Source organism: Pollutimonas harenae (genome assembly GCF_004153685.1).
Taxonomy (GTDB): Bacteria; Pseudomonadota; Gammaproteobacteria; order Burkholderiales; family Burkholderiaceae_B; genus Pusillimonas_C; species Pusillimonas_C harenae.
Window position 1 is genome coordinate 576,716 of sequence record NZ_SDQD01000001.1, and the last position, 228,702, is coordinate 805,417.

Here is a 228,702-nt window from a genome sequence, read left to right on the forward strand (position 1 = left end):
TGTATCCCCAACGCAATCTTCTCGATCGGGAAACTGCACTGAGAATGTGGACTGAGAATGTGGCTTGGTTCTCCAATGAAGAGAACAAGCGTGGACGCATCCAGGTAGGCCAGTTCGCCGATTTCATCGTTCCCAGCAAAGACTATTTCGGAGTGCCGGAGGACGAAGTCTCATTTCTTACCTCGCACTTGACTGTCGTGGGCGGACGCATTGTTTATGGTGAGGGGCAATTCCTTTCACTGGATGACAATCCTGTACCGCCCGCAATGCCAGATTGGTCTCCCACGCGTCTATTCAAAGGTTACGGCGCATGGGGCGAGCCGGAAGGCGCAGGCAAGAACTCGCTGCAACCGCTACGTCATCAGGCCATGGCTTCCTGCGGCTGTGCAAGCGCATGCGGATTACATGGCCACGATCATGCGACGGCCTGGGGGTCGAAGGTTCCTGCCTCCGACTTAAAGGGCTTCTTTGGCGCATTGGGCTGCTCTTGCTGGGCAGTTTAAGGGACCGACTATGTCTATTAACAACATTAGTGGCAATTGGCCGGCCGCCGTTTCGCGGCCAGCTCTTGGAAGCAGAGCCATTCGCTTTATCGCGTATCTTGGGCTATGTGCAGCGTATTTGCAAGGAGGCATCGTCAAGCTGACCGACTTTCCTGGTGCCATCGCAGAGATGAATCACTTTGGGCTGACACCGGCACCGCTGTTTGCTGTGCTGGTGATAGCACTGGAGCTGGGTGCGTCGCTGATGATATTGACGGGCCGTCTGCGTTGGCTGGGTGCCTTGGGGTTGGCAGGTTTCACGTTGCTTGCCACAGGTATCGCCTTGCGTTATTGGGAGCTACCAGTGGGGCATGAGCGCTTCATGGCTACTAATTCATTCTTTGAGCACCTTGGTTTGGTTGGTGGTTTCCTGCTGGTGGCATGGCTGGACTTCCAAGAGAAACTTGTTAATCAAAAATTTTAACTTTGGGCCGCCGGCGCACTGGTCGGTAAGGTCGGATCCGTCTTTACGGCCAGCGGCTCGCAGCATGGCGGACACGAATCGACTGCAAAATTGATCGCATGAATCTTCCATAACAGCAAGCCTGTCCAATCAGGGAATGGCCGTTTGCGAGATAGTTCTATCGTCGTTATGAGCCCGGGGAATAGTCACGGCGAGTGACCGATTCCCGAAGAGCAAATCTGCGAACAACCTTTTAAACAGGATTACTGATATGACGTTTCGTAATGGTCTTAATTCACTTCTTCGGCCGGAAGACTCGGTGCTCGTTCTGATCGATCACCAGCCTTTTCAACTTGCAAACCTGAATAGCCACGACCCCCATATTGTGGTCAATAACTCAACGGCATTGGCGAAGGCCGCCAAGGCTTTCGACGTACCTACGATTCTGACGAGTGTGGTCGTTGATCGTGGCGGTGACATCTTTCAACAGATCACCGATGTGTTTCCCGGCCAGGAAATCATCGACCGAACACTCATCAACACATGGGAAGACCCAAAGGTAGTCGACGCGGTCAAAGCGACAGGTCGCAAGCAGCTCGTCATTGCTGGTCTGTGGACCGAGATCTGCGTCGCCATGCCAGCGATACAGGCTGCGGGAGAAGGCTGGGATGTGACTGTCATCACCGATGCGTGCGGCGCTGTCTCGGTTGAGGCGCACGAAGTCGCCATACAGCGTATGGCTGCGGCTGGCATTAATTTGATGACCTGGCTGGCGCTGGCAGCCGAGTGGCAGCGTGATTGGGCTCGGACCGACACTGCAGGTGGGCTCACTGACGTACTCATTCAGCATGCTGCCGGAAGCGGCATCGCGTATCTGTGGGAGCAGCAACTGCTCAATACACCGGTTCCCAGCACTGCGGGCTGATCACTTCCATTTGGCAGATTAGCCAGACTATTATCGGCAGCGGATCCAAGTGTGAGCATCCGCCGCCGTTCCCAAGAAACCTGGATTTCAAAGGGTCGAGTACATGATCATACTCAAATTTTCGAAGGCGGCTCTCTTATCTGCGCTTGTGATTAGCGCATCTGTGTTGCCGTCAGCACCTGCCGCAGCGCGGACAACAAATTCGCAGGATCAGTCTGCAGCGTCTTTGGCCGTAGTGATGGATTTTCTCTCCAACACCGCACCAGATAAGGTCGAAGCTGCAGCCGCCCGGCTGGTAGCGCCCGACGCAGTGTATGTATCGCTGAGCTTCGATAATCCGGAGCTAAAGAAGATCGAGCCATGGACGGGAACTGCCACAGGCCCCAACGCCTACAGCAGCACATTCCTTCGGGTTGCAGAATATTGGACGATCGAGGACTTCACAATTACCGACAAGCTGGCTTCGGGTGAGGATGTAGCCATTTTCGGCAAGTTCACCTATCGCTCGGTTGAGGTTGGTCATGTCTTCACCTCGCCATTCTCGATTCACGCCAAGGTACACGAGGGCAAGATGACCTATTTCCAGTTTATGGAAGATACCTACGCATCAGCGAGATCCTTCCGTCAAAGCGGATCGTGGACGGTGAAAACGACCAAGGCAACCCCGGCATTCGAGGTCGGCGAACTGAGGTCGAAATGACCGACAAACGTGAGATTCAAATTTCATACGAGGATAAAGGCCATAAGGGTCGTTTTGTCGCTCGCATCAATGGTGTAGCCGACGAGGGCGAGCTGACTATCTCCAGGGTATCGGACGTACTTAACATCGCTGACGGCACGTTCGTTCCCGATACGCTTCGCGGAACTGGCACAGCATCGGCACTCGTCCAGGCCCTAATTGCGAATGCTCGCGCCAAGGCGTACCGCATCGTGCCACTCTGTCCTTACGTCCGGGCGCAGTCGCTGAAGCATCCGGAGTGGTCAGATGTCATTCAAAATTGAGGCAAATAGGTCATTTTTGATCGTGACGGCTATGTTTTCAAAAATGCCGACCAATGCCGTTTACCGTGCCGCGGGTGCCTAAATGACTCCTATTGACATGACCGCCCCGGCAAAGGGCCCGCTGAGCTTCCCGGTCTTTCGGGCATTGTGGATTGCCACGATTATTTCCAACATCGGCACCTGGATGCATGATGTCGGTGCAGGATGGCTGATGACCTCGCTGTCGCCCAGCCCTTTGCTGGTAGCTCTGGTACAGGCTGCCACGACGCTGCCAATGTTCTTGCTGGCCCTACCGGCAGGCGCGCTGGCAGATATTGTTGATCGCCGGAAGATGCTGCTGGGCGCTCAGATCCTAGGCCTTAGCGCTGCGGCGGCTCTGGCCATACTAACTCTACAAGGCCTCACTACCCCATGGGTGCTTCTTGGCGCCACCTTTGTCCTGGGCGTAGCAGCGGCGCTTAGTGCGCCGGTCTTTCAGGCCATCGTCCCGGAGCTGATCGACAAAGCAGGGTTGCCCGAGGCGGTGGCGCTCAATAGTCTGGGCGTCAACATCGCGCGCGCCATCGGCCCGGCACTTGGCGGGGTGATCGTAGCGGTGGCCGGCGTTCCGGCGGTCTTTGCGCTGAACGCAGTGTCGGTTTCGGCGGTACTGATCGTGCTTTTCAGATGGAGGCGTGCCGCGACTGTACACAGCTTGCCGCCTGAACATTTTATCGGCGCGCTACGGGCCGGTTATCGCTACGCTCGGCATTCTCCGGCGATGCGACTGGTATTGATCCGCACCCTTGGTTTCTTTCTGTTCAGCAGCGCGCTTTGGGCGATGCTGCCATTGGTGGGGCGCCGTGAGCTGGGGCTGGATGCAGCGGGCTACGGCGGGCTTCTTGGCTGCATGGGCGCTGGTGCTATTGTCGGAGCATTGCTGCTGAAAAAACTGCGTAAAATCGTAGCGTCCAATACGATCTCGATCTGGACGACGTTACTGTTTGCGGGGGCGTCTCTCGCACTGGCCTCGGCACCCAATGCTTGGCTGGCCGGAGCAGTGATGTTTGGTGCCGGCCTAGCCTGGATCGGCATGCTGACTTCGCTCAACGTCGCAGCGCAGATGGCCTCGCCTAGTTGGGTCAAGGCGCGAGCGCTCGCTGTCTATCTTTTGGTGCTTCAAGGGGCCATGACCGGCGGCAGCATTCTGTGGGGCACTCTGGCCAGTAGCGCCGGCGTCTCGGGCGCCCTGATCATCGCGGCCATTGGCCTGACGCTAGTGACTCTGCTAGCGCTGCGCTGGCGGCTGCCGAACGATTCCACCACCGATCTGGCACCCTCGAACCATTGGGCCGAGCCTGTCGTCGCGAACCCTCCTGCCGATGACCGGGGCCCCGTCTTGATCGAGATCGAATACCTGGTCGCCCCAGAACAACAGGCTGCGTTCACCATCTCGCTGCGCGAGTTCCGCGCGACGCGCTATCGCGACGGCGCCATCCGATGGGACGTCTGGGAAGACGTCGCAGAGCCCGGTCGAGTAGTCGAAGAGTTCGTCGTCGAAAGCTGGGTCGAGCATCAGCGCCAGCATGCCAGAGTGACCCATACCGACGCACTGGATCAGAAACTGCTGAACGCCTTCCATATAGGCGATCGGCCACCTGTCGTCCGCCATCTATTGCGACCACTTTAATGTTCACAGGAGACACAGCATGATTGAAATGATCATCGAGCAGCGACGCCGCGATCTGGGCGGCGGCTTTGAAGTAGGCCGCATACTGCCGTTTGGAAAGCAACGCATGGTTGGGCCTTTTATCTTCTTTGATCACATGGGGCCGATTGATTTGGCACCCGGCCCCAATCAGGGCCATGACGTCCGCGCCCATCCGCACATCGGTCTTGCGACGGTAACCTATCTCTTTTCCGGCGAGGTCATGCATCGCGATAGCCTGGGCTACGAGCAAGTAATCCGCCCACAAGAAGTGAACTGGATGACCGCCGGCAGCGGCATCACACATAGCGAGCGATTCGAACGCGCACAGGTGCAAGGCGATCATCTGCACGGTATTCAGGCGTGGGTTGCGCTGCCAACCGGGCAGGAAGAAACTTCTCCATCCTTCTCACATCACTCAGGAAGCGATTTGCCGCAATGGGACGATCGCGGCGTGAGCGGACAACTGATCGCGGGTAGCGCCTATGGCCTGACGGCCAGCGCCAAAACACATTCGCCCCTGTTCTATGCCCACCTGGACATGGCGCCGGGCGCAACTGCCGAAATACCCGGCGGGCACAAAGAACGTGCGGTGTATATCGCCACTGGTGCGGTAGAACTGCACGGCACACGCTACGAGAGCGGCAGGATGCTGGTGCTTGGCACGGCGGCCTCGAGCATGCGATCACTGGAACGTTCGACAGTAATGATTCTTGGTGGCGATCCCGTCGGTGAACGGTTCATTTACTGGAACTTTGTGTCTTCGTCGAAGGATCGGCTCGCCCAAGCAGCATCCGACTGGAAAGCAGGAAGGATGAAGTTGCCAGATGCCGATGATAAAGAGTTCATCCCGTTACCGGACGAATCGTTTCCGCCCTTCTATACGCGCGCCACGTAGGCATCTGCACTTCATTAACACACCGCACAACGGAAGATAAATGAACAACTTGAATGGAAAGCGCGCATTGGTCACTGGTGGGTCACGAGGCATCGGCGCCGCGATAGCATTCGCACTGGCAGAAAACGGGGCCGACGTTGCGTTTACGTATCAACATACAGCCGATAAAGCCAACGCGGTCGCCAAATCAATCGAGAAAGCTGGGCGTCGCGCGGCGGCCATCCGAGCCGACAGCGCAGACCTGAAGGCTATCTCACGCGCCGTGAGTGAGGCCGTCTCAACACTAGGTGGCCTCGACATCCTCGTGAACAGCGCAGCGGTTGGCCACACTGGAATGATCGCGGATCTTGACGTGCACGACTATCAAGCCGTGATGGACGTCAATGTGCGAGCCCCCGTAATGTTTGCCAAAGCGGTTATCCCACATCTAGCTACCGGCGGACGCATTATTACGATCGGTTCAGCCCTGGGGGAACGGGTTCCCTTTCCGGGCATAACGCTTTATGCGATGTCCAAGGCAGCTCTTACTGCCTTTACCCGCGGCCTTTCACGCGAACTCGGCCCGAGCGGCATCACCGTCAATCTTGTGCAGCCTGGCGCAACCAACACAGATGCAAATCCGGCCAATGGCGAAGCTGCTGACTTTCAACGTAGCCTCACATCCTTGGGACGCTACGCCGAACCACAAGAAATAGCGAACGCCGTGGTCTTTTTTGCCGGGCCTGCCGCAGACGTGATCACGGGTTCAACCTTGACTGTTGATGGCGGTGCTATTGCTTGAGCGACCTCGTTGACGTCACACTTTCCACAAAAGACTCAATATATGGCTCAGCTGACCTCAAAGCCCATTCTCTTGATGGGCGGAACAGGCGCTATCGGACACCTTTCCGCTCGTGCGCTCCGCTCTGTTTACCCCAATGTTCCTTTGCTGGTCAGCGGGCGCAATCTAACAAAATGCGACAAATGGCCGGCGAAATCGACCTGGCGGAAGGCATAGTGGTCAACCCGTATGCCGATGCTCTCGGTCATCGTCAGGTAAGCGCTGTTGCCGTTTTCTATGCTGACGAACGATTGGCTGGCCTGCGTTTTGCGCAAGGCCGCTGGGTGCCGCATCTCAGTATTTCATCGGGCGTCTATGGAATAGCACCCGAAGTAGCGAGCCTATATTTATACTTTTGGCGCTTGCAGCATTATTTGAGTCTACTAATGACATATGCTCGATATTGTTTGATCCTACAACCAAGATAGTTCTACCAGAGCACTAAGCGCATATCAAGCACAAAAAGAGAAAATAGCCGATATTTCGGCCATTTTTATTGGATTTGAAAGAACTTAAGAGATTATCTCAATCGACAGACTTTATTTTCAATTACCACAAGCCACAGCAGAATAAGCCCCCTACTCCACCGTCACAGATTTCGCCAGATTCCTGGGCTTATCAACATCAGTCCCCCTTGCGCACGCCGTGTGATACGCCAGCAACTGCAACGGTATCGTATGCAATATCGGTGACAGTTTCCCGTAGTTCTCGGGCATACGGATCACATGGATGCCGTCGCTATTCACGATCTTCGTATCAGCATCGGCAAACACATAAAGCTCGCCGCCACGGGCGTGTACTTCCTGCATGTTCGACTTCAGCTTTTCCAGCAACTCGTCGCGCGGCGCGATGGTCACCACCGGCATGGCTTCGGTCACCAGTGCCAGCGGGCCGTGCTTGAGCTCACCGGCGGGATAGGCTTCGGCGTGGATGTAGCTGATTTCCTTCAGCTTCAGTGCGCCTTCAAGCGCGATGGGATAATGCATGCCGCGACCCAAAAACAAGGCGTTTTCCTTGCTGGCAAAGCGATCGGCCCAGGCCATGATTTGCGGTTCCAGTGCCAGTACAGCGCCTATGGCTACGGGCAGGTGGCGCAGCGATTTGAGCATGTCGGCTTCGCGCTCTTCGCTCAGCTGCCCTTTGGTTTGGGCCAACGCCAGGGTCAGCAGGCACAAGGCGGTAAGTTGGGTGGTAAAGGCTTTGGTCGATGCCACGCCAATTTCCACGCCAGCGCGGGTGATGTAGTTCAGTTCGCATTCGCGCACCATGGCGCTGGTGGCCACGTTGCATATGGTTAGCGTGTGCGTCATGCCCAGGCTGCGGGCGTGTTTCAGGGCGGCCAGGGTGTCGGCGGTCTCGCCGGACTGCGAAATGGTCACGACCAGTGAGCGTGGATTGGGCACGCTGTCACGGTAACGATATTCGCTGGCGATTTCGACATTGACAGGTATTTTGGCGATGGACTCGAGCCAGTACTTGGCGGTTAAGCCGGCGTAGTAGCTGGTGCCGCAGGCCAGAATCAATACATTATCGATTTCCTTGAATACCTTGTAGGCACGATCACCAAAAAGCTCGGGCGTAATGCTTTCGATGTCCTGCAGGGTATCGCTGACAGCGCGAGGTTGCTCGAAGATTTCCTTTTGCATGTAGTGACGGTAGGGGCCGAGCTCGGCCGCGCCAGTGTGCACTTGAACAGTATGGACTTCACGCTCAACTTCTTGGCCAGCCTGGTCCACAACCCAGATGCGTGCCAGTTGCAGATCAACGACGTCGCCATCTTCCAGGTAAACGATCTGGTCGGTGGTGCCAGCCAGCGCCAAGGCGTCGGACGCCAGGAAGTTCTCGTTGTTGCCCCGCCCCACAACGAGGGGTGAGCCATGGCGTGCGCCGATCACCCGGTGCGGTTCGTCGCGACAGAACACGGCGATGGCGTAGGCGCCTGTCAATCGACGCGTAGCCTGCTGCACGGCGTCGAACAAGTCGCCGGTGTACAGATGATCGACCAAGTGAGCAATGACTTCGGTGTCGGTCTGGCTTTCGAAGACATAACCGGCTGCCTGCAGTTCGTTGCGCAGCTCGTCGTGGTTTTCGATAATCCCGTTATGCACCAGAGCTATGCGGGCAGAGGCTTTACCCTGGCCCGAAAAATGGGGATGGGCGTTATGGGTGGCGGGTGCGCCATGAGTGGCCCAGCGCGTATGAGCGATGCCGGTAAAGCCGGTGATGCTCTCTTTGCTTACTTGTTCGGCCAGTTCGGCTACGCGCTCGGTGCTGCGCGCCCGGCGCAATTCACCATCGGTATGTACGGCAACACCGCAGGAATCATAGCCGCGGTATTCCAGACGCTGCAGGCCTTCGAGCAAGATGGGGGTGATGTCGCGTTGCGCCACTGCGCCAACTATTCCGCACATACTGGGTACTCCAATAATTTAAGTAACCTGCGTATTGTGCTTAAATCGGAAAGAAATATGATTTCTTTATTTCGATAAAAATGACGAATAATTTCTGTATCTATTTACGACGTTTTTATATTTCATTTTATTTGATAATATGAAATATATGAAAACCAATAGCCAAGAAATCAGCTTCGATGATCTGGATCTGCGTATTCTCGATCAAATGCAGGCAGACAGCTCCATCAGCAATCAAGAACTTGCCCTGCGGGTTCATGCATCAGCGCCTACTTGTTTGCGTCGCGTCCGCCGGCTTGTTGAGGCAGGCGTGATCGAAAAGCAAGTGGCTATTTTGAATCCACAGAAGGTGGCCAGCAGCCTGACCGCGATCATTGAAATCACGCTCGATGTTCAAACGGCGGAAGCGCTTGACACCTTCGAGGCCAGCATGGGCCAGGCCCCTGAAGTACTGCAATGCTACCGGGTATCACCTGGCCCTGATTTTATTGTGGTGGCGCAAGTGGCCGATATGCCGGCCTATCATGTCATGGCACATCAAACGTTCACTTCACAGACCAATGTACGCAATGTGCGTACGTTTTTTTCAGTGCATCGCAGCAAGTTTGAAACCAGGACGGTGCTGCCCACCCAACGCGTATCATCAGGCGTAAGCGCCGGCGGGTAAACGAACGCCTTCAACGCTGCAACAAACCTTCGAACTCCCGCAGGTAACGTCGCGCCATTTCCTGTACATCGTGTTCCTGGCGTACATAGTCATGCGCACGCGCTATGGCCGCCTCGCGAAACGCGGTATCGTCCAGCATGCGCCGCATACCCTCCGCCATGGCTTCGTAATCACCTGTTTTGCACAGTACGCCGCGCCCGTCGGCCAGACTTTCCTTCAGACCACCCGCATCTGTTGATACGACCGGTATGCGCTGCAAAAAGGCATCGAGCACACTGCTGCCCAGGGCTTCCTCTACTGAACTCATGGCAAAAACATCCATGGCGCTGTACAGGCTTTCAATGTCTTTCTGGAAGCCGGCAAATAGATAAATTTTTTCCAGCCCCAATTCGGCAACACGTGCGCGCGCCGCCTGCTCAGCGTCACCGCTACCACCCAAGTGCACGAAGACAAAGTCGTCGCGCTGCTGGGCCAGTATATTGACGGCTTCGATCATGGTGAGCGGATCTTTGTCGTTGATCAGGGCGGCCGAGGTAGAGATCAGGCGCTTGCCTGTGGGGACCCATTCGTCGAGGAAGCGCTGCACACGGGCCTGGTCTACCGTCACTGGCTCAACTGCGCTGCGGATAATCACAGGCTTGATGCCCAGACGCCGTGGCTCGGCAGCGGCTGATTCGCTAATGGCAACAAACAAATCAATACGTTGCCACTTGATTCGTATTTTGGCATCGTTACGAACGCGAAAATCGGTACGCCGGGAAAAAACAACGGGGCGGCGGTGTGCCCAGCGGGTCAGCGCCGCCCAGGTAATGGTGTTGGCAGTTTGGGCGTGAATGATGTCGAACTTTTTTCCCGAGCCCATTAAAAACCCGATCTGCCCTAGCGGACCATCTTGTTCGTAAACGTGGAACCCTTCGGCTCGTGCCGTGTTCGCCATCTGACTACCGCGGCGCGCCATCAGCGATACTTCGTGGCCCGCCTGGCGAAATTGGCGCATGCAATACAGGGTCTGCCGTTCGCCGCCACGCCAGCCGCGTTCAAAGTTCAGTTGCAGGATTTTCATGGGCTCTATTGTATTGACTTAAAGCTCCAGGTCCGCCATCGGGTTCATATGGCGAAGCACATTAATCAACACCGCGACCAGAGCACACGCAATAGCGGCAATCACGCCTAGCCGGGCGCCATGCGTAGCGCTTAAATTGAACGAGAGACCGACCAGGGTGGTGCCAAAGCTTTGTCCGAACACACGCGTCGTGGCCTGCATACCCCCTGCGGCCCCGCTACGATGTCGGGGTGATCCGGCCAGCAGGGCACGATTATTGGGTGTTTGAAAGAACCCGAAACCCACGCCACCCAGCAACATGGACAGCGTGAACCACAGGAATGCCGCATTCACCGGTAACAGAATCAGCCAGAGCATGCCCAGGGCAATGCCGCTGGCGCCTATGCCACAAAGAACCGCCACGGCATACCGGTTGGACAGATAGCCCGCGACGGGTGCCATGACGGCCACTCCTACCGACCAAGCCCCAAGCAGCATGCCTACTTCAGCATACGAGTAACCCAGGACTTGCCGGGCGTAAAAAGGCAAGGCTACGAAAGCGGACATCTGGGCGGCAAAAGAGAAAGCCGATGCACCCACCGCATAGGCAATGGGTGTGATACGCAACAGGTCTATGGGCACGATAGGTGCGGTTTGATCGCGCGAGCGGCGCACCAGCACCCAAGCGGCCAGCGCGGCCAGTAACAGGCAAAGTACCGCCTGTAGCGGGTGCTCGACCAGAGCATCCAGGCCTATGATGGACAAGCCGAAGACGGGGATGCTCAGCGCACAGGCCAGCCAGTCGAAGCGACCTCTATTACGCGGTATATCTGGCAGATAGCGGATGCCGAAATAAGCAATCAGGCACAGGGGCAAGGTAATCAGAAATATCCAGTGCCACGATGCCAGTTGCAGAATGAATGCGCCAAGGGTGGGCCCTGCCACCGACATCAGGCCAACCGTCATGGCATTCAGGCTCAGGCCCATGCCCAGTTTGTTCAGCGGATAGATATTGCGCACCAGCCCGCCGAACAGGCACATCAGCATGGCCGACCCCAGTCCTTGCGCCATGCGTGACAGTATCAGGGTGGTCAGGCTGACCGATGCGGCCGAGCCCAAAGACGCTAGCATGAACAAAGTCATGCCCGCCGCAAACATGCGGCGAAAGCCTACCCGCTCGGCGACGGCAGACAAAGGCAGGAGCGACACGACCACAACCAGGTTATAGGCAATCACGACCCAGACGACATCGCCGGGATTGATGCTGAGGGCTTGGGCAATGGCCGGCAGGGCGACGTTGGACATGGTGGCGTCCAGCACCGCAATGGTCAGCGCCAGCAGCAGAGTCGCTGCCGCCCAGTGGCGCCTGGGTGCGTCAAGTCCGTCTGTTAACTCTGCAGAGCTGACCTTTGCAGCGTCCGCCATCAGGCTTTGGGCTTCTTGACCGGGCGGGTCCAGCCTTCGATGGTTTGTTGCGCAGGACGTGAAATGGTGAGCTTGCCGGCTGGCGCGTTACGCGTCAATGTGGTGCCCGCCCCCAGCGTAGCCCCTTGTCCCACCGTTACCGGCGCAACCAGCTGCGTATCGGAACCGATGAAGGCGTCGTCTTCGATGACGGTAAGCGATTTGTTGACGCCGTCGTAATTGCAGGTAATCGTGCCCGCACCAATATTGACGCGCGCGCCGATCCGGGCGTCGCCTATATAAGCCAGGTGATTGGCTTTGGAGCCCTCGCCCAACACGCTTTTTTTGATTTCGACGAAGTTGCCCACATGGGCTTGCGGGCCTATCTGGGCACCGGGACGCAAGCGCGCATACGGGCCTATACGTGCCTCGTCGGCAACCTGCGCTTCCTGGATGTGGCTGAAGGCGTCGATGTGCGTGCCTGCACCAATGACTGCATCTTTGACGACACAGTGCGGTCCAATGCGCACGCCATCGGCCAATTCGACCTTGCCCTCGAAGACGCAGCCCACATCGATAAAGACATCGCGACCGCACACCAGCGAGCCACGCACATCGAAACGGGCTGGGTCAGCCAGCGTGACGCCGGCTTCGAGCAGACGGCGTGCCTGTTCTTGTTGCCAGCTACGCTCGAGCTGCGCCTGCTGTACCCGGCTATTGACCCCCAGGGTCTCCCAGGCATGTGAAGGGTGTGCGGCGTGTACCGGCAGACCATCGAGTACCGACAGACCGACCACATCGGTCAGATAATATTCACCTTGGGCGTTGTTATTGTCTATGCGAGAAAGCCAGTCTTTCAGACGCCCGGTCGGGGCGGCCAGAATCCCTGTATTGACTTCGTTGATGGCATGCTCTGCCGATGTGGCGTCTTTATGCTCGACGATGCGTATGACTTCGTTCTTGTCGTTACGCACAATGCGGCCATAGCCCGTGGGGTCAGACAGTTTTTCAGTGAGTACCGCCATGCCGCTCGCCCGGGCGGCAAGCAAGCCTTGCAATGTGGCTGCCTGCACCAATGGCACATCGCCATACAGCACCAGCGTGGCATCATCGTGGCCACCACCTTCGAGCAGCGCCGGGACGGCCTGCTGTACAGCATGTCCGGTACCCTGCTGCGGGCTTTGGAGGGCGAATTCGATATCGGGTTGGTCGGCAAAAGCCTGTTTGACGCGCTCGGCGCCGTGCCCTACCACCACAATGATGCGATCAGGCGCCAAAGCACGCGCATTGTCGAGCACATGTGCAAGCATGGGCTTGCCCGCCAGCGGGTGCAAAACTTTGGGCAGATTGGACTGCATGCGCTTGCCAAGGCCAGCGGCCAGAATAACGATGTTTAGCATGAAGAATCTTGATCAATAACTAAAAGGCCAGAATACCCGGAAACATAACAAGCGCACACGACACACCCTTTTATTTATTAACTGTCTGTTTCGCCGGATGAACGTGGGCGCTTGCGTGTAACGGTCTTGCCGGCCGCTTTCTTTGCAGGCCGGCGCGTGCCGCCAGAACTGGCTGTTTTCTTGGCCGTCTTGCGCGGCGCACGGCCAAGCGTAGAGCTGGATGAGGTGTGTTCGGACGACTGCCCTGCCGCTTCAGCTCGAGCTGCTTCGGCGCTTTGCAAAGTAGCTGCGGTGGCTGCGGCAAGCGTGTCAAACTGCTTTTGCAGCATGTCCCACCAGCCCTGGGCTGCTGCAGCATTGGCTGTTTGTGCGGGATCAGGCTGTGGCGCTTCAGCGTAATTTGTCTCGCCGGTATTGGATGACTGTGAAGCCGTGGGCCTGGGTTGTTCTTGTGAGGGTTCAGGCGTGTTGCTGGCCGCCGGCGCGGGTGTGATGCCCAACACAACCTCTAGCGGCGAAGGTCCGGTCGAGCCTGCGCCTCCTGCCGAAGTAGCGGAACTGGCCGCAAACGACTTCAAGGTAGCAATGGTTGCCCGCTGCACTTCCAGCCCCTGTATGGTACTGGACAGCATCGACAAATTCATGCGCAGCCAGTTTTCCACCGCCCGCAGATCACTGATACGCCGGTCGAGGTCTTCAATGGACATAGGCGGCGTCAGGGCAGAATGCTCAAACCCTCCGGCACCAGCTAGCCCTTGCCAGGCCTGGCGCATCATTTCCATACTGGCCATCATGGGGTTCTGGGCGAGGTCGCCGCTTTGCCCGAAACCGGGCAGTACAAATGGGTTGTAGGGTTGATTAGCCATGGTGACTCCTTGAAGTCTATATAAGTCCCTGCTCCAGCCTTCTTTGCAAACCTTCCAGCACGACCAACTCGGCTTCACGCGTAAAGGCATCAGTTTCAATCAAAGTCTGCAGTTCGTCCATTCCGACCAGACGGATCTCGCTGACCTCACCATCGAGATTGTTGGGCTTTACGGACTCGCCCAGGACACAATCGCTCACCAATACGTCTTCGACCTGATACCCCTCGGGCAGACGCCTGTGCATGCGCAAGATAATGCGCAGCGGAGACCGGTTTTCAAGATCAGCCGGCTCTAGCCCAGCCTCCTCGTTGCTTTCCCGCAACAGAGAACTGTCAAGGCTTTCGCCCGCTCCCGTCAGCCCCCCCACCAGAGTATCCCATAGTCCCGGATCTGTCGTCTTGGTGGATGCTCGCCGGGCTATCCAGAGCCTTCCATCAGGCGACCAGGCGTTCAGATGCACCGCCTTGGTCAGCAAGCCCAACGGCCGAACAGCGGCGCGCTCAATGGCGCCCAGACGGCGTCCTTCGCCTATCACATCAAGTAGCTCATTGCGCCAGCCACGCAAACAACCGGTATCTTTCAGGGAGGCTGCAAGCCTTGCCAATACAGCGTTTAGCGGCATGCGATGGCTGGGCGCAGCCGTTATATGGACAGCCTCGTCTTCGACATGAACGCCGGGCAACTCGGACAGGTGTCCGGTCGCCTTGGCGGTAATCCAGCCGGCCACGCGGCCTGACACCGTCAGGGGGCGCGAACCCTTTGGCGGCAACTGTTGAATTCGTTTGATTAATTGTCGGTAACGGGCCTGGACAACAGGCGCCAGTGCGCGGGCGTGTGCATCTTTCATGCAATAATTGTAGTGTAAGCCTGCCCGTTCATGCCTTGTTTTTAACCGCACCCAGCACAGAGCCAGCCCACGGTCAGCTCGAGTTCGCTATAATTCTGCGGTCTTTAAGTAAATTCGAGCAGGTAGTTGCGGCTTTGTCATTTTAAGCCTGCCGTCCAATAATTGTGTGCTCATTCGGCGTTATTTCGATCCATTTGTTTGATCAGAATCAACGTTTGGGTAGGGCGCGTCGTATTTCGAGGTCAGCATGAAGAAGTTGAGAGGGTTACTGGGCACTGGCGCATTGCTCATGGCAGGTGTAGCCAGTGCACAAATCAAGGATATGCCCGGAGGCCCAGGAGTTAATCAGCTCAATCTCCATCCAGGGGTCACATCAATTCAGCACGACATTGTATGGATTCACTGGATGATGCTCATCATCTGTGCCATCATTTTCGTGGGTGTGTTTGGGGTGATGTTCTACTCCATCATCATGCACCGCAAATCACGTGGCGCGGTTCCGGCCAAATTCCACGAGCACCTCGGCATCGAAGTCGCCTGGACAGTCATTCCCTTTCTCATCGTCATCGGCATGGCCCTACCCGCCACGCGCACCGTTGTCGCCATGAAAGACACGTCCAGCTCAGACCTGACCGTGAAGGTAACCGGCTACCAATGGAAATGGGGCTACGAATATATTGATGGCCCTGCCCAAGGTGTCAAGTTCCTGTCCAATCTCGCTACGCCTCGCGCCCAAATCGAAGGCACTGAACCGCGCAGCAATACTTATCTGCTTGAAGTCGATAACGAAATGGTCGTGCCGGTCAACAAGAAAGTGCGCGTTGTACTGACCTCCAACGATGTCATTCACTCGTGGATGATTCCCCATTTCGGCGTCAAGCAAGACGCCATGCCTGGCTTCCTGCGCGACACATGGTTCCGCGCCGAAAAAATCGGTGTCTATCGTGGTCAATGTGCTGAGCTCTGTGGTAAAGATCATGCTTTCATGCCTATTGTGGTCAATGTGGTTTCACAAGAAGACTACGAAAAATGGGCTGCAGACAAAAAGAAAGCACTAGCTGCCCTGGCTGATGATCCCAACAAAGAGTGGACCAAAGACGAACTCGTCGCCCGAGGCAATACTGTCTTTACGGCAAACTGTGTGGCCTGCCACCAGGCCAACGGCCAAGGCATTCCGGGTACTTTCCCAGCCCTGGACGGTGACGAAAAGTATGTGCTCGGTCCAATGAAAGACCAGATTCTTACCGTGCTTAACGGTCATCCGGGAACCGCCATGGCGGCCTTCCGCGATCAATTGAACGACGTCGAAATCGCAGCTGTCATTACCTACACCCGCAATGCCTGGAGCAACGCCGGCAAGGGTAAAGACCCCGTTGTTCAGCCGTCTGATGTCAAAGCCTTGCGCTAAACCATTGTCGCGTGTAAAACGAATTTGAATATTTCTTACCGGGCTGCCTTAAAGCGGCATCCCGGATAAGCAGGAAGGAGTCCACAATGAGCAGTGTTACTGCCGATCACGTCTCAGGCCACGGCCACGACGACCACGACCACAAACCACACGGCTGGCGCCGCTGGCTATTTGCCACCAACCACAAAGACATCGGTACCATGTACCTGACGTTTTCGTTCACCATGCTGCTCGTAGGCGGCGTGCTGGCGCTGTTGCTGCGTACAGAACTGTTTTCACCAGGTCTGCAGTTCTTTCAGCCTGAGCTGTTCAATCAGTTCACCACCATGCACGGCCTGATCATGATTTTCCTCGCCATCATGCCGGCATTCGTGGGCTTTGCCAACTGGATGATCCCGCTGCAAATCGGTGCCTCCGACATGGCCTTTGCGCGCATGAACAACTTCAGCTTCTGGCTGCTGCCGATCGGCGCCACCCTGATGCTGGTATCGTTTTTCGTGCCTGGCGGCGCCAATGCCGCCGGCTGGACCATGTACGCGCCGCTGTCCCTGCAAATGGGTCCTGGCATGGACTTCGGTATTTTTGCCGTTCACATCCTGGGCGCGTCGTCCATCATGGGTGCCATCAATATCGTCGTCACAGTGTTGAACATGCGTGCACCAGGCATGACCCTGATGAAAATGCCGCTGTTCTGCTGGACCTGGCTGATTACCGCTTACCTGCTTATCGCCATCATGCCGGTCCTGGCTGCCGCAGTCACCATGCTGCTCACCGACCGTCACTTTGGCACATCGTTCTTTAACGCCGCAGCTGGTGGCGATCCTGTTCTGTATCAGCACGTGTTCTGGTTCTTCGGTCACCCCGAAGTCTACGTGATGATTCTGCCGGCCTTTGGTATCGTGTCCTCTGTAGTACCTGCCTTCTCGCGCAAGCTGCTGTTTGGCTATGCGTCCATGGTCTATGCAACGGCTGCCATCGCCATTCTGTCCTTCCTGGTCTGGGCTCACCACATGTTCGCCACGGGCATGCCGGTAACGGGTCAGCTGTACTTCATGTACGCTACCATGCTCATTTCCATCCCCACAGGCGTTAAGGTGTTCAACTGGGTTGCCACCATGTGGCGCGGGTCCCTGACCTTCGAAACCCCCATGCTGTTCGCCATTGGCTTTATCTTCGTGTTCACCGTAGGCGGTTTTACCGGCCTGATTCTGGCCGTGGCACCTATCGACATCGCCGTCCACGACACCTATTACGTGATCGCTCACTTCCATTATGTGATGGTGGCCGGTTCGCTATTCGGCATGTACTCGGGCGCCTACTACTGGTTGCCCAAGTGGACGGGCCGCATGTACAGCGAAAAGCTGGGCAAATGGCACTTCTGGACCAGCATGATCTCGTTCAACATTACCTTCTTCCCCATGCACTTCCTGGGGCTGGCCGGTATGCCACGCCGTTACGCCGATTACGCTGCACAGTTCACTGACTTCAACGAAATCGCTACCATTGGCGCCTTCTTCTTCGGTTTTTCGCAGCTTATCTTCCTCTACCTGGCCATCAGGGCCTGGAATGGCCACGGCGAACCCGCTCCCGCCAAGCCATGGGAAGGCGCAACAGGTCTCGAATGGTCTGTACCTTCGCCCGCGCCTTTCCATACTTTTGTAACGCCCCCAGTAGTCAAATAAGGCATAGTCAATGACACCAGAACAACGCCGGAAAAACCGCAAAACAGCAATTGCACTGCTAGTCTTTGTAATTGCAGTCATAGCGTGGACTTTCTGGCGTGGTGGATCCTTAGGGGGCTGATGGCATGAGCGAAGACATCAAGCAACTTTCCCAGCGCAAGCTCAATTTCTTTCAAACCCTGAAAGCGGTAGCCTGGGGATTCTTCGGGGTGCGCAAGGGAGCAGGCTATGCTGAAGACATCAGCAAGCTCAACCCGGTTCATCTAATCATTGCCGGCGCCATCGCCACTCTGTTTTTCGTAGTTGGGCTTGTTATGGCGGCCCGGTGGTTCATTGGCTATTTCACAAACTAATAATATTTTTTATTCAATAATTCGCAGGAGAACACCATGAGTGCAGGACACATGGCTCAGGGCAAAGAGGCACCTTACTATTACGTGCCCGCCGAATCAGTCCATCCCGTACGGGCAAGTATTTCGTTGCTCATGACGCTGCTGGGCGCCGCGCTTTGGATCAACAGCTATGCGGCAGGTTTCTGGCTTTTCCTGGCCGGCATACTCTGTCTGTTTGTCGTGCTATATGGCTGGTTCGGCGATGCCATTCGCGAATCCGAAAGCGGGATCAACAGCGTGCGGGTCGATCACTCCTACCGCTGGAGCATGGCTTGGTTCATTTTTTCAGAAGTCATGTTTTTCGCGGCGTTCTTTGGATCGCTGTGGTATGTCCGCGAAGTCACGACTCCCTGGCTCAGCAACCTTGATCACCAGACTCTGCTATGGCCCAACTTTACCGGCACTTGGCCCAACCTAGGTCCCGCAGGCGTCGTACCCGAGTTCAAAACGGTAGGCCCCTTCTGGCTGCCCACCATTAATACGGCATTGCTGCTGACCTCAGGCCTGACCCTGACCATCTCGCACCATGCACTGCGCGCAAGTCATCGCGGCAAAGCCATTTTCTGGCTGGCCCTGACCGTAATCCTGGGCTTCACCTTTGTGGCCTGCCAGGCATACGAATACCATCACGCCTACCAAGAGCTGAACCTGCGTTTCGATTCGGGTGCTTATGGCGCACTGTTTTACATGCTGACGGGCTTCCACGGCTTCCACGTCATCTTGGGTGCCACCTTCCTGACCGTCATTCTGTTCCGCCTGATTCGTGGCCACTTCACCGCCGATCATCATTTCGGCTTCGAGGGCGCCGCTTGGTACTGGCACTTTGTTGACGTTGTGTGGCTGGGCTTGTACCTGTTTGTGTACTGGTTCTAAGCCGCAGCAGTAACAGAACGGAAAACGCCGCCATGCTGGTACCAGCATGGCGGCGCAGTTCAAAAAAGAACCCACTGCACCTTCTTGCTGCCTGCCAAGAAGGCCTTTTTAAAGCTTTATCACTTCCAGATTAGATCAGCGCGCGGCAATCCCGGTGCTTTCTATCCAGCCCATGTGGTGCGCGAACAGCACAAACAGAAACAGGGCGATCGACAAACCTATACGTACTGTCAGGGCATTGACCGTACGGTTGGTGCCACCCTTATCGCGCATGAGGTATACCAGTGCAGAAGCCAGGCTTCCTATAATCCCCAGGAAAGCTAGGATCACGATATAACGCATTGTTTGGCCTCCGGTTAAACTTGCAATTTTACAGACATGGCACGCTTACACACCATTTATCGCACATTGTTCGCCCTGCTGTTGCTGGGTATTGTGGCGATCGTGTGTGCCTCACTGGGCAACTGGCAATTGGATCGCGCCGCCCAGCGTATTGCCATCAAGCATGCAATCGACAGCGGGCGTAACAGCCCGCCGCTACACATCGAGCCTAATACGCCACCCCAGGCACTGACACCATGGCGCCCTGCCAGTGCGCACGGCGTCTGGCGCCACGAATTCACTGTACTGCTGGAAAACCGCAATTACCAGGGGCGCCCTGGCTATTGGGTAGCCACACCCCTGATGCTCGACCCCGCTACAGCTGTGCTGGTGCTGCGCGGATGGTTGCCACGGCCGGCATCCATAGAACAACCCCTGCCGCCGATTCCCACACCCAATGCCGAGCAAACCATTACCGGCGAACTGCTGAGCAGAGTGCCCAGGCTGTTCGAACTCAGCGGCGCTACACAATTGCCTGCTCACTTGCCCGACCCCGCAAACACCTTGCCCCGCGTACAAAACCTGGGGCTGGATGCTTATGCCGCCGCAACTGGCTTAAAATTCATACCGGCAGTCCTGGCGCAAACCGCCGATGCAGCCCAAGCCCAGGACACAGCCAGCACACCACTGCTGCGCGAGTGGCCCGAACCATCCCTGGATGCCGACAAAAACAAGGGCTATGCCCTGCAGTGGTTCAGCTTCGCCGCCATTGCCGCCATTGCGTGGCTGGTTATCGCCTGGCGTGCCCTACGCCGGCGACACTAACCGGAAACTTTTTAAGGAACTTTAGTGGTCAGCAATACCCCCGTCACGCCCGATCAAGCCCGCCGCCCTCGCTCGATATGGCCGCTGTACCTGATTGTGATCATGAGCCTGGCACCGTTGGTGCTTGCCCTGCTGGCATACTACGTGCCCGCGCTGGGGTTGCGCCCCAGCGAACATAGCAACTACGGTAAGCTGATACAGCCGCAACGCCCAGTGCCCGATGCTTCCACACTGCCGCTGCGCACGCTCGATGGCAATCCCTTTGAACTTTCCAGTCTGGACGGTAAATGGATACTGGTCAGCGCTGATAGCGCCGCCTGCCCGGAGTCTTGTGTACGAAAGCTATTTATTCTGCGCAATTCGCACGCCAGCCAGGGCAAGAACGTCGAGCGCCTGGCGCGCGTATGGTTCATCACCGACGATCAAGAAATACCTGACCAGGTCATGAAAGCCTACAAAGGCACCCATATGCTGCGGGTCGACCCCGCAAAACTCGCCGCCTATTTGGCGCCACAAGCCACAGCGGCCGACCGTGAAGCAGCGCTGAAAGCCCCAATGTGGATTATCGATCCGCTGGGCAACCTGATGATGCAGTTCCCCGCCGATGCCGACCCGATCTCGGTGCGCGACGATATCAGAAAGTTGATACGCAACTCACGCATAGGCTAGGACACATCAATGAGCTTGCGTAACGCAACAGAACGCACAATTGCGCGTTACCGGAAACTGGTTTTCATGACTTGGTTCCTGACACTGGACCTGATCATGTTCGGCGCCTTCGTGCGCTTGACCGATTCTGGCCTAGGCTGCCCCGACTGGCCAGGCTGCTACGGCAAGATCACGCCCATAGGGGCCAGTAATCACATTGAACAGGCCCTGCAAGCCATGCCTTACGGGGCGGTCAGCTTCTCCAAAGCCTGGATCGAAATGATCCACCGCTATGTGGGTTCCTTGCTGGGCATGATGATCATCGGGATTGTCTACCTGGCCTGGCGCTACCGTCGTGAGCTGGGCAATACACCGCGCCTGGCTATCGTCACTCTGGTTGCTGTCTGTGTACAGGGTGCTTTTGGTGCCTGGACGGTCACGCACAAACTCATGCCTATCGTCGTGACGACTCACCTGCTGGGCGGCATGACGCTGCTGGCTCTTATGACCTGGCTGGCCGCACGCGAAAAAACTCATCCTCCCGTCTCAAGAGAGGCAAGGCGCTGGCTGCCCTGGATGGCCGGAGGTCTGGCCGTGCTATTTGTCCAGATAGCCCTGGGCGGCTGGGTCAGCACCAACTATGCCGCCCTGGCCTGCATGGACTTCCCGACTTGCCACGGCCAATGGCTGCCCAAAATGGATTTTGAGGGCGGATATTCGTTGATACGCGGCCTGGGCTTACTACCCTCGGGTGAAATGATTTCCCAATATGCCCTGACAGCCATCCACTGGACGCATCGCAATTTTGCCTTTTTGGTGTTTGCCTATCTGGGCATACTGAGCTGGAAAATGCGGCATGAATCCGGTCTGGCGGGCCCGGCCCGACTGATGCTGGTTCTGCTCATCGCCCAGTTGCTTACCGGCCTGACCACTATCTTCTTCCAGTGGCCGCTACTGATCGCCGTGCTGCACAATGGCGGCGCCGCCGGCCTGGTTCTGACCGGCGTCACCCTCGTTTTACGCCTTTCCGGCTCGCAACCGACTAAAATACCAGCATGACATCCATTCCTGCTCCTTCCCAGTCTCTTCTTCGTCAATACTTGGTATTGACGAAGCCCAGGGTGACCCAACTGGCTGTGTTCTGTGCCGTCATAGGCATGTTCCTGGCCTCCCCCGGTATGCCCGAGCTTGGAGTTGTAGTGGCGGCCACAGTGGGTATCTGGCTGCTGGCAGCCGCCGCCTTTGCAGTCAACTGCCTGATCGAGCAGGAAATCGACGCACGCATGCTGCGTACGGCTAGGCGCGCCACGGCGCGCGGCACCATCAGCAATACCCAAGTCATCGTATTTTCGGGCATGCTGGGTGGCCTGGGTATGGTCGTGCTCTACCATATGGTGAACCCCCTGACCATGTGGCTTACATTTGCCACTTTTGTGGGTTATGCCATTATCTACACCATGGTGCTTAAGCCCCTCACGCCACAAAACATCGTGATTGGGGGTTTGTCGGGCGCCATGCCACCGGCCCTGGGATGGGCCGCCGTGGCTAACGCCGTACCAGCCGAAGCCTGGACACTGGTACTTATCATCTTTATCTGGACGCCCCCTCATTTCTGGGCGCTGGCCCTGTATCGTAATAATGATTACGCCAAGTCTGGTCTGCCCATGCTGCCGGTCACACATGGCAAGCAGTTCACGCGCCTGCATATTCTGCTTTACAGCTTTGCTCTGTTTGCCGCGACCCTGTTGCCTTACATCGTCCGCATGAGCGGCATGTTCTATCTGTGCGCAGCAGTCATCCTCAGCGGCATGTTCATCATGTATGCCTGGCGCTTGTACAAGGCGTACTCCGACGAGCTCTCACGCAAGTTGTTTCGTTTTTCCATTTTGTATCTGGCCCTACTCTTCGGGGCCTTGCTGATCGATCACTGGATCATGCTATTTTGATCTTTTCTCCGGAAATCTTATGTCTGTGTTTTCAAGCAAGCGTCGCACCTTAATCTCTGCCGCTGCCATGGTGGCGCTTACCCCTCTGCTAAGCGCCTGCGGCAAGGAAGAGCCGACTTTCATCGGCTCCGATATCACCGGCACTGAATTGGGCAAGGACCTGGCCATGGTCGATGGCTCGGGCCAGTTACGCACTCTGACTGATTACAAAGGCAAGGTTGTCGTCGTATTTTTTGGCTTTACCCAATGCCCCGACGTCTGCCCCACCGCCATGGCGGAATTGTCCCAAACGATGGAGTTGCTGGGCGAGAATGCCGCCCAAGTACAAGTCTTGATGATCAGCGTTGACCCGGAGCGCGATACACCCGAGATTTTGTCCGCATATGTATCGGCCTTCAATCCGGATTTCGTCGGCCTGACCGGAACGCCGGAACAGCTCAGCACCACCGCCAAGTCGTTCAAGACCTACTACGCCAAATCACCGGGTGCGACACCCGAACAATACTCCATGGACCACGCCTCGTCCTTCTACATTATTGACCAAGAAGGCGAAGCCCGCGTCCTGATCAGCGGCAATGCGTCGGCCCAGGATATTGCCAACGATATCAATCAGTTGCTTTAGACCCGAGGGGGTCGCTCCCGGCAACCATGCCAGCATCCGGCTCGGCCGGACTATTGTCCGTTCCCGGGCTGTTCCGTTCGGGCAAGGGCTCATACTGACGCTGTCCTGACTGGAACTCCTGCCAAACCGTCAGCGCGCGCAAACGCTGTTTGGCGATAGTTTCCACTTTTTCCCTGAGTATCGAATCGCGCTCGAGCAAAGTGTCCAGATCGCCTTCAAGCAGCATGAGTAGCCGGCTGTATCCCAACGATGTTGCCTTGGCTTCAAACTCAGTGTCCGTCAGCAAGGCCATCTCGCCAAACATTTCACCCGTCCCCAACTCTACTGTGGTGGTGTCGGGCAAATGCAGGGTAACGGCTCCGGAGGCCACGATATACATGGCCCTGCTGCGCCCCACTTGCAACCTGATACGCTGGTTTGGCACCGCCAGACGAGGCTTAAGTAGCTTGCTGATAAGCGCCAGCTCTTCAGGAGAAAGGTCCTGGAACAAAGGCACATGGCCGATCAGCTCTCGGGCACTCATGGCTATATCGAGGGGCGGATGCTTCTGTACATGCTCCCAGCGCAAATCTATTTGCTTGATCAGATCCGAATACATTTCACCGGTAATCAGGAACTGCGCCAACATGTCGCGATAGCGCAGACGCTCAAGCGCACGCGCCATGCGACCCAAATAGGCTTCTTGCAACCATTGCGCAAACACGGGATATTGCAGATTCATGGCTTGCAGGGAGTTTTCCAGCAGTACCAGCCTGCGCTTGTGGGCCCCGATAATAATATCAGTCGCCTCGGTACCCAACAACGGCTTGAGTTCTTTCTCGGCAAAGCGTATCAGCTGCTGTGCCACCGACCGCTTGCTCATCAGGTTGGTAAAACGTTTGGACAGTTCACGCCTGAGCCATTCCTGAAAACCAAATAGATAATGTATCCGCAAAGCCAGGCGAAACCCCTGCGAATAACGCAGATCGGCGGCAATAGCGGCCTCAAAGCCCTGCAATCCACCTGCGCGTACCGCGTCACTCAGGCGCTCGGCCCTGGCCAACAATGACTCTGCCGTACGCCATTCGACTATCTGGGCTTTCAGCGTATCAAAGAACAGCTCCTCTTCGCGTGCAGCAACCACCGCCAGACCCATCGACACCTTTTGATCCAGGGAAAGCCGCTCGATTTCTCCACCATCGACACTGGCCAGTGTGGCATCGAATACCGATTGCACCCGTGCACGCGCATCCAGTCCGATATTGTCGTACTCGGCGATTTCATCGGTTTTCTCCCGCAGGTCTTCCAGAGCCACCACCACCGCCTGGTTGCGCAAGGTCCGCTCAAACGGCGACAGCTGATTGAGCCTTAGATGCCCAATGAGTTTTCTGAGGCTGACACCATTCACGAACAAGGTCATGAGCACAAAGCCTGTAGTCGCCACGGCAATGAACTGACGTGCTTCGTAGGGCACATTATGCTGTTCTGTCACGGCCAGCGCCAAGGCCAGGGATACCGCACCACGCAAGCCGCCCCACCACATCACGACCCGGTAGGCCGGACTCACCTTGGTACCGAAACGAGTCAGGCCCAGCAAGGGCAGCACGCCAAATACCATTAACGCCCGGGCAAGCAGTGTCACGGCAAAAACCAGCAGCACCAGCCCCACCTGCGTCCAGGTGATATCTTCCATCATGCGCGGAATCAGCATGGCTGCAAAAACGAAAATAAGAGAGTTGGCCCAGAAGCCAAACTGTGACCAGGCGCCGGACAACTGCTCGAAGGTCGCCGGCGACATACGTGTACGACCGCTGGAACCCACCACCAGACCAGCAATCACGGTGGCCACCACACCCGAGACACCTAAATAATGATCGGAAATATAAAAAGTCAGGTAGGCCAGAGCGATGGTCAGGGTAATTTCAGCCGTAGGCCAGCCCCGCAACCAGATGAACAGCCTGCAGGCCAGCCGACCCATCAGAAAACCGGCTATACCCCCTCCAATAAAGCCGAAGGCAAAGCTGTAGAAGATTTTGCCGGACGACAACGTCCCGCCTCCCGCCAGGACCGTCAACAGCACCGAGTACAGGGCAATGGAGGCCGCATCATTGAACAATGACTCGCCTTCGACCAGCGTGGTTAACCGTTTGGGAGCACCCACTTCCCGAAACACACCCACCACAGCTACCGGATCAGTCGTAGCCACGATGGCGCCCAGCATCAGGCAAACCGCCAGGCTATAGCCAGACACCGAATTGATGGAAAAGCCCACGGCAACCGTACATACTACGACAGCGACAATCGCCATCATGAGAATGGGTCCTATGTCGTCCAGCAATCGCCGCACATTGATCGACAACGACGTCTCGAAAAGCAGTATGGGTAAAAATACAAATAGAAAGGTTTCCGACGACACCTCGAAATCTTGCAGCGAATCAAGAAAGTCGGACACCACCAGGGGCGCCCAGCCGTGCACGTGAATGATCAGGCCCAGAACAAATCCGACTATGGCCAGCAACACCGAATAGGGTAAACGCAAGCGGCCGGCCAGCGGTGGCATGAACGACACCAGGGCCAGCAAGCCCGCCAGTCCAAAAACCAGGTGTCCTATCTGCATCTAAACATCCTTGTACATGTGGCAACGTAGCCAATTTACAAGGATATCGCTTTTTTTATCACGATAGGCGCCGCGTCAGGACTTATTCTTTATGCCGGACCATCACTGGCTGAAGAGGATAAAAAATGGGACACCTGAAAAGGTGTCCCATAAAACGTCCGCTTCAAAAGGGAGGGGAAGAGGAGAAGCCGAAGCGGACGATGAACAATGCCTCGCGCATCGTAGGCAAACACATCGTTCATGCAAGATTAGTCAGGATAAATAGAAATAAGTTCTACTTCTATCTGCCGGAGGTGTAAAAGAGTATTTCGGGATTTTTGGTGCCCGACGGCGCACCGCAGCCGTAGAGGCTGGCCTTGATGGCCAGCCCGCTTTGGCTCAACCTGCCAGCGATACGCGCAGTTTTTTGAATGCTGCCGCTTCGATTTGGCGGATGCGTTCGGCTGAAACACCGAACTCGGCTGCCAGTTCATGCAAGGTTGCACCACCGTCGTCTTGCAGCCAGCGCGCCCGAACAATGCGGCGAGAGCGCTCGTCGAGAACATCGAGGGCATCAGCCAGCCCGGAACCCTGCAGAGCGTCGTAGGCACGACGCTCGAGTACTTGCGAGGGCTCTTGCTGCCCTTCGTCGGACAAATAGGCAATCGGGGCGTAGCCGTCTTCGTCGTCATGGCTTTCAAGGGCGAATTCCCGGCCAGACATACGGACTTCCATTTCGCTGACGTCTTCGGGGCGCACATTAAGCTCGCGCGCAATGTTATTGACCTGTTCGGTGTCGAGCGTTTGGCCATCGGGACGCATACGGCGCAGGTTGAAGAACAATTTGCGCTGCGCCTTGGTCGTGGCAACTTTGACCAGGCGCCAGTTACGTACGATGTATTCGTGGATTTCAGCCTTGATCCAGTGCACGGCGAAAGACACCAGACGCACCCCGCGATCGGGGTCAAAGCGTTTTACCGCTTTCATCAGGCCTACATTGCCTTCCTGGATGAGATCGGCATGCGCCAGCCCATAGCCCAGATACTGGCGCGCTATGGAAACCACCAGACGCAAATGCGAAGTGATCAGTTGCCGCGCGGCATCGAGATCATCTTGTTCGCGCAGACGCTTGCCCAAGCTCGTTTCTTCCTCTTGCGTGAGCATGGGCAGGCGATTGACGGCGCTGATGTAGGCCTCGATCGTGCCTAACGCACCTGGATTGGAAATTGCCATGGCCAATTGGTTATTGGACAGGGTCAAGGATTGCGAGCTGTGAGTCATCGGACGAGCAGTCCTCCTGAAAAAACGATACTGATTGCACTATATTAGCACTCTGTACAACAGAGTGCTAATGTCGGTGACGCCTTTGCATGAGATATACAGTAAGATCGTTTTTTCCATGAAAAGTTCATGTTTAACACCGATTTTGACCTTTTATCGAGACAAATTCATGTCATTCAGAAAACTCGCCCTTTTCGCCGCCCTATATGTCGCCATTGGCCTTGCTCCTGCCGCTCCGGGCTACGCTCAGGTCAAGATAGGTGTTGTCACCTCGGCCACCGGTCCCACGGCCATGGTCGGTATTCCGCAAAAAAATACAGTCCCCCTGCTGCCCACTCGCATCGGCGGCCTGAGCGTCGAATATATTTCGCTGGATGATGCCAGTGACCCCACAAAAACGGTCACCAGCATCAAGAAACTGCTGAGTGAAGAGAAAATTGATGCCCTCATTGGCCCCACCGGTTCGCCTAATGCCATGAGCGTCATCCAGTTCATGGCTGAAACCGGCACACCTATGCTGGCGCCTGTAGGCACGGCATCGGTCGTACTACCCATGACGCCGGAAAAAAAATGGGTGTTCAAGACCACTCAAAATGACGATATTATTGCCAGGGCGCTGGTTGACCACATGGTCCAGTCCGGCGTCAAGACGGCTGGCTTCATTGGCTTCAATGATGCCTATGGCGAAAACTGGCTGAAAGTATTTACCGAGCTGGCTCAGCAAAACAATATCAAGCTCGTTGCCGTAGAACGCTACCAGCGCTCTGACAGCTCCGTCACCGGCCAGGCGCTCAAAGTATTATCGGCCAAGCCTGATGCCGTGCTGATTGCCGGGACCGGCACAGCTGCCGCACTGCCACAAACCACGCTGGCCAAACAGGGCTACAAAGGCACCTTCTATCAAACTCATGGCGCAGCCCTCCCTGCCTTCCTGAAACAGGCGGGCGATGCCGCCGAAGGCACCATATTGGCTGCCAGCCTGATGCTGGTACTGCCCGAAATCGCCGACACCAATCCTGCCAAGAAAAACGCCCAGGATTACATCAAGCGCTATCAGGACATGTACGGCGAGAAACCCGCCACCTTCGGCGCCAATGTGTACGACGCAGGCATGCTGCTTGAACAAGCCATCCCGCAAGCCGCCAAAGTCGCCAAACCTGGCACCAAAGCGTTTCGCAGTGCGCTGCGTGATGCTTTGGAACAGACCAAAGAGCTGGTGGCCACCCAGGGTGTCTACAACATGAGTCCAGAAGACCATAGCGGCTTCGACGAGCGAGGCCGTGAATTGATCACCGTGCAAGACGGTCAGTGGAAACTGCTGAAGTAAACGCTATATGAAAACGGCCCTTTCGATGAAAGGGCCGTTTTTTTACAAGACCTGACCATGGATCCGGTCGATTAGCCACCCCGCAGACGCTCTGCGTGGAAGTCGATATGGTCCTGCATGAAGGTCGAGATAAAGTAATAACCGTGGTCGTACCCGTCGTGGCGGCGCAGTATCAGCGGCTGCCCGGCATGTGCGCACGCAGCCTCGAACGCCTCTGGGTGCAACTGTTCGGCCAGAAAACCATCAGCCATGCCCTGGTCTATCAGTATGCCGCGCGGAAATGGGTTCTGCGACTTTTCCATCAGTAGCGAGGCATCGTGATCGCTCCAGGCCTGACGATCAGGTCCTAAGTAGCCCGTGAACGCTTTTTCACCCCAGGGGCATCGAGTGGGCGCGGCAATCGGTGCAAAAGCGGACACCGACTGGAACTTGTCGGAATGCTTTTGCGCCAGTACCAGGGCGCCGTGCCCTCCCATCGAATGGCCGAAAATCCCTGCACAAGCCGCCAGCCCCGGCAAGATTGTGGTAACGATATCGAACAACTCATCAGCCACATAGCTTTCCATGCGATAGTGACGGCTCCAGGGCTCTTGCGTAGCATCCAGGTAAAACCCGGCACCTGTGCCAAAGTCCCAGCTATCGTCCTCGCCGGCAATGCCGGCTCCGCGCGGACTGGTGTCGGGCGCCACCAGCATCAGGCCGTGTTGAGCAGCAATGCGCTGCGCGCCACCCTTGATCATGAAGGTTTCTTCGGTGCACGTCAGGCCGGCCAGATAAAACAATACGGGTACGCGCCCTTCCTGGGCCTGCTGCGGGATGAACACCGAAAAACGCATGGGCAAGCCTACCGTTTCGGCATTGTGCTGGTAGTAGCGCTGCACGCCGTCGAAACAGCGATGCTCGCTCAGCAGCTCAAGGTCTTCTAGTTTGAGGCTGGACATCAGTACACCACCACGGAGCGTATGGACTCGCCTCGCTTCATGAGGTCGAAGCCATCATTGATTTGATCCAGAGCCAGTGTGTGGGTGATCAGATCGTCGATATTGATCTTGCCATCCATATACCAGTCGACAATTTTTGGCACGTCGGTGCGGCCCCGTGCGCCACCAAATGCCGAACCTTTCCATTCGCGGCCTGTAACCAGCTGGAAGGGCCTGGTTGCAATTTCGGCGCCCGCCTCGGCTACCCCGATAATAATGGACTGGCCCCAGCCGCGATGGCAGCATTCCAGAGCCTGGCGCATGACCTTGGTATTGCCTATGCATTCGAACGAATAGTCAGCACCGCCGTCGGTCAGCTGAATAATGTGGTCAACGACGTTTTCGACCTCGTTCGGGTTGATAAAGTGGGTCATGCCGAACTTACGCGCCATGGCTTCGCGTTCGGGGTTCAGGTCTACGCCTATGATTTTGTCGGCCCCCACCATTTTGGCGCCCTGGATGACGTTCAGCCCTATGCCACCCAGTCCGAACACCACCACATTGGTACCCGCCTCGACCTTGGCCGTAAACAGGACCGCACCCAAGCCTGTTGTGACACCACAGCCTATATAACAAACCTTGTCGAAAGGGGCATCGTTACGTATTTTGGCGAGTGCGATCTCGGGCACCACGATGTGATTGGAGAATGTGGAGGTGCCCATATAGTGATGCACGGGCTTGCCGCCGACCGTGAAGCGCGACGTGCCATCAGGCATCAGACCCTTGCCTTGCGTAGCACGTATGGCGGTGCACAGATTAGTTTTGCGTGAAAGGCAGGACTTGCACTGCCGGCATTCGGGCGTGTAAAGAGGAATGACATGGTCGCCCGCCTTGAGCGAGGTAACCCCAGCACCCACTTCAAGCACCACTCCGGCACCCTCGTGCCCAAGAATCGACGGAAAAATGCCTTCAGGATCAGCGCCCGACAAGGTGTAATAGTCGGTATGGCAAATTCCGGTCGCCTTGATTTCGACCAATACTTCGCCCGCCTTGGGGCCGGCCAGTTCAACGTCTTCGATGGTCAGTGGCGCACCCGCCTTCCAGGCAATTGCCGCTTTCGTTTTCATACCCGCTCCTGATGACTATTTGCAAACCACGGCGCGTGTCAGCAGCGCCATGGACAAGATGGACAAATCCATCGACTTTCATGATGTTAAACGAAAAAAAACGACGATGTTCCAACAATACGCGACGTTAGGACGAGCTTTGGGTTTTGGATCAGTATTCCGATGATTTCCCGGTCAGCGCCACCCCAAAACGCAGCAGAAAATAAGAGCATGCATCAATCCAGCGGCCCAGCAGGCCGCGCTGCTCGAGGCTCTGCCCGGTGACACGTTGTGCATTGGCCTGGATTTCTATTTCAAGTGCATTGGTGAGCTCCAGGGCGAAATCCGCATCGCGTACGTATACGTTGGCCTCACGTGCCAATAAGAGGCTGAAGGGGTCAAGGTTCGAAGAACCCACCATGGTGCAGTCGTCCAGTACAGCTACCTTGGCATGCAGATAGCTTGCCATGTATTCATAGAGTTCTATGCCGTCGTCCAGCAGCTTGCCATACATGTACCGGCAAGCCCTATACTGCATCGCGTATTCAGACCTGCCCTGCAACAACAGCCGCACACGCACACCGCGCTGTGCCGCCTGCTCCAGCACCTTGAGCAAGCGGCGCCGAGGAAAAAAATAGGCGTTGGCAATCAGGATTTCTTTTTCGGCATGCCGGACGGCGGTCAGGTATACGTTTTCGATTGACTGGCGGAATCGTATGTTATCGCGCAGCAGCAAGGCGGCGCGCAGACCGGTATCGAATTCCGGTTGCCTGATCTTGCGCCGCGACTGCATCCATTGCCTTACGTTCTTCAGACGCTGATAAAAGGCCTCCCAATCGTCACGCCTGCGCCAGGCCATGCGCAACCACAAACTGCGCTGAGCCCTGGACACATCGTCAACAATCGGGCCCTTCAGGCTGACCGCGAAGTCAAAACGCGGACGCGGGCCCTGGCCATCATCCGGAACATCGACGTAATCATCCAGAATATTGATGCCACCAACAAACGCCAGGGCGTTATCCACCGTCGTGACCTTGCGATGCAACCGTCGCAAACGTCGCAAATTGAAGCGTATGGTTTGCAGACCAGAGGGTTCGGGTCTGTATACCCGAAACTGGGCGCCCATATCGGCCAGTTGCCGGGTAATGTCGCGGGCATGGTCCTGGCTGCCAAAGCCATCGATGACCACACGTACTTTGACGCCGCGCTCACACGCCTGCCGCAAGTGATCGAGCACCTGCCGGCCGGTTCGGTCGAGATTGAAAATATAAGTTTCCAGGTGTACGGAGACGCGTGCCGCAGCTATGGCCTCACACAAAGCAGGGAAAAACTCCTTGCCGTTATGCAGGAGGTCAATCTGGTTGCCGTCGTGCCATTTCAGACGCACGTCTTTGCTTGCCATACACCTACCCTACCGGGATTGAATGAGCCTACAAGCCCATCAGCTCAAGTATCGAGCCGCTTAGCGCCGAATGCGAGTCTTGCAGATCCATCAGTATATTGAAATGATTGGCGCCTGGGACTTCGAGCACACGAACGGGATATTCCTGGTCCCGCCAGGCCGATGCGTACATCTGGCTTTGTCGCTTGAATTCGTCTGTTTCATGTTCGCCCCAGGCCACCAACAAAGGACAGCCACCCTGCCTGGGCAAATGAAATATCGGGCTCATGCTCTGCGCCAGCTGAGCATCAAGCTGGGCCCATGCGTTGATATGGGTGTGCAGCAATGGCCGCAGATCGAACAGGCCGCTGATAGGGCTGGCGCTATGCACGATATCGTCAGGTACATCCAGTGCTGCCTGCCATCCTCTCGCCACCAACATGCCTGCAAGATGCCCTCCGGCAGAACTGCCGCTGACGTGAATGCGGCTGGCATCGCCATGATAACGGTCGATATGCTTGTATACCCAGGCCAGGGCGCGACGGCACTGGTCAACGATATGTGGCAGTGTAACGGCCGGAGCCAGCGAATAATTGACCGTCACCACAGTGGCGCCGGCTGCGGTAAAAGCGGGCGCCATGAAAGAAGAGTCGTCTTTCGACAGTGCCCGCCAATAGCCGCCATGAATAAACACGAACACCGGCGCCCCTGCCAGAGCTGCCGGAAAAATGTCCAGCGTTTCGTCTTGATGAGAACCATAAGGCACCGACAGCTCGCCATGCACTTGCTGGCGTGCCACTACGCTGCTGTCGACATATTCCTGAAGAAAAGGCAGGCAGTCGGGCACCGATGCCCGGGCGTTGTATTGCCGATCTATTTCCTCGACCGTATAGGCCATGGGGTTGGCATCTGGAGCGAACATGGTCAGGGTAGCTCCAGTTCGGCGTAAAGCGGGGCATGGTCTGAAATCTGTTTCCAGGGCACGCCCTGCAAGACACGAGCTTTGCGCACCGCAAAGCCGCGCTGGTAGATGCGATCAAGCCGCAACCATGGAAACGCTGCCGGAAACGTACGCGGCGGCGGCGTCATGCGTGCCGCGCCGTTGATCCCCAGTTCGTGCACATTTGCAGCAAGCGGTGCCGGCTGTACGCCTCGCAAGGAGTTGCGCAGCCGTGTCACCGAATGGCGCAACAGGCGCGGACCCGACTCGTAATGAGGCGCGATGGCAAAGACTTCGTATAAGCCCAGCTGCTGTACAAACAACGGGGCCAACCGATTGCTCCAATCATTGAAGTCGCCCGCAATCAGCATAGGTTCGTCTGCCGGCACCAGGCGCTTGATACGTTCGACCAAAGCCGCAACCTGGCGCGAACGCCCCCCGGCGAACAAGCCCAGATGCACAACCAGGCAATGCACCGACGCATCGTCTATTTCGATCAGCGCATGCAATAGCCCACGCTGTTCGAGCCGATGATCGGAGATATCCTGGTTTTCGTGCTGCAGGATCGGAAAGCGCGACAGCAAGGCATTGCCATGATCGGTATGTGGCCGTACGGCATTGCAGCCATAGGCGGCATGCATATCCAGGGCCGCCGCCAGGTATTCGTGCTGCGTATCGAGGCTAAGACGCTGCTGGTTGCGCCCCTGGACCTCTTGCAGAAAAAGCAGGTCGGGGTGCAGGCCATACAGACCGAGTCGTAAGTCAGCCAACGATTCCCGGCCGCCCGTCGCCGAGCGGCCTTTGTGTATGTTGTAACTGACGACCCGGATGACTGACACCCGCTCCCTCCTGTTGACTACCTCTTATTACTTTACTTCGGTATTACGCAAGCGAATATGCAATTCACGCAATTGTTTCTCGTCGACGGCAGACGGTGCCTGGGTCAACAAGCATTGGGCACGCTGCGTTTTGGGGAAGGCAATGACATCGCGGATGGATTCGGCCTTGGCCATCATGGTGACCAGGCGATCGAGACCAAAGGCCACACCACCATGCGGAGGTGCACCATACTGGAGAGCATCAAGCAGGAAACCAAACTTGGTACGCGCTTCTTCGGCGTCGATATTCAGCGCCTGGAACACCTTGGTCTGCACGTCGGCGCGGTGAATACGCACCGAACCACCACCTATTTCCCAACCGTTGAGCACGAGGTCGTACGCCTTGGCCAGGGCGCTGGCCGGATCTGTTTCGAGCAGGTTCTCGTGGCCGTCTTTGGGGCTGGTAAAAGGATGGTGCGCGGCAAAGTAGCGGCCTTCTTCCTCGTCGTATTCGAACATGGGGAAGTCAACCACCCACAGCGGTTTCCAGCCGGCTTCTAACAAACCATTCTGCTGACCGAACTCACTGTGGCCGATCTTGACGCGCAAGGCGCCAATCGCGTCGTTGACCACCTTGGCCTTGTCGGCACCAAAAAAGATCAGGTCGCCGCTTTGCGCACCAGTGCGTTCGATGACTTTGCTCAGGGCATCAACATTGATGTTCTTGACGATGGGTGACTGCAGGCCTTCGGGAATGGACGCGGCGTCATTGACCTTGATATAGGCCAGGCCTTTGGCGCCATAGATGGACACAAACTTGGTGTAGGCATCGATTTCACTGCGAGGCATGCTGGCGCCGCCAGGAATACGCAAAGCCACGACACGGCTGGCCGGGTCGTTGGCGGGTGCCGAAAACACCTTGAACTCGACGTCCTGCATGAGATCGCCCACGTCGACGAACTCTAGCTTGACACGCAGATCGGGCTTGTCGGAGCCGTAGCGGTGCATGGCTTCTTCCCACGCCATGGTGGGAAATACCGCAGGCAGTTCGACGTTTTGTACATGAGCAAAGACATGACGGATCATGCCCTCGAAAATTTCGCGAATCTGCTCTTCGTTCAGGAAGGAGGTTTCGCAGTCGATCTGGGTGAACTCGGGCTGACGGTCGGCACGCAAGTCTTCGTCGCGGAAGCATTTGGTGATTTGATAGTAGCGGTCGAAGCCAGAGACCATCAGCATTTGCTTGAACAGCTGAGGCGACTGCGGCAAGGCAAAAAACTGCCCGTCATTCACGCGTGAAGGTACCAGGTAGTCGCGCGCGCCTTCAGGTGTGCTTTTGGTCAGCATGGGTGTTTCGATATCGATGAAGCCCAGGTTGTCCAGATATTTGCGCACCTCAATGGACACGCGATAGCGCAGCATCAGGTTTTGCTGCATTTGCGGCCGACGCAGGTCGAGCACCCGATGAGTCAGGCGGGTGGTTTCAGACAGATTGTCATCGTCGAGCTGGAACGGCGGTGTCACCGACGCGTTGAGCACTTCGATCTCGCGGCACAAGACCTCGATTTCACCCGACTTCAAATCGGGATTGCTGGTGCCTTCGGGGCGCAAACGCACCAGTCCGGTCACGCGCACGCAAAATTCGTTGCGTATGTGTTCAGCGGTGGAGAAAGCCTCGACATTATCGGGGTCGACCACAATCTGCGCCAAACCCGCACGATCACGCAGGTCGATAAAAATCACACCGCCATGATCGCGGCGACGATGAACCCAACCAAACAATGTGACTGTCTGGTCAAGATGTTCTTTACTGACCTCGCCGGTATAGCAGGTACGCATCAAGGATTACTCCGTATAGAAAAATCTGTAAATAAAATTCAATTGTGGCCGTTCTGGCGGCCCTTGGCTTCTTCAGCCTGATCTATGTGCTGCGCGGCGTCAATCACAGACTCCGCTTCGTGTCCGGCCTGCAGCCCTTTGACAGTTGCGGGCGCCACCACGCCCATGGACACAATATACTTGAGCGCCGCATCGACCGTCATGTCGAGAACCTTGACGTCGTGGCGCGGCATCATCAGGAAAAAACCTGATGTTGGATTGGGCGTAGTAGGCACATAGACACTGACATAATCACCACCCAGTTTTTCGGCAACCTCTCCGCCGGGAGCACCAGTCAGGAATGCAATCGTCCATGCACCAAGCCGGGGATACTGAACCAGGACGGCTTCGCGAAAGGCCTGGCCGTCGGGCGCCAGGACGGTATCGCTGACTTGCTTGACCGAATTATAAATCGAGCGGACCAGCGGTATACGGCCCAGCAATTGTTCCCACCGGTCAACCAGGGCCTGTCCGATGAAATTGGCAGCAAACATTCCCGTCAAGAGCACCACAAGCAATACCAGCACAACCTGAAAGCCCGGGATTTGCAGGCCAAACAAAGATTGCGACGACAGAAATGTCGGTACAAAGCTTTCCAGCGTGCTGATCAGGAGTGCAATTACCCAGACAGTAATGACCAGGGGAACCCAGACCAGCAGACCGGTAACGAAGTATCGCTTGAAAAAACGCATGCAGCGCTCTGCTTAGTCGATCAGGTCGCTGGTGCGCTACCGGCAGCCGGCGCGGCAGGTGTAGCGGCAGAAGCCTTGTTGCCTGTATCGCTGGCTGTGCCGGAAGCGCCACCGCCAGCGGCAGGTGCGGCAGACTTGGAAGCACCGCCGCCATTACGAAAATCGGTTACATACCATCCGGAACCCTTAAGCTGAAAACCAGCCGCAGTAACCTGTTTTTCGTAAGCACTGGCGTTGCATTCTGGGCAGACGGTCAGGACAGGATCGGACATCTTCTGCAGGACATCCTGGGCGTGGCCGCAGGCGCTGCACTTGTAAGCATAAATAGGCACGAGAACACCTAAGCAAATAAAACCAAGGGATAGGCGCGGCCCGATGTGCAAGAAACGAAAAACGGACGGCGCCAGCCAAACCTGTCAATTTTAGCCGGTTTTGGCCTGCGCTGCGGTCTGCACCGCCTTGTAGTGACGATCCGCCAAAGGGCGGCGCAAATCGGGCGCCGATCCTTTAGAACGATTTGGGCAGTTGGAACATGAATGCCGACACTAATGTGGGAATAATTGCCGCTGCCAGCAACTTCAGTGGAGAAATCGCACCATCGGGGAAGCTACCTTTGAGAATGGAAAAGCCAGCCGGATTAGGTGCATTGGCAATGACCGTCAGGCCACCGCCTGTTACGGCGCCGGCAACCAGCATGTAACGCCACTGCTCGCTGGTGCCCTCGACCAACGAGCCCAGATAAGTCAGGGCGGCATTGTCGGTCACGGCCGTCAGGGCAGTCGCCCCCCAGTACAGCACCGTTGGCGAAAGGCCCGCCAGCAAGTCTTGCAGCCACCATTTTTGCAGCCCGCCCAGCACCACCAGGCCAGCCAGGAAGAAGCCCACCATCAGCCCCTCCCGAATGAGCAAGGGATTCTGATGACGCTTGTAAGCATGCGCATATCCGATGAACAGCATCATGAAGCCCAGGAAAATAATGGGATGATGCGCCGACAGCACAACGCCGACCAGAAAGATCGTATGAATGGCAATGACCACCCACGGCACCGCCGGGCGTACCGACGCATCGTCGTCCTGGCTGCGGCCTATGCTGCCGTCCAGCAAATAAGTGCGGCAAAGGAAGGTCAGAACAGCTGCATTGATGCACACGGCCGCCACCGCACGCCAGCCAAAGTGCGTGGCCATGTAGGCCGTGTCCCAATTAAAGGTTTGCGCCACCATCAGTACCGGAGGGGCGGCATAGGCGGTGAGCACCCCACCGATAGATATATTAACGAACAGCACGCCCAGCGTCATGTACTTGAAGCCGTCCTGGCCCGGACGATTGAAATAGGCATCACGCAGCAGCAGGGCCGCCAGCGTCATGGCTGCGGGTTCAGTAATGAAGGATCCAGCCAATGGCACAAAAGACATGATCACAAAGAACATGGCCAGCTCATTACGCAGTGGCAACATGCGGGCAATCAGTCGTATTGCCATATTGACCAGCTCAAGAATGGGCCTGCTGGCCGCCACCACCATAATCACAAACACAAAGGCGGGTTCAGTGAAGTTACGGGTGTCGATATAAGTAACGGCATCGTCAACCCCGGTAAACAAGGCCATGCAAACCAGCAACACGCAGGCCCAGACGCCGAATACTGCCTCGACCTCGGACAACAAATGCCACAAGCCTGCATGAGGCCCGCCTTTATTGGCCAGGCGCGCAAACACCGGCACCGAAAATGTGTGCACAATGGCAATCGCGAACAAAGCGGTTGCCAGATATTCCATGAAGCTGGTCATGCCCGACCCTTTTTATTGATTAAATTGGCACAAACTGCCGCAACACTGTCCCCGCCAGCGTCGCCACCACAAGCAAAACACCCACCGCCATATTGGCGCGGAACAGCATGAAGTTGCGGTCAGGCCTGGCCAGGCTGAACACACACATCTGCCAAAAGAAATGTGCTGCGATAGCGGCAATGACGACATAATACGGCCAATCCATATCCATGGCCGCACCACCATACGCCCAGAGAGCAATGGTAACGATATAAAAACCGCTGATCCAGATCTTTCCCTTGTCGGCGAAACGCAAGGCGGTGGAACGCAGGCCGAGCTTGATATCGTCACGCACGTCTACATAGGCATAGATGGAATCATAACCAACCTGCCACAGCACCGCCCCCAGCCACATCGCGATAGCCCCCGGCGGTACGATATTTTGCGTATCGGACCAGGCCATCAGCATACCCCAATTGAAGCCTATACCCAGCACCACTTGCGGCCAATAAGTAAAGCGCTTGCACAGAGGATACACAATGACGATCGGTACCAATGCCACCGCCAGCCAACGGCTGTATTCATTCAGGGCCAGCAATAGCAAGGCGCACACGGCCAATTGCGCCAACACAAACCATAAGGCGTTCTTCAGACTGAGTTGGCCGCTGGTCAGGGGCCGGAAACGGGTACGTTCGACTTTCTGGTCTATATCGCGATCGAAGATGTCATTGAAGCAGCAGCCTATGCCGCGCATCAACAAGGCCCCGAGCGAAAAGATGAAAAGCCGGAATAACGTCGGCCAGCCGTCAGCGGCCTGCACCAGGGCAGCCAGGCAAGGCAGCAAGGTCAGCCAGGTACCCACCGGCCTGTCGAGCCGACATAGGCGCGCATAAGGCCCCCATGAAGGGGGCAGCCAGTGCGCCACCCAGTCATCTGGACGCATGTCGGCCAGGTCGGGCGTTCCCGGCGCTTTATCGGGAAAGGACCGACCCGACATTCAGCTTTCCTTGATGAGTTTGCCGAGTATGGCAATCCCTTCGCGGATTTTTTCTTCAGATACTGTCACAAAGCTCAGACGCAGGGTGTTGGCTTGGGGATTGGGGCCTGCATAGAACGGCGCACCCGGCACAAAAGCAACATTGCGTTCAATGGCGCGCGCCAGCAACTGGCTGCCGTCGATATGGGCCGGCAAGTTCACCCAAATGAACATGCCGCCTTCAGGCCGCGTCCAGCTGACGGTATCAGGGAAATGCTGGTCCATGGCGTCGAGCATGTAGCCACATTGCTCTTTGTATAGATCGCGCACCTTGGGCAGATGCGTGGCAAGAAAGCCATCTTTGACGACTTCGTAAACCGCCATCTGCGTCAGCGTGGCTGTATGAAGATCGGTGGCCTGTTTGATCTGGACGAGTTTGGAAACAATGGGTTTGGGCGCAACGATATAGCCCAGACGCAGGCCCGGGGCCAGCACCTTGGAGAAGGTGCCCAGACGAATGACTGTTGCGCCGGCTTTGCGGCCCAGGCCCAGCAAACCAGGCTGAGCCTGCCCGGCATAGCGCAGTTCGCCATAAGGATCGTCTTCGATAATGGGGACTTGCAGGGCCGCGCATCGCTCGACCAGCGCCTGGCGCCGTTCCAGGCTAAGCGTCAGGCCAGTGGGATTCTGGAAATTGGGCAAGGCATAGATAAAACGAGCGCCCGCGGCCCGTTCGGCTGTCAGCGCCTCGGGAATCAGCCCGCCCTCATCGGTAGGCACTGCCACATAATTAGGCTCGAACAACGAAAAAGACTGCAGCGCACCCAGGTAGCTGGGAGCCTCGACCAGCACATTGCTGCCTGGATCGATAAACAGTTTGCCCAGCATGTCTAGCGCCTGCTGCGAGCCCGAGACGATCAGAACCTCGTCGGGCGTCACGTTGGCGCCATCTTTGCTCAGGTCTTCAGCCACCCAGGCGCGCAAAGGCGCGTAGCCTTCGGTGGGCCCGTATTGCAACGCCGACATGCCGCTGTTTTGCAAAACACGGTCGAAGGCCTTGTTGATGACTTCGACTGGAAACCCTTTGGGGGAAGGCAGGCCGCCCGCGAAAGAAATGATCTCGGGACGTTCGGTAACTTTCAGAATCTCGCGGATGGTGGAGCTGGTAAGTTTCTGGGCGCGCTGTGAAAAAGTATAGGGAAGGCTGTACGAATCCATGATTCTGAAAATGTCCGGTAAAGAGCAAAAAGAAATAACCTTATAGATTACCGCAATTGACGTCAAGCCACCAATATATGCGGCCGGCGGGGCGCCACGGCCCAACCGAAACGGGCTCAGTCTTGTTTGTTGCGGCGGCTGTCACGCTTAACCTGACGTATCAGCCACCAGAACAATGAGAACGAGCAGGCAAGCCCTACCACAAAGATCCCCACCACTATCCATTCACCCGTTGTCATGACTGCGGTCCTTTAATAGCGTTGTTGCTCACGCCGTTTGCACGGCCATTTGTTCAGCCTGAATCAGCGCCTGCATTTTCTGGCGAAAACGCAAGGGGCCGGCATCTTGCGGCAGATTCATTTTGGATGGGTTCCTGGCCATTCCGGCATGAACGGCTTCCAGCACGACACGGTCTTCCTCAAAAGCACCACGCACATCTTCGGCAAACTGACTGGACACCGTATCATCGTCGGGACTGAAATTACGCAATTGGAACCAGAAATACCGGGTGGTGTTCTCGTCGACCGGCGTCAGGAAGTTATAGGAGTCCATCAGGAACACGTCGGGGTGGAAGGGCTCGGAGTCGGACGCCGTACCGGCTGGGGTGAAGATGGCCTTGATCACCGCATGAGCCGGCACACGCACCTCATAATGCTGTTTGCGATCACAACGTCCATCGAATTTGACGAACTTGGCGTAAAAGGGAGCCACTTCAACATTACGCATCCAGCGTGATACCAATACCCCGTTATCGTTGACCTGAGTTTTCAGGGATTCGCCAATAATGGATGCGTTGCCAAATGAAGTCTGGTGCACCCACGATACATGCGAAGGATCGAGCAAATTATCGGTCAGGTACAGGTAATTGCAATGAACCAGCATGGCATCCCCCTGGTTTACCCCCCAGGCTGGGTCGCCCCAGTGCTCAACATCGATGATGTCGGCGGGGTTGGCACGGGCCGGATCACCCATCCAGATCCAGACGAGTCCATAACGCTCGGCCACGGGGTAGCTGCGCACCACGGCCGCCTTGGGCGGCCGCCCCATGCCCGGCGCGTGTGTACAGGCGCCAGAGCAGTCAAAAACCAGGCCATGATAGCCACACTCGACCTCATCCCCCTTCAACCTGCCCATGGACAACGGCAGCTTGCGGTGCGGACAAGCATCTTCGAGTGCCACCACACCACCATCTTGTGCCCGGTACAGCACGATGTCTTCGCCCAACACCTTGATGGCGTGCAAATGGCGGCCCAGCTCATGATCAGTAGCCGCCACATACCAGGCGTTCTTCAGAAACATGAATACTCCTTAGCAATACTTGATTTGTCACAAGAGAGGTCATCATGAACCGCGGCGTTTGTTTACCGCCGGCCTTGTTCAGAGCTTCCCCAGGCAAATGATAATTCATCCGCGGTGGCGTCCGGGGCGAAAGAATTGTATGGCGTGGACGAGCGCAGGTGTTTTATAATTTTACCCCCTCCTTTTTAGCGCTGTTATTGACAGCGCACCGCCGGAAAATCAACAGAATGGGATCATTGCACCGTTTTATTTTTGTGGTGCGCCATGGCGTCCACTGAGCCTCTTATTGACGTCCTGGCAGACCAGGGATGGGTCGTTTGCGATACGGCAATCAATGCATCGCTACGACACAATCTATACACACAGGCTGTTACAGCCTGGACTACCGGCACCTTCCAGCCGGCCGGCATAGGTCGCGGTAACACGCATGCCGTGAATACCGCTGTACGGGGCGACGCCATCTGCTGGCTAGAGCCCTCCCAAGCCGTACAAGCCAGTAGTCACTTCCTGTCGTGGACGACCACGCTGCAACAAGAACTGAACCGGCTGCTCTATACCGGATTGAATAGCGCGGAGTTTCATTTCGCACGCTACCCTTCTGGCCAAGGCTATACCAAACATCTTGACCAGCATAAAGATCAGCGCCACCGCAAGATATCATTGGTGCTGTATTTGAATCCTGGCTGGACCAGAGCCGATGGCGGCGAGTTATGCCTATATGCCGCACAAGATGAAAATCAGGAAATCCAGCGCATCCTGCCCCAGCCAGGCCGCCTGGTGCTATTTCGCAGCGACCTGTTTCCTCATGAGGTATTACCTTGCACTCAGACACGCTGGAGTCTGACCGGCTGGTTTCGCACTGATATGGCCAAGTAATTTCGTTGCTGGATCAGGCATCGCGATACCAGTCCAGGGCCGCCAAGGCCAGGGCATCGATAGAGTCGATGACCGCCACGCCCATCGATGGCCGTATCTGGGCAGGCACGGCCAGGGGCAGCTCAGTGCAACCCAGCACCACGGCATCCACGCCTTGCTGGCGCAACAGTTGCACGCTATGCACGGCGGGCTCCTGTGCGGCGTCGACTTGATTGACCTTGACCAGCCTGATCGCTTCGGCGCAATAGCGTAGCAAGTCGCTTTGCGGCAGCAACACGCATTGGTAGCCCTGTGCTTCAAGCTCATGCTGATAAAGGCCCGAGTTCAGCGTAGGGACGGTACCCAACAAGCCTATGCGACCGCCCATGATGCCATGGCGCCGCAAATCGGCAACCACCGAGCGAACGATATGCAGCACAGGCAACGACGTACTCGCGGCCAGTTTGTCGTACCACAAATGAGCAGTATTGCAGGGAATCGCAATGACGCCAGCGCCCGCCCGCTCTATATGGCGGACACCATTCAACATCCAGGGAAAAGGGTCGGCGCCCGTACCCGCATGACCTGCCGGGCGATCTGGTATGCGTGGATCGCTCCAGAGCATGGCCGGCACATGGTGCTGATCGCTGGCCGCGTCAGTCAGGGCAGTAAGGCGAACCATAAAGACAGCACTGGCCATAGGCCCCATGCCACCCAACACTCCAAGGAAACGGCCGGCAAATTCACTATCAGGCATGGCTGGGACTTATCGATGCGGTACGAAAAAATAAAAAGGTTCAGTGATGCAGGATCTTGGACAGAAAATGCTGCGCGCGCTCTGAGCGGGCCTCCATATTGCCGAAGAACTCTTCATTGCTGCAATCTTCGACAATTTTTCCGGCGTCCATGAATACAACACGGTCGGCCACTTTGCGGGCAAACCCCATTTCGTGGGTAACCACCATCATGGTCATGCCTTCGCGGGCCAGGTCTACCATGACGTCAAGCACCTCATTGACCATTTCAGGGTCGAGTGCCGACGTGGGTTCGTCGAACAGCATGGCTATGGGATCCATGGCCAGGGCGCGGGCAATCGCCACGCGCTGCTGCTGACCACCCGATAACTGGCCGGGGAATTTATCTTGGTGCGCTCTCAGGCCGACGCGATCGAGCAGACTTCCGGCTCGCTCCCTGGCTTCTTCTGTGCTGCGTCCCAATACTTTTACCTGGGCAAGCTCGAGGTTTTGATTCACCGACAAATGGGGAAAGAGTTCGAAGCTCTGGAAAACCATGCCTATGCGCGCACGCAACTTGGGCAGATTGGTACCAGCTGCGCCCACTGAGACGCCGTCCACGAAGATTTCGCCTTTCTGGAAAGGCTCGAGTCCGTTAACCGTCTTGATCAGGGTGGACTTGCCAGACCCGGATGGGCCGCACACCACGACGACTTCGCCGCTGGCCACCTGTGTACTGCAGTCGTCCAGCACCTGGGTGCTTCCGTACCACTTGCTGATGTGCTTGATATCTATCATTCAGTCTCCCGCTGTTTCATGGCTTGTTATCGAACTATGCTGGTGCGCTGGCGCAGATGGCGCACCAGCAAGGAAGCAGCATAGCTCATGATGAAGTAGACCAAGGCCACAAACATATACATTTCAATCAGGCGGCCATCACGCTGCGCCACCTTCACCGCGGCACCCAGAAAGTCGGTCAGCGACAGCACATACACCAGGGACGTATCTTGAAAAAGGACGATGGTTTGTGTCAGCAATATAGGGGTCATATTACGGAACGCCTGTGGCAAAACCACCTTGCCCATCACCTGCCAGTAGGTCAGGCCCAGCGCATAGCCGGCCGAATGCTGGCCGCGCGGGACTGACTGAATACCTGCTCGCATGATTTCGCAAAAATAAGCAGCCTCGAACAGGGTGAACGTGACCAATGCCGAGGTGAATCCACCCACTGCCACCGGTCGGGAAGCCCCGGTCAGCCAAGCGCCTATATAAGGCACCAGGAAATAAAACCAGAAAATAACCAGTATCAACGGTAGGGCGCGCAGCAAATTTACATATGTTCCTGCGGCCCAGGCCAGCGGCTTGATGCCGGACAAGCGGCACATGGCCAGCAAGGTACCCAGGATCAGTCCGCCCAGCGCCGACATAATGGTCAATTTAAGCGTAAACACCATGCCATCGCGGAACAAATACACCCATGAGCGCTGGATGACATCGAAATCAAATTCGCTCATGAGGTCACCTTTTCTGCCTTGACCGGACCAATGAAACCCGGCACGGCCAAGCGTCGCTCAAGTAGTCGCATACCGCTTACAACAACCAGGTTCAGGATCAGATAGAACAGCGTGGCCAACGCAAACGTTTCGAAGACCTGAAAGCTGAACTCCTGCATGGACCGGGCCGCGCCGACCAGTTCGAACAAGCCTATGGTGAAAGCTACCGATGTGTTTTTGATCAGGTTGAGCAGTTCAGAAGTAAGCGGCGGCAGGATGATGCGAAACGAGCTGGGCAAGAGTACGTAGCGGTACACTTGCGCCGGCTCCAGCCCCAAAGCCGTCGCAGCCATGCGCTGCCCGACAGGCAGCGACTCGATCCCGGCCCTGACCTGCTCAGCTACACGCGACGAGGTATAAAACCCCAGGCACAACACCGCCGGTATAAATATGCCCCACGGCGGCGCGATCTGTTTGATGGCATCACCCAGGCTGCGCGGCACCAACTCGGGCATGACGAAATACCACAGGAACATCTGCACCAGCAGCGGCACATTGCGCAACAGCTCTACATAGGCCGTGCCCAGGCGCCGCGCCCAGGGCATGCTGGTTGTGCGCGCCACACCAACCAGGGTACCCATGCTCAGAGCGAGTATCCAGGACAGTGTGGCTGTTCCTATGGTCCAGGCCAGGCCCTCGAGCAGCGTCTGCAAATACGTGATGCCGCCCGGAGCCTCGTCAAAAAAAACCAGCCAGTTCCAGTTGTAATTCATGCGGGTTTTTTATTTACTTATACACGTCTGGATCAGGCGAATCGGTAGGATTGGCCATGGCTTTCTTGAGCTGTTCGCTGATGGGCCAGTTCAAGTTCACATTTTTTGGAGGAATGGGCGATTCAAACCATTTCTTGTACAGCTCGGCTAGTGAACCATCTTTCATCATGCCGATAATGGTGTCATCAACCACTTTCTTGAACTCAGGATCATCCTTGGGTTCCATGATGGCATAAGGCTCTACGGTGTAGGCGTCCTTGCTGATCATCCATTCGCTGGGGTCGCGTGAGGTGGCCACCAGCCCAGCCAGCAAGATGTCGTCCATAAAGAAGGCAGCCGCACGACCATTGTTGACTGTCAGCAAGGCTTCGGCGTGATCTTTAGCGGGAATGATGTTCATGCCCAGCTTTTGCTTCTCGTTGGCACCGGTGGCCCAGCGTATATTGCTGGTGCCCGCCGTAGACACCACAGTCTTGCCTTTCAGATCGTCAAGGTTATTGATATTTGACGATTTCTTGGCCACGAACCGGGTGGCGGTCACGAACGTGGTGGGGGCAAAGGTAACCTGAGCCTGGCGCGCTTTGGTGTTGGTGGACGAGCCGCAATTCAAATCTACGGTGCCGTTGGCCAGCAGAGGAATGCGGGTAGATGATGTAACCGGCACCATCTTCACATTGATCTTGTCCATGCCTAGTTTCTCTTTTACGGCCTCGACAATGTTTTTGCAGATATCCATGGAATAACCTATGGGCTGCTGCTTATCGTCAAGATAGGAAAAAGGAATGGAGGAATCGCGATGACCCAGGGCGATTTCGCCGGTGGATTTGATTTTTTCAAGCCGGCCGTCGGCATAAACCGGTGCGGTTGCAACCACGGCCAGGGCGGTAAACAAGGTTGTAATAGTCGTTTTTTTCATAGTTTTGTCTCCGTGTATCTTGTAGATCTAGAAAAGCTGGCGGTATCCGTATAGGCCAACCGCACCGCCAGTATGTACAAACACCACGTTTTCATTTTTCTTGAAGTGCCCTGAGCGGATCAGTGCAATCAAGCCGGCCATACCTTTGCCTGAATAGACCGGATCCAGCAAAATTGCTTCGAGCTCTGCCGTCAGGCGTACAGCTTCGATCATGCTATCGGTGGGTATGCCATAGCCATCGCCGACATAGTCGGAATTGGCCACCACATCGGCACGCTCGACCGACGATGTCGGCAAGCCCATGTAGTCTACCGTAGCCTGCACCAATTTCCAGACATTTTCTTCTTGCTTGTCTTTGGGTGCACGCACACTCACACCATATACGGGTATGCCACTATTGCTGCTGCGCAAGCCCACCACCAGCCCCGCTTGGGTACCGGTACTACCCGTGGCGTGCACGACGTGATCTATGCGCAAACCAGTTTCAAAAGACTGATTCAACAATTCCTGCGCGCAGCCTACGTAGCCCAATGCCCCGACGGGATTGGAGCCGCCACCCGGTATGACATAAGGCTTGTGCCCCGCACTGCGCAGTTCAGCGGCCAGTTTTTCCATTTCCTGCTGCATGTCGGTGCCAGCCGGGTAACGACCGACAATTTCGCCGCCCAGCAGGCGATCAAGCAGTACGTTGCCCGAGTGCTCGTATTCGTCAGTGGCTTCGGTGACGCGCTGCTCAAGCAAAATCTTGCACTGCAAGCCAACCTTCGCTGCTGCCGCTACGGTTTGGCGTGCATGATTCGATTGCACAGCACCTTGCGTAATCAGGGTGTCGGCGCCCTGCTCCAGCGCCTGAGCCACCAAAAACTCAAGCTTGCGCGTTTTATTACCGCCGGTAGCAAGGCCAGTGCAATCATCCCGCTTGATATACAGATTCGGACCACCCAGATGCTTGGTCAAGTTGGGCATGAACTCGAGCGGAGTGGGAAAGTGACCGAGACGAATACGAGGATAGGCGCCGAGATGCATTGCATGTCTCCATAATAAAGTTTGCCTGGCTATTACTGAATCGTACTGACAGCTTCGTGTTTTGCCTAATACTATATTTTTAGAGTCTTATGCTATTTTTGCATAATGCAAGATACGCTTGGCGGAGCAGAACGGGAGAGTGAGAATGAAACTGGCCTGGATAGAAGACTTGCTGACATTGGTGGATGCGGGTACGTTTTCGCGGGCGGCTGTCTTGCGCAATGTGACACAGCCAGCCTTTTCGCGCCGCATTCAGCTGCTGGAAGCCTGGCTCGATGTAGAGCTGATAGATCGACGCAGCCAGCCCATGCGCTTGTCGGCCATAGCAGAGCGGCATATCCCCGAGTTTCGCGCATTGCTTCACGATCTGAGCCAGTTGCGCGCCCGCATGCAAACCGAGACCCACGGCACCGCACGTATTGTGCTGGTCACTCAGCACTCCCTGACCATGACCCAGCTGCCCGCTTTGCTCAAGCTCATTGCGCAGCACCCCGCCTCCCAACTGGAATTCAATGTGCGCTCTGAAAACAGGGACGAGTGCGTCACTCTGTTCATGCGCAAGCAAGCCGATCTCCTGCTCTGCATGGAAGAGCACGACGAACTCTTGCTGGACTGGATGCCGGATGCGGGCCGCATGTGTCTTGGCACCGAAACCTTCATTCCAGTCAGCGCCAGGACCGCTGACAATGCCCCCATGCACTACCCGAAGCAGGGCACCACACTCAAGCTGCTGGCCTACCCCCCTGACAGCTTCCTGGGTCGCATCATGCACAAACATGGCGTGGGCGCATTGCTCACGCGCCAGCATGTGGAAGTCGTCCATGAATCCGTCTTCCTGGCCGGCATCAAGGAAATGGTCATGGCCGGCCTGGGCATGGCCTGGCTGCCCGAAGGCCTGGTACAACGCGAGCTCGAGTCCGGCAGCCTTATTGTGGTGCGTAACGGACTGAAGCACGTGAAGCTTGACCTGGGCTTATACCGTGGCGCTCACGCTACCTACCCGGCCGCGATAGATCGTCTGTGGAGCCTGTTGCACACCCGGCCAGCCTGATACAAAGCCCATGTCTGCCGGCCACGTTTTGCTGGGCTTGCGATTTAAACGGCATAATAGAGGCCTTCAAAGCAAGCGCGCCTGACTCATCCAATAACAACATGAGCACTTCACCTTTAGCTCCCTTGCAGCACGCCAACTTCCGCGCCCTCTGGACAGCCACACTGGCGTCCAACCTGGGCGGGTTGGTGCAAATCGTGGGTGCCGGCTGGATGATGACCAGCATTTCGGCCTCGGCCGACATGGTGGCCCTGGTGCAGGCCGCCACCACGCTGCCCATCATGATTTTTTCGCTCGCGGCAGGTGCTTTGGCCGACAACTTCAACCGCCGCAACATCATGCTGGTGGCACAAACACTAATGATGGTCGTGTCAGCCGCCTTGGCCATTTTCGCCTTTGCCGGGCTGATCACACCCTGGCTGCTGCTGTTCTTTACTTTTCTTATCGGCTGCGGCACTGCTTTGCACAACCCTTCCTGGCAGGCATCCATGGGTGACCTGGTCCCGCGTGAAGAGTTATCGGGTGCCATCACACTGAACAGCATGAGCTATAACCTCATGCGCAGCATCGGGCCGGCGGTGGGCGGCATCATTGTTGCCGTGGCCGGCGCGGCCTTCGCCTTTGCCGTAAACGCCGTCAGCTATTTTGCCCTGATCAGGGCATTGGCTCGCTGGAAGCCCGAACGAACCCCCAATCCGCTACCGCGCGAATCCTTTGGCAGCGCCATGTCGGCCGGACTGCGTTACATCGCCCTGTCGCCCAATTTGCTCAAGGTCATGTTCCGCAGCTTTATTTTCGGCCTGACAGCAGTATCTGTGCTGGCCTTGCTGCCGCTCGTCACCCGCGACCTGGTCACCGGTGGCGCTTTTTCCTACGGCATCATTCTGGGCTGTTTTGGTGCGGGTGCCATAGGCGGTGCCCTGTTGAATGCACGGGTACGCGAACGATGGGCCAACGAAACCATCGTCCGGGGCACCTTTCTGGTGTTTGCACTGAGTCTTGTTGCCATGGCTTTCAGCCGCCAGTTGTGGCTAAGCTGCCTGGCTGTATTGCCCGCTGGTGCATGCTGGGTCATGACGCTGTCATTGTTCAACGTCACCGTACAGTTATCCACACCGCGCTGGGTAGTGGGACGAGCCCTGGCGCTGTATCAAACAGCCACCTTTGGCGGCATGGCGGTTGGCAGCTGGATTTGGGGTATCGCAGCCGAAGCACAAGGAACCGACAATGCGCTGATTCTGGCCGGTGCAGTCATGGTGTTTGGCGCGGCCATAGGTTTGCGCTTTGTATTGCCCGAGTTTGGCAAGCTCAGCCTTGACCCGCTCGACACCTTCCACGAACCTGCCCTGCAGCTGGATTTGCGTTCGCGCAGCGGTCCCATCATGATCATGGTCGACTATGAAATCGCTCAGCAAGATGTCAACACCTTCCTGAGCCTCATGTCGCAACGCAGGCGTATACGCCTGCGTGATGGCGCGCGTCAGTGGTCGTTGCTGCGCGATCTGGAAAATCCGCGCATATGGTCTGAAACCTATCACGTTCCCACCTGGGTGGAATACGTCAGGCATCATCAGCGCCGCACACAGGCCGATGGCGAAGTATTCAGCCAGTTGCTGGCCCTGCACCGCGGCAACAAGCCGCCACACGTGCACCGCATGATAGAACGCCAGACGGTACCGGTACGCGACGACACCCCCTTGAAAACACACACAGAGATTCCATAGGAAGCCTGTACAAGGTAGCGGGCAAACCCAAAGGCTTGGCCCGCCTGCCCCAGGAGATCAGAACTCCAGCTTGTCGCTGCCTTTCAGTTGCAAGGTGGCGCGGGCCTCGTCAGGCGTGGCCACTTCCAGGTTCAGTGCTTCGATGACGGTGCGTATCTGGCTGACCTGCTGGCCGTTCGACGACGCCAGCTGGCCGGGACCTATCCAGAGCGAGTCCTCGAGACCGACACGCACGTTCGAGCCCATAGCCGCACCCATGGTGGCCAAGGGGATCTGATTGCGGCCGGCGCCCAGAATCGACCACTGGTAATTATCGCCGAACAGACGGTCAGCCGTACGACGCATATGCATCAGGTCTTCGGGGTTGGGGCCTATACCGCCCAGGATGCCAAATACCGACTGAATGAAAGGTGGGCTTTGCACCAGCCCCCTATCCATGAAATGAGCCAGGTTGTAGAGGTGGCTGATGTCGTAGCACTCGAACTCGAAACGTGTCCCGTTGTCGGTGCCCCGGCGCAGAATGGTTTCAATATCTTTGTAGGTGTTCTTGAAAATCAGGTCGCGGCTGTTTTCCAGATGTTCGCGTTCCCATTCGTGTTCAAAGTTCTTGAAACGCTCGAGCATGGGGAACAGGCCGAAGTTCATGGACCCCATGTTCAAAGAGGCCAGCTCGGGCTTGAAAGTCATGACCGGACGCATGCGCTCTTCGACAGTCATGTGCGGACTACCGCCGGTGGTGATGTTGATGACGGCATCGGTATGTTCGCGGATTTTCGACAGGAATGGGCGGAAAAGCTCAGGGTCTTGCGAAGGCTTGCCGTTTTGCGGATCGCGAGCGTGCAGGTGCAAAATCGCCGCGCCGGCTTTGGCTGCGGCAATGGCCTGATCGGCGATCTGTTCGGCCGTGACCGGCAGGTGCTTGGACATGCTTGGTGTATGAATGGCGCCAGTGACAGCGCAGGTAATAATGACTTTCTTCTTGCTTGCCATGATATTTACTATTCCAAGTTGATTGACGTGCGCCGCCGCAATGGCAGCTGGTGTTCTTAAATCAGGGCCTGGGTGTGGCCATCCACAGCCAGAGCTTGCCCGGTCACATTGCCTGCCGCGCCACTGGCCGAGAATAAGGCCATATTGGCAATATCTCGGGCCGTGACCAGGCGGCCCAGGGCCGCCTGCTGATCGTGCCTGCGTTCGATTTCTTCAAGCGGGATGCCCAGCGTTTTGGCCTTGGCAGCCATTACTGCGCGAATTCTGGGCCCTTCGACAGCACCCGGCAAAATAGCATTGACCCTGACCCCAAACTTGCCCAATTCAAGAGCCAGCGATTTGGTGAACCCGACCACCGCCCACTTGGACGCCGAGTAAGCGCTGCGACCGGCAAAACCCAGGTGGCCCGCTGCAGAGGAAAGATTGATCATGACCCCGGCTTCGGACTGCTTGAGCAGATCGACCGCCAGACGGGCGCACAAAAACTGACCGGTAATATTGACAGCCAGGGTGCGGTCCCAATCGGCCTTGCTGAGTGTTTCGACATAGCCTGTAGGGCCAGCGATACCGGCGTTGTTGATCAGGACATCGAGCCCTCCCAGCACTTGCCTGGTTTGCTCGAACAATGCCGCCACACTGTCTTCGTCGGCAACATCGGCCACCGTGGCATGCAGGCCCGGGCATTCCTTTTTGGCGGCATCAAGCAGCGTCTGGTTAAGATCACACACCAGCACCTGACAACCGGCAGCGGTAAATACCTTGGCCATCTCGAGCCCCAGGCCGCTGGCACCAGCGGTAATCAGGACTTTCTTGCCTTTCATACTAATATCTTCAAACATACCTGGCCTTTAACACGTGCTCGCCACATAGGAAAAATGGCGATTTTGGTTTCACTGAACTATGGCTATACTAGCGCAACTGTGATCACAGTTTACAGCTAGTACTAACCCTAGGATCGAGCGAATAATCTATTCATGTCTACCACGCCCCTGACCTCCGCCCCACGCGGCAAGACACTCAGCGGACATGCCCTGAGCCAGCTCAAAGAACTGCTGCTCAGCGGCCAAGTCATGCCCGGCCAGCTTTTATCCCTGCGCACCACGGCCGAAGCCATGGGCATCAGCGTCATGCCGGTGCGGGAAGCAGTGGCCCAACTGGTCGGCGAACAAGCTCTGGAAGTCACACCCAACCGCTCCGTACGCGTACCAATATTGAGCGCTGAGCAATATACAGAGGTCACGAATATACGCCTCGAGCTTGAAGGCTATGCCGTCCAGCAGGCTGCCCTGATTGCGCCCACCTCGCTTATCGCACGCCTGCGCAAACTGAATGCCCGGCTTGCCCGCGAAATGGAGGCCACCAATCCGGATAGCGCTGCCGTCGTCATGTTGAACAAGGCACTGCATTTCCAGGTGTACGAAAACGCCAACATGCCTTTGCTCTTGCGCATGATAGAAAGCCTATGGCTACGCATAGGCCCCATACTCAACTACGACATTCACGCCGGCTCGGAGCGCACCGTCAAGAAAACGGCTTACGAGCATCACATCCGGCTGATCGATGCCCTTGAAAGCCGCGATGCCGAGGCTGCCAGGGCAGCCTTGCAAAGCGACATCAAAAGCGCCTATCAGCACATTCTGGAGAAGCAGTATGCGCAAGACGGCGAGGCCCGGCGAGCGGGGCATGGCAGCTGAATGCACTCTGTCACTCCACGCCAACCAACCTCATCGCGCTCAGTAATGCAGGCCCCGCCCATAGGCTGACAGCACTGCTTCGTGCATGGCTTCAGACTGGGTCGGATGCGGGAAGATCGACTGCATCAACTCTGCTTCAGTAGTTTCGAGCTCGGTAGCCACTACGTAGCCCTGGATCATCTCGGTGACCTCGTCGCCCACCATATGGGCGCCAAGCAGCTCGCCACTGTCCGCATCGAAAACAACTTTCACGAAACCATCGGTTGCCCCCAAGGCAATAGCCTTGCCATTAGCCGAGAAAGGAAACTTGCCCACGCGGACCGGACGCCCCGCATCGCGGGCCTGCTGCTCGGTCAGACCAACATGAGCCACCTGCGGATGACTATAGGTGCAGGCCGGGACCCGGTTGGCAGCGATAGGCTCAGGTGTCAGTCCGGCAATTTTTTCTATGCAGATCATCGCTTCGTGCGAGGCCTTGTGGGCCAGCCACGGGGCACCTGCCACATCACCAATGGCATACACACCTGACTCACCCGTTGCGCCGTAGCTGTCTGTGACGATATGACTATTCTCGACCTTGACAGCTGTGCCTTCCAGACCCAGCCCTTCTACATTGCCCACAATGCCGGCGGCCACCAGAATGACCTCGACATCGAGTTCTTTGTCACCCGGCCCACCGAGTTTGATTTTCCAGCCGCCTGCGTACTTGCGCTGACCGGTAATACCGCAACCCAGATGGAGCGTCATGCCCTGTTTGCGCAACGACTGTCCAACGTACTCAGATACTTCAGCATCTTCCAGCGGCAAGACACGGTCTGCCATCTCGACGACATGTACCTGTACGCCCAGTGCATGATAGAAACTGGCGAACTCAATGCCAATGGCCCCTGCACCCACTACCAGCATGCTTTTGGGCAGGCGGGGCGGGGTCAGGGCCTCGCGGTAATACCATACGCTATCGGGATTCGCATCCAGCCCCGGCAACGTGCGGGCACGCGCACCTGTCGCCAGCACGATATGCTTGGCGGCAATCAGGGTTTCGGTATCTTTGCTCGTGACAGCCAGTCGCTCCTTGCCCGCCAGACGGGCCTGCCCATTGATGACGGTGATGCCGTTTTTCTTCATCAATTGGCCCACCCCGCGCTGCAGTTGTGTCGCCACTTTGCGCGAACGGGCCACAATGGCCTGCAGATCGGGCTCGGGCTCGGCTGCCTTGATGCCGAACTGAACGGCCTGGCGCATCAGGCGCAAAACATCAGCCGAGCGCAGCATCGCCTTGGTGGGAATGCAACCCCAGTTCAGGCATATGCCACCCAGCTCGGATTTCTCGACGATGGCGGTACGCAGGCCAAGCTGGGCAGCGCGAATAGCCGCCACATAGCCCCCGGGCCCGGCACCCACCACTACGACATCAAAATTTTCTGCTTTCATGCGACGTGCTCAAATAAGGGCGGCCAGGGGATTTTCAATAACAGACTTGAAGATACCCAGCCATTTTGCCGCCAGCGCACCATCAATGGCGCGATGATCCACCGACAAGGTCACTGTCATGACCGAGGCAATGCCAAGTGTCCCGTCGATCACAGATGGCCGCTGCTCGAAACCACCCACAGCAAGAATGGCGGCCTGCGGAGGATTGATAATGGCGGCAAACTCCTGAACGCCGTACATGCCCAGATTGCTGACGGTAAAGCTGCCTCCCTGATACTCATGTGGTGCCAGCTTGCCTTCACGTGCCCTGTGGGCCAGGTCGGCAATATCGAGACTGACGTTGGACAGAGACTTGGTATCTACCCCCTTCACCACCGGTGTAATCAATCCGGTGGGTGTCGAGACGGCTACCGATATGTCGATGTCCTGGTAATGGCGCAAGGCAGATTCGGTCCAACTTACGTTCATCTCGGGCAACTGACGCAAGGCTGCGGCCACGGCCTTCACAATGATGTCGTTGACGGAAACCTTGCGCACGCCCGACTGATTGATTTGCTTGCGCATGGCCAGCAACGCATCCATACGACAGTCTGCGCGCAGATAAAAATGCGGAACGGTCTGCTTGCTTTCGCTCAGGCGGCGTGCAATCGTGCGGCGCATGCTGGTATGTGGGACGTCGGTATAAGATTGCGCCTGCCCTGCCGCCGGCGTCGCAACCGCTGGTGTACCGACCGCTACACTTGCCGCTGCAGCCTGCTGCGCCGCCAGCACATCGCGCTTGACGACACGGCCCTGAGGGCCGCTGCCTGCAAGACCCGACAAGTTTATCCCTGCGTCGCGTGCCAGACGCTTGGCCAGTGGGCTGGCAAAGATACGCTCGTGACTGGCCGCATCGGATGCCGTTGAGGCAACGGGTGCAGGGTCTCGGACGGGCGCCTGACTAGGCGAGGTGCTCTGCTCAGGCGCTGCGACGGCTACGTCGGCGGCACCAGGCTCTGAGGCCCCTGCGGACAATAACGCAGCGATATCCACATCCTTTTCATCCGATGCAAACAAAACCGCAATAGGGGTACCTACCTCTACCTCCTTGCCGGCCTGAACCAGTATCTTGCCCAGCACACCTGCCTGCTCGGCATTGAACTCAATAACGGCCTTCTCGGTTTCGATTTCCGCCAGGCAATCGCCCTCTGCAACGGCCTCCCCTTCCTGTAGAGCCCAGGAAACAATCACGGCCGAATCAGTATTGGCAGCCACTTCAGGCATACGTACAAGCGTTGCCATATCAGACACTCCTTTGTTTCAGATCACTGCGGTAGGTCGAGATGTCTTCGTACTGAACCAGCTCAAGCACATTGCCTTCCGGGTCACGGCAGAAAGCCAGGTAGACCCCGGGGCGCACTTCTACACGCTTGTCTCCGGTCATGAATGTGATGCCTTCCTGCAGAAGCCGCGCAATGGCGGCATCGATATCTTCGATGATGAAAGTCAGGTACACCGCGTTCGGCTTATCCAGAATGAAGGCTGCAGGCTCCTGCTCCGGTACGGCCTGGACGGGAGCAAGCAGCTTGACCCGCTCACCGTTCGAGGTCTGCAGCCGGACCACCGCATACCCTCCTGCCGACAAACCCGATTCCGCTGACTTGTCGGCAGGAACCTGGTATTCGCTGATGAAGGTGAAGCCCAGAACCTGCTCGTAGAAGCGGCGCAGGCCGGCCAGATCGCGGCAGGCTATGCCCACTTCCAGCGGCGATGTCATGTCGAGTGTCATGGTTTTCTCCTTAATCTTTGTCACTGCCGGCGCCCTGCGCCCGCATGCATGCTTGCAAACCCGCAACGACCTCTTCGCTGCGGGCGCAGGCGGCACGCTCCAGCACCTTGCTGATGCTTGGCGATGCTTCGCCGCCGGTAACGCGCTGTACAGGTTGATCCAGCCAATCGAAATAACGGCGCTGGATTTCGTCGGACAGCCATCCGCCGTAGGAAGTACCTTGCGCACCTTGCTCCACAATCAGCACATTGTTGGTCTTCCGGATACTGGCGCCTATGGTGTCCCAGTCTATGCTGGCTCGGTCGAGCCAGCGCAAATCGATGACTTCGGCGTCCACATCGGTTTGCTCAACAGCCTCCAGGCTGTGCGCAACCATGGACAAATAAGTCAATACCGTCACGTCCTTGCCACTGCGCCGCACGGCTGCCTTGCCGAAGGGAATCTGGTAGTCCAGATCATCAACCGGGGCCAGGCCGCTGGATGCGTAAAGATCGACGTGCTCAATCACCAGAACCGGATCTTTCAAGGTCAGTGCGGCGTTCATCAAACCGATGTAATCAAAAGGCGTGGAGGGTGCAACAATACGCCAGCCCGGGCTGGTCGCAAAAATACCAGCCGGATCCATCAAGTGCTGCGAGCCATAACCGCTACCCATGGCGACCTTGCTGCGCAGCACCAGCGGCATATTGATGTCACCGCCAAACATATGGCGCGCCTTGCCGATCTGATTGAACACCTGATCAGCGGCCACCCACATGAAATCCGGATACATGAATTCGACCACCGGTTTGAAACGTCCATCCATGGCCATACCACCACCCAGGCCTGCAAATGCATTCTCGCTGATCGGCGTCCCCAACACCCGCTCCGGGAACCGGTCTTTCAGACCCCGCGTAGCCCCGTTGGTACCGCCTTTGAGGCGATGCACATCTTCGCCCAGCACGACGACGCCCTCGTCCGTCTCCATACGGCGCGCCATCACATCGGCAACCACATCAATGAACTTGCGCTCTTCCAGTTTCCCCTGGAAACCAGCCTGCTCTTCGGTACGTACACCGTCCAGTTCGGACAAGTCACCGCGTATGCCTACATCACGGAAATCAGCACTGGGCCAGAGTTCAGGACGTATCCGCTTCTTGCCGCGCTTGCCATCGGGATCGGCTTCGGTCAGAGCCGCCACTGCCTTCTTCATGGACGCCTGCATGCGCTGGCGCAGCGCTTCGATTTGCTTGGCCGTAATAAGCTTGCGTGCCACCATCTGGCTGCCCAGGGCATCCAGCGGATCCCGCTGACGCCAGGACTGTTCCTCTTCTTTGGTCCGGTAGCCGAAAGCACTGCCTGGGAAACCACCATTTTGGTGGAAATACCGGTACACGTCCGCTTCAATGATGGTGGGGCCATTGCCGGCACGCATATGCTGCAAGGCCTGATCCATGGCCATGTGCACAGCCAGCGGATCCATTCCATCGACCTTCCAGCTGGGGATATTAAAGGCCTGCCCGCGTGCCGACAGGCGAGGTTCGGCCGTAGCCTCCTCTACGTGGGTCGACACGGCATAGCGATTGTTTTCGATAAAAAAGCATAGCGGCAGCTTCCATGCTGCGGCCAGATTCATGGTTTCCAGAACCGACCCGATATTGACGGCACCATCACCAAAATAAGTTACGGCCACCGCATCGGTGCCCGCCTGCTTATGCGCCCAGGCTGCGCCGGCTGCCAGCGGCACGCCACCCCCGACAATCGCATTGGTGCCCAGTACCCCGGCCTCATCCCAACGCAGATGCATTGAACCGCCACGGCCACGGCAGAACCCTTGCGCAAGTCCCATGATCTCTGCCAGGGTGCGTTGCAATAAAGTCTCTACTTCAGCACTGAGCTCCAGCTTGGGATCTATCCCACCCGGCGTCACGTAGGCCAGCGCCTTGCTCAAAAACTGATGATGGCCGCGATGCGAGCCATTGACTTGATCCGCCGCTGTCAGCGAAACAATGGAACCGGCCGCTCCACCTTCCTGGCCTATGCTGGAGTGAGCGGGCCCGTGCACCAGTCCTTCCATGGCCAGCTCGACGACCGTCTCTTCGAAAGCCCTGATAAGGTGCAAATGCGAGAGCAGCGTACCCAGCAGCCTGGGGTTGGCCTTCTTCCAATCTTCTTTGGTGGTGCGCAGCTCAACCCATCGCGACGATGGGGAAAGTTCAATGATTTCAGGCATGGGAGTCGTCTCCGGACGGATTGATTTGGGTTCAGATATAGCTGTAGGCAGACCAGCCGCCATCGGCCACGGCAACATGGCCATTAATGAATGCGGCGTGCTCCGAGGCCAGAAACACAGCCAGCGTGGCAATTTCGTGCGGCTCGCCCAAACGCCCAACAGGCGTGCGTCGTGTCAGGGCGTCGAGATCCATGCGGCCTTCCGCAACCAGCTCTTCGACGAGCGCTGTCTTCACATAGCCTGGCGCAATGGCGTTCACCCTGATGCCATGACCGGCCCATTCGATGGCCAATACTTTGGTCAGCATGGCGACAGCCGCCTTGCTGGTGCAATAGGCAGCCCGCTCAGGAGCAGCGATGGTGCCATACATGGATGAGACATTCAGAATGACTCCGCTGCCCTGCTCGACCATATGCCGGCCAACCGCCTGAGCACAGTAAAAAACCCCATTCACATTGACGTCCATGGCCTTGCGCCAGAGTTCGCCGGAAAGCTTCAGCGTCGGCTGGTTCATGGAAATACCGGCGTTGTTCAGCAAGATGTCCAGACGTCCAAAGGCCGCATGAACGGCCTGGACGGCGCCATGGACGGCGGCTTCATCGTTGACGGCCGCCACACAGGTTTGTACCTGAACACCCGGAAACTCTGCCTGTAACGATGTACAAGCTGCCTGCAGTGCTGGGCCATTGATGTCCAGCAGCGCCAGGCGCGCATCGCAGGCGGCAAACGCCCGCGCCATAGCCAGGCCAATGCCGTTGCCTGCACCGGTAATGAAAACCACTTTGCCCGCCAGATCTTGAAAAGTCTTGCCTTGCGCAAGGCGAGCGAGCATGTCTGCAGCGATAGTTGTTTCAGTCATACAGCCAGCCAGTCTTTCAGCAGCTGCGAGTTGCCAGCCAGTTCATCGGGCGTACCTCGAAAGACGATCTTGCCGTGCCCCAGCAAACATACAGCGGTGGAGATTTTCATGGCGATAGTGAGCTTCTGCTCAACCAGAATAACCGAAACACCTTTTCTGTGAATATCCTGAATGGCTTCACCCACGATCGTTACATTCTTGGGTGCCAGGCCTTCGGTCGGCTCATCGATCATGATCAGGCGCGGGTTCCCCAATAAGGAGCGGCATATGGTGAGCATCTGCTGTTCGCCCCCGGACAAATTGCCCGCCTGCGTATTACGGCGCTCTTTCAGACGCGGAAAGTAATCGAACATTTCTTCGATGGTCCAGGCCGGTACCCCATCGCGCGCACGTTGTATGCCCATGGCGAGATTTTCATCAACGGTCAAATTGGCAAATACATCCCGCTCTTCCGGCACGTAAGCCATGCCTGCCCGAGCCACCGCATAAGGCGGTGCTCCCGCAATTTCCCGCTCGTCAAACCGGATCTGGCCTGAAGTGGGAGGCACAAGACCCATAATGGACTTGATCATGGTCGAACGCCCCGAACCATTGCGGCCCAAAAGGCTGACAACCTCACCCTGCCCAACGTCAAACGTGACGCCATGAAGAATATGACTTTTACCGTAATGCACGTGCAAGTCCCGCACCGATAGCAAAGGCACTGCGCCTGTCTCCGTCATGCCTTTACCTCCGTACCCAGATAAGCTTCCTGGACCTGTGCGTTGTTGCGGATTTCATCCGGCGTCCCGGTAGCAATGATCTTTCCATAAACCAGCACACTGATCCGGTCGCTCAGAGAAAACACGACTTCCATGTCATGCTCGACCAGCATCAATGATCGCCCTTGCGAAAGCTCGCGTATCAATCCTACGGTGTACTCTGTTTCTTCCCTCGACATACCGGCCATGGGTTCATCCAGCAGCAATACTTGCGGATCAGAGGCCAACGACATACCTATTTCGAGCGAGCGCTGCTCGGAATACGAGAGCTCACCACCCAGGGTATCGCGGCAACGGGTCAGCCTGACACGCTCAAGCAGCTCTTCGGTTTCTTGCGTTACCTTGTACGCCCCTGAAATCCGCTTCCAGAAGTTGTACTCCAATCCGTGACGGCGCATGATGCCGAAGCGCAGATTCTCGAAGACGCTAAGTCCCGGAAAAATATTGGTGATCTGAAACGAGCGCGCCATACCCAAGCGGTTGATGGCACGTGCCTCCAGACCATGTATGGGATCTCCGTGCAAAAAGATTTCACCGGACGATGGCCGGAACTGTCCCGAGATCAGATGGAACAACGTGGATTTGCCGGCGCCATTGGGACCAATGACTGCATGGCGCTCACCCTGACGCAGCTCCAGGTCGACGCCACGAATAATATGCGCCTCGCCAAAAGACTTATGCACATCGTGCAAGGTCAGCACCGCCTTATCGCTTGCACTGCTTGTTGCGTTGATCATTCTGCATCCCCTTCGCACAGCGACCGCCATTTGCGGTTTACGTACAAGACTATGGCAACCCCTGCCACCATCAAGACAACAGGCAAGAGCCAGGTTGTAAGCGCGCCCGGCAACCATACCCGGTGAAACAGCGTTACACCCGGCCAAGCCGCGCCCGCCGTCAGCTGAGACTGATAATCCAAGGCCAGTATCAAGGCAAGAAACTCACACAGGAAAACGAACCCGGCAGCCGCCACGGCACAACCAATCACCCATCCTGACAACACGCCCGACAATCGTGCGGTGCTGAAGCGCCCACGATTGCTGCTCCACCATTTGCCTATGCTGAACAGGCCCGCGGGCAGGAACATCATGACCAGGACGAAAATCACGCCCTGGTATAGCAGCCAGGTTCGCGTCATGTCGGAAACCGCGTACCCGAAGAACGTCATGACCGCGGCACCCAGGGCAGGACCGAAGAAGGCACCGATTCCACCTATGTACGAGTTCAGGACCACCTGCGTCGACAAGGTCATGTCGAACAACACATAATTGGCGGCCTCGTTATTCATGGCCAGCAAGGCCCCGGCCAGCCCCGAGAAGGTCGCGGAAACGGTAAATACCAAGGTTCGCAGCCTGTGTACGTTGTAGCCCATGAACTTGAGCCTATGGCTGTTTTCGCGCAGGCCCAGGCACAATCGCCCGAGCGGAGTTCGCGTAAAGTAATACAAGAGGGCAATACCCAAGGCAACCCAAGCCAGGGTGAGGTAATACACCTCGATCGACGTTCCAAAATTGAAGCCCCAGGCAGGCATGCGCATCGCCGATACGCCACCCTCGCCTCCGAAGATATCTTTCAGGTGAGGGGCGAGCGTATGCAGCAGCTCGGCCAAAGCCAGCGTGATCATCGAAAAGTACACGCCACTACGTTGCGTTGAAAACCAACCCGCGACAAGGCCCAGCAAGCAACCAGCCAGCGCGCCCAGCAAGGGCATGAAGGGAGTGGGAAGCAGCCCGGTCTCGTCCAGCGCATTCATGCCATGTATGGTTGCAAAGGTCCCGATGGCGAAATAGGCGGCATGGCCGAACGAAAGCATCCCGCCTTGACCGGCCAGCACATTGAATGCACTGGCAAATAGCGCCGCAATCAGCATTTGAATGGCTGCATTGACCAATGAGGTCGACAGGTAGAGCGGCAGGGCCAGCAGTACGGCGAAAAGCGCCGCCAGAACAAACAGTCGTGATAATTTCATGTGGTCTACTCCCGATCACCCATAAGCCCCGATGGACGAATCAGCAGAACCAACAGCATCAGAAAGAACGGAATCGTGGCCGACAACGATGACACCTTAAGCGTCAGCAGACCTCCAATGTTCTCGGCCCATTCACCTGCACCAAAATAGCCAAACAAATCAGCGAGGCTGTAGTCGATACCCACGGCAAACGATGAGATAAGCCCGATCAGCAGTGATGCCAGCATGGCGCCTTCCAGCGATCCCAGGCCACCTACTACCACCACTACGAACACCAACACCCCGAGTTCCAGCGCCATATTGGGGTTGGTCGTGTAGAACGCACCGGCTACCGCGCCCGCCAGGCCTGCCAGGCCTGCGCCGACCGCAAATACGCCCATGAAGACCATGGGTACGTTGTGTCCCAACGCCTCTACCATGCGTGGTTTGTATATGGCGGAACGCACCACTATGCCCACTCTGGTTTTGGTCAACAGGAGATAGATCAGCACGAACATCAAAATGGACGTACCGCCAATGAGGAGACGATAGAAGGGATAGTCTGCGCCGAAAACCGAGAACGCCGAGAAGGACAAAGATTCGGGTACACGGTAGTTGACGGGATAATTGCCGTAGAACAGCTTGATGACCTCGGCAATGATGAACGACACACCGAACGTAAGGAGCAGCTGATGGCCATGTCCGTAGCGATGCACGCGCCGCAACAGATAGCGCTCGACCAATGCGCCCAGAACACCAACAATCAGCGGCGAAATAATGATCGCCGGCCAGAAGCCCAGCACTTTCTCAAGGCTGAATGCCAGATAAGCCCCGACCATATAAAACGAAGTATGGGCGAAGTTCAGGACGCCCATCATTCCAAAGATCAGGGTCAACCCCGCTGACACCATGAACAGCAACAAGCCGTACACGGTACCGTTCAATAGGGAAACCGTAAAAAATTCCATCATTGCACCTTTCTACCGCCACCATTTACCTTACCGGCACCGGCGTGCAGCCGGTGCCGTACCCAGCATCAGGCAGGACGCTTCATCTTGCAGGTTTTCTGCAGCGGATTCACTGCATCGGGGCCGGCGAACTGTGTCACAACTTCGAAGCCCATGGCGGTTTCGTCAGCCTTGTACTTGGCTTCCTTGGTCACTTTGGACACCACGATAGGCAGAATCACCTGGTGGTCCTCTGCACGAATTGAGGTTTCACCCACAGGGGTAGTGAGCTTAACCTTCTCGAGATTCAGCGCAAGCTTGGCCATGTTCAGCTGGCCATCCTCGGGAGGCGTGGCTTTCAATGCTTCGGCAAGCATCCGAATGCCAAATACGGTTTGCGGTTCGATATAGGTAGGATAGTGCCCCGTCTCGGCTTTGTACTCTTCGCCAAATTTCTCGGCTTCCGGGCTGGCAGACATGTTGTAGGCATTCGCTATGTAATGGCCCAACGCCGTTTCACCGGCATTGGCCAGATTGCCCGGCTGATCCAGGAATACCGTGCCGAATCGCACGTCAAGGCCTGCCCCACGAGTTGCCTTCATCAATAGCAACAAGTCATTGGACCAGTTGCCGGTAATGACCGTCTGAGCACCGCTCGCCTTGATCTTGCTGGCATAGGGCGAAAAATCTTGAATGCGGTTGACATCGTGCAGTGTGCTTTCCACCACTTCATATCCACCCTCTTTGGCGAAGTCCTGGATGGAAGTCTGCATATCGTTGCCCCAGGAATAGTTCTGGTTCATCGAATAAACCTTGGTGCCCAGATCGCCCGCCTCTTTCATGGCCTTGACCAATGCCTTGACCCGTATGGGTGCGTTGGTCGTGAAGCGGAAGTGATAAAAGTGGCATTTGTCGCCTGTCAGTTCAAGCGCCTCACCACCCATGTTCAGGAACAGCACTTCTTTGCCCGGGTTACGTATATTGTATTTACGGACATCTTCGGTAATTTGCCCGGACACAGCAGAGGAAGATCCTTGAATAATGATGCGGGCGCCGTCGGCAATGGCCGCTTTGACCTTGTCTGACGCCCCCGCGGGGCCGCCCTGATTATCGTACTCGGCAATCTGGATGGCTTCGCCATTCCAGCCGCCGGCTTCGTTCAGTTGCTGAAGACCGTAGTTGGCCGCGGTGCGGTACATCAGACCGGTGGAGGCCTGGGCTCCGGACAACGTTTCAACCAAGGCGATCTTCAAAGGAGCGGCCTGGGCGGAGGCCATCGCAACCATGCCGCAGGCTGAAAGCGCCACAGCCAGTTTGGTAAAGTTCATACTTGTATCTCCTGTTCTCTTTAAAAATGGGTCATACGCTGGGCATCACCCTTCTGATTTTTCTAAATGTCTGATAACATTTTCAACTTATCAGACAAGCTGCAGCGAAATTCTACGTATGCAAAAAACCCGTGTCAAAGCTCAGCCTGTATAAATTCATCCTGTTTTGCTAAGCACTTGTATTTTTCTTTTTAAAACAATAGCTTATATAGGATAGGTATTAACCCTAGCTATAAAAAATGATAACTTTTAACGAGAAAACCATACTCATCACTGGCGCCGCCGGAGGCATAGGTCGCGCTGCGGCAAAGAAAATGGCGGCCTTAGGAGCCGACGTTGCCATCAGTGATGTCAACCTCGATGCGGTCCAGGCCGTGCAAAAAGAAATCGGCGCATCGGCCAGCGCCTATTGCACCGACGTCTCTGACGCACAATCCTGCAAGCAGACCGCCGCAGAAGTGGCGCAACGTTACGGCAAGATCGATCACCTGGTGCACTGCGCCGGTATCTATCCTGAAAAACAAGTCGCCGATATGACGCAGGATGATTGGCGACGTTTGATGAGCATCAATCTGGACGGCACCTTTCACATGTGCCAGGCTGTTTTGCCTTATTTGGCCGAGAACAGTTCCATCGTCAATCTGGCTTCCTTGGCTGGCCATCGCGGCAGCCACTCTCACGCCCACTACTCCGCCTCGAAAGGCGCCGTAAGCAGCCTGAGCAAGAGTCTGGCACTCGAACTGGCTCCCAAGACCCGTGTGAACATTGTGTCTCCCGGCATCATCGACACAGCCATGGCGTCCAGCCTGATGCAGCAAAAAGGCCAGGCCCTGCTCGACGCCACGCCGCTCAAGCGCTTCGGCAGTGCCGATGAAGTCGCCGGCGTCATAATGTTTCTGTGTTCCGAGCTCGCCAGTTTTGTGAACGGAGAAACCATACACGTCAACGGCGGCTTATATATTGTCTGACCGCGGCATAGTCCAAACGCCTGCATCCCGGCCGACTAGAGCCTGACATGACAACAGAACGAGATATAAACATTACATGGACGATACTTCCTCCTCCGGACCGACGCCCTCTCTTACCATGCCTATTGTCGAATGGCTCACCCAAGAGATAGAACAACAACGCCTGAAACCAGGTGACAAACTACCCAGTGAAAAGCAACTCGGCGAGCAGTTTTCCGTCAGCCGCTCAGTCGTTCGCGAAGCGGTATCGCAACTGAAGTCCGAAGGGTTGGTGAGTTCACAACAAGGGCGTGGCGTGTTCGTGAACGAACGAGGAGCAAGGCAGACATTCAGGCTGGATCCCACCCGTCTGGACGACAAGGAAGATGTCGCTTATGTGCTTGAGCTGCTGATCGCAATTGAAGGGGCTGCCGCCCGACTTGCGGCCTTGCGCCGAACTCCCCAAGACCTGAAAAACATCAAGCGGGCACTGATAGGTATGGAATACGCCATTGCCAACGACCAGCTTGGCGATACCGAAGACTATGCCTTTCATCAAGCTATCGTTGATGCAGCACAAAACCCCCACTTCATTGCGCTTAACGAATACTTGGAGCAGCACGTCAGGCACCTGATCCGCAGTGCGCGCAGCAATACGGCGCAGTATCACCAGGACCTGGTGGAAGAGGTGCAAAAGGAACATCAAGCCGTCGTGCGGGCCATTGAAGCCCAGGATCCCGATGCAGCGGCCCACGCAGCCGAAACCCATTTGCGCAAGGCAGCGGAACGCCTGAACACTTATCTGGCCTTCCCGCCTGCCTGACTGTTGCTCTGACACCGCGATGGCTACCAGCGAGATGTCAGGGCAGGCGCAAGGTTCAGGCCTGCGCGTCCTGCAATATCATGTCGGCGCCCTTCTCGGCCACCATCATGACGGCCGCCTGGGTATTGCCTGACACCATCAGCGGCATGACGGACGCATCGACCACCCGCACACCATCCATACCCCTGATGCGCAGGCGTGGATCTGTGACCGCCTTGTCGTCATTACCCATCCGGCAGGTACCGATGGGATGGTAGATGGTCTGGCCGGTCTGCCGCGCAAACTCCAGCCATTCGTCGAAAGTGTCGACCTCTTTGCCCGGATTCATTTCATACGACACATACCTCTGCATGGCCGGCTGGCCCACAATGCGCCGCGCCAGTTGCATGCCTTTGACAAGAGATTCGCGGTCGGCGGCCGCATCGAGAAAATTGGGCCGGATGGCCGGGCCATCAAGTGGGTTCGGAGATTTGATATGTATGGTGCCACGCGACTCGGGGCGAAGCTGGGCTACCCCTATCGTCATGCCTGGCTCTTTATCGAGCACGCGATTGGCTGCATTGGCATAGCTTGCATGTACGAAAAAATATTGCACATCCGGAGTCTGGAGTTGTTCGGACGTTTTTACGAAACCATGGACCAGTCCGGTCCCCAGTGTCAGTATTCCTTTGCGCTGCAGATAGTAGCGTGCAACCTGGCAAGCCAATGGCAGCCCGCGCGACATTTCGTTGAGTGTGGTCGTGTTCTGCGCCCGCCAGTTCATGCGGGTAGCAAAGTGATCAATGTAGTTGGCACCTACACCTTCCAGACCATGCGCCAGCGGAATACCTTGCGCCCGAATAACATCGGGGTCACCCACGCCTGACAGTTCCAGTAACTGCGGCGTCTGGATGGCACCCAGACACAGCAGGGTTTCACGCTTTGCCTTGACGGAGATTTCTTGTCCGTCTTTGCGATACACCAGACCAACACAGCGCTTGCCTTCAAGAATCAAGCGCAGAACATGAGCGTTGGATTCGATAGACAGATTCTTGCGCTGGCGCGCGGAGTTCAAGTAACCCTCGACAATACTCCAGCGCCTGCCCTTGTGCTGCACGACCTGATAATAGCCAAAGCCCTCTTGATCACCATCGTTATAGTCGTCGTTCCAGCGCTGACCGTCTTCCTTGGCCGCTTGCAAGAAGGCATCCGATATCGGAAAGCGCTCGGCAACCTGCTCCAGGTGCATGGGCCCGTTATTGCCTCGAGCCTCGCCACCCCCAGCGTAGTTTTCGAGTTTGCAAAAATACGGTTCAACCTGATCGTAGCCCCACCCCTGTGCGCCTGCGGCTTGCCAGGCATCGTAATCCTGCGCCTGGCCCCGAACATAAATCATGCCATTGATCAGTGTGGAGCCTCCTAGCCCCTTGCCGCGCGGTACTGCGATGGTACGGCCATGAACGTTCTCTTCTGGCTCGGTCTGAAATCCCCAGTTGAAGCGGGGATTGACCATTAGCTTGCTGAAGCCGGCCGGTATATGCACCCACATCGAGCTAGCATCCTGACCGGCTTCGACCAGTAAGACGCGGTATCGGCCATCGGCCGACAGGCGATTGGCAAGTATGCAGCCTGCAGTACCGCCCCCCGCAATGATGTAGTCGTAGTCAGCCATGGCTTATTTCGAGTTTGATACGCCCAGGAACTCGGCCATCAGCTCAATCTGGCTGGCCAGCATCGGCGCTCCGTAATGCACGGCGCAACCTCGTTTGCGGGCGGCGAGCAGCAGCGCGGTTTCTTCGGGCTGCATGATCACCTCGCACACCAGTTGGCCGGCGTCCAGTTTGTTGACATCCATGGGGAGGGCATCACCCTCTTTCAAGCCCAGAGAGGTTGCATTGACGACCAAGTCGTGACCAGAAGGATCGGCGGTGCCGATATCAATGTGGGCCTGTGGATGGATGTCGAGAATGCGGGCCTTGAGGTCTTCGGCCTTGGCAACGGTACGGTTAGCGATGGTCAGGCGACTGACCCCATACTGCACCAGGCCAAAGGCGATGGCATTGGCTGCGCCGCCAGCGCCCGCCATATAGGCCGATTTGCCTTTGATATCGTGGCCGCCTGATTGCAGGCCACGCACAAAACCTTCGCCATCCAGCATATGGGCTGTTAGCCGACCGTTGGGTTCACGACGCACCACATTGGCGGCGCCAATCTTCCGGGTGGTATCGGACGCGTCATCGCATAACTCCAATACCGCCGTTTTATGCGGCACGGTGACAATAAGGCCAACCAGGTTTTCCAGCTTGCGCAGTCCGTCCAGCACGGTAGCCAGATTATCGGGCGTGGCATGAAAAGGCACCAATACGCCATCGTAGTTGGCACGCGCGAAATGTTCGTTCATGCGCTGCGGGGTTTTCACATGATGGATGGGGTCCGCAAGGATCCCGAACAGCTTTGTCTCGCCTGTAATTTGTCTCATGATCTGGTCCCCATATTTCTATTCGATTATTGTGCCCCTGGACAGGGCAGCGTACAAAGCGCATATTAAGATATATGATATACAACGTAAATGCGGTATTGCAAATTGAATCCAGATAAAATCTGATTAATTTTCTTAATGAGTTCCTATGTCCAGTCTGAAACCTGTCAAAAGGGAAAACCTTTCCGTAAAGGTTTACAAGCAGATACGCGAGGCACTTATCAATGGACAATACGAACCTGGCGAACGGTTGGTCATCGGCGAGCTTGCACGTGAAATGGGGGTGTCCATCACGCCCGTGCGCGAGGCCATTTTTCGGCTGATTAGTGAACAAGGTCTGGAAATGCAGGCCGCAACCGCCGTATATGTGCCATTTGTAAACTCCGCTCGCCTTGCCGAAATCCAGCAGATCCGCTTTCATCTTGAAGGCATGGGCGCTGCCGAGGCCGCACGCCAGATCAGCACCAAAGAGCTCGACGATCTGACGGCCCTGCAAGCCGAATTCATCAGTCTGACCTCCACCAACCCTGGCCGGGCGAGTTACCTGAACCGCAAGTTTCATTTCGCCATCCTTGAAGCCAGTCGTATGCCGACGCTGATCAGCACGGTCGAAACATTCTGGGTCATCACCGGCCCCATATTGAAGATATTCCACGTCAAGACCTCGGGGCTCGATTATTCGGATCGACAGCATCGCCACGAAGCCGTGCTCGACGCCCTTAAAGCCCGCGATCCCGAAGCAGCCACCCGAGCCATCCAGGCAGACATGACCTGGGGCGGAAAAATAATGGTTGACTGGCTGGCAGAGCGGGAAGCCGAGCAAGCCCTGGCCAACGACGAAGCAAACAGTCACAACCCCTGTACGCCCAGAGCATCCTGCAAGCGCTAGGGGAAATTCCCGATTCGCTGGTGTGCCTCCATAACTAGAATGATCTAGGACAAAGTTTGTTCCTGAAGAACATATATCATATATTTTCAGACAAGGATACAGACCTGATCCCCTGACACCCATACACTAAAGCAAGGAGCCTACATATGGTCAAGTTGAAGAAATTAGCGCTGGCATTCGCTGCTTGCGGCGTCCTCATGACGACCGCAGCCTCTGCCGAAGTCAAGGTTGGTGCGGTCTACCCATTCAGTGGCGCCCTTGCCTTGCTGGGTCAGGAAAGCTTCCGTGGCCTAGAGATCGCCGTCAACGAAATGAACAAGGCCGGCGGGCTCAACGGCGAACAGATCACCATCCTGAAAGCCGATGCGGTTGACCCGACGCAAGCCGTATCCGAAACCAAACGACTAACTTCTGAAGACGTTGCAGCGGTATTCGGCAGCTATGCCTCCGGTATTTCATATGCCGCAACACCCGTCACCGAGCTGGCTGGCATTCCCTACTTCGAGCTGGGGGCCACGGCGCACAAAATCACGACTCGCGGCTATAAGTATCTGTTCCGCAGCAATCCCAATACCGGCCTTTATGGCGTTTCGGTCGTCAACGCCCTGCATGAAACCATTGCCCCTGGCATGGGCATGAGCAAAGACGACATCGTCATCGGCATCATCCACGAAGACGGCCCTTACGGCACCGACGTAGGCGCCACCGAAAAAGCGCGCGCCAGTGAGTTGGGCTACAAAGTCGCCGAAGTTCTGCCTTATTCGGCTAAAACCGTCGATCTTTCCTCCTTGATACTTCGACTCAAGGGCGCTGGCGTCAATGTAGTGCTGCATACCGCATACCAGAACGATGCCATTTTGTTCTTCAGCCAGGCCAAAGCAGCTGGCTTCGATCCCAAAATCATCATTGGTGCGGGTGGCGGCTACTCGCTGGCCGATACAGCCAAGGCAGTCGGTCCCGACATGAATGGCGTGTTCGACCTCGATTTTCCGCAGGCATCCATCAACCCCGAAGGCGCCCCCGGACTCAAGGATTTCCTCAGTGCCTATAAAGCAGCCTATAACGCCGAGCCGCAATCCGGCCACAGCCTGGCCAACTATGTAGGCGCCAAAGCATTCCTCGAAGCCATGGCCAACGCAAAATCCACCGATCCCGACAAAATCCGCGAAGCCGTCCTGGCTTACAAAAAAGACGTCGGCACGACAGCCAATGGCTGGGCCTTTGACTTCGGCGAAGACGGACAGAACAATGCGTCCACCTTCTATCTCATGCAATGGCAAAAAGATGACCTGGTCACTATTGCCCCCGAGAACCTCGCTTTAGGCAAACCTGTTTTCAACAAGTAATAACGATCGCTGTTCTTTAAAAACACGGGCGTCCTGGCGGATGCCTGGTTTTTTCTTATTACTCAAGGTTGTGCCATGGATATCTTCATACAGTTGCTCATCAACGGATTGCTGCTGGGCGGCGCCTACACCATTATTAGCCTGGGCCTGACGCTGATTTTCGGTGTCGTGCGTGTTGTCAATTTCGCCCACGGCGATTTTTTGATGGTCGGCATGTATATGGTTTACCTGCTAGCCGCCAATTTTGGCATTCACCCTTACGTCGGCCTGATCCCCATCGCGGTCATTCTATTTGCCCTGGGCGCGCTCACACAAAAAGTCATCATCGAACCCTTGCTTAATTCTGACGAGCACATACAGATTTTTGCCACAGTCGGCTTATCCACGATTCTGCTGAACCTGGCACTGGTCCTGTTCGGCGCCAACGTGTTCCGGGCATCGGTCGAGACAGGCGTCACTCCCCTCAACATAGGCGGCTACACCATGGTGTCGGGCCAGATCATTACCTTTCTGATAGCCATCTGCCTGGCCGTACTGTTGCACCTGTTCATGCACCGCACCTACCTTGGTCGGGCGCTGCGCGCCGTGGCCCAACATCGTTACGCAGCCCTGCTGATGGGCGTAAACGTCAAGCATGTGTACATTGTGGCGTTTGGCCTGGGAACCGCTTTCGTGGGTATCGCCGCCGGCCTGCTGGCACCGCAGTATCCCGTCTTTCCTACTGTCGGCACTTACTTTGTACTGACCGCCTTCGTCATTGTGGTGCTCGGCGGCATGGGCAGCCTGTACGGCGCAGTCGCCGGCTCCATGATTATCGGCGTCATCGACACGCTGGCCGGCTACTACATTGCTCCCGACTTGAAAGAAGTCGTCTACTTCGGCATTTTCCTGCTGATACTCGTCGTCCGACCCAACGGCCTGTTTGGCTTTGGCACAGAATAAGGAGTGAGCCTTGTTTCCTGATTTTCGTAGTCCCAAGGCCTATGTCAGCGTTATTCTGATGGCCATCATGCTCTTGATCCCCGTGGTCATGGGCACGTCCTTCTGGACCAACCTTTTTGTACTGCTTTTTGTTTTCTCGGCGCTCTCTGTGGCCTGGAATATCGTGGGTGGTTACGCGGGCCAATTATCCCTCGGACATGCCGTGTTCTATGGCATAGGCGGCTACACCGCCACACTGCTTACCCAGAACTTCGGCATTACACCCTGGCTGGGCATGTTTGCCGGTGCCATTATTTCGGGCCTGGTCGCCGTCATCATCAGCTACCCTACCCTGCGCCTGAAGGGGCCTTTCTTCGCGTTGGCCACCATTGCCATTCTCGAAGTAGTGCGCCTGCTGGTCATCCACGAAGAAAGCTGGACAGGCGGCTCCAGTGGCATCAGCATCCCCCTGAGCATAGGCTGGACCTGGATTGTTTTCCGCGAAAAGATCAACTACGTCTACATCGCATTTTTCATTTTCGTCATGGTGGTGTGGGCCTCATGGTATGTGCGCAAATCACGCATGGGCCATTATCTGATCGCCATCCGCGAGCGCGAGGACGCCGCCAGGGCGGTCGGCATCGCAACGGCCAAAATAAAAATACGGGCCGCCGTGATTTCCGCCATGCTCACCAGCATTGTCGGTACCTTTCACATTACCTACCTTACTTTTGTCGACCCCGCCTCCGCCTTCTCGCTCGAGCTATCCATTCAAATAGCCATGTTCGCCCTGATCGGCGGACTGGGTACGATTTCGGGGCCTATTGCAGGAGCCTTCCTGGTGCTGCCCATTGCCGAGCTGGCGCGCGGCTGGCTCAGCAGCGTAGGTAATGGCATGCACGGACTGGTCTACGGCATTATCCTGGTTGTTGTCGTGCTCACCATTCCTCACGGGCTGGCAGGCGCATTCGGTCCACGTATAGAAAAGCTGCTGGCCAAACTGCCTTACCTGGGGATCCGTCCCGCCAAACTTGAACCCAAGCACGAGATGGCCAGCGGCCATGCCATCAACCCCGGGAAACCCGTGCTGAAAGCCGAGGGGCTATATAAAAACTTTGGTGGCCTGAAGGCCACCGACAATGTCTCCCTGGAGCTCTACCAGAACGAGATTCTGGCCATCATAGGTCCTAACGGTGCAGGCAAAACCACCGTATTCAATCAGATGTCGGGTTTTCTTAGGCCCGACAAAGGCACGGTCTCGCTGCTCGATCGGGACGGCAACTGGGTACACTGCAAGACACCCGACGAATTCGCCCACAAAGGCCTGGGCCGCACCTTCCAGACAGCCAAGCCGTTCACCGGCCTGACAGTACTCGAAAACATCATGCTCGGAGCCTTCATCGGCACCTCCAACCGTGATGAGGCCGAACAAATCGCTCTCGAGGTCGCCGAACAAACCGACTTGACCGGCCTCCTGCAAACCGAAGCCCGCAACCTGACGGTCGGAGGCATGAAGCGCCTGGAAATCGCCCGTGCACTGGCCATCCGTCCCAAGATCCTGCTGCTCGACGAGGTCATGGCCGGCCTGAATCCGGCCGACCTTGAAAAGGCGGTCATCATGCTGCGCCGAATCCGCGACTCGGGCGTATCCATCTTGCTTATCGAGCACATGATGCAGGCCACCATGGCCTTGTCTGACCGAATCATCGTCATCAACGAAGGCAAGGTCCTGGTCAGTGGACCACCCAAAGAAGTGGTCGAGAATCCGGCCGTTATCGAAGCATATCTGGGCAAGGAGTTCGCCGATGCTTAAAGTTTCCAATCTGCATTCCGGCTATGGCAAAACACAGGTGCTCAATGGTCTGGATTTTGAAGTCAACAAGGGCGAAATCGTTACCTTGATTGGGGCCAATGGTGCCGGCAAGACCACCACCCTGAAAACCCTATGCGGCGTTATTCCTGCCATGTCGGGAACCATAGAGTTCGAAGGCCGGGATCTAACCGGTCATACCACCTACGATGTGGTGGAAAGCGGTATCAGCATGATCCCTGAGGGCCGGCAGCTATTCCCCAACTTTACCGTCCGCGACAATCTCATCATGGGCTCGTTCAAGCGCTCAGCACGCCCCATCGTTCAGCAGAAGATGGACGAGGTTCTGCAAATCTTCCCGCGGGTCAAAGAACGCCTGGATCAGCTTGCCGGATCTTTATCCGGCGGAGAGCAGCAAATGGTGGCCATCGCCCGCGGCATGATGGCCAATCCCAAGCTGCTCATGTTCGATGAGCCCTCATTGGGGCTGTCGCCCATACTGGTGCAGCAAATGTTCGACATTGTGCGCGATATTACCAACCACGGCGTTACGGTTTTATTGGTCGAACAAAACGTATTCAAAACCCTGCGCCTGGCCGACCGCGGCTATGTCCTCGAAAACGGTGCCATCGTCATGACAGGCACCGGCGAGGAGCTGCTGGGCAACGCACACATCAAGAAAGCCTATCTCGGTCATTAATGCCAGTTAATTGTTAATGCTGCCAAAGGCGTCACCTTTGGCAGCCCCAGCATCAAGCGAGAAACAACATCATGTCTACATCATTCAAATTCATCGACCATGGGCAAGGCGGCGCAGCAAGCTGCATGCAGATCAGCGAACGGGAAATTCCACAGCCTGCCGGGCGGCAGGTCCTGATCGCCGTGCATTATGCCGGCGTGAATCGTCCCGACGTCCTGCAGCGCTCGGGGCTTTATCCACCTCCTCCGGGTGCATCACCCTATTTGGGTCTGGAAGTATCGGGCATCGTCACTGCCGTCGGCCCCGACGTGCAAGATCGCAAGATTGGCGACAAGGTCTGCGCGCTGACGCCTGGTGGCGGCTACGCCGAGTACTGTCTGGCCGACGAACGCCATTGCCTGCCTGTACCCAAAGGGATGGACATGGTCAGTGCCGCCTGTATTCCCGAGAACTACTTCACCGTCTGGACCAATGTCTTTGAACGCGGCCATCTGCGCAAAGGCGAAAAAATTCTGGTCCACGGCGGCTCCAGCGGCATAGGCCTGACGGCCATCCAGCTTGCCCACGCATTCGGCGCCGAAGTCTGGACCACTGTGGGCAACACTGAAAAAGCCCAAGCCTGCAAAAAAGCCGGCGCCTCACATACCATTCTGTACAAGGAACAAGACTTCAAGGAAGTCATCCTGAAAGACACCGACCGCTACGGCATGGACCTTATTCTTGATATGGTGGGCGGTGAATATATCAATCGCAATATCCACACCCTGGCGCTCAATGGTCGCCTGGTGCAAATCGCCTTTCTGCAAGGCAGCAAAGATCACATCGATGCCACGCCTTTGATGACCAAACGCCTGACCTTCACTGGCTCAACCCTGCGTCCTCGTAGCGACGAAGACAAAGGACAGATCGCCCAGGCCTTGATCGAACACGTCGTTCCGCTTATGGAGCAAGGGCGCTGTACTCCCATCATACATAGCGTATTCCCCATGCACGAGGCACAAAAGGCGCATGAGCTCATGGAAAGCAGCACGCATATCGGCAAGATTGCACTGAAGATCAAGGATGAATGATGAGATTCAGCAATAAGACCGCATTGGTCACCGGTGCCGTGGGTGGCATAGGATCAGCCATCGTCAGGGCGCTGGTCGCCGAGGGCGCCAGCGTAGGCATGGTCGACACCAATGCAGTGGCAGGCCAGGCCCTGGGAGCAGAGCTGACAGCCGCGGGCCACAAAGTGTTTTATGTCAGTGCCGATGTCGGTCAGTTTGCCGAATGCGAAGCGGCCGTTTCCGCCATCAAGACAAAGTTGGGCACCATCGACATCCTGGTCAATAACGTAGGCATCTCACCCAAGCAAAATGGCAAGGCGCTTAAAGTATGGGAAATGCCGCCCCAGGAATGGGACACCGTGATGTCGGTCAACCTGAACAGCGCCTTCTACATGACCCGTCTGGTTACACCAGACATGATCCAGAAGCGCGACGGCCGCATCATCAATATGTCGTCCGTGGCCGGCAAAGCCTACTGCGATATTGTCGCCGCGCATTATGCGGCCACCAAGGCAGCCCTGATCGGTGCCACCCGCCACTGGGCCGCCGACTTGGGAGAATACAACATTACTGTCAATGGCCTGGCGCCAGGACGCATCAGCACTCCACTGCTGAAAATGGTGTCACAAGAAACCAACGATGCCGTGGCCCAGGTCACGGCCTTGAAACGCCTGGGTACACCTGAAGAGGTAGCCGACGCCTGCGTCTTTTTCGCATCGGATCAGGCCCGCTTCGTCACGGGCCAGATCCTGGATGTGGCAGGCGGATGGCTGATGACTTGAGTCAGGGGGTGAATGCAATCGCTCCCTGGGGCTCAAGCCCATTACGGAACAAGCACAGTAGAGCCCACAGTGCCTCTGCTTGCCAGCGCTTCGTGCGCCTTGCCAGCATCACGCAAGGCAAAGGTTTGCCCCACCGTAAGCTGAATAGCACCACTGGCCATGAGTTCAAAAAGCGCAGCCGCACCTTCCTGAAAATCAGACGCCTCGGCAGTGTAATGCGAAATCGTCGGACGTGTAATAAAGAGCGAGCCTCGATTACGCAGTGCCGGCAATGACACCGGCTCTATATCGCCAGACGCCCAGCCATACGACACCATCAGGCCGAAGCGAGCCAGACAATCCAGCGAGGCTTCAAAGGTATCCTTGCCTACGCTATCGAAGACGATACTGACGCCTCTGCCGTCCGTTAAGACCTTGACCCGCTCGACAAAATCTTCGCTTGATGAGTCTATGGCGTGCGCGCAGCCATTTTGCAGCGCCAAACGCTGTTTGTCAGCGCCGCGCACCACGCCAATCACCGTGGCGCCCAGATGCTTGAGCCACTGTGCCAGAATCAGGCCTACACCTCCTGCCGCAGCGTGCACCAGAACCGTATCGCCCATAGCGATGGGCTTCATGCGCGTAGCCAGGTACCAAGCCGTCAATCCTCGGAACAAGGCGCCTGCAGCCACCTCAGGTGCCAGCGACTGATCGGGCAATCGAAAGGCGCGATCTGCAGGGATGTTGCGATACTCCGCGTACGCACCCGCCACAGAGTGGCTGTATGCAACGCGGTCTCCCACCTCCAGGCCCGTGACCTGTTTACCTTTAGCCACGACCTTACCGACGGCACTGAAACCCAGGCCTGTTGGCAAAGGCAAGCCCATGGAGCCCTTGCGTATCTGGATATCGATAAAGTCGACGCTGATCGCCTCTTGCTGCAATGAAACTTCATCATCAGCCGGGGCCGACAGCGTTTCCTGCACCCACTCAATGGCAGACGGGCCACCGGGTTCATTGACGATGCATTTGCCAAAGACCGTGCTCATTATTTCTCCTGTGCTTTATTTGGAATGCCTGTCAACATCAATAATCAGGGCGCGACGCCATCCAAAAGATAAAGATGGGCACTGGCCGAATCAAACCGGTACTGAATGATGTCCTGATAATCCTTGGAATAGTAGAATTCGCGCGCTTTTTCAGGACTGTCAAACTCAATGAACACGATACGCTTGACCTTGCGCCCCCCTTCGATCACCTCGGGGTCATCCTGCGCGACAAGAAATTTTGCGTCGTACTGCTCGAGCACCGGCTTGACCCGAGGCATATATTCACTAAAAAAATAGCTTGAGTCATTAACCGCCAACTCGGCATAGATATAGCCTTTTTGCCCGGACATATTGTGAGTCTCCTTAATGATATAAATCTATTATTGATTGATCATACCCAAAGAGACAAGCAAGGCATCCTTAACCGCCTGCTTTTTTAGGAGAACAGCGAATGCAAGAAAGCGAAGTAGCCCGTCAGGCGGCAGCCAGCCTGAGCGCGCATTGGCGTAACGGCAAGCACCTTGAGCAGCTGCCCATGGGTCTAAGACCCCGCAATCGTAAAGAAGGGTATGCCATTCAGTCATGGTGGACGCACGAGCTTGGCCAGGACATCGCCGGCTGGAAAATCGCTGCCACCAGTGCAGCCGGGCAGCGTCACATTGGGGTAAGCGGCCCGTTGGCAGGGCCTGTTTTTGCGGGCAAGATGTTGAGCGATGGCGCAGGGATTTCACTAGCAGGCAATCGCATGTGTGTGGCCGAGGGTGAGTTCGTTTTCATGATGGGGCAAACGCTGCCGTTTCAATCCAAGCCCTACACGCGAGAAGAAGTACTGGCGGCAGTAAGCGCCATCCATCCCGGCATCGAGATACCCAACTCACGCTTCCTGAATTTTGAAGATGCCGGAGAAGCGCAGCTTATTGCCGATTGCGCCTGCTCCCATCAGATGGTGCTAGGCGCGGCCGCCACTGATATCGGCGCAATTGATGGACTGATCAACCTTCCTGTACAGGCATCCGTGAACGATGGACGCCAATTCACAGGTAGCGGTGCCAATGTGCTGGGTGATCCCATCATCGCCCTGTGCTGGTTGGCGAACGAGTTGCGAGAAAATCAACTAGCCTTGAAGCAAGGACAATTTGTGACTACTGGGTCCTGCGTTGCGCCCATTCCAGTGGCTCCCGGGCAGCGCGTCTCTATGGACTTCGGCTGGGTGGGAAGTATAAGCGCGAGCTTTATTGAATAGGCAAACTCCGGCCCAATAGTATGTGTGCCCGGTATGTGCAGTAAGCAACCGAACTCCACCCGGCAATCGTCTTTTCGCCACGATTGAGGGGCTTGCATGACGTCAACATACTGAGTAGTATGTTGGCTCTTTGCTATGTTAAACGGAAAGAGTATGGATACTGCCCGTCCGGGACCTAACGCCAACACCCTGCTACCTGTTTGCATCATCGGAGCAGGGTCTTCGGGAGTTGCTGCGGCCAAAGCATTAAAAGAAAAAGGCGTGGCATTCGAATGTTATGAAATAGGCTCCAACATAGGCGGGATGTGGCGCTACCAGAATGATAACGGGCGGTCCTCGGCGTACCGCAGTCTTCATATCGATACAAGCCGCAAAAATCTGGGCTATTCCGACTTTCCCATCCCCGATCACTATCCTGACTTCCTCTCCCACTTCGAGGTGCTTGAGTACCTGGAAAGTTATGCGAAGCATTTCGAGGTGATGGAACACATTCAGTTCAAAACGCGCGTAGAGCGGATCGAACCGAAAGACGACACCTGGCTTGTCACGCTCGGTGATGGTACTCAAAAGCGCTACCGCGCCGTGCTCGTGGCGAACGGGCATCTTTGGGACCCACGAACCGCGCAGTTCGATGGCCATTTCAATGGCGAGCAACTGCATTCACACTATTACAAAACCTCCGAGCCATTCAAAGATAAAAATGTTTTGGTCGTCGGCATTGGCAATTCAGCAGTCGACATTGCCGTTGACGTTTGCAAGGGGGCCAAAAGTACGCTGCTGTCCACGCGTCGCAGTGCATGGATCATGCCGAAATACTTCATGGGCTATCCAATGGACCAGGTTTCCTCGTACATTGCCAGAACATTCCGCCTATCTACCCGGCGCACCCGTTCGATCATGCAGCGGCTAGCCTATCTTGTAACCGGTGATCAAACACGATTCGGCATCCCTCGGCCCAAACATGAAATCTGGCGAGAACACGCAACCTTGAGCCAGGAACTCATTCCCTATTGCGGTCATGGCTGGATACGCGTAAAGCCCAACATCAAACAGTTGCTGGGCACACACGTACAGTTTGAAGACGAAACAACTGAGCCGGTTGATGTGATCATTCAGGCGACAGGCTACAAAACCACTTTCCCATTCCTCGACCGTTCCCTGTTCGAAGTTAAAGACGGCAAGGTCGAGTTGTATCGTCGCATGTTGCCAGTCGACCTCCCTGGCTTGTACATGGTCGGCCTGGTCCAGCCCATAGGCCCAACCATCCCCTTGGTAGAGGTACAGGCACGTTGGCTTGCATCCGTGCTTTCCGGCGAAACAACCTTGCCCTCGCGGTCGGTTATGCAGGAAGAAATCAAAACACACAACGACGAGATCGCACGTCAATACGTAGGTTCGGCGCGCTATACGCTAGAAGTAGATTTTCGGACCTATGCAAAACAGCTGAGCCGCGACATGCAATCTGGGGTCGCTAAATGAGCACTGAACTCACGCCCCAGCAGGAAATTCTGCAGTTAGCCGCCGAGTGCTTTATGGAGCAAGGCTTCAATGCAACTAGCATTGATGACGTCGCTCGCCGCATGCATGCCACCAAAGGACGAATCTACCATTACTATGCATCGAAGACCGACTTGTTTTTCGAGATTCATCGCGAAGGCATGAGCCGCTTGTTTGCTGCTGTCTTGCCTGCTCAAAGAACGGCCGGTAACGGCATCACCGTGCTTGCTGCCATGCTGCACGCACACGCTCTGGCCCTGTTTGAGCATCACGCATTCGAAAGCGTAGTCGTCCAGGGCGTACAACTGCATCGCTATGGTGCACTCACACCAGGCCAACGCAAGGTGCTGGACGAGTTAATAGCAAGCCGGGATCGGTTCGAGCAGCTCTTTAAAGATCAAACCCATCTTGCCAAGGCAGATGGATCAGTGGGTGATTTAAATACTTCGATAGCCGTCAAGACCATGCTGGGCGGCCTGCAATGGGCATTGATTTGGTATCGACCTGAAAAAGACGGCAGCATCGAAAACCGTAGATACCTGGCCGATCAAATGGTCAGCACTCTTGTTCACGGGCTGCAATCGCGCAACCCGGGTTCCACCCCCATCCATTTGAAAGCAAAGAATCAATCATGAGAATATTAGTACTTGGTGCGTCCGGCTTTATTGGCACACGCTTGGTTCAAGAGTTGGCGCGAGCATACCCGGAGGCTCAGATTATCGCGAGCGATTTACGTGCGGAGGCTTCTGATGCCGCCTTCAGGCTTGACAATGTCACGTTCGTCGCCGGCGACATCCTTGATCCACAGCTGTTTGAAAGCCTTTTCAGGCATCCTATCGACGCGGTATTCCATCTTGCAGCGGCACTGACCCTGGTTGCGGAAAACTCATTTGAACGCGGCATGGACATTAACATTCACGCCTTGATACGACTACTGGAAGCGTGCCGCTTGCAGGGCAATTCACCTAAGTTGATATTTGCCAGTTCGGTATCCACATTCGGCGGCGAGCTGCCAGAAACTGTTGATGACTATGTGCGGCAGACTCCGCAGACCTCTTACGGAGCGCACAAGGTCATTGGCGAACAGCTGATTAACGACTATTCAAGGCGCGGGTATCTGGACGGGCGCTCGCTGCGCTTGCCGATTGTTCTTACCCATCCTGGGCCGCCCACCGCCAGTGTTTCAGACAGGATCGCTTCCCTGATTCGCGAACCGCTAAGCGGACAACACACCGTCTGCACGATTCATCCCGATACCGCATTGGCCGTCGCTTCCGTCGATACCGTGGTACGCAGCATGCTGAAGCTGCTCACGGTTCCTGCCCATGCATTTCCCGAGACGCGGGCGCTGAACTTGCCGGCCCTTACCGTTACGCCGCAACAAATTACCGATGCTGTTGTCCACCGACTTGCACCAGACACAAGCATGCCAATTGAATGGGACAAGGACCCGGTACTGCAAAATGTCGTAGATAGCTGGCCATCGCACTTTTCCTCTAAAAAAGCGCTGGAACTAGGGCTTGAGCCAGATTCCACGGTCGATGCCATCATCGACGCCTTTCTCGATGATTATTCATTCAGGCAGAAAATAAACATCCCGTAAGACTAAGCGACGGCCCCGGATAAAGCCTCAGGCCGTCGGAATCATTTTTATGCTGTGGCTACCGGCGTCACGGGCGAAGCAAATGCCCCCGGCAGCCTTAAAGGGGGCGCAGTCAGTAAAAATCGATAACGGCCCCGCGCCCGTAGCCAATTTGCCAATGGTGTCAGTTGCCACAACTCGCCCAGGTGAACGCCTAGTTTGAACAAACAGTGTTCATGCAGCGGTAAAGCCGCACAGCATGCATCGCCACCCTGTGCCGGAAATGCTTCGACTGCGTAGTTATCGGCAGCGATCGCCGCCAAACCGCTATCAGTAATCCACTGCAAAAGACGCGAATCACGGCCGTCCAAACCGGCGCAGCTGTGATGCAGTACCGCAGGATCAGGTTGCTTGTTCATACCCAGCACAAGGTCTGCAAAGCCAGTATGCAAACAAACAATGTCGCCGGGTTCAATCTCGATGCCATCTGTATCGAGCACGCGCATCATCTCGTCGTAGCCGATCAAAGTAGGTGCGTCACCATAATGCGCACGCAAATCGATCATTGCAGCGCGCCCTTGCACACAGGTGCTGGCCATATGCTCAATACCAAGCGCCTTGGCGCAAGAAGTACTGTGACTCGATATGCTGTCGTTGAGCCCGGCGTCAGCGACCTCGCTTGGCCCGATCAAGTCTTCGCCGGCGACAAAACCGTTGTAATAGACGGGCTGTTTAACCCCATCACCGTGTACGTCAAACATTGAACCGACGTGCGCCAAGCCGTCCCATTGCGTTGAGTATTGCAGATGGAGAATCGCCAGGTCATCAGACAATACATCTGTCCGGCCTGGATCGAGCTCGCCCAGCAGGCAGTTCACATTTACTTTGCCCCGGCGCAATGTCGGACGCAGAATAGGTGGCTGCCGATTCGGATTGAGCCCCGTACCCCCCGGGTAATCCAATGGAAGGCTAAGACAAAAGGATTTGCCTTCCTTGACCTCGGACAGGCCTTGCTTGAGCTTTTCCGGAGTAATGAGATTGAGTCGGCCAAGCTGGTCATCCGGGCCGAAGTCTCCCCAATTTGAGCCTTCAGGGCGTTGTGTCCATCTAGGATTGTTCACGTTTGGTTCCATGAGTCTTGTTAGTTGGCTGCCTCAGAAAAGTATTGCCGTTCGTAGTTTACCGGCGAAAGGTTCGCGGCATGACTATGTCGACGAATTGGGTTGTGGAATATTTCGATGTAGGCAAAGCTATCTTGGTGTGCCAGTTCTCTGGTTTTGTAGATTTTGCGCTTGATGCGTTCGCGTCTTTGCTCATGCGCGAATCCATCTCATCGATTCACTACCGAAGAGCAGCTACGTCAAGATTCTCAAGAATGCACTACGCGAACTGCACAAGCAATAAAAGCCCGGTAAACATTGTTTACCGGGCTTTTATTTACAGTCCTATATAGGTATAGCCCCTAGAACGGAATATCGTCATCCATATCGGCCAGGTTTGCCGCAGGCGATGCCTGGGGTGCAGCCGGACGCGGCTGGGCCGGACGCTGGCTGCGTTGCGGCGCAGCCGCCTGGTTGTATTCGGCACCGCCGCCCATGTCGTCGTTGCGGCCGCCCAGCATTTGCATTTGATCGGCAACGATATCGGTACTGTAACGATCGGCACCGGTGTCTTTATCTTGCCATTTACGGGTTTTCAGGCGGCCCTCTACATACACGGAACGACCTTTTTTAAGGTATTCACCGGCTATTTCGGCCAGACGGTTGTAAAACACCACGCGATGCCATTCGGTTTCTTCGCGCTTTTCGCCCGAGGCCTTGTCTTTCCAGGTGCTGGTGGTGGCAATGGAGACGTTGCAAATGGCCGCCCCATCTGGGCTGTAACGGACTTCGGGGTCTCGTCCCAGGTTGCCGACGAGAATAACTTTGTTGACTGAGGCCATGACAATACCCTTAAACTTAAAAATTCACATTAGCGTCATTATCGACGAATTATCTGGCAGCGGCCAGTCTGAGCCGTAGAAATGCGTAAGCATAAAACTGTCCGCTCAGGTTTGATCCTTGAAGCCTCGCGCCGTCAGAAACCACACAAACGCCAAAGCCGATGCCAGTAAAAAGACGGCAGACGGACGATTCAGCGAAGCCAGCAACCCGCCAATAACGCCTCCCAGGAACACTCCCAGCGACTGCGCCGTATTGTAAAAACCCAATGCCAGCCCTTTGAACTCAGGTGGCGCTACTCGCGAAACCAGAGACGGCTGCAAGGCTTCGAGAATATTGAAAGCAATGAAAAAACCTACCAGCATTACAACGGTGGCAAAGAAGCTGGCGCTGGCCAGAGGCATCAGCGCCAGCACCACGACCAGACCTGCGACCGCAACCTCAAGTGCCACCTTGTGCATGCGCCGCGTTTCAGTGTAGAAAACAGCGGGCACCATCAATACAAACGATACCAGGATCACCGGCAAATAGACTTCCCACAAATTAGCCGAATCGTAGTGTCCCAGCGTGGCTAGCAACCCAGGCATGACGATGAACAACGCCATCAGAATGAAGTGCAGGCAGAAAACACCAAAGTTCAGCCGCAGCAGGTCGACATGAGCCAATACGTCACGCGGACGGGCCTGGACAATAGGCGCCTTGGCCTGGGGCACCGAGGGCACCACAAAGCTGGCAATCAGCAGGCACACGAAGCCCAATAAACTGATGGCCCAGAATAGGCCCGACAAGCCGAACTCGCCCACCAGCACGGGCGACAGCACCAGCGAGACGGCAAACGAAATGCCTATGGAACCGCCCACCATGGCCATGGCGCGCGTGCGGACCTCGGGTCGGGTCGCGTCAGCTACCCAGGCAGTGATGGCGGCCGACACGGCACCCAGGCCTTGTATGACGCGACCAACGATGATCCAGTCTATGTTCTCAGCCAGGGCACAAATCACGCCGCCCACAATGAAAAGCAACATGCCAAAAATGATGACCGGACGGCGCCCCCAGCGGTCAGACGCCATGCCCAGGGGAATCTGCAAAATGGCCTGCGTCAGGCCGTATGCTCCCAGCGCCAATCCGACCTTGGCCGCATCATTGCCACCAGGCAAGGTCTGGGCCGCCACCGCGAAAATCGGTGTCAGCAGGAACAAGCCCAGCATGCGTGAGGCGAAAAGCAGCGCCAGCGTAACGCTGGCGCGCCGTTCTGTGGGCGTGAGCTTCAGTTTGGCTCTGGAGGACTGGCCGGGACGGGCTACGGGAATGCTCATAAAAACTCGGTGGCTATAAAAAGCTTGCGGATACCGCATTATCGCAAGTTGCCATAAAACGGTCAGCGCATGGAAATGGGCTGCGCGTTATAGTAGCAAGTTGGCCTTCGAAAGGCCTAGTAATCTTCATATACGATAAAAGCTTATGGAAGCGATACGCATCCGGGGCGCCCGAACGCATAATCTTAAAAATATTTCTGTCGATTTGCCACGCCACAAGCTGGTGGTGGTGACGGGGCTGTCTGGCTCCGGAAAGTCATCGCTGGCTTTCGACACTTTGTATGCCGAAGGCCAAAGGCGCTACGTGGAAAGCCTGTCGGCCTATGCCCGTCAGTTTCTGCAGCTGATGGACAAACCCGATGTCGACCTGATCGAGGGTTTATCGCCGGCAATTTCCATTGAGCAAAAATCTGCCGGACACAATCCGCGCTCGACCGTGGGCACGATTACTGAAATTCACGACTATCTGCGGCTATTGTACGCGCGGGTAGGTACGCCCTATTGCCCCGAACACGGCCTGCCGCTACAGGCTCAAAGCGTCAGCCAGATGGTGGACAAGGTCCTGGGTTGGACGCCAGATACCCGACTTGCCATCCTGGCACCCCTGGCTCGTTCACGCAAGGGCAGCTTCGAAGAAGAATGCGCCAGCTTGCAAGCCCAGGGCTTTGTACGGCTGCGTGTGAATGGTGAAATGGTGTCCATCGACACCCTCGGTCCATTGAAAAAAACCGGCAAACACGATTTCGATGTGGTGGTGGACCGTTTGCGTATCAAACCGGAAAGCCAGCAGCGTCTGGCGGAAAGCTTTGAAACAGCGCTCAAGCTGGCCGAAGGGCGGGTCATTGCCCTGAACATGGATACCGACGAAGAACATGCGTTTTCCAGCCGCTATGCCTGCCCGGTCTGTCATCACAGCCTGACCGAACTTGAACCCCGCCTTTTCAGCTTCAATAATCCGGTGGGAGCCTGTCCCAGTTGCGATGGCCTGGGCTGCGTAGACTTCTTCGATCCCAAGCGTGTGGTGGCCTTTCCCGAGCTTAGCCTGGCCAGCGGTGCAGTCAATGGCTGGGATCGCCGCAACGCTTTTACGCATACGCTGCTTACCAGCCTGGCAGCCCATTACGATTTTGATATCGACACTCCTTTCGAAGCCCTGTCGCCTGAAATCCGCGAGCGCGTCCTATACGGTTCCGGAGATGATGAGATTTCATTTCTGTATTTGAACGAAAAGGGTCGTACCACCGTCAAGAAGCACGCTTTCGAAGGGATTATTCCCAATCTGGAGCGGCGCTGGCACGAAACCGACTCCAGCGCAGTGCGCGAAGAATTGGGCAAGTACCGGCACACCAAGGTCTGTCCCGACTGCCACGGGTCGCGCCTGCGCACCGAGGCGCGTCACGTACTGATAGGCAACGAACCTGGCGAAGCCGAGCGACGCGGCCGGGCCATTTACGAGGTCGAAGCGCTGTCGCTGTCAGCCTGTCTGACCTGGTTCCAGGAGCTGGCACTGACCGGCGCCAAGAAGGAAATCGCCGATCGCATCGTACGCGAGATCGAAGCGCGCCTGCAGTTCCTGAATAATGTTGGACTGAGCTATCTGTCGCTGGATCGCAGCGCAGACACGATCTCGGGTGGCGAGGCGCAGCGCATACGGCTGGCCAGCCAGATCGGCTCGGGCCTTACTGGCGTCATGTATGTGTTGGACGAGCCCTCTATCGGCCTGCACCAGCGTGACAACGACAGGCTGATTCAAACCTTGCAGCATCTGCGCGACCTCGGTAACAGCGTGATTGTGGTCGAGCATGATGAAGACATGATTCGTTCGGCCGACTTTGTGCTGGACATGGGACCAGGCGCGGGCGAACACGGTGGCCGTATTGTGGCCCAGGGCGCCCCCCAAGAGCTGGCCGCCAATGAGCAGTCACTCACTGGCCAATATTTAAGCGGCAGCCGGCGTATCGCCATTCCGGTCCGCCGCCCCGTCACACCTGACTTGCCGCGCCTGGAACTGAAAGGCTGTCGCGGCAACAATCTGAAGTCCGTGGATCTGACCATACCGTCGGGGCGCCTGGTATGCATTACCGGCGTCTCGGGCTCAGGCAAATCCACGCTGATCAACGACACGCTGGCTACTGCCGTGGCACAAAGGCTGCATCGTGCACAGACCGAGCCCGCTCCTCACGACAGTCTTGAGGGTCTGGAGCATTTCGACAAAATCATCAATGTCGATCAAAGCCCCATAGGCCGCACGCCACGCAGCAATCCAGCCACCTATACGGGTATGTTCACACCCATACGCGAGCTGTTTGCCGGTGTGCCCGAGTCACGCACGCGCGGCTATGATCCCGGCCGATTTTCCTTCAATGTAAAAGGCGGCCGCTGCGAGGCCTGCCAGGGCGATGGCGTGGTCAAGGTAGAAATGCACTTCCTGCCCGATATGTACGTACCTTGCGACGTTTGCGGCGGCAAGCGCTATAACCGCGAAACACTCGACATACGCTATCGCGGCCGCAGCATCAGCGAGGTATTGGAGCTGACCGTAGAGCAGGCCTTGGGCTACTTCGAGGCGGTGCCTAGCGTATCGCGCAAGCTGCATACTTTGATGGACGTGGGCCTGTCTTATCTGCGCCTGGGCCAAAGCGCCACGACACTATCAGGAGGCGAGGCGCAGCGCGTCAAGCTGTCGCTGGAGCTGTCCAAACGCAGCACCGGACGCACCTTGTACATCCTGGACGAGCCCACGACCGGCCTGCATTTTCAGGACATTGCCCTGCTGCTCGATGTATTGCGCAAGCTGGTCGATGGCGGAAATACCGTCGTCATCATCGAGCATAATCTGGATGTCATCAAGACGGCCGACTGGCTGATAGACATGGGCCCGGAAGGCGGCAATGGCGGAGGCCAGATTGTTGCCCAGGGGACACCCGAAGAGATTGCCGCCGTACCAGCCAGCTACACCGGGCGCTACCTGAAGCCGCTGCTGCAAAAATAAAGAAGCTTGCCTGCTGAGCGGGTAACTAGTCCATCCGGAACAGCAGCCCATGCTCGCGTATGGCGTAGCGGTCGGTCATGCCCGCAATATAGTCGGCAATCGCTCGGGCCTGCTCCACGGCGTCATCGCGCCTATGCTCTTCGGCCAGCAGCCGCGGCTCGTTCAGAAAGGCCACAAACAGTTCGCGCACAATGGCACGCGCCTTGGTAGACATGCGCACGACCCTATAGTGCCGATACAGATTTTCGAACAAAAAACTTTTCAGGGCATCGGCCTGGCTGCGTATGGACGGCGAGAATGCGGCCAGCATCGGACACGCCCGCACCTCGTCAGCACTGCCGGGCTGATGGCGGCGGATATTGGCCAGCGTATTGTCGGTCAGGTCTATGACCAGGGTATTGATCATGGCCCGTATGATTTCAGCAATCAGGCGTCGTTTTTCCAGCCGTGGGTACTTGCGCTTGACCTGAGCATGGTGTGTGGCAAAGATTTCCAGCATCTGTAACTGCTCGATGCTGATCAGACCCGAACGCAAGCCATCGTCGATATCGTGATTGTTGTAGGCGATTTCGTCAGCCAAATTGGCAATTTGCGCCTCCAGCGAGGGTTGCGTACGCGCCAAAAAGCGCTCACCCACATCGCCCAATAGTCGCGCATGCTTGAGTGAGCAATGCTTCAGGATGCCTTCACGGGTTTCAAAGCACAGATTCAGACCATTGAATTCGGCGTAACGCTCTTCCAGCTCGTCGACGACCCGCAGGCTTTGCAAATTATGCTCGAAGCCTCCCGCTGCGGGTACATGCTGGCGCAGGCACGCATTCAGTTCGTCCTGGCCGGCATGGCCAAAGGGCGTATGACCCAGGTCGTGCGCCAGCGAAATGGCCTCGGTCAGGTCTTCATGCAAGCCCAGGTTACGGGCCAGCGTACGGGCAATCTGGGCGACCTCGATACTGTGGGTCAGACGAGTACGAAACAGATCACCCTCGTGATTGATGAAAACCTGAGTTTTATATTCAAGCAACCTGAATGCATTGCAATGAATGATGCGATCGCGGTCGCGCTGGAAGGCGTTGCGTCCGGTCGGCGGTGCCTCGGTATGGCGTCGGCCGCGTGAGCGCTCAGGACTGCTGGCAAAAGGGGCAAGCTCCGCCATCGTCTGCCTTTACGCCTGGACCGGCACAGCGGCTTTTGCCAGCACTTGCCGCAAGGCGTCTGACGGCACACCCTCGCATTGCGCCTTGCCTATCACAGGCAACAATACAAAACGCAATTGACCGCCTTCTGTTTTCTTGTCGACCTGCATATGGTCGAGCCACTGAGCTTCGCCCAGATCGGGCGCCTGGACGGGGCAGCCTATGGCCTGCACCAGGGCCCGCACACGCGCGACGCTTTCGGCCGATAGGCCGTGTGTGAGCGCCGACAGCTCGGCTGCCTGCACCATGCCGCAACCTACGGCTTCGCCGTGCAGCCAGACCCCATAGCCCAGGCCGGACTCGATGGCATGACCAAAGGTATGCCCGAAATTCAAGATCGCACGCAAGCCGGACTCGCGCTCGTCTTGCGACACCACATAAGCCTTGAGTTCGCAGGAGCGTTGAATGGCATAGGTGACTGCCTGCCGATCAAGCGCACGTAAGGCCTGCACGTTCTGTTCGCACCAGGCAAAAAAATCGGCATCGATGATCAGGCCGTACTTGATGACCTCGGCCAGGCCCGCAGAGATTTCGCGCGCGGGTAGAGTAGACAGCACATCAATATCAATTTCGACGGCAATCGGCTGGTAGAAAGCGCCCACCATGTTTTTGCCCAACGGATGATTGATGGCTGTTTTGCCGCCCACCGAAGAGTCGACCTGGGCCAGCAAAGTGGTGGGCACCTGCACGAAACGTATGCCACGCATATAGCTGGCTGCGGCAAAACCGACCATATCACCGATCACCCCACCACCCAGTGCCACCAGAACCGCCTTGCGATCCAGTCTATTTTGTAACAAGCCATCGAAGATCAGGTTCAGGGTTTGCCAGTCTTTATGGGCTTCTCCGTCGGGCAGTTCTATATAAACAACACGTTTTCCGGTTGCTGCCAGAGCCGCTGCAGCCCGCTCGCGGTAATGCGCAGCCACCGTACCATTGCTGACCAATGCGATGGCGGTGGCATCGTCCGGAATGCTCTGCCCGAGTTTGTCGAGACGCTTGGCCTCGATCTGGATGGGATAGGCCCCCCCCGGCGTATTGACCTGGACGGTTGTCATAATTGCACCTCGTGTTGTTGCAGCATGGAGACCAGCACACGCACAATTTGCGTGGCCGGAGTACTGCCGGTTTCAAGCGTCAGGTCGGCCAGGCTTTCGTATATGGGTTCGCGCTGCACCAGCAATTCGCGGATACGGGCCTGTGGATCGGGCGTTTGCAGCAATGGGCGACTGCGATCGCGGGCCACGCGGCGAAACAGCTCTTCGGCCGTTGCCCGCAGGTATACGACCACGCCACGCTCTTTCAGGTAGCGCTGATTTTCAGTGGCAAGAATTGCACCGCCCCCGGTAGCCAGTACGATGCCGCGGCGCTGCGAGCAGTCGTCCAAAGCGGCCGATTCCCGCTTACGGAACCCTTCTTCTCCCTCGATGTCGAATATCAACGACACACGGACACCGCAGCGGGCCTCGAGCTGATGATCAAGGTCGACGAACTCGCGATTCAAGATGCGGGCCAGGTGACGGCCTATGGTTGTCTTGCCAGCGCCCATCATGCCTATCAGGAAAATCGGTGTATCGTAAGCCAGCGGCCCTATATTGGGCTGGTCTTTATTGGGTATTCCGGCAGACCCGAAAGGTAAAGAATCATTCATTTGTGTATTATCCCACTTGCAACCCGACCATACGCCGCTACACTGCATTACTCGGTTACATAAACCTAATGCACAAATCATAGTCTGATCAAGCTTAGACTTAAAATCGCCCCTAATGAGTTCTTCTACCAATTCTCCAAAAAATAATTCCGGCTCGCAAGGCTCCTGGCTAGGCCGCTTCATCCTCAAGGCCACCATTTTCATGGCGGGCCTGGGGCTGTGCGGCGTCCTGCTGGGTTCGCTGGCACTGGCACTGGCCTGGCCCAACTTGCCCGATCTGAGCGCGATGATCGACTATCGTCCGCGCGTACCTTTGCGTATCTACACCTCAGACAAGGTATTGATTGGAGAATTCGGCGAAGAGCGTCGCAACGTTTTGCGCTTCCACGAAATACCCGACGTAATGAAGTCGGCCATTTTATCAGCCGAAGACGACCGCTTTTATCAGCATGGCGGCATAGACTGGGCCGGCGTCGCACGTGCAGCGCTGGCCAACATCATCCACATGTCCAAGACTCAGGGCGCCAGCACCATTACCATGCAGGTCGCGCGCAACTTTTACCTATCGTCCGAAAAAACTTATACCCGCAAATTCTACGAGCTGCTGCTTACCTTCAAGATCGAAGCCACCCTGACCAAGGATCAAATTCTCGATCTGTACATGAATCAGATCTTCCTCGGACACCGCGCCTACGGGTTTGCGGCCGCTTCACGCACCTATTTCGGCAAACAGCTCAGCGATATCACGCCCGCAGAGGCCGCCATGCTGGCCGGCATTCCCAAAGCGCCCTCACGATTCAACCCCATTGCCAACTTTGAACGAGCCAAATCGCGCCAGCTTTATGTGCTGGGACGCATGAAGAGCCTGGGCTACCTGACCGAAGCAGAATACGAGCAGGCCAAGGCTCAGGAAATCATCCTGAAGTCAGCGCCAGGCACACCAGCAGGCGGCTACGCCATACATGGCGAATACGTAGCCGAGCTTGCCCGTCAATTGTTGTACAGCGTGTACCAAGACAATATTTACTCGCGCGGCTTCAACATTTACACCACCGTCTCGTCCAAAGACCAAGAAGCCGCCTATCAGGCAGTCCGCGAAGGCATACTCGACTACACTCGCCGGGCCCGCTACCCGGGCCCCGAAGAAACCCTGGCTCTGCCCGATGGCATCGAGAACAACTCCGCCCAGCTGGATGCCTTGCTTGACGACTTGCAAGAAAAGTATCCGGACGAAGGTGACCTGCTGACGGGCGTAGTGCTGGCGGCTAGCCCAAGCAAAATTACTGTTGCCCGCAGCGCAACAGAAATCATCGATGTTACCGACAAGGGCGCACTGAAAATCGTTGCACGCGGCCTCGTCAAGGGCGCCAAAGACGATGTCCGCATAGAGCGCGGCTCGGTTGTTTATCTGCACAAGAACGGCGACCACTGGGAAGTGATCAACATGCCGGCGGTTCAGGCTGCCTTTGTATCGGTGCGCCCCCAAGATGGTGCCATCAAGGCGCTGGTTGGCGGTTTCGATTTCCAGGAAGGCAAGTTCAACCGTGTTACACAAGCCTGGCGCCAGCCCGGGTCGGCCTTCAAGCCCTTCATCTATGCCTCGGCACTCGAACGCGGGCTAACACCCGCCACCCAGATTTCCGACGAACCGTTCACCCTGACCGCAGCACAAACCGGCTCCAAAGCCTGGACACCCAAGAATTACGGCAACAAGTACGAACCCATGTTGACCCTGCGCCAGGGTTTGTACAAATCAAAGAACATGATCTCGATCCGAATCATGCAGGCGGTCGGCCCTAAGTATGTACAAGACTATGTCACCCGCTTCGGTTTCGACCGCGACCGCCAGCCTGCTGTATTGCCGCTGGCGCTGGGTGCGGGCAGTGTCACACCGCTGCAATTAGCTGGTGCCTATTCCGTATTTGCCAACGGTGGCTATCGCGTTCCGCCTTATCTCATTGACCACGTCACCGACAGCAGTGGCAAAGTCATCATGCAAGCCAAGCCAGTTGTTGCAGGCGACGCGGCAGCCAGGGCAATAGACCCTCGCACGGTGTATGTCATGAACGACTTAATGCGCGGCGTAGCCACCTACGGCACAGGTGCCCGTGTGCACCGCGAACTGAAGCGTAACGATATTGGCGGCAAAACCGGTACTACCAACGATTCGCACGATGCCTGGTTTGCCGGGTTTACACCTAAACTCGTTGGCGTAGTCTGGATGGGCTATGATCGTCCGCGCTCCCTGGGCTCCAGTGAAACCGGTGGCGGTGCATCACTGCCTATCTGGCTCGACTACATGCGTGCAGCCTTGAAAGACCAACCCGAAACCCCTCCTGGCCCCATGCCCAGCGGTCTGAGCAAAATCAATGGCGAGTATTACTTCGATGAGTTTCCGCCCGGCAAGGCAGTTGCGCGTGTCGGACTACCCTCGCCTGAAGACATCCCTGTCGACGGCGGCGGACTGGATGCCATAGGTAATCTGCTCGATCAATTGACCGGCGGCGGAGGCCAGCAGCGCGAACAACCGCCCAACGTCCCGTTTTAAATTGGAACTGATTAATCCTATGCCCAAGCCTCAAGACTTCCTCCAATGCAAGGCTGGTCCTCGTCTACTCGCAGGCCTGTTCATGGCGACGATGCTCACGGCTTGCGGCTACAAGGGCCCACTGTACATGCCTCCGCCCCCGGCACCCGACGAATCACTGACAACGCCACCTCCGTCGACAACGCTGCCAGCCGCCGAAGCAGGCAGCCTACCCGGCGAACTCCCATCGGGCGCTACACCCAGCCCCGTACAGTAAACTCCAGTATCCGGCCTCTTGGCCCGTCAACTTTTAAATCAAGCCATCCACGATGACTGTCGCCCCGCATTTCCAATTCAAGAACGGCACGCTGCACGCCGAAAACCTCTCTTTGACCCAACTGGCCGAAACCTACGACACGCCCCTGTATGTCTATTCGCGCCAGGCCCTGCGCGATGCCTGGGAGGCCTACCGCGTCGCCACAGAAGGTCGCAATGTGTTGGTGTGCTACGGCATGAAAGCCAATTCCAACCTGGCAGTGCTCAATGAGTTCAAGAATCTGGGAACCGGCTTCGATATCGTCTCCGGCGGCGAGCTGGCGCGCGTACTGGCAATCGGCGCCGATCCTGCCAAAGTCGTGTTTTCGGGCGTAGGCAAACAGGTCTGGGAAATGCAGGCGGCTCTGGAAGCTGGCGTGAAATGCTTCAACGTCGAGTCAGAAGCCGAGCTGACACGCCTGGCGCAAGTCGCCCAAGATATGGGCAAGATTGCACTCGTGTCACTGCGTGTGAATCCCGACGTCGATGCACAAACCCACCCCTATATTTCCACCGGCCTGAAAGAGAACAAATTTGGCATTGCCATTGAAAAGGCCGTCGAGGTCTATCAACATGCCGCGAGCCTGCCAAGCCTGAATATTGTGGGTGTCGATTGCCATATCGGGTCCCAGATTACCGAAGTCAGTCCCTATCTTGATGCCCTGGACAAGCTGATTGCACTGATCCAGACCCTGGCCAGCCATGGCATTCATCTTAAGCACCTGGACCTGGGCGGCGGCATAGGCATCCGCTACACCGATGAACAGCCGCTGACGCCCAGCGATCTGCTCAACAAGGTGTTCGAGATGCTAGCGCAGCATCAACTGGATCACCTGCAAATCGTTCTGGAGCCAGGCCGCTCATTGGTCGGCAATGCGGGCGTATTGCTCACGCAGGTCGAATACCTGAAGCACAGTGAAGCCAAGAACTTCGCCATTGTCGACGCCGCCATGAATGACTTGATACGCCCCACGCTGTACGACGCCTGGCACAGTGTCGAGGCCGTCAAGCCGCGTACACAGGGCGATACCTTGTACGATATTGTCGGCCCGATTTGTGAAAGTGGCGACTGGCTGGCGCGCGATCGCAAGCTGACCTTGCAGCAGGGCGATCTGCTGGCGATCATGTCGGCGGGCGCTTATGCCTTCACGATGGCCAGCCAATACAACACGCGCCCCCGTGCGGCCGAAGTCATGGTCGATGGTGATACTGCGCATCTGGTGCGTCCACGCGAGCCGCTGGAAAGCCTGTATGCCAGCGAATCCATACTAGGGTAGCCCTGAAAACGCGACGGCTTATTCAGAGCATTGTTCAAGTAAAAATAAATATGGCCGGTTTACCCGGCCATATTTATTTTGTGCTGTGTGCTGTCAAAGCTCGCCGTAGGAATGCAGGCCCGACAAGAACATATTGACGCCCAGGAAGGCAAAGCTCGTGATCACCAGCCCGATCAGGGCCCAGTATGCCGCCATAGTGCCGCGCAGGCCTTTCATGAGTCGCATATGCAGCCAGGCCGCGTAATTCAGCCAGACGATAAGCGCCCAGGTCTCTTTGGGGTCCCACTGCCAGTATGTACCCCAGGCATCTGCTGCCCACAGTGCACCCAAAATAGTGGCTACCGTAAAGAACGCAAATCCGACGGCGATCGCCCGGTACATGATGTCGTCGAGGATTTCGAGTGACGGCAGCTTGCTGGCGATAGGCCCGCGAAATGCCAGAATGGCGCCCACAATAATGGCGCCTATGCCAAAGTACAGCATCCAGGTGGCCGACAGTTCGCGCGAGCCAAACACCATGGGTTCGGCACACAAAATGGCACCCAGTACGAATAAGGGTATCAGCTTGGCCAAGGAGCGTGTCTGGCCGTTTTCCTTGACCAGATAAGCAAAACCCACCATAGCTGATAGCGAAAAAGTACCGTAGCCTATGAAGTTGGCTGGTACATGCAGCTTCATCCACCAGCTCTTCAGTGCAGGCACCAAAGGCTGAATCTGGAAAGCGTCGCGCGTAAACGAGTACCACAGCAAAAACACCACCGCCGAGCTGATCACCAGCAGCACGAAACCGCCCAATGCACGTGTGGCATAGCGCCGTTCGTAGTACAAATAGAACAAGGCCGTGATCAGGGCAAACAGCACGAATACTTCATACAAATTACTGACCGGAATATGCCCGATGTCAGGCCCCAGCAAGTGGCCCTCGCGCCAGCGCACCAGCATGCCTGTAACACCGGCATACACTGCGCTCCAGGTCAGGACAGTGCCCAGCCACGCGGCGGTCTTACTGACAAAACCTATCCAGTAGCACACCATGGCCAGTACAAACAGCGAACACATCCATAAAATGGCCGACTGGGAAGAGAACAGATACTTCAGGAAGAACACGTTTTCGGCGCGGGTAATGTCACCTTGAGCCAGCCCTTGACCCCCACTGTACAGCCAGATCGCAAACAGGGCGCTTGCCCCAGCAGCGATCATGAGTGTGCGCAAGGGTCGCCACAGCCATGCCATCCAGGCCAATCCGGGCACAGCGCCACAGAGAATAAGCTTCTCGTAGTAGTCCATGCTTTGGCTGAATTGACTCAACGCCACACCCGCGCCAACAACCAGCGCCAGGAAAAACGCCACATCGGTCCAGTCGGGTCTGCCTCGGTGGCCCCGCGAGTCGCCACTGGCGCTCATGGCTTCTTGCCACAACGGTGCGCTCGGCGAAAGAATGGTGTCGGTCATTGGAAAACCTCGTTACGTAGCAAGGCGATTGAACGCCTCTTTAAAGCGGTCAAACTCATGATTGAAATCAAGTGTACGCCGCTGCGATGTCATGGCGGCCAAGAGCTCGCTGCCCTTGGCATGTGGTTTGACCCATATCCAGATTCGACGATCACGGATATAAAACATGGAAAAAACACCAATAATCAAAAACAGGCAGCCCAGATAAACCGTATTTTTACCCGGGCTGCGCGCAACCTGGAATACACTGGCCTCGACCTGTTCAAACCCTTTCAGGCTAAGGAACACGGGTGCCGGATAATCGGGCAAATTTGCCAACGCCAATAAAGACATTTGTATCCATTGGTCGGCCTGTACCCCATCTGGTCCTTCGAGTTTGACCGCCGGCAGGCCGGAACGTTCACGCATCACAGCTCGCAGCTCAGTCAATGTTAACTGAATCATGGGCACGGCAAAGCCCAGCACTTTCTCACGTTCTGGCTCGGGTACTTTTTCAATAATGCCATTGAAGCCCTTGCGGTAAAAGGTCTCCAGTGCACCTTGGGCTGCCTTTTCGAGCATGGACGCAGGCATGGAGGGGTTGGCATTCTTCTGGGCAAAGCGCGCAGCCGCCTCGCGCACCAAGGCCGGCTCGGCCAGCGCAGCCCGCAGTTTCATGAACTCGCCCACAGAGTTGTCGGAATCGGCGGGAATCCGGATATAACGATAAGGCTGTGCCTCGGAATCACGAACACCAACCAGAAAAACCGAACTGCCATCCAGCATCATGGGCAACATGTAATTGGTGAATTCATGCGCCTGACCGTCTTCACCGATAATCCGGTACTGCACACTGGGGCCCACATTCTGCAAATGCTCGTTCTTGGCCCCCGCCGCGCTTCCGGTTACAGAGGCAACATGATCAATGACGGCCTTGGGTTGGGGCTCAACGTCGCCAGACAGGTTTTCCACATTGATGACACGCAAGCCGGAAAACTCGATTTTCAAGGGTACGGGCTGGTCGCCACCTACAGCCGTGATATCTGTGCTGGACCCTACGGTGCCAGCAAGCTCAAAAGGCTGAGCCGATGCGCCTGCCAGCGGATAACCTAGCAGTTCGAGCTTACTGCCGCCATCATCGAAGCTGGACTGATACACCGTGACGCCCTTATAGCGCAAGGGTTCATTCACTTCTATGGTCTGGCTAAAAGACTTGCCCGTATCGGGATCGGTAATCTCGACCTCGCTTTTGAAGCTGCTGGGCATACCGGTAGAGTAATAGTCCACCACAAACTTGTTCAGCTTCAGGCTGAAGGGTAAAGGCTGTACCAGCACACCTTCACCGACAGCAATAATGCCACTACTGCTTTGCGCGCCTTCAGGCACCAGCATATTGGCCCTGAAACTGGGATTGCGCGCCGACAAACGCCCTGATTCAGGCACCTCGGATATGAGCATGTTCTGGGTAATAGGCAGCTTGCCGCCCAACCACACCTGAAGGCGAACCGGCAGTTCACTGTCGAGCAGACCGCCGATGCAAATCACCACAATGGCGGCATGTGCAAAAATGTATCCCAGTCGATTGGCACTACCTTTCTTGGCCGCCAGCATGACGCTGTCGCCGTCCTGTCTGAGTTTGGACTTATAACCCTGCTTGCTCAGCCACTCTTGCAGGCGCGCAAGGCTCTCGGCCGGCGGAATGGGTGCAACCGTTTCAACCCGATGGTGGAAGGAGCGTAGGCTGCTACCGCGCACGTATTCGCGGAAAGACCGCATATCGCGCACCATCTTGGGCGCATTACGCAACAAACAGATGGTGGTCGATACCACCAGAAAAGCCATGATCAGTAAAAACCACCAGCTGTTGTAAATATGCCAGATGGAGAATTTATCGAATACCGTAAACCAGAATGGCCCGAACTGATCCACATAACTGTTGGCGGCCTGGTTCTGCTGCAACACAGTGCCAATTAGGCTGGCCACGCAAATAAACATCAGCAAGCTGACGGCAAACCGCATGGAGCCAAGTAGCTCGACGACTTCTGCGCCCAGACTACGCGTGGATGGAACAGGTTTCACAAGAGAAATCTTCATAAAAAAGGGGAAGCTGGCAACAGCGTCCCCTTTATTTTAATCTGCCTGCCGCAGTACGTTGCTGCGGCAAGTCACGTTGGCTGACTTTAACGTAAGCCTGCCGCGTAATCGGCTACCGCTGCGATGTCGGCGTCGGACATGCGGTCGGCAATTTCGTGCATGACCGTGCTATTGGCACGATCGTTGCTGCGGAAATGCTTGAGCTGATCAGCCAGGTAGCTGGGATGCTGGCCCGCCAGCCGTGGATAGGCACCGGGAATGCCTGCCCCGTTGGGCGAGTGGCAGCCGGCGCAGGCCGGGACCTTGCGATCGGGCAACCCACCACGCCAGATATGCTGGCCGCGTTCCATGGTGGCTTCGTTGGTGGCAGAGGCAGCCGTTTCAGGATCGAGCGGCTGCTGAGCCAGGTAATAGGCAATGTTCTGCCGGTCTTCAGCGGTAAGCGCCGAAGCAAACGGTGTCATGACAGAAGGCGCGCCGTCCGGACCACCACGGGCTGGCTTGGATTTTTCGTCTTTGGGTGCAAAATCGACCAGTTGCTTGACCAAATATTCGTGAGGCTGGCTGGACAGGTTGGGGTTGGCGGGAATGGTGCTGTTACCTGCCGCGCCATGACAGCTGGCACAGGCCAGAACGCCACGCGCCATGTCACCATTGGTGTATAGCTGCTCACCCTTGGCGGCATCGGGCTTGGCAACAGCCACATCCGCAGCATGCGCTAATGAAACTACGGAAGACCCCAGCAGCAAGCTACTGGCAATTACGATTCTGGAAAGCATAAGCTTCATGAAGACCTCGACGATCGCTATTCGATCCGGGTGCAAAAACACCACGATGACAATGCCACTTCTACCAAAGCAGGCCCCCGGAAGAAATGACGCAACTGTTTCAAACCTGCGATTATACAATAGCAGTTGAATTAAACCGTTCCAGGTAATCATTGTGTCCATTTTGCATCGCGCTTCCTTCACCGTTTCTGCGGCCCGACTCGATCAACTCCCGCCCCCAACAACGGCTGAAGTCTGTTTTGTAGGCCGATCGAACTCGGGCAAATCGTCGGCCATTAACGTCCTGACCAATCAGCGACGCCTGGCGTTTTCCAGTAAAACACCAGGACGCACACGCCTGATCAACCTGTTCGGAATCCCCGATCCGGTCGAACAGGGTGCATTCCTCGGTTTCCTGGTCGATTTGCCGGGCTATGGTTATGCCTCGGTTGCCCGCGAAGCCCGTGAAGAATGGGCCGACGTTCTGGGCGGCTATCTGCGTAGCCGCAGCTCTTTGGCTGGGATCGTTATGCTGATTGACATACGCCGGGGCGTCACCGAGCTTGACCGCCGCCTGGCCGACTGGATCGCCCCTACCGGCACGCCGGTTCTGGCCTTGTTGACCAAGGCCGACAAATTCCCTTATGGTCAACGCATCAAGGCGGTTGCCGCCGTCAAGAAGCAATTAGCCGATATTGGCGCACTGAACGCCATGCCCTTCTCTGCCACTCATCGCCTGGGCCTGGATACGGCCACAGCACAAATCGAAAACTGGATCTCTCCCAAGGTAGTGCCATGACTTCATTCATACTTCCCACCGATTTCCCTGCCACGCGTCTGCGCCGCAATCGCCGCGACGATTTTTCCCGCCGTCTGGTGCGCGAGAACGTGCTCACGACCAACGACCTGATCTACCCCGTGTTCGTCATGGAAGGCCAGGGCGTGCGCGAACCTGTTCCTTCCATGCCCGGGGTTGTGCGTTATTCGCCCGATACGCTGCTGGAAGCCGCCGAGGAATGTGTCAGTCTTGGTATTCCGGTGATTGCGCTGTTTCCCGTTATCGACCCCAGCCTGAAGACACCTGACGGCATCGAAGCGGCCAACCCGCAAGGCTTGGTGCCTCGCGTCGTTGCGGCACTCAAGCAACGCTTTCCCGAACTGGGCGTCCTGACCGATGTAGCACTGGATCCCTACACCAGCCACGGCCAGGATGGCGTGATCGACGAAGACGGCTATGTGCTGAATCAGCCCACTGTCGACATCCTGGTTCGCCAGGCCTTGGTGCAGGCGCAAGCCGGCGTCGACATCGTCGCTCCCAGTGACATGATGGATGGCCGTATAGGTGCCATACGCCTCGCACTCGAAGCCGATCAGCTTATCTACACGCGCATCATGGCGTACTCTGCCAAATATGCCAGCGCTTTCTATGGCCCCTTCCGTGATGCAGTAGGTTCGGCAAGCAATCTGGGCAAATCCAATAAATTTACGTACCAGATGGATCCGGCCAATCGCGACGAAGCCCTGCGCGAGGTAGCTGCCGACATCCGTGAAGGTGCCGATATGGTCATGGTCAAGCCTGGCTTGCCTTACCTGGACATTCTGCGCGATGTAAAAAATGCGTTCGGCATGCCAACCTATGCCTACCAGGTCAGCGGCGAATACGCCATGATCAAGGCTGCAGCAGCCAACGGCTGGCTCGACCATGACAAGGTCATGATGGAGTCCCTGCTCGCCTTCAAACGGGCTGGCGGCGACGGCATCCTGACCTATTTTGCGGTCGCCGCAGCCAGGATTCTGAAAGAGCAGTAACCACCCCGCCCACCAATCGCTGCCCCCCCGCCGGGGGTAGCCTTGCAGGCGGTATTCAACGAGCTCCCGTCTAAGGCAGAGACGCCCGTTCAGTTCTCTCGCAACAGCAAACTATTCAGCGTCGCGCCGCCACGATTGGCAAGTACCTTATCAAGCACAGCGCCGAAATCACGCGCATTCTTGAAGCCAACCACCCGTGCATCGCTCAATTTCCGACCTTGCGCGTCAAAGAAAATAATCCCCGGCGGACCGAACAGATTGAAGCGTTTCAACAACGCCCGATCCTCATCCGTATTCTTGGTCACATCCGCCTGCACCAGCAGCAATTGCGACATCTGCGCCGCCACACCAGGGTCACTGAAAGTGAATTTTTCCATTTCTATACACGACACACACCAATCGGCATAAAAATCGAGCATGACAGGCCGATTCGTATTGGCCAGCAGATTATCCAGCTCGGCGACCGAACCTACTTGCGTAAACTGAGCCTTGACCGCATCGATGCTCATATTGGCCGCTACAGGGCTCCCGACACCTGCAACCGTCGCAAAAGGCGCCAGCGGCCGGAGTAGCTCACGCCCTCCCGCCGCCATCCCGACAATGAGCACAGCAGCCCATAACGCCAGCAGCAACCCCAAAGCCTTGTTAAGAAAGCGCCCGGCACCAGCACCAGCGGGAATGGCCTCGAAGGCGCCCAGCATAGCGGCGCCCCACAGGGCCAGCAGAGCCCAGCCCAGCATGTTCAACCACGCCGGTAAAATAGAGTTCACCATCCACCAGGCTGTTGCCAGCAACAAAATGCCAAACAGGCGTTTGATACCGTTCATCCAGGCGCCCGCCTTGGGCAGCAACAAGCCCGACGTGGCCCCTACCGCCAGCAACAGCAGGCCCTCGCCCCACGCCATGGCGAACAGAGCAGTGCCTCCCAGCACCAGGTCGCCGGTTTGGGAAATGAATAACAAAACACCCGCCAGGGGGGCTGCAACGCAGGGCCCAACAATCAGGGCAGACACCATTCCCATCAGGAATACGCCGCCGTAACGCCCGCCAGGCAAGCGCGACAGGCGATGATTAAGTGCCGACTGCATCGCCGTGGGAGCCTGCAAGGTAAATACATCGAACATGGCTAGCGCCAGGACTGCCAGCAGCAGCGCAAACAACGCCAGCACCCATGGTGTTTGCAGCCAGTTGGCCAAGCTCGCGCCTATGAGTCCGGCCGCCACGCCGAGCACGGTGTAGACGATGGACATGCCCAGTACAAACATGGCTGCCAGCGACAATCCGCGCCAGCGCGATATTTTCTTTTGTTCGCCTGCGTTACCCGCCAGAATAGCCAGCAAAATCGGCACCATGGGAAGCACGCAAGGCGTAAAAGACAGCAACAAGCCCAATAACACCGACAATAAAATGATTTCAGCCCAGCCGGCGCCTGCAAGATAGTCCGCAAAACCGGTGTCGCCCAAAGTCAGGGCATCCCGCAGGCCTGCCTGACGCTCGGCACCAGCACTTGCCCCTGCAGCAGCCAGCTCGGCCTGCGAGCGCGGCGCAGGCACATTGGCAACAACCTGCTCGCCTTGAGCCTGATAGCCGCCCGCCACCGGCGTCAATTCGATTTCTTTAGTCATGGGCGGGTAGCACAAACCCGCATCGGCACAGCCCTGGCTGGTAATGGCCAGGGTAAAGGGTTGATCCCGACCCGCTATAAGCGGAAGACGTACTGTCACCTGATCGTAATAGACTTCCAGGTCTTGTTCGAAGGTAGGGTCGTACTTGACGATGCCTGCGGGATAGACGGGATCACCCTGCGCCGCAGAAGCCGTCTCCGGCGTGACCGCAAACGCGAAGCGCTCGCGGTACATATAGTATTCGGGAGCAATCTTGAAGTGGACATCCAGCGTGCCGGGAGTTGGGGTCGCGGCCGACATGACAAAGGCGACTTCCGGATCGAGGAATTCTTCTTCGGCTTGTGCCGGCCCACTACGCAGCAGAAACACCGCCATTAGCAAGTAGAGCAACGCTGTGGCTACGACAAACAGGCGTCGGGCATGAGCGCGCGTAGACATCAAGGTGGCCGCTGCACCTGTTGGTGTTGTGTAATTGGCTCGCGGCTCGTACCGCATAAACTTTCCTTTAAACCCGTACTTGCGCGCGTACCCATTCCAGATAGCTGATAGAGCCACCTAAAACCGGTAACACCAGGACTTCTGGCACCTCGTAGGGGTGTAGTGCCATCAAACGCTCGATCAAGGCCTGTGCCCGGAATCCGGTAGTCTTGATGGTGATGGGTATTTCTTCCGTCCCTTCCAGCTCGTCCTGCCACATGTACATAGACAAGCCCTGCGCACCAAGGTTCACACAAGCGGCCAAATGCTCTTCGACCAGCACATGCGCAATGCGCTTGGCCAGCAACATGTCGGGCGCATTGCTAAGAATGACAACGACATCGTGGGCGGCATAGAGGGATGGCGCCAGCTCGGGTGACGATACGGAGCTCACAACAATGTACCTGCTCAGTGGATGTGGATGAATGATTCTACCGCGAGCCCGTACATACGGCATTGTCCGGGCTCAATGCCAAGCTAATCTTTTCAAAACACTTTCCAAGGAGCCGGGCATAAAAAAAACGGGCTTGTGTGAACTGAGCCCGTTTTTCCAACATAAAACCGGATACTTATTCGGCTTCGACTTCTTCGACCTCTGGGCGATCGACCAGTTCCATGAAAGCCATGGGAGCATTGTCGCCCTGGCGGAAGCCCATCTTCAGGACACGGGTGTAGCCGCCGTTACGCTCTTTGTAGCGTGGGCCGATTTCGGCGAACAGCTTGATAACGGCGTCGCGGTCACGCAGACGGGCGAAAGCCAGGCGCTTGTTGGCCAAGGTAGGCTCTTTACCCAGCGTGATCAGCGGCTCGACGACACGGCGCAGCTCTTTGGCTTTGGGCAAAGTGGTTTTGATGGCTTCGTGGGTAAGCAACGAAACGGCCATGTTGCGGAACATGGCAAGGCGATGACTGCTGGTGCGATTGAGTTTACGCAAACCACTACGGTGACGCATGATGTTTTCCTTTGAATCTAAGTGAACGGGCGAGCCCGCCAGTTAACCGGATCTTCTATCAGCTGAGCTGCGGTCCGGATGAAAGGGCAGAACTTTAGCACATTTGTGCCTGTTTTACTGCGGCGGGCTGCCGAAGCAACCCGCCGAAGCGATTAAGGACGCTCCAGACCCAGCGGTGGCCAATTCTCGAGCTTCATGCCCAGAGTCAGACCGCGTGCGGCAAGAACTTCTTTAATTTCATTGAGCGACTTGCGACCCAGGTTGGGGGTCTTGAGCAACTCGTTTTCGGTGCGCTGAATAAGATCACCGATGTAGTAGATGTTTTCGGCCTTGAGGCAGTTGGCTGAACGCACGGTGAGTTCGAGATCGTCAACCGGACGCAGCAGCACAGGATCGATTTGCTGGGCGGCACGGGAAGGAGCGTCTTCGTACGAATCGCCGGCGCCTTCGAGGGCGGCAAATACAGAAATTTGATCCATCAGGATGCGAGCCGACTGGCGAACAGCTTCTTCAGGCGAGACGACGCCATTGGTTTCGATGTCGAGCACCAGCTTGTCGAGGTCGGTACGCTGCTCCACACGGGCGCTTTCAACAGCATAGCTGACGCGGCGCACGGGGCTGTACGATGCGTCGAGCACGATACGGCCGATGGTGTGGGTGCGGTCATCGGACAAGGCGCGCACGTTGCCGGGCACATAGCCACGGCCTTGCTCAACCTTGATCTGCATTTCGAGCTTACCGGCATCGGTCAGGTTTGCAATGACGTGATCGGGATTGATGATTTCAACGTCGTGCGGCAGTTCGATATCGCTGGCCAGCACAACGCCAGCGCCTTGCTTGCGCAGCACCAGGGTGACTTCTTCGCGATTATGCAGCTTGAAAACCACGCCTTTCAGGTTCAACAGAATATCGACCACATCTTCACGAACGCCAGCAATGGTCGAGTATTCGTGAACCACACCAGTCATTTGGACTTCGGTGGGTGCGTAGCCAGTCATGGACGACAGCAAAATGCGACGCAGGGCATTGCCCAGGGTGTGGCCATAGCCACGCTCGAAGGGCTCCATCACGACACGGGCGTGATTTTTGCCTACGGGTTCGACTTCAATCGAACGGGGTTTCAGAAAACCTTGAGACTGCATGAGTGTTCCTTTTCAATACCCTCGGCTCGTTACACCGATAAGGCTGACGGACAAGCCGGTAAACCGGCGAATAGAACCGCAAAGCCCACCTTCCGGCCAGGAGCCGGAGAAGTGGGCGGTTAAGCGGGGTTACTGCAATACTACGATTAGCGCGAATACAGTTCGACAACCATCGACTCGTTGACGTCGCGAGCGACATCAGCACGATCAGGAGCCTGCTTGAACGTACCGGCAAGCTTGTTCGTATCGACTTCAACCCACTGGGGCAAGCCTTGGCCGGTGGCCAGATCAAGCGATTCACGGATACGCAGCTGAGCCTTGGCCTTTTCGCGAATGGAGATTACGTCGCCTGCCTTGACCAGCATGGAGGCGATGTCGGCGGTGTGGCCGTTCAACTCGATAGCGCGGTGATTGACCAACTGACGAGCTTCTGCACGCGTGGAGCCGAAGCCCATGCGGTACACGACGTTGTCCAGACGCGATTCCAGCAATTGAATCAGGGTCTCGCCTGTGTTGCCACGGCGACGCTCTGCTTCAGCAAAGTATTTGCGGAATTGCTTTTCCAGAACACCGTACATACGCTTGAGTTTTTGCTTCTCGCGCAGCTGCACACCGTAGTCGGAGGTGCGGGCACCCGACGTACGGCCGTGTTGACCAGGTTTAGACTCGATTTTGCATTTCGAGTCGAGTGAGCGACGGGCGCTCTTCAAGAACAAATCTGTACCCTCGCGACGCGAGAGTTTGCATTTAGGTCCAATATAACGTGCCATGATGCTTCCTCTTAGATGCGACGACGCTTGGGCGGACGGCAGCCGTTATGCGGCACGGGCGTGATGTCAGAGATGCTGGAGATTTTGATACCCAGAGCATTCAGTGCACGCACGGACGATTCACGGCCAGGGCCGGGCCCTTTGATGCGAACTTCTAGTGTTTTAATGCCATATTCCAACGCTACGCGACCTGCCGACTCGGCTGCCACCTGGGCGGCAAACGGTGTGGACTTACGCGAGCCCTTGAAACCTGCACCACCCGACGTTGCCCAGGACAATGCGTTGCCCTGACGATCGGTAATGGTGATGATCGTGTTGTTGAAGGACGCGTGAACGTGCGCAATGCCGTCCGAGACGCTCTTCTTGATTTTTTTGCGTACGCGGGATGCGCCGCTGTTGGAAGCTTTCGCCATCTTCTATTCCTCGATTATTTCTTCAGGGAAGCAGCAGCGCGGCGCGGCCCCTTACGGGTGCGGGCGTTGGTACGGGTACGTTGACCGCGCACAGGCAAGCCACGCTTGTGGCGCATGCCTCGATAAGTTCCCAAGTCGATCAGACGCTTGATCGAAAGTTGTACTTCGCGACGCAAATCACCTTCAACCGTGAACACGCCAACGTGTTCGCGGATACGCTCGAGTTCGGCGTCGGTCAGATCCTTGACCTTTTTGGAGAGTTCGATACCAGCGGATTCGCAGATTTTGCGAGCGCGAGTGCGACCAATACCAAAAATCGCGGTAAGACCGATTTCGGCGTGTTGATGCGGCGGAATGTTGATGCCAGCAATACGGGCCATGACTGTTCCTTGTTAAATCCGTTGCGCCTGGGCTTAGCCTTGGCGCTGCTTGTGACGTGGGTCTGTGCAGATGACACGCACCACGCCGTGACGTTTAATGATCTTGCAGTTGCGGCAGATCCGCTTTACCGATGCCATTACCTTCATGGTTGACTCCTAGTTTCCTGTAACCGGCCGCTTATTTAGAGCGGAAAACAATTCTGGCACGCGACAGGTCATAGGGCGTGAGCTCCACTGTAACCTTGTCACCCGGCAGAATCCGGATGTAATGCATACGCATCTTGCCTGATATATGACCCAGTACTACATGGCCGTTTTCGAGCTTGACGCGAAAAGTTGCGTTGGGAAGGTTCTCGAGAACCTCACCTTGCATTTGTATGACGTCGTCCTTTGCCATTTTTCTACCGCATTGGTAGCCCGGCGCCCTTGAAGTTAGCCTTCTTGAGCAACGAGTCGTATTGGTGGGACATCATGTAGGCTTGCGCCTGTGCCATGAAATCCATGGTAACCACCACAATAATCAGCAGCGAAGTACCACCAAAATAAAACGGTACATTCCAACGTGCCTGCATAAGTTCTGGCAACAAACATACCAGCGTTATGTAGATGGCGCCTGCCAGGGTCAATCGCATCAGTATCTTGTCGATATAGCGCGAAGTTTGTTCACCTGGCCGGATACCCGGAACGAATGCACCGCTTTTCTTGAGGTTGTCGGCTGTTTCACGACTGTTGAATACCAACGCCGTATAGAAAAAGCAGAAGAAAATAATAGCGGCGGAATACAACGTAATGTATAACGGTTGCCCTGGTGAGAGCACAGCAGCCAGATCACCCAGCCAGCGCATGTTCGGATTGCTGGAGAACCAGCTGGTTACCGTTGCAGGCAGCAAGATGATCGACGAAGCGAAGATGGGCGGAATAACCCCGGACATATTCAGCTTGAGCGGCAAGTGTGAACTTTGACCACCGTAAATCTTGTTGCCAACCTGGCGCTTCGCGTAGTTGACCGTAACGCGGCGTTGACCGCGCTCGACGAACACAACGAAGTAGGTAACAGCGATGACCATCACGAAAATGAACAGCGCCGACAACACCGACATGGCGTCTGTACGAACCAGATCCAGCAAGCCTGCCAGCGCGCTGGGCAAGCCCGCAACAATACCGGCAAAAATCAGGATGGAGATACCGTTGCCCAAACCACGCTCGGTAATCTGCTCGCCCAGCCACATCAGGAACATGGTGCCGGTTACCAACGTAACGACGGTGGTAAAGCGGAACATCATGCCCGGATCGATGGCCAGGCCTGGCTGTGATTCAAGAGCAACCGAAATACCGACTGCCTGTATCAGTGCCAGGAACACCGTGCCATAGCGAGTGTACTGCGTAATTTTGCGACGACCCGACTCACCTTCTTTCTTGATTGCTTCCAGGGTAGGCACCACCACCGCCATCAACTGCATAATGATGGAGGCAGAAATATACGGCATGATGCCGAGTGCGAACACCGAGAAACGCTCGAGAGCGCCACCCGAAAACATGTTGAACAAGCCCAGGATACCGCCCTGGTTTTGCTGGAACATGTCGGCCAACGCATCAGGATTGATGCCCGGGACGGGAATATGAGTTCCCAAGCGATAGACCACCAGGGCGAGAATCAGGAACACAATACGACGCTTCAAATCGCCGTACTTCGGTCCTGATTTACTCTGTGCCTGAGCTTTAGCCACCGTTGCCCCTTAAGCCAGCGAACCGCCGGCAGCTTCGATTGCGGCGCGAGCGCCGGCCGTTGCTGCAATGCCTTTCAGTACGACTTTGCGCGTCAGTTCGCCGGACTTGATGACCTTGGCGAAACGAACGGCTTGGCCTACCACACCGGCTTGCTTGAGCACTTGCACGTCGATTTCGTCGACAGGCAGGCGTTCAAGGTCGGACAGGCGCACTTCTGCGGACAGGTGCTGACCCATTGGTGTAAAACCACGCTTGGGCAAACGGCGTTGCAAAGGCATTTGACCGCCTTCGAAGCCGACTTTATGGAAACCGCCGGTACGCGATTTTTGACCTTTGTGGCCACGGCCGGCGGTTTTACCCAGACCCGAGCCAATGCCACGACCGACACGACGGCGAGCATGCTTGGCGCCTTCGGCTGGTTTTAGCGTATTAAGTTGAGTTTCTGACATCTCGATTCCTTTCAGGCTTCCGAGACGGTAACGAGGTAATCCACTTTACGGATCATCCCACGCACCTCGGGCGTATCGACCAACACGCGGCTGCTGTTAATACGACCCAAACCCAGACCACGCACGGTTGCGCGGTGAGAGGCCTTGGTGCCGATAACAGAGCGCACGAGAGTTACTTTGATTTGCTTCTGTGCCATGACTTACCCCAGAATCTCTTCTACCGACTTGCCGCGCTTGGCAGCCACTTCGGCAGGAGTCGAGCAGGCACGCAAGCCGTTCAGCGTTGCGCGGACCAAGTTGTAAGGATTGCTGGAGCCCAGGCTCTTGGCAACCACGTTACGAACGCCCATTACTTCGAAGATGGCGCGCATAGGGCCGCCGGCAATAACACCGGTACCTTCAGCGGCTGGCGAAATGAGAACGGTGGAAGCACCATGCTTGCCGACCACGGTGTGGTGCAGCGTGCCGTTCTTGAGCGCAACCTTGACCAGACCACGACGTGCCTGTTCCATTGCTTTTTGTACAGCGACGGGTACTTCACGAGCCTTTCCTTTGCCCATGCCGATACGGCCGTCACCATCACCTACTACGGTCAAGGCAGCAAAGCTCATGGTGCGACCACCCTTGACCACTTTGCTGACGCGGTTGACCCCGATCATTTTTTCACGCATGCCGTCGTCGTTTTCTTTCTCGACGGCTTGCCTGCCTTGTGCTTTAGCCATTTGATAATTCCTTGCTTAGAATTTCAAGCCGGCTTCACGCGCGGCGTCGGCCAACGCTTTGACGCGGCCATGATAACGGAAGCCCGAACGATCAAAAGCAACCAGCTCGATACCGGCAGCTTTTGCTTTTTCGGCGACGCGCTTGCCGATCAGGCCAGCTGCAGCGACGTTACCGCCGTTGACATTCTTGCTGGCGAGTTCTTTGCGCACTTCGGGCTCGAGCGTGGAAGCGCTGACGAGCACACGATCGCCTTCCGGCGAAATAATGTTTGCGTAAATGTGCAGATTCGAGCGGTAAATCGAGAGGCGATGTACACGCAGCTCGGAGATTTTCCGACGAGTCGCAACAGCACGACGCAAACGGGAGATTTTCTTGTCCATAATTCGTCCTTGCCTGCGCGCTTATTTCTTCTTGGTTTCTTTGATGATGACGCGTTCGTCGGCATAACGCACACCCTTGCCCTTGTAAGGCTCGGGTTCGCGGTAAGCGCGGATTTCAGCAGCCACCTGACCAACGACCTGCTTGTTGGAACCCTTGATGACGATCTCGGTTTGAGTTGGGCACTCGACCTTGATGCCAGCGGGCATGCTGTGAACGATGTCGTGAGAAAAACCAAGCTGCAACTTCAGTGCATCGCCTTGAACCTGTGCGCGGAAACCCACGCCAACCAGATTCAAACGACGCTCGAAGCCTTTGCTGACGCCCGTTACCATATTGGCAACCAATGCGCGCAATGTACCCGACATGGCCTTGGCCTGGCGGGAATCGTTGGCAACAGCAAATGTCAGTTGACTGTCTTCCTGGCGGACAACAACGTCGCCAGTCAGTTCTTGAGTCAGTGTGCCCAAAGGACCTTTGACGGAAATTTGGCCGGCACTGATCGTGGCTTCTACGCCTTGAGGTACGGGGACCGGATATTTAGCAATACGTGACATGTGATTCTCCTTATGCCACGTAGCACAGCACTTCGCCGCCCACGCCAGTGGCGCGTGCTTTGCGATCGGTCATGACACCGCGCGGAGTCGACACAATGGCAACGCCCAAACCATTCATGACTTGAGGAATGGTCTTGCTGCCCTTGTAAATGCGCAGCCCGGGACGGGAAACGCGGTCGATACGCTCGATGACCGGACGGCCAGCGTAGTATTTAAGGGTGATCTCGAGGACAGGCTTGGCCTTGTCGCCGGTGATCTGGAAACTGTCGATATAGCCTTCGTCTTTCAGCACGGCAGCAATCGCTGCTTTCAGCTTCGAGGAGGGCATGCTTACCGACGTCTTGTTGACTTGTTGCGCGTTACGCACACGGGTCAACATGTCGGCGATGGGATCGCTCATGCTCATGTGTATTTCTCCTACCAGCTGGCTTTGGTCATGCCGGGCACTTCGCCACGCAGCGCCATTTCGCGCAGTTTGTGACGAGTTAAACCGAACTTGCTGTAAACACCGCGCGAACGACCGGTGACGACGCAACGATTGCGTTGACGAGTCGGGTTTGCATTGCGCGGCAGTTGTTGCAGTTGCAGGCGGGCCTGATAGCGCTCTTCATCGGACTTGGACTGATCGTCGATGATGGCCTTCAGTGCAGCACGCTTGGGTGCAAATTTCTCTGCCAGCTTGGCGCGTTTGATATCGCGATTGATGAGTGAAAGTTTTGCCACGTCATCGCCCCTTAATTGCGAAACGGGAAGCTGAAGGCGCTAAGCAGGGCCTTGGCTTCGTCGTCGGTCTTGGCTGTAGTGATAATGCTGATGTTCATACCACGTACGGCGTCGATCTTGTCGTATTCGATTTCAGGGAAAATGATTTGCTCTTTAACCCCGACGTTATAGTTGCCACGTCCATCGAAAGCACGACCCGAAATACCACGGAAGTCGCGCACACGCGGCAAAGCCACTGCGACCAGGCGGTCAAGGAATTCGTACATGCGCTGGCCACGCAGGGTGACCATGCAACCGATGGGATAGTCTTCACGGATCTTGAAACCCGCGATAGCCTTGCGTGTTTTGGTGACAACCGGCTTCTGGCCTGCGATCTTGGTCAAGTCAGAGACAGCGTGCTCAATGACTTTTTTGTCGGCAACCGCTTCGGATACACCCATGTTCAGGGTGATCTTGGTGATGCGCGGCACTTCCATTACGCTTTTGTAGCCAAATTTGGCTTGCAGGTCGGCCATGACCTTGCTGCGGTAAAACTCTTGTAAACGAGCCATGTTCTTCGCCCCTTAAGCCTTGGCGCCAACGACAGCGCCGCTGGAACGGAATACACGGACCTTGCTGCCATCTTCCACTTTCACACCAACGCGATCGGCCTTGCCGGTTTCGGGGTTGAAAATGGCCACATTGGAAATGTGGATGGGCATGGTCTTGTCGATGATGCCGCCTTGCGTACCCGCCATGGGGTTGCCCTTGACGTGCTTCTTGACAACATTGATGCCTTCGACCAGCACATGGTCGGCGTCAACGCGCTGCAATACGGTGCCGCGGCGTTTTTTGTCGCGACCGGTCAATACGATGACTTCGTCGCCTTTACGGATTTTTTCCATGATGGGCTCCTTACAGCACTTCTGGAGCCAGCGACACGATCTTCATGAACTTTTCTGTACGCAGTTCGCGCGTTACAGGTCCGAAGATACGGGTACCGATGGGTTCCAGTTTGGCGTTGAGCAGCACGGCAGCGTTGCCACCGAACTTGATCAGCGAACCGTCTTTGCGACGTACGCCCTTAGCGGTACGAACCACTACTGCGTTATAAATTTCGCCCTTCTTGACGCGTCCGCGTGGCGCTGCATCTTTGACACTAACCTTGATAATGTCACCGATAGCGGCATAACGGCGCTTTGAGCCGCCCAACACCTTGATGCACATGATTGACCGTGCGCCAGTGTTGTCGGCCACGTCGAGCGTGGTCTGCATTTGAATCATGATTTTTCCTGTTCCAACTTAGCCGCACCGCGCCGCCCACATGGACACGCTGCGCAACCAGTTTTGGTCCCGTCAGTTTTGACTGAGCTTGCCGCCCACCCAAAACCTGGGTTGAAATCTTGCTAAAAATTAGCCTCTAGGCTTGTAGCGCAAGCGGTTTGGCCCGCGTATGCCCCACAAATACTGCTTTTGCTTCTCTTACATTCTCTGCTTAAGTTGGCAACGCCATCTACAGCAAGTCTTGCACTATAAGCCTTTTTTGCAGCAAATGCAAGTGCCTTCTTCTATGCGGGTGCAAGAGCGTTGCACCCCTGCTACTTCGATGCGCGCACGACAGCATGCTATAAATAAAGTTGGGGGCGGTGCGCTGCAGCGCCCTTTCCTCATTGTTCATAATTATTTTAGCGAGAAGACGCATGTACGAAACCCTGGCCTTATATATTGATGGTGAATTCATAGATGGCGGCGGCCGCAAAACCGACGAAATTACCAACCCCGCCACACTCGACGTACTTGGCCAGCTACCCCATGCGACCACGGCTGACCTTGATCGTGCTTTGGCCGCCGCAGCCCGTGCCTTTGAGTCCTGGCGGCACAGCTCTCCCATGCAACGCTCTGAAATCCTGCGCAAGGTCGGCCAGCTTTCTCGCGAACGTGCTCAGGAAATCGGGCGCAATATGACGCTCGACCAAGGCAAACCGCTGGCCGAGTCGGTGGGCGAAATCATGTCTTGCGCAGACCATGCCGACTGGCATGCCGAAGAATGTCGACGCATCTATGGCCGTGTCATCCTTCCCCGCTCACCAGAGGTACGGCAAATGGTTCTGCGTGAACCCATCGGCGTCTGCGCTGCCTTCACACCCTGGAACTTTCCCTATAACCAGGCCATCCGCAAGGTATGCGCCGCCATCGGTGCGGGCTGCACCATCATCCTGAAAGGCCCGGAAGACTCGCCTAGCGCAGTCATGGCGATTGCCCGCATGTTCCACGACGCCGGCCTGCCTCCTGGTGTACTCAATGTCGTCTGGGGGGTCCCCAGCGAAGTGTCCGACTACCTCATCCGCTCACCGATCGTACGCAAAGTGTCGTTTACCGGTTCGGTACCAGTCGGCAAGCACCTTGCCTCTCTGGCGGGGGCTCATATGAAGCGTGTAACCATGGAGCTGGGCGGTCACTCACCCGTGCTGGTTTTCGACGATGCCGATGTTGATCGCGCCGCCAAGCAATTGGCTCGTTTCAAAGTACGTAACGCCGGCCAGGTCTGCGTCTCACCGACTCGTTTCTATATTCACGAAAAAATCTACGACCAATTCCTGGAAGGCTTCGTCAACACACTGAAAACAGTCAAGGTCGGCGATGGCCTTGATCCCGACACCCAAATGGGCCCTCTGGCCCACGAACGCCGGGTCCCGACCATGCAGAAGTTTGTCGAGAATGCCGTGCAACTCGGTGGCAAAGTCGTACTGGGCGGTGAAGCCCTAGACCGCAAGGGCCACTTCTTTTCGCCTACCGTCGTCACCGACTTGCCCGAAAACTCGATGCTCATGACTGAAGAGCCTTTTGGCCCAATCGCGCCCCTGACGCGATTTTCCGATACTGACGACGTCATCAAAAAGGCCAATTCCCTACCCTTCGGTTTGTCGTCCTATGTGTTCACCAACTCACTGCAAACGGCCACCAAGGCATCCAATGGTATCGAGTCCGGCATGGTCAACATCAACCACTTCGGCAGCGCCCTGCCTGAAACACCCTTTGGCGGCGTCAAAGATAGCGGCATCGGCAGCGAAGGTGGCACTGAAACATTCGATGGTTATTTGGTAACCAAGTTTGTGACACATGTCTAAATTCATTACCGCGGCAGGGCACACCCTACGCCGCCACGCCGACACTGGCCATTGCCTGGCAACCAGGCCTATGTAGCAATGTAATAAGGCTCTTTGTTGCGGCGGGTGCCGCTTGTATTGAACCGCCATATGTCCTTTCCAGGGATGTATGGCGGTTTTATTTTGTTACCCACTCTCAACTTTGTCTCTGGCATCCAGCTTAAATTGCAGTAGTTGTTTGCTCGTATGGTTGCACAAGGACAAGACTCATGGCTTTTGCACCGGTATACATTGTTGACGGCGCCCGTAGTCCTTTCCTGAAAGCACGCAATGCACCGGGCCCTTTTTCCGCGTCCGACCTGGCTGTCCAGGCCGGACGCGAACTATTGTTGCGACAAACTTTTACACCAGACGAGCTGGATGAGGTCATTGTCGGTTGCGCCGCCCCCTCGCCCGACGAAACCAATATCGGCCGTATCATCGCTCTGCGTCTGGGCTGCGGTCACAAAGTGCCCGGCTGGACTGTCATGCGCAACTGCGCATCGGGCATGCAGGCACTCGACTCGGGCTTGATGTCGATACAAACAGGGCGCTGCGACCTGGTCCTGGCCGGTGGGGTAGATGCGCTGTCACGCGCGCCAATACTGCTGTCGGACGAGATGGTGCAGTGGTTGGCGACCTGGCGCAAAAGCCATAGCCTTGGCCAGAAGCTCGCTACCTTAAAGAAACTTCGACCTCGATATCTGTCCCCTGTCATCGGTTTGCTGAAAGGGCTGACCGACCCGGTCGTCGGTCTTTCCATGGGCCAGACCGCCGAGAATCTGGCCCATCAGTTCGGCATCAGTCGCCAGGCCATGGATGCGTACGCCACTCAAAGCCATCAGCGCGCATTGGCCGGCCAACAGTCAGGCGCCTTCCACGAAATCGTACCGCTAGCGGATGAAAAAGGTCAGCTTTACGCCCAGGACGATGGTATTCGCGCCGATTCTACCCCAAGCAAATTGGCACAACTCAAGCCGGTGTTCGACAAACCCTGGGGCAACATCACGGCGGGCAACAGTTCTCAGGTCACTGACGGCGCAGCACTGCTGCTGTTGGCCTCCCAGGCGGCCGTAGACCGCTGGCAGTTGAAACCGCTGGGGCGCATTACAGATGTCCAATGGGCCGCACTGGATCCCGCAGTCATGGGACTGGGACCGGTCATGGCCGCAACGCCACTGCTGGAACGCCATCAGCTAGGTCTGAATGACCTGGACCTGTGGGAGATCAACGAGGCGTTTTCAGCGCAGGTGCTCGGCTGCCTGGCCGCCTGGAATGATCAGGCCTGGTGCCGCAAGGAGTTGGGGCGCGATGCGCTAGGCCTGCTGGATCCCGATCGACTGAACGTCGACGGCGGCGCTATCGCCCTGGGACATCCTGTCGGCGCCTCAGGCGCCCGCATCGTACTGCACTTGCTCAACGCCTTGCGCGCACGGCGAATGCAGCGAGGTATCGCCACCATTTGCATTGGGGGCGGACAAGGCGGCGCCATGTTGGTAGAAACCTGCCATGAACAGAGGCCATCATGACAGACCATTTCGACACACTGGGCCTGGCCAACTTTACCTGCCGCGTGGATGACGAAGGTGTGGCCTGGCTGACCCTGGATTGCCACGACAGCAGTATTAACCGGCTGTCGGCCGACGTCATGCGCGAGCTGAGCGACGTCCTTGATCTCTTCGACAAGACACGGCCTGCCGGCGTCGTGATTCAGTCCGGCAAAGAAGCCGGATTCATTGCGGGTGCCGACATCAATGAGTTTGCCGGCCTGGACACCGCCGCCAAAGGCCTGGAGCTGGTCTCTCGCGGATGGACGCTATTCAACCGCCTGGCCCAGGTCGATTACCCCACGTTGGCATTGATACACGGCCACTGCCTGGGCGGTGGACTGGAGTTGGCGCTGGCATGCAGGTATCGCCTGGTGGTGGATCAAGCCGATACCTCTCTGTCGCTACCCGAGGTCATGCTGGGTATCTTCCCAGGTTGGGGTGGCATGCAACGTCTTCCGCAGCTCATAGGTGCGCCGGCCGCCCTGGACATGATGCTAGCCGGCAAGCCGCAATACGCCCATAAAGCCGTCCGGCTTGGATTGGCCGACGGCCTGGTTGCGCCCCGGTTGGCCGTGAAGGCAGCCAGGACACTGGTATTGAGCGGCAAGCGCCGACGTAGAGCCCAAGGTGTACCTGCACTGCTCAATCATTCTCTGGCGCGACCCTTGGTAGCCAGGCTAACCGCCCGGAAGCTGGACGCCCGTGACCCTTATCACCACTACCCTGCGCCACGCGCCATATTGCAGATATGGGAGAAACACGGCGGCAACGCGCTCAAGGCACCGCAGCTGGTCGATCAACTGGTCCGATCTGATACCGCAAGCAATCTGCTGCGTGTCTTCCGACTGCAAGAAAGCCTGAAGGAGTTTGCCAAGACGGAACGCCCACAATCATCTGTGCATTGGGTCCATGTCATTGGCGCAGGCGTAATGGGTGGCGACATTGCAGCCTGGTGCGCCCTGAAAGGGCTGACGGTGACGCTGCAGGATCAGGATCGCGAGCGTATTGCAGCCGCACAAGGTCGGGCCGCCAAGCTGTTTGCACGTAAAGCCAGAAATGCCCGCGACGCACGGGCTGCCGCCGACCGTATGACGCCCGACCTGCGAGGCGATGGCATCCGCCACGCCGATATCGTGATCGAAGCCATTACCGAGAATCTCGACGCAAAACGCGAGCTGTATGTGCAAATCAAGCCGCTGATGCAACCGGACGCCGTACTGGCCACCAATACATCCAGCCTATCGCTGGAAGCACTGGGCGCCGGGCTGAACATGGCAGAACGCTTTATCGGCCTCCATTTCTTCAACCCCGTGGCAAGGATGCCGCTGGTGGAAGTGGTGGAAACCAAGAGCGTCAGCACAATCACTAAACAAGCCGCCTATACCTTCGTGGGAGCCATCGGAAAACTGCCTCTGCCCGTACAGGACGCACCTGGCTTTCTCGTCAATGCCGTGTTGGCGCCTTACATGCTTGAAGCCATGCGCTGCGTAGATGAAGGAATCCGGCCTGAAACCCTGGACGCTGCCATGCTCAAGTTCGGCATGCCCATGGGCCCCATCGAGTTGATCGACACAGTGGGCCTGGATATCGCCCGGGATGCCGGCCTCCAGCTAACCGGGCAAACCAATTTGCCTGCATGCCTGGAACACCATCTGGACCGTAAAGAGCTGGGGCGCAAGTCGGGGCAAGGCTTCTATCGATGGCAAAACGACAAGGCGATCAAGCCAGACGCCGGCACGATACCGCCCGATCTGGCGAGCCGCCTGATTACGCCGCTTATCGACAAAACCAAACAACAACTGCAGCAAGGCGTGGTGGCCAATGCCGACCTGGCCGACGCCGGCGTGGTCTTCGGCACGGGGTTTGCTCCCTTTACCGGTGGCCCGCTGCACTATAACCATCAACAACGGAGGTGACATATGAAAGCAGTAAAGTCGTTACGTGTAGTTTCGGCAGTGGTATTGAGTCTGGGCGCGGGAGGTGCCCATGCAGCGGGTTTCCAGCTGCTCGAACAGAATGCGAGCGGCATCGGAAATGCCTACGCAGGCTCAGCCGCCATCGCTGAAAATGCCAGTACGATTTTCTTCAATCCGGCCGGCATGACACGCCTGCCGGGGGTCAATGTATCGGGTGGCCTGATAGGTATCAGACCCTCATTCAAGTTCCATGATGACGGCAGCACAGGGCCTGGCGGTCTTCCGTTGGGAACCAACAATGGCGGCGATGCCGGCTCGCTAGCCGCGGTGCCCAACGCTTATATTTCGTGGGAAGTAAATCCAAGCTGGTTTGTGGGCCTGGGCATAGGTGCCCCATTCGGGCTAATGACTGAATACGACGAAGGCTGGATCGGGCGCTACCACTCCAAAAAGTTCAAAATCAAGAGCATCAATATCAACCCCTCGGTAGCCTATAAGGTGAACGACCAGCTGTCGATAGGAGCAGGGGTCAACTGGTTGCAACTCGATGCCAACTATCGGCGCAACTCGCCAGCGGCTGGCTTGATCAGCCGGTTGCCGGGTGGTATGGCCAACCCTCTGGCTCCCAGGCTGCTTGGTGCACCCGACCTGGAAGCACAAGCCAAGCTGAAGGGAGACGCCTGGGGCTGGAATCTGGGGCTGCTGTATCAGGCCACACCAGACACCCGGATAGGTTTGTCGTATCGGTCCAAGGTCAAGATCGACACCAGTGGTGATACCAACATCGACAATCCCACGCCGGTTCCTATTCCGACCCATTTCGATGCCAGCGCAGACGTTGAACTACCAGACACCGCCATTCTCAGCGTGGTGCATGATTTGAACAGCAAATGGCAACTGCTCGCAGATGTGTCATGGACGGGCTGGAGCAGCATCAAGACACTGAAAATCGACAATGGCTATCCCCCACTCAACGACGAACTGGATCTGCGTTTTCGGGATACCTGGCGTGTTGCCCTGGGTGCCAACTACAGATTGAATCATCAATGGACACTGAAAGGCGGGGTGGCCTGGGATCAATCGCCGGTGGACAGCAGCAAGTATCGTCCCACCTCTTTACCGGACAACGATCGCTATTGGGTATCGATAGGCGCGCAATACAACTTCAATGACCAGACCACCATCGACATCGGCTATGCACATTTGTTCCTGAACAACACGTCGATCGACAACGACACCGATGCGGCGACCAAGGGCACCGTTCGGGGCGAGTACACCTCCAATGCCAACATGCTTGGCATACAGGTATCGCACCGCTTCTGACACCTGGTGTGCTGTTTGGCTATCTCGGGTGCTACCATAAGGCTGGGCACACCCCAGCCGGTGTAACGGTGTTATTGAAAGGCATACATCATGGAACCTATCTGGCTAGACCATTACCCACCCGGGATACCGGCCGACATCAGTAATGAAGCGGCCAAATACGATTCACTCATGGCAATGTTCGAAGAAAGCTGCTCACGCCATGGGCAGAACGTGGCCTATATCAGCATGGGCGTCAAGCTCACCTATGCCGAGCTTGACGAACGTTCACGACACTTCGCCGCCTGGCTGCAGGCCCATGGCATCAAGAAAGGCGATCGTGTCGCGCTGATGATGCCCAACCTGTTGCAGTATCCGGTATGCCTGTTTGGTGTGCTGCGCATGGGTGCTGTTGTCGTCAATACCAATCCCCTGTACACCCCCAGCGAACTCGAACATCAGCTACAGGACTCGGGCGCAGAAACCATCATCATTGCCGAAAATTTTGCACACACCCTGCAGAAGGCACTGCCCAACACATCTATCAAAACCATCATCAAGACATCAGTCGGTGACATGCTGGGCACCGTCAGGGGTGCCATCACGAATCTTGTGGTCAGGCATGTAAAGAAGTTGATACCCACCTACTCCCTAACACACACCCTAAACCTTAAACAGGTGCTTAAGGAAGGTAGCCGGTCACATTACACGCGGCCCGAACTCACACAAAAAGATATTGCCCTGCTGCAATACACCGGGGGCACCACCGGTGTGGCCAAGGGCGCAATGCTCACCCACGGAAACATGGTGGCCAATGTATGTCAGGCCGAAGCCTGGGTCGACCCCTACCTGAATGGCAGCCGCGAACTGATTGTTACCGCCTTGCCGCTCTATCATATCTTCGCACTGACCGCTAACTGCCTGACCTTTGTCAAACTGGGTGCCAGCAACCTGCTGATCATCAACCCCCGCGATATCCCGGACTTTATCAAAAGCCTGAGCCGGCATAAGTTCACCGCCATTACCGGGGTCAACACGCTATTCAACGCTCTGCTAAACCATCCCGATTTTGCCAAACTGAATTTCAGCTCACTCAAGCTGGCATTGGGTGGCGGGATGGCCGTCCAGGAAGTCATCGCCCAGCGCTGGCTTAAGGTTACCGGCAAACCAATCGCCCAGGCCTATGGGCTTACCGAGACGTCACCGGCCGTCACCATCAATCCGCTTGATAAAACGGAGTTCAACGGCTCCATCGGCCTGCCCGTTTCCTCCACCGAAATTTCCATACGCAACGAAGCCGGACAAGACCTGCCTCAGGGTGAAAGCGGTGAGATCTGTGTACGAGGCCCCCAGGTTACCCCCGGCTACTGGAATCGTCCTGACGAAACCAGGAAATCATTCCATCCCGACGGTTTCCTGATGACAGGCGATATCGGCTATGTTGATGAGCAAGGTTATGTGTATATTCTTGACCGCAAGAAGGACATGATTCTGGTATCGGGCTTCAATGTGTATCCAAACGAGGTCGAAGCGGTCGCCATGGAGCACCCGGATGTACGTGAAGCCGCTGCCATTGGTGTGTCCGACGAACATTCCGGAGAAGTCGTCAAGCTGTTCGTGATTCGCAAGAACAACACCGTGACTGAAGAAGAGCTGATCAAATTTTGCCGCAACAAGCTGACAGGCTACAAAGCACCTAAGTTCGTCCAATTCTGCAAGGACTTGCCACGTACAAATGTAGGAAAAATTCTGCGGCGCGAGCTGAAAGAAGGAGCTCAGAACAAAGCGCAAGAAGGCTAACGACAGTGCACGGGCAGTCGAAGTCAATAAAAAACCCCCTAGGCAGCTAAGCTTACCTAAGGGGTTTTGCTGTCTGCCGCACAAGGCGGCAGACATGACCTGAAGCGTTAGATAACGCGTGCGGCTTCAAGCAAACGTACAACAGTCCAGGATTTATCGCGCGAGATCGGACGACCTTCTGCGATTTCAACCTTGTCACCTTCGTTGTACTGGTTGGTTTCATCATGCGCTTTGTACTTGTTGGAGCGTACGATGATCTTGCCAAAGATGGGGTGCTTGACGCGGCGCTCAACGCGAACCACGACAGTCTTGTCCATCTTGTTGCTCACTACCTGGCCAATGAGGGTACGTTGGCGCTTGGCGGCTTGGGTGTTTTGAGTTTCGCTCATTTTACTTTCCTGCGTTCTCAGTCATGATGGTGCGGACACGTGCGATATCGCGACGGACCTTGCCAATTTGACTGGTATTGGAAAGCTGCTGAGTAGCACGCTGCATGCGCAGGTTGAATTGTGCCTTCAGCAAGCTTTCGAGCTCTTTGCTGAGCTCGGTAGCATCTTTGGAACGGAGTTCGCTGGCTTTCATGAGATCTCCTTAAGCACCAATGTGACGCGACACGAAGGTCGTGGAAATTGGCAACTTAGCGGCGGCCAGGCGGAAAGCTTCACGTGCAAGCTCTTCGCTTACACCTTCCATTTCATAGAGCACCTTGCCGGGTTGAATTTCTGCGACCCAGAATTCGGGATTACCTTTACCATTACCCATACGGACTTCGGCAGGTTTCTGCGAAATCGGCTTATCGGGGAAGATACGGATCCAGATACGGCCGCCACGTTTGATGTGACGGTTGATCGCACGACGAGCAGCTTCGATCTGGCGTGCGGTCAGGCGGCCACGACCCGTGGCTTTCAGACCGAACTCACCAAACGATACTTGCGCACCGCGAGTGGCCAGGCCGGTATTACGGCCTTTATGCTCTTTGCGGTATTTTCTGCGTGAAGGTTGCAGCATGTTTATTCTCCTTCAGGCGCCGGTGCGGCAGCAGCAGCTGGCGCGGCGTCTTTACGAGGGGCTCCACGACCACGGCCACCACCTGGACGACGGCCGTCAGGACGTTCGCCACGAGGCGCACGACGTGGACGACGCTCTTCATCACGAGGAGCTGCGGTCTCGGGGGGCAGTTCGCCGTTAGGCAACATGTCGCCCTTGTAGACCCAGACTTTGATACCGATGATGCCGTAGGTAGTTTGGGCTTCGGAAGTGCCGTAATCAATGTTGGCGCGCAGGGTGTGCAGGGGCACACGGCCTTCGCGATACCATTCGGTACGGGCAATTTCGATACCGTTCAAACGGCCCGAGCTCATGATCTTGATGCCTTGGGCACCCAGACGCATCGCGTTCTGCATGGCGCGTTTCATGGCGCGGCGGAACATAATGCGCTTTTCGAGCTGCTGCGCGATCGAATCGGCAACCAGCTGAGCGTCGGTTTCGGGTTTGCGGATCTCTTCGATGTTGACGTGCACAGGCACGCCCATCAGACGCTGCAGATCGGCCTTCAGGTTTTCGATGTCTTCGCCACGCTTGCCGATCACGACACCCGGACGAGCCGAGTAAACCGTGATACGGGCGTTCTTGGCTGGACGCTCGATCACCACGCGACCAACGGAAGCGCTTTTGAGTTTCTTTTTCAGATATTCGCGTACGCGGATGTCTTCGGCGAGCATGCCGCCAAAGGCTTTATCGTCTGCGTACCAGCGCGAACTCCAGTTGCGGTTGACCGCGAGGCGGAACCCAATCGGGTGTATTTTCTGTCCCATTGTGACTCCTTAAGCTCCGACTTTGACCACAATGTGGCAAGTCTGCTTCTCGATACGGTTACCGCGGCCTTTTGCACGTGCGGAGAAACGCTTCATCGACTGGCCCTTGTCCACATGGATCGTGGTGACTTTGAGCTCGTCAATATCGGCGCCGTCATTGTGCTCGGCGTTGGCGATCGCGGACTCAAGAGCTTTCTTGAGGATGCCCGCGGCCTTTTTAGGTGTGAAAGTCAGAATGTTCAGCGCCTGAGCAACCGACTTGCCACGGATAAGATCCGCAACAAGGCGAGTTTTCTGGGCCGAAATATGGACTCCACGGATGATTGCTGTAGTTTCCATCACTTACCTCTTGGACTTTTTGTCCGCTGCATGACCCTTGAACGTACGGGTCAGTGCGAACTCGCCGAGCTTGTGGCCGACCATGTTCTCGTTGATGTAAACGGGAACGTGCTGGCGGCCATTGTGCACAGCAATAGTCAACCCAATGAACTCGGGCAGGATGGTAGAACGGCGCGACCAGGTTTTGATCGGCTTTTTGCCTTTTTCCTCGACGGCTGCATCGACCTTTTTGATCAGATGCGCATCGACGAATGGGCCTTTTTTGATCGAACGTGACATGTTGTTCGCCCCTTACTTGCGCTTGCGGCGCGAGACAATCATATTGTCTGTGCGCTTGTTACTACGGGTACGGTAGCCCTTGGCCGGTGTGCCCCATGGGCTGACCGGTTCGCGACCTTCGCCAGTACGGCCTTCGCCACCACCGTGCGGGTGATCGACCGGGTTCATGGCAACACCACGAACCGTAGGACGTACACCACGCCAACGCATGGCACCGGCTTTACCGATTTGACGCAAGCTGTGTTCTTCATTGCCGACTTCGCCAATGGTTGCACGGCAGTCGATGTGTACGCGACGGACTTCGCCGGAGCGCAAGCGCACCTGAGCGTAAACACCTTCGCGCGCCAACAGAACAGCCGATGCACCTGCGGAGCGGGCCATTTGTGCACCCTTGCCCGGAAGCATTTCGATGCAGTGAATGGTGGCGCCCACGGGAATATTGCGGATGGGCAACGTGTTGCCTGCGCGGATGGGAGCATCCAGGCCGGACAACAGGGTAGCGCCAACTTGCAGGCCACGAGGTGCAATGATGTAACGACGCTCGCCGTCGGCATAGCACAGCAGTGCAATATGCGCAGTACGGTTGGGATCGTATTCAAGACGCTCTACCTTGGCAGGGATACCGTCTTTGTTGCGACGGAAATCTACCAGACGGTAGTGCTGCTTGTGACCGCCACCACGATGGCGAACAGTGATATGACCATTGTTGTTACGGCCAGAACCACGTTTTTTCTTTTCGAGCAGAGCTGCGAACGGCTCGCCTTTGTGCAGATTAGGGCTAACAACCTTAATCATGCCACGGCGGCCGGCCGAAGTTGGCTTGACTTTTACGAGTGCCATTAGTTCACCTCTGTAAAGTCGAGTTCCTGACCGTCTTTGAGCGACACATATGCTTTGCGCTCGTTACGGCGGCGACCCATGAAACGGCCAAAACGCTTTTCTTTGCCCTTGCGGTTCAAAACCTGTACGGACTCAACTTCGACTTTGAAAAGGAGTTCGACAGCAGCTTTGATTTCAGGCTTGGTAGCGTCGGCCGCTACACGGAAAGCGATTTGCTGATTTTTTTCGGCTACAAACGTGGCTTTTTCAGTCACGATGGGAGCCAGGATAACTTGCAGTAAGCGTTCGGCGTTCATCCCAACATCTCCTCGAGTTGAGCGATAGCCGGCTTGGTGATCAGCACTTTCTTGTAGTGGATCAGCGACAGCGGATCGGCATAACGCGGTTCAACCACGGCAACGTGCGGCAGGTTGCGCGTAGCGAGATAAACGTTTTCGTCGAGCACGTCGGTAATAATGAGTACCGATTCCAGACCCATGCCTTTGAGCTTGTCGGCAGCCAGCTTGGTCTTGGGTGCGTCAAGAACGAAAGTATCGACCACGGCGATGCGGTCTTCACGCGCCAACTGGGAAAGGATCGCACGCAAACCGGCGCGATACATTTTCTTGTTGACCTTCTGCGAGAAGTTCTCGTCGGGCGAATTCGGGAACGCACGGCCACCTCCACGCCAGATGGGCGAGGAAGTCATACCGGAACGGGCGCGGCCAGTACCTTTTTGGCGCCATGGCTTCTTGGTGCTGTGCTTGACGGTATCGCGGCCCTTTTGAGCGCGATTGCCGCTGCGGGCATTAGCCTGGAAAGCCACAACGATTTGATGCACCAGCGCTTCGTTGAAGTCGCGACCGAAAATAGTGTCGGGCGCGGCAACAGTAGCGGAGGATTGACCTTGGTCATTCAGGAGCTTGAGTTCCATGATTAGGCTCCTTTCTTGGCCGACATCTTGATGGCGGGACGCACGATAACGTCGGCATTCTTATGGCCAGGGACGGCGCCCTTGACCAACAGCAAGCCACGTTCGGCGTCGACACGCACGATGTCGAGGTTTTGAACGGTACGGGTAGCATCACCCAGGTGGCCCGACATTTTCTTGCCGGGAAACACGCGACCGGGATCCTGAGCCATACCGATGGAGCCAGGAACGCGGTGGGAAAGCGAGTTACCGTGAGAGTTGCGCTGACCAGCAAAGTGGTGGCGCTTGATGGTGCCGGCAAAGCCTTTACCAATCGTGGTACCAGTAACGTCAACCTTCTGACCCGCTTCGAAGACGCTTTCTACGGCCACGACAGCACCGGCTGTAAACTCAGCGGCTTTGGCGGGGTCGAGACGGAATTCTTTCAGGATGCTGCCAGCTTCAGCGCCAGCTTTGGCGTAATGCCCTGCCTGAGGCTTGGTCACGCGGGAAGCGCGACGTGTACCGTAGGCAACTTGCACAGCCGCATAGCCATCAGTTTCTGGCGACTTGACTTGGGTAACGCGGTTGTTCGACACGTCCAGTACTGTGACCGGGATGGACTCGCCTTCCTCGGTGAAAATACGGGTCATGCCAACTTTACGCCCCACAAGCCCCAGCCGATGAGCGGCGGGTGTAGGTGTCGAGTTCGACATCGTTTTCTCCATTCCCGACTGCGATTGGTCGGGGCTAATTACAGTGCGCATCACTTGTTTACTTACAGCCTATGCGCACACGATTTCTTGATACCTGTTCTTAACCAAAAACATTACAGCAGGTAGGCATAAATGCAAAGCCCACCAATTTTTTTGGTCAAGCGTAGCACTTTAACACGAATATGTTCTATCTTGCAAGTGGCTTACGGTTACTACACCATAAGCTTATTTGGGTTTCGCTTTTTCAGCTTCCGCCATAGTGGCATCTATCAACGCCATAGCCATCCAGCGCACCGTCGACTCGATCTCGCGGTCGGACGCATTCCAGATGTCTTTTAGTACCAAGTAGGCCTCGTACCCATAAATGGTAGATAGCGCCTTGTGCAGTCGGCGGATCAAGGGCTTGGGGATCTGATTCTCGAGAGGCAACAAAGCCTGCGCAAGAATCTTCAAGCGATGGCCTCGTCGATATGGCTCTTCATCGAGCATGCCTGCTCGCTCCAACGCTCGATGTTCCAGCGCGAGCTGCAACGCAGCCCGCATTTCTGTTTCGTACTCTTTGAACCGGGGAAATGTGTGATCGAACAGCTCCATGACACGTTCACGAGCACTTTCGTGTTGTGAAGCTGTGGTACGCACGGGACCCAGTGAAGTATCGACGATCGCTGCAATCAATTTGCTGCGGCTTGGAAAATAACGATACGCCGTGGCGCGCGAAACATCGGCGCGGGCCGCCACCTGCGCGACGGACGGCATGATACCCGTGGAAATCAACTCCATTGCAGCCTGAAGCAGCGCCGCATAAGTTCGAGCACGAGGTCCACTTGCGGGCGCTTTGGGCACAGAAGTAACTACGTATCTCATATACCTGCTCCCCTTTTTTTATTTTTGATCCACATCAAAAAATCGCTTGACCTTACTTAAAAGACTACATAGAATCAAATCGGCTTTTAAGATTGCTGTCTCATTTTGAGTCTAATGTCTTAAATAGTAAATAAAAAATTCTTATAACCACCCGAAACACTAGAAAACCTCAAGGTTCGATCGGGCATGGAGACAACATCATGAAGATTGCAACCTTCTGGTGGGGCCGTGTGCGTCACAAAGACGCCATGCGAGCACTTATCAGCACCTGTCCCCGTAGCTCCTCTCGCTATCCGAGCAATCCCATCACTCTCGGCATACGCATCAAAACGGGCAGCAGCATCCAGAAGGGCATATCCAAATGACAACGCAGTTCATTGACAATATGGCTGTGGAAATCACGGGCGAAGGCGAGCCTATAGTATGTCTGCACGGTCTTGGTGGTTCATCCAATAATTGGACACCAGTGGAACCAGCGTTAGCCAACTTCCAGTTGGTCCGCTTCGACCTACCCGGTAGTGCGCGATCATCGAGTATCAGTGCAGAGCTCTCAATCGAAAACATAGCCGAGCGAATCATCCTCGCCTGTAGCAAGCTGGGAATTACCCGCGCCCACTTCCTGGGCCATTCACTTGGCACCATTATATGTTTCCAGATCGCCGCCACACGGCCCCAACTAGTCAAGAGCCTGGCTCTGTTCGGTCCTTTGCTCTGTCCAACCGAAGCGGCACGTCCAAATATACGGGCCCGAGCCGACAAAGCACGCAATGAAGGCGTAAAAGGCATGCAGGAGATTGCCGACGCTATCACGGCTGGTGCCATTTCCGCCACCACCCGGCGTGAACAACCCGCGATTTCCGCTCTGGTCAGAGAAAGCGTCATGCGTCAGGATGCCCAAGGCTATGCACGCTCCTGCGACGCGCTAGCCAATGCAAAGGCGCCCGCCGTCGAAACCATCGAGTGTCCCGTTCTACTCGTTACCGGCGACCAAGACGGGGTAGCACCACCGCAGGCCGTGCGTGCAATCGCAGACAGCATTCCCGGAAGCCGCAGTGTTGTCTATGCACAGTGCGGACACTGGACCACATTCGAACGTGCGCATGACTGCATGCGAGACCTCAAGGATTTCTATTCCGGACGCTTTCAGTAAAGGACGGTAGCATGGCCAACACCCTATTCACCAATGTCCGTATTTTCGACGGTTCAGGTGCCCAGCCCTACCACGGCGAAGTCTTGGTCGAGGGCAATCGGATTACCCGGGTCGCGCGCTCGGCCCGCTCCTTTCAAAGCGGTGACGCAACGTTGATAGACGGCGCTGGCGCTTTCTTGATGCCCGGCATGACCGAGGCGCATACGCACTTTTCCTGGAATGACCAGCCTTCATTGACCGCCATCCAGATGATGCCGCCAGAAGAGCACATTCTGTGGTGTGTGCGAGTTGCCAAACGTTATCTGGACATGGGGTGGACTTCCTGTGTGGGTGCAGCTACCGCCAAAGCACGACTGGATGTGGTGCTCCGCAACGCCATCAACGCCGGAGAGTTTCCCGGACCACGCTATCTGGCAGCAAGCCAGGAAATCACCACAGTGGGTGGTCTGGGCGATGAGTCCCGTCCTCACCTTCCTTTCCCCGAGCTCAATTTCGGCTGCGTCGTGACCGGACCCAATGAAATGCGCCGCGCCGCACGCACGTATATCAAATACGGCGTAGATACGCTGAAAATCAATCTTTCCGGCGAATACATCGCCGGTATGCCGGCCGAAATCACTCCTTTTACCGACGCCGAAATCGCCGCGCTGGTCGAAGAAGCGCACAGGCATGGCCGCCGAGTCGCAGCTCATGCCCGTTCATGCGAATCGATCAAGCAGTGTATACGCCACAACATCGACCTCATTTATCACGCCAGCTTCACTGACGATGAAGCGCTGGACATGCTGGAGGCAAACCGCCACCGTATTTTCCTGGCACCGGGGTTGGCATGGCTCGTAAATACCAGCTACCACGCATCCGAATACGGCATAACACCGGCCATTGCAGAATCCATGGGGTATCACCGCGAACTAGAGGCTGCGATCGAGTCCCTAAAGAAAATGCATCGACGCGGCGTTCGCATCCTACCCGGAGGCGACTACGGTTTTGCCTGGATCAAGCATGCTACGAACGCCCAGGATCTCGAATACTTCGTCAAATATCTGGGCTTCTCACCTATGGAAGCCTTACTGAGTGCTACGCGGCTTGGCGGAGAAATAATGCTTCGCCCGCACGAGCTAGGTCAAGTCAAAGAGAGTTTTCTTGCCGACATGATTCTGATCGATGGTGACCCACTCTCTGATATTCGCGTCCTGCAAGACCCCACTCGTATCCTTGCTGTAATGAAAGACGGCGAATTCCACAAGAAGCCCGATATTCACGGCACTCGCAATATGACGCGCTGGGCCTGATCATGGGCGGGAAAAAATGGAAACGCCCCCGCCACTCGGTACTGATCACTTCCTTGGTGATCGGCCTCCCCGTTCTGGCCTTGAGCATCGCGGCACTAATGAGCAATGCTCGCCTGTTTATTCTCACGCTCATGAACGGGCTCACACTGGCCGCCCTCTATTTTCTCGTGGCTAGCGGCTTCACTCTCATCTTCGGCCTCATGCGTAACGTCAACCTCGCACATGGGTCACTCTTCCTGCTTGGAGGATACGTAGGCTATAGCGTCGGCGACCTGACCGGTTCCTGGTTCGCCGCCATCGCTGCAGGTTTTATCACTGTGGCGCTGGCGGGATTACTGCTCCAAATTTTGGTCTTCCGATACATGGACGGACAAGAACTCAGACAAACACTTGTCACCATTGGGCTCTCGATTGTTCTGGCCGACATCTACATGTGGATCTGGGGAGGGGATACCTACCAGTTCGATCCACCTGAGTGGATGCTGTTTCCGGTACCAATGCCGATCATCAACGCCTATCCAGCCTTCCGGCTATTGGTCCTCCTGTCCGCCATTATTATAGGCGTCGGGCTATGGCTATTCCTTAACCGGACGAGCATCGGAGCCATGATACGGGCGGGTGTGGACGACAAGCGGATGCTGTCGGCCAGTGGAGTCAATGTCCAGCGCGTCTTCGCAGTCACCTTCGCCTTGGGTGCCGGACTTGCTGGCTTAGCAGGCGTAATCGGCGGTACAGCGCTGTCCATTGCTCCCGGGGAAGATGTGCGCTACCTGCTTGCGTCCCTTATTGTCGTTATCGTGGGGGGCATGGGAAGTATCACAGGAGCCGTGATCGGAGCTTTACTGATCGGCATTGCCGAAACCATGGGCATGGCGTATGCACCTACCTATGGCGTCGTGTTCACTTTCATCATCATGGTGGTCGTGCTCGCATTGCGCCCCCAAGGCATCATGGGGAAAAAAGCATGAGTGCGAACAAGTGGCGCCACGCCATGAAAAGCAGCAATTCAATAGCTGCAAGAAAAAGCCAGCCCCCTGTGAGCACACGCACCTCTGTGCAAGACGGCCGGCCACAAACCACCTCTACACAACCAGACCGATACAGCCAAACCCGCTCCAAGCTTCTGCGCTACGCCATCATCCTGATCATTCTGCTGGTGTATCCCTGGACCGCGTCCAGCTTCTTTGTGTTTCAAATCGGAGCACAATCGCTAATTCTGGGCATCATCGCACTGTCATTGGCTTTCCTGGCCGGATACGGTGGCATGGTCAGCCTGTCGCAATTGACGGTCGCCGGCATTGCAGGCTACGCCACAGCCATTTTTGGCCACTCTGCTGTCGGCCAGATCAGCCTGGAGTGGCCTTGGTGGCTAGTCTCCGTGCTCGCTATGCTGTTAGCTGTAGGCGCGGCAACATTGATCGGCCTCGTATCGGTACGGACGGACGGCATCTACACGATCATGATCACGCTGGCCATTGGCGTAGCAATGTTTTATCTTACTCAGCAAAACTACACCGTATTCAATGGTTTCCAGGGCTTTTCCAACATATTTCCACCTCAGTTCGGAACGCTCAACCTGCGGGACCCTATACCTTTTTATTACCTTTCCTTGTTCTTCGCCGTGCTGTCGTACGCCGCAGTCAAATATGTCGTGCGTACGCCTTTTGGAGTCGCCTTGCAGGGCACGCGCGATAACACTCGGCGGATGCGAGCCCTGGGATTCAACGTTGCCGCGCACCGCGTAGCGGCCCATGCCTTCGCGGGCCTGCTGGCAGGCATCGGTGGCATCTTGCTAGTTTGGTATAACGCGCGCATTTCGCCAGGAACAATCGGCACCTCCGCCCTTCTCAATATTCTTATCATCGCTGTCATCGGCGGCATGCGTCACCCACTTGGAGCGTTCATCGGAGCGCTTGCCTTCGTACTACTGCAGAACTTTGCAATTGACCTGATCGATCGCGAGCGCTTCAACCTGGTCATTGGTGGCACCTTCCTTCTAATACTAATTTTCTCACCTGACGGCCTGCTAGGCCTATGGCATCGCCTACGTGGCCTACTTCACCCGGCCCGAAAACAATAGGGTGAAGGAACGAGCCCAATCATTACAACATCCGGAGACACGACATGAAATCGACCAAGATATGCTTTAGCGGCACCATTCTGGCCCTCGCGCTGGCGAGCATCGGCACTGCCGCTCACGCCCAGGACACATTGAAAATAGGCGTCCTTGCAACACTTGAAGGAGCACTGACCGTCCCCGGCCAGGACGGCATGCGCGGGATGGAGCTCGCTATGCGGCAGCATAACTTCACAGCTGGCGGCAAAAAGATTGAGGTCATCCGTGCGTCCTCGACCGGACAGCCAGACACAGCCGTCAACGCCGCTCGCAAGCTGGTCGAACAGGATAATGTATCTATTCTGATCGGGCCTCTCTCCGGCTCCGAGGGCATCGCAATCAAGGACTACGCCAAGACCCAGCCTAACGTGATCTTCGTGAACGGATCGTCAGCCGCACAAGAAACTACGCTTAAGGATCCAGCAAGCAATTTCTATCGTTTTTCAACTGATGGTGCCCAGTGGTCGGCAGGCCTGGGGACTTATGTATATAACGAAAAGGGCTATAAGAACGTGGCGGTTGTCGCCGAGGATTATTCGTTTCCATATGCCCAGGTTCAAGGCTTCATGATCGAATACTGCAAGGCGGGGGGCAAGGTGACCGACAAGCAGTGGGTCCCGCTTGGTACTAAAGACTATTCGTCGGTCATCGCTAAACTACCCTCGAATATCGACGCCATTTACGTCGCACTGGGAGGAGCGGACGCAGTTAACTTCCTCTCACAATACGAACAATCCGGCGGTGACAAGCCCTTTATTGGCGGCTCCATCACGGTAGATCAAACCGTTCTGAGCTATAAGGGCAAGCGACGCGACTCCCTGGTCGGCACACCCGCCGCTGGACCCACAGCTGACAACTGGGACAATCCTGACTGGAATAAATTTGTTCAAGCTTATCGCGATGCCAAGTTCGATAACGCTTATGCAACACCAGGTCTATTCGCACATGCCTACTATGTCAACACGAAAGCAGTTCTGGACGGCCTGGATGCGGTGAACGGCGAAGTGAGCAAACTCGGCCAGCAGCTGGCGACCATGTCGGTCGAAACTCCAACCGGCCCTGTTAAGCTCGATGCAAACCGCAACGGCGTAGCGAACATCTTCTTGACGGAGGTAGCAAAGGATGACTCCGGAGCCCTTTACAACCGTGTCGTCAAAGTCACGCCAAATGTCACGCAGACACTGGGGCTAAGCAAGGAAGAGTTTGCCAAGATGGGTTTCGGCACACGCGACAATCCTGAGTGTAAATAATCCTCTAAAACCTTCGTCCGAAACGGCATTGAATCATGGCACTTTCTCCAATCGGCTCCAGCTTTCAGTCCGGAAATGCACTTGAGTTGCATCGCGTATCACGCAGCTTCGGGGCGCTCAAAGCCATCGATGACGTCTCCTTCAGCGTCGCAGCGGGGCAGCGATATGCCGTGCTTGGCTCCAATGGAGCTGGAAAAACGACCTTGTTCAATGCCATTACGGGCGACTTCTTTCCGAGCAGCGGCCGCGTGCTGCTGTTCGGTGAGGACGTCACGCTTCTCCCACCGCAGGAACGTATACGGCGCGGCCTGCGGCGTACCTATCAATCCTCCTTGCTTTTTCGCGACCTCACGGTTCGCGACAATCTTTTTTTGGCTGTACGCGGCGTCACGAGAGGCAGGTTCAGCTTCGTTCGTCCGAGGCACGACGACGCAAGCAGGGTCTCGGCTGCGCAATTGCTGGATCATATCCGCCTGAGCCATCTAGATAACACGATGGTGTCGGAACTCTCGCACGGACAGCAACGGCAACTGGAGATCGGCATGGCTCTGGCCGGGTCGCCTCGATTGATTTTGTTCGACGAGCCCGCTGCCGGCCTTTCGCCCGCCGAACGCAAAGAGCTAGTTGCACTACTACAGGCACTGCCGCCTCATTTGGGCTACATCATCATCGAGCACGATCTGGAAATCGCGTTGAACGTAGTGGAACGCGTCACCGTCATGCACAACGGTCGCGTACTCTGCCATGGCACACCACAGGAGATCGAAGCCAATCCCGACGTTCAGGCCATTTACATGGGAGAGCATGGCTATGGCCAACATTAATATGCGGCGTCATGCGAGCACAGAACGGGGCAACGGCGCAGGCGTCACGCTCGAAGTATCCGACCTTGATGTCTATTATGGACAAGCACACGCCGTCCAGGGCGTCACATTCACTGTGAACAGCAATGTGCTGGCTATCGTCGGAAAGAACGGTATGGGCAAGACATCCATCTGCAATGCTGTTACCGGCCTTATTCCCGCAAAAGGCAGCGTCCGTCTGAACGGACGGGAATTGCTCGGCCGGCCGCCACACATCATCACACACGCCGGCATTGGCTATGTGCCGCAGGGCCGTCGTGTCTGGCCATCGCTAACCGTACACGAGCACCTGGAACTCTCGGCCCGCACTGCAAATCGCGGTGACTGGACAGTAGACCGCATATATCAGCTATTTCCCCGTCTTGCCGAAAGAAAGGAAAATGGCGGCGCGCAGCTGTCTGGCGGTGAACAGCAGATGCTCGCAATAGGGCGCGCATTACTGTTCAACCCCAAGCTGCTTGTGATGGACGAACCCACTGAAGGCCTGGCGCCCGTCATCGTGGAACACGTAGCGTCCATGCTCAAAACAGTCTCCAGGGAAGCCGATATCTCAATATTGCTGATAGAGCAAAACCTAGGCGTTGCGATCGACGTTGCGGACACTATCGCCGTTATGGCCAACGGCCGAATCACCCATATGCTGCCGGCCTTCGAACTGGCTGACGACCGTGAACTCCAGCAACGCTTGTTGGGAGTCCGTTCTTCAATCGAAGAAAACGGATCGGACAAGGCCAGCTATCCTGAAACTGACGACCAGGATTCGACACCACAACCAGTCTGGGTCGTACGCCGGTCACATCAGGACGAAGACCCACCATTGCCCAAAATGCCAAGGCAGGAACACGATGCTGGCATGCATAAAACAGACGCAGAAATCGTCCCACGCGTTACCCACCTGAAACCCGCCAGTTCAACACGCACCGGCCAGACAGCATATGTCATCGGTACCTTCGATACCAAAGGCGCTGAATTACAGTATCTGCGGCGCAGCATCGAGAAACTGGGCGTGCGGGTGACGACTGTGGATCTTGCAACCAGTGGCACGATGTCATCAGCCAGCATCTCTGCGCGAGAAGTCGCCCGGTTCCATCCCAAAGGCGAGACCGCCGTGTTTACGAAGGATCGCGGCTCATCGATCACCGGGATGTCCGAAGCCATCACGCATTTTCTGGCCAGCAGACGCGATCTGGGCGGAGTCATTTCCGCCGGTGGATCGGGCGGTACGGCATTGGCCACGGCCGGTATGCGCTCGGTTCCGGTAGGAGTGCCGAAAGTGATGGTCTCGACCGTCGCCTCCGGCGACGTCGCTCCTTACGTCGGAGAGTCCGACATTTCCATGATGTACTCCATTACCGACGTGTCCGGACTTAACCGTATCAGCGCACAAGTACTTGGCAACGCCGCCCACGCTTTGGCGGGAATGATCGCCAATCCCGTCCAGCTTGACGATCAATCCAAGCCCGCTATCGGGCTGACGATGTTTGGCGTCACGACAACCTGCGTTCAGGCTGTGACCAAAGCCCTTTCTCCAGACTACGATTGCTTGGTCTTTCATGCTACTGGTACAGGCGGGCGGTCGATGGAGGCCCTGGCTGAATCTGGCCTGCTCGACGGCGTTATCGACATTACGACGACAGAGATCGCCGACCTGATCGTAGGTGGCGTTTTTTCTGCCGGTGACACGCGCATGGATGCCATCATCCGCAGGCGTCTGCCTTATGTGGGCTCGTGCGGTGCGCTCGACATGGCAAATTTCCATGCCATCTCCACACTGCCCTCGCACCTGCGCGGGCGCAATATTTACAAACACAACGAGAACGTCACTCTGGTCCGAACGCTGCCCGAAGAGAATGTCGCAATTGGCAAATTCATTGCAAACAAGCTGAATCAAATGGAAGGCCCTGTGCGTTTCCTGATTCCGGAAGGCGGGGTTTCGGCAATCGACGCCCCCGGGCAGCCCTTCCATGACCCCGCAGCAAACCGTGCGTTGTTCTCGACAATCGAAGAACACTTCAAGCCTGGCCCGCAGCGCGGGCTAATCAAGCTTCCTTACCACATTGATGATGCCGCCTTCACCGAAGCGCTCGTGCGTGCCTTTCTGGAAATCCACCCGTCAGCGCAATCGAGCCCGTCATATAAACGCTAGGAAACAGTTATGCCCCGCATTCAACGTTCAATACTTCTAGAAAAATTCCGCGACATGGTACATCGCCGGGTACCGATTATCGGTGGCGGCGCCGGTACCGGTTTGTCCGCAAAATGCGAGGAGGCCGGCGGTATTGATCTTATCGTAATCTACAACTCTGGGCGTTATCGGATGGCTGGACGTGGGTCACTCGCAGGTTTGCTGGCATATGGCAACGCAAACCAAGTCGTCCTCGATATGGCCAGGGAGGTCTTGCCTGTAGTGAAGAATACACCCGTCCTCGCTGGGGTAAACGGCACAGATCCTTTTATGATTCCGGAGCATTTGCTACGCCAGCTCATTGAGCTGGGATTTTCAGGTATACAGAATTTCCCCACTGTCGGTCTGATTGACGGAACATTCAGGGCGAACCTCGAAGAGACTGGCATGGGCTATGGCCTGGAAGTCGATCTCATACGCAAGGCTCGGGAAATGGATCTTCTGACCACTCCCTACGTCTTTAATGAAGCAAACGCTGCGGACATGGCACGCGCAGGTGCGGATATCGTTGTCTGTCACCTTGGGTTAACCGCCGGCGGCGCCATCGGCGCAGAAACCGCTCTGACGCTCAAGGACTGTACCGCCCCCATCAACGCCTGGGCTGAAGCGGCTATGCGGGTCAATCCGGATGTCATTGTCCTTTGCCACGGTGGCCCCATCGCCACCCCGGCCGATGCAGCGTTCATTCTCGAAAACTGCCCCGATTGTCACGGCTTCTATGGCGCCTCAAGCATGGAACGCCTACCCGTGGAGACCGCGCTGACAGAACGTACGCGTGAATTCAAGAACATTAAGCGTTAACAAGGCAAGGAGTCGACCATGACTGGTTCAGAGTTCGGAGTTTTCTTATTGGGCCTTCTGGCTGTGGTCATCGTCGTAGCCATCGGCATATGGCTACTGCACTGGCTATATCTCAGATCATCCAAAGGCCGCGCATTCGTGCGCACTGGCATGGGTGGTCAGAAAGTCGTGCTGGACGGTGGCGCTTTTGTGCTACCTATTGTGCATGACGTCATCCTCGTAAATATGAACACACTGCGTCTAGAAGTCACCCGCGGCCGCGACAAGGCGTTAATCACAAAAGATCGGATGCGTGTCGACATCACGGCTGAGTTTTATGTCCGCGTCACAGCGGACCCTGATGCCGTGGCAACAGCCGCGCAAACGCTGGGTGAGCGCAGTATGGAGCCGGAAAGGCTAATCGAGTTGGTGGAGGGCAAGTTTGTGGATGCCCTACGCACGGCCGCTGCGGAGATGACCATAGAAGAGCTACATGAGAAACGCGGCGAATACGTCAAGAAAGTCAGTATTGACGTAGCAGATGATCTGACCAAGAACGGCCTGGAGCTTGAAGCAGCGTCCCTTACGCAGCTCGACCAGACAGCGATGGAGTTCTTCAACCCCTCAAATCAGTTCGATGCCGAGGGTATGACGCGGCTAACAGAACAAATAGAAAGGCGTAAGAAACAGCGTAATGACATTGAACAGGACACGCTGATTTCCATACGCAGCAAAAATCTGGAGGCTGAGAAGCTCGCACTCGACATCGACCGCGAAACGGAATACGCAAAACTCGCCCAACAGCGTGAAGTGGAGATTGCACGCGCTCAGCAAAGAGCAGACGTTGCCCGTGAACGCGTCGAAACCGAACAACGCACTGAGCAAGCGCAGATCGAGGCGCGCCAAACCATCGAACAGGCTCAAGTTCGCGCGGAGCTACAGATCGAACAAGAGCGTATTGCCAAAGAGAAGCAGCTGCAATCCGCCAACCTGGAGCGTCGCAAGGAACTCGAGCTAGCGGAGCAACATCGAGCCATCGCCATTGCCGAGCAGTCCAGGCGTCAGTCAGAAGCGCAGGCCGCAGCAGATCAAGCACGCGCAGAAGCCGTTGCCGCAGAAGAACGCGTCTTCTCAGCACGTGAGCTGGAAATCGCGGAGCGCCGCAAGCAGATCGAACTCATCGGTGCTCAGCAAGAGGCTGAAAAAGAAGGCCTACAACTACGGCTGGCCGCGGAAGCCGAGAAAGCAGCGAGCGCGGATCGTGCGGCAGCCATTCGCATTCAGGCCGAAGCCGACGCCGATTCGGAAAAAATCCGTGCTGAAGCCAGCAGAGTACGTAGTGAAGTGGAAGCCGCAGGGCTGCGCGGTATGAACGAAGCCTCCAATATCCTCACGCCCGACGCACGCAACTCCGCTCTACGCCTGCGCATCGTCGACAAAATGGAGGGCATTATCCGCGAATCAGTCAAGCCCATGGAAAACATTGACAGCATTAAGATCCTGCAGCTGGACGGTTTGGGGAATCTGGGTAACGGCGTGACCGTCGGCGATAAGAGTAGTGGTATTGCCGACGGCGTGGTGAACTCGGCCTTGCGGTATCGCGCTCAAGCACCGGTAATCGATCAGCTCCTACGTGAAATCGGCCTCGATGGAAATAATCTATCGGGCACGACAGGCAGCATGCTGTCCACACCAGACGTCAGTGCTGAAAACGACGAGAACAACGGTAAGGCCGTCTAATGAAAATCTATGTCAGTAGCGTCATTCATGCGCCAGCGCATGAAGTCTGGAGCGTGATTCGCGACTTCAACGGGCTGCCGCGGTGGACGCCGTTCGTCGCGCACAGTAGAGTCGAAGGGAACTTGCCCTCGGATGCCGTCGGCTGTGTGCGTAATTTCGAGTTACGTCAGGGCGGGGCGATACGAGAGCAGTTGCTTGCTTTGTCTGACTACGATTTCACCTGCATCTACTCGATTCTCGAAAGTCCTATGGGAGTCCATGACTACGTAGCTACGCTCAAGGTCACTCCAATAACGGATGGAGACCATAGTTTCATCGAATGGTCAGCTGAATTTGCGTGTGAGCCGGGACGCGAGGACGAGCTTCGGATTCTTATTGGCCAGGAGGTTTTCCTGGCAGCCTTAAAATCGCTTCGGACGATTGTGGAAATAAACTAGGGTTTCTGGGCGGGCGCCCCTTACGCCCGCCTTACCACAAACCTTTCCACATACTCATTGGCGGGGTGGTTGCGGATATCGTCGGGGCTGCCCACCTGCTCAACCTTGCCATCGCGCAAGATGACAATGTTCTGGCCCAGACGCAGGGCTTCATCGATATCGTGGGTAATGAAGACTATGGTTTTCTGCAGACGTTGCTGCAAGGCGAGCAACTGATCTTGCATGTCATAGCGGATGAGTGGGTCCAGGGCCGAAAAGGCTTCATCCATGAGCAGAACATCGGCATCGATGGCTAGTGCGCGTGCCAGTCCTACCCGTTGACGCATGCCGCCCGACAGCTCATCGGGATAGTTTTTTTCGTATTCGATCAAACCTACTCTTTCCAGCCACGTACGGGCCGTCTTGCGGGCCTGCGACTGGCTTTCGCCGCGTACGCTCAAGCCAAACGCCACATTGTCGATGACGTTGATGTGCGGCAGCAAGCCGAAGTTCTGGAACACCATGCTTACGCGATGGCGGCGCAGCTGGCGCAACTCGGGCATGCTCAAGTCAAGAATATTGTCGCCGTCAACAAGAATTTGGCCGGCAGACGGATCAATCAGGCGGTTCAGGTGACGGACCAGCGTGGATTTACCCGATCCCGACAAGCCCATGATGCAGGATATTTGCCCACTGGGCAGCTTTGCACTGACACCAGCCAGGCCCACATTGCAGCCGGTATCAGACTGCACGCTGACTTTATCGGCGCCCTGACGCAGAAGTTCGATCGCCCTGGCTTCTTGCGGCCCGCCTTCGCGAGGGCCGAACACCTTGTACACATCACGTATCTCTATTTTGACGTCTGTCATCACAGCTTCTCTTGCATGGGCACACGCCGACGCCGGCGCGGTTGTCCGTATGCCTGGGTAATTCGATCTATCACGATCGCCAGTATGACGATGGCCACACCTGCCTGCAGGCCTCTGCCCACGTCCAGGGTTTGTATACCTGCCAGCACATCCTCGCCCAGGCCACGCGCACCAATCATGGACGCCACTACCACCATAGCCAGGGCCATCATGGTGGTCTGGTTGATGCCAGCCATAATGCTGGGCCGGGCCAGCGGCAGTGTTACCCGTGTCAACATTTGCCATCGAGTCACGCCAAAGGCTTGCGCCGCCTCCATGACGTCCCGGTCAACCTGCCGCAGGCCGAGTATGGTCAGCCTGATCAAAGGTGGCACGGCATAGATGATGGTGGCAAATAGGGCAGGCACTTTGCCCAGACCGAACAGCATCAGTACCGGAATCAGGTAGACGAAGCTGGGTAGTGTCTGCATGACATCAAGTACCGGTGTAAGCAGCCTGCGCAACAAACGGCTGCGTGCGGCAATAATGCCTATAGGCACACCCAGCACGATGGATACCAGGGTGGACACCAGTACTAGCGCGAAGGTCTGGATGAGCTTGTCCCACAAACCGACCGCACCTATCAAATACAGGCAGACCACGTACAGCACGGTGGCTACCGGTTTGCGCGTTGCGTGCCACGACAACGCGGCGACCAACAACAGAAAAGCCCATGGTGGCACAGCCTGCATTAGACGCTCGACCGGCAACAACAGATTGGTCAGCATGAAGTTGCTGGCTTGCCGGAAAATACCGCCGTAGTTCTTGACCACATCCATCAAATGCTGATTGACGAATGCCGCCACCGACCAGTCGGGGAAGATTCCCTTGTCGGCTACCACTATGGGTGAGTTGGTTTCGGCTTGGGTGTCGGCCGTGGCAGCCGGCGTTTTGATACCCAATTCGGTATTGACCCTCTGCACGACATCGGGCGGCACCCACGCGTGCCAGACCTGAGGATGCTCGCGCAGGAAACGATCAGCCATGGCTTCGCCACTCGCACGGGTTTCCGTCATCTCGAGGATCATGCGGTTCAACAGATCGGGCTTGAACTGCAGTTTTTCAAAAAAGGCGACAAGCTCGGGGTTCTGGGTCGCAAAAGGCGTCGCTACCGCGACAGCCAATCGAGCCAGCAGGAAATCGGACGAGCAAAGTTCCCCTTTGCCGCTGACTATCGTGTCCCAGCATTGCTGATTGAACGGATCCTGTTCTATCTTGTGGAACTTGTACTTGGCCATCAGCCCGGCTGGCTGCCAGTAGTAAAACAGTATGGGCTGCCCTCTGTCGTAGGCCGAACTGATGGCCGCGTCGAGTGCGGCGCCGGTGCCGGCCCGAAAATTGGTATAGCTGTCTTCGAGCCCATGCAGCTGCAGCAAACGGCTATTGGTTTTTTCGCAAATCCAGCCCAATGGGCAATTGAGAAAACGGCCTTTACCGGGCTCTTCGGGGTCGGTAAACAAGGCACTGTACTTGGGTAGATCGCGCCAGCTACGCAGATCGGGAGCCTGGGCCTCAATGCCCCGCTCAGGGTCACCATGCACCAGATAATCGGGTACATACCAGCCCTGCTCGGCACCACCAGCCAAGGTGTCGCCCACTATTGTGACCTTGCCTTGCTGTATGGCCTGTTCAATGATTTCGGAGCGACCAGACCACATTTCAGCGATGATTTGCAAGTCGTTCTGTACCAGGGCTGACTCAATGGCAGCTGATGCGCCAGGTACCACTTGGGTTGTGCACCCATAGCCGGCACTCAGGAGTTTGCTGACGACATAAGTTGTAAACGAAGCACTTTCCCAGCTTAGATCTGCAAGCTTGACGGGCTGTCCATCATTGCAGGGTGCCGCCTGGGCCCTGGCCACTGCAGGCAGCATGAAGGCCAGACACACGGCAACGACGCCAAGCACGCGTAGCAATGATTTCATTCGGTCGGGCCTCCTTCTGTTTGCTTGCGCGTGCGTCTCGGTCAGCTAGTGCGGGTCGTCCAATGATAAAACGCCATGCTGTGAGCATGGCGTTTTTTCGCGCTACTGGCGCTCCAGGCCAAGCTTACTTCAACATATCGGCTGCGTCCAGATTGAGAGATTTGGCGTTGGGCATATCGTGACAGGCGAACCAGCGTTCCCTCAGGTATGCTATAGCCCGTTCCGACGGGCCACGAGGATTCCGTCACCAGGAATTCAGCCACAAGCGTCCAAGGAAGCATATCAGATGTCCGTTCAAGACCGAAGGCCACTCAAGATCCCTACCGGCGTATGGGTTCTGGGCTTTGTCAGCATGCTGATGGATATTTCTTCTGAAATGGTTCATAGCCTATTGCCCCTCTTCATGGTGACAACCTTGGGAGCCAGCGCATTCGTTGTCGGCCTGATAGAAGGCCTCGCCGAATCGACGGCGCTCATAGTCAAAGTATTCTCAGGTGTGCTCAGCGATTACCTGGGAAAGCGGAAATGGCTGGCTGTGCTGGGCTATGGACTTGGCGCACTGACAAAACCCTTGTTCGCCATTGCGCCGGGCGCTGGCCTGGTCCTTACAGCCAGGCTGCTCGACCGCGTGGGCAAAGGCATACGAGGAGCCCCGCGTGACGCACTGGTGGCCGACCTGACACCGCCCGAGATCCGTGGTGCGGCATTTGGCCTAAGGCAGTCCCTGGATACGGTGGGTGCGTTTCTCGGGCCTTTGTTGGCCGTGGGACTGATGTTATTGTGGGCCAATGATTTTCGGGCTGTGTTCTGGGTCGCTGTCATACCGGGTATTGCTGCCGTCATGCTGCTTATTACGGGTCTACGTGAGCCCGTTCGCGCCAGTACCACCAAGCGCTCCAATCCCATACGCCGTGCAAACCTGAGAAGATTGGGTGCCGCATACTGGTGGGTGGTGGTGGTCGGCGCAATCTTTACACTGGCGCGATTCAGTGAAGCCTTCCTGGTGCTACGCGCACAAGAAAGTGGCATCGCCCTCGCCCTGGTACCGCTGGTCATGGTGGTCATGGCCTTGGTGTATTCGCTTACCGCCTATCCCTTCGGTTGGCTGTCCGACCGTATGAGCCGCCGCAGCCTCCTGATCATGGGCCTGGTCATTCTCGCTGCTGCCGATCTGGTTCTGGCGGCCAGCAGTCATTGGTCCTTCGTTATTCCTGGTGTCATGCTGTGGGGCCTGCATATGGGCATGACTCAAGGCTTGCTGGCCACCATGGTCGCCGACACCTGCCCGGCAGACCTGAGGGGCACCGCATTTGGGTTCTTCAATCTGGTCAGCGGCGTTGCCATGCTTGTGGCCAGTGTGGCTGCGGGACTGCTCTGGGATGCTTTCGGTGCGTCAGCCACGTTTTATGCGGGTTGCGGATTCTGCGTGCTGGCCTTGCTGGCCCTGGCATGCAGTCCCATCAATAAGTCACGTCATTAGTATTCTGGCTGCACCATGCAAAACGCCATGCGAATTGCATGGCGTTTTATACTTGCGCCCCAGGGGCGCCAGCGCAAAGCTTATTGCAGTGCGATTTCTACGTCTACACCTGCGGGTAGATCGAGGCGCATCAGGGCGTCAACCGTTTTATCGGTAGGATCGACGATGTCCATGAGGCGTTGGTGAGTACGCATTTCGAACTGGTCGCGCGAGGTTTTGTTCACGTGTGGTGAACGCAACACATCGTAGCGACGAATACGAGTAGGCAGCGGTACGGGACCACGCACAACCGCGCCCGTGCGCTTGGCCGTTTCGACGATTTCAGCTGCCGATTGATCGATCAGCTTATAGTCGAAAGCTTTCAGACGGATGCGGATTTTCTGGTTTTTCATGGGAATTCCTAAAGAACGAAGGGCAGGGGGCAAAATGCCCTCTGCCGTGCAAGTAAATTACTTGGTGATGCTGGCGACGACACCGGCGCCGACGGTACGGCCGCCTTCGCGGATAGCGAAGCGCAGACCTTCTTCCATGGCGATCGGGGCGATCAGGCTGACCTTCATCGACACGTTATCACCTGGCAGAACCATTTCCTTGTCGGCCGGCAGCTCGATCGTACCGGTTACGTCGGTGGTACGGAAGTAGAACTGAGGACGATAGCCCTGGAAGAACGGTGTGTGACGGCCACCTTCGTCTTTGGACAGAATGTACACCTCGGCCGAGAAGTCCGTGTGCGGCTTGATCGAACCGGGCTTGGCCAACACCTGACCACGCTCGACGTCTTCACGCTTGGTGCCGCGCAACAAAATACCCACGTTATCGCCAGCCTGACCTTGGTCCAGCAGCTTGCGGAACATTTCAACGCCCGTGCACGTAGTCTTGACCGTGTCCTTGATGCCCACGATTTCGATTTCTTCGCCAACCTTGACGATACCGCGCTCGATACGACCCGTCACCACCGTGCCGCGACCCGAGATCGAGAACACGTCTTCAACAGGCATCAGGAACGTGCCGTCAACGGCGCGCTCTGGCGTAGGAATGTAGCTATCGAGGGCCGCTGCCAATTGCATGATGGCTTCTTTGCCCAGAGGACCTTCGTCGCCTTCCAGAGCCAGCTTGGCCGAACCCTTGACGATCGGTGTGTCGTCGCCAGGAAAGTCGTACTTGGACAGCAGCTCGCGCACTTCCATTTCGACCAGCTCGAGCAACTCTTCGTCGTCGACCATATCGGCCTTGTTCAGGAACACGATGATGTAAGGCACGCCCACCTGGCGCGACAGCAGAATGTGCTCGCGCGTTTGCGGCATGGGGCCGTCAGCGGCCGACACCACCAGGATCGCGCCGTCCATCTGCGCAGCACCGGTAATCATGTTCTTGACATAGTCAGCGTGCCCCGGGCAGTCAACGTGCGCATAGTGACGCGCTTCCGTTTCGTACTCGACGTGCGAGGTGTTGATCGTGATGCCACGTGCCTTTTCTTCGGGCGCTGCGTCGATCTGGTCGTAGCCCTTGGCATCGCCCGAGCCAAACACCTTGGCCAACACTGTTGTAATTGCCGCTGTAAGCGTCGTCTTGCCGTGGTCAACGTGCCCGATCGTACCTACGTTTACGTGCGGTTTGGTCCGTTCAAACTTACCTTTTGCCATGATTTATCCCATCAATGTTTTCAAGGAAACAAAAAATTTACCTGCCTGCAATGATGCAGGCAGGAACTGGTTAATTACTTGCCGCGCGCGCTGATGACTTCATCAGCAACGTTCTTCGGAGCTTCGGCGTAGTGCTTGAACTCCATAGTGTACGTTGCGCGACCTTGCGTTTGTGAACGCAGGTTGGTTGAGTAGCCGAACATCTCGGCCAGTGGTACTTCAGCCTTGATGATCTTGCCACCGCCGACGATGTCGTCCATGCCCTGGACCATGCCACGACGGGAGGACAGATCGCCCATAACCGTACCAGCATAGTCTTCCGGCGTTTCGACTTCAACAGCCATCATGGGCTCGAGCAGCACAGGGCTAGCCTTGCGCATACCGTCTTTGAATGCCATGGAGGCAGCCATGCGGAAAGCATTTTCGTTCGAGTCGACGTCGTGGTACGAACCGAAGAACAGCGTTACCTTGACGTCTACAACCGGGTAGCCTGCCACAATACCTGCTGGCAGGGTTTCCTGGATGCCCTTGTCGACTGCCGGGATGTATTCGCGAGGAACCACACCGCCCTTGATGGCGTCGACGAACTCGTAGCCACCACCTGGCTCCATGGGCTCGAGCTTGAGCACCACGTGACCGTATTGACCACGACCGCCCGACTGCTTGACGAACTTGCCTTCGATCTCTTCGCAGGTCTTGCGTATGGTCTCGCGGTAAGCCACTTGCGGCTTGCCCACGTTAGCCTCTACGCCGAACTCGCGGCGCATGCGGTCGACCAGCACTTCCAGGTGAAGCTCACCCATACCAGAAATAATGGTTTGGCCAGACTCTTCGTCGCTGCGTACGCGGAAAGAAGGATCTTCCTGGGCCAGGCGCGACAGCGCAATACCCATTTTTTCCTGGTCGGCTTTGGTCTTGGGTTCAACAGCCTGTGAAATGACGGGCTCGGGGAACTCCATTTTTTCAAGCAGAATGTGCTGACCGACGTCGCACAGGGTTTCACCCGTGGTCACGTCTTTCAGGCCCACCACTGCGGCGATGTCGCCAGCCAGAACTTCCTTGATTTCAGCACGGTTGTTGGCGTGCATCTGAAGGATGCGGCCAATACGCTCTTTCTTGCTCTTGATGGGGTTGTACACCGTTTCGCCGGCGTGCAGAACACCCGAGTAAACGCGCACGAAAGTCAGTTGACCTACGAACGGATCACTCATGAGCTTGAATGCCAGTGCCGAGAACTTGGCTTCGTCATCAGCCGGCAGGCTGATGGTGTTGCCATCATCATCCATACCTTCGACGGGCGGGATGTCTACGGGCGAAGGCAGGTAGTCAAGAACGGCGTCGAGCATGCGCTGCACGCCCTTGTTCTTGAAGGCGGTGCCACACAGCATGGGCTGGATTTCGCCAGCGATGGTGCGCAGGCGCAGACCTTCATTGATCTCGGCTTCGGTGAGCTCGCCTGTTTCCAGGTATTTGTTCATGAGCTCTTCGTTGGCTTCGGCGGCTGATTCGACCAGCTTTTCATGCCATTCGTTGGCCGAGTCGACCAAATCAGCAGGGATATCAACGTATTCGAACTTGGTACCTTGGCTGGCTTCATCCCAGATAATGCCTTTCATGCGAACCAGGTCGACGACGCCGGTAAAGGTGTCTTCTGCCCCGATTGGGATCACGATAGGTACAGGATTAGCCTTCAGACGCAGCTTGAGTTGGTCATAAACCTTGAAGAAGTTCGCGCCGGTGCGGTCCATCTTGTTGATGAAAGCCAAGCGGGGTACACCGTACTTGTTGGCCTGACGCCATACGGTTTCCGACTGGGGCTGTACACCGCCCACAGCGCAATACACCATGCAGGCGCCGTCGAGCACGCGCATGGAACGTTCTACTTCGATAGTGAAGTCAACGTGTCCCGGGGTGTCGATGATGTTGATGCGATGCTCGGGACGATCGCCAGCCATGCCACGCCAGAAGGCTGTGGTAGCAGCCGAGGTAATGGTAATGCCACGCTCTTGTTCCTGCTCCATCCAGTCCATGGTGGCTGAGCCTTCATGGGTTTCGCCAATTTTGTGGTTGACGCCGGTATAGAACAGTATGCGCTCGGTGGTGGTGGTTTTCCCTGCATCAATGTGCGCAGAGATACCAATATTGCGATAGCGCTCGATTGGGGTTTTGCGGGCCATGATAGTGTCCTTAGATTACCAACGGAAATGGCTGAATGCTTTGTTGGCCTCGGCCATCTTGTGCGTGTCATCACGCTTTTTCATTGCTCCACCGCGACCTTCGGAGGCGTCAAGCAATTCACCGGCCAGGCGCAGATCCATCGATTTCTCGCCACGCTTCTTGGCTGCTTCACGCAACCAGCGCATGGCCAGGGCCAGGCGGCGCACAGGGCGCACTTCAACCGGCACTTGATAGTTCGCACCACCTACACGGCGGCTTTTCACTTCAACGAGAGGCTTGATGTTGTTAATCGCGGTGTTGAACACCTCGATGGGCTCTTTGCCAGTTTTAGCCTGAATCTGGTCAAACGCGCCGTAGACAATACGTTCGGCAACCGCTTTTTTACCAGACAACATAACAACGTTCATGAATTTGGCCAGCTCTACGCTGCCAAATTTTGGATCGGGGAGAATTTCACGCTTGGGAACTTCGCGACGACGAGGCATTTCTAACTTCCTTGTGACAGTTCAGTTGAACCGCTTTTATACGGTCACGATCATTCATGTATAAATGATCACTTACATGCTATGGGCTTGTGCCCACGGCTGCACTGATGCGACCAGACTAGCTGGACTATGGAAAAACTTAAGCTTTTTTCGGGCGTTTTGCACCATACTTGGAACGCGATTGCTTGCGGTCTTTGACCCCTTGCAAGTCGAGCGAACCGCGCACGATGTGGTAACGCACACCAGGCAAGTCTTTTACACGACCACCGCGCACAAGAACGACCGAGTGTTCTTGCAGGTTGTGGCCTTCACCGCCGATATACGAAATGACTTCGAAACCGTTGGTAAGACGTACCTTGGCGACTTTACGCAAAGCCGAGTTAGGTTTTTTGGGGGTAGTGGTGTACACGCGAGTGCAGACACCGCGTCGCTGAGGGCAGTTTTCGAGCGCGGGGCTCTTGCTGCTCTCGCGGGAGACTTCGCGCGGCTTGCGCACGAGCTGACTAATGGTTGGCATAACCTTTACGCATCCTGTTGTTTACGTTGCAAACCTTGTGCCGGACGGCACGCAGATGAACGTATTGAATGAATACGCCTCTTGGCCGGCCTGAATTACAGGCTTCGGTTCGCAAGGCGGTTTACGCAATAACCGCCTGCCACGAGTAAACGTAAAAGAGCGGGTTTTGCATGTGTTTTGCACGCATTTCACGTGCGTCCTACATATCTTGCTCGCGCACGTGTGGCAAGCACGCACTTCGAGTAAGCCCGCCATGTTATCACGATGGTGTATTCATGGTCAATCAGATTTTGTGCGGTGCACCCAGACCGTCAGCGCAGGCCTGGCCAGCAGGCATACAAGAGAGTCATGACAGAGGGCGAGCGAGCCACTTGTCAGTGGTAAAGCGTTGTACGATAGCGAAGTCATATATTATTACGTTAACCATGAATATAGCCTCCGTCGAAGATGATCCCGCTCAGGGCCGGCTCTTACAAGAAGCCCTGACCTCTGCCGGCCATCATTGCACTGTATTCCCTACAGGCAAGGAATTGCTGACTGCGTTACAACGTGACGGCGCCTTCGATTTGCTTCTGGTCGACTGGGAGCTGCCCGACATCAACGGACTGGATATCGTACGCTGGGTGCGTGGCAAAATGGGTTACACCATTCCGGTCATGCTGGTTACCAATCGCACACTCGAAGAGGAGCTGGTAACCGGGCTGCAGGCAGGCGCCGACGATTATATGGGCAAGCCCGTACGCAAAGGCGAGCTCATTGCCCGAACCGAAGCTCTGCTACGACGTCATAACATCGAGGCGCCCAGCGAGTCGACCTTCCGTTGCGGCGCCTATGAAATTGATCCGGCAAACGAAAGCATTACATTAAACGGCACCAAGGCAGACCTGGCCCCCAAAGAATACGAACTCGCCTTGCTGCTGTTCCGCAATCCGGGCCGCCTCTTTTCCCGCGACGTGCTCAGCAACAATGTCTGGAACCGTGAGATTCCCGCCACGTCACGCACTCTCGACACCCATCTTTCCAATATACGACGAAAGCTGAAGCTACGACCCGACAACGGCGTGCGTTTAAGTTCATCTTATGCCTTGGGTTACCGTCTTGAGCTGATGCCAGACGCAACGACAGAGTCATGAATCACCTTTTATCCGTACCCCGGCTGCTTGCCAGCCTTGTCCTGGTAGCTTGCTCGGGAATGTTTGCCCCTGCCGCCATCGCACAGCCAGCGGGCGCCCAAGGCGAGAACTTCCTGTATCGAGTCATAAAGGACGACACGCTCATTATGCTGTCGGAACGCTTTACCGATAGCACAGAACGCTGGCGTACACTACAAACTCTCAACACCATTGATGATCCGACCAGGCTGCCCATAGGGCTGGAACTCAAAATACCATTTGCGCTGATTCCCGAACAAGCGGCCCAGGCGCAAGTCGTCCACGTCACCGGAACCGCCTACCGCGGCCGGCAGAAACTGGCCGTCGGCGACCAGCTTGCTGAAGGCGACACCATCAGCACTGGAGCCAATGGCTTTGCCACCTTGAGCTTGCCTGACGGCACCACACTTACGGTTCCTGCGCAGTCCTCATTGCGCCTCGAACGTTTGCGTGTCTTCAAGGGCACCGGCCTGACCGACACCATTTCAACCCTGAATGACGGATCGCTCGAATCGCAAGTGGCGCCCCAGGGTACAGGCGTAGGGCGTTTCGAAATCCGCAGTCCCGTCAGCATCACGGGGGTCAGGGGCACTCAGCTGCGTGTGCACGTCAATCAGCAGGGCTCGCAAAGCGAAGTGCTTGAAGGCGTTGCAGGCCTGAACTCACAGCAGGCCGAATCCACCCGTTTGCGGCAAGGTCAAGGTGCGGCGGTCAACAGCAGCGGTGAACTTCAGGCCGTCCGGTCTTTGCTGCCAGCGCCTGCCCTGCCAACGCCGGAGCGTGCAGATTCAGGCTGGCAATTGTCGTTTCCCGCTGTCCCCGGAGCCCGTTCGTACCTGGTCCGTGTTGCGGGCGACCCGCAGGGTACCAAGCTTTTCTCCAGCCAGCTCTTTGATACTCCCAATATCTCTTTTCGCGCCCCAGGCGCCGGGACCTACTATGTAATGGTGCGCGGCATCGATGCAGAAGGCTTGAATGGCGCGGATGCCATTCAGCCCTTCCTGGGCTCGGCAGTCCTGAAAGTCTCCGACGGCGGGCCTGTGTCTACACCCTTTGGCTTATTCGTGACCCTCACGGATTACTGATATGCCGGAGCACACCCGCAATATGGACGCCGGTTTCTGGGGCAGTCTGGAAAAGCGGGTCCGGACGGAGTGGCTGCTGATCACCTCCGTCCTGGTCTTGTTCACACTGGGCCTGGCCTTTTTCAACGCCCAACTCGGCCTGGCCCGGCTGGATCATGCCTTTTACGACAAAATCCTGGCCTCTACTACCCAGGCCGTAGATAGCGACGACATTGTCATCGTCGCCATAGACGACAGCAGTATTGATGCGCTTGGCTATTGGCCCTGGCGCAGAGCCTTGCACGCCGCCCTGCTGGCCAAGCTGCAGCAGGCACGCGTCACGGGCCTGGATTTCCTGTTGAGTGACCTGAACCCCGCCTACCCGCAGGACGACAGCGTGCTGGCACGGGCCATCACACAGCACGGACGCGTTGTATTGCCGCAAATCATTGATGCACGACATAGCGTTATCGACCCCCTGAAGCCTCTGGCACAGGCTGCAGCCGCACGCGGATACATTAATGTTTATCCTGATGACGATGGCGTCATCCGCTCGCTCAAACTGTTTCAAGACTTGGAGTCGGGCACGCGGGTTCGTCATTTTATTGCTGCCATGCTGGCGGTGGCAGGCGACGAGGCCAGGCTCCAGCAGCTGCAAAGCCAGCCCGAATCTGTGCTGATTCCCTATGCTGGCGGTCCGGGGCATTTCAGCCTCTATCCTTATGCCCAGGTCCTGAACGGAAATGTGCCGCCGTCCACATTCAAAGATAAATATGTTCTGGTTGGCTCCTGGGGTTCCGGGCTGGGCGACGCCTTTTCTACACCCCTGACCCGACAGGGCGAACCGATGGCCGGCGTGGAGATTCTGGCTAACGGGCTGTACAGCGCCTTGAACGACAACTGGATACACACGCCGCCTTTATGGCTGAATGCATTGCTGGCCTGTCTGCCCGTCCTGTTGGCTTGCGTGACGCTGCGCCGGCTTTCACCACGTAAGTCATTTCTGGTGACGCTGGCCACGCTGCTGCTGATCTTTGCTTGCGCCTGGCTGCTATTGCGCTTCGCGCAAGTCTGGATACCTGTCACCGCCAGCATTATTGGCGTCGCGCTGGTCTATCCGGTATGGAGTTGGCGTAGTCAGGAAGCCGCACTTCAGCATATTGATCGCGAGCTACAAGCCTTGCATGCTGAAAGACAGGGACTGCATGGCCTGGCCGACACAAACGACCAGGCGCATGTGGGTCGATCACTTGCCGCCCGGGTCACGCAGTTGCACGGCGCCATTTCGCAATTGCGTCAGGCCCATCAAAAGCGCGACGAAACCCTGCGATTCCTGTCCCACGACATGCGGGCACCCCAAAATTCAATTCTGGCCCTGACCCAATTGCAGCAAAATACGCACACAGCTTTGCCGCCCGCAGAGTTCCTGCAGCGCATCGACACCTATGCTGGCAAAACACTGGGCCTGGTCGATGGCTTTGTTCAACTGGCGCGTGCGGAAGCAGCACCCTTGTCGCGCCAACGGCTTGATCTGGTGACACTGCTAACGGAGTGCTGCGATGAGTTCTGGATATCGGCCCGCCAAAGAAACATTCATATCCGGTTCGATACGCATCCCCGAGAAGCATGGGTCATGGGTGACCATGCCCTGCTTGCCCGGGCTTGCGCCAACTTGCTGGACAATGCCCTGAAATACAGTGCAGACCACACTGAAGTCGTCTGCCAAATTATCCAGGACCAGGATGCCTGGCTCTTGTGCATTCAGGATCAGGGACGAGGTATCAGCGCTGATCAGCAATCAGCACTCTTCGAGCCGTTCACCCGCATCAAGGAAGACTCACCACAAAACCCCGCTGGCACCGGACTGGGCCTGGCATTCGTCATCACGGTCATCAACCGCCACCTCGGAACCATCATCGTTCAAAGCCAGGAAGGCATGGGCAGCACCTTCAGCATGCGCCTGCCTAGCGTCCCATAGACAATCTCACTCCAACAAATTATTCCATTTGATGCAATAAAGAAGTACTTAGAAAGCATATTCCTCTGAAATGCATTCGATCCCATACTGGCAGCATGGATCGGGAATCCACCCGGCCTAATCAAGTAAACCGGGAGCCGAATCATGAAAATCTATCATCACCACCTGTCGGGCCATTGTCATCGAGTGGTTCTTTTCGCATCGCTGCTTGGTCTGACTTACGAACTGGTCGACGTTGACCTGAGCTCAGGAGCGCACAAGCAAGCCGAGTTTCTTGCCCTTAACCCGTTCGGCCAGGTACCCGTCCTGGAAGACGACGGCGTCGCCATTGCGGACTCAAACGCTATTCTCGTTTACCTCGCCAAAAAAGGGGGTCGCGAGGACTGGCTGCCTGAAGACCCTCAGGGAGCCGCAGCCGTTCAGCGCTGGCTGTCCGTAGCCGCTGGCGAAATCGCATATGGACCGGCGGCCGCCCGGTTGATCACCGTGTTCGGCGCTAGCTACAACAGCAAAGAAGTCATCGAACGCGCCCATGCCCTGCTCGACAAGCTGCAGCACCACCTGACAGCCAGTGATTGGCTGGCCGCCGATCATCCAACCATTGCTGATGTAGCAGTCTATAGCTACATTGCCCGCGCACCCGAGGGAAATGTCGATCTATCGGCATACCCTGCAGTCGAGCGGTATCTAAGCCGTATTGAAGCATTGCCAGGCTTTGTCCCCTTCGCTCAAACCCCTGCAGGACTGGCCGCCACAGCGTGATGGCTGCCAAAGTGCCAACGCTTGCACCACTGCGCTATTGACTCAGGAGAGACGGAAATGGCCGAGACATCGAATACCTTGTCAACTTGGCATGAAGGTGAGAAGTTCATCCAGGAGAAGCTCGGTGTGGCTGAACGCATGGAAGAAGTCGGTCGGCGCGTTGTGCGGAACTTTATGCCGGACCAGCACCGCGACTTCTACGCTCAACTGCCATTTATCGTGCTTGGCAGCGTGGATTCCGAAGAGGATGCCTGGGCCACTTTTCTGGAAGGGAACCCGGGCTTCATGTTTTCACCAACACGCACGACGCTCAACATCGCCGCCCGTCCAAACCCTGAGGATCCTGCGTGCCAGGGCATGAAGGAAGGCGACCCGGTCGGCCTCCTGGGCATCGAGATGCACACGCGCCGCCGCAACCGCATGAATGGTGTTCTCTCGAACACCAAGCAGGGATTCCGAGTCGACGTCGACCAGAGCTTCGGCAACTGTCCTCGCTATATACAACTGCGGAACTTCAGGTTCGACCGCGATCCGGGCGTGGGCGACACCGGACAGCTCGAAGCGCTCGCAGCAATTGACCCAGCGGCTCGCGCGCTCATTGAGCGTACCGACTCCTTTTTCGTCGCGTCCTACGCCGATCGCGAGGGCCATCGCCAGGTTGATGTCTCCCATCGCGGCGGCAAGGCCGGCTTTGTTCGCGTGGCCCATGACGGTATGCTCACCATTCCGGATTTCAACGGCAATCTGTTCTTCGCCACGCTCGGCAACATCCTGCTCAACGGCAAAGCCGGATTGCTCTTTGTCGATTTCGAGACCGGCGACATGCTGCATATGACCGGTGACGCTGAAGTGATTCTGGAGTCGCCCGACATCGCGGCATTTCGAGGTGCCGAACGGCTCTGGACCTTTCGGGCACGCAAGATTGTCCGCCGGCGTGGCGGCCTCGCACTACGCTGGGCGTTCCAGGATGGCGGCTGGTCTGACAGTTCGCTCATGACCGGCGACTGGCAACAGGCAGACGAACGCTTGCGTGCGGCTCAATATGCAGGCCGTTGGCGCACCCTGAAAATATCCCGGATCATCCAGGAAAGCGAGTCAATCCGATCATTTCATCTGAAACCGGACGATGGTGCAGGGCTGCTGCCGCATGTAGCCGGCCAACATTTGCCCATTCGCGTCTCCGTCACGGGTTCGGATAAGCCGGTCATCCGAAACTACACCCTGTCAGTAGCCCCCTCCGATGGCTACTACCGGATCAGCGTCAAGCGTGATGGCCTGGTCTCCCAATACCTCCATGATCAATTGCATGAAGGCGACACGATTGAGGCGCGTGCTCCGGCCGGTAATTTCACTGTCGATACTGAGACGACCCGCCCGCTAGTACTGATGGCCGGCGGTGTCGGCATAACGCCCATGCTTGCGATGCTGCGCCACATTGTCTACGAGGGTTTGCGCAAGCGGCGAATCCGGCCCACAACGCTCTTCTATGCCGCGCACTCCAGGCAAGAACGCGCCTTTGATCAGGAGCTTGCAGCGCTGATCAAAGGCGCGCAAGGAGCCGTCAGGCTTGTCCGGGTACTGAGCGACGCCGATGGCAGCCAGGAGGGTGTGGATTACGACGTGACTGGCCGTATCGATATGCCACTACTTGGCCGTTTTCTCGCCTTCGGCGACTACGAGTTTTATCTATGCGGCCCGCCGCCGTTTACACAGGCAATCTACGATGGACTGCGAGGCTACAACATCGCGGATGAAAGAATCCATGCCGAAGCGTTCGGGCCTGCATCGCTGAGGCGCACCAGCAACCGCCCTGCGGCTGCTCCCGTCCGATTGCCTGCATCGACAGCGCCTGTGCCCGTTGCGTTCATGAACTCACTTAAGGAGGCGCGCTGGACCCCGGCGTCCGGAACACTTCTGGAGCTTGCCGAAGCACGTGGCCTTCATCCTGAATTCAGTTGCCGCGAGGGCACTTGCGGGACCTGTCGCAGCAAGTTGATCAAGGGCACAGTGGCCTACCTTATTGAGCCAACCGCCAAGGTTGACGATGATGAAGTGCTTATTTGCTGCGCAGTACCAGCCCATCAGGAAAGCGATAGCGAGAACCGTGTTCAGCTGGCTCTCTGATGACCATGCTGGTCTTGGCGATTTCGGATTCTAAACACACCGCGTAAAGAAGCTGGGTATCATGACGGCAAGGTACTCCGGCAGCACACCAGTGTCGACCCGGAAACTCTTATGAACATCCCTTAATGCACAAGGAGGGACGAAGGAATGGACCGTTGGCAGGCGATGCGAATTTTTGTGAAAGTGGCGGAAACAGAAAGCTTCGCTAAGACCGCGCGCCAGATGTACATGAGTGCACCGGCGGTTACGCGGACGGTGGCGGCACTGGAAGAACTGATTGGAGCACGCCTCTTCGTGCGCACGACCCGGTCGGTGAAAACAACTGAGGCGGGAAGCCGCTATTTAGACGATTGCCGCCGAATCTTAAGCGACATCGCTGAAGCGGAGTCTGCTGCAGCCGGACACTACGCCGAGCCTTCCGGAACCTTGGCGATAACAGCCTCGGTGATGTTTGGCCATATGCACGTACTGCCTATCGTGACGGAATATCTTGATGTCCACCCAGGCATGCGCGCGCGAACTTTCTTTGTCGACCGCCCTGTCAACATCGTAGACGAAGGCATGGACGTTGCCATCCGGATCGGTCATCTGCCGGATTCGGGCTTTACCGCAATTCAAGTCGGCTCTGTGCGCCACGTCATCTGCGGTTCTCCTGAATACCTCGAAACCCACGGCACTCCCGCCACGCCCGCAGCGCTCAAAGACCACCGCATTGTTGCTTCCAACAGCGCCTGGGTGTCTCCGGAATGGCGATTTGCACGCGGCCAACGGATTGTCATTGATCCCGTTTTACAGTGCAATACCAACGAGGCAGCCATTTCAATTGCGAAAGCCGGCTGGGGCCTGACCCGAGTGCTTCTTTATCAAATCGGGCCCGCGCTACGTGACGGCACACTGAAAATTGTACTGAGCGACTTTGAGGATCCACCGCTACCCATACACGTGCTGTATCCGGAGGGGCGACAGGCCCCCGCAAAAGTCAGGACCTTCGTCGACCTGGTGCTTGCAAGGCTACGAGAGAATCCACTATTTAACTGACTCGGCTTTACAACGGGCGGCTGAATAGCCAACGTGCACTCAGGCGTCACCCACAAAAAAACGCCAGGCATTGAGCCTGGCGTTTTTGCTGAGCAGTGCCGGATTACTCTTCAGCGCTGCCGGTTGCTTCGTCGGCTTCTGGTGTGTCGTGAGCTTCCACGACCTCAGAAGAGGCTGGCGCATCTTCGAAAGGATTCGCCAGGGCGCGAGCGGCTTGACGCTCTGCGGCCTCGTGAGCCTCTTTGTCTTTGCGCGCCATGTGGTACGACATGCCGGTACCTGCGGGAATCAGGCGACCAACAATGACGTTTTCCTTCAAGCCACGCAAGTCGTCGCGCTTGCCCATGATGGCGGCCTCGGTCAGAACCCGGGTGGTTTCCTGGAAGGAAGCCGCCGAGATGAACGAGTCAGTCGACAGTGAAGCCTTGGTGATACCCAACAGCACGTTGTCGTACGTGGCGGGGATCTTGCCATCGGCGTCCATGCGATCATTTTCGTTGAGCAGTTCGGAACGTTCGACTTGCTCGCCGGTAATGAAGCTGGTATCGCCCGCATCGGTGATGTTTACGCGGCGCAACATCTGACGCACAATGACTTCAATGTGCTTGTCGTTGATCTTCACGCCTTGCAAACGATACACGTCCTGGACTTCGTTGACGACGTAGCTGGCCAGTCGCTCGATTCCCTGCAAACGCAAGATATCGTGCGGATCTGCCGGGCCATCGACAATCATTTCGCCCTTGTTCACCACCTGGCCGTCGTGCACCAGCACCTGTTTTTCCTTGGGAATCAGGAACTCGTGGCTGACACCTTCCAGGTCGGTAATGACCAGGCGCTGCTTGCCCTTGGTGTCCTTGCCAAAAGAAACCGTGCCCGTAACGTCGGCCAGCATGCCGGCGTCTTTGGGTGAGCGTGCTTCGAACAGTTCTGCAACACGTGGCAGACCACCGGTAATATCGCGAGTTTTCTGCGATTCCTGTGGAATACGCGCCAACACTTCACCAACGGTAACTTGCTGCCCATCACGAACGGTAATCAGCGCACCGACCGGGAAGGAGATGTTGACCGAGTGATCGGTACCGGCAATCTTGACGTCTTCACCCGCCTCGTTAACCAGCTTGATCTGCGGACGCATCATGGTCTTGCCGCCGCGAGTCTTGGGCGTGATGACCACTAGCGTAGACAGACCGGTGACTTCGTCGAGCTGCTTGGCAACGGTCACGCCCTCTTCGATGTTCTCGAAGCGGACTTGGCCAGCGTATTCAGAAACGATAGGACGAGTCAGAGGATCCCAGGTGGCCAGACGTTGACCAGCCTTGATGACGTCACCGTCACCGACGGCAATCGTGGCGCCATAAGGAATCTTGTGACGTTCGCGCTCGCGGCGTGCATCGTCAAAGATGACGATTTCGCCGGATCGGGAAATCGCTACGCGTTCGCCCTTGGCGTTGGTTACATAGCGCAGGCCGATGGCAAAGCCAACCGTACCGGCCGACTTGGTTTCCACCGAGCTGGCCATGGCGGCACGCGATGCGGCACCACCAATGTGGAAGGTACGCATGGTCAGCTGCGTGCCAGGTTCACCAATGGACTGGGCTGCGATTACGCCGATAGCCTCACCACGGTTGACCAGATAGCCACGACCCAGATCGCGGCCGTAGCAGTGCGCGCACAGGCCATGACGTGTCTCGCATGTCAGGGGAGTCCGTACCTTGACTTCGTCCACACCGATGCTGTCGATGTACTCGACAGTGTCTTCATCCAACAGCGTGCCGGCGGCTACAGCGGTTTCCTGAGTCTCGGGGTTGACGATATCAATTGCCGCAACACGGCCCAGAATACGGTCGCGCAAAGGTTCGATGACCTCGCCGCCCTCGAGCAGCGCTTTCATGGAATAACCACGCGTCGTGCCGCAATCGGATTCGGTAATCACCAGATCCTGCGTCACGTCGACCAGACGACGGGTCAGGTAACCCGAGTTCGCCGTCTTCAATGCCGTATCGGCCAAACCTTTACGTGCACCGTGCGTCGAGATGAAGTACTGAAGTACGTTCAGGCCTTCACGGAAGTTGGCGGTAATGGGCGTTTCGATAATCGAGCCGTCAGGCTTGGCCATCAGGCCTCGCATACCGGCCAACTGCCGAATCTGTGCCGCAGAACCCCGGGCGCCCGAGTCGGCCATCATGTAGATGGAGTTGAACGACTCCTGGCGGACTTCTTCGCCATGGCGGTTGGTGACGGGTTCGGTAGCCAGTTGTTCCATCATGGCCTTGCCGACCTTGTCGCCGGCCTTGCCCCAGATATCAACCACGTTGTTGTAACGCTCTTGCGACGTGACCAGACCCGACGAATATTGCTTGTCGATCTCTTTGACTTCGGCGCTGGCCTGGGCAAGGATATCTTCCTTGACCGAAGGAACCAGCATGTCGCTCATGGCAATCGAAATACCGCCACGCGTTGCCAGCTTGAAGCCGGACTGCATCAGTTTGTCGGCAAAGATCACCGTGGCGCGCAAGCCGCAGCGACGGAAAGACTGATTGATCAGGCGCGAAATTTCTTTCTTTTTCAGAGGGCGATTCAGTACCGAGAACGGCAGGCCCTTAGGCAGGATCTCGGACAGCAAGGCACGGCCTACTGTGGTCTCGAAACGCTTGAGGACCGGTTGCCATTGATCTTGCTCGTCTTTCTCGTACTCGTTCAGACGCACCGTGATGCGGCTTTGCAACTCGACTTCACGGTTGTCGTAGGCGCGCTGGACTTCGGCCAGGTCCATGAAGAACAGGCCTTCACCCTTGCCGTTGATGCGCTCACGAGTGGTGTAGTACAGACCCAGCACGATGTCTTGCGACGGCACGATGGACGGCTCGCCGTTGGCAGGGAACAATACGTTGTTGGAGGCCAGCATTAGGGTGCGGGCTTCTAGTTGCGCTTCGAGCGACAGCGGCACGTGCACGGCCATCTGGTCACCATCGAAGTCGGCGTTGAACGCAGCACAAACCAGCGGGTGCAGCTGAATGGCTTTACCTTCGATCAGCACTGGCTCAAAGGCCTGAATGCCCAGGCGGTGCAGCGTAGGCGCACGGTTGAGCATGACCGGGTGTTCGCGGATGACCTCTTCCAGAATATCCCAGACAACGGGTTCCTGGCTTTCCACCAGCTTCTTGGCTGCCTTGATGGTCGTAGCCAGACCCATCATTTCCAGTCGATTGAAAATGAAGGGCTTGAACAGCTCCAACGCCATCAGTTTGGGCAGACCGCACTGGTGCAGCTTGAGCTGCGGACCCACCACAATAACCGAACGGCCAGAGTAGTCGACGCGTTTACCCAGCAGGTTCTGACGGAAGCGACCGCTCTTACCCTTGATCATGTCGGCCAGCGACTTGAGCTGACGCTTGTTGGCGCCAGTCATGGCCTTGCCGCGACGTCCGTTATCGAGCAACGAGTCGACCGATTCCTGCAGCATGCGTTTTTCGTTGCGCAGGATGATGTCGGGCGCCTTCAGCTCCAGCAAACGCTTCAGACGATTGTTGCGGTTGATGACGCGACGGTACAGATCGTTCAGATCGGACGTGGCGAAACGGCCGCCATCAAGAGGAACCAGCGGACGCAGGTCGGGAGGCAGCACGGGCAGCACTTCCATGACCATCCAGTCGGGCTTGATGCCTGACTTCTGGAAGCCTTCAAGCACTTTCAGGCGCTTGGAGATCTTCTTGATCTTGGCGTCGGAGGCAGTAGCCTTAAGCTCAGCACGCAGGGTTTCTACATCACGATCGATATCGATGGTGCGCAGCAACTCGCGCACGGCTTCCGCACCCATCAGGGCATGGAAGTCGTCGCCGTACTCTTCTGTCTTGGCCAGGAAGTCGTCGTCGGACATGATCTGGCCGCGCTTGAGCGGTGTCATGCCGGGTTCGATGACGCACCATGCTTCGAAATACAGCACGCGTTCAATGTCGCGCAGTGTCATATCGAGCACCATGCCCAGGCGCGACGGCAGGCTCTTGAGGAACCAGATGTGCGCTACAGGGCTGGCCAGCTCAATGTGACCCATGCGTTCGCGACGAACCTTGCTTACCGTAACTTCGACACCGCATTTTTCGCAGATGACGCCACGATGCTTCAGGCGCTTGTACTTGCCGCAAAGGCATTCGTAGTCTTTGATCGGGCCAAAGATCTTGGCGCAGAACAGACCATCGCGCTCGGGCTTGAAGGTGCGGTAGTTGATGGTTTCAGGCTTGCGAACCTCGCCATATGACCACGACCGCACTTTTTCAGGCGATGCGATACCAATCTTGATGGCATCGAATTGCTCGTCTTGCGAGACTTGTTTGAATAGATCGAGTAGCGCTTTCATTATTTACGCTCCAAATCCATGTCCAGGGACAGGGATCTAATTTCTTTGACCAGAACGTTGAACGACTCAGGCATGCCGGCATCGATGACGTGGTCGCCCTTGACGATGTTCTCGTATACCTTGGTACGGCCCGAGATATCGTCGGACTTGACCGTCAACATCTCTTGCAGCGTATACGAAGCACCGTAGGCTTCCAGCGCCCAGACTTCCATCTCACCGAAACGCTGACCACCGAATTGGGCTTTACCACCCAGCGGCTGCTGTGTAACCAGTGAGTATGGGCCTGTTGAGCGGGCGTGCATTTTGTCGTCAACCAGGTGATGCAGCTTCAGGTAATGCATATAACCGATAGTGACCGGACGCTCAAACTGCTCGCCGGTACGGCCGTCGATCAGCCATGCCTGTGCCCGTGTGGAGGTCAGATTCAGCTTCTTGGCGATATCGTCCGGATAGGCCAATTCAAGCATCTTGCCGATCTCTTCCTCGGTTGCACCATCGAATACCGGCGTTGCCAACGGCACACCATTCTTCAGGTTGCGAGCCATCTCGATGACTTCGTCGTCGGTCAACTGGTCGATATGCGCACTGGCGCCCGCACTGTTATAGACCTTCTCGAGGTAGGCACGAACGTTCTTGACCTGAACATTCTTTTCGTCCTCGAGCATGTCGGCAATGCGGTAACCAACGCCTTTCGCCGCCCAGCCCAAGTGCACTTCAAGCACCTGTCCGACGTTCATCCGGGATGGAACGCCCAGCGGGTTCAACACGATGTCGGCAGGCGTACCATCGGCCATGTGCGGCATGTCTTCGACCGGAGTAATGCGCGAAACCACACCCTTGTTACCGTGACGGCCGGCCATTTTGTCGCCAGGCTGCAGACGGCGCTTAACGGCCAGGTATACCTTGATCATCTTGAGCACACCCGGGGGCAGCTCATCGCCTTGCGTCAGTTTCTTGCGCTTTTCTTCGAAAGCGAGGTCGAACTGATGGCGCTTCTGTTCAAGCGATTCCTTGGCCTGCTCCAGCACTACAGCGTGCTCTTCATCCGACAGGCGGATGTCAAACCACTGCCAGCGATCCAGATCAGTCAGGTAGGCCTGGTCGAGCGCAGTACCCTTGGCCAGCTTGCGCGGACCACCGTTGACAGTTTTGCCAACCAGGAACTTGCCGATACGATCAAAGGTATCGTCTTCAACAATACGCAGCTGATCGTTCAGGTCTTGGCGATAACGACGCAGCTCGTCGTCGATGATGGATTGGGCGCGCTTGTCACGCTCAATACCTTCACGCGTGAAGACCTGCACATCGATCACAGTACCGACCATGCCCGAAGGCACGCGCAGCGACGTGTCTTTGACGTCAGAGGCCTTTTCACCAAAGATGGCGCGCAGCAGTTTTTCTTCTGGAGTCAGCTGGGTTTCGCCCTTGGGCGTTACCTTACCAACCAGCACGTCATCGGCGCGTACTTCGGCACCAATGTAGACAATACCGGAGTCGTCCAGACGGTTAAGCTGGGTTTCAGCCAGGTTGCTGATGTCGCGAGTGATCTCTTCGGCGCCCAACTTGGTATCACGGGCGACGACGGTGAGCTCTTCGATGTGAATCGACGTATAGCGGTCGTCGGCCACAATCTTCTCGGAAATCAGAATCGAATCCTCGAAGTTATAACCATTCCAGGGCATGAACGCGATCAGCATATTCTGCCCCAGCGCCAGTTCGCCCAAGTCGGTCGATGCGCCGTCAGCCAGAACGTCACCACGCGCAACGTGATCACCACGCTTGACGATAGGACGCTGGTTGATATTGGTGTTCTGGTTCGAACGTGTGTACTTGGTCAGGTTGTAGATGTCTACACCGACTTCGCCGGCGACGTTTTCTTCGTCGTTCACACGGATAACCACGCGCTCGGCATCGACATGGTCGACGATACCGCCACGAATGGCCTGAACGGTCGTACCCGAGTCAACGGCCACGGTGCGCTCAATGCCCGTACCAACCAATGGTTTTTCGGGGCGCAGGCAAGGTACAGCCTGACGTTGCATGTTGGCGCCCATCAGTGCCCGGTTGGCGTCATCGTGCTCAAGGAAAGGAATGAGCGAAGCCGCTACCGACACGATCTGCGAAGGCGCAACGTCCATGTAGTGCACGTTCGAAGGCGCCGTCAACATGGTTTCACCGGCCTGACGGCAGGCGACCAGGTCATCAACGAATGTGCCAACTTCGTCCAGCTCGGCGTTAGCCTGGGCAATGACGTAGTTGCTTTCCTCGATGGCCGACAGGTAATCGATTTGTTCGCTGACCTTGCCGTCGATAATCTTGCGATAAGGCGTTTCCAGAAAGCCGTACTCGTTCAGGCGTGCATACAACGCCATCGAGTTGATCAGACCGATGTTCGGACCTTCAGGCGTTTCAATGGGGCAAACCCGGCCGTAGTGAGTCGGGTGCACGTCGCGCACCTCGAAACCAGCGCGTTCGCGCGTCAGACCGCCTGGGCCCAATGCCGATACACGACGCTTGTGCGTGATCTCGGACAGCGGGTTGGTTTGGTCCATGAACTGCGACAACTGGCTGGAGCCAAAGAATTCTTTGATTGCCGCAGAGATCGGCTTGGAATTGATCAGGTCGTGCGGCATGAGGTTTTCGGTCTCTGCCTGACCCAGACGTTCCTTGACGGCACGTTCGACGCGTACCAGACCGGCACGGAACTGGTTTTCGGCCAGCTCGCCCACACAACGAACGCGACGATTGCCCAAGTGGTCGATATCGTCGATCTGACCGCGACCGTTACGCAGCTCGACCAGCACCTTGATGGTTTCAAGAATGTCGTCGTCGGTCAGCGTCATGGGACCGGTGATATCGTCGCCACGGCCCAGACGGCTGTTGACCTTCATGCGGCCCACGCGTGACAAATCGTAGGCGTCTTCGCTGTAGAACAGACGTTGGAACAAGGCCTCGACGGCATCCTCGGTGGGAGGCTCGCCAGGACGCATCATGCGGTAGATCGCTACACGCGCGGCCATCTGGTCGGCGGTTTCGTCGGTGCGCAGTGTTTGCGAGATATAGCCGCCACGATCCAGATCGTTGATATACAGCGTCTGAATTTCACGGATATTGGCGGCACGGATGTCGGCCAATATGGTTTCGGTGATTTCGTCGTTGGCATTGGCAATGACTTCGCCGGTTTCCGGGTTGACCAGGCCTTTGGCCAGGATACGACCCAGAATGAAGTCTTCAGGCACCGAAATGCGCTCAACCTTGGCATTGGCCAGGTCGCGCAAGTGCTTGGCGTTGATGCGCTTGTCTTTCTCGACAATCACCTCGCCGGAGCGACCGGCAATGTCGAAATGAGCCATCTCGCCCTTCCAGCGCTCGGGCACGAACTCGAGCATGCCGCCTTCATTGAGAATTTCGAAATTGTCGAAATCAGAGAAGTAGGCCAGGATGGCTTCCGGCATCATGCCTATGGCTTTGAGCAGGATGGACACAGGCATCTTGCGACGACGGTCGACACGGAAGAACAGAATATCTTTCGGATCGAACTCGAAGTCCAGCCATGAGCCACGGTAAGGAATCACGCGAGCCGAGAACAGCAGTTTGCCCGAGCTGTGTGTTTTGCCACGATCGTGCTCGAAGAACACGCCAGGCGAACGGTGCAGCTGAGACACGATGACGCGCTCGGTGCCGTTGATGACGAAAGAACCGTTGTTGGTCATGAGCGGAATTTCGCCCATGTACACTTCTTGTTCTTTGACTTCCTTGACCGTCGGCTTGCTGACTTCGCGGTCCATCAGCACCAGACGCACCTTGGCGCGCAGCGGTGAAGCATAGGTCAAACCGCGCAGCTGGCACTCTTTGACGTCGAAAACCGGCTCACCGAGAACGTAGCTAACGAACTCCAGGCGAGCCATCTGATTATGACTGACTATGGGGAAAATTGATGTGAAAGCTGCTTGCAGGCCTTCATCTTTACGTTTGGAAGGTGTAGTATCCGCCTGCAGAAACGTTTTAAATGATTGCAGTTGAGTCGCCAAAAGGTAAGGGACGTCCTGGACGTCTTCACGCTTGGCGAAGCTCTTGCGTATGCGCTTTTTTTCGGTATACGAATAAGGCATGAGCACTCCGACTCGAGGGTTACATGGGCCGTCAACCACGGCCCTGGTTTACGACTCCAGAAAGCCCGACTCGTTAATAAAACCTGGTCCGAATCATGGGTTTTCTGGAAACGCAAAAGCCCGGGAGGGCAAAACGCCTTCCCGGGCAGATAAGAAAAGTCTTATTTGAGTTCGACTTTTGCGCCAGCTTCTTCAAGCTTCTTCTGTGCAGCTTCGGCGTCAGCTTTAGCCAGGCCTTCCTTGACGGGCTTGGGAGCGCCGTCAACCAGGTCTTTAGCTTCTTTCAAGCCCAGACCAGTGATTTCACGCACGGCCTTGATGACGCTGACCTTGTTTGCGCCGACTTCAGCCAGCACAACGGTGAACTCGGTTTGCTCTTCAGCAGCGGCGGCAGCGCCACCGGCAGCGGGAGCAGCCACAGCCACAGCGGCGGCAGCAGCCGACACGCCAAATTTTTCTTCCATTTCCTTGATCAGCTCGGACAATTCGAGCACGGTCATGCTAGCGATAGCGTCAAGGATTTCTGCTTTGCTTAATGCCATTTTAAGAACTCCAAATATTGATAATAGCCAGGGTTGGGTGTCGCTCGGTTCGACGAAATTCCTGGAGGCGGCTTACGCTGCCTCTTTTTGATCGCGCACAGCCGCGAGGCCGCGTACGAACTTGGTTGGAACTTCGTTGAGCGTACGCACAAATTGCGTGACAGGGGCCTGCATCGTACCCATAAGTTTCGAAAGCAACTCTTCGCGGGAAGGCATAGTGGCCAAGGCCTTAACGCCATCCTGGCTCAACAGGCTGTTGGGCAATGCCCCGCCTTTGATAACCAGCTTATCGTTGGTCTTTGCGAAACCGGCAAGTACTTTTGCCGCCGCAACCGGATCAGTACTGATGGCATACATCAGCGGACCGGTCAGTTGTGCTGTGAGTTCCTCGTAGGGAGTTCCAGCAACAGCGCGACGGACTAGCGTATTCTTCAGAACACGCAGATACACACCCGACTCACGCGCAGTCTTGCGCAATACGGTAACAGAGGCGACGTCCAGACCACGGTACTCAGCGATAATGATCGATTGCGCCTTTGCAACTTCTGCAGAGACTTCTTCGATTACTACCGCTTTCTCTTGACGATTGAGACTCACGGTTTGAACACTCCATCAAATGACGCATGGGAGGGTCCCTTGCGTCTACCGAATGCGGCGCACCTGGTCGAGTTCTTCATACAACAAGAATTCTTCCATGGGACGCCGTCTGCGCTGGAATCAAACTGAAAACAGTCTGAAATTAAGCCTGGCCTTGGCGTACGAATACGTTGACGGTTCGGCTCCAGCGGTCTTTGACAGCAATGCCTGGGTATTCCAGGCACAGCCCAAAGTTCTATTTCCAGCAGCGTTTAGGCTGCCAGAGAAGCTACTTCTACGCGCGCACCGCCGCCCATCGTGGACGAAACGGCAATCTTGCGCAGATACACACCCTTGGCGGCAGCGGGACGAGCCTTGTTCAAGGCATCAACCAGCGCGGCAAGGTTGGTTTGCAACTGTTCGACACCAAAAGAGGCGCGACCGATGGTGGCGTGAATAATGCCAGCCTTGTCGGTACGATACTGAACCTGACCAGCCTTGGCATTCTTGACTGCCGTGGCGACATCAGGCGTAACCGTGCCAACCTTGGGGTTAGGCATCAGACCGCGAGGGCCGAGCACTTGGCCCAGGGCACCAACGATACGCATGGTATCGGGCGATGCGATCAGGATGTCAAAGTCGATTTGACCGCCCTTGATGGTTTCGGCCAGGTCTTCCATGCCAACGATGTCAGCACCGGCAGCTTTGGCAGCCTCGGCCTTTTCGCCTTGAGCGAACACGGCAACACGGACCGACTTGCCCGTGCCGGCTGGCAACACGACCGAGCCACGAACCAGCTGATCGGATTTCTTGGGATCGATGCCTAGTTGCACGGCGATGTCGATGGATTCATCGAACTTGGCAGTGGCGGTTTCCTTGACCAGGGCCAGAGCCTCGGCAACAGGGTAAAACTTGTTGCGGTCGATCTTGGCGGCGATAGCGGCCGCGCGCTTATTCAACTTGGCCATGCTTATACCCCTTCAACCGTAATGCCCATGCTGCGGGCGCTACCAGCAATCGTACGAACAGCGGCGTCAAGGTCGGCAGCGGTAAGATCGGGCGTTTTGGTCTTGGCAATTTCTTCAGCCTGAGCACGCGTCAACACGCCGACTTTGTCGAGGTTGGGACGAGCCGAGCCTTTTTGCACACCACTGGCCTTTTTGATCAGGATGGTGGCAGGCGGCGTCTTCATGATGAAGGTGAAGCTCTTGTCTGCGTAGGCGGTAATGACCACAGGAATTGGCAAACCCGGCTCGACGCCTTGGGTTTTGGCGTTAAACGCCTTGCAGAATTCCATGATGTTCAGACCGCGCTGACCCAGCGCCGGACCGATAGGGGGTGAGGGATTAGCCTTACCAGCTGGGACTTGCAGCTTGATAAAGCCGACGATTTTCTTCGCCATGCTTAGCTCCTTGCGGGTTCTAACGCCAGCACGCCATGGGCGCCTGGCTCCCCGGGGTTAAAAACTCAGGTCTTTTCGACCTGACCAAAATCGAGTTCGACAGGTGTGGCACGGCCAAAAATGGTAACCGACACACGCACCTTGCTTTTTTCGTAGTTGACTTCTTCGACGTTGCCGTTGAAGTCTGCAAACGGACCTTCTTTGACGCGGACCATCTCGCCCACCTCGAAAAGAACTTTGGGTTTCGGTTTCTCGACACCCTCTTCCATTTGCGAAAGAATCTTTTCAACTTCACGTTCCGAGATGGGAGCGGGACGATTGCCCGAACCACCCAGGAAACCGGTCACCCGGTTTGTATTCTTGACCAAGTGCCAGGTTTCGTCGGTGAGATCCATTTCGACCAACACGTAACCTGGAAAGATACGCCGTTCAGTAATGGATTTCTTGCCGCCTTTGACTTCGACCACTTCTTCCGAAGGAACCAGAATCTGGCCGAAGGAGGTTTCCAGCCCGGCGCGCTCTATGCGCTCGACTAGTGCCTTGTGCACGCTTTTTTCCATACCGGAATAAACGTGGACGACATACCAACGCTTGCTCATGTGTGTCCTTTAGTTCCAGCCTAGCAGCAAGCCGTATATGACCCACTCGAGGACTTTATCGACGACCCACAACAAGAGACCCATTGCGATCACGAACACAAAGACGATACCCGTCATTTGTGTGGTCTCTTTGCGCGTCGGCCAGACAACACGCTTTACTTCGTTATAGGAATCACGCCCAAAGCTCAAGGTGCGACGACCAGGCTCACTGAACCAGGCGATAACAGCGGCAATAACCAGACTGCCTACAAACACGCCCGCGCGCAAGAGGGTCGGCTGACCTTCAAGCATGGAGTAAGCGACAATGCCTGCCACGATAACAAGCACCGCCAGACCCATCTTGACTCGATCTACGGTACTGCTAACGGTTTCTACGTTGCTATTCGACATATTCCGGCATGTGACGCCACGCGTGCGCACTGTATGACTGATGTGTGGCAGGGGCAGTAGGAATCGAACCTACAACCTTCGGTTTTGGAGACCGACGCTCTGCCAATTGAGCTATACCCCTAGACCCTGAAAGCGATGACACCATTTGGAGCCATCGCCCTTTACAACTTCTTATGTGAAAGAGCGTCTGACGCTCCTTCACATGGAATTACTTGGTGATGCTGGCGACGACACCGGCGCCGACGGTACGGCCACCTTCGCGGATAGCGAAGCGCAGACCTTCTTCCATGGCGATCGGGGCGATCAGGCTGACCTTCATCGACACGTTATCACCTGGCAGAACCATTTCCTTGTCGGCCGGCAGCTCGATCGTACCGGTTACGTCGGTGGTACGGAAGTAGAACTGAGGACGATAGCCCTGGAAGAACGGCGTGTGACGGCCACCTTCGTCTTTGGACAGAATGTACACCTCGGCCGAGAAGTCCGTGTGCGGCTTGATCGAACCGGGCTTGGCCAACACCTGACCACGCTCGACGTCTTCACGCTTGGTGCCGCGCAACAAAATACCCACGTTATCGCCTGCCTGACCTTGGTCCAGCAGCTTGCGGAACATTTCAACGCCCGTGCACGTAGTCTTGACCGTGTCCTTGATGCCCACGATTTCGATTTCTTCGCCAACCTTGACGATACCGCGCTCGATACGACCCGTCACCACCGTGCCGCGACCCGAGATCGAGAACACGTCTTCAACAGGCATAAGGAACGTGCCGTCAACGGCGCGCTCTGGCGTAGGAATGTAGCTATCGAGGGCCGCTGCCAATTGCATGATGGCTTCTTTGCCCAGAGGACCTTCGTCGCCTTCCAGAGCCAGCTTGGCCGAACCCTTGACGATCGGTGTGTCGTCGCCAGGAAAGTCGTACTTGGACAGCAGCTCGCGCACTTCCATTTCGACCAGCTCGAGCAACTCTTCGTCGTCGACCATATCGGCCTTGTTCAGGAACACGATGATGTAAGGCACGCCCACCTGGCGCGACAGCAGAATGTGCTCACGCGTTTGCGGCATGGGGCCGTCAGCGGCCGACACCACCAGGATCGCGCCGTCCATCTGCGCAGCACCGGTAATCATGTTCTTGACATAGTCAGCGTGCCCCGGGCAGTCAACGTGCGCATAGTGACGCGCTTCCGTTTCGTACTCGACGTGCGAGGTGTTGATCGTGATGCCGCGTGCCTTTTCTTCGGGCGCTGCGTCGATCTGGTCGTAGCCCTTGGCATCGCCCGAGCCAAACACCTTGGCCAACACTGTTGTAATTGCCGCTGTAAGCGTCGTCTTGCCGTGGTCAACGTGCCCGATCGTACCTACGTTTACGTGCGGTTTGGTCCGTTCAAACTTACCTTTTGCCATGGCTGACACTCCTGACTATGGAATTGAGCTGTAAATAAAAATAAAGTTTTTGGTGCCCATGACGCGGATCGAACGCGTGACCTCTCCCTTACCAAGGGAGTGCTCTACCACTGAGCCACATGGGCAACTGCTTTGTTGCTTTTCGCCTGTTAGAGCGAAATTCGATAAATCGTAACTGGAGCGGGTGAAGGGAATCGAACCCTCATCATCAGCTTGGAAGGCTGTTGCTCTACCATTGAGCTACACCCGCGAAGATTCGTTTCACCAACGATGCTGCCCTGCTGTTTACGCCGGACTGCATGCGCATACCGCAAAAGCGCGCTGCCTGACTACATATGTGGCGGGCAACGCGCACGATAATCTTACTGGTGGTGGGAGTTGGATTCGAACCAACGTAGACGCAAGGTCAACAGATTTACAGTCTGCCCCCTTTAACCACTCGGGCATCCCACCAAAAGCGAACTCCGAATTATGCAGGGTTTTTTATTCCCTGTCAAATACCTATTGACGCCAGCAGCTAATGTGTAACTCGTAAGCCTCATTGGCTATCAAGAACGGCCTGCTGACGTACTTAGAACCAGGTCAGACCAATCGAAACAATAATACCGGTGACAAACAACTGGATCAGGCAGTAGCCCATGATGTCCTTGGCCTTGAGTCCGGCGATGGCCAGAACGGGCAAGGCCCAGAAAGGCTGCAACAGGTTGGTCCAGGAATCACCCCAAGCCACTGCCATGGCTACGCGCGGCATATCGGCGCCCAGCGCCTGAGCCGTGGCAATGACCACCGGGCTTTGCACCGCCCACTGACCACCCCCAGAAGGAATGAATATGTTGACGATACCCGCGCTCATGAAGGCCCAGAATGGCAGGCTTTCAGCGGTGGCAAATGAAGTCATCCAATCGGACAGGCTGCTTGCCAGGCCAGAGTGCATGATGATAGCCATGATGCCCGCGTAAAAGGGAAACTGTATGACTATGCCTGCGGCACCCTTGATAGCCTCATCCAGACTATTGAGCAGATTGCGTGCGTTGCCATGCAACACAATCGCAAGGAACAGAAAGGTGAAGTTGATGATATTCAGATTCAGTCCGCCGCCACGTACTATGTAGTAGTCGAACATATAGGCCAATCCGGCCACACCTATAAGCAGGGCAAGAATTTTGCTGTTTTCCAGGCGAGCGGCGGGGCGATTGTCATTTTCGACGGCTGCAGCCGCTTCATTCAACTTGCTTTCTTCGACAAACACGCTGTCTTTTTCATCGGGCAGCATCAGACGATTGACCAGAGGCACGATCACCAGCATGGCCAGCACGATCGCCAGATTATAGAAAGAGAAAATGGTGTCGCCGGTAGAGATCAAGCCTATCTTATCGGCTTGAAAATGACCTTCGGTCGCGATGGTAAGCGGTATGGACCCGGCCAGACCTCCGTGCCACACAATAAAGCCCGAGTATGCGCTGGCTACCAGCAGACGGTAATCTACCCTGACCGTACGTGCCAACTGCTTGGCAAAAAGAGCACTGACCACCAGGCCAAATCCCCAATTGATCCAGTTTGCTATCAAGGCAATGACCGTGACAAGAATAATTGCCGAACCCGGCGTTTTGGCCAATGTTGCCAATTTCGCCAAAATGCTCTTGACCAGGGGGGTACTAGCCATCATATAGCCAGCTATCAGCACCAACACCATCTGCATGGTGAAACTGAGCAATCCCCAGAAACCATCACCCCACATGGTTACGACTTCCATGGGAGTCTTGCTTTCGACCAGGACAGCCGCGACACCGGCCAATAACGTTAGCAAGACAACAAATATATAGGGGTCTGGCAGATAACGTTCTACCAACTTCACAGAGGAGCGACTTAGTGCTTTAAACATTTTTATTTCTTGATTCGAGTGACTGACATGAACTGTTGAGACCGAGCGATCCTAACATGTTGAATCAAAAAATAAGGGTAAGCCCCATAAGGGTTTACCCTTTATTCATCTATTATTCAGCGCCCGGCTAGACTTAAATCAGTTCGGTTCAGCCCAACGCCTGTTTTGCCGCCGTTTCAGGCATCAATGAGGCCGGACAAACCCTGGCGTTCGAGCAAGGCATTCAGATGGTCCCAACCGTGAAAGTCAATTTGCAACTGACCCTTGTTTTTTGCACCGATTTTCAGGCTGACCCGGGTACCCAGATGATCAGACAGTGCCTCTTCCAATCTTTTGGCATCACCGTTCTGCGCACTGCCGTTACGCCTGGGCATTACGGCCTTATCCTCTATGGCTTGAATTGAACGGCTCACCAGCTTTTCTGTTTCACGAACTGACAGACGCCGGGCGATGACTTCGTTGGCAAGCAGAATTTGACTTGCTGCGTCAGTAGCCAGCAAGGCCCGTGCATGGCCCATATCGATATCGCCTGCAAGCAGCATGGTTTGTACCGGCCCGGCCAGATTCAATAAACGCAGAAGATTGCTGGTAGCGGGACGGGAACGACCTATGGCTTGTGCGGCCTGATCGTGTGTCAGGCCAAACTCGTCAAGCAAGCGGCGGACTCCGTGGGCCTCTTCCAGGGGATTCAGATCTTCGCGCTGTATGTTTTCGATAAGGGCCATGACAGCCGCATTTTCGTCGGCCACCTCACGCACCAGCACAGGCACTTCTGCCAGGCCAGCAAGCTTGGCCGCACGAAACCGCCGCTCGCCTGCAATGATCTCGTATTTGCCCTTGTCTTTTCCATCGAGGGGACGTACCAATATGGGCTGCATGATGCCCTGGCTACGGATGGAGTCAGCCAGCTCATTCAAGGCACCTTCATCCATTCTGGTGCGTGGCTGGTACTTGCCGGCACGCAAAAGACTGATCTTGAGGGCAGACGGCAATTTGGCCTGGGGTTCGGATTGGCCCAGGTTGTCAATGGCGCTGGCATCTTCGCCCAGCAGTGCATCAAGACCTCGTCCCAAACCTTTTGGTTTTCGAGTTGCCATAATAATTATCCTTTCCTGGTCCGTTAAACGGGAGGACGCGCCTGCTGACGCAGTGCTTCCCTTTTTACGCGTTTGATGAGCTCCTCACCAAACTCAATATACGCTTTTGCGCCTCGCGAGTTTTTATCGTAGATGATGCCAGGCATTCCATGGCTGGGGGCCTCGGCCAGACGCACATTGCGTGGAACGATTGTTTTGAACACTCTATCGCCAAAGTGTGTTTCGATCTGTGCAGAAACTTGTTGCTGCAGGGTGACACGTGTATCGAACATTACCCTTAGTAGCCCTATAAGCTGCAAGTCGGGGTTGATATTGCGATGCACCCGCTTAATGGTATTGACCAAGTCGGACAGGCCTTCGAGTGCAAAATATTCGCATTGCATGGGAATGATCACGCCATGTGCCGACGCCAGGCCATTAAGCGTAAGCAAAGACAAAGTAGGAGGGCAATCAATCAGTATGAAGTCATAATCGTCGGCAACCTGACTGATGGCCTGTTTAAGCTGCTGCTCACGATCATCCATTTGAATCAAATCGATTTCAGCACCCGACAGCTCGCGATTTGCAGGCAATACATCGTAGCCCCCGGATTCGGATCGTACTTTGGCATCTGTAATGGCAGTATCGCCAATAAGCACTTGGTAGAGATTTTGCTCTGCCTTGTTTTTATCGACCCCACTGCCCATGGTGGCATTGCCCTGCGGATCAAGATCTATAAGCAGCACCTGCTTGCGCATTGCCGCCAAGGCGGCCGCCAGGTTGATGGCTGTTGTGGTTTTACCTACACCACCTTTTTGGTTAGCAATGCAGAATATGCTGGCGGTGGACATACTGTGGCTCATAGACTTCCTTGACGACTCATCCAGACCAGACAACGCTGGGCATTCAATTCAGGTACGGGCAGCGTTTCTATATGAGTGATACGCCACGATGTATTCTGCCGCAAAAGCTCGGCTTCTTCTTCTGGCTCACGCCCCTTCATTGCCACCAGATGACCATCAGTGGCAACATGGCGCCCTGCCAAGGTGGCGAAATCAGCCAGAGAAGCAAAAGCTCGTGAAACCACGATATCGGCCTCTAGAGGCTGCATGCTTTCTACACGCTGATGATGAGCATGTAGATTGCGAAGACGCAGCACGCTAGACACTTGACGCACAAAAGCCATTTTCTTTTCTACAGCATCAATGCAATGTACTTCCCAGTTAGGATGCATGATTGCCAGCACCACACCAGGCAAGCCCGCACCAGATCCGACATCTGCAATTGTGCTTTCTAATACTGTATTTTTATACAGTATATTAGCTATGGGTTTTACTACCGACAAACTATCGATAAGGTGTTGCACAAGCATTTGCTCAGGATCGCGCAGTGCAGTGAGATTATACGTTTTGTTCCAGCGTTGTAGCTGATCCAAATAGGCTAAAAGTGCGTCGATCTTCGGCGGATCAATTTCCACACCAAGAACTTGTCCCGCTTGCTGCAAACGCAGTCCAAATTGCTCCCTGCCCATTACGCCGCTTTTTTCCTGTACTGTAATCGCTTAAGGTGAATAAGCAGTAAAGAGATTGCAGCGGGAGTAACACCTGAAACCCGACTCGCCTGACCTACTGTTTCTGGCCTGCTTGCTTTCAGACGATGCCTGACCTCAATTGAAAGACTGCTTATGGCATCGTAGTCCAGATCCGCTGGTATGGCTTGTGACTCCTGCTCCCGTTGCCGTTCAATATCTTCCTGCTGCTTGGCAACGTAGCCTGCATATTTAATCTGAATTTCTACTTGTTCTGCAGCTGCAGAATCTTCTAAGCCAGGTCCTGCTACAAGCGTATCGTCTACCTTATGCAAATCCATCAGTGCTTTATAGGTCACCTGTGGTCGTTTCAACAAATCATGCAGGGAATGTTCTTTCTCTAATTGCTTACCTAACAACGCTTCCGCAGTATGGTGGGCAAGTGTTTTAGGATTTATCCAGATAGATTTCAAGCGTTCTGTTTCACGTGAAACATCATCTCGCTTTTTACTGAAAGCATCCCACCGCTTATCATCGACCAAGCCGAGCTTTCTTCCCATTTCGGTAAGACGCATATCTGCATTATCTTCTCGCAGACTAAGACGATATTCTGCACGTGAAGTAAACATACGATAGGGTTCAGTAACGCCACGTGTAATCAAATCATCAACCAGCACGCCCAGGTAAGCTTCATTACGTTTGGGAAACCAGCCATCCAGGCCTTTCGCTTGCCGCGCTGCATTCAATCCAGCCAGCAGGCCTTGAGCCGCAGCTTCTTCGTAGCCCGTGGTTCCATTGATTTGCCCAGCAAAAAATAAACCCTTGATTGCCCTGGTTTCTAATGTTGAAGAAAGTTCACGTGGATCAAAGTAGTCATACTCGATCGCATAACCAGGGCGCATAATGACTGCATTTTCCAAGCCTGGTAATGTCCTTACCAGAGCAAGCTGAATATCGAAGGGCAGGCTGGTTGATACGCCGTTTGGATAAATTTCTTGCGTTGTTAATCCTTCTGGCTCGAGAAAGATCTGATGGCTCGACTTGTCGGCAAATCGATGGATCTTGTCCTCGATGGAAGGGCAGTACCGGGGACCTATACCTTCTATGGTGCCGCTATCGCTATACATTGGCGATCGATCTAATCCAGACCTGATGATATCGTGCGTTCTTTCGTTGGTATGGGTAATCCAGCAAGGCAATTGCTCTGGATGCATGGACGCTGAGCCCATATACGAAAAAACAGGAATAGGGTCGTGATCGCCCGCCTGCACCTCTGTCTTACTGAAATCAATGCTACGTGCGTCTATTCTGGGTGGTGTCCCCGTTTTCAGACGACCTTGCGGTAGCTTCAGTTCTTTTAAACGCTGGCCAAGCGTAATGGCGGGAGGATCACCCGCACGTCCTGCGGAATAATGATCGAGTCCCACGTGAATCAGGCCATTCAAAAATGTCCCTGCTGTCAGCACGACTGTACGGCCCCTGAACTTCAAGCCTATCTGAGTGACCGCACCGACGACTCTATCACCCTCGAGCATTAGATCATCTACTGATTGCTGAAATATCGTCAGATTAGGCTGGTTCTGGAGCGCAGTCCTGATTGCCATTCTATAGAGCGAACGATCTGCTTGTGCACGGGTGGCGCGTACAGCCGGCCCCTTGGAACTATTCAGTATCCGGAATTGAATCCCAGCTTTATCGGTAGCGTACGCCATTGCGCCGCCCAGAGCATCAACCTCTTTAACCAGGTGCCCTTTTCCGATACCGCCTATGGAGGGATTACAAGACATCTGCCCCAAGGTCTCCATATTATGGGTTAGCAGAAGGGTGGACGCACCGGTTCGCGCCGATGCCAATGCAGCTTCGGTCCCTGCGTGACCACCGCCCACAACAATTACATCGTATTCATCTGGATAGAACATTTTTAGCTCAAGCTTAGGCTCAATGTCTTATTATACTTCTCCAAACTTGGCATTGTTCCACGTGAAACACTCTTTCTTGGTTTCACTCCTAGAGTAATGTTTCACGTGGAACATTACGATAATAGAAAGGTCAGACACAAACAGCCGACTGAGTTGAGTCAACAAGCATTGGGGACAAATCTGTGGATAAAGGCTTGATAAGCTGTGTACAGTTGATCAAGACAAGTTGTTGTGAATAAACTTGTGGATAAGCGCTAGAATAAGTGCTTAATAACTTTGACGCTTACTACTCCAGGCAGAACTCGTTGTACTCATTCATTGCACTGCAGGCAACACAATTCTCTGACGCGGTCACGCATATAGTCCGCCCCAATGAAAAACGCCCAAGCTTTTGGCGAGGGCGTTTGCTACTGTGCGCGCCAGGCGCTACACAAATTATGCAGCCATTACAGAGGGCGTATCTCTGCTGCCTGAGGACCCTTAGGGCCATCTTTGACTTCAAACTCAACTTCCTGACCTTCATTCAGGCTGCGGTAGCCGCGACCTTCGATTGCCGAGAAATGTGCGAACACGTCGGTGCCGCCTGCGTCAGGAGTAATGAAACCGAAACCTTTATCGGCATTAAACCATTTAACTTTGCCCTTCTGAGCCATGTGTAGCGTCCTAAAAATAAACAAAAATGCAATTAACCAAGGGCGCCAACACGAACCTAGACCATCACGCAACAATAGGCACTTAATTTAAACCTAAAGTTGTACTGACTACTAACCACGAAAAAGCGAAGCTTGATTTGACTGCAAGTGTGAGCATAACCATGCAATGTTGCTTTATCAAATGATAGTTAACCCCAGTGTGGTTTTTTGCCGTCAGGCCGCACCATTATCACAATAAGTGGCTATAGAAACTTGGAACTGAGTACATATTCCCTATAAAGACATCACCTCAATAAAGAATAAAAGACCATGAATTTCGAATCCAAACTGCCTAATGTAGGAACAACTATTTTCACCATCATGAGCCAACTGGCAGTTGACCATAAGGCCATCAATCTCGGACAAGGTTTCCCTGACTTTTCACCCGATGAAACTCTGCTCGACCTGGTTACACAGGCAATGAAAGAAGGCCATAATCAGTATCCACCTATGGCAGGTGTAGTAGCACTGCGCCAACAGATCGCCCTTAAGGTACAGGCTTTATACGGGCATCAGTACGACCCCGAGACAGAAATTACCGTAACCAGCGGTGCCAGCGAGGCCTTGATGGCAAGTATCCTGGCATTTGTACGCGCCGGCGATGAAGTCATTGTGATAGAGCCATTTTACGATCTGTACATACCCGTCATTGAGCTGGCAGGCGGCAAACCAGTGATTGTTCCTATGACGGCGCCAACGCCGCAAGCTCCAGCCTATCGAGTCGATTGGCAAAGGGTACGTGATGCCATCACATCGAAAACCCGCATGTTGATTTTGAATTTTCCACATAATCCTACATGCATCAACCTCACTCCTGCTGACCTTGATAGTCTTGAAAGCATCGTGCAGGAAACTGGCATTTTGTTGCTATCAGACGAAGTCTATGAGCACCTTGTGTATGACGACCAGCCTCATCAAAGTGTTGCCAGGCGTCCTCTGCTTGCTGCGCATTCCATTGTGGTTTCCTCTTTCGGTAAAACGTATAGCGCAACTGGCTGGAAAATCGGTTACTGCTGTGCCCCCAAAGTAATATCGGCAGAAATTCGTAAAGTTCACCAATTCAATGTGTTTACAGTGACTTCGCCCATGCAAGTAGCCCTGGCCCACTACATGAAGAACGAAGACGCTTACCTAAGCTTGCCAGCCTTCTATCAGCAAAAGCGCGATAGGCTGCTCAAGGGTCTGGCCAATACTCGCTTTGTTCCTATGCATAGCGAAGGGACCTTCTTCCTGATGGCGGACTACAGCAATATCTCGGACTTGCCCGAAGCCGAATTTGCACGATGGATCACTGTTGAACATGGTGTAGGCGTTATTCCTGTTTCGGCCTTTTATCGTCAACCCGATGCACCAGAATCAAACCATGGCTTGATTCGATTTTGCTTTGCCAAGCGCGACGAAACGCTAGACACGGCGATTGAAAAACTTGCTGGCATTTGAACCTGGCTTCTCCAGAGAAACTACCAAAGTCATACCGGACAAAAGTTTTGGCCAGTAATTTTTGTTCTGCTCGCTTAGACGCTTTTACGACAGAACGAAGTATACATGTCCAGAAAAATGGTTTTCTGCTTGTCGCTGAGATGAGAATGTTTGGTTGTTTATTATCTTTTTTATATATAAAGACTAATGATAATGGGTGTCTGTGGATAACTCGCATAAGTAGTAAAGTTTCATTGTTTTCATGGGATTACTGAATTTTTTCAGCGTGCGTAAGTTCTGTTTTGATCGAGGATGGAATCCGGATAACTTTTTTGATTGCTTAAAAGAGCTGAGTTATCCCTTCGTGATCCACAGGCTGTGCACAATTCATCACCCTAGTAGTTATCCACAGGCATAAGATTCATTTTGCCTCCAAAACTAAATTGTAATAAAGTGTAAATAGAAGGGATAGTGGTACGGAGCCAGCGCTCTACAATGGCCCGAATAGCACGTATAGGTGGCTTATGACGACCCGATACGATGTAAATGGCATGCAAGGCAGGTTTGAACCGCAATCCAACAACTTGGTGCTGGCCAATAAGTTGGGCATCACGGTTCCCGCCGATATTGACGAGGCTGAACTTGTGCTGCTGCAAAAGCTGTACGAATCAGTACTGCAGGATCATCTTCCAGCTGGACGCATTCGCAGTGCTCACCTGAAGAACTGGCATAAGCGCTGGCTAGGCAATATTTACGCATGGGCAGGCCACGTGCGTACGGTAAACATGAGCAAAGGAGGCTTTCCGTTTGCACCAGCTGCTCAAGTACCCAGGTTATTTGCAGAGTTCGATCGAGACTGCCTGGCCGCTTATACGCCCTGCATGGGCTTTGATCAGGGTCAACTGACAAATGCTATAGCGGTAACTCATGTCGAGTTTATTTTGATGCATCCCTTCCGTGAAGGGAATGGACGAATTTCCCGCTTATTGGCAGATGTGATGGCCGTACAGGCAGGCCATGGTCCGCTGGATTACAGTTGTTGGGAACAGAACAAGCCAGACTATATTCTGGCTATACAGCAGGGGTTGGAGCGTAATTACGAACCCATGAAGTATTGGGTGAGGCAGGTACTGGAGTCTGTTTGCAACTAGCAGGCATCAGGAAAAATGACGCTATGAAACGAATAGGGTGCGGCTGGCTTAGTTGACTACTGCCAGGCTGAGCTGCTGGTACTTGCTGGCTTGGGACTTGAGCAGGGCTTCGAGTTCTTTGATGGACTGGCCTGTTTCGATGGCTGTCGAGCTTGCCACAGCACGAATAATGCGTGTTTGTGCGGGTTTGACAATGACTGCAGGCTTGGATTTCATTGAATGATTAGTATCCGACATTGCATTGATTATAGCGATTCCCTCTGGCAATAAGAAGAAACGAGAGGCTTATTCCGGCTATCTGTGCGCTAATAGCCACAGAGGCAACATCATTTCCCGATGCAAAAACTGGAAAAAATCTCGCCCAATAAGTCATCGCTGGTGAACTGGCCGGTAATCAGGCACAGCTCTTCATGTGCAAGGCGTAGTTCTTCTGCAAACAGATCCAGAACGCGGTCGTTCTGGCTGGCGTGCTCGTCGGCCAATGCCAGGTGCTCGCTGGCGTGCTGTAGCGCCGTCAGGTGCCGTTCCCGGGCGAGCCAGGGGGATTCGGTGCCAGGGTTCCAGCCTGCAATGTCCAGGAGCTTCTGGCGCAGCGTATCGAGCCCCATGCCGGTTTTTGCCGAGATGCCCAGGGCAAGGTCCTGATCAACGCCAATAACGCGCTGATTGTCAGGCAAAAGATCGATCTTGTTGTATACCTTAAGTACAGGTGTACGAGCGGGCAGTCGCTGGGTAATCGCCGTATCTAGCTGGTCTTGATGGGATCTGGCGTCTTGCAGATGGATGATGACATTGGCCTTTTCGATTTCGGCCCAGGTTCGGGCAATGCCTATGCTCTCGACGGTGTCGTCGGTTTCGCGCAGGCCGGCCGTATCCACGATGTGCAAAGGTACGCCTTGTATGTGGATTTGCTGTATGACTTTATCGCGAGTGGTGCCAGCTATGGGAGTGACGATGGCAACGTCGTCACCGGCCAGGGCGTTGAGCAGGCTGGATTTACCTACATTGGGTTGGCCGGCCAGCACCACATGCAGGCCCTCCCGCAGGATCATGCCTTGCCTGGCCTGTTTTGTAAGGCTCTGCAGATCTTGGCGTATGGCCTCCAGGGCATCACGGGCCTGGTATTTTTCCAGGAAATCTATTTCTTCTTCGGGAAAGTCCAGGGTGGCTTCGACCAGCATGCGCAGATGCACGATGCGGTCACCCAAGGTATTGACCTGATCAGAGAAGGCGCCGCTTAGCGATGCCATGGCGCTGCGTGCGGCTGTTTCGGACGATGCATCGATCAGGTCGGCAACCGCTTCTGCCTGTGCCAGGTCGAGGCGTTCGTTCAGGAAGGCTCTATGCGTGAATTCTCCTGGTTCGGCATGGCGTATGCCTAGATCTTTGCCGGCCTCAAGACAGCGAGCCAGCAAACGGCGCAGGACAGCGGGGCCGCCGTGTCCTTGCAGCTCCAGGACGTCTTCGCCAGTATATGAATTGGGCCCCTTGAAGTACAGCACGATACCAGCATCGATAGCCTTGCCATGTGCGTCATTAAACGGCAAGTAATGGGCATGTCGAGGTTTGATTGGCGTAGTGAACAAGCGGTTTACGAGGGACTCGAGACTGTTTCCCGAAACGCGCACGACACCTATGCCGCCGCGGCCAGGAGCGGTGGCTATGGCAATAATGAGGTCCTGGGAATACGTAGTCATAATTTGCGGGTATGAAAGGAAAGAAAGCGTACTAATATGGCGGCATGAACAGTTTATCGTGAACCAGGAGACATCATGCCTTTTCTAATAGAAACCTTCGACAAACCCCACACGCAGGCACTGCGCCAGGCTTTGCGCGACAAGCATCTGGATTTTCTCGAGGAAAACAAATCACTTTTGCTGGCTTGCGGTGCCAAGCTCGAGGATGACGGAACGGGCGGCACCGGCAGTGTTTATATTGTCGATCTCGAAACCCGTGCTGAGGCCGAAGATTTCGTCAATGCCGATCCTTTTGCCGAGGGCGGCTTGTTCGAGCGCACGGTGATTACGCGCTGGCGCAAAGCGTATCTGGGCGGCGAGTGTTATTTATAAAGGCGATGTAATCGGCTGGGCCGATGGCCAGCCGATTACATCGCCTTATGGCAACTACACTTTGAGTTAGCCCAGCGCCTTGATGGCGGCCGCTACGCCGGCGCCATAGGCCGGATCGGCTTGTGTACAGTGATCGATGTGGCGGTCTTGTACGTCCTTCGACACGCCGGCAATAGCACGTGCGGTATTGTCGAATAGCGCTTGCTTTTGCGCGTCGTTCATCAGACGGAACAGATTCCCCGGTTGCGAGAAGTAGTCGGTGTCTTCCCGGTGGTTCCAGTGATCGGCCGCCCCTTCTATGGACAGGGGTGGTTCACGGTAGTCGGGTTGTTCTTGCCATTCGCCCTGGGTGTTGGGCTCATTGCCGGTGATGCCTCCGTAGTTGCCGTCGACACGCATGGCGCCGTCGCGGTGGTAGCTGTGGAACGGACACTTTGGTGCATTGACCGGAATCTGGTGGTGATTGACCCCCAAGCGATAACGCTGAGCGTCGCCATAGGAAAACAGACGGGCCTGCAACATTTTGTCGGGCGAGAAGCTGATGCCTGGCACCACATTGGCGGGTGTAAAGGCGGCCTGTTCGACTTCAGCAAAGAAGTTTTCAGGGTTGCGGTTCAATTCCAGTACGCCAACTTCGATGAGCGGATAATCGCCATGCGGCCAAACCTTGGTCAGATCGAAGGGATTCAAGTGATACGAACCAGCTTCTTTTTCGGGCATGATCTGCACATAGACAGTCCAGCGAGGGAAGTCTTTGTTTTCGATGGCTTCGAACAGATCGCGTTGCGAACTTTCGCGGTCTTGGCCGACTAGTTCACAAGCCTCGGCGTCGGTCAGATTCTTGATGCCTTGTTGGGTCTTGAAGGTGAACTTGACCCAAAAACGTTCGTTGTTGGCATTGATGAAGCTGAATGTATGGCTGCCAAACAGGTGCATATTGCGGAAGCCCGTAGGGATACCGCGGTCGCTCATGACGATGGTGATCTGGTGCAGTGCTTCGGGCAAGCCGGTCCAGAATTCCCAATTGTTCTGCGCGCTGCGCATGCCGGTACGAGGGTCGCGCTTGACGGCATGATTGAGATCGGGGAACTTGAGAGGGTCGCGAAAGAAGAAGACAGGGGTATTGTTACCCACCAGGTCCCAGTTGCCTTCTTCGGTATAGAACTTCATGGCAATGCCACGGATGTCGCGTTCTGCATCAGCAGCGCCGCGTTCGCCCGCCACAGTGGAAAACCGGGCAAACATGGGGGTTTGCTTGCCGACTTCGGAAAAGATCTTGGCGCGAGTGTATTGGCTGATATCGTGCGTAACGGTAAAGGTGCCATAAGCGCCAGCACCCTTGGCGTGCATGCGACGCTCGGGGATGACTTCGCGATCAAAATGCGCCAGCTTTTCGATTAACCATACGTCTTGCAGAAGTGCCGGACCACGTGGGCCAGCGGTTTGAATATTCTGATTATCAGCAACGGGGGCACCCGCAGCGGTAGTAAGTTTCTTCATAGAGCCTCCTGAGTGTGATGTACGATAAAAGCACTTCAAGGTACTTAAAGAGTCTAACTTCCCTAACTGAAATAGTAAAATCAATTAATTAACTTAAATCAATAGAAAATAACTATTTCAAACGTGCGTGTGCCTTACCAGAGGTGATAGCCCTGGCTATTGCGAGGATGTGCAATGCCGTATGGTGAGCCTAGGCGCTGAAATTGACTATTCGAAATTAACCAAACAGTACACTAGACGCCCAGATAAGTTTGCAGCTGGGTGCGTTGTGCGTCCAGTTCGGTGGAATTGCCGGACCATACAACCTGGCCTTTCTCGACAATGTAATGCTGGTCGGCCAATGGAAGCAATGAACTCAGGTTTTTGTCGATGCAGATGATGGTGAGCCCAAGTGCCTTGAGTCCGGCCAGACATTGCCAGATCTCAGTCCGGATGAGCGGTGCCAGTCCCTCGGTCGCTTCATCAAGAATCAGCAGGCGCGGGTTGGTCATGAGAGCACGGCCTATCGCCAGCATTTGTTGTTCGCCGCCTGACAAGTTTGAACCGAGGTTGCCGGCCCGTTCCGACAGGCGAGGGAACAGTTCGTAGATCCGTTCAAGCGTCCAGGGCGAAGCCGCGGATTGGCGGTTATGGGCTGTGGCAACCAGATTTTCGCGCACACTCAGGTTTGGAAATATCTGGCGCCCCTCGGGCACAAGTCCCAGCCCCGAGCGGGCGACTTTGTATGAGGGCTGGCCGACGATCTCGTTGCCGTCGAAATGAATCGAACCCCTGGATGGCTGGATCAGACCCATGAGTGCTTTGACCGTAGTGGACTTACCCATGCCATTGCGGCCCAGGAGGGTAACGAACTGACCCGCCTGCACGGTAAAGTTCATACCGAACAGGGCTTGGCTAGGGCCATAGAAAGCATGGATATCGCGGACGTTGAGCAGGGCGGTAGTCATTCGTCGCCTCCCAGGTAAGCGGCCTTGACGTCGGGGTTTGCGCGTATCTGTTCGGGTGTGCCGCAGGCGATGCTGCGGCCATAGACGAGAACTGTAATTCGGTCGGCCAATTTGAAAACGGCATCCATATCGTGTTCTACCAGGACAATGCCGTATTGGCCTTTGAGGCTGTGCAGCAGGGTGGTCATTTGTATTGATTCTGCCTGGCTCATACCTGCCATGGGCTCATCGAGCAAAAGCAACCGGGGTTGTCCTGCCAGCACCATGGCCAATTCAAGCTGACGTTGTTCTCCGTGTGCCATATCGGCAACCGGTACGTGCATGCGGTCTTTGAGGCCGACACGTTCGAGTGCGTGTTCAGCAGGCTCGATCAGAGTGGGCTGGCGTGATGTTGGCGTCCAGAAACAGAAGCTGTGTCCTTGGTGAGCCTGGACAGTAAGCATGACGTTCTGCAGAGCCGAGAACTCGGGAAAGACGGAGGTGATCTGGTAGGAGCGCGCGATGCCGCGCAAGGCTCGCTGTTCTACCCGTTCGCCGGTGATGTCCTGGTTATTGAACAGGATCTGACCGGCATCGGGCCGGATTTCGCCCGCCAACTGAGTGATCAGGGTGCTTTTGCCCGCGCCGTTGGGACCGATGATGGCGTGGATTTCACCTGCCTGCACGTCGAAATCGAAATGGTCGGTGGCGGTCAAGCCGCCATAGCGCTTGACCAATTGTCGTACCGTAAGCAAGCTCATGTCGACTCCCGCTTGCGTTGAGTGACCAGCCGGCTGCGGCTCGTACGGCGTCGGTCTATGGTTTGCAATATGCCCGCAATACCCAGTCGGCTGACGATAATGAGCAGGACGATGAGCGGTCCGAATATGGCCATCCAGTGCTCTGTCAGAGCCTTGAGTCCCTCTTCGGTGAGTATCATGGCCAGTGCGCCGAGCAGTGGTCCAAACAGTGTTCCGATCCCTCCCAGCATGACCATGACGATAAGTTCGCCAGAGGTGGTCCAGGACATGTACGAGGGTGAGCCGAATTGCGTCAGGTTGCCGTACAGCAGACCGGCGATGCCGCAAAGGATGGCCGAGATGACATAGATCGCGAGACGGTAGCGGTACGTTGGATAACCCAGAGCCTTCATGCGTTGCTCATTGCTTTTGCTGGCGCGAATCACGATGCCGAACCGCGAATGTACCAGCTTGTGGCAAGCATACAGGCCCAGGCAAAGGACAAGAAAGGAAGAAAAATAAAGCGTGCGCGGGTCGGTCAGAATAATGCCGCTGAAATCGCTGCCACTGGCCAGCCGCAGGCCGTCGTCCCCGCCATATTGGCTCAGACTGACGAACAGAAAATAGAACATCTGGGCAAAGGCCAGAGTAATCATGATGAACGAAATGCCACTGGTTCGCAGTGCAATACTGCCGGTCAGCAAGCCGACCACGCTGCATACGACCAGCGTCGCCAACAGTTGCAGCCAACCATTGTCGATGCCATGGAAGCTGAGTATGGCGACGCAATACACCCCCAGGCCCAGATAGAGGGCGTGTCCGAAGCTCACTAGGCCGCCATAGCCAAGGATCAGATTCAGCGACAGGGCCGCAATGGCAAATATCAATATGCGCGTGATCAGCGTGACGACAAAAGGATCGGCCATGCTGCGCGCATACAGGGGTACCAGCGCGAGAGCGATGAGCAGCACGGCATTGACCACAAAGCTGGCGGACCATTTGTGCGGAAGAACGGAGGACTGTTGCATGGTGTGTATGGGACTCAGGAGTTGTGCACGGGAAACAGTCCCTTGGGCTTGATAGCCAGTACGACCGCCATGAGCAGGTAAATCATCATGGAGGCCAGGGCGGGTCCGGCAATGTCGGCACTGCTACGCTCAAGAAAACTGCGCAACAGCGAGGGCAGCAGCGTGCGTCCCAGCGTGTCGACAACTCCTACGATCAGGGCGGCATAGAAGGCGCCACGTATGGAACCTATGCCACCGATGACGATAACCACCATGGTCAGGATGAGAATGGGTTCGCCCATGCCTGCCTGCACCGACATAATGGGGCCCGCCAGCAGGCCGGCAAACCCGGCCAGGACCGCCCCAAGAGCAAACAGCAGGGAGTTGAGCATCACGATATTGACGCCCAGTGCACCGACCATGGTCCGGTTGGTGGCTCCGGCACGTATCAGCATGCCGATGCGGGTACGATGTATGAGCAGGTAGCAGCCCAGTGCAATCAGCAAGCCCGAGGCAATGATGACGAAACGGTAGGCGGGATAGCGGACGCCAAACAGATTGATGGCGCCCAGCAGGAACTCGGGGACGTCCATGTAGTAGGGCGAGGGTCCCCAGATGATGCGCGCGATTTCATTAAAGAACAGAATGAGGCCGAAGGTAGCCAGCACCTGATCGAGGTGATCGCGTTGGTAAAGCTTGCGTAGGGCTACCCACTCAACGGCCAGGCCCAGCGCCATCATGGCGGGAATCAGCAAAAGCGCGGCAAGTACAAAAGAGCCGGTGTAGCTGTACAGTGATGCAGCAAAGAATGCCCCCATCATGTACATGGAGCCGTGCGCCAGATTGACAAAGCTCATGATGCCGAAGACCAGGGTCAGGCCGGCCGCCATCAGGAACAACAGAACACCCAGCTGCAGGCCGTTCAGCGATTGAATTACAAATAGAGTCAGGCTCAAAATGCCCTCCGGAACACTCTGTTTGGCCGGCCTTGCGGCCGGCCGCCAGAAATTACTTCATGGGGCACTGTTGCGCGAAGTTGGCGCGAGTCTTGATGACGATGGGGTTTTTGGCCTGGAGCTCTGCACCATTGGCGCCCTCAACGACATCGACGCGATAGAAGGGGGCGTCGGGGAACTGATTGGAATCGAATTTGAACGCACCGCGCACGGAATCAAAGTCGGCTGCTTTCAGTGCGGCCAGAACGGCTTCTTTGTCGTCGAGCTTGCCGTCGACCTTCTTAAGGGCTGAGGCAATCAGGTTGGCTGCATCGTAGGACTGAGCAGCATACATGGAAGGCTGTCGGTCATACGCTTTGACGAAGGCTTCGACAAATTGCTTGTTCTGGGCATTGTCGAGATTTGGCGCATAAGGGGCGCTGGTAATGGCACCCACGGCGAGCGATTTGAGTGCAGGCAACGTAGAGCCGTCGATGGTCGAAACCGAAATCAGCGGCAACTTGCCCAGCAAGCCGGCCTGGCGGTATTGTTTGACAAAGTTGACCCCCATGCCGCCGGGATAGAAAACATAGACCGCGTCGGGTTCGGCAGCCTGCAATTGGGCTATTTCAGCGGAATAATCAGGCTGATTGACTTGGGTATAGACCTCGTCGATGACCTTGCCTGTGTAGTCGCGCTTGAAGCCTGAGACGGCGTCGCGGCCGGCCTGGTAATTGGCAGCCATGACATACATGTTTTTATAGCCCAGATCGCTGGCCAGTTGGCCGCCGGCCTCGTGCAGCATGTCGTTGTCCCAGGAGGTCGAGAAGAAGTAGGGTGAGCACTCCTTGCCTGCAATGGGGGCTGGTCCGGCGTTCGAGCCGATGAAGAATACTTTGGCGTCGGTGATGGGCTTGTGTATGGCCATCATGACATTCGAGAATGTCACACCGGTGATGATGTCGACTTTTTCGCTTTTGAGCAGCTTGGTGGCCGCTTGCACGCCGATGTCAGGTTTGAGCTGGTCATCTTCGCGGACGACTTCGACGGGTACTCCGCCAAGCTTGCCGTCTTTGATGGCCAGCATGAAGGCGTCGTATTGGTCCTGACCCAGGGCTCCGCCTGGTCCGGATAAGGTGCCGATAAAGCCAATTTTGACAGGCTCTTGAGCAAAGCTGGCTGTGGCACCCAGGATGCCGCATAGGGCGACAGCGGCCAGGCTGGGGCGCAGAAAGCGGCGGCGCCTTGCGGATGGGTTGGCAAGATTCATGGTGTCTCCTGATCGCATAGCTTTAGCGAAGATGTTGTTTTAGGTAGGCGTTGTAAAGTGGTGCTGCCATTGCCGCGCAGTTTAGTGCAGCAATGGCGACAGCGTACCGTAAAAATACATTAGGCTTAAAGCTTTTTCTATCGGGAAATACCCAAGTAGCTCGAAAACAGCCCTTTTTTGCTAGAACTTGCCGGTCAGTCCGCCGTCGACGATAAGCTCGGTGCCGGTAATATACGATGCCTCGTCAGACGCCAGAAAGGCGATGGCGTTGGCAACTTCCCAGGGCGTCCCCATGCGTTGCATGGGAACTTGCTGGTTGCGCTTATTGCGCACTTCGTCGGCATTGTTGTCTTTGGAAAAAGCCGAAGATACATTCTTCTGTATACGTGGCGTGTCGATCAGGCCCGGCACTACCGTGTTGGCGCGTATGCCGTCAGCGGCGTATTCATGCGCAATCATACGGGTAAATTGAATCAATGCGGCTTTGGTAACGCCATAGGCAAGATGCGGGTAGCCCAGGTAGCGTATGCCGGCAACCGATGAAATGGTGACGATGCTTCCGCCGCCGCGCTGCACCATGCCAGGAATAACCAGTTTGGCCGCCGTCAGCAGGCTTTGCACATTGACCTGGTAGATGCGATCGAGATCGGAGGTCTGCGTTTCGGTAACGCCTCCTATCTTGCCGATACCGGCATTGGCAACGTAGACGTCTATACCACCGAACTCATGGTTGGCCAGCGCAATCGCCTGTTCCACCGCCGTCGGGTCGGTCACGTCGGCCTGCACCGCCAGCGCCTTGCCGCCCAATTTGAGTACCTCTTGGGCCGCGTCTTGCGCAGCATCGAGGCTGGCGTCGAGCGCAACGATAATGGCGCCGTGCCGGGCCAGCGTGACACAACTGGCCTTTCCTATGCTCCAGCCCGGTGCGCTGCTGCCAGCGCCTGCCATGAGCACTACTTTATTCTCAAGTTTCATGGATGGTTTGATTAGAGAAGGGGTTAGGCCGCCGTGCCCAGGCCCACAGTCATGCCGCCGCACACATACAGTACCTGGCCTGTGATGAAGCCGGCCCGGTTATCCAGGAAGAACTGCACGGCGTGAGCCACTTCCGACGGTTCACCCAGGCGCTGCACGGGAATAGTCTTCAGAATGCGTTCTGTCTGGGGCGAGCCGGCCGGATTGACCGATGTGAACAACTCGGTGGCGATTGGGCCGGGGCCTATGGCATTGACGGTAATGCCGCTGTGGGCCAGCTCGAGTGCCCAGGTCCGGGTCATGCCCAGTAGTCCGGCCTTGGAGGCCGCATAGGCGGTGCGCCTCTCCTTGCCCAAGGCGGCCCGGCTGCTGATGTTGACGATACGGCCGAATTTTTTGGCGCGCATGGCTGGCAGAAATTGCTGGGTGATCAGGATGGGTGCTTCGATATTGAGCTTTGCCACCGTCCGAACATCGTCGATGGTGGTGCTTTCCAGTAAGTCCGGCTTGACCATGCCGGCGTTATTGACGACGCGCAGGATCTCGTACTCCTGGGCCAACTGGGCCAAGAGTTGTTTCAGGGCATCAGTATCGAGCAAATCGACAGGAATGTGGTGCTCATTGGCCGACGGTGCGGCGGGCGCTTGCCGGTCGAGGTTGAGGGTGTGAAAACCCTCTGCCGACAGCCGCTCGATAATGGCTTTGCCAATGCCGCTGGAGCCGCCAGTAACCAGAATATGTTGCTTCATAGCCTTTCCGTTTGTAGATGGAAATATAGTTTAGTCGGTACTTTTCTTGACGTACGGTACGGCGTGATCAATGGTTTCCCAGATGAAACGGCCGGTGGGTACCCGCTGTTCTTCTGCGATATGCGACACCAGTCCCGCCGCACGTGAAATCACGGCAAACCCGCGCATCAGCTGTGTGGGAATACCGATTTCGCCGAGCAATGCGGCCACTGCGCCCGTGGCATTGATCGTAATATGCTTGCCATAGACCGAGTCAACAGCCTTGCTGAGTGCCAGCAAAGCGTTAACGTGGTCTTGTGCCAGCTCAGTTTCTTTCTGTGCCAGTTCGATCAGCTTGATGGAGCGCGGATCGTCGGGCTTGTGCAGGTGGTGCCCAAAGCCGGGCAGGTGCTGTCTGGAGGACTTGTATTGCTGGGCCAGTTCAAGCGCGGCCTGTTCCAGGTTGTCTGACTTCAGCAATTGGGCCAGTAGCCCGGAGCAGTTTTCCATGGTGCCTACAAACTGGCTGCCAACAGCCAATATGCCGGCCGATACCGCACCCTGCAGGTTTTCGGGTGCACTCATGTAGATCAATCGGGTAGCAATCGCGCTGGGGGTCAGGCCATGCTCCATAAGGGTAATCAGGACAGCATCGATGATGCGCAGATCGACCGGACGTGGACGACGGCCCATGATCTGGGTAAACATGACGTCGGTGAAAGTGCGCTCTCCGATGAGCTCATTGACAAGATCCTTGTCGCGATAGCTCATGCCGGTCAGGCTGTGTGTGCAGAGTTCGGTCGTGGGTGTGTTGTTGGCCATGGTAGCTTCGTTCGTATGGGTTTAATTTGTGGCGCCGGCAGGGGCTGTGACGGACTGTGCGCTCTGTGTCTTGCCGACCTGGTCCTTGATGGCGGTTTTCAGGACCTTACCCACGGATGAGCGTGGCAGGCTGTCATAAAAATGAATATGCTTGGGCGTGAGGACGGGCCCAAGTTTTTCCCGAACGAAGGATTTGAGTTCGTCTTCGCTCACTGACCGTGAAGCCTTCAGCTCAATGGCGGCATTGACGGTTTCGCCCCACTTTTCATCAGTAACGCCGAATACGGCAGCTTCATGCACTGCCGGGTGTAGCGATAGGGTGTTTTCGACATCAATGGGGTAAACATTGAAGCCTCCGGTAATAATCACTTCACGCAGCCGATCCTTGATATACAAAAAGCCTTGTTCGTCCAGGTAGCCCACATCACCGGTGTGCAGCCAGCCATTCTTGACGGTTTCCTGGGTTTTTTCGGGAAGCTGCCAGTAACCCGCCATGACCAGGTCACCCTTGATGACGATTTCGCCTTTTTCGCCAGGAGGTAATAACTGGCCGTCGGGCGACATGACGCCTACCTCGGAAAGCCAGGTTGCCCTGCCGACTGATGAGCGGTAGTTGGGGTCGATCAGGTTTTCAGGCGTCAGCAGCGTGGCGATTTGCGGTGCTTCCGTCTGGCCATAGGTGGTTGCTACGACCGGCCCGAAGAAAGCCTGTGTATGTATGACTTTTTCTACTGGCATGGGCGCCCCGCCATAGATCAGTAGACGCAGGTCGGGGAAACTTGATGCGTCGAGGTCGTTGGCGGCCATGAGCTTGTAGATGAGCGTCGGCGGCATGAAGGTCATCGTGCCGCCTTGCTGTTTGAACGCATGGGCAATGTCTTGTGCCGAGTTGGAGGCGCAGAGCAACAGGGTGCCGCCTTGTGCCAGCAAAGGCACAACATACGTGCCGGTGCCGTGACTGATGGGGGCGCAAATGACGAACTTGTCCTGATGCGTGATTTGCCAGCCGTGTATTTGATTGATAATGCCTGCCACCCAGGCACGATATGGCTGCATGACGCCTTTGGGGATACCGGTCGTACCACCCGTGAACTTGATGGCCTGGGTGTCGTCCCGCGATAGTGCGTGGCGTACGGGCTGTTTGCCCTGGTGGGTGTTGATCAGTGCGGGAAACTGCTCGAACGGGATCTTCAGGCTTTGCTCGCCCTGAATCAGTGCATCGCCCGTCTCGTCCACCAGCAGCGCGGTGGGGGTGGTGGTGTCGAGAATGCGGCGGATCTCGGACGAGGTGCTGCGATAGTTCAGGGGCACCCAGATTTTTCCTGCTGCAAGAATCGCCAGCATGCCAATGATGTAATTGGGCGAGTTGGCGGCGCATAATCCTACGCGCGACCCTGGTTCGGGGTCTTTTTCTTGCAAGGCAACCGCCAGTGCATTCACCGCTTTGAGCAGCTCGGCATAGCTGATGCGCTCTGTTGGGCTTTCTATGGCGCTACGGTCGGCGTGCAGTTGTGCTGCACGATAAAAAAAATCGATGGGGAACATGAAACTGGGTGCCCTTCTATTGTTGTTGATGTGTAATGAACCGTTGATTTAGTTGGCCGAGAGATTGGCTTTTTCGACAACCAGTTTCCATTTATCAATTTCGGCTTGTGTGTATTGCTTGAGGCTGTCGGGCGAGTTGGGCTGCTCGGGGGCCGTGAAACCATTCTTGTCGTAGGCGGCCACGACTTCAGGTTTGGCCAGTGCTTTGTTCAAGGCTTCGTTCAGCCGCTTGATGACGGGCTCGGGCGTACCGGCCGGGGCATTCAGGCCGAACCATGATTGCACCACGAAGTCTTTTACCCCTTCCTCGGCGAAGGTAGGTGTATCGGGCAGGGCCTTGACACGCTTGCTGGTGGTGGTGGCAATGGGTCGCAAGGTGCCGGCCTGGATATGCGGCAACGATGAAGGCAAGTTATCGAACATGGAATCAACCTGGCCGCCCAGCAGGTCGGTGACCGCAGGGCCGCTACCGCGATAAGGCACATGCAGAATATCGGTGCCGGTTTGAATCTTGAACAGCTCGCACGACATATTGATGGACGAACCGATACCCGATGAGGCGCAGGTCAGCTTGCCGGGATTTTCCTTGGCATACTGAATGTAGTCTTGCACGGTTTTGAATGGCAGTTTGGGATTCACTACCAGCACATTGGGAATGGTGGCCATCAGGCCTATAGGCTCGAAATCTTTCACGAAATCGTAGCGCAGATCTTTATACAAGGATCGGTTGATCGTGTTGGCGATGGTGCCTACATAAATGGTGTAGCCGTCATTCTTGGCTCGCGCCACATATTCGGCCCCGATATTGCTGTTTGCGCCTGCCTTGTTTTCGACGATGACTGTTTGCTTGAGTTCTTCTGTGAGTGACTTGGCGATAAGCCGGGCCAGGATATCGGTTGCGCCGCCGGCTGAGTAACCCACCACCATGGTAATGGGCCGTGATGGGTAGTCGTCCTGGGCTGTTGCCAGCGTGCTGTTCAGCATCAGGGCGGGCAAAGTTGCCGCAAGCAGTGCGGCCTTGAAAAAACGTTTGGATTTCATAAAGTCTCCGTTTGTCTATAATTTGAACGAAATGTGCATTACATTGGCAAAATATAGACAATTTCATGAAATATACAATTCATGTTGTTCAAAATATGGACAAATAGGTGGCAATGATGGCAACTGGCGACTCAGGACCAAAAACATTCCGGCGAGGGCTACAGATCCTGGAAGCGCTATGGGCTGCGGGTGATGAAGGCCTTAGAATTACCGATATTGCCGCGCTGACGGGAATACAGCGCACAACGGTTTATCGTTTCCTGAGTGTGCTGGTCGAGCAGGGCTATGCGCTGCCTGCAGCCGATGATCGAGTATTTGTTTTTAATTATGCACACTTCGTTGGCAACCCCAACACGGCCTACAGTGTCGATCGCCTCAAGCCGGTAGTGGCGCGCATCAGTGCACAAACAGGAGATTCCTGCTTTCTGGTGCGGCGCGAAGGCGCGGATTCCTTGTGTGTACACCGTGAAGTGGGTTCTTACCCATTGCAGGTGCTGGCAGTCACCATAGGGCATACGCAGCCGCTGGGGGTGGGTGCTGCGGGGCTCGCCTTATTGGCCAATTTGCCTGGGGACGACATCCGCCAGATACTGGTTGCCAATAAGAACATACTGCCCAAGTTCGGAGGCATGACGTGTCAGCAAATGGAGAAACTGATCGAATCTACCCTGGAGCGTGGTTGGTCGGCGGTAGGCAATGCCGCAGTACCCGGTGTGCTGGGGGTAGGCGTTCCCATATTGCACCGGTCCGGCCATGCGATATTTGCCATCAGTGTCTCGAGTGTCATGGACAGAATGCCCCTGAAGCGGCAAAGATCAATTGTTGAGCTGATAAAAAAAGAGTTGGCGTCGGTGGTGTAAGCCAGCGAGCATTATTTAGTCTTCTGATGGTCCGGAACCTCGTGGCTTCATAAAAAACACCCCAAAGGTTGGATTGGTGTCCAATTTTTGGGGTGCAGTTCAAAGACGGAAGCCTTGCGGGGTGTCTTTAGTATGTAAGCGTCATCAGCGTTTGGCTGCGGCGGTTTCCTTGTCGAGCCTATGCATGATGTAGCGCTGCTGGGCAATAGACACGGCGTTGTTGACGCACCAGTAAAGCACCAGGCCGGCAGGGAAGAAGAACATCATGCCGCCAAATACCAGGGGCATGATCATCATGATCTTGGCCTGGGTAGGATCGGGTGGCGTGGGATTCAGTTTGATCTGCAGGAACATGGTGGCCATCATGAAGGCCGGCAAAATAAACCACGGATCACGTACCGAGAGATCCTGAATCCAGAGTATCCAGGGGGCGCCGCGCATTTCCACGCTACCCAACAACACCCAGTACAGTGAAATGAAGACCGGAATTTGAACCACCATGGGCAGGCAGCCACCCAAGGGATTGATTTTCTCGGTGCGATACATTTCCATCATTGCCGAGTTTAGTTTGGCCTTGTCATCGCCAAACTTTTCACGCAGGGCTTGCAGCCGTGGCGTGACCTGTTTCATTTTGGCCATCGAGCGATAGCTGGCCGCCGACAGCGGGTAGAACACCAGCTTGATCAGCAGCGTCAGTGCGACGATGGTCCAGCCCCAGTTGCCCAGCAGAGCGTGCAACCAGGTCATGATCTTGAACAGTGGCTTGGCAATAATGGTGAGCCAGCCGTAATCAACGACGAGCTCAAGCCCGGGAGCCAGTTCGCCCATGGCCTTCTGGTCTTGCGGGCCTACCCATAGGTGCGCGGGTACGCTGACATGTTCGCCCGCCTGTATGGTGCCGGCGCTTTCAATACTGCGTATGGCATAGAGATTGTTGGACAGGCTCAAGGCTTCGTTATGGCGTACTGTGCCCTGGGCAGGCACCCAGGCCGATGCAAAATAGTGCTGCACCATACCTATCCAGCCATTATCAGCTTGCTGGGTGTAGCTGGCCTTACCCTTGTCAATATCCGAGAAGGTGATCTTCTGGAATTTGTCGTCGGTCGAGTACAAGGCGGGGCCGGTAAAGGTGCTGTAGAACGAAGACGTATCGGATGGGTCATTGCCATCACGTACCAACTGCAAATACAGCGAGGGTGTAATGGGCTCTGTACCCAGGTTGTAGATATCGTGCTTGACGTCAATGTCGTAGCGGCTCTTGTGCAGGGTGTAGGTCTTGACTACCTTGACGCTATCGGCCTGAGCTTCGAAGACGACGTCCAGCGTATCGCCAGTGAGATTGGTTTCTGACGAAACCAGCTTGAAAGGCGTCAAGTGGGTGGGGTAGCTCTGCCCGCTGGGTGCACCGATGACGCCGGTTTGTGCCAGATAGGTAGACGTGCTGGAGTTATCGAGCAGGATCATGGGTTGATCCTTGCTGCCCGGTGCAGTGTACTTGACCAGTTCGGCCTTGACCAACTGGGCACCCATCGTGTCGAAAGTCAGGTCGTAGACATCGGTGGTCACGTTGACCTTCTGTGATGTCGCAAGCTGCTCGGGTGTGCTGTCGGACGGTACGGTTTCGTTGCCGGATGGTGCTGCGGCCGCTGTGCTGGGAGCGGCGTTGGGAACGCTGGCGTCGGCAGCGGGGGCGGGCGCCGGTGTTGGCGCCTCGGCTGTTTGCGTGGCGGTTGAGCCAGAGCCTCCAAACAAGGACGGCTTGCCGTTATGCACTTGCCAGTTATTCCATAGCAGCAAGAGCGAAAGAGAGAAAATCATCCAGAGGACGGTGCGTCGGATATCCATAGCGCCTGTTTTTGAGTTAAAGCGGAGCAAAAGCCCAACAGTTTAACGTAGCCCAGCTGAACGTCAGATGAGCGTGAATGGGTACAAAAGAGCAACCCCGAACTTGTACACGCTTTCGGCAATTCATGGGTGCCGATGCGGGTGTCGAGGTTCGGGCACGGGGTCGTATCCACCCGCGCACCACGGTTGGCAGCGTGCGATACGGCGGGTTGCCAGCCATAGGCCTTTCAGGGCCCCGTGTATTTCTATCGCTTCAATAGCGTACTGCGAACACGTGGGCGTAAAGCGACAGCTCCTGCCCACCCACGGGCTTAAAACATACTGGTAGAACCGGATAGGCGCGATGAGCAGGGTTTTGATCATCACAGTGCCCGGGCTAGCAGTTGGTCGACTTCGTCGCGCACCTGCTTCTTGAGCAAGGACAGGCTGACGGGAGCAACCCTGGAATGTAACCTGAACACCAGATCGCGAGGAGGCAATGCATGCCGCTTGTTGCGAAAGGCCTCGCGTATGACGCGCTTGATGGCATTGCGGGTGACGGACTGCGGCGCAAACCGCTTGGCGATGATCAAACCCAGCCTTGCATCGGGTGCCACTGAACCGGCCGCAACGTCGCGAGGCGTGGTTACAACAAACAACGCCCCTCTGGCAAGGCGCCGGCCTTTCAGGGCTAGCGCATATTCCGAGGGGCGGTGCAAGCGGGCCGCGGCAGGAAACGTGGCTCGCGTCGAGGCTGTTTCACCCACCATGGGGCCAGCCAGGCTTTCAGCGGCGGGCTTAAACAGCCAGCTGCTTACGGCCTTTTGCGCGGCGCGCATTGATGACGGCACGGCCGCCGCGGGTTTTCATGCGGATGCGAAAACCGTGGGTGCGCTTGCGGCGGGTAACTGAAGGCTGAAAAGTGCGTTTCATGGATAATCCAAATAAAAGAGCTGCCAAAACCGGCGGCCAGCACCATGGGTGGGCCAACGACTGCAGGTTTTGGTGTTGAAAATTCGGTGTACAGCCCGCCATTTCATCAAATTTTTGGTGTTTAGTCAAATGCTTAGCATAAATACGGGGTGGCCCACCTGTCCTGCCTGTGGATAACTAGGGCACCATCAGGGTAGAATCGAGGTTTACAGAAGTGGTGGACATGAAAGATTTTTGGCAGACTTGCGTCCAGCGACTGGAGCAGGACCTACCTCCGCAGCAAATAAGTGCCTGGATACGCCCCTTGGTTCCCCTTGCGTTCGACGAAACGCAGGCGGTGCTACGTGTTTCTGCGCCTAATCGTTTCAAGCTCGACTGGGTGCGCAAAAACTTTTCCCACAAAATAGAAACATTGGCCACCGAGTGGTACGAACGGCCTGTGCAGGTATCGTTCGAGCTGGCTGGCGCTGGTGCACGCGCTGTTCCTGTTCGGACAGCCACGCCCAATGCTGCCCCGGCACCCACCGGGCCCGCTGTTACCGGAGCTCCCGCCGCACCTGCCGCCGTCGAGCAAGTGATGCACGACCGGTCACGCCTGAATACCGACCTGACTTTCGATAACTTCGTAACGGGTAAGGCCAATCAACTGGCGCGCGCTGCCGCCTTGCAGGTCGCTGAAAACCCAGGTGTTTCCTACAACCCATTGTTTCTATACGGCGGGGTGGGCCTGGGTAAAACGCACCTTATCCATGCCATTGGCAATACATTGCTGGCCAATGGCACCGGAACACGGGTTCGTTACGTGCATGCCGACCAGTACGTGTCCGATGTGGTCAAGGCATACCAGCGCAAGGCATTCGACGAATTCAAGCGTTATTACCATTCGCTCGATTTGTTGCTGATTGACGACATTCAGTTTTTTGCCGGCAAGAATCGCACCCAGGAAGAGTTCTTCTATGCGTTCGAGGCCATGGTGGCGCAGCGCAAGCAAATCATCATCACCTCCGATACCTATCCCAAAGAACTGGCCAACATCGACAGCCGCCTGATCTCCCGCTTTGATTCCGGTCTGACCGTCGCCATCGAACCGCCCGAACTCGAAATGCGGGTAGCCATTTTGCTGCACAAGGCCCATACCGAAGGGGTGACCATGCCCGAAGAGGTCGCCTTCTTTATTGCCAAGCATCTGCGCAGCAATGTGCGCGAACTGGAAGGCGCGCTGCGCAAAGTGTCTGCCTACGCTCGCTTCCACGGGCGCGAAGTATTGACGGTTGATGTCTGTAAAGATGCCCTGAAGGATTTGTTGTCGGTCTCCAACGGACAAATCACGGTTGAAAACATACAAAAAACCGTTGCCGACTTCTACAAAATCAAGGTGGCCGACATGTATTCCAAACGACGGCCCGCCAACATTGCCATGCCGCGTCAGGTGGCCATGTACCTGGCCAAAGAACTGACGCAAAAAAGCCTGCCCGAGATCGGCGATTTGTTCGGCGGCCGGGATCACACCACAGTGCTGCATGCCGTGCGTAAAATCTCTGACGCCCGATCCAAGCAGACTGAGCTCAACCACGCACTACACGTACTAGAACAAACCTTAAAAGGATAACCATGCAACTCGTACAAGCGACTCGTGATGCATTGCTCAAGCCGTTATCGACCGTAGCGGGCATCGTTGAACGAAGAAACACGCTGCCTATACTGGCCAATATTCTGCTGCGCAAAGAAGGCAATAGCGTGGCATTCATTGCGACCGATCTCGAGGTACAAATTACGACGCATGCCGAGTTTGGGGTGGGCAACGACAACGAGTCGACCACCGTTGCCGCACGCAAGTTGCTGGATATTCTGCGCGCCTTGCCTGATTCAGGCGACATCAAGCTGGGGCTGGCCAGCTCCAAATTGTCGGTACAGTCGGGCAAAAGTCGTTTTGCGCTACAGACGCTGGGTGCTGCCGAGTTCCCTACCCTGGCCCAGCCCGAGAAATGGGATGTCTCGTTTTCATTGCCGCAAAAAACACTGAAGCATTTGTTCAACATGGTGCACTTTGCCATGGCTCAGCAAGACATACGTTATTACCTGAACGGCCTGCTGTTTGTCTTCGAACCGGGGTTTGTGCGTGCCGTGGCCACTGATGGCCACCGGTTGGCCCACAGCGGCACCGTAGTCGAAGGTATAGAAAGCAAGCACGATGTCATTGTGCCGCGCAAGACCGTCCTTGAAATGCAGCGCTTGCTTGGCGATACCGACGAGCCTGTATCCATCGATGTGGCCACCGGCCAGATTCGTTTCCGTTTTGGTGACGTCGAGCTGGTATCCAAGCTGGTCGAAGGCAAGTTCCCCGACTTTACGCGTGTCATTCCCAGCAATTACACCCGGCACTTCACCGTCAATCGTGAAATCCTGCAAGGCAGCTTGCAGCGTGCCGCCATTCTTACCACCGACAAGCTCAAGGGCGTGCGTGTGCAGCTGTCCGACAACCAGCTGAAGATATCGTCCTCTAATGCCGAGCAGGAAGAGGCTCAGGAAGAAATCGATATCGACTATGCCCACGAGCCGCTTGATGTAGGCTTTAACGTCAGCTATTTGCTCGATGTCCTGGCCAACGTCAAGACCGAAACCATACAGTGGTCGGTGCAGCCCGATGTCAATGCATCGGCGCTGATCACGTCGCCAGAAGACGACCAATTCAAATATGTCGTCATGCCGATGCGCATCTGAGCTTCTGTAATGTCGCGTTGAACGAAGTGTGCCTGGGCCACCCGCCTGGGGCACCTCATAGCCGCAAGGCGTATATAAGGTTTTCATAAACTATGTCAGATCAAACCACGAATGTCGCTGCAACCGGATACGGTGCGGACTCCATCAAAATGCTCAAGGGGCTAGAGGCTGTACGCAAGCGCCCGGGCATGTACATTGGCGACACCTCCGACGGAACCGGCCTGCATCATATGGTTTTCGAAGTCGTCGATAACGCCATCGACGAAGCATTGGCCGGTTATTGCGATGATATCGTCGTAACCATCCACGCAGATAACAGTATTTCGGTCAGCGATAACGGGCGAGGCATTCCCACCGATATCCACAAAGACGATGAGTTCGGTCGCAGTGCAGCCGAGATCGTCATGACCGAGCTGCATGCCGGCGGCAAGTTTGATCATAATTCGTACAAGGTATCAGGCGGCCTGCATGGTGTGGGCGTATCGTGCGTGAATGCACTGTCCCAATGGTTGCGCCTGTCGATTTCCCGCAATGGGCAAGTCCACGAAATGGAGTTCCGGCGCGGCGAGCGCGTCGAGCCCCTGGCAGTCACCGGCTCCACCGATGTCTCGGGTACGCGCGTACAGTTTCTGGCCGACGACGAAATCTTCGAGAACATTGAGTACAGTTATGAAATCCTGGCCAAGCGCCTGCGCGAACTGTCTTTCCTGAACAATGGCGTAAAAATTCGCCTGATCGACGAGCGCAACGACAAGGAAGAAAACTTCGCCTTTCTGGGCGGCGTCAAAGGCTTTGTCGAATACATCAATCGCGCCAAGACGGTATTGCATGGCAATGTGTTTTCGGTCAGTACTGAATCCACAGTGGGCGACACCGCCATTGGTGTCGACGTGGCCATGCAATGGAACGACAGCTATAGCGAAACGGTGTTGTGCTTCACCAATAATATTCCGCAACGCGATGGTGGTACCCACCTGACTGGCTTGCGTGCAGCCATGACACGGGTACTGAACAAGTACATCGCCGATAACGAATTGGCCAAGAAAGCCAAGGTTGACACCACTGGCGACGACATGCGTGAAGGACTGGCTTGCGTGCTGTCGGTAAAAGTACCCGAGCCTAAATTCAGCAGCCAGACCAAAGATAAACTGGTGTCGAGCGAAGTGCGTCCTGCAGTAGAAGAGGCCGTGGCCCGCACGCTGGAAACTTGGTTGCTTGAAAATCCCAACGATGCCAAAGCTCTGTGCAACAAGGTGATAGAGGCCGCGCGTGCCCGCGATGCCGCCCGCAAGGCGCGCGAAATGACACGCCGTAAAAGCGTGCTTGAAGGGGCCGGTCTGCCAGGCAAACTGGCAGACTGCCAGGAAAAAGATCCCGCCCTGTGCGAAATCTATATTGTTGAGGGTGACTCGGCAGGCGGCTCGGCCAAACAAGGCCGTGACCGTAAATTCCAGGCCATTCTGCCTTTGCGCGGCAAAGTGCTGAATGTAGAAAAGGCACGTTTCGACCGCCTGATCTCCAGTGAACAAATCACCACCCTGATTACCGCGCTGGGCACCAGCATAGGGCCCGACTTCAACATAGACAAGCTGCGCTATCACCGCATCATCATCATGACCGACGCCGACGTCGATGGCGCGCACATCCGTACCCTGCTGCTGACTCTGCTGTATCGTCAGATGCCTGAGCTGGTCGAGCGTGGTCACGTGTATATTGCACAGCCCCCGTTGTACAAGGTCAAGGTAGGCCGTGAAGAGCGTTACCTGATCGACGCTGCCGAAGAAGCCCAGTTCATGCTGCAGGTAGCCCTGAAAGACGCAGTCCTGACCGTCAAGGAAGGCGCCGAACCCATCTCGGGCGATGCACTGGCAGAGCTGGCACGTCAATACATATTGGCAGATTCGGTGATCAATCGCCTGTCGCGCTCCCTGGATATCGAAGCCCTGTCGGCCATGGCTGAAGGGGTGGAAATCAATCTGACGGACGCCGACCAGGCTGCCGCTTCGGCCGAGCGCTTGTTCAAGGCAGTCGATGATCCTGCTGTGCCCAATGGCGTTACGGTAAGCGTGGAAGCCAATGAAGAAGGCGATGCATGGCGTCTGATATTGAATCGCATGCATCATGGCAACGTTCGGGTCAGCGTCTTTGACCGGGGCTTTGTACGCAGTGCCGATTACGCTGTGCTGGCCAAGGCAGCCCAAACCTTTACCGGCCTTATGGGACCGGGTGCGCAAATCGCACGTGGCGAGGGCGACCGGCGCAAAGAAAAATACATTTCGGATTTCCGCGAAGCCATGCAGTTTCTGCGTAGCGAAGCCGACCGCAGCATCAGCAAACAGCGCTACAAAGGCCTGGGCGAGATGAATCCGCAACAGCTATGGGAAACCACCATGGATCCGACGGTTCGCCGTTTGTTGCGTGTGCAAATCGAAGACGCCATCGCGGCCGACGAGATCTTTACCACGCTGATGGGTGACAACGTCGAGCCACGCAGGGCGTTCATAGAAACGCATGCACTGCAGGCGGGGAATATTGACGTTTGATTTTGTTTGTAGGTGAACCCATAAGTTGAGAAGCTTATGGGTCACTTGCTTTTTATTGATATTCTCTATGCGGGACTGCCAGGCCAGCAAGGTAGAGTGGTGCTTCCACAGCATTTGCTCGAGTTTGGACAAACGTACATTCCCTTGGCTAGTCTTGCGAAAACCATGAACCCCAAGGCATCCGCATTAGCTCGTAACATGCAAGGCGAGGTGGAGCTTGTTGGTGCTTTGTCTCTTCCAAACGGGCTACGGCGAGGCGGCTTGATTCGAGTTGCGGATTTGGGACGTATGGCAGTAGCCCAGGCTGCTAAGGGATAACCCAAGCCCGAGCGCCATGGCCAATGCGGACGTGGAGGTCTTTAAAGTCTGGCCGACGTTCTCAGACCAGAAGCCGTTTATCGAGGTTATGACCGCCGACAAGTTGATCACACTGCAAACGCGGGATCCGGCGCACTTTAAAGTACACCGCTTGAAACTATTTGAAGGCCGGATCAACAGTAGCTGACCCTGTAAGCCACGGCTCTATTGTTTCAATCCAGGCTTATCAAGACGACGATATCGCACGCTTCAAAAAGACCCTGTAACGAATAGCGACTTTCCCGAAGTTGACAATACACATTTGAAAGAACTAAATTGAATTCAAATCGAATTCAAATCGAATTCAATTTAGTTCTTTTAGTCCTGAAATGCGTATAGGCCAGCCTATGGCCCTAAAAATCAGCACATGAAAACCAATCCGAACGACAACGTTAGCAGGGCCTACAACTATATCCGTGAAAAGATTCTGGATAGGGTTTACCTACCTGGTGAGCGCCTAATCGGCAGCGAGATCGCCGAAGCGCTTGGTTCCAGCCGCACTCCCGTGCGCGAAGCTTTTGCACAGCTTGAGCAGAACGGACTGGTGGAAAAAACCGGTTGGGGCTTTACGGTACGAAGCATGACGCTAAAGGACATCGAAGACCTTTTTGATGTTCGTGAAATCCTGGAGCTTAAAGCGGCCCGCAAGGCTCTGGCTTATGCGGATGATGCATGGGTCGCCTCGCTGCAAACGATAGTCGCCAAGTCAGGAAAACTGGTCCGGGATGGTCGGCCGGTGGAATCCATACGTATGGCACGCAGTGTGTACACATCAATTGCCGAACGCGCCAACAATCGCGTGCTCAGCACAATGTTGGCGGGTATTAGCGACCAGATTCAACTTGTAGGAGGCATACTGGTATGGCGCTTGCCTTGGCGTGCCGAAGAAGTATTTCAAGAGAATCAGGACATAGTCAGTGCATTTGCCCAACGTGATGCAGATCGCGTGGTGACCGCAGTACGCCGCCATATTCTACGCAGCCGTGTGCTGCACCTTTCGAATAAGGAAGGAATACGCGCCACCTAAGCGCCAAGTCAGCTCACAAACAGAACAAGAACATCTAACAATTCTTTCCAGCAACCAAAGGAGAAACCAAATGAAGTTACTACATGTAGCCACGCTCGCAGCGGCTATTGCTGCAGGTCCAGCATACGCCGCCTTTCCTGAAAAGCCGGTGCATTTGGTCGTGCCTCTGGCCCCAGGCGGCACTACAGACATCGTTTCACGGTTACTGGCCGAGAAAATGCAGCAGGCATTAGGCCAGCCAATCGTGATCGAAAACAGGGCGGGCGCCGGAGGCACCATCGCGTCCAATTATGTCGCCAACGCAACACCAGATGGCTACACCATTCTAATGGGCACCGTAGGAACGATGGCGGTAGCTCCCGCCATGTATGGTTCCTTGCCCTATGATCCGGCTACCGCCTTCGAGTCAATATCGATGGTCAACACCGGGCAATTTGTTCTAGTGGTGAATCCGGAAGTCAAGGCGAAGACATTGCCAGAACTGATCGCGCTAGCGCGTGAAAACCCAGGCAAAATCAACTACGGCTCTGCCGGCAATGGCAGCACGCTGCATCTTGGCATGGAAATGCTCAAACAGCGTGCTGATATAGACATGGTGCATGTACCGTATAAGGGTAGCGGCCCCCTGGTGAGCGCACTGGTGGGCGGCGAAGTACAGGTGGGTATACCCGATATTCCTTCGGCTCTGTCCTTTATCGAGGCCGGCCGACTACGACCCCTGGCCGTCACGGGTGCAGAGCGCGCAAGCTTTGCACCAAACATACCCACAATAGCTGAAGAGGGCTTTAAGGACTTCAACGTGTCAGTATGGCTAGGGCTGCTGGCTCCCAAGGGTACGCCTCAGGCAGTCATAGACAAATTGAACGCCGCCGTCCATACCGCATTGTCAGATGAAGCCTTGCGTCAGAAATTGTCTGAGCTTGATTCTCAACCCAAGCCAAGCAGCCCCGACGAATTCACCGCCTTTGCTAAGAGTGAACGTGAAAAATGGAAGCAAATCGTCGACACCGCTGGCGCTCGTATTCAATAAGGAGCAATACATGAGCACTCAAACGTTGAACAAACGACCACCTTTTCAGTCATCCAGCTATCAAGCCAGCTCCTTACGGCCCAGACGCCTGGAATTGATACACGATGAGAGCGCTTGGAATGCCAGCACTTACCAAGGCAGCGATGCCTGGATCCGTCACCTGACTGCTGAGCACTTAGGTGAAATCGATAGCGCTATCAACAAACTGGTAAACCAAGGCCGCACGCTAGATACCGTAACGCAAAAAGACTTCAAAGCAGACTCGTTTGCAGCCTTCCTAAAAGACTTTAGCGATAACGACGTTGGCAAGCGTGGCTTTGGCATGATTCGGGGTTTTCCGGCTGCCGACTACAGTACAGAACAAGTAGAAATGTTCTTTTGGGGTCTGGGTACTCTTATGGGGAAATGCGTGTCGCAGAACGCGGCAGGGCATCGCCTTGGCCATGTACGTGACCAAGGCCTGAACTACGACGCGCTAAATGTACGTGGCTATCAGACGCGTGCCCATCTGCCCTTTCATTGCGATCCATCTGATGTCGTCGGATTGCTCTGCTTTAACAAGGCAGTGGAAGGTGGGCTCAGCTCCGTTGTTAGCGGCATTACCATGTATAACGAGATACTGCGCGAGCGTCCACAATACCTGGACCTGTTGCATAGGGGCTTTGTTTACGACCGGCGCGGAGAAGAGACCGAGTATCAGGGCGCCCTGAGCGATTACGTACCGGTTTTCGGCTATTTTGGTGGTGATTTAAGCATACGCTATGTACGCAAGTCCATGGAAACTGCTCAAGAGAAACTCGGTATAGATTTCACGGATGAAGAGTACGAGGTACTTGACTACATGGAGCAATTATCCAAACGGGAAGACCTGGTGTATTCCATGATGATGGAACCCGGAGACATGCAGTTCTGCAACAACTATCTGGTATTGCATTCCAGGACAGACTACCAAGATCACGAAGAGCTCGAGAAAAAACGGCATATGCTACGGCTATGGGTGCAAATCCCAGGCATACGCCAGCTGGCGCCAGAATTCATTGAACTGGATGAGCGATCGGGCTGGAGTCGGCGCGAAGGTATCCCCGCCAAAGGTGCGCCCGCTCCCAAAGACCTGGAAACCGCATGACACACCCTCTTATCATCAACTACAAGGCAAACACATGAAGTTAGTTCGTTTTGGCGCGTCCGGCGCCGAGAAACCCGGCTTGTTCGATGCACAAGGTGTATTGCGCGACCTCTCAGGGGCTGTACCCGACATCGACAGCGCTCTGCTTGCACAAGACGGGCTTAAGAAGCTCACCTCCCTTAAGCCTGAAGATCTACCTGTGGTAGAAGGCGAACCACGCATCGGGCCCTGCGTGGGCAAGATCGGCAAGATAGTATGCGTGGGGCTGAACTATTCAGACCATGCCAAGGAATCCGGCGCCGCAACCCCAACGGAACCCATACTGTTTCTTAAGCCGTCCTCTTCCATCTGCGGCCCTTATGATGGTGTGGAGATCCCACGAGGCAGCGAAAAAACAGACTGGGAAGTGGAACTCGGTGTGGTTATTGGCCGGCGCGCCAAGTATGTAGATGAAGCCAAGGCACTGGATTATGTAGCCGGTTATTGCCTGGTCAACGATGTATCGGAGCGGGCCTATCAGCTTGAACGCCTCGGCCAGTGGGACAAGGGCAAGGGCCACGACACATTTGCACCCATCGGTCCCTGGCTGGTCACCCGCGACGAAGTGCCAAACCCTCAAGCCTTGCGGCTTTGGACTGAAGTGAATGGCAAACGTTACCAGGATGGCTCCACGGCAAATATGATCTTCGACGTTAAAACCTTGATCTGCTATATTTCAAAGTTCATGACACTTGAGCCCGGTGACATCATCTCGACGGGCACGCCTGCGGGAGTCGGCATGGGACAATCGCCTGTGCTTTACCTGCGCGAGGGGGATGTTATGAAGTTGGGTATACAAGGTCTTGGTGAACAGCAGCAACGCTGTATCGCGCCCACCTGACCTGCTCGGATGATGGTTTATCCGGCGCGCGCACAAATCCGCCAGTAATGGATGCATTGCTTTCTAAGCAATAAAGTGTTGTGTATTGTCTTACTGTTTCCGGGTACGAGGAAGTTGGAGTTCAACGGGAGCCTGAACGAGAGGGTGGAAAGCGACCACGGCATGAATATGGCTCCTATTTAACTTCTTAAGTCATACTGCAGATTCTAAGATGCGGGCCTGAGACGCATGTGATGGATACACCCAGAGAGGGCGTTTTCTAATGACTTGAGAGGCCACCGATTTTGGAAGAGATCCGCAACTTATGGGTCCACTTATCGTGTAAACCATTGATATGTATAGGGGTGGTTTCTCACATTATGGGTTCACCTACATGTTTGATGCCTTTCGGATGTAGAAAAATATTTCTTTAAAGGCTGGAATAGTCTGACTTCTCTATTGTTTGCTTAGCGACTGATTTGGGTTGGAGGCTCAGCCTTCTTTAGAGGGTTCTTTTGTGAATCAGTGCGAGCGTGTCAGCGCATCTGGAACAGCTCGCGATGGAAGGCGTCAGGGGCCAGGCCCCAGCGCTGCATATTAGCCTGTATGGTATCGCCCATGCCCAGTGGGCCACAGAACCAGATGCTGGCGGACTTCCAGTCGGGTAACAGGTCCCGGACCACTTCGCCCGTCAGGCGTGGATCCCGGCCATTGATGTGGATGTGCAGCGTGACCCCGGCCGCCTGCGCAAACCCCTCGACCTGCTGTACAAAGACAGGATCCGGCAACTGTGTGACGTAGAACAGGTCGATTTTTCGGTTGTCGGGCGTGATGGCCAGCGCCTGCATGCGCGCAATGAAGGGGGTGATGCCGATGCCAGCTCCGATCCAGATCTGCCGCTGTTGAGGCCCATCGAACTGGAAGGTGCCATAAGGGCCTTCCACCGTTGCTTTCCCGCCCTCGAGCAGAAGATCCGGCAGACGTTTCGTGTAGTCGCCTACCCCCTTAATGAGAAAATACAGGCTGTCGTCGCCTGACCAGGCGGATGAGATCGTGAAGGGATGTGCGCCTTCGCGCGGATCGAAGGTGACAAATGCGAACTGTCCCGACTTGTGGCCGGGCCAGGGTTGCTCCAGGTGTAGCACCACCTTCAGCACGTGATTCTCGCGAAAACGCGTCAACTGGATGATGCGCGCCATCACGCGGTGCTTGCGCCCGATATGACCAAACAGGCCAATCATTGCACCCGCCGCACAGCCGGCAACCAACACCAGCGTCAGCCACCCAACGGGCCGGGCCCAGTCAGCGTACTCGGTGAGTATTAATGCATGCCAGCAGAACACCAGTGCTACCACGGCCATCAAGCGATGCGTGTTGCGGAAATACCGATAGGGAATTCTGTGAATCAAGGCGATGGCCACCAGGATCAGCAGCGCATAGAAAGCCCATTCGCCCATGGTTTCCGCCAGGCCGCGCTGCTGGCGTATGGTCGCTTCAAGACCGAAAAGTTCGGCACGCGGCCCCTTTGGCGGGCGCACCACCCACCCCCAATCCACGGCCCACTTGGGCGCTTTGATCCATAACCAATGCGCCACCCCCATCAGCAGAACGGTGACCCCCAGCCATTTGTGTAGACGGTACATTTTGTCTAGTCCGCCCAGTGGAGGCTCCACCGTCACCGGGCGTAGCGACAAGATGACCGCAACCGCCATGGCCACAAACGCCAACAAACCCGTGAGAAGTACCCATTCGTGGCGCATGGCGAAGAGTTCACGCAACCCTAGGATTTGTGGATGCGCGGACAGCCACAGCGCGGTCACCAGCATCAGGCCAAAGCCGCAAACCCACCGTATTCTTGTCATGGAAACACCTTTGAAAATAGCCTGTAATCAACGATCCGCTGAGTGTGCGTGTTCGGATAATCGTGAACATCCATCCCGGCATCGCGACCGGCTCATCCCCATGGTGCACGGCCCTTTAAATAATCATAACCAACGATGTGTCGCAGGACATTGCGCAAGATCATATTACCGGCCGATCCGTCTATGAGACGACGGACGGCTTTCCTATTCTGTTTAAAAGAGTGTAAGCACCAGCACTGTCCGATTCCCTATGCGTTCGCAATATGTCCAGCTTGTGAACAAAGCGGCTTGCCAATATAAGTGCCTGCCTTGAATATGTTGCGAACTGATGGATATGGTTGTTCAAGAGATAAGAAAAACACAATAGATACTTGCTTCCATCGTCATAGATATAGCAGCTACTTAGGAGAGTTTGATATGTGGAGTTACAGCAGAATTACGTCGATGGTTGGCACAATGGCCATGACGGTTGGTCTGACATGCGCTATGCCTGCTCATGCAGAAGAAAAATGGCCGGAACGTCCTGTCAATATCATTGTGGCATTTGCGCCTGGTGGCTCAACTGATACTTTGGCAAGAAAACTCGCGCAAGAATTGTCCGAGAAATATGGGGAGACATTTTTAGTAGAGAACAAGCCAGGGGCCGGCGGAAATATTGGTACGGCTTACGTTGCCCGAGCAAAAGCCGATGGATATACCTTATATCTGGGAACGGTAGCATCACACGGGGTTGCGCCAAATTTGTATAAAGACCCGGGTTATGACCCCATCAAAGATTTCACACTTATTGGAACGATTTCAGCTAGTCCACAAATTGTCGTTGTGAATAAGGACTCTCCCATTAAGACCATTGAGGACTTGGTCCGTCATGGCAAGACAGACAATGCTAATTTTGCTTCTTCGGGAAGTGGTACGACCATTCATTTGGCTGGCGAGTTGTTCAACATAAAGGCAGGGACGAAGATGGAACATGTTCCCTTCTCGGGAAGTGGGCCTGCAGTAAATGCCTTATTGGGTGGTCATGTGGATGTTTTGTTTGACGATATGCCGTCGTCCACTCCTCATGTAAAAGCGGGGAACTTACGTGCACTGGCTGTAACAGGCACTGAGCGGCTCGCTCTATTCCCTGACTTGCCAACACTTTCCGAGGCTGGTGAACCATATGGCCTGAAAGGCTTTGATGTTTCGGCTTGGTTCTTTCTTGGTGCACCGAAAGGCATACCGGAGGAAATTGCAAACTCTCTGAACAAGACACTGAATGAAATTCTGGCCGAAGACACTATGAAGAAATTTGTTGGAGACCTAGGAGCGAAACCATTGCCCAAGACCCGGCAACAAACCGAGGAGTTCATTACCGGTGAATTGAAAAAATGGGATGAAGTGATTACGGCAGGCAATATACAAAAGTTATAAGTTTCAACTACCACTGTTAATCAATTCAATGCGCATCGAGGAAAGCCAAGTGGGTGCTTCAGCAAATGAAGGCGATAGTTCCATCATGAAATGGCAGGGTATCGTCAAAAGCCTAGCATCAGAGACCAATACTCATTTTGGTTTGGTACCTGTTTCTATGGCTCAGGCGCTACATGCGACGGCCCAGCCTGAGTCCGGCAAGGCCTTGGCAGAAGGGCAACCCGCGCATGCGGCTGAGTTCGAGTGGGATGACTGGTGGGCAAAACGAGAGCGGCTGGCTGATCAGTCAATCACTGTGCAGGAGTTGGCGCAGGCTTCGCTGGATCGCCTGGAGCAAGTACACGCAGCCACCAATGCGTGCATTGAGGTGCTGCATGATTCGGCCATGCAGCAAGCTCGCCGGCTCGATGCGCGGCTGGCTTCCGGGGAAACCTTGGGCTTGCTTGGTGGCATGCCGCTCGCGCATAAAGACCTATTGCATTGGCCGCAGCGGGAGGTAGGCTGTGGCATGGCTGGCCCACTTGGTTTGGCATCGGCAGGCGCAAAGGTTCTTCAACTTTTCCAGGATGAGGATGCATTGAATCTGGCTCGGCTCCAGATGACTGAGTTGGCGTTCGACCCATCAGGGGCCAATGAAATGGCTGGTCATTGTCGTAACCCTTGGTCCACCGAATACATTCCCGGAGGTTCATCAAGTGGATCGGCTGCGGTGGTCGCTGCTGGTGCCGTTGATGGTGCAATTGGCAGTGATACCGGTGGCTCCATTCGTATCCCTTCGGTCTTGTGTGGTGTTACAGGCCTGAAGCCTACATTTGGATTAGTTAGCCGTACGGGTGCAATGAGCTTAAGTTTTAGCAATGATCACCTTGGCCCGATCGCTCGTAGCGCACGTGATTGCGCTCTGATGCTGCAGGCAATTGCGGTGCATGATATGGCTGATGCCGGCAGTGTCCCAGCGCCCTATAGAGGGCGCTATACCAGCAGCCTGGAGGCTTCGGTTCGCGGACTGCGTATTGGAATTCCAGGTTCCTATTTTTCATCCGGACTGCATCCTGATGTGCAAGCCATGGTACAGAGAAATCTTGAATTGTTCCGTCAGCTTGGTGCGGAGATTCATGAAGTACCGGATTTCCCATACGATGATGTGAATGCCCTGGCCATCCTGGTGATTCGTGCTGAGGCGGCGGCTATGTTTCACAATCTATTTCAGCCGAACGCGTCCAAGGTCGGGGAGTTTACATATTCGCGTTTGAAAGAAGGGGTGCCCATTCCTGCTGAGTTGTATTTACGGGCACTGGCGCTACGAGGGCCTCTACTGATGCGTTTTTCGCAGACAGTCATGGCTAATGTTGATGTTCTCCTGGCACCAGTATTTCCTCTTGCTACGCCTCGCATTGCCGATTTTGATGAAATCCATGATCAGTCTCAGTTTTTACGTGGCGAACTGACACGTTTGACGAGGCCGTTGAATTTCTTGGGCTTACCAACTTTGGCGTTACCTGGAGGCGTATGCGAAACGGCGGATGCTCGGGAACATTTACCGACAGGTTTTCAGCTTATTGGCCGTCCATATAGCGAGTCGTTGCTGTTACGGATGGGACATGCATTCCAAAAGGCCACAGACTGGCACTTAAGAAGGCCATCTTTATAGCCGTACGATCCCAGCCGCTCTTTAGGTATGATGGCGCAAACCGTGCTCATGGGAGTTTCAATGAACAGCTTGCGTGCCTTTTTGATCTGCCCTGGTAAATCCATTGTTGCGCTTGATACCTTGCCTGCAGAAATACCCGAAAGCGGCTTCGTGTGGCTGGCTATAGCGCGCAGCGGCTTTGCCCAGGACGTTGGTCATGTGCAGAACTGGCTTATCCAGCAAACAGGTATGCCGCTGCTGGATCTCCATGTATCTGATTTGCTTAATGCACAGCTACGCTCGCATTTCGACTACACCTCGGTTTACGACATGCTGGTCATACGTCGTCTGACGGATGGCGATGCGCGGTCATCATCGCCTGAAGCGACTGCGCCAACTCATGGAAAAGAGGACAGCAAGAACGTCGTGCCTGCAGCGCGTAAAGCGCAGACGGTTCCTGTAGGCTTCGTGGTGTTCGACAAAGTACTGCTTAGTGTGCATCCCGATAACTGCAGCATACAGGCGGCCTATGTGCAGCGGCTAAAGCAGCTTGCCGGTGCGATGTCCGACCGGGCGATGACGGCCAATACTGGCGGAGCGGTAGGAGGGGCACGGCTGCCGGATACGCCGGCCGAACTGATGCTGCGTGTGGTCAGCCTGATGATTGATGGTTATCTTGATCTGCGCAAGGTGATGACGCGTCAGCTGGATCATTGGCAGCAGCGGCTGCTGCGTCCCAATGTCCGGTTCGACAACTGGGAGGCCTTGCTGGCGGCCCGACAGGCGCTTCATCATATTTACGATATTTGCGACGACCAGCGCAATGCGCTCGATCGATGGATGGATGTGCTGGAAGATCAGCCAGCGCCGCAAAGCCCTGCGGAGCAGCACGAGCGCGATCAACTGCTGGTGCGCAGTCGCGATGTACTTGAGCATATCGAACGGGTATCACAGCATGTGCATCAGTTAGAGCGCAGTGCCGAAACAGCGGTGCAGATTCATTTCAATATTCAAAGCAACCGCACCAACGACGTGATGCGTACGCTGACCGCGGTGACAGCGGTGTTTTTACCGCTTAATCTCATAGCCGGTATTTTCGGCATGAATTTTGAATACATCCCATGGCTGCACGCCGCCGGTGGCTTCTGGTGGGCGTTGTCGTCCATGGTGTTCATTGCCGCTGTGCTGTTTGTTTATCTGGCGCGCAAACGGTATTTGTCGTCCAGAGAGCTGGACTGAAAGCCAAATAAACAATAACAAGCCTGCTATAGTGGCAGGCCACCTTACACACCTCAAGGGACGTTTATGACCAGCCCGATGTATACCCACTCCGTTCCTGTTTTCACGCAGATGCTGACCGCCCTGAAGACCATACTGGCTCAGGCTGATGTCCAGGTTGAAACCAAGTCGCTGGAGCCCGATGCATTGTTGCAGGCACGGCTGTATCCGGACATGTTTCCATTGATCAAGCAGGTGCAGGTAGCGGCTGATTTTGCGCGTGGCATTTCGGCGCGTTTGGCTGGTATTGAAGTACCCAAGTACGAAGCCACTCAGAAAAGCTTTGCCGATCTCGATGCGCTGTTGACGGAGACATTGACATTCATCGGCGGTGTGGACGCTGCCCAGTTTGACGGCAGCGAATCGCGCGAAATCATATTGCGTCCCGGAACACCCAAGGAAAAAAAATTAACCGGCCAAACCTATCTGGCCAATTATGGTTTGCCGCAGTTTTTCTTTCATGTAACGACAGCTTACGCGCTATTGCGCCATAACGGCCTTGCCATAGGCAAGCGTGACTACATGGGAGCCTACTAACTTGCTGCCTTGACAGCTAATTATCACGGGCTTACTCTGCCCGCAAGTGTGTCGCACGACGCATAGTAAGAATGAATCCCAGGAGACAACAATGAGAGTGACCCGTTTATTGAAATCGTTGGCCATAGCCACCGCGCTGTGCGCAGGTGCTGCCCAAGCGCAAGTCAGCGTGATGCTGCCTGCCAACCCCGGCGGAGGCTGGGACTCCACCGGACGCCAGGCGTTTCAGGCCATGAACGATGCGGGAATTTATACGGGTACTGTCAACTTCACCAATAAGGGCGGAGCGGGCGGCACGATTGGTTTGGCCGAGTTCCAGCGGGCAGAAAAGGGCAAGGCCGACGCCCTGGCGGTATTCGGTGCCATTACCGTGGGCTCGATTACGTTAAATAAATCGCCGGTTGATCTCAGCAAGTTCAAGCCAGTGGCACGCCTCACGGCAGAGCATCTGGTGCTGGCGGTCAAGGCCGACTCTCCTTACAAGACGCTGGATGATTTTGTTGCCGCGCTCAAGAGCGACCCTGGCGCCACAGCCGTTGGTGGCGGATCGGCGGGTGGTGTTGACCATATTGCCTTGGCGTTACTGGCGCAAAGCGCAGGCGTGGCCGTACCGAAGCTGAACTATATTCCTCAGGCAGGTGGTGCAGACACTGTTATTGGTATTGTCAACGGAACGCTGAAGGCGGGTATTTCGGGCATTTCCGAGTTCCAGCAGTTTGCCAAAGAAGGTCGTATCCGCATTCTGGGTATTACCACTGCCGAACGCATGAAGGGTCTGGAAGACGTGCCAACGTTCAAGGAATCGGGCTATGACGTTGAGGTCGCCAACTGGCGTGGCATTTTGGGTTCGGTCGATATGCCCGAGGCCAACTATAAAGAATGGGTCGAGCGCTTCAGCAAACTGAGCGAAAGCAAAGAGTGGCAAGCGGTGCTCGACAGGCAAGGCTGGGATGGCTATTTCCTGCCGGGCGACGCCTTCGGTCAGTTCATTCAGTCCGAAAGCACGCGCATCAATCAGATCCTCAAGGATGCGGGGCTGAGCAAGTAGCGCAGCTTTCTCAGGGCTTGCTTGCGAGCAGGCTCTGAGTGTGTTGAACAGAAGGAATATTGATGACGCTGCTGCGTGAACGCCCCTGGTGGTTGGGGCTGGCTGTGATCCTCATGGGGTCAGTCTGTATTTATGCCTCGACCGAGTTGGCTGCAACGGCGCAGTATGCGGCTATTGGCCCGGGCATGTTTGTCATCGGTGTGGGCGTGGGCCTGATAGGTCTGGGTGTGTTGCTCCTGATCCAGATTGCTCAAGGCGAAGTGTTCGAGCCAGAAGATACCGAAAATGCGGCCGCTGGCCAACCCATGGATAAGCGGGCTTTCTTCACCGCCCTGGTGGCAGCCATATTGCCGGCGCTGGTCATCGATATGCTGGGTTTGCCCCTGACCGGCATGCTGTCGTTCATGCTGGTGGCGCGTGCATTTGGATCGCCGCGCTTGGTGTCCGACCTGATAATCGGCCTGGTGCTGGCGGGCTTGGGCTGGCTTTTGTTCGGCTGGCTGGGCCTTGATCTGGGCGGCTTTCTTCCTTTGGCGGGCTGGTAATGGATACCCTGGGACTACTGCTGCACGGCTTTGAGGTCGCTCTCACACCCATCAACCTCTTGTGGGCCTTGATCGGGTCGATACTGGGTACGGCCATAGGCATTCTGCCGGGTATTGGTCCGGCATTGACCATAGCCTTGTTGTTGCCTGTCACGATATCAGTAGGTCCGGTATCGGCTTTCATCATGTTTGCCGGCGTGCTCTATGGCGCGATGTACGGCGGGTCTACCACCTCGATTCTTATCAACACGCCCGGCGAAGCCGGTTCCATGATGACTGCGCTCGAAGGCAACAAGATGGCGCGGTCAGGGCGTGGTGCTGCGGCACTGGCCACGGCGGCCATAGGCTCTTTCGTTGCCGGCACCATTGCAACCCTGGCCCTGACATTTGCCGCACCGGTTGTGGCGGAGCTGGCCTTTTTGCTTAAGCCGGCCGACTTCTTTGCACTGACTATTCTGGCGTTCACTTCGGTGGCGGTGGTGATGGGGGCCTCGCGGGTGCGCGGGTTTGTGTCACTGTTCATGGGCCTGGCGCTGGGTGTAATTGGCATTGATGCCATGACGGGCCAGCCACGCATGACCTTTGGCATGCCTGACCTGCTCGATGGTGTAGAGCTGACCGTGGTGCTGGTGTCGGTATTTGCCATTGGCGAAATACTGTACGTGGCCAGCCGCTATGCGCATGCTCCGGACGATATCGTTGCAATCAAGGGCAGGGCCTTCATGACACGTGAAGACTGGCGCCGTTCCTGGAAGCCTTGGCTGCGTGGCACCGCCATAGGCTTTCCTATTGGCACCATCCCTGGGGGCGGGTCCGAAATACCCACCATGCTGTCTTACACGCTCGAAAAAAAGCTGTCACGGCATCAGGATGAGTTTGGCAAAGGGGCTATCGAAGGGGTCGCTGGCCCTGAAGCCGCCAATAATGCGTCGGCGGCCGGGGTGCTGGTGCCGCTTTTGACACTGGGCTTGCCAACGTCGGCCACGGCGGCCATTTTACTGGCGGCTTTTCAGAATTACGGCCTGCAGCCGGGGCCTTTTCTGTTCAGTAGCAATCCTGAGCTGATCTGGGGGCTGATTGCCTCCTTGTACATCGGCAACGTCATGCTCTTGATCCTTAACCTGCCGTTGGTGGGTATATGGGTCAAGCTGCTGAAAATTCCCCAGCCACAGTTGTATGCAGGCATTTTGGTGTTTGCCATGATGGGGATCTGGGGCGTATCAGGCTCGGTATTTGATCTGGCCATGATGGCGGGACTGGGCGTAGTCAGCTACGCCATGCGGGTTTATGGTTTTCCCATACCGCCATTGCTGATCGGTCTGATCCTGGTGCCCTTGGCCGAGACGCAACTTCGTACCGCCCTGGCGGCCGGGCAGGGCAAGCTGTCGGTCCTGGTTGAAACGCCTATCTCGATTACTTTCCTGTCCCTGTCCTTCCTGTTTCTGTTCTTACCCGTGTTGTTGAAGCGTTTAAGGAGCTCGTCGTAACAGTTTGGTGCTTGACTTTGCACCATATGCCATTACACTTACGCCTATCAAGGGGAGTAGCTTTCTTTCCGCAGCATCGTCATTACGGCAGTTTTGCAGGTTTTTGCAAACTCCCGGTGCTCGGGCAACACACCATGTTGCAAGCAAGACCTTGCCGTTAAGGGCAAGGTCTATACTCCAGCGATAGCTGTGGCCTGAGTCCTGACGGATCAGGCCATTTTTGTTTTTATTCGCTGCTTCCCTTGTCTGCATCTTATGCAATTCAAGCAGGCGGGTCGAAGCAGCCAGTCCGATCCGTTTCTCTACTAAATTATTACATTCACTTAAAGGGTGATTGATGCTTGAATTTTTACAAACCCTGAGTTGGGCAGCCGTTTTTCAGATTGTTCTGATCGATATTCTGCTTGGAGGCGATAACGCCGTGGTTATTGCACTGGCTTGCCGGAACTTGCCACGCAAACAGCGGATGCAAGGCATTTTGTGGGGTACGGCAGGCGCCATCATCTTGCGCGTTGCCTTGATTGCCTTTGCCCTGACGCTGCTGAGCGTACCCTTCCTGAAAATAGTCGGGTCTGTACTGCTGATTTGGGTCGGTATCAAGCTGCTGATTCCTGACGAAGACGCCCATGGCAATGTCAAGGGTGGCACATCCATTGCCTCTGCAGTCAAAACCATTATTGTGGCCGACTTCGTGATGAGCCTGGATAACGTGATTGCCATTGCGGGTGCTGCACAAGGTGCCCACCCTGATCATCAGATCGGCCTGGTCGCATTCGGCCTGATCATCAGCATACCCATCATTATCTGGGGCAGTACTTTGGTATTGAAGCTTATCGACCGCTACCCGAGTGTTGTAACCTTTGGTGCCGCCTTGCTGGGCTGGATCGCCGGTGGCATGCTGATCACGGACATCGTCATCGTCGAGCAGTTTGGCGAACCTTCGGGCGCCGTGAAGCTGGCCGCTGAGGTGGCCGGTGCCGTGTTGATTGTGGTGGTCGGACGTTGGTTCGCAAAACGTAAGCGTGCCGCTACGGCTAGCGCATAAGCGAAAGCCGTAGCGTGGGCAACTGAATCAGTTTGCTTGCCTCGCTTTTAACCCTTGGCAGGGGCAGCCAGCATGGCATCGCCAAGCACGGTATGCCCCTGCTCTTTCAGGGCAATACCGGCGCCGTGTATATCTTGTGGCGCTTTGTTCTGGCTTAGCTTGAACTTGCCGACCAGGCTGGTGATTTCTATTTCTATACCAACAATGGCCTTGAGCATGGAGTCGATATACTCCTTGGGGCCATCTGTCATTTTCCAGGGCTGTGGCAAGTTGGCTTCGTGCCTGCGGGTCAGCCGGGCGACCACCCCTCGTACATAGCGTTCATCGTCCCGGATTGTGATGCGCCCATGGGCATGGGCCACCATGTAGTTCCAGGTTGGCACCTGCTTGTGGTGTTCCTGCTTGCTTGGATACCAGGTGGGCGACACATAGGCGTGCGCGCCTTGAAAAACGACCAGCACCTTGTCTCCAGTTTGCACGTCCTGCCACACGGGATTGTTGCGCGCTACGTGTGCGAGCAGCGTGCCCTGCGGCCCTTGCTCGGGCTGGAGCTCGAAAGGCAGGTGATTGGCGTCGTAGCCGCCAGCGCCATTGGTGAACAGGATGCCGAACGGATTTTGATCGATGAAGCCGTGCAGCACCTGGGTGGACGGTTCCTTGAAGTGATCGGGTATGTACATGTTAGAGTCGCACCAGTCGTTTGCCCAGGTTCTGGCCCTGGTACAGTTCTTGTATTGCTCCCATGGCGGTGTCGAGCCCGTCGGTGATGTGCTCGCGGTGATGCAGCTTGCCCGTCCTGACCATGTCTTCGAGCTGACGCACATATGAAGGATAAGTATCCATGTGGTCGAATTGAATGAAGCCTTGCATGCGGGCGCGCCGGGTAAGCAGGATGCGTTCGATGCGGGGGCCCATGGGGGCAGGATCCCAGCTGCTGATCGAGGCGGTGCCGCATATGACAACACGTGCACCGATGGCCAGTTGTGGCATGACTGCATCGGAGATCCGGCCGGAGGTATTGTCGAAGTACACATGGACGCCATCGGGACAGGCATCTTTCAGCGCTGCGGCGATATCGTCGGTTTTGTAATTGATGACGTGGTCATAGCCGAACTGTGTCTTGCAGGCTTCGGCTTTTTCGGGCGTGCTGGTCAGCCCCACTGTGCGGCAGCCCAGCGCTTTGGCGAGTTGGCCCACGCATGATCCCACACCGCCTGCTGCCGTGGATACCACTACGGTCTCGCCGGCTTGCGGCTGGCCCAGCTTGTCGAGCGCGGTGGCGGCCGTGACACCATTCAACCCCAATACGCCCAGGTACAAGGAGGGTTCAAGGTCGGTGGTGCTGATGTTTTGTACGATCGCGTCAGGCGTTATGACCGCATAATGTTGCCAGCCGAACCAGCCCATCAGACGGTCACCCTTGTTGTAGCCGTCTGCGGCTGAGTCCACGACGGTGCCGACACACAATGAGCGCATGACGTCACCAACCGGCACACTGGCGTAGTTGTTGGCATCGGCCAGCCAGCCTCGCATGGCCGGCTCGATGGATAGCCACTGGTTTTGTACAAGAATCTTTCCTGGCCCGAGCTCAGGTACAGCTTCGCTTGTCCGGCGAAAATGTTCTGCTGCGGGAATACCGCTGGGCCGTGACGCCACACGTATGCATTCGTTGGTAAGCTTGCTCATATCCATCTATAACCCTTTGCTTGGTTGGCCGTGTATCCAGAAGATCTAGAATTGCTTGTATCGCGTACGATGCCTTTTGGCAAATACAAAGGGCGGTTGCTGGCCGACTTGCCGGGTCACTATTTGAACTGGTTTGCGCGCAATGGCTTTCCGAAAGGCGAGCTGGGTCGGCTTTTGGCCTTGATGCACGAGCTTGATCACAATGGTTTGTCTGCTTTATTGGCCCCTCTGCGCAAGACGGCGACGCCGTCCTAGCTGGCGGGCAGAAAGGATTTTGGTGTTGCGTGCCGTGCCCAATGGCACCCATCAATATGCGGTATTCGAGCGCGATGCCCAGAGATGTGCGGCCAGCAGGGCGCGCCAGGGCGAAAATGCTTGCAGCCAGGCCTGAGCCTGTTTTTCAGTCAATTTTTCGGGCGTCCCGAGCAGTGTTTCGATGCCATGGCGCACGGCTACGTCGCCATGCAAGGACCCGTCCAGCCAGCCGAAGCCGCGCAACAAGGTGTAGTTGACCGTCCAGGGGCCTATACCGCGCACAGCCAGCAGGCGTTCACGCAGCTCTTCGATGGAGTCGGCCTGTAAGTCCTCAACCAGCACGAGCTGTTTGCTGATCAGGAGGGAGGAGATCTCTTGCAGCGAGCGGGTCTTGCTGGCTGAAAACCCCGCCTGGCGCAGGGTGTCGGGGGCTAGCCCCGCGATCTCCTCGGGGCCAGGGTGGCACAGCAGGCCGCTTGAGTGCCGCAACTGAGTGGCCTGTATCAAGCGCCGGCGTATGGATACGGCGGCGCCTACACTGATTTGCTGCCCGGTAATGGCCCAGGACAAGGCTTCGAAGGGTGTAACGGCAACAGGCACCCGTAAGCCGGCCTGCTTGCTGATAAGCTGGCCCAGCAACGGGTGATTGGAGTATCGTTGCTCGAAGGCGTCCACATCCTGAGCCAAGCCGAGCATACGGTTAACCGTTGCTTTCAGCAGGGCTTTGCTGCCGGTGGGGGCCATGCCATCAAGCGCCAGGTCGGCCACTGCCTGCCCGGGTTCGAAGCGTAGGCTCAGGCAGGCCGGTACGCCCTGCCATAGCAGGCCTTTGTGTAAAGACGAGTCGTCGACGCGCTCGGAGACTTCCTGGGTATCGCGCCGGTGAAAGGCCAGTATGTCCTGGGGGCGATATGAGCGCGGCAACGAGATGCGGCAGCGTAAGTGGGTAGCCATGCAGCGATGTTAGCGCAAGAGAAACCGCTTGCATGTAAAGGTTGTACTTAAATTGTGCACAGTTTGATCGTATGCTTGTAGTTCCAGTACCAGCGGGCTGGTATGAAACTTGCCGCTGGTTTGTTGCTCACCTTTAACAGGAGATTCACATGTCTTTAGAGAAAGTGGTTTACCGTGCTCAGGCAACGGCAACCGGTGGTCGTGATGGCCGGGCGGTGTCATCGGACGGTGCTCTGGATGTCAAACTGACGACCCCAAAAGATATGGGTGGCGCCGGTGGCGAGGGGACCAATCCTGAGCAATTGTTTGCCGCCGGCTATTCGGCTTGCTTTCTGGGTGCCCTGAGGCTGGTCGCGAGCCGCGAAAAGGTGTCCTTGCCGGACGCAACCAATATTCAGGGCTCTGTTGGCATAGGCCCTATTCCTAATGGCTTTGGTATTGAAGTCGAGCTAAAAATTGCGGTACCTGGCCTGCCGCGCGAGCAGGTACAGGCGCTGGTCGATAAGGCGCACATTGTATGCCCTTATTCGAATGCTACGCGCGGCAATGTGGATGTTACGCTGACGCTGATTTAGGGCGTCAGGTAGCGGCTAATACCGGGTGGCGATGGCAGTCTGTGGTGTGATCCATCAGGCAGCCTATGGCCTGCATATACGACTGGCATATGGTTGGGCCCACAAAGTTGAAGCCGGCTTTTTTTAAGGTACGGCTCATTTGCTGTGCTTCGGGCGTGATGACCGGAACATCGTGCATGGACGGATATTGATGGATCTTGGGTTGGCCACCCACAAAAGACCAGATCAGCGCCACCGGGTCGGGCTGAGCCAGCCAGGCCCGGGCGTTTTGCCTTGCTGCGTTCAGCTTGAGGCGATTCCGTATGATGCCGGGGTCTTGCATCAGGGTTTCGATATAGTCGTCGCTGATACTGGCCAGTTTTTCGGGATCGAAATTGAACAATACCTCGCGATAGCGCGGGCGTTTCTTGAGCACGGTAATCCACGATAGCCCTGCCTGGAAGCCTTCCAGCAACAGCATTTCAAATAAGTGGTGAGGGTCGCGTGACGGCACGCCCCATTCTGTGTCGTGATAATCGATATAGATGGGGTCGCTGGAGCACCAGGCACAGCGCACCAGGCTGGTGTCCCGATCGCTGCTGGGTGGAGTGTTGGCCATGGGCTGTTTCCGAATAAGTGGGCAAAAGTATTGCACGACGGTAAGATTACCTTCAATCAACCCGGAAGAGAATGGCAGCTCATGAACAAGAAAAATCCCCAGGTCCCCGACGAGAACGCCACAGGCTTGCGCAAAGGCCTCACCAGTTACGGTGACAATGGCTTTTCGCTATTCCTGCGCAAGGCCTTTATCAAGGGCGCTGGCTATACCGATACGGCGCTTGATCGGCCGGTCATCGGCATTGCCAATACCGGTAGCGCGTATAACCCTTGTCATGGCAATGCAGAGCAACTGATTGAGGCGGTCAAGCGCGGGATCATGCTGGCGGGCGGATTGCCCATGGACTTTCCCACAATCTCCATCCACGAAAGTTTTTCGTTTCCGACCAGCATGTATTTGCGCAACCTCATGTCCATGGATACCGAGGAAATGATCCGGGCGGCTCCTATGGACGCAGTGGTGCTGATAGGTGGTTGCGATAAAACCGTACCGGCACAGCTGATGGGGGCAGCCTCGGCCGGTATTCCGGCGATTCAGCTGATCACGGGCTCCATGCTGACCGGCTCGCACCGCTCAGTGCGGGTAGGTGCGTGCACCGATTGTCGCCGCTACTGGGGCAAGTATCGGGCTGAAGAAATCGACGATGAAGAAATTGCCGACGTCAACAATCAGCTGGTTGCCAGCGTGGGGACTTGTTCGGTCATGGGTACAGCCAGCACGATGGCGTGTATTGCCGAAGCCCTGGGCATGACGATACCCGGCGGTGCGACACCACCGGCGGTTACTGCAGACCGCATGCGTATCGCTGAATTGACGGGTGCCCAGGCTGTGAAGATGGCACAGACTGGCCTGACCATAGACAAGGTTTTGACGGCCGAGGCCATTGAAAATGCCCTGAGGGTGCTGCTGGCCATCGGTGGCTCAACCAATGGCATCGTGCACCTGACGGCCATTGCGGGGCGCATGGGCATCAATATTGATCTGAAGGCGCTCGATCGCATGGGCAAGGAAACGCCTGTATTGCTCGATCTGAAACCTTCCGGCCAGCACTATATGGAAGACTTCCACAAAGCGGGCGGCATGGCTACTTTGCTGCGTGAGCTCAAGCCCTTGCTCCATCTGCATGCCATGACAGTCACCGGTCGGACATTGGGTGAAGAAATTGAAGCGGCAGGGCCTGGCTTTGCTCAGGACGTGGTCAGGACGGCGGCCCATCCCATTTATCCGCAAGGCGGTATTGCCGTGCTCGAAGGCAATCTGGCACCGGGTGGCGCGGTCATCAAGCAGTCGTCGGCCGATGCCGGCCTCATGGAGCACGAGGGCCAGGCCGTGGTGTTCGAGAACGCGGCTGATATGGCTGACCGTATCGATCGCGATGATCTCGACGTCAATGCCGACGATATTCTGGTGCTGAAGAATATCGGTCCCAAAGGCGCCCCCGGCATGCCCGAGGCTGGCTATATTCCCATTCCCCGGAAGCTGGCGGTACAGGGGGTCAAGGATATTGTCCGGATTTCGGATGGGCGCATGAGCGGTACGGCCTTCGGTACGATCGTGCTGCATGTGACGCCAGAATCCGCCATAGGCGGACCGTTGGCCTATGTGCAGAACGGTGACCGCATACGCCTGAGCGTCAGGCAGCGCGAGATTGCCTTATTGGTGTCTGACGAGGAAATGGCGCGGCGCCGGCAAGCGGCGCCTGTGGTGCCGCCGGTTGCCGAGCGCGGCTATAAAAAACTATTTCTTGATACGGTCACGCAGGCCGACCAGGGAGTGGATTTTGACTTCCTGCGTGCACCCTCAATGAAGCAGTCGGTGCCTAAGTAATAATCAGCCGCCACATCCGCCGCAGCAAGCACCGTCTTCCCCGTGCACGGGCTTGGCAATCTGATACCCCGCGTCCTCGACGGCAACTTGCAGGCGCTGTGTGGACACCTGTTCTTCGTTGAACGAGACCGTAGCCTTGCTGTTCTTGAACGATACTTCAACAGAGCTCACGCCGTTGATGGCTTTGAGCGCGCCAGCCAGGGTGGCGGCACATTGTTCGGTTTGCAGGCCGGCCAGTTTGAGTACTCCGATTTGCATGTCATTCCTTCTGTATGGGGTGATACGTGGTTTGTTGATCGCTGGATAGCTTGCCGTGATGGGCATCAAAAGATTCATATTGTATGTACCTTTTTGACTGTGCTGCGGCTTATCCCTGTTGTGCTTGAGGTCAATGCAGGTGTGGCGTTTCAGGCCACACTTGATTTATACCGCGAGGGCCAGCGCAGAGACTTGATCAAGGTCAAGGCTGGCGTGCTGGGCCAGGCCCACCACCCGACCCAGCACGATGACCGATGGGCTGCCCAGGTCGTGGGCTTTTACTTTTTGAGCCAGCTCGGAAAGTGTCGTGGTCAGTTGTCTTTGTGCGGCGCTGCTCACGTTTTGTACGACGGCAACAGGCAGGTCGGCGGTAAAGCCGGCAGCCAGCAGCGTGTGAGTCAATTCGTCGATATTGCTCATCCCCATGTAGCACACCACACTCAGGCCGCTGGCGGCCAGCGCTTCCCAGCAGGGCTGGCTACCGTCTGCGGTATGAGCGGTCACCAGCACGACGCCGCGCGAGCAGCCTCTATGGGTCAGGGGCAGCCCCAGGGCGCTGCCTACGGCCAGTCCGGCCGTGATGCCGCTAATGGCCTCGACCAAAATTCCGCGTTGGGTCAGCCAGATCATTTCTTCGCCGCCGCGTCCAAATATAAAAGGATCCCCGCCTTTGAGCCGTGCCACCGCATGCCCCTGGCGGGCGTAGCGTGCCATCAGACGCAAAATAAACTGTTGGGAAGTTGATACACAGCCGCCCCGCTTGCCGACATGGATGATGCGGGTTTGCGGGCTGGCGAGTTCCAGTATGGCTTGGCCGGCCAGGTCGTCCACCAGCCAGATGGTGCAGCGCTGCAACTGTCTTGCTGCCTTTACCGTGAGCAGATCGGGATCGCCGGGGCCAGCGCCGATCAACCAGACTTTGCCTTGACGATTCTTGGTGAGCTCAGTCGTGGGACTTGCGGTCAAAGTGGGTGTGCTCATGTCATTGACTCCTAGTGTGGACTCGTTCCAGCATGCGTTTGATCTGCGGCAGGCAGGAGCCGCAAGTTACGCCGCATTTGAGCGATGTTTTAAGCGCTTCCAGGTCTTGCCCGGAACTAATGGCGGTATTCAATTGGGCGTCGCTGACACCGGCGCACGTGCAGATAATGTGGTTGCGGCTTACAGCAACATTGCGGCCCATGAGCAGCTGACTGACATGCTTGGGCGCCTCGCCCGTATCAGCCCATTGCAGCAGTGCATTCGCTGCACGTGTGTCTCCGGCCAGCAGCCAGGCGTCAAGCTGTCCTGCGTGGCGGCGAATACGTCGCATGACACCACGAGCCGGGTCATCGAAACTGAGTTCAGCTTCAGCCAGCCCCAAGTCGGCGGCCAAGCGCTCCAGTTGCGTCGCCGAGATAGCGTCTGCCCCTGCCAGGCGCAGGCGTACGCTGTGTCCGCCCAAGGCGGAGGACACCAGTACGGCATAAGGAAAGTGCTTGAGCCAGTGGGTCAGCCTGGGCCTCAAGTCGGCGGGATCGCCCCGCACCCATGCACAGGCAGACCATCTGTACTTGAATGTTTCCAGGCCGGCGGCACTGTGCTTGAGTTCGGGCTGGTGAGAAACAGGGTCGCGCGCGGAATTGGCCAGTACATTGATGCCGTCACCCGCCACATAGGCGCTGCCCCAGTGCATGTGCAGGAAGGCGTGGCCGGGTTTGAGGCCGTCGTCGCCCATGGCGGGAAGGATGAGTGCACCGCGTTTGGTTTTAATTCTGACCAGGGTATCGTCGACTATGTTCTGGCGTCGCATGTCGCCTGGGTGCAGATAGACGAAGGGTTCTTCCACGTGGCGATTCAGTGCCGGCACCAGGCCGCTGCGACTCATGGTGTGCCACTGATCGCGCATGCGTCCTGTAGTCAGACGCAAGGGGTAAGCAGCAGAGTTTTTTTCAGCCACTGGTACATAGCCCACATCCATGAAGCGGGCCCGACCGCTATCGGTGGGAAACATGGCGTTGACGTATAAGCGCTGCGGCGATTGCGTGGCCGCGTTATAAGGCCATTGCTGCGGTCCGTAGGCCTGCAGCGCAGCATAGTCCAGCGCGCTGTAGTCCAGATCTCGGCCAGCGGTGCTGCGTGCATGTTCCGCAAAAATGTCGGCTTCGTCACCATAGTTGAACAGGCGGACTTTCTCCGGTGCGATGCGGGCAGCCAATTTGCGGGCAATCGTGCAGACGAGTCGCCAGTCGGCTTGCGCATCTCCGGGGGGCGCGATGGCTGCGCGTACACGGCTGATGCGCCGTTCCGAGTTAGTCACCGTCCCCTCTTTTTCAGGCCAGGTTGCAGCTGGCAGAACCAGGTCGGCAAAGGCCAGGGTTTCGGTGTTGGCAAACGCTTCCTGGACGATGACCAGTTCAGCCTTTTGCAAGGCTGCGCGTACCCTGGACTGGTCGGGCAAGGATTGAGCCGGATTGGTGGCGGCTATCCATAAGACCTTGATCTCACCCCTTAACACGGCATCAAACATGTCCAGGGCGGTGTGGCCGGGCGTAGCCGGCAGCGCGTCCACTTGCCATAGCTTTGCCACTTCGGCACGATGGGCTGCGTTGTCTGGGCTGCGATGCCCGGGAAGCAAGGTAGCCATGCCGCCCGCTTCGCGGCCGCCCATGGCATTGGGTTGTCCGGTCAGGGAAAAAGGCCCGGCTCCCGGCTTGCCGATCTGACCGGTGGCAAGGTGCAGGTGGATGAGGGCGGCATTCTTGGCGGTGCCGCTGCTGGACTGGTTGAGCCCCATGGTATAGAGCGACAGGGCGGCACCGGCCTGGCCAAACCAGCGTGCGCACTGAATGATGTCGGCAGCAGGTACGCCACAGACTTCTTGCGCTGCTTGTGGCGTGAATTCATGTATGCGTTGCTTGAGTCTGGCAAAGCCTTCCGTATGGTGGGCAATGTAATCGCGGTCTATCAGGTCTTCCCAGACCATGACATTGAGCATGGCGTGAAACAGGGCCACGTCGCTGCCCGGTGTGATGGCCAGATGCAGATCGGCGATATCGCAGGTGTCGGTACGGCGCGGGTCGATGACGATGACTTTCATTGCTGGCCGTTGTTCCTTGGCACGGGCCAGGCGCTGGAACAGGACGGGATGGGCATAAGCCAGATTGGAGCCCGCAATCATTACTGTATTGGCCAGCTCCAGATCGTCATAACAGGCTGGTGGCGCATCGGCACCCAATGTCTTGATGTAGCCGGACACGGCGCTGGACATGCACAGCCGGGAGTTGGTGTCGATATTGTTGGTGCCCACCAGCGCGCGTGCCAGCTTGTTGAATACGGCGTAGTCTTCGGTCAGCAGTTGTCCGGAAAGATAAAAGCCGATGGCGTCGGGGCCATGCATGACCATGGTTTCGGCCAGCTTGCTGGCTGCGATGTCGCAGGCATCTTCCAGGGGGATGTTGTGGCGCGGTATGTTTTTTTCCCGACGCCATTGGGCCTGCAATATACGGCTGTGATCGTGCCTGACGGTGGCAGCCAGCTGGTGGCCTTTGCTGCACAATGCGCCGCGATTGGAAGGGTGTTCGGTATCGCCTATGACTTCGAGTACCTGCTGCCCCTGGCTGCGTATGCGCAGGCCGCAGCCAGTACCGCAATAGCAGCAGATCGAGGCGGTCTCGCGAATGGGCTGGGCGGCCGGTGTGTTCATGACCCTATCCTTGCCGCGTTGGGGACGCTGATTCCGGCAGGGCCAGCAGCACCTGTCCTGCATGGATTCTGACTTCCAGCTTGTGTGCGCAGCCTTGATCCGGCGCCAGTGCCTGGCCATCTTCAAGATTGATGTTCCAGCCATGCAGCGGGCAAGTGACGTTGTGGCCATGCACCAGGCCGGCGGACAAAGGCCCGCCTTTGTGCGGGCAACGGTCGATCACGGCAAACACGTGATCATCTGATGCACGAAATACCGCGATAGGCTCGCAGCCGCTGTGATGCACAACGCGCGACCCCAGCTTGGGAATGTCTTCGATATGGCAGACTGCCGTCCAGGATGAGGTAGGAGCGAGAGCGTTCATGATGATTTTCAGGCTGTAAGGGTTTCGAATTCGCGGCGCGCGGGGGTTGCCTCCAGGCGCTCGGCCCAGGGGTCTTGCTCGAATGAGATGGCGAACTTGAGACGCGCATAGAGTTCCGCCCGGTTGGCTGCGTCGTCCACGACACGGGCCTTGGCATGTTCCAGCCCTACTCGCGCCAAATAGTGGCAGGTGCGCTCCAGATAAAACGCTTCTTCACGATAGAGCTGCAGGAATGCGCCGGTATATTCCAGGACCTCGTCATGGGTCTGGAGCTTGACGAAGAATTGCGCGACCTCAGTCTTGATGCCGCCATTGCCGCCTACATACAGCTCCCAGCCCGAGTCCACGGCTATGATGCCTATGTCCTTGATGCCCGACTCGGCGCAGTTGCGCGGACAACCCGAGACAGCCAGCTTGACCTTGTGTGGGCTCCACATGCCCACCAGGTCTTTCTCCAGGGCAATGCCCATGCCGGTGGAATCCTGAGTGCCAAAACGGCAGAATTCCTTGCCCACGCAGGTCTTGACCGTGCGCAGACTCTTGCCGTAAGCGTGACCAGACGGCATGTCCAGCTCCTTCCAGACTGCTGGCAAGTCTTCTTTCTTGATACCCAGCAGGTCTATGCGCTGTCCGCCGGTCACCTTGACCATCGGCACCTTGTACTTGTCGGCTACGTCGGCAATACGACGCAACTCGGACGGATTGGTCACGCCGCCCCACATGCGCGGCACAACAGAATAAGTGCCGTCTTTTTGTATGTTGGCGTGTGCACGCTCGTTGATCAGGCGTGATTGGCTGTCGTCCTTGGCTTCGCCGGGCCAGGTGGACATCAGGTAGTAGTTCAGGGCGGGTCGGCAGGTCGCGCAGCCATCGCTGGTGCGCCACTCCAGAAAGCGCAGCGTCTGCGAAATGCTGGTCAGGTGTTGTTCGCGTATGGCCTTGCGTATTTCGCCGTGGGTGTAATCGACGCAGGCGCAGATGGCTTTTTCCGATTTGGGTTTGATGTCGGCGGCACCGCCGACACAGCTGATCAGTATCTGCTCCACCAGGCCGGCGCAAGAGCCGCAGGAGCTGGCGGCCTTCGTATGTTTCTTGATTTCGTCAACGGTAAACAGGCCCTGTTCGCGTATGGCCTTGACGATGGTGCCTTTGCACACGCCATTGCAGCCGCAAATTTCGGTCGTGTCGGGCATGCCTGCAACACTGTTTTCGCCCGCATGGCCGGTATCGCCGATGGCGCCCTCGCCAAACATCAGATGCTCGCGCAGCTCGGCTATCGACTTGCCTTCCCGTATCAGGCGGAAGTACCAGGCACCGTCTACCGTGTCGCCATACAGGCAGGCGCCGATCAGCTTGTCACCCTGTATGACCAGTTTCTTGTAGACGCCCCCCACCGGGTCCGCCAGGGTGATGGCTTCCGTGTTTGACCCTCCCACGAAATCGCCGGCGGAAAAAACGTCTATGCCCGTGACTTTCAGTTTGGTGGATGTTGTACTGCCGGCGTAGCGGCCTATGCCATGCAAAGCCAGGTGGTTGGCGGCAACCTTGGCCTGTTCAAACAAGGGGGCGACCAGGCCATAGGCCATGCCCCGATGGCTGACGCATTCGCCCACTGCATAAATGCTGGGGTCGTAGCTTTGTAATGTGTCGTTCACCACAACGCCGCGATGTGTGTAGATGCCGGATGCTTCGGCCAGGTCCGTGTGGGGCCGTATGCCCACTGCCATGACGACCAGGTCGGTGGCCAGTTCGCTGCCGTCCTTGAACCGTATACCGCATACGGCGCCCTGCTCGTCACCCAGAATCGCTTCGGTCTGGTGTTCCATCAGAAAGCTCAGGCCGCGTTCGCGCAGGCTGGTTTGCAGCAGCGCGGCCGCCGCGGAGTCCAGCTGCCGGTCCAACAATGTTGCGCCCAGATGCACCACCGAAACCTGCATGCCGCGTGCCGCCAGGCCATTGGCGGCTTCCAGCCCCAGCAGGCCTCCACCTATCACCACCGCATGCTGAAGCCGTGAGGCTGCGTCTATCATCAGCTCGACATCGCGGATGTCGCGGAAGCTGATGACGCCCTTCAGTTCATTGCCCGGTACCGGCAGAATAAAAGGCTTGGAACCGGTGGCCAGCAACAGACGATCGTAGGAAGCGGTCTTGCCGTCGTCGGTCAGTACCTGCTTGCGGGCACGGTTTATTTGCGTGACGGTACTGTTCAGATGCAAGGTGATGCCATTGGCTTCATACCAGCTTGTATCGTTCAGGATGATGTCCTGTATGGT

General features: G+C 56.0%; 222 protein-coding genes, 4 tRNA genes and 2 pseudogenes (2 of these 228 only partly in view). 89 read left to right on the top strand and 139 right to left on the bottom strand.

What is annotated here, in order from left to right; all coding sequences use genetic code 11:
• The 8 genes from ERD84_RS02675 to ERD84_RS02715 all read left to right on the top strand — a co-directional run.
• On the top strand, positions 1-503 hold the end of the coding sequence (locus ERD84_RS02675; protein WP_130038011.1) for an amidohydrolase. It extends 1,393 nt beyond the left edge of the window; 503 of the gene's 1,896 nt are visible here — the last part of the coding sequence; its start codon lies off the left edge, out of view; the stop codon is at positions 501-503.
• Positions 504-513: 10 nt separating this feature from the next.
• On the top strand, positions 514-966 hold the full coding sequence (locus ERD84_RS02680) for a DoxX family protein (RefSeq protein ID WP_130038014.1): 453 nt from the start codon (positions 514-516) through the stop codon (positions 964-966).
• A gap of 250 nt (positions 967-1,216) precedes the next feature.
• Positions 1,217-1,870 carry a hydrolase gene (locus ERD84_RS02690; RefSeq protein ID WP_130038016.1) on the top strand — a complete coding sequence of 218 codons (654 nt, stop codon included), beginning with the start codon at positions 1,217-1,219 and terminating at the stop codon, positions 1,868-1,870.
• A gap of 103 nt (positions 1,871-1,973) precedes the next feature.
• A complete protein-coding gene (locus ERD84_RS02695) occupies positions 1,974-2,570 on the top strand; it encodes a nuclear transport factor 2 family protein (RefSeq protein ID WP_180001915.1) in 597 nt (198 codons plus the stop codon).
• Positions 2,567-2,872 (top strand): GNAT family N-acetyltransferase, encoded by a 306-nt coding sequence (locus tag ERD84_RS02700; RefSeq protein ID WP_130038018.1) that lies wholly within the window; start codon positions 2,567-2,569, stop codon positions 2,870-2,872. The genes ERD84_RS02695 and ERD84_RS02700 overlap by 4 nt, the downstream gene beginning before the upstream one ends.
• 82 nt (positions 2,873-2,954) lie before the next feature.
• A complete protein-coding gene (locus tag ERD84_RS02705) occupies positions 2,955-4,541 on the top strand; it encodes an MFS transporter (protein ID WP_130038020.1) in 1,587 nt (528 codons plus the stop codon).
• 19 nt (positions 4,542-4,560) lie between these two features.
• Entirely contained in the window at positions 4,561-5,457 is an 897-nt protein-coding gene (locus ERD84_RS02710; RefSeq protein WP_130038022.1) for a pirin family protein, read from the top strand.
• Positions 5,458-5,497: 40 nt separating this feature from the next.
• Positions 5,498-6,238, top strand: a complete 741-nt coding sequence (locus tag ERD84_RS02715) for an SDR family NAD(P)-dependent oxidoreductase (protein WP_130038024.1) — start codon at positions 5,498-5,500, stop codon at positions 6,236-6,238.
• 128 nt (positions 6,239-6,366) lie between these two features.
• On the opposite strand, the gene ERD84_RS15925 is transcribed toward ERD84_RS02715, so the two are convergent.
• Positions 6,367-6,570: a hypothetical protein gene (locus tag ERD84_RS15925; protein WP_167667227.1), complete on the bottom strand. Its 204-nt coding sequence runs from the start codon at positions 6,568-6,570 to the stop codon at positions 6,367-6,369.
• A gap of 285 nt (positions 6,571-6,855) precedes the next feature.
• Complete coding sequence (gene glmS / locus ERD84_RS02725; protein WP_130038026.1) at positions 6,856-8,688, bottom strand: glutamine--fructose-6-phosphate transaminase (isomerizing); 1,833 nt, start codon at positions 8,686-8,688, stop codon at positions 6,856-6,858.
• Positions 8,689-8,836: 148 nt separating this feature from the next.
• Between glmS and ERD84_RS02730 the strand changes: the two genes are divergently transcribed.
• Positions 8,837-9,355, top strand: coding sequence for an Lrp/AsnC family transcriptional regulator (locus ERD84_RS02730; RefSeq protein ID WP_130038028.1), 519 nt, complete (start codon positions 8,837-8,839; stop codon positions 9,353-9,355).
• Between the two features lie 10 nt (positions 9,356-9,365).
• Here ERD84_RS02730 and ERD84_RS02735 read toward each other — a convergent pair whose 3' ends face one another.
• The 5 genes from ERD84_RS02735 to ERD84_RS02755 all read right to left on the bottom strand — a co-directional run bounded on the left by ERD84_RS02735 (position 9,366) and on the right by ERD84_RS02755 (position 14,914).
• A complete protein-coding gene (locus ERD84_RS02735) occupies positions 9,366-10,418 on the bottom strand; it encodes a glycosyltransferase family 4 protein (protein WP_130038030.1) in 1,053 nt (350 codons plus the stop codon).
• A gap of 18 nt (positions 10,419-10,436) precedes the next feature.
• Complete coding sequence (locus ERD84_RS02740) at positions 10,437-11,822, bottom strand: MFS transporter (protein WP_130038032.1); 1,386 nt, start codon at positions 11,820-11,822, stop codon at positions 10,437-10,439.
• On the bottom strand, positions 11,822-13,201 hold the full coding sequence (glmU, locus tag ERD84_RS02745) for a bifunctional UDP-N-acetylglucosamine diphosphorylase/glucosamine-1-phosphate N-acetyltransferase GlmU (protein WP_130038034.1): 1,380 nt from the start codon (positions 13,199-13,201) through the stop codon (positions 11,822-11,824). Before glmU ends, ERD84_RS02740 begins: the two co-directional genes overlap by 1 nt.
• A gap of 77 nt (positions 13,202-13,278) precedes the next feature.
• Entirely contained in the window at positions 13,279-14,067 is a 789-nt protein-coding gene (locus ERD84_RS02750; RefSeq protein ID WP_130038036.1) for a PhaM family polyhydroxyalkanoate granule multifunctional regulatory protein, read from the bottom strand.
• Between the two features lie 16 nt (positions 14,068-14,083).
• Positions 14,084-14,914: an NUDIX hydrolase gene (locus ERD84_RS02755; RefSeq protein ID WP_130038038.1), complete on the bottom strand. Its 831-nt coding sequence runs from the start codon at positions 14,912-14,914 to the stop codon at positions 14,084-14,086.
• Positions 14,915-15,161: 247 nt separating this feature from the next.
• On the opposite strand from ERD84_RS02755, the gene coxB reads away from it, so the two are divergent.
• The 4 genes from coxB to ERD84_RS02775 all read left to right on the top strand — a co-directional run bounded on the left by coxB (position 15,162) and on the right by ERD84_RS02775 (position 19,269).
• The gene (gene coxB / locus ERD84_RS02760; RefSeq protein WP_130038040.1) at positions 15,162-16,322 is read left to right on the top strand and encodes a cytochrome c oxidase subunit II; all 1,161 of its coding nucleotides are present in this window, start codon (positions 15,162-15,164) and stop codon (positions 16,320-16,322) included.
• Positions 16,323-16,408: 86 nt separating this feature from the next.
• Entirely contained in the window at positions 16,409-18,004 is a 1,596-nt protein-coding gene (ctaD, locus tag ERD84_RS02765; protein ID WP_130038042.1) for a cytochrome c oxidase subunit I, read from the top strand.
• 125 nt (positions 18,005-18,129) lie between these two features.
• Complete coding sequence (locus tag ERD84_RS02770; RefSeq protein ID WP_130038044.1) at positions 18,130-18,357, top strand: DUF2970 domain-containing protein; 228 nt, start codon at positions 18,130-18,132, stop codon at positions 18,355-18,357.
• A gap of 36 nt (positions 18,358-18,393) precedes the next feature.
• Entirely contained in the window at positions 18,394-19,269 is an 876-nt protein-coding gene (locus tag ERD84_RS02775) for a cytochrome c oxidase subunit 3 (protein WP_130038046.1), read from the top strand.
• 135 nt (positions 19,270-19,404) lie between these two features.
• Here the strand turns inward: ERD84_RS02775 and ERD84_RS02780 are convergent, their stop codons facing one another.
• Positions 19,405-19,611 carry a twin transmembrane helix small protein gene (locus tag ERD84_RS02780; RefSeq protein WP_130038048.1) on the bottom strand — a complete coding sequence of 69 codons (207 nt, stop codon included), beginning with the start codon at positions 19,609-19,611 and terminating at the stop codon, positions 19,405-19,407.
• A gap of 36 nt (positions 19,612-19,647) precedes the next feature.
• Here ERD84_RS02780 and ERD84_RS02785 point away from each other — a divergent pair, with 36 nt between their 5' ends.
• The 5 genes from ERD84_RS02785 (at position 19,648) to ERD84_RS02805 (ending at position 23,631) form a co-directional block, all read left to right on the top strand.
• On the top strand, positions 19,648-20,415 hold the full coding sequence (locus ERD84_RS02785; RefSeq protein ID WP_130038050.1) for an SURF1 family protein: 768 nt from the start codon (positions 19,648-19,650) through the stop codon (positions 20,413-20,415).
• 102 nt (positions 20,416-20,517) lie between these two features.
• Positions 20,518-21,084 carry an SCO family protein gene (locus tag ERD84_RS02790; protein ID WP_245150625.1) on the top strand — a complete coding sequence of 189 codons (567 nt, stop codon included), beginning with the start codon at positions 20,518-20,520 and terminating at the stop codon, positions 21,082-21,084.
• A 9-nt stretch (positions 21,085-21,093) separates the two neighbouring features.
• Complete coding sequence (locus ERD84_RS02795; RefSeq protein ID WP_130038054.1) at positions 21,094-22,122, top strand: COX15/CtaA family protein; 1,029 nt, start codon at positions 21,094-21,096, stop codon at positions 22,120-22,122.
• Complete coding sequence (gene cyoE / locus ERD84_RS02800) at positions 22,119-23,009, top strand: heme o synthase (RefSeq protein WP_130038056.1); 891 nt, start codon at positions 22,119-22,121, stop codon at positions 23,007-23,009. Before ERD84_RS02795 ends, cyoE begins: the two co-directional genes overlap by 4 nt.
• Before the next feature lie 19 nt (positions 23,010-23,028).
• Positions 23,029-23,631 (top strand): SCO family protein, encoded by a 603-nt coding sequence (locus ERD84_RS02805; protein WP_130038058.1) that lies wholly within the window; start codon positions 23,029-23,031, stop codon positions 23,629-23,631.
• Here the strand turns inward: ERD84_RS02805 and ERD84_RS02810 are convergent.
• The gene (locus tag ERD84_RS02810) at positions 23,615-26,227 is read right to left on the bottom strand and encodes a cation:proton antiporter (protein ID WP_130038060.1); all 2,613 of its coding nucleotides are present in this window, start codon (positions 26,225-26,227) and stop codon (positions 23,615-23,617) included. The two genes, ERD84_RS02805 and ERD84_RS02810, sit on opposite strands and share 17 nt — an antisense overlap.
• 378 nt (positions 26,228-26,605) lie before the next feature.
• Positions 26,606-27,487 (bottom strand): RNA polymerase sigma factor RpoH, encoded by an 882-nt coding sequence (rpoH, locus tag ERD84_RS02815; protein ID WP_130038062.1) that lies wholly within the window; start codon positions 27,485-27,487, stop codon positions 26,606-26,608.
• 169 nt (positions 27,488-27,656) lie between these two features.
• Between rpoH and ERD84_RS02820 the strand changes: the two genes are divergently transcribed.
• Positions 27,657-28,814: an ABC transporter substrate-binding protein gene (locus ERD84_RS02820; RefSeq protein ID WP_130038064.1), complete on the top strand. Its 1,158-nt coding sequence runs from the start codon at positions 27,657-27,659 to the stop codon at positions 28,812-28,814.
• Between the two features lie 71 nt (positions 28,815-28,885).
• Here the strand turns inward: ERD84_RS02820 and fghA are convergent, their stop codons facing one another.
• The 13 genes from fghA to ERD84_RS02880 form a co-directional block, all read right to left on the bottom strand.
• On the bottom strand, positions 28,886-29,755 hold the full coding sequence (fghA, locus tag ERD84_RS02825) for an S-formylglutathione hydrolase (protein WP_130038066.1): 870 nt from the start codon (positions 29,753-29,755) through the stop codon (positions 28,886-28,888).
• Positions 29,755-30,861: an S-(hydroxymethyl)glutathione dehydrogenase/class III alcohol dehydrogenase gene (locus ERD84_RS02830; protein WP_130038068.1), complete on the bottom strand. Its 1,107-nt coding sequence runs from the start codon at positions 30,859-30,861 to the stop codon at positions 29,755-29,757. The genes fghA and ERD84_RS02830 overlap by 1 nt, the downstream gene beginning before the upstream one ends.
• Positions 30,862-31,012: 151 nt before the next feature.
• On the bottom strand, positions 31,013-32,242 hold the full coding sequence (clsB, locus tag ERD84_RS02835; RefSeq protein ID WP_130038069.1) for a cardiolipin synthase ClsB: 1,230 nt from the start codon (positions 32,240-32,242) through the stop codon (positions 31,013-31,015).
• A 28-nt stretch (positions 32,243-32,270) separates the two neighbouring features.
• On the bottom strand, positions 32,271-33,143 hold the full coding sequence (locus ERD84_RS02840) for an alpha/beta hydrolase (RefSeq protein WP_130038071.1): 873 nt from the start codon (positions 33,141-33,143) through the stop codon (positions 32,271-32,273).
• Between the two features lie 2 nt (positions 33,144-33,145).
• Complete coding sequence (locus tag ERD84_RS02845) at positions 33,146-34,000, bottom strand: endonuclease/exonuclease/phosphatase family protein (protein ID WP_130038073.1); 855 nt, start codon at positions 33,998-34,000, stop codon at positions 33,146-33,148.
• Positions 34,001-34,027: 27 nt separating this feature from the next.
• Complete coding sequence (gene aspS, locus ERD84_RS02850; protein ID WP_130038863.1) at positions 34,028-35,818, bottom strand: aspartate--tRNA ligase; 1,791 nt, start codon at positions 35,816-35,818, stop codon at positions 34,028-34,030.
• 38 nt (positions 35,819-35,856) lie between these two features.
• Positions 35,857-36,549, bottom strand: a complete 693-nt coding sequence (locus ERD84_RS02855; protein WP_130038075.1) for a DUF502 domain-containing protein — start codon at positions 36,547-36,549, stop codon at positions 35,857-35,859.
• A gap of 20 nt (positions 36,550-36,569) precedes the next feature.
• Positions 36,570-36,881, bottom strand: a complete 312-nt coding sequence (locus ERD84_RS02860) for an FmdB family zinc ribbon protein (protein WP_130038077.1) — start codon at positions 36,879-36,881, stop codon at positions 36,570-36,572.
• Between the two features lie 175 nt (positions 36,882-37,056).
• The gene (locus ERD84_RS02865; RefSeq protein ID WP_130038079.1) at positions 37,057-38,334 is read right to left on the bottom strand and encodes a putative Na+/H+ antiporter; all 1,278 of its coding nucleotides are present in this window, start codon (positions 38,332-38,334) and stop codon (positions 37,057-37,059) included.
• Between the two features lie 19 nt (positions 38,335-38,353).
• Positions 38,354-39,310, bottom strand: a complete 957-nt coding sequence (ubiA, locus tag ERD84_RS02870) for a 4-hydroxybenzoate octaprenyltransferase (protein ID WP_130038081.1) — start codon at positions 39,308-39,310, stop codon at positions 38,354-38,356.
• On the bottom strand, positions 39,311-40,507 hold the full coding sequence (locus ERD84_RS02875) for an aminotransferase-like domain-containing protein (RefSeq protein WP_130038083.1): 1,197 nt from the start codon (positions 40,505-40,507) through the stop codon (positions 39,311-39,313). It abuts the gene before it with no gap.
• A gap of 116 nt (positions 40,508-40,623) precedes the next feature.
• On the bottom strand, positions 40,624-40,746 hold the full coding sequence (locus ERD84_RS16075; protein ID WP_257215206.1) for a hypothetical protein: 123 nt from the start codon (positions 40,744-40,746) through the stop codon (positions 40,624-40,626).
• 28 nt (positions 40,747-40,774) lie between these two features.
• A complete protein-coding gene (locus ERD84_RS02880) occupies positions 40,775-41,806 on the bottom strand; it encodes an aromatic ring-hydroxylating dioxygenase subunit alpha (RefSeq protein WP_130038085.1) in 1,032 nt (343 codons plus the stop codon).
• A 264-nt stretch (positions 41,807-42,070) separates the two neighbouring features.
• Here ERD84_RS02880 and ERD84_RS02885 point away from each other — a divergent pair, with 264 nt between their 5' ends.
• Entirely contained in the window at positions 42,071-42,682 is a 612-nt protein-coding gene (locus ERD84_RS02885; RefSeq protein WP_130038087.1) for a 2OG-Fe(II) oxygenase, read from the top strand.
• 13 nt (positions 42,683-42,695) lie between these two features.
• On the opposite strand, the gene cuyB is transcribed toward ERD84_RS02885, so the two are convergent.
• Genes cuyB through cuyA form a run of 6 tightly spaced genes read right to left on the bottom strand, consistent with a single transcriptional unit; the run spans position 42,696 to position 47,603 of the window.
• On the bottom strand, positions 42,696-43,418 hold the full coding sequence (gene cuyB, locus ERD84_RS02890; protein ID WP_130038088.1) for a cysteate racemase: 723 nt from the start codon (positions 43,416-43,418) through the stop codon (positions 42,696-42,698).
• A gap of 40 nt (positions 43,419-43,458) precedes the next feature.
• On the bottom strand, positions 43,459-44,193 hold the full coding sequence (locus tag ERD84_RS02895; RefSeq protein WP_130038090.1) for an amino acid ABC transporter ATP-binding protein: 735 nt from the start codon (positions 44,191-44,193) through the stop codon (positions 43,459-43,461).
• A 26-nt stretch (positions 44,194-44,219) separates the two neighbouring features.
• On the bottom strand, positions 44,220-44,909 hold the full coding sequence (locus ERD84_RS02900) for an amino acid ABC transporter permease (RefSeq protein ID WP_130038092.1): 690 nt from the start codon (positions 44,907-44,909) through the stop codon (positions 44,220-44,222).
• Positions 44,906-45,661: an amino acid ABC transporter permease gene (locus ERD84_RS02905; protein WP_130038094.1), complete on the bottom strand. Its 756-nt coding sequence runs from the start codon at positions 45,659-45,661 to the stop codon at positions 44,906-44,908. Before ERD84_RS02905 ends, ERD84_RS02900 begins: the two co-directional genes overlap by 4 nt.
• A gap of 13 nt (positions 45,662-45,674) precedes the next feature.
• Complete coding sequence (locus ERD84_RS02910) at positions 45,675-46,577, bottom strand: amino acid ABC transporter substrate-binding protein (protein WP_130038096.1); 903 nt, start codon at positions 46,575-46,577, stop codon at positions 45,675-45,677.
• 27 nt (positions 46,578-46,604) lie between these two features.
• Positions 46,605-47,603 carry a D-cysteate sulfo-lyase gene (cuyA, locus tag ERD84_RS02915; RefSeq protein WP_130038099.1) on the bottom strand — a complete coding sequence of 333 codons (999 nt, stop codon included), beginning with the start codon at positions 47,601-47,603 and terminating at the stop codon, positions 46,605-46,607.
• Between the two features lie 145 nt (positions 47,604-47,748).
• Here cuyA and ERD84_RS02920 point away from each other — a divergent pair, with 145 nt between their 5' ends.
• Positions 47,749-48,654 (top strand): LysR substrate-binding domain-containing protein, encoded by a 906-nt coding sequence (locus ERD84_RS02920; protein ID WP_130038101.1) that lies wholly within the window; start codon positions 47,749-47,751, stop codon positions 48,652-48,654.
• 101 nt (positions 48,655-48,755) lie between these two features.
• Positions 48,756-50,378 carry an MFS transporter gene (locus tag ERD84_RS02925; protein ID WP_130038103.1) on the top strand — a complete coding sequence of 541 codons (1,623 nt, stop codon included), beginning with the start codon at positions 48,756-48,758 and terminating at the stop codon, positions 50,376-50,378.
• A gap of 57 nt (positions 50,379-50,435) precedes the next feature.
• Here ERD84_RS02925 and kce read toward each other — a convergent pair whose 3' ends face one another.
• Positions 50,436-51,368 carry a 3,5-dioxohexanoate:acetyl-CoA acetone transferase gene (gene kce, locus ERD84_RS02930; protein ID WP_130038105.1) on the bottom strand — a complete coding sequence of 311 codons (933 nt, stop codon included), beginning with the start codon at positions 51,366-51,368 and terminating at the stop codon, positions 50,436-50,438.
• A gap of 56 nt (positions 51,369-51,424) precedes the next feature.
• On the bottom strand, positions 51,425-52,207 hold the full coding sequence (locus ERD84_RS02935) for an SDR family oxidoreductase (protein ID WP_130038107.1): 783 nt from the start codon (positions 52,205-52,207) through the stop codon (positions 51,425-51,427).
• Between the two features lie 135 nt (positions 52,208-52,342).
• Here ERD84_RS02935 and ERD84_RS02940 point away from each other — a divergent pair, with 135 nt between their 5' ends.
• The gene (locus ERD84_RS02940) at positions 52,343-53,062 is read left to right on the top strand and encodes a GntR family transcriptional regulator (protein WP_130038109.1); all 720 of its coding nucleotides are present in this window, start codon (positions 52,343-52,345) and stop codon (positions 53,060-53,062) included.
• A 39-nt stretch (positions 53,063-53,101) separates the two neighbouring features.
• Here the strand turns inward: ERD84_RS02940 and lpdA are convergent, their stop codons facing one another.
• From lpdA to ERD84_RS02990, 10 genes are all read right to left on the bottom strand, one after another.
• A complete protein-coding gene (gene lpdA, locus ERD84_RS02945) occupies positions 53,102-54,493 on the bottom strand; it encodes a dihydrolipoyl dehydrogenase (RefSeq protein ID WP_130038111.1) in 1,392 nt (463 codons plus the stop codon).
• A gap of 9 nt (positions 54,494-54,502) precedes the next feature.
• Positions 54,503-55,774 (bottom strand): pyruvate dehydrogenase complex dihydrolipoamide acetyltransferase, encoded by a 1,272-nt coding sequence (locus ERD84_RS02950; RefSeq protein ID WP_130038113.1) that lies wholly within the window; start codon positions 55,772-55,774, stop codon positions 54,503-54,505.
• A gap of 1 nt (position 55,775) precedes the next feature.
• A complete protein-coding gene (locus ERD84_RS02955; protein WP_130038115.1) occupies positions 55,776-56,261 on the bottom strand; it encodes a VOC family protein in 486 nt (161 codons plus the stop codon).
• A 10-nt stretch (positions 56,262-56,271) separates the two neighbouring features.
• Positions 56,272-58,473: an alpha-ketoacid dehydrogenase subunit alpha/beta gene (locus tag ERD84_RS02960; RefSeq protein ID WP_130038117.1), complete on the bottom strand. Its 2,202-nt coding sequence runs from the start codon at positions 58,471-58,473 to the stop codon at positions 56,272-56,274.
• 31 nt (positions 58,474-58,504) lie between these two features.
• A complete protein-coding gene (locus tag ERD84_RS02965) occupies positions 58,505-59,332 on the bottom strand; it encodes an SDR family NAD(P)-dependent oxidoreductase (RefSeq protein ID WP_130038119.1) in 828 nt (275 codons plus the stop codon).
• Positions 59,329-60,054, bottom strand: a complete 726-nt coding sequence (locus ERD84_RS02970; RefSeq protein ID WP_130038121.1) for an ABC transporter ATP-binding protein — start codon at positions 60,052-60,054, stop codon at positions 59,329-59,331. The genes ERD84_RS02965 and ERD84_RS02970 overlap by 4 nt, the downstream gene beginning before the upstream one ends.
• On the bottom strand, positions 60,051-60,830 hold the full coding sequence (locus tag ERD84_RS02975) for an ABC transporter ATP-binding protein (protein WP_130038123.1): 780 nt from the start codon (positions 60,828-60,830) through the stop codon (positions 60,051-60,053). Before ERD84_RS02975 ends, ERD84_RS02970 begins: the two co-directional genes overlap by 4 nt.
• Positions 60,827-62,062: a branched-chain amino acid ABC transporter permease gene (locus ERD84_RS02980; protein ID WP_130038125.1), complete on the bottom strand. Its 1,236-nt coding sequence runs from the start codon at positions 62,060-62,062 to the stop codon at positions 60,827-60,829. The genes ERD84_RS02975 and ERD84_RS02980 overlap by 4 nt, the downstream gene beginning before the upstream one ends.
• A 5-nt stretch (positions 62,063-62,067) precedes the next feature.
• Positions 62,068-63,009, bottom strand: a complete 942-nt coding sequence (locus ERD84_RS02985; RefSeq protein ID WP_130038864.1) for a branched-chain amino acid ABC transporter permease — start codon at positions 63,007-63,009, stop codon at positions 62,068-62,070.
• Positions 63,010-63,077: 68 nt separating this feature from the next.
• Positions 63,078-64,316 (bottom strand): branched-chain amino acid ABC transporter substrate-binding protein, encoded by a 1,239-nt coding sequence (locus ERD84_RS02990; protein WP_130038127.1) that lies wholly within the window; start codon positions 64,314-64,316, stop codon positions 63,078-63,080.
• A 239-nt stretch (positions 64,317-64,555) separates the two neighbouring features.
• Here ERD84_RS02990 and ERD84_RS02995 point away from each other — a divergent pair, with 239 nt between their 5' ends.
• Positions 64,556-65,284, top strand: coding sequence for an SDR family NAD(P)-dependent oxidoreductase (locus tag ERD84_RS02995; RefSeq protein WP_130038129.1), 729 nt, complete (start codon positions 64,556-64,558; stop codon positions 65,282-65,284).
• Between the two features lie 76 nt (positions 65,285-65,360).
• Complete coding sequence (locus ERD84_RS03000; RefSeq protein ID WP_130038131.1) at positions 65,361-66,086, top strand: FadR/GntR family transcriptional regulator; 726 nt, start codon at positions 65,361-65,363, stop codon at positions 66,084-66,086.
• Positions 66,087-66,141: 55 nt separating this feature from the next.
• Here ERD84_RS03000 and ERD84_RS03005 read toward each other — a convergent pair whose 3' ends face one another.
• Both ERD84_RS03005 and ERD84_RS03010 read right to left on the bottom strand, forming a co-directional pair.
• Complete coding sequence (locus tag ERD84_RS03005; RefSeq protein WP_130038133.1) at positions 66,142-67,737, bottom strand: GMC family oxidoreductase; 1,596 nt, start codon at positions 67,735-67,737, stop codon at positions 66,142-66,144.
• Positions 67,738-67,740: 3 nt separating this feature from the next.
• Positions 67,741-68,544: a shikimate dehydrogenase family protein gene (locus tag ERD84_RS03010; protein WP_130038136.1), complete on the bottom strand. Its 804-nt coding sequence runs from the start codon at positions 68,542-68,544 to the stop codon at positions 67,741-67,743.
• Between the two features lie 148 nt (positions 68,545-68,692).
• On the opposite strand from ERD84_RS03010, the gene ERD84_RS03015 reads away from it, so the two are divergent.
• From ERD84_RS03015 to ERD84_RS03045, 7 genes are all read left to right on the top strand, one after another.
• Complete coding sequence (locus ERD84_RS03015) at positions 68,693-69,433, top strand: GntR family transcriptional regulator (RefSeq protein WP_245150602.1); 741 nt, start codon at positions 68,693-68,695, stop codon at positions 69,431-69,433.
• A gap of 146 nt (positions 69,434-69,579) precedes the next feature.
• Positions 69,580-70,779, top strand: coding sequence for an ABC transporter substrate-binding protein (locus ERD84_RS03020; RefSeq protein WP_130038139.1), 1,200 nt, complete (start codon positions 69,580-69,582; stop codon positions 70,777-70,779).
• Between the two features lie 75 nt (positions 70,780-70,854).
• Positions 70,855-71,721 (top strand): branched-chain amino acid ABC transporter permease, encoded by an 867-nt coding sequence (locus ERD84_RS03025; RefSeq protein WP_130038141.1) that lies wholly within the window; start codon positions 70,855-70,857, stop codon positions 71,719-71,721.
• A gap of 10 nt (positions 71,722-71,731) precedes the next feature.
• On the top strand, positions 71,732-73,513 hold the full coding sequence (locus ERD84_RS03030) for a branched-chain amino acid ABC transporter ATP-binding protein/permease (RefSeq protein WP_130038144.1): 1,782 nt from the start codon (positions 71,732-71,734) through the stop codon (positions 73,511-73,513).
• Positions 73,506-74,210: an ABC transporter ATP-binding protein gene (locus ERD84_RS03035; protein WP_130038147.1), complete on the top strand. Its 705-nt coding sequence runs from the start codon at positions 73,506-73,508 to the stop codon at positions 74,208-74,210. The genes ERD84_RS03030 and ERD84_RS03035 overlap by 8 nt, the downstream gene beginning before the upstream one ends.
• Before the next feature lie 71 nt (positions 74,211-74,281).
• On the top strand, positions 74,282-75,280 hold the full coding sequence (locus tag ERD84_RS03040) for an NAD(P)H-quinone oxidoreductase (RefSeq protein ID WP_130038148.1): 999 nt from the start codon (positions 74,282-74,284) through the stop codon (positions 75,278-75,280).
• Positions 75,280-76,041: an SDR family NAD(P)-dependent oxidoreductase gene (locus ERD84_RS03045; RefSeq protein ID WP_371743141.1), complete on the top strand. Its 762-nt coding sequence runs from the start codon at positions 75,280-75,282 to the stop codon at positions 76,039-76,041. Before ERD84_RS03040 ends, ERD84_RS03045 begins: the two co-directional genes overlap by 1 nt.
• A 41-nt stretch (positions 76,042-76,082) precedes the next feature.
• Here ERD84_RS03045 and ERD84_RS03050 read toward each other — a convergent pair whose 3' ends face one another.
• A complete protein-coding gene (locus tag ERD84_RS03050; protein ID WP_130038152.1) occupies positions 76,083-77,069 on the bottom strand; it encodes a quinone oxidoreductase family protein in 987 nt (328 codons plus the stop codon).
• A 44-nt stretch (positions 77,070-77,113) separates the two neighbouring features.
• The gene (locus ERD84_RS03055; RefSeq protein WP_130038154.1) at positions 77,114-77,419 is read right to left on the bottom strand and encodes a DUF1330 domain-containing protein; all 306 of its coding nucleotides are present in this window, start codon (positions 77,417-77,419) and stop codon (positions 77,114-77,116) included.
• A gap of 101 nt (positions 77,420-77,520) precedes the next feature.
• On the opposite strand from ERD84_RS03055, the gene ERD84_RS03060 reads away from it, so the two are divergent.
• From ERD84_RS03060 to ERD84_RS03075, 4 genes are all read left to right on the top strand, one after another.
• Complete coding sequence (locus tag ERD84_RS03060; protein ID WP_130038155.1) at positions 77,521-78,312, top strand: 2-keto-4-pentenoate hydratase; 792 nt, start codon at positions 77,521-77,523, stop codon at positions 78,310-78,312.
• 153 nt (positions 78,313-78,465) lie between these two features.
• The gene (locus tag ERD84_RS03065) at positions 78,466-79,791 is read left to right on the top strand and encodes an NAD(P)-binding domain-containing protein (RefSeq protein WP_130038157.1); all 1,326 of its coding nucleotides are present in this window, start codon (positions 78,466-78,468) and stop codon (positions 79,789-79,791) included.
• Positions 79,788-80,444, top strand: a complete 657-nt coding sequence (locus ERD84_RS03070) for a TetR/AcrR family transcriptional regulator (protein ID WP_130038158.1) — start codon at positions 79,788-79,790, stop codon at positions 80,442-80,444. Before ERD84_RS03065 ends, ERD84_RS03070 begins: the two co-directional genes overlap by 4 nt.
• Positions 80,441-81,412 carry an NAD-dependent epimerase/dehydratase family protein gene (locus tag ERD84_RS03075; protein ID WP_130038160.1) on the top strand — a complete coding sequence of 324 codons (972 nt, stop codon included), beginning with the start codon at positions 80,441-80,443 and terminating at the stop codon, positions 81,410-81,412. The genes ERD84_RS03070 and ERD84_RS03075 overlap by 4 nt, the downstream gene beginning before the upstream one ends.
• A gap of 47 nt (positions 81,413-81,459) precedes the next feature.
• Here the strand turns inward: ERD84_RS03075 and ERD84_RS03080 are convergent, their stop codons facing one another.
• The 4 genes and pseudogenes from ERD84_RS03080 to ERD84_RS03095 all read right to left on the bottom strand — a co-directional run bounded on the left by ERD84_RS03080 (position 81,460) and on the right by ERD84_RS03095 (position 84,647).
• Entirely contained in the window at positions 81,460-82,524 is a 1,065-nt protein-coding gene (locus ERD84_RS03080) for a cyclase family protein (protein ID WP_130038161.1), read from the bottom strand.
• Positions 82,525-82,532: 8 nt separating this feature from the next.
• Positions 82,533-82,700 (bottom strand): annotated as a pseudogene (locus ERD84_RS03085) (IS3 family transposase); the annotation flags it as partial.
• Between the two features lie 153 nt (positions 82,701-82,853).
• Positions 82,854-83,333 (bottom strand): single-stranded DNA-binding protein, encoded by a 480-nt coding sequence (gene ssb / locus ERD84_RS03090; protein WP_130038162.1) that lies wholly within the window; start codon positions 83,331-83,333, stop codon positions 82,854-82,856.
• 105 nt (positions 83,334-83,438) lie between these two features.
• The gene (locus ERD84_RS03095; protein ID WP_130038163.1) at positions 83,439-84,647 is read right to left on the bottom strand and encodes an MFS transporter; all 1,209 of its coding nucleotides are present in this window, start codon (positions 84,645-84,647) and stop codon (positions 83,439-83,441) included.
• 145 nt (positions 84,648-84,792) lie between these two features.
• On the opposite strand from ERD84_RS03095, the gene uvrA reads away from it, so the two are divergent.
• A complete protein-coding gene (uvrA, locus tag ERD84_RS03100) occupies positions 84,793-87,639 on the top strand; it encodes an excinuclease ABC subunit UvrA (protein ID WP_130038164.1) in 2,847 nt (948 codons plus the stop codon).
• Positions 87,640-87,664: 25 nt separating this feature from the next.
• Here the strand turns inward: uvrA and ERD84_RS03105 are convergent, their stop codons facing one another.
• The 3 genes from ERD84_RS03105 to ERD84_RS03115 are packed head-to-tail and all read right to left on the bottom strand — an operon-like array spanning position 87,665 to position 90,483.
• On the bottom strand, positions 87,665-88,792 hold the full coding sequence (locus ERD84_RS03105) for a deoxyguanosinetriphosphate triphosphohydrolase (RefSeq protein WP_130038165.1): 1,128 nt from the start codon (positions 88,790-88,792) through the stop codon (positions 87,665-87,667).
• 9 nt (positions 88,793-88,801) lie between these two features.
• Positions 88,802-89,890: a 3-dehydroquinate synthase gene (gene aroB, locus ERD84_RS03110; protein WP_130038166.1), complete on the bottom strand. Its 1,089-nt coding sequence runs from the start codon at positions 89,888-89,890 to the stop codon at positions 88,802-88,804.
• Complete coding sequence (locus ERD84_RS03115; RefSeq protein ID WP_130038167.1) at positions 89,887-90,483, bottom strand: shikimate kinase; 597 nt, start codon at positions 90,481-90,483, stop codon at positions 89,887-89,889. The genes aroB and ERD84_RS03115 overlap by 4 nt, the downstream gene beginning before the upstream one ends.
• A gap of 115 nt (positions 90,484-90,598) precedes the next feature.
• On the opposite strand from ERD84_RS03115, the gene ERD84_RS03120 reads away from it, so the two are divergent.
• Genes ERD84_RS03120 through lysA form a run of 3 tightly spaced genes read left to right on the top strand, consistent with a single transcriptional unit; the run spans position 90,599 to position 94,602 of the window.
• Positions 90,599-93,031 carry a penicillin-binding protein 1A gene (locus ERD84_RS03120; RefSeq protein ID WP_130038168.1) on the top strand — a complete coding sequence of 811 codons (2,433 nt, stop codon included), beginning with the start codon at positions 90,599-90,601 and terminating at the stop codon, positions 93,029-93,031.
• A 19-nt stretch (positions 93,032-93,050) separates the two neighbouring features.
• The gene (gene lptM, locus ERD84_RS03125; protein WP_130038169.1) at positions 93,051-93,287 is read left to right on the top strand and encodes an LPS translocon maturation chaperone LptM; all 237 of its coding nucleotides are present in this window, start codon (positions 93,051-93,053) and stop codon (positions 93,285-93,287) included.
• Between the two features lie 52 nt (positions 93,288-93,339).
• Complete coding sequence (gene lysA, locus ERD84_RS03130; RefSeq protein ID WP_130038170.1) at positions 93,340-94,602, top strand: diaminopimelate decarboxylase; 1,263 nt, start codon at positions 93,340-93,342, stop codon at positions 94,600-94,602.
• A gap of 93 nt (positions 94,603-94,695) precedes the next feature.
• On the opposite strand, the gene ccsB is transcribed toward lysA, so the two are convergent.
• From ccsB to ERD84_RS03145, 3 genes are all read right to left on the bottom strand, one after another.
• On the bottom strand, positions 94,696-96,054 hold the full coding sequence (ccsB, locus tag ERD84_RS03135; RefSeq protein ID WP_130038171.1) for a c-type cytochrome biogenesis protein CcsB: 1,359 nt from the start codon (positions 96,052-96,054) through the stop codon (positions 94,696-94,698).
• Positions 96,055-96,066: 12 nt separating this feature from the next.
• Positions 96,067-98,127 carry a cytochrome c biogenesis protein ResB gene (locus ERD84_RS03140; RefSeq protein ID WP_130038172.1) on the bottom strand — a complete coding sequence of 687 codons (2,061 nt, stop codon included), beginning with the start codon at positions 98,125-98,127 and terminating at the stop codon, positions 96,067-96,069.
• An 86-nt stretch (positions 98,128-98,213) separates the two neighbouring features.
• Positions 98,214-98,915 (bottom strand): c-type cytochrome, encoded by a 702-nt coding sequence (locus tag ERD84_RS03145; RefSeq protein ID WP_130038173.1) that lies wholly within the window; start codon positions 98,913-98,915, stop codon positions 98,214-98,216.
• Positions 98,916-99,069: 154 nt separating this feature from the next.
• Here ERD84_RS03145 and yihA point away from each other — a divergent pair, with 154 nt between their 5' ends.
• Positions 99,070-99,693 (top strand): ribosome biogenesis GTP-binding protein YihA/YsxC, encoded by a 624-nt coding sequence (yihA, locus tag ERD84_RS03150; RefSeq protein WP_013743925.1) that lies wholly within the window; start codon positions 99,070-99,072, stop codon positions 99,691-99,693.
• Positions 99,690-100,703, top strand: a complete 1,014-nt coding sequence (hemB, locus tag ERD84_RS03155) for a porphobilinogen synthase (protein ID WP_130038174.1) — start codon at positions 99,690-99,692, stop codon at positions 100,701-100,703. The genes yihA and hemB overlap by 4 nt, the downstream gene beginning before the upstream one ends.
• Before the next feature lie 89 nt (positions 100,704-100,792).
• Here the strand turns inward: hemB and dsbD are convergent, their stop codons facing one another.
• From dsbD to rplN, 20 genes are all read right to left on the bottom strand, one after another.
• Positions 100,793-102,823 carry a protein-disulfide reductase DsbD gene (dsbD, locus tag ERD84_RS03160; RefSeq protein ID WP_130038175.1) on the bottom strand — a complete coding sequence of 677 codons (2,031 nt, stop codon included), beginning with the start codon at positions 102,821-102,823 and terminating at the stop codon, positions 100,793-100,795.
• Between the two features lie 10 nt (positions 102,824-102,833).
• The gene (gene cutA / locus ERD84_RS03165; protein WP_280634392.1) at positions 102,834-103,199 is read right to left on the bottom strand and encodes a divalent-cation tolerance protein CutA; all 366 of its coding nucleotides are present in this window, start codon (positions 103,197-103,199) and stop codon (positions 102,834-102,836) included.
• Between the two features lie 175 nt (positions 103,200-103,374).
• Positions 103,375-103,758 carry a 50S ribosomal protein L17 gene (rplQ, locus tag ERD84_RS03170; protein ID WP_130038177.1) on the bottom strand — a complete coding sequence of 128 codons (384 nt, stop codon included), beginning with the start codon at positions 103,756-103,758 and terminating at the stop codon, positions 103,375-103,377.
• 152 nt (positions 103,759-103,910) lie between these two features.
• Positions 103,911-104,900, bottom strand: a complete 990-nt coding sequence (locus ERD84_RS03175) for a DNA-directed RNA polymerase subunit alpha (protein ID WP_130038178.1) — start codon at positions 104,898-104,900, stop codon at positions 103,911-103,913.
• A gap of 146 nt (positions 104,901-105,046) precedes the next feature.
• Positions 105,047-105,670, bottom strand: coding sequence for a 30S ribosomal protein S4 (gene rpsD / locus ERD84_RS03180; protein ID WP_041682770.1), 624 nt, complete (start codon positions 105,668-105,670; stop codon positions 105,047-105,049).
• An 11-nt stretch (positions 105,671-105,681) separates the two neighbouring features.
• Complete coding sequence (gene rpsK / locus ERD84_RS03185) at positions 105,682-106,083, bottom strand: 30S ribosomal protein S11 (RefSeq protein ID WP_013743934.1); 402 nt, start codon at positions 106,081-106,083, stop codon at positions 105,682-105,684.
• Between the two features lie 14 nt (positions 106,084-106,097).
• Complete coding sequence (gene rpsM / locus ERD84_RS03190) at positions 106,098-106,463, bottom strand: 30S ribosomal protein S13 (protein WP_013743935.1); 366 nt, start codon at positions 106,461-106,463, stop codon at positions 106,098-106,100.
• 33 nt (positions 106,464-106,496) lie between these two features.
• On the bottom strand, positions 106,497-106,610 hold the full coding sequence (rpmJ, locus tag ERD84_RS03195; protein ID WP_003805360.1) for a 50S ribosomal protein L36: 114 nt from the start codon (positions 106,608-106,610) through the stop codon (positions 106,497-106,499).
• Positions 106,611-106,641: 31 nt separating this feature from the next.
• Positions 106,642-106,860 (bottom strand): translation initiation factor IF-1, encoded by a 219-nt coding sequence (infA, locus tag ERD84_RS03200; RefSeq protein ID WP_009523889.1) that lies wholly within the window; start codon positions 106,858-106,860, stop codon positions 106,642-106,644.
• A 4-nt stretch (positions 106,861-106,864) separates the two neighbouring features.
• Positions 106,865-108,190 (bottom strand): preprotein translocase subunit SecY, encoded by a 1,326-nt coding sequence (secY, locus tag ERD84_RS03205; RefSeq protein WP_130038179.1) that lies wholly within the window; start codon positions 108,188-108,190, stop codon positions 106,865-106,867.
• 9 nt (positions 108,191-108,199) lie between these two features.
• Complete coding sequence (gene rplO / locus ERD84_RS03210) at positions 108,200-108,640, bottom strand: 50S ribosomal protein L15 (protein WP_130038180.1); 441 nt, start codon at positions 108,638-108,640, stop codon at positions 108,200-108,202.
• 11 nt (positions 108,641-108,651) lie between these two features.
• A complete protein-coding gene (rpmD, locus tag ERD84_RS03215; protein ID WP_013743938.1) occupies positions 108,652-108,837 on the bottom strand; it encodes a 50S ribosomal protein L30 in 186 nt (61 codons plus the stop codon).
• A 3-nt stretch (positions 108,838-108,840) separates the two neighbouring features.
• Entirely contained in the window at positions 108,841-109,362 is a 522-nt protein-coding gene (gene rpsE / locus ERD84_RS03220) for a 30S ribosomal protein S5 (protein WP_130038181.1), read from the bottom strand.
• Between the two features lie 15 nt (positions 109,363-109,377).
• A complete protein-coding gene (gene rplR, locus ERD84_RS03225; RefSeq protein ID WP_013743940.1) occupies positions 109,378-109,743 on the bottom strand; it encodes a 50S ribosomal protein L18 in 366 nt (121 codons plus the stop codon).
• A 21-nt stretch (positions 109,744-109,764) separates the two neighbouring features.
• Positions 109,765-110,298 (bottom strand): 50S ribosomal protein L6, encoded by a 534-nt coding sequence (rplF, locus tag ERD84_RS03230; RefSeq protein ID WP_130038182.1) that lies wholly within the window; start codon positions 110,296-110,298, stop codon positions 109,765-109,767.
• 10 nt (positions 110,299-110,308) lie between these two features.
• The gene (rpsH, locus tag ERD84_RS03235) at positions 110,309-110,704 is read right to left on the bottom strand and encodes a 30S ribosomal protein S8 (RefSeq protein WP_130038183.1); all 396 of its coding nucleotides are present in this window, start codon (positions 110,702-110,704) and stop codon (positions 110,309-110,311) included.
• A gap of 11 nt (positions 110,705-110,715) precedes the next feature.
• Entirely contained in the window at positions 110,716-111,021 is a 306-nt protein-coding gene (gene rpsN / locus ERD84_RS03240; RefSeq protein WP_130038184.1) for a 30S ribosomal protein S14, read from the bottom strand.
• An 11-nt stretch (positions 111,022-111,032) separates the two neighbouring features.
• The gene (gene rplE, locus ERD84_RS03245) at positions 111,033-111,572 is read right to left on the bottom strand and encodes a 50S ribosomal protein L5 (RefSeq protein WP_013743944.1); all 540 of its coding nucleotides are present in this window, start codon (positions 111,570-111,572) and stop codon (positions 111,033-111,035) included.
• A 12-nt stretch (positions 111,573-111,584) separates the two neighbouring features.
• A complete protein-coding gene (rplX, locus tag ERD84_RS03250; RefSeq protein ID WP_013743945.1) occupies positions 111,585-111,905 on the bottom strand; it encodes a 50S ribosomal protein L24 in 321 nt (106 codons plus the stop codon).
• Between the two features lie 10 nt (positions 111,906-111,915).
• The gene (rplN, locus tag ERD84_RS03255; protein WP_013743946.1) at positions 111,916-112,284 is read right to left on the bottom strand and encodes a 50S ribosomal protein L14; all 369 of its coding nucleotides are present in this window, start codon (positions 112,282-112,284) and stop codon (positions 111,916-111,918) included.
• A gap of 416 nt (positions 112,285-112,700) precedes the next feature.
• Between rplN and ERD84_RS03260 the strand changes: the two genes are divergently transcribed.
• From ERD84_RS03260 to ERD84_RS03280, 5 genes are all read left to right on the top strand, one after another.
• The gene (locus ERD84_RS03260; protein WP_130038185.1) at positions 112,701-114,128 is read left to right on the top strand and encodes an NAD-dependent succinate-semialdehyde dehydrogenase; all 1,428 of its coding nucleotides are present in this window, start codon (positions 112,701-112,703) and stop codon (positions 114,126-114,128) included.
• 248 nt (positions 114,129-114,376) lie between these two features.
• On the top strand, positions 114,377-115,675 hold the full coding sequence (locus ERD84_RS03265; RefSeq protein WP_130038186.1) for an acetyl-CoA C-acetyltransferase: 1,299 nt from the start codon (positions 114,377-114,379) through the stop codon (positions 115,673-115,675).
• A complete protein-coding gene (locus ERD84_RS03270; RefSeq protein ID WP_130038187.1) occupies positions 115,672-117,612 on the top strand; it encodes a 3-hydroxyacyl-CoA dehydrogenase NAD-binding domain-containing protein in 1,941 nt (646 codons plus the stop codon). The genes ERD84_RS03265 and ERD84_RS03270 overlap by 4 nt, the downstream gene beginning before the upstream one ends.
• Before the next feature lie 3 nt (positions 117,613-117,615).
• Positions 117,616-118,935, top strand: a complete 1,320-nt coding sequence (locus tag ERD84_RS03275; RefSeq protein WP_130038188.1) for an OmpP1/FadL family transporter — start codon at positions 117,616-117,618, stop codon at positions 118,933-118,935.
• Positions 118,936-119,025: 90 nt separating this feature from the next.
• On the top strand, positions 119,026-120,714 hold the full coding sequence (locus tag ERD84_RS03280; protein WP_130038189.1) for an AMP-binding protein: 1,689 nt from the start codon (positions 119,026-119,028) through the stop codon (positions 120,712-120,714).
• Positions 120,715-120,821: 107 nt separating this feature from the next.
• Here ERD84_RS03280 and rpsQ read toward each other — a convergent pair whose 3' ends face one another.
• From rpsQ to ERD84_RS03335, 11 genes are all read right to left on the bottom strand, one after another.
• Positions 120,822-121,103, bottom strand: coding sequence for a 30S ribosomal protein S17 (gene rpsQ / locus ERD84_RS03285; RefSeq protein ID WP_130038190.1), 282 nt, complete (start codon positions 121,101-121,103; stop codon positions 120,822-120,824).
• Position 121,104: 1 nt separating this feature from the next.
• Positions 121,105-121,296 carry a 50S ribosomal protein L29 gene (gene rpmC, locus ERD84_RS03290; protein ID WP_013743952.1) on the bottom strand — a complete coding sequence of 64 codons (192 nt, stop codon included), beginning with the start codon at positions 121,294-121,296 and terminating at the stop codon, positions 121,105-121,107.
• Positions 121,297-121,305: 9 nt separating this feature from the next.
• Positions 121,306-121,722 (bottom strand): 50S ribosomal protein L16, encoded by a 417-nt coding sequence (gene rplP / locus ERD84_RS03295; protein WP_130038191.1) that lies wholly within the window; start codon positions 121,720-121,722, stop codon positions 121,306-121,308.
• Between the two features lie 2 nt (positions 121,723-121,724).
• The gene (rpsC, locus tag ERD84_RS03300; RefSeq protein WP_130038192.1) at positions 121,725-122,528 is read right to left on the bottom strand and encodes a 30S ribosomal protein S3; all 804 of its coding nucleotides are present in this window, start codon (positions 122,526-122,528) and stop codon (positions 121,725-121,727) included.
• A 9-nt stretch (positions 122,529-122,537) separates the two neighbouring features.
• On the bottom strand, positions 122,538-122,867 hold the full coding sequence (gene rplV / locus ERD84_RS03305; protein WP_130038193.1) for a 50S ribosomal protein L22: 330 nt from the start codon (positions 122,865-122,867) through the stop codon (positions 122,538-122,540).
• A gap of 3 nt (positions 122,868-122,870) precedes the next feature.
• Entirely contained in the window at positions 122,871-123,146 is a 276-nt protein-coding gene (rpsS, locus tag ERD84_RS03310; RefSeq protein WP_013743956.1) for a 30S ribosomal protein S19, read from the bottom strand.
• 12 nt (positions 123,147-123,158) lie between these two features.
• Positions 123,159-123,986 carry a 50S ribosomal protein L2 gene (gene rplB, locus ERD84_RS03315; RefSeq protein WP_130038194.1) on the bottom strand — a complete coding sequence of 276 codons (828 nt, stop codon included), beginning with the start codon at positions 123,984-123,986 and terminating at the stop codon, positions 123,159-123,161.
• A complete protein-coding gene (gene rplW / locus ERD84_RS03320; protein ID WP_130038195.1) occupies positions 123,986-124,282 on the bottom strand; it encodes a 50S ribosomal protein L23 in 297 nt (98 codons plus the stop codon). The genes rplB and rplW overlap by 1 nt, the downstream gene beginning before the upstream one ends.
• Positions 124,279-124,899, bottom strand: a complete 621-nt coding sequence (gene rplD, locus ERD84_RS03325; protein ID WP_130038196.1) for a 50S ribosomal protein L4 — start codon at positions 124,897-124,899, stop codon at positions 124,279-124,281. Before rplD ends, rplW begins: the two co-directional genes overlap by 4 nt.
• A gap of 2 nt (positions 124,900-124,901) precedes the next feature.
• Positions 124,902-125,591, bottom strand: coding sequence for a 50S ribosomal protein L3 (gene rplC, locus ERD84_RS03330; RefSeq protein ID WP_167667230.1), 690 nt, complete (start codon positions 125,589-125,591; stop codon positions 124,902-124,904).
• 225 nt (positions 125,592-125,816) lie between these two features.
• Complete coding sequence (locus ERD84_RS03335; protein ID WP_130038197.1) at positions 125,817-126,455, bottom strand: TetR/AcrR family transcriptional regulator; 639 nt, start codon at positions 126,453-126,455, stop codon at positions 125,817-125,819.
• 200 nt (positions 126,456-126,655) lie between these two features.
• Between ERD84_RS03335 and ERD84_RS15930 the strand changes: the two genes are divergently transcribed.
• The 12 genes and pseudogenes from ERD84_RS15930 to ERD84_RS03385 all read left to right on the top strand — a co-directional run bounded on the left by ERD84_RS15930 (position 126,656) and on the right by ERD84_RS03385 (position 138,268).
• The gene (locus ERD84_RS15930) at positions 126,656-126,820 is read left to right on the top strand and encodes a hypothetical protein (protein WP_167667232.1); all 165 of its coding nucleotides are present in this window, start codon (positions 126,656-126,658) and stop codon (positions 126,818-126,820) included.
• Positions 126,817-127,605, top strand: coding sequence for an alpha/beta fold hydrolase (locus tag ERD84_RS03340; RefSeq protein ID WP_130038198.1), 789 nt, complete (start codon positions 126,817-126,819; stop codon positions 127,603-127,605). Before ERD84_RS15930 ends, ERD84_RS03340 begins: the two co-directional genes overlap by 4 nt.
• A gap of 11 nt (positions 127,606-127,616) precedes the next feature.
• Positions 127,617-128,897 carry a metal-dependent hydrolase family protein gene (locus ERD84_RS03345; protein WP_130038199.1) on the top strand — a complete coding sequence of 427 codons (1,281 nt, stop codon included), beginning with the start codon at positions 127,617-127,619 and terminating at the stop codon, positions 128,895-128,897.
• Positions 128,898-128,899: 2 nt separating this feature from the next.
• Positions 128,900-129,865 (top strand): branched-chain amino acid ABC transporter permease, encoded by a 966-nt coding sequence (locus ERD84_RS03350; protein WP_130038200.1) that lies wholly within the window; start codon positions 128,900-128,902, stop codon positions 129,863-129,865.
• Positions 129,862-130,977, top strand: a complete 1,116-nt coding sequence (locus ERD84_RS03355) for a branched-chain amino acid ABC transporter permease (protein WP_209019808.1) — start codon at positions 129,862-129,864, stop codon at positions 130,975-130,977. The genes ERD84_RS03350 and ERD84_RS03355 overlap by 4 nt, the downstream gene beginning before the upstream one ends.
• Positions 130,978-131,021: 44 nt before the next feature.
• Positions 131,022-132,263, top strand: coding sequence for an ABC transporter substrate-binding protein (locus ERD84_RS03360; protein ID WP_130038201.1), 1,242 nt, complete (start codon positions 131,022-131,024; stop codon positions 132,261-132,263).
• A gap of 35 nt (positions 132,264-132,298) precedes the next feature.
• Positions 132,299-133,087: an ABC transporter ATP-binding protein gene (locus ERD84_RS03365; RefSeq protein ID WP_130038202.1), complete on the top strand. Its 789-nt coding sequence runs from the start codon at positions 132,299-132,301 to the stop codon at positions 133,085-133,087.
• 1 nt (position 133,088) lies between these two features.
• Positions 133,089-133,592, top strand: a pseudogene (locus ERD84_RS16115) (ABC transporter ATP-binding protein); the annotation flags it as partial.
• Positions 133,593-133,979: 387 nt separating this feature from the next.
• Positions 133,980-135,272, top strand: coding sequence for a Tm-1-like ATP-binding domain-containing protein (locus ERD84_RS16120; protein ID WP_371743151.1), 1,293 nt, complete (start codon positions 133,980-133,982; stop codon positions 135,270-135,272).
• A gap of 9 nt (positions 135,273-135,281) precedes the next feature.
• Complete coding sequence (locus ERD84_RS03375; RefSeq protein ID WP_130038203.1) at positions 135,282-136,112, top strand: phosphoenolpyruvate hydrolase family protein; 831 nt, start codon at positions 135,282-135,284, stop codon at positions 136,110-136,112.
• Positions 136,113-136,130: 18 nt separating this feature from the next.
• The gene (locus ERD84_RS03380) at positions 136,131-137,831 is read left to right on the top strand and encodes a flotillin family protein (RefSeq protein WP_130038204.1); all 1,701 of its coding nucleotides are present in this window, start codon (positions 136,131-136,133) and stop codon (positions 137,829-137,831) included.
• Positions 137,831-138,268, top strand: a complete 438-nt coding sequence (locus ERD84_RS03385) for an SRPBCC family protein (protein WP_130038205.1) — start codon at positions 137,831-137,833, stop codon at positions 138,266-138,268. Before ERD84_RS03380 ends, ERD84_RS03385 begins: the two co-directional genes overlap by 1 nt.
• Positions 138,269-138,288: 20 nt before the next feature.
• Here ERD84_RS03385 and ERD84_RS03390 read toward each other — a convergent pair whose 3' ends face one another.
• Together ERD84_RS03390 and ERD84_RS16165 are read right to left on the bottom strand one after the other, a co-directional pair.
• Positions 138,289-139,116 (bottom strand): betaine/proline/choline family ABC transporter ATP-binding protein, encoded by an 828-nt coding sequence (locus ERD84_RS03390; protein ID WP_130038206.1) that lies wholly within the window; start codon positions 139,114-139,116, stop codon positions 138,289-138,291.
• Positions 139,116-141,080 carry a glycine betaine ABC transporter substrate-binding protein gene (locus ERD84_RS16165; protein ID WP_130038207.1) on the bottom strand — a complete coding sequence of 655 codons (1,965 nt, stop codon included), beginning with the start codon at positions 141,078-141,080 and terminating at the stop codon, positions 139,116-139,118. The genes ERD84_RS03390 and ERD84_RS16165 overlap by 1 nt, the downstream gene beginning before the upstream one ends.
• 286 nt (positions 141,081-141,366) lie before the next feature.
• On the opposite strand from ERD84_RS16165, the gene ERD84_RS03400 reads away from it, so the two are divergent.
• Positions 141,367-142,560, top strand: a complete 1,194-nt coding sequence (locus ERD84_RS03400; RefSeq protein ID WP_130038208.1) for an MFS transporter — start codon at positions 141,367-141,369, stop codon at positions 142,558-142,560.
• A gap of 80 nt (positions 142,561-142,640) precedes the next feature.
• Here ERD84_RS03400 and rpsJ read toward each other — a convergent pair whose 3' ends face one another.
• The 5 genes from rpsJ to rpsL form a co-directional block, all read right to left on the bottom strand.
• Entirely contained in the window at positions 142,641-142,952 is a 312-nt protein-coding gene (gene rpsJ / locus ERD84_RS03405; RefSeq protein WP_013743964.1) for a 30S ribosomal protein S10, read from the bottom strand.
• Between the two features lie 57 nt (positions 142,953-143,009).
• Complete coding sequence (gene tuf, locus ERD84_RS03410) at positions 143,010-144,203, bottom strand: elongation factor Tu (protein ID WP_130038209.1); 1,194 nt, start codon at positions 144,201-144,203, stop codon at positions 143,010-143,012.
• A gap of 74 nt (positions 144,204-144,277) precedes the next feature.
• Positions 144,278-146,380 (bottom strand): elongation factor G, encoded by a 2,103-nt coding sequence (gene fusA / locus ERD84_RS03415; protein ID WP_130038210.1) that lies wholly within the window; start codon positions 146,378-146,380, stop codon positions 144,278-144,280.
• Between the two features lie 15 nt (positions 146,381-146,395).
• Positions 146,396-146,866 (bottom strand): 30S ribosomal protein S7, encoded by a 471-nt coding sequence (rpsG, locus tag ERD84_RS03420; protein ID WP_130038211.1) that lies wholly within the window; start codon positions 146,864-146,866, stop codon positions 146,396-146,398.
• Between the two features lie 139 nt (positions 146,867-147,005).
• Positions 147,006-147,383: a 30S ribosomal protein S12 gene (gene rpsL, locus ERD84_RS03425; protein WP_041682771.1), complete on the bottom strand. Its 378-nt coding sequence runs from the start codon at positions 147,381-147,383 to the stop codon at positions 147,006-147,008.
• 425 nt (positions 147,384-147,808) lie between these two features.
• Here rpsL and ERD84_RS03430 point away from each other — a divergent pair, with 425 nt between their 5' ends.
• The 6 genes from ERD84_RS03430 to ERD84_RS03455 all read left to right on the top strand — a co-directional run bounded on the left by ERD84_RS03430 (position 147,809) and on the right by ERD84_RS03455 (position 155,500).
• Entirely contained in the window at positions 147,809-148,516 is a 708-nt protein-coding gene (locus ERD84_RS03430) for a response regulator transcription factor (protein WP_130038212.1), read from the top strand.
• Positions 148,513-149,619, top strand: a complete 1,107-nt coding sequence (locus ERD84_RS03435; protein WP_130038213.1) for a FecR family protein — start codon at positions 148,513-148,515, stop codon at positions 149,617-149,619. Before ERD84_RS03430 ends, ERD84_RS03435 begins: the two co-directional genes overlap by 4 nt.
• Position 149,620: 1 nt before the next feature.
• Positions 149,621-151,576: a CHASE2 domain-containing protein gene (locus ERD84_RS03440; protein ID WP_130038214.1), complete on the top strand. Its 1,956-nt coding sequence runs from the start codon at positions 149,621-149,623 to the stop codon at positions 151,574-151,576.
• A gap of 144 nt (positions 151,577-151,720) precedes the next feature.
• Complete coding sequence (locus tag ERD84_RS03445; RefSeq protein ID WP_130038215.1) at positions 151,721-152,338, top strand: glutathione S-transferase family protein; 618 nt, start codon at positions 151,721-151,723, stop codon at positions 152,336-152,338.
• A 57-nt stretch (positions 152,339-152,395) separates the two neighbouring features.
• Positions 152,396-154,462 (top strand): FAD-binding oxidoreductase, encoded by a 2,067-nt coding sequence (locus ERD84_RS03450; protein ID WP_130038216.1) that lies wholly within the window; start codon positions 152,396-152,398, stop codon positions 154,460-154,462.
• Between the two features lie 147 nt (positions 154,463-154,609).
• A complete protein-coding gene (locus ERD84_RS03455; protein WP_130038217.1) occupies positions 154,610-155,500 on the top strand; it encodes a LysR family transcriptional regulator in 891 nt (296 codons plus the stop codon).
• 103 nt (positions 155,501-155,603) lie between these two features.
• Here the strand turns inward: ERD84_RS03455 and rpoC are convergent, their stop codons facing one another.
• From rpoC to ERD84_RS03550, 19 genes are all read right to left on the bottom strand, one after another.
• Positions 155,604-159,854, bottom strand: a complete 4,251-nt coding sequence (gene rpoC, locus ERD84_RS03460) for a DNA-directed RNA polymerase subunit beta' (RefSeq protein WP_130038218.1) — start codon at positions 159,852-159,854, stop codon at positions 155,604-155,606.
• Positions 159,854-163,966 (bottom strand): DNA-directed RNA polymerase subunit beta, encoded by a 4,113-nt coding sequence (gene rpoB, locus ERD84_RS03465; protein WP_130038219.1) that lies wholly within the window; start codon positions 163,964-163,966, stop codon positions 159,854-159,856. The genes rpoC and rpoB overlap by 1 nt, the downstream gene beginning before the upstream one ends.
• Before the next feature lie 161 nt (positions 163,967-164,127).
• A complete protein-coding gene (gene rplL / locus ERD84_RS03470) occupies positions 164,128-164,508 on the bottom strand; it encodes a 50S ribosomal protein L7/L12 (protein ID WP_013743974.1) in 381 nt (126 codons plus the stop codon).
• A gap of 72 nt (positions 164,509-164,580) precedes the next feature.
• Positions 164,581-165,105 carry a 50S ribosomal protein L10 gene (gene rplJ, locus ERD84_RS03475; RefSeq protein WP_130038220.1) on the bottom strand — a complete coding sequence of 175 codons (525 nt, stop codon included), beginning with the start codon at positions 165,103-165,105 and terminating at the stop codon, positions 164,581-164,583.
• A 251-nt stretch (positions 165,106-165,356) separates the two neighbouring features.
• Positions 165,357-166,052 (bottom strand): 50S ribosomal protein L1, encoded by a 696-nt coding sequence (rplA, locus tag ERD84_RS03480; protein ID WP_130038221.1) that lies wholly within the window; start codon positions 166,050-166,052, stop codon positions 165,357-165,359.
• 2 nt (positions 166,053-166,054) lie between these two features.
• Entirely contained in the window at positions 166,055-166,486 is a 432-nt protein-coding gene (gene rplK, locus ERD84_RS03485) for a 50S ribosomal protein L11 (RefSeq protein ID WP_013743977.1), read from the bottom strand.
• A gap of 65 nt (positions 166,487-166,551) precedes the next feature.
• Complete coding sequence (gene nusG, locus ERD84_RS03490; RefSeq protein ID WP_013743978.1) at positions 166,552-167,085, bottom strand: transcription termination/antitermination protein NusG; 534 nt, start codon at positions 167,083-167,085, stop codon at positions 166,552-166,554.
• A 9-nt stretch (positions 167,086-167,094) separates the two neighbouring features.
• The gene (secE, locus tag ERD84_RS03495) at positions 167,095-167,475 is read right to left on the bottom strand and encodes a preprotein translocase subunit SecE (protein ID WP_130038222.1); all 381 of its coding nucleotides are present in this window, start codon (positions 167,473-167,475) and stop codon (positions 167,095-167,097) included.
• Positions 167,476-167,520: 45 nt separating this feature from the next.
• Positions 167,521-167,596 (bottom strand) — tRNA-Trp (locus ERD84_RS03500).
• Positions 167,597-167,683: 87 nt separating this feature from the next.
• Complete coding sequence (gene tuf, locus ERD84_RS03505; RefSeq protein WP_130038209.1) at positions 167,684-168,877, bottom strand: elongation factor Tu; 1,194 nt, start codon at positions 168,875-168,877, stop codon at positions 167,684-167,686.
• Positions 168,878-168,927: 50 nt separating this feature from the next.
• Positions 168,928-169,002 (bottom strand) — tRNA-Thr (locus ERD84_RS03510).
• Positions 169,003-169,053: 51 nt separating this feature from the next.
• Positions 169,054-169,127, bottom strand: a tRNA-Gly gene (locus ERD84_RS03515).
• Positions 169,128-169,243: 116 nt separating this feature from the next.
• A tRNA-Tyr gene (locus ERD84_RS03520) sits at positions 169,244-169,330 on the bottom strand.
• Positions 169,331-169,448: 118 nt separating this feature from the next.
• Positions 169,449-170,759, bottom strand: coding sequence for a short-chain fatty acid transporter (locus tag ERD84_RS03525; RefSeq protein WP_130038223.1), 1,311 nt, complete (start codon positions 170,757-170,759; stop codon positions 169,449-169,451).
• Positions 170,760-170,935: 176 nt separating this feature from the next.
• Positions 170,936-171,856, bottom strand: a complete 921-nt coding sequence (locus tag ERD84_RS03530; protein ID WP_130038224.1) for a ParB/RepB/Spo0J family partition protein — start codon at positions 171,854-171,856, stop codon at positions 170,936-170,938.
• A 23-nt stretch (positions 171,857-171,879) separates the two neighbouring features.
• Entirely contained in the window at positions 171,880-172,698 is an 819-nt protein-coding gene (locus tag ERD84_RS03535) for a ParA family protein (protein ID WP_130038225.1), read from the bottom strand.
• On the bottom strand, positions 172,695-173,366 hold the full coding sequence (gene rsmG / locus ERD84_RS03540; RefSeq protein WP_130038226.1) for a 16S rRNA (guanine(527)-N(7))-methyltransferase RsmG: 672 nt from the start codon (positions 173,364-173,366) through the stop codon (positions 172,695-172,697). The genes ERD84_RS03535 and rsmG overlap by 4 nt, the downstream gene beginning before the upstream one ends.
• Entirely contained in the window at positions 173,366-175,282 is a 1,917-nt protein-coding gene (gene mnmG, locus ERD84_RS03545) for a tRNA uridine-5-carboxymethylaminomethyl(34) synthesis enzyme MnmG (protein ID WP_130038227.1), read from the bottom strand. Before mnmG ends, rsmG begins: the two co-directional genes overlap by 1 nt.
• Positions 175,283-175,728: 446 nt before the next feature.
• The gene (locus ERD84_RS03550) at positions 175,729-175,935 is read right to left on the bottom strand and encodes a cold-shock protein (protein ID WP_013743985.1); all 207 of its coding nucleotides are present in this window, start codon (positions 175,933-175,935) and stop codon (positions 175,729-175,731) included.
• A 309-nt stretch (positions 175,936-176,244) separates the two neighbouring features.
• Here ERD84_RS03550 and ERD84_RS03555 point away from each other — a divergent pair, with 309 nt between their 5' ends.
• Both ERD84_RS03555 and ERD84_RS03560 read left to right on the top strand, forming a co-directional pair.
• Positions 176,245-177,414, top strand: a complete 1,170-nt coding sequence (locus ERD84_RS03555; protein WP_130038228.1) for a methionine aminotransferase — start codon at positions 176,245-176,247, stop codon at positions 177,412-177,414.
• Positions 177,415-177,917: 503 nt separating this feature from the next.
• Positions 177,918-178,544: a Fic/DOC family protein gene (locus tag ERD84_RS03560; protein WP_130038229.1), complete on the top strand. Its 627-nt coding sequence runs from the start codon at positions 177,918-177,920 to the stop codon at positions 178,542-178,544.
• 48 nt (positions 178,545-178,592) lie between these two features.
• Here ERD84_RS03560 and ERD84_RS15935 read toward each other — a convergent pair whose 3' ends face one another.
• Positions 178,593-178,760 carry a hypothetical protein gene (locus ERD84_RS15935; RefSeq protein ID WP_167667234.1) on the bottom strand — a complete coding sequence of 56 codons (168 nt, stop codon included), beginning with the start codon at positions 178,758-178,760 and terminating at the stop codon, positions 178,593-178,595.
• Positions 178,761-178,870: 110 nt separating this feature from the next.
• Positions 178,871-180,241 (bottom strand): tRNA uridine-5-carboxymethylaminomethyl(34) synthesis GTPase MnmE, encoded by a 1,371-nt coding sequence (gene mnmE, locus ERD84_RS03565; protein ID WP_130038230.1) that lies wholly within the window; start codon positions 180,239-180,241, stop codon positions 178,871-178,873.
• Between the two features lie 75 nt (positions 180,242-180,316).
• Between mnmE and ERD84_RS03570 the strand changes: the two genes are divergently transcribed.
• A complete protein-coding gene (locus ERD84_RS03570) occupies positions 180,317-180,613 on the top strand; it encodes a YciI family protein (protein WP_130038231.1) in 297 nt (98 codons plus the stop codon).
• 66 nt (positions 180,614-180,679) lie between these two features.
• Here the strand turns inward: ERD84_RS03570 and ERD84_RS03575 are convergent, their stop codons facing one another.
• The 11 genes from ERD84_RS03575 to ERD84_RS03625 form a co-directional block, all read right to left on the bottom strand.
• On the bottom strand, positions 180,680-182,113 hold the full coding sequence (locus tag ERD84_RS03575) for a catalase (RefSeq protein ID WP_130038232.1): 1,434 nt from the start codon (positions 182,111-182,113) through the stop codon (positions 180,680-180,682).
• Between the two features lie 233 nt (positions 182,114-182,346).
• Entirely contained in the window at positions 182,347-183,060 is a 714-nt protein-coding gene (locus tag ERD84_RS03580; protein WP_130038233.1) for an ABC transporter ATP-binding protein, read from the bottom strand.
• Positions 183,057-183,800, bottom strand: coding sequence for an ABC transporter ATP-binding protein (locus tag ERD84_RS03585; RefSeq protein WP_130038234.1), 744 nt, complete (start codon positions 183,798-183,800; stop codon positions 183,057-183,059). The genes ERD84_RS03580 and ERD84_RS03585 overlap by 4 nt, the downstream gene beginning before the upstream one ends.
• Complete coding sequence (locus tag ERD84_RS03590; protein WP_130038235.1) at positions 183,797-184,807, bottom strand: branched-chain amino acid ABC transporter permease; 1,011 nt, start codon at positions 184,805-184,807, stop codon at positions 183,797-183,799. The genes ERD84_RS03585 and ERD84_RS03590 overlap by 4 nt, the downstream gene beginning before the upstream one ends.
• A gap of 14 nt (positions 184,808-184,821) precedes the next feature.
• Positions 184,822-185,742 (bottom strand): branched-chain amino acid ABC transporter permease, encoded by a 921-nt coding sequence (locus ERD84_RS03595; RefSeq protein WP_130038236.1) that lies wholly within the window; start codon positions 185,740-185,742, stop codon positions 184,822-184,824.
• A 52-nt stretch (positions 185,743-185,794) separates the two neighbouring features.
• A complete protein-coding gene (locus tag ERD84_RS03600) occupies positions 185,795-186,991 on the bottom strand; it encodes an ABC transporter substrate-binding protein (RefSeq protein WP_130038237.1) in 1,197 nt (398 codons plus the stop codon).
• Between the two features lie 180 nt (positions 186,992-187,171).
• On the bottom strand, positions 187,172-187,966 hold the full coding sequence (locus ERD84_RS03605) for an SDR family NAD(P)-dependent oxidoreductase (RefSeq protein ID WP_130038238.1): 795 nt from the start codon (positions 187,964-187,966) through the stop codon (positions 187,172-187,174).
• A gap of 23 nt (positions 187,967-187,989) precedes the next feature.
• Positions 187,990-188,715, bottom strand: coding sequence for an SDR family oxidoreductase (locus ERD84_RS03610; RefSeq protein ID WP_130038239.1), 726 nt, complete (start codon positions 188,713-188,715; stop codon positions 187,990-187,992).
• Between the two features lie 30 nt (positions 188,716-188,745).
• Positions 188,746-189,516, bottom strand: coding sequence for a citryl-CoA lyase (locus tag ERD84_RS03615; RefSeq protein WP_130038240.1), 771 nt, complete (start codon positions 189,514-189,516; stop codon positions 188,746-188,748).
• Positions 189,517-189,537: 21 nt separating this feature from the next.
• Positions 189,538-191,061 carry a class I adenylate-forming enzyme family protein gene (locus ERD84_RS03620; protein ID WP_130038241.1) on the bottom strand — a complete coding sequence of 508 codons (1,524 nt, stop codon included), beginning with the start codon at positions 191,059-191,061 and terminating at the stop codon, positions 189,538-189,540.
• A gap of 48 nt (positions 191,062-191,109) precedes the next feature.
• Positions 191,110-192,102 (bottom strand): Bug family tripartite tricarboxylate transporter substrate binding protein, encoded by a 993-nt coding sequence (locus ERD84_RS03625; RefSeq protein ID WP_130038242.1) that lies wholly within the window; start codon positions 192,100-192,102, stop codon positions 191,110-191,112.
• Positions 192,103-192,215: 113 nt separating this feature from the next.
• Here ERD84_RS03625 and ERD84_RS03630 point away from each other — a divergent pair, with 113 nt between their 5' ends.
• Positions 192,216-192,962, top strand: coding sequence for an IclR family transcriptional regulator (locus tag ERD84_RS03630; RefSeq protein ID WP_306669547.1), 747 nt, complete (start codon positions 192,216-192,218; stop codon positions 192,960-192,962).
• Positions 192,963-193,106: 144 nt separating this feature from the next.
• On the opposite strand, the gene yidC is transcribed toward ERD84_RS03630, so the two are convergent.
• The 4 genes from yidC to rpmH all read right to left on the bottom strand — a co-directional run bounded on the left by yidC (position 193,107) and on the right by rpmH (position 195,719).
• Positions 193,107-194,807, bottom strand: coding sequence for a membrane protein insertase YidC (gene yidC / locus ERD84_RS03635; RefSeq protein WP_130038243.1), 1,701 nt, complete (start codon positions 194,805-194,807; stop codon positions 193,107-193,109).
• A gap of 123 nt (positions 194,808-194,930) precedes the next feature.
• A complete protein-coding gene (gene yidD, locus ERD84_RS03640; RefSeq protein ID WP_130038244.1) occupies positions 194,931-195,170 on the bottom strand; it encodes a membrane protein insertion efficiency factor YidD in 240 nt (79 codons plus the stop codon).
• Positions 195,170-195,556, bottom strand: a complete 387-nt coding sequence (locus ERD84_RS03645) for a ribonuclease P protein component (RefSeq protein WP_167667313.1) — start codon at positions 195,554-195,556, stop codon at positions 195,170-195,172. The genes yidD and ERD84_RS03645 overlap by 1 nt, the downstream gene beginning before the upstream one ends.
• 28 nt (positions 195,557-195,584) lie before the next feature.
• On the bottom strand, positions 195,585-195,719 hold the full coding sequence (gene rpmH / locus ERD84_RS03650) for a 50S ribosomal protein L34 (protein ID WP_013744005.1): 135 nt from the start codon (positions 195,717-195,719) through the stop codon (positions 195,585-195,587).
• Between the two features lie 223 nt (positions 195,720-195,942).
• Between rpmH and dnaA the strand changes: the two genes are divergently transcribed.
• The 8 genes from dnaA (at position 195,943) to ERD84_RS03690 (ending at position 205,403) form a co-directional block, all read left to right on the top strand.
• Complete coding sequence (dnaA, locus tag ERD84_RS03655; RefSeq protein WP_130038246.1) at positions 195,943-197,328, top strand: chromosomal replication initiator protein DnaA; 1,386 nt, start codon at positions 195,943-195,945, stop codon at positions 197,326-197,328.
• 2 nt (positions 197,329-197,330) lie between these two features.
• Positions 197,331-198,440: a DNA polymerase III subunit beta gene (gene dnaN / locus ERD84_RS03660; RefSeq protein ID WP_130038247.1), complete on the top strand. Its 1,110-nt coding sequence runs from the start codon at positions 197,331-197,333 to the stop codon at positions 198,438-198,440.
• Positions 198,441-198,532: 92 nt separating this feature from the next.
• Positions 198,533-200,983, top strand: a complete 2,451-nt coding sequence (gene gyrB, locus ERD84_RS03665) for a DNA topoisomerase (ATP-hydrolyzing) subunit B (protein ID WP_130038248.1) — start codon at positions 198,533-198,535, stop codon at positions 200,981-200,983.
• A gap of 36 nt (positions 200,984-201,019) precedes the next feature.
• Positions 201,020-201,301: a hypothetical protein gene (locus ERD84_RS03670; protein ID WP_130038249.1), complete on the top strand. Its 282-nt coding sequence runs from the start codon at positions 201,020-201,022 to the stop codon at positions 201,299-201,301.
• A gap of 406 nt (positions 201,302-201,707) precedes the next feature.
• Positions 201,708-202,367 carry a GntR family transcriptional regulator gene (locus ERD84_RS03675; RefSeq protein ID WP_130038250.1) on the top strand — a complete coding sequence of 220 codons (660 nt, stop codon included), beginning with the start codon at positions 201,708-201,710 and terminating at the stop codon, positions 202,365-202,367.
• 70 nt (positions 202,368-202,437) lie between these two features.
• The gene (locus ERD84_RS03680; RefSeq protein WP_130038251.1) at positions 202,438-203,397 is read left to right on the top strand and encodes a Bug family tripartite tricarboxylate transporter substrate binding protein; all 960 of its coding nucleotides are present in this window, start codon (positions 202,438-202,440) and stop codon (positions 203,395-203,397) included.
• A 10-nt stretch (positions 203,398-203,407) separates the two neighbouring features.
• Complete coding sequence (locus ERD84_RS03685) at positions 203,408-204,523, top strand: TauD/TfdA family dioxygenase (protein ID WP_130038252.1); 1,116 nt, start codon at positions 203,408-203,410, stop codon at positions 204,521-204,523.
• A 34-nt stretch (positions 204,524-204,557) separates the two neighbouring features.
• Positions 204,558-205,403, top strand: coding sequence for a fumarylacetoacetate hydrolase family protein (locus tag ERD84_RS03690; RefSeq protein ID WP_130038253.1), 846 nt, complete (start codon positions 204,558-204,560; stop codon positions 205,401-205,403).
• Positions 205,404-205,918: 515 nt separating this feature from the next.
• On the opposite strand, the gene ERD84_RS03695 is transcribed toward ERD84_RS03690, so the two are convergent.
• Positions 205,919-207,244: a ferredoxin reductase family protein gene (locus tag ERD84_RS03695; RefSeq protein WP_130038254.1), complete on the bottom strand. Its 1,326-nt coding sequence runs from the start codon at positions 207,242-207,244 to the stop codon at positions 205,919-205,921.
• A 456-nt stretch (positions 207,245-207,700) separates the two neighbouring features.
• On the opposite strand from ERD84_RS03695, the gene ERD84_RS03700 reads away from it, so the two are divergent.
• From ERD84_RS03700 to ERD84_RS03735, 8 genes are all read left to right on the top strand, one after another.
• Positions 207,701-208,657: a Bug family tripartite tricarboxylate transporter substrate binding protein gene (locus tag ERD84_RS03700; protein WP_167667236.1), complete on the top strand. Its 957-nt coding sequence runs from the start codon at positions 207,701-207,703 to the stop codon at positions 208,655-208,657.
• 28 nt (positions 208,658-208,685) lie between these two features.
• Positions 208,686-210,308, top strand: a complete 1,623-nt coding sequence (locus ERD84_RS03705) for an amidase (protein ID WP_130038256.1) — start codon at positions 208,686-208,688, stop codon at positions 210,306-210,308.
• A gap of 60 nt (positions 210,309-210,368) precedes the next feature.
• Positions 210,369-211,526 (top strand): magnesium transporter CorA family protein, encoded by a 1,158-nt coding sequence (locus ERD84_RS03710; protein WP_130038257.1) that lies wholly within the window; start codon positions 210,369-210,371, stop codon positions 211,524-211,526.
• Positions 211,527-211,592: 66 nt separating this feature from the next.
• Positions 211,593-212,102: a DUF1993 domain-containing protein gene (locus ERD84_RS03715; RefSeq protein ID WP_130038258.1), complete on the top strand. Its 510-nt coding sequence runs from the start codon at positions 211,593-211,595 to the stop codon at positions 212,100-212,102.
• A 91-nt stretch (positions 212,103-212,193) separates the two neighbouring features.
• Positions 212,194-213,150: a Bug family tripartite tricarboxylate transporter substrate binding protein gene (locus ERD84_RS03720; RefSeq protein ID WP_130038259.1), complete on the top strand. Its 957-nt coding sequence runs from the start codon at positions 212,194-212,196 to the stop codon at positions 213,148-213,150.
• A 62-nt stretch (positions 213,151-213,212) separates the two neighbouring features.
• Positions 213,213-213,695 (top strand): tripartite tricarboxylate transporter TctB family protein, encoded by a 483-nt coding sequence (locus tag ERD84_RS03725; RefSeq protein WP_130038260.1) that lies wholly within the window; start codon positions 213,213-213,215, stop codon positions 213,693-213,695.
• Positions 213,695-215,182: a tripartite tricarboxylate transporter permease gene (locus ERD84_RS03730; protein ID WP_130038261.1), complete on the top strand. Its 1,488-nt coding sequence runs from the start codon at positions 213,695-213,697 to the stop codon at positions 215,180-215,182. The genes ERD84_RS03725 and ERD84_RS03730 overlap by 1 nt, the downstream gene beginning before the upstream one ends.
• A 337-nt stretch (positions 215,183-215,519) precedes the next feature.
• Positions 215,520-216,227: a TerC family protein gene (locus ERD84_RS03735; protein WP_130038262.1), complete on the top strand. Its 708-nt coding sequence runs from the start codon at positions 215,520-215,522 to the stop codon at positions 216,225-216,227.
• 47 nt (positions 216,228-216,274) lie between these two features.
• On the opposite strand, the gene ERD84_RS03740 is transcribed toward ERD84_RS03735, so the two are convergent.
• Both ERD84_RS03740 and ERD84_RS03745 read right to left on the bottom strand, forming a co-directional pair.
• A complete protein-coding gene (locus ERD84_RS03740; protein WP_130038263.1) occupies positions 216,275-216,907 on the bottom strand; it encodes an FMN-binding negative transcriptional regulator in 633 nt (210 codons plus the stop codon).
• A 1-nt stretch (position 216,908) separates the two neighbouring features.
• On the bottom strand, positions 216,909-217,913 hold the full coding sequence (locus ERD84_RS03745) for an NADP-dependent oxidoreductase (RefSeq protein WP_130038264.1): 1,005 nt from the start codon (positions 217,911-217,913) through the stop codon (positions 216,909-216,911).
• 30 nt (positions 217,914-217,943) lie between these two features.
• On the opposite strand from ERD84_RS03745, the gene ERD84_RS03750 reads away from it, so the two are divergent.
• Entirely contained in the window at positions 217,944-218,168 is a 225-nt protein-coding gene (locus ERD84_RS03750; protein WP_130038265.1) for a DUF3820 family protein, read from the top strand.
• A gap of 51 nt (positions 218,169-218,219) precedes the next feature.
• Here the strand turns inward: ERD84_RS03750 and ERD84_RS03755 are convergent, their stop codons facing one another.
• Entirely contained in the window at positions 218,220-219,122 is a 903-nt protein-coding gene (locus ERD84_RS03755) for a DNA-3-methyladenine glycosylase family protein (protein ID WP_130038266.1), read from the bottom strand.
• Between the two features lie 149 nt (positions 219,123-219,271).
• Between ERD84_RS03755 and ERD84_RS03760 the strand changes: the two genes are divergently transcribed.
• Positions 219,272-219,697, top strand: a complete 426-nt coding sequence (locus ERD84_RS03760; protein ID WP_130038267.1) for an organic hydroperoxide resistance protein — start codon at positions 219,272-219,274, stop codon at positions 219,695-219,697.
• 4 nt (positions 219,698-219,701) lie between these two features.
• Here the strand turns inward: ERD84_RS03760 and ERD84_RS03765 are convergent, their stop codons facing one another.
• Positions 219,702-220,295: a DNA-3-methyladenine glycosylase I gene (locus ERD84_RS03765; RefSeq protein ID WP_245150604.1), complete on the bottom strand. Its 594-nt coding sequence runs from the start codon at positions 220,293-220,295 to the stop codon at positions 219,702-219,704.
• A gap of 81 nt (positions 220,296-220,376) precedes the next feature.
• On the opposite strand from ERD84_RS03765, the gene ERD84_RS03770 reads away from it, so the two are divergent.
• Complete coding sequence (locus tag ERD84_RS03770) at positions 220,377-222,122, top strand: IlvD/Edd family dehydratase (RefSeq protein ID WP_130038268.1); 1,746 nt, start codon at positions 220,377-220,379, stop codon at positions 222,120-222,122.
• A 3-nt stretch (positions 222,123-222,125) separates the two neighbouring features.
• Here the strand turns inward: ERD84_RS03770 and ERD84_RS03775 are convergent, their stop codons facing one another.
• The 5 genes from ERD84_RS03775 to nirB all read right to left on the bottom strand — a co-directional run.
• A complete protein-coding gene (locus tag ERD84_RS03775; protein WP_130038269.1) occupies positions 222,126-222,380 on the bottom strand; it encodes a heavy-metal-associated domain-containing protein in 255 nt (84 codons plus the stop codon).
• Positions 222,381-222,545: 165 nt separating this feature from the next.
• On the bottom strand, positions 222,546-223,361 hold the full coding sequence (gene cobA, locus ERD84_RS03780; RefSeq protein ID WP_130038270.1) for a uroporphyrinogen-III C-methyltransferase: 816 nt from the start codon (positions 223,359-223,361) through the stop codon (positions 222,546-222,548).
• A 1-nt stretch (position 223,362) separates the two neighbouring features.
• Positions 223,363-226,065: a nitrate reductase gene (locus ERD84_RS03785; RefSeq protein WP_130038271.1), complete on the bottom strand. Its 2,703-nt coding sequence runs from the start codon at positions 226,063-226,065 to the stop codon at positions 223,363-223,365.
• A 4-nt stretch (positions 226,066-226,069) separates the two neighbouring features.
• Positions 226,070-226,429, bottom strand: coding sequence for a nitrite reductase small subunit NirD (gene nirD / locus ERD84_RS03790; protein WP_130038272.1), 360 nt, complete (start codon positions 226,427-226,429; stop codon positions 226,070-226,072).
• Between the two features lie 8 nt (positions 226,430-226,437).
• Positions 226,438-228,702, bottom strand: the 3' portion of a protein-coding gene (gene nirB, locus ERD84_RS03795) for a nitrite reductase large subunit NirB (protein ID WP_130038273.1). The gene runs 168 nt beyond the window's last position; only the last 2,265 of its 2,433 coding nucleotides appear in the window; its start codon lies beyond the right edge, outside the window — the gene reads right to left on this strand; it ends in the stop codon at positions 226,438-226,440.

Excerpts from the sequence above, each read along its gene's own strand:
- ERD84_RS02680 (WP_130038014.1), top strand. The coding sequence starts at position 514 with ATGTCTATTAACAACATTAGTGGCAATTGGCCGGCCGCCGTTTCGCGG.
- ERD84_RS02690 (WP_130038016.1), top strand. The coding sequence starts at position 1,217 with ATGACGTTTCGTAATGGTCTTAATTCACTTCTTCGGCCGGAAGACTCG.
- ERD84_RS02695 (WP_180001915.1), top strand. The coding sequence starts at position 1,974 with ATGATCATACTCAAATTTTCGAAGGCGGCTCTCTTATCTGCGCTTGTG.
- ERD84_RS02700 (WP_130038018.1), top strand. The coding sequence starts at position 2,567 with ATGACCGACAAACGTGAGATTCAAATTTCATACGAGGATAAAGGCCAT.
- ERD84_RS02705 (WP_130038020.1), top strand. The coding sequence starts at position 2,955 with ATGACTCCTATTGACATGACCGCCCCGGCAAAGGGCCCGCTGAGCTTC.
- ERD84_RS02710 (WP_130038022.1), top strand. The coding sequence starts at position 4,561 with ATGATTGAAATGATCATCGAGCAGCGACGCCGCGATCTGGGCGGCGGC.
- ERD84_RS02715 (WP_130038024.1), top strand. The coding sequence starts at position 5,498 with ATGAACAACTTGAATGGAAAGCGCGCATTGGTCACTGGTGGGTCACGA.
- ERD84_RS15925 (WP_167667227.1), bottom strand. The coding sequence starts at position 6,570 with ATGCGGCACCCAGCGGCCTTGCGCAAAACGCAGGCCAGCCAATCGTTC.
- glmS (WP_130038026.1), bottom strand. The coding sequence starts at position 8,688 with ATGTGCGGAATAGTTGGCGCAGTGGCGCAACGCGACATCACCCCCATC.
- ERD84_RS02730 (WP_130038028.1), top strand. The coding sequence starts at position 8,837 with ATGAAAACCAATAGCCAAGAAATCAGCTTCGATGATCTGGATCTGCGT.
- ERD84_RS02735 (WP_130038030.1), bottom strand. The coding sequence starts at position 10,418 with ATGAAAATCCTGCAACTGAACTTTGAACGCGGCTGGCGTGGCGGCGAA.
- ERD84_RS02740 (WP_130038032.1), bottom strand. The coding sequence starts at position 11,822 with ATGGCGGACGCTGCAAAGGTCAGCTCTGCAGAGTTAACAGACGGACTT.
- glmU (WP_130038034.1), bottom strand. The coding sequence starts at position 13,201 with ATGCTAAACATCGTTATTCTGGCCGCTGGCCTTGGCAAGCGCATGCAG.
- ERD84_RS02750 (WP_130038036.1), bottom strand. The coding sequence starts at position 14,067 with ATGGCTAATCAACCCTACAACCCATTTGTACTGCCCGGTTTCGGGCAA.
- ERD84_RS02755 (WP_130038038.1), bottom strand. The coding sequence starts at position 14,914 with ATGAAAGATGCACACGCCCGCGCACTGGCGCCTGTTGTCCAGGCCCGT.
- coxB (WP_130038040.1), top strand. The coding sequence starts at position 15,162 with ATGAAGAAGTTGAGAGGGTTACTGGGCACTGGCGCATTGCTCATGGCA.
- ctaD (WP_130038042.1), top strand. The coding sequence starts at position 16,409 with ATGAGCAGTGTTACTGCCGATCACGTCTCAGGCCACGGCCACGACGAC.
- ERD84_RS02770 (WP_130038044.1), top strand. The coding sequence starts at position 18,130 with ATGAGCGAAGACATCAAGCAACTTTCCCAGCGCAAGCTCAATTTCTTT.
- ERD84_RS02775 (WP_130038046.1), top strand. The coding sequence starts at position 18,394 with ATGAGTGCAGGACACATGGCTCAGGGCAAAGAGGCACCTTACTATTAC.
- ERD84_RS02780 (WP_130038048.1), bottom strand. The coding sequence starts at position 19,611 with ATGCGTTATATCGTGATCCTAGCTTTCCTGGGGATTATAGGAAGCCTG.
- ERD84_RS02785 (WP_130038050.1), top strand. The coding sequence starts at position 19,648 with ATGGCACGCTTACACACCATTTATCGCACATTGTTCGCCCTGCTGTTG.
- ERD84_RS02790 (WP_245150625.1), top strand. The coding sequence starts at position 20,518 with ATGAGCCTGGCACCGTTGGTGCTTGCCCTGCTGGCATACTACGTGCCC.
- ERD84_RS02795 (WP_130038054.1), top strand. The coding sequence starts at position 21,094 with ATGAGCTTGCGTAACGCAACAGAACGCACAATTGCGCGTTACCGGAAA.
- cyoE (WP_130038056.1), top strand. The coding sequence starts at position 22,119 with ATGACATCCATTCCTGCTCCTTCCCAGTCTCTTCTTCGTCAATACTTG.
- ERD84_RS02805 (WP_130038058.1), top strand. The coding sequence starts at position 23,029 with ATGTCTGTGTTTTCAAGCAAGCGTCGCACCTTAATCTCTGCCGCTGCC.
- ERD84_RS02810 (WP_130038060.1), bottom strand. The coding sequence starts at position 26,227 with ATGCAGATAGGACACCTGGTTTTTGGACTGGCGGGCTTGCTGGCCCTG.
- rpoH (WP_130038062.1), bottom strand. The coding sequence starts at position 27,487 with ATGACTCACAGCTCGCAATCCTTGACCCTGTCCAATAACCAATTGGCC.
- ERD84_RS02820 (WP_130038064.1), top strand. The coding sequence starts at position 27,657 with ATGTCATTCAGAAAACTCGCCCTTTTCGCCGCCCTATATGTCGCCATT.
- fghA (WP_130038066.1), bottom strand. The coding sequence starts at position 29,755 with ATGTCCAGCCTCAAACTAGAAGACCTTGAGCTGCTGAGCGAGCATCGC.
- ERD84_RS02830 (WP_130038068.1), bottom strand. The coding sequence starts at position 30,861 with ATGAAAACGAAAGCGGCAATTGCCTGGAAGGCGGGTGCGCCACTGACC.
- clsB (WP_130038069.1), bottom strand. The coding sequence starts at position 32,242 with ATGGCAAGCAAAGACGTGCGTCTGAAATGGCACGACGGCAACCAGATT.
- ERD84_RS02840 (WP_130038071.1), bottom strand. The coding sequence starts at position 33,143 with ATGTTCGCTCCAGATGCCAACCCCATGGCCTATACGGTCGAGGAAATA.
- aspS (WP_130038863.1), bottom strand. The coding sequence starts at position 35,818 with ATGCGTACCTGCTATACCGGCGAGGTCAGTAAAGAACATCTTGACCAG.
- ERD84_RS02855 (WP_130038075.1), bottom strand. The coding sequence starts at position 36,549 with ATGCGTTTTTTCAAGCGATACTTCGTTACCGGTCTGCTGGTCTGGGTT.
- ERD84_RS02865 (WP_130038079.1), bottom strand. The coding sequence starts at position 38,334 with ATGACCAGCTTCATGGAATATCTGGCAACCGCTTTGTTCGCGATTGCC.
- ubiA (WP_130038081.1), bottom strand. The coding sequence starts at position 39,310 with ATGTCGGGTCGGTCCTTTCCCGATAAAGCGCCGGGAACGCCCGACCTG.
- ERD84_RS02875 (WP_130038083.1), bottom strand. The coding sequence starts at position 40,507 with ATGGATTCGTACAGCCTTCCCTATACTTTTTCACAGCGCGCCCAGAAA.
- ERD84_RS16075 (WP_257215206.1), bottom strand. The coding sequence starts at position 40,746 with ATGACAACGGGTGAATGGATAGTGGTGGGGATCTTTGTGGTAGGGCTT.
- ERD84_RS02880 (WP_130038085.1), bottom strand. The coding sequence starts at position 41,806 with ATGTTTCTGAAGAACGCCTGGTATGTGGCGGCTACTGATCATGAGCTG.
- ERD84_RS02885 (WP_130038087.1), top strand. The coding sequence starts at position 42,071 with ATGGCGTCCACTGAGCCTCTTATTGACGTCCTGGCAGACCAGGGATGG.
- cuyB (WP_130038088.1), bottom strand. The coding sequence starts at position 43,418 with ATGCCTGATAGTGAATTTGCCGGCCGTTTCCTTGGAGTGTTGGGTGGC.
- ERD84_RS02895 (WP_130038090.1), bottom strand. The coding sequence starts at position 44,193 with ATGATAGATATCAAGCACATCAGCAAGTGGTACGGAAGCACCCAGGTG.
- ERD84_RS02900 (WP_130038092.1), bottom strand. The coding sequence starts at position 44,909 with ATGAGCGAATTTGATTTCGATGTCATCCAGCGCTCATGGGTGTATTTG.
- ERD84_RS02905 (WP_130038094.1), bottom strand. The coding sequence starts at position 45,661 with ATGAATTACAACTGGAACTGGCTGGTTTTTTTTGACGAGGCTCCGGGC.
- ERD84_RS02910 (WP_130038096.1), bottom strand. The coding sequence starts at position 46,577 with ATGAAAAAAACGACTATTACAACCTTGTTTACCGCCCTGGCCGTGGTT.
- cuyA (WP_130038099.1), bottom strand. The coding sequence starts at position 47,603 with ATGCATCTCGGCGCCTATCCTCGTATTCGTCTCGGTCACTTTCCCACT.
- ERD84_RS02920 (WP_130038101.1), top strand. The coding sequence starts at position 47,749 with ATGAAACTGGCCTGGATAGAAGACTTGCTGACATTGGTGGATGCGGGT.
- ERD84_RS02925 (WP_130038103.1), top strand. The coding sequence starts at position 48,756 with ATGAGCACTTCACCTTTAGCTCCCTTGCAGCACGCCAACTTCCGCGCC.
- kce (WP_130038105.1), bottom strand. The coding sequence starts at position 51,368 with ATGGCAAGCAAGAAGAAAGTCATTATTACCTGCGCTGTCACTGGCGCC.
- ERD84_RS02935 (WP_130038107.1), bottom strand. The coding sequence starts at position 52,207 with ATGTTTGAAGATATTAGTATGAAAGGCAAGAAAGTCCTGATTACCGCT.
- ERD84_RS02940 (WP_130038109.1), top strand. The coding sequence starts at position 52,343 with ATGTCTACCACGCCCCTGACCTCCGCCCCACGCGGCAAGACACTCAGC.
- lpdA (WP_130038111.1), bottom strand. The coding sequence starts at position 54,493 with ATGAAAGCAGAAAATTTTGATGTCGTAGTGGTGGGTGCCGGGCCCGGG.
- ERD84_RS02950 (WP_130038113.1), bottom strand. The coding sequence starts at position 55,774 with ATGGCAACGCTTGTACGTATGCCTGAAGTGGCTGCCAATACTGATTCG.
- ERD84_RS02955 (WP_130038115.1), bottom strand. The coding sequence starts at position 56,261 with ATGACACTCGACATGACATCGCCGCTGGAAGTGGGCATAGCCTGCCGC.
- ERD84_RS02960 (WP_130038117.1), bottom strand. The coding sequence starts at position 58,473 with ATGCCTGAAATCATTGAACTTTCCCCATCGTCGCGATGGGTTGAGCTG.
- ERD84_RS02965 (WP_130038119.1), bottom strand. The coding sequence starts at position 59,332 with ATGACTGAAACAACTATCGCTGCAGACATGCTCGCTCGCCTTGCGCAA.
- ERD84_RS02970 (WP_130038121.1), bottom strand. The coding sequence starts at position 60,054 with ATGACGGAGACAGGCGCAGTGCCTTTGCTATCGGTGCGGGACTTGCAC.
- ERD84_RS02975 (WP_130038123.1), bottom strand. The coding sequence starts at position 60,830 with ATGATCAACGCAACAAGCAGTGCAAGCGATAAGGCGGTGCTGACCTTG.
- ERD84_RS02980 (WP_130038125.1), bottom strand. The coding sequence starts at position 62,062 with ATGAAATTATCACGACTGTTTGTTCTGGCGGCGCTTTTCGCCGTACTG.
- ERD84_RS02985 (WP_130038864.1), bottom strand. The coding sequence starts at position 63,009 with ATGGAATTTTTTACGGTTTCCCTATTGAACGGTACCGTGTACGGCTTG.
- ERD84_RS02990 (WP_130038127.1), bottom strand. The coding sequence starts at position 64,316 with ATGAACTTTACCAAACTGGCTGTGGCGCTTTCAGCCTGCGGCATGGTT.
- ERD84_RS02995 (WP_130038129.1), top strand. The coding sequence starts at position 64,556 with ATGATAACTTTTAACGAGAAAACCATACTCATCACTGGCGCCGCCGGA.
- ERD84_RS03000 (WP_130038131.1), top strand. The coding sequence starts at position 65,361 with ATGGACGATACTTCCTCCTCCGGACCGACGCCCTCTCTTACCATGCCT.
- ERD84_RS03005 (WP_130038133.1), bottom strand. The coding sequence starts at position 67,737 with ATGGCTGACTACGACTACATCATTGCGGGGGGCGGTACTGCAGGCTGC.
- ERD84_RS03010 (WP_130038136.1), bottom strand. The coding sequence starts at position 68,544 with ATGAGACAAATTACAGGCGAGACAAAGCTGTTCGGGATCCTTGCGGAC.
- ERD84_RS03015 (WP_245150602.1), top strand. The coding sequence starts at position 68,693 with ATGTCCAGTCTGAAACCTGTCAAAAGGGAAAACCTTTCCGTAAAGGTT.
- ERD84_RS03020 (WP_130038139.1), top strand. The coding sequence starts at position 69,580 with ATGGTCAAGTTGAAGAAATTAGCGCTGGCATTCGCTGCTTGCGGCGTC.
- ERD84_RS03025 (WP_130038141.1), top strand. The coding sequence starts at position 70,855 with ATGGATATCTTCATACAGTTGCTCATCAACGGATTGCTGCTGGGCGGC.
- ERD84_RS03035 (WP_130038147.1), top strand. The coding sequence starts at position 73,506 with ATGCTTAAAGTTTCCAATCTGCATTCCGGCTATGGCAAAACACAGGTG.
- ERD84_RS03040 (WP_130038148.1), top strand. The coding sequence starts at position 74,282 with ATGTCTACATCATTCAAATTCATCGACCATGGGCAAGGCGGCGCAGCA.
- ERD84_RS03045 (WP_371743141.1), top strand. The coding sequence starts at position 75,280 with ATGAGATTCAGCAATAAGACCGCATTGGTCACCGGTGCCGTGGGTGGC.
- ERD84_RS03050 (WP_130038152.1), bottom strand. The coding sequence starts at position 77,069 with ATGAGCACGGTCTTTGGCAAATGCATCGTCAATGAACCCGGTGGCCCG.
- ERD84_RS03055 (WP_130038154.1), bottom strand. The coding sequence starts at position 77,419 with ATGTCCGGGCAAAAAGGCTATATCTATGCCGAGTTGGCGGTTAATGAC.
- ERD84_RS03060 (WP_130038155.1), top strand. The coding sequence starts at position 77,521 with ATGCAAGAAAGCGAAGTAGCCCGTCAGGCGGCAGCCAGCCTGAGCGCG.
- ERD84_RS03065 (WP_130038157.1), top strand. The coding sequence starts at position 78,466 with ATGGATACTGCCCGTCCGGGACCTAACGCCAACACCCTGCTACCTGTT.
- ERD84_RS03070 (WP_130038158.1), top strand. The coding sequence starts at position 79,788 with ATGAGCACTGAACTCACGCCCCAGCAGGAAATTCTGCAGTTAGCCGCC.
- ERD84_RS03075 (WP_130038160.1), top strand. The coding sequence starts at position 80,441 with ATGAGAATATTAGTACTTGGTGCGTCCGGCTTTATTGGCACACGCTTG.
- ERD84_RS03080 (WP_130038161.1), bottom strand. The coding sequence starts at position 82,524 with ATGGAACCAAACGTGAACAATCCTAGATGGACACAACGCCCTGAAGGC.
- ssb (WP_130038162.1), bottom strand. The coding sequence starts at position 83,333 with ATGGCCTCAGTCAACAAAGTTATTCTCGTCGGCAACCTGGGACGAGAC.
- ERD84_RS03095 (WP_130038163.1), bottom strand. The coding sequence starts at position 84,647 with ATGAGCATTCCCGTAGCCCGTCCCGGCCAGTCCTCCAGAGCCAAACTG.
- uvrA (WP_130038164.1), top strand. The coding sequence starts at position 84,793 with ATGGAAGCGATACGCATCCGGGGCGCCCGAACGCATAATCTTAAAAAT.
- ERD84_RS03105 (WP_130038165.1), bottom strand. The coding sequence starts at position 88,792 with ATGGCGGAGCTTGCCCCTTTTGCCAGCAGTCCTGAGCGCTCACGCGGC.
- aroB (WP_130038166.1), bottom strand. The coding sequence starts at position 89,890 with ATGACAACCGTCCAGGTCAATACGCCGGGGGGGGCCTATCCCATCCAG.
- ERD84_RS03115 (WP_130038167.1), bottom strand. The coding sequence starts at position 90,483 with ATGAATGATTCTTTACCTTTCGGGTCTGCCGGAATACCCAATAAAGAC.
- ERD84_RS03120 (WP_130038168.1), top strand. The coding sequence starts at position 90,599 with ATGAGTTCTTCTACCAATTCTCCAAAAAATAATTCCGGCTCGCAAGGC.
- lptM (WP_130038169.1), top strand. The coding sequence starts at position 93,051 with ATGCCCAAGCCTCAAGACTTCCTCCAATGCAAGGCTGGTCCTCGTCTA.
- lysA (WP_130038170.1), top strand. The coding sequence starts at position 93,340 with ATGACTGTCGCCCCGCATTTCCAATTCAAGAACGGCACGCTGCACGCC.
- ccsB (WP_130038171.1), bottom strand. The coding sequence starts at position 96,054 with ATGACCGACACCATTCTTTCGCCGAGCGCACCGTTGTGGCAAGAAGCC.
- ERD84_RS03140 (WP_130038172.1), bottom strand. The coding sequence starts at position 98,127 with ATGAAGATTTCTCTTGTGAAACCTGTTCCATCCACGCGTAGTCTGGGC.
- ERD84_RS03145 (WP_130038173.1), bottom strand. The coding sequence starts at position 98,915 with ATGAAGCTTATGCTTTCCAGAATCGTAATTGCCAGTAGCTTGCTGCTG.
- hemB (WP_130038174.1), top strand. The coding sequence starts at position 99,690 with ATGACTTCATTCATACTTCCCACCGATTTCCCTGCCACGCGTCTGCGC.
- dsbD (WP_130038175.1), bottom strand. The coding sequence starts at position 102,823 with ATGCGGTACGAGCCGCGAGCCAATTACACAACACCAACAGGTGCAGCG.
- rplQ (WP_130038177.1), bottom strand. The coding sequence starts at position 103,758 with ATGCGTCACCGTAGTGGTTTGCGTAAACTCAATCGCACCAGCAGTCAT.
- ERD84_RS03175 (WP_130038178.1), bottom strand. The coding sequence starts at position 104,900 with ATGCAGTCTCAAGGTTTTCTGAAACCCCGTTCGATTGAAGTCGAACCC.
- rpsD (WP_041682770.1), bottom strand. The coding sequence starts at position 105,670 with ATGGCACGTTATATTGGACCTAAATGCAAACTCTCGCGTCGCGAGGGT.
- rpsK (WP_013743934.1), bottom strand. The coding sequence starts at position 106,083 with ATGGCGAAAGCTTCCAACAGCGGCGCATCCCGCGTACGCAAAAAAATC.
- rpsM (WP_013743935.1), bottom strand. The coding sequence starts at position 106,463 with ATGGCCCGTATTGCTGGCATCAACATTCCGCCGCATCAACACGCCGAA.
- rpmJ (WP_003805360.1), bottom strand. The coding sequence starts at position 106,610 with ATGAAGGTAATGGCATCGGTAAAGCGGATCTGCCGCAACTGCAAGATC.
- infA (WP_009523889.1), bottom strand. The coding sequence starts at position 106,860 with ATGGCAAAGGACGACGTCATACAAATGCAAGGTGAGGTTCTCGAGAAC.
- rplO (WP_130038180.1), bottom strand. The coding sequence starts at position 108,640 with ATGTCAGAAACTCAACTTAATACGCTAAAACCAGCCGAAGGCGCCAAG.
- rpmD (WP_013743938.1), bottom strand. The coding sequence starts at position 108,837 with ATGGCACAGAAGCAAATCAAAGTAACTCTCGTGCGCTCTGTTATCGGC.
- rpsE (WP_130038181.1), bottom strand. The coding sequence starts at position 109,362 with ATGGCTAAAGCACAAGGCAGGCAAGCCGTCGAGAAAGAAAACGACGAC.
- rplR (WP_013743940.1), bottom strand. The coding sequence starts at position 109,743 with ATGGACAAGAAAATCTCCCGTTTGCGTCGTGCTGTTGCGACTCGTCGG.
- rplF (WP_130038182.1), bottom strand. The coding sequence starts at position 110,298 with ATGTCACGTATTGCTAAATATCCGGTCCCCGTACCTCAAGGCGTAGAA.
- rpsH (WP_130038183.1), bottom strand. The coding sequence starts at position 110,704 with ATGAGCATGAGCGATCCCATCGCCGACATGTTGACCCGTGTGCGTAAC.
- rplE (WP_013743944.1), bottom strand. The coding sequence starts at position 111,572 with ATGGCTCGTTTACAAGAGTTTTACCGCAGCAAGGTCATGGCCGACCTG.
- rplX (WP_013743945.1), bottom strand. The coding sequence starts at position 111,905 with ATGGAAAAAATCCGTAAAGGCGACGAAGTCATCGTATTGACCGGTCGC.
- rplN (WP_013743946.1), bottom strand. The coding sequence starts at position 112,284 with ATGATTCAAATGCAGACCACGCTCGACGTGGCCGACAACACTGGCGCA.
- ERD84_RS03260 (WP_130038185.1), top strand. The coding sequence starts at position 112,701 with ATGTACGAAACCCTGGCCTTATATATTGATGGTGAATTCATAGATGGC.
- ERD84_RS03265 (WP_130038186.1), top strand. The coding sequence starts at position 114,377 with ATGGCTTTTGCACCGGTATACATTGTTGACGGCGCCCGTAGTCCTTTC.
- ERD84_RS03270 (WP_130038187.1), top strand. The coding sequence starts at position 115,672 with ATGACAGACCATTTCGACACACTGGGCCTGGCCAACTTTACCTGCCGC.
- ERD84_RS03275 (WP_130038188.1), top strand. The coding sequence starts at position 117,616 with ATGAAAGCAGTAAAGTCGTTACGTGTAGTTTCGGCAGTGGTATTGAGT.
- ERD84_RS03280 (WP_130038189.1), top strand. The coding sequence starts at position 119,026 with ATGGAACCTATCTGGCTAGACCATTACCCACCCGGGATACCGGCCGAC.
- rpsQ (WP_130038190.1), bottom strand. The coding sequence starts at position 121,103 with ATGAGCGAAACTCAAAACACCCAAGCCGCCAAGCGCCAACGTACCCTC.
- rpmC (WP_013743952.1), bottom strand. The coding sequence starts at position 121,296 with ATGAAAGCCAGCGAACTCCGTTCCAAAGATGCTACCGAGCTCAGCAAA.
- rplP (WP_130038191.1), bottom strand. The coding sequence starts at position 121,722 with ATGCTGCAACCTTCACGCAGAAAATACCGCAAAGAGCATAAAGGCCGT.
- rpsC (WP_130038192.1), bottom strand. The coding sequence starts at position 122,528 with ATGGGACAGAAAATACACCCGATTGGGTTCCGCCTCGCGGTCAACCGC.
- rplV (WP_130038193.1), bottom strand. The coding sequence starts at position 122,867 with ATGGAAACTACAGCAATCATCCGTGGAGTCCATATTTCGGCCCAGAAA.
- rpsS (WP_013743956.1), bottom strand. The coding sequence starts at position 123,146 with ATGTCACGTTCGATCAAAAAAGGCCCATTCGTCGATGCGCATCTGATC.
- rplB (WP_130038194.1), bottom strand. The coding sequence starts at position 123,986 with ATGGCACTCGTAAAAGTCAAGCCAACTTCGGCCGGCCGCCGTGGCATG.
- rplW (WP_130038195.1), bottom strand. The coding sequence starts at position 124,282 with ATGAACGCCGAACGCTTACTGCAAGTTATCCTGGCTCCCATCGTGACT.
- rplD (WP_130038196.1), bottom strand. The coding sequence starts at position 124,899 with ATGGAACTCAAGCTCCTGAATGACCAAGGTCAATCCTCCGCTACTGTT.
- rplC (WP_167667230.1), bottom strand. The coding sequence starts at position 125,591 with ATGTCGAACTCGACACCTACACCCGCCGCTCATCGGCTGGGGCTTGTG.
- ERD84_RS03335 (WP_130038197.1), bottom strand. The coding sequence starts at position 126,455 with ATGAGATACGTAGTTACTTCTGTGCCCAAAGCGCCCGCAAGTGGACCT.
- ERD84_RS15930 (WP_167667232.1), top strand. The coding sequence starts at position 126,656 with ATGAAGATTGCAACCTTCTGGTGGGGCCGTGTGCGTCACAAAGACGCC.
- ERD84_RS03340 (WP_130038198.1), top strand. The coding sequence starts at position 126,817 with ATGACAACGCAGTTCATTGACAATATGGCTGTGGAAATCACGGGCGAA.
- ERD84_RS03345 (WP_130038199.1), top strand. The coding sequence starts at position 127,617 with ATGGCCAACACCCTATTCACCAATGTCCGTATTTTCGACGGTTCAGGT.
- ERD84_RS03350 (WP_130038200.1), top strand. The coding sequence starts at position 128,900 with ATGGGCGGGAAAAAATGGAAACGCCCCCGCCACTCGGTACTGATCACT.
- ERD84_RS03355 (WP_209019808.1), top strand. The coding sequence starts at position 129,862 with ATGAGTGCGAACAAGTGGCGCCACGCCATGAAAAGCAGCAATTCAATA.
- ERD84_RS03360 (WP_130038201.1), top strand. The coding sequence starts at position 131,022 with ATGAAATCGACCAAGATATGCTTTAGCGGCACCATTCTGGCCCTCGCG.
- ERD84_RS03365 (WP_130038202.1), top strand. The coding sequence starts at position 132,299 with ATGGCACTTTCTCCAATCGGCTCCAGCTTTCAGTCCGGAAATGCACTT.
- ERD84_RS16120 (WP_371743151.1), top strand. The coding sequence starts at position 133,980 with ATGCATAAAACAGACGCAGAAATCGTCCCACGCGTTACCCACCTGAAA.
- ERD84_RS03375 (WP_130038203.1), top strand. The coding sequence starts at position 135,282 with ATGCCCCGCATTCAACGTTCAATACTTCTAGAAAAATTCCGCGACATG.
- ERD84_RS03380 (WP_130038204.1), top strand. The coding sequence starts at position 136,131 with ATGACTGGTTCAGAGTTCGGAGTTTTCTTATTGGGCCTTCTGGCTGTG.
- ERD84_RS03385 (WP_130038205.1), top strand. The coding sequence starts at position 137,831 with ATGAAAATCTATGTCAGTAGCGTCATTCATGCGCCAGCGCATGAAGTC.
- ERD84_RS03390 (WP_130038206.1), bottom strand. The coding sequence starts at position 139,116 with ATGACAGACGTCAAAATAGAGATACGTGATGTGTACAAGGTGTTCGGC.
- ERD84_RS16165 (WP_130038207.1), bottom strand. The coding sequence starts at position 141,080 with ATGAAATCATTGCTACGCGTGCTTGGCGTCGTTGCCGTGTGTCTGGCC.
- ERD84_RS03400 (WP_130038208.1), top strand. The coding sequence starts at position 141,367 with ATGTCCGTTCAAGACCGAAGGCCACTCAAGATCCCTACCGGCGTATGG.
- rpsJ (WP_013743964.1), bottom strand. The coding sequence starts at position 142,952 with ATGAAAAACCAGAAAATCCGCATCCGTCTGAAAGCTTTCGACTATAAG.
- tuf (WP_130038209.1), bottom strand. The coding sequence starts at position 144,203 with ATGGCAAAAGGTAAGTTTGAACGGACCAAACCGCACGTAAACGTAGGT.
- fusA (WP_130038210.1), bottom strand. The coding sequence starts at position 146,380 with ATGGCCCGCAAAACCCCAATCGAGCGCTATCGCAATATTGGTATCTCT.
- rpsG (WP_130038211.1), bottom strand. The coding sequence starts at position 146,866 with ATGCCTCGTCGTCGCGAAGTTCCCAAGCGTGAAATTCTCCCCGATCCA.
- rpsL (WP_041682771.1), bottom strand. The coding sequence starts at position 147,383 with ATGCCAACCATTAGTCAGCTCGTGCGCAAGCCGCGCGAAGTCTCCCGC.
- ERD84_RS03430 (WP_130038212.1), top strand. The coding sequence starts at position 147,809 with ATGAATATAGCCTCCGTCGAAGATGATCCCGCTCAGGGCCGGCTCTTA.
- ERD84_RS03435 (WP_130038213.1), top strand. The coding sequence starts at position 148,513 with ATGAATCACCTTTTATCCGTACCCCGGCTGCTTGCCAGCCTTGTCCTG.
- ERD84_RS03440 (WP_130038214.1), top strand. The coding sequence starts at position 149,621 with ATGCCGGAGCACACCCGCAATATGGACGCCGGTTTCTGGGGCAGTCTG.
- ERD84_RS03445 (WP_130038215.1), top strand. The coding sequence starts at position 151,721 with ATGAAAATCTATCATCACCACCTGTCGGGCCATTGTCATCGAGTGGTT.
- ERD84_RS03450 (WP_130038216.1), top strand. The coding sequence starts at position 152,396 with ATGGCCGAGACATCGAATACCTTGTCAACTTGGCATGAAGGTGAGAAG.
- ERD84_RS03455 (WP_130038217.1), top strand. The coding sequence starts at position 154,610 with ATGGACCGTTGGCAGGCGATGCGAATTTTTGTGAAAGTGGCGGAAACA.
- rpoC (WP_130038218.1), bottom strand. The coding sequence starts at position 159,854 with ATGAAAGCGCTACTCGATCTATTCAAACAAGTCTCGCAAGACGAGCAA.
- rpoB (WP_130038219.1), bottom strand. The coding sequence starts at position 163,966 with ATGCCTTATTCGTATACCGAAAAAAAGCGCATACGCAAGAGCTTCGCC.
- rplL (WP_013743974.1), bottom strand. The coding sequence starts at position 164,508 with ATGGCATTAAGCAAAGCAGAAATCCTTGACGCTATCGCTAGCATGACC.
- rplA (WP_130038221.1), bottom strand. The coding sequence starts at position 166,052 with ATGGCCAAGTTGAATAAGCGCGCGGCCGCTATCGCCGCCAAGATCGAC.
- rplK (WP_013743977.1), bottom strand. The coding sequence starts at position 166,486 with ATGGCGAAGAAAATCGTCGGCTTTATCAAGCTGCAAGTCCCAGCTGGT.
- nusG (WP_013743978.1), bottom strand. The coding sequence starts at position 167,085 with ATGAGCAAGCGTTGGTATGTCGTCCACGTTTATTCCGGTATGGAAAAA.
- secE (WP_130038222.1), bottom strand. The coding sequence starts at position 167,475 with ATGTCGAATAGCAACGTAGAAACCGTTAGCAGTACCGTAGATCGAGTC.
- tuf (WP_130038209.1), bottom strand. The coding sequence starts at position 168,877 with ATGGCAAAAGGTAAGTTTGAACGGACCAAACCGCACGTAAACGTAGGT.
- ERD84_RS03525 (WP_130038223.1), bottom strand. The coding sequence starts at position 170,759 with ATGTTTAAAGCACTAAGTCGCTCCTCTGTGAAGTTGGTAGAACGTTAT.
- ERD84_RS03530 (WP_130038224.1), bottom strand. The coding sequence starts at position 171,856 with ATGGCAACTCGAAAACCAAAAGGTTTGGGACGAGGTCTTGATGCACTG.
- ERD84_RS03535 (WP_130038225.1), bottom strand. The coding sequence starts at position 172,698 with ATGAGCCACAGTATGTCCACCGCCAGCATATTCTGCATTGCTAACCAA.
- rsmG (WP_130038226.1), bottom strand. The coding sequence starts at position 173,366 with ATGGGCAGGGAGCAATTTGGACTGCGTTTGCAGCAAGCGGGACAAGTT.
- mnmG (WP_130038227.1), bottom strand. The coding sequence starts at position 175,282 with ATGTTCTATCCAGATGAATACGATGTAATTGTTGTGGGCGGTGGTCAC.
- ERD84_RS03550 (WP_013743985.1), bottom strand. The coding sequence starts at position 175,935 with ATGGCTCAGAAGGGCAAAGTTAAATGGTTTAATGCCGATAAAGGTTTC.
- ERD84_RS03555 (WP_130038228.1), top strand. The coding sequence starts at position 176,245 with ATGAATTTCGAATCCAAACTGCCTAATGTAGGAACAACTATTTTCACC.
- ERD84_RS03560 (WP_130038229.1), top strand. The coding sequence starts at position 177,918 with ATGACGACCCGATACGATGTAAATGGCATGCAAGGCAGGTTTGAACCG.
- ERD84_RS15935 (WP_167667234.1), bottom strand. The coding sequence starts at position 178,760 with ATGAAATCCAAGCCTGCAGTCATTGTCAAACCCGCACAAACACGCATT.
- mnmE (WP_130038230.1), bottom strand. The coding sequence starts at position 180,241 with ATGACTACGTATTCCCAGGACCTCATTATTGCCATAGCCACCGCTCCT.
- ERD84_RS03570 (WP_130038231.1), top strand. The coding sequence starts at position 180,317 with ATGCCTTTTCTAATAGAAACCTTCGACAAACCCCACACGCAGGCACTG.
- ERD84_RS03575 (WP_130038232.1), bottom strand. The coding sequence starts at position 182,113 with ATGAAGAAACTTACTACCGCTGCGGGTGCCCCCGTTGCTGATAATCAG.
- ERD84_RS03580 (WP_130038233.1), bottom strand. The coding sequence starts at position 183,060 with ATGACTACCGCCCTGCTCAACGTCCGCGATATCCATGCTTTCTATGGC.
- ERD84_RS03585 (WP_130038234.1), bottom strand. The coding sequence starts at position 183,800 with ATGAGCTTGCTTACGGTACGACAATTGGTCAAGCGCTATGGCGGCTTG.
- ERD84_RS03590 (WP_130038235.1), bottom strand. The coding sequence starts at position 184,807 with ATGCAACAGTCCTCCGTTCTTCCGCACAAATGGTCCGCCAGCTTTGTG.
- ERD84_RS03600 (WP_130038237.1), bottom strand. The coding sequence starts at position 186,991 with ATGAATCTTGCCAACCCATCCGCAAGGCGCCGCCGCTTTCTGCGCCCC.
- ERD84_RS03605 (WP_130038238.1), bottom strand. The coding sequence starts at position 187,966 with ATGAAACTTGAGAATAAAGTAGTGCTCATGGCAGGCGCTGGCAGCAGC.
- ERD84_RS03610 (WP_130038239.1), bottom strand. The coding sequence starts at position 188,715 with ATGAAGCAACATATTCTGGTTACTGGCGGCTCCAGCGGCATTGGCAAA.
- ERD84_RS03615 (WP_130038240.1), bottom strand. The coding sequence starts at position 189,516 with ATGGCCAACAACACACCCACGACCGAACTCTGCACACACAGCCTGACC.
- ERD84_RS03620 (WP_130038241.1), bottom strand. The coding sequence starts at position 191,061 with ATGTTCCCCATCGATTTTTTTTATCGTGCAGCACAACTGCACGCCGAC.
- ERD84_RS03625 (WP_130038242.1), bottom strand. The coding sequence starts at position 192,102 with ATGAAATCCAAACGTTTTTTCAAGGCCGCACTGCTTGCGGCAACTTTG.
- ERD84_RS03630 (WP_306669547.1), top strand. The coding sequence starts at position 192,216 with ATGATGGCAACTGGCGACTCAGGACCAAAAACATTCCGGCGAGGGCTA.
- yidC (WP_130038243.1), bottom strand. The coding sequence starts at position 194,807 with ATGGATATCCGACGCACCGTCCTCTGGATGATTTTCTCTCTTTCGCTC.
- yidD (WP_130038244.1), bottom strand. The coding sequence starts at position 195,170 with ATGATCAAAACCCTGCTCATCGCGCCTATCCGGTTCTACCAGTATGTT.
- ERD84_RS03645 (WP_167667313.1), bottom strand. The coding sequence starts at position 195,556 with ATGGTGGGTGAAACAGCCTCGACGCGAGCCACGTTTCCTGCCGCGGCC.
- rpmH (WP_013744005.1), bottom strand. The coding sequence starts at position 195,719 with ATGAAACGCACTTTTCAGCCTTCAGTTACCCGCCGCAAGCGCACCCAC.
- dnaA (WP_130038246.1), top strand. The coding sequence starts at position 195,943 with ATGAAAGATTTTTGGCAGACTTGCGTCCAGCGACTGGAGCAGGACCTA.
- dnaN (WP_130038247.1), top strand. The coding sequence starts at position 197,331 with ATGCAACTCGTACAAGCGACTCGTGATGCATTGCTCAAGCCGTTATCG.
- gyrB (WP_130038248.1), top strand. The coding sequence starts at position 198,533 with ATGTCAGATCAAACCACGAATGTCGCTGCAACCGGATACGGTGCGGAC.
- ERD84_RS03670 (WP_130038249.1), top strand. The coding sequence starts at position 201,020 with ATGGGTCACTTGCTTTTTATTGATATTCTCTATGCGGGACTGCCAGGC.
- ERD84_RS03675 (WP_130038250.1), top strand. The coding sequence starts at position 201,708 with ATGAAAACCAATCCGAACGACAACGTTAGCAGGGCCTACAACTATATC.
- ERD84_RS03680 (WP_130038251.1), top strand. The coding sequence starts at position 202,438 with ATGAAGTTACTACATGTAGCCACGCTCGCAGCGGCTATTGCTGCAGGT.
- ERD84_RS03685 (WP_130038252.1), top strand. The coding sequence starts at position 203,408 with ATGAGCACTCAAACGTTGAACAAACGACCACCTTTTCAGTCATCCAGC.
- ERD84_RS03690 (WP_130038253.1), top strand. The coding sequence starts at position 204,558 with ATGAAGTTAGTTCGTTTTGGCGCGTCCGGCGCCGAGAAACCCGGCTTG.
- ERD84_RS03695 (WP_130038254.1), bottom strand. The coding sequence starts at position 207,244 with ATGACAAGAATACGGTGGGTTTGCGGCTTTGGCCTGATGCTGGTGACC.
- ERD84_RS03700 (WP_167667236.1), top strand. The coding sequence starts at position 207,701 with ATGGCCATGACGGTTGGTCTGACATGCGCTATGCCTGCTCATGCAGAA.
- ERD84_RS03705 (WP_130038256.1), top strand. The coding sequence starts at position 208,686 with ATGCGCATCGAGGAAAGCCAAGTGGGTGCTTCAGCAAATGAAGGCGAT.
- ERD84_RS03710 (WP_130038257.1), top strand. The coding sequence starts at position 210,369 with ATGAACAGCTTGCGTGCCTTTTTGATCTGCCCTGGTAAATCCATTGTT.
- ERD84_RS03715 (WP_130038258.1), top strand. The coding sequence starts at position 211,593 with ATGACCAGCCCGATGTATACCCACTCCGTTCCTGTTTTCACGCAGATG.
- ERD84_RS03720 (WP_130038259.1), top strand. The coding sequence starts at position 212,194 with ATGAGAGTGACCCGTTTATTGAAATCGTTGGCCATAGCCACCGCGCTG.
- ERD84_RS03725 (WP_130038260.1), top strand. The coding sequence starts at position 213,213 with ATGACGCTGCTGCGTGAACGCCCCTGGTGGTTGGGGCTGGCTGTGATC.
- ERD84_RS03730 (WP_130038261.1), top strand. The coding sequence starts at position 213,695 with ATGGATACCCTGGGACTACTGCTGCACGGCTTTGAGGTCGCTCTCACA.
- ERD84_RS03735 (WP_130038262.1), top strand. The coding sequence starts at position 215,520 with ATGCTTGAATTTTTACAAACCCTGAGTTGGGCAGCCGTTTTTCAGATT.
- ERD84_RS03740 (WP_130038263.1), bottom strand. The coding sequence starts at position 216,907 with ATGTACATACCCGATCACTTCAAGGAACCGTCCACCCAGGTGCTGCAC.
- ERD84_RS03745 (WP_130038264.1), bottom strand. The coding sequence starts at position 217,913 with ATGAGCAAGCTTACCAACGAATGCATACGTGTGGCGTCACGGCCCAGC.
- ERD84_RS03755 (WP_130038266.1), bottom strand. The coding sequence starts at position 219,122 with ATGGCTACCCACTTACGCTGCCGCATCTCGTTGCCGCGCTCATATCGC.
- ERD84_RS03760 (WP_130038267.1), top strand. The coding sequence starts at position 219,272 with ATGTCTTTAGAGAAAGTGGTTTACCGTGCTCAGGCAACGGCAACCGGT.
- ERD84_RS03765 (WP_245150604.1), bottom strand. The coding sequence starts at position 220,295 with ATGGCCAACACTCCACCCAGCAGCGATCGGGACACCAGCCTGGTGCGC.
- ERD84_RS03770 (WP_130038268.1), top strand. The coding sequence starts at position 220,377 with ATGAACAAGAAAAATCCCCAGGTCCCCGACGAGAACGCCACAGGCTTG.
- ERD84_RS03775 (WP_130038269.1), bottom strand. The coding sequence starts at position 222,380 with ATGCAAATCGGAGTACTCAAACTGGCCGGCCTGCAAACCGAACAATGT.
- cobA (WP_130038270.1), bottom strand. The coding sequence starts at position 223,361 with ATGAGCACACCCACTTTGACCGCAAGTCCCACGACTGAGCTCACCAAG.
- ERD84_RS03785 (WP_130038271.1), bottom strand. The coding sequence starts at position 226,065 with ATGAACACACCGGCCGCCCAGCCCATTCGCGAGACCGCCTCGATCTGC.
- nirD (WP_130038272.1), bottom strand. The coding sequence starts at position 226,429 with ATGAACGCTCTCGCTCCTACCTCATCCTGGACGGCAGTCTGCCATATC.